Below are 229225 nucleotides of genomic sequence, written 5' to 3' on the forward strand. Positions count from 1 at the left end.
CGCCTGCCGCCGGACTGGTTCCCAGCGGCTGAGTGCCATCGATTTCCAGACCGGCAATGCCGCTGACGGTAAGGTCAGAACCGGCGCCGGTCTTGCTTGAGCTGATCACCAGGCGCGAGGACCCGCTGCTGTCGGTCACAATGTTCGCAGAGATTCCGTTAGCGCCTTGAGCTTTGTTGATCGCGTCACGCGTGCTCTGCAAGGTCGCGCCAGCCGGGATATCGACGTTGTAATCAGTGCCATTCTGACTGATTTTCAGGGTACCACTCGGAATGGCACTGGCGGCACCGCCGGCGAAAGAAGCACTGGCAATTTTCGAGCCCGTGGCCAGTTTGCTCACAACAACATTGTATTTGCCCGAAACTGCGGTGCTGTCGGACGTGGCGCTGAGGATATCCGCATTGCCCGAAGTCGCCGTGAAGCCAGCAAACGCAGGATTGGTTTTGCTGCTCAGGTTGGTCATCGCGGTCTGGAATGCGGTAAGCGCACTCTTCAACGACCCCACACCGGAGATTTTCAGGCTGTTGGTTTTGGTTGCAGAATCGATTTGCGTCTGCTTCGGCGATTTGTCGGCGTTGACCAGCGCGGTGACGATCGCGCCGATGTCCAGGCCGGAACCCAGTCCGGAACCCGGTAGAATTGGACTTGCCATGTGCATCTCCCTTCAGATTGTTGCCATTCTTTTGACCGTTACAGGCGTCTTGAGAACGAACAAACACTATTCATGCCATTTATCAGACTTTGGCGTCGAACAACACGTGGCTTGCGTTGGCGAGGCTGTCCGCCAGCTTGAGGGCTTCAGCGGAAGGAATCTGTCGAACGACTTCACCCGTCTCGCTCGCGATCACCTTGACGATGACTTTTCCGGAATGCTCGTCGATCGAGAACTCCAGATTACGCTTGATCGACTGGACGAACTTTTCGATCTCTTGCACCGCCAGTTTCAACTTGGCGCTGTCCGAATCCTGATCCTTGGCAGCGACCGGCGCTTCAGTCTTTTGGACTTTAGGCAGCTCTGACGGTTTGTCAGCAACCGGTGGCACTGGCTTGGGAGCCGGATAAGACACGTTAAGCTTCACGCTCATGTCCATGCCCATCACCTCTTAACGTAAAAAAGCGAGAGAGCACGACAAGCGCACTCCCCCGCTTAAACCTGTTCCGAATTACTGAAGCAGTTTCAGTACAGCGGAAGGCAGTTGGTTGGCCTGGGCCAGAACCGAAGTGGAAGCTTGCTGCAGAGTCTGCTGCTTGGTCAGGTTAGCAGTTTCTGCGGCGAAGTCGGTGTCCTGTACACGACCCTGGGCAGCGGTGGTGTTTTCAGTGATGTTCTGCAGGTTGGAGATGGTGCTGGTCAGACGGTTTTGCGAAGCACCCAGGCTGGCACGGGTTGCACCGATGTTAGCGATAGCGGCGTCGATTGCAGTGATCGCGCTGTCGATGTTGGTAGCAGCGGTAGCAGCGTCTGCACCGGTCAGTACAACAGTGCCGCTGCCAACCGACAGGCTGACGGCGTCGAACTTGGAGCTCAGTACCAGGTCGATGTGGTTAGCCGAACCGGTGTTTGCGCCAACTTGCAGGGTCACAGTACCAGCCGAACCGTCCAGCAGGTTTTTGCCGTTCAGGTTGGTCGAAGCGGAGATACGGGTGATCTCGTCGGACATCTGAGCGAATTCAGCGTTGGTAGCGGTCTGGTCAGCAGTGCCGTTGGTACCGTTACGGGCTTTAACAGCCAGTTCACGCATACGCTGCAGGATGTCGGTAGTAGCTTGCAGAGCGCCTTCAGCGGTCTGGGCAACGGAGATACCGTCGTTGGCGTTCTGGATGGCCTGGGTGTTACCGCGGATCTGCGAAGACATACGGTTGGAGATCTGCAGGCCAGCGGCGTCGTCTTTGGCGCTGTTGATTTTCAGGCCGGAAGACAGGCGCTGCATCGAAGTGGACAGAGCGTCGGAAGCGCGGTTCAGGTTTTTCTGAACGTTCAACGATGTGGTGTTGGTGTTTACTGTTAAAGCCATGACGAATTCCTCGTTGGTTGGGTACTGCGGCTTCCGGCCCTGGCAACCGCCGGGTATGGCCTAGAGAACCTTCGTAATAGTTATCGTCGGGTTTGCAGGTTGCTTGAGGGCTTTTTGAAAAAATTTTGCCATCACCACGCCACCCCCGAGAAAACAATGACTTAGCAGTACTTCAACCGCGAAAAAATGACGTCATAAAACCGCCTGTAACGCAGAGCCGCGGGCCAGCGCCATTGAGCGCTTCAGCGCCGGGCATCTTCGAGCAATTCAACCAGCTCGTATTCCATATAGTCAGCCAGACCCAACCAGTCCTGGCGTTCCTGACAATCGAGCAATTGCATGAGCACCCGCGCCCAAATCTGCTGCACGTCCACCGAGGCAGCCGCCAGACATTGCTGGGCCTGTTCGAACACATCGACCATGGTCAATGCCGCCTCGACGTCACGCCCCTGACGAAACATCGCAGCGCATTGACGGCACTGATCCTGGCACTGACTCAGCGCACTCATTGCACGAACTCCGGATTGAAAGCAGTCCCTGCGATCAGCGCACCGGCACGGCTACTGTTGAGAAATTCGACCTGTGGATGCGCGGCGATGTAGCGCTCCAGCACACACAGATAGCCGCGAAAATTGAGCTGAGTGCTGACGCGCTGACCGTGACCATCGCGCACCCAGTGCCGCGCCTGAGCGAGCGGCGGGCCCAGATCACCGTCACCCCAACCGGCGTGGGTCTTGTTCATCGGGAAGGCGAAGTCAGCGCCAAACAGTGTGATTCGACTCGTGCCCATTTTTACCGCGAGATCCACCGCCGGATGAATCACGCTGCCGCCGACGTGCAGCTCACCGCGCGGATACTGTTCTTTCAACTCGGCGTACATCGGGCTCGCCGAATAACCGCCATAGCGCCTGCCCTTCCATGCCTTCAATACCTGCGGGTCGCTCATCGGCAGGTACACCAGCGTAATGCCGTCGGAGGCCTCGAAGGGCAGATGCCGGAAACCGATGCGCTGATCGATGCTTACCACCACATCAGGCACGATGCCGTGTTCGCGCAATGGCCGATAGGCCGTATCGACGCAGATGAACAACGGCCGCTCGTCAAGCTGACGGATCGCCGCCAGGCGTCCGAAATGCTGTTCCAGCGTCGGCCCGGTGGCGATCACGTAGACCTCCCGCCCAGCGCAAGTGCCAAACAATTGCGCTACGTCAGCATCGCCGAGCAGCAGCGGCAGACATTCCTGCAAACGTTGCTGGATCTGCGGCGACTGCGGATCGAAATCGCGGTTGTTGAACGTCAGATGGACTTCATTGATCAGGCGGTCGCGGATCTTCGCATTGAAGTCGTCGGCCAGCAGCATCTCGGCCGGCAAGGCAAAGAATGGCGTGAAGAAGTCCGGGTGATCACCGGCGTAAAACAGCTCGACCCGAGGATCCTGCAGCCACTGGCGCTGATCGAGCAGTTGCAGCACCAGCGCGAACAGCGCGCCATTGAGGATGTGTACGTACAGGCGCTCGAGCCCCGCGCGCTCGAGCAGCACACTGGGCAAGTCGCCCAGGCCAGTACCATAGACATGCAGTTGCGGTTTTTCCGGCAGGCTCGTCGCCTGAATCTTCGCCTCATGCAGGCGATCATGGCGGCTGGTGAGCTGAATGCCATCGACGCTCAGCGTCGAGCCCAGCCCTTGCACGAGTTCGGCCTGCACGGACTCGCTGTCTTCAGCCATCAATCGCTCGAACAGCGCCGGCCAGCGCCGTTGCAACACCTCGGCATTGGCTTGGAAAAACTCGCTCATGGCGCCTCGCGCTCCTTCTCGGGCAAAAAAATAGCGTTCAAGGTTAACCTTGAACGCTATTTTTGTATCAGTGGTTTTTGCTCGGGCTTACGGGCGATAGATGATCGCCGAACCCCACGACAGGCCGACGCCAAAACCGCTCAGCGCAACGCGCTGCCAGTCGGAATCGAGCACGTGTTTTTCCAGCAGCAACGGAATGCTCGACGACACGGTGTTGCCGGTCTCGACCATGTCCTTGATGAATTTCTCCGGCTCGCCTTCGAAGCGTCGCGCCACGGCGTCGACAATCGCCGCGCTGCCCTGGTGAATGCAGAATGCATCGATGTCATCGGCTTTCAGCCCCGAATCGTCAAGCAGCTCATGCAAGTGCGCCGGGACCTTCAGCAGGGCGAAGTTGAAGACCTGACGGCCGTTCATGAAGAACACGCCGTTGCTGACTTTCAGGTGCGGGGCGCCGGAACCGTCGGTGCCGAACTTGGCCTTGCCCAGCGCCCAGGTCGGGTTTTCGCCCATCCACGTTGCCGTGGCAGCATCGCCGAACAGCATGGTGGTGTTGCGGTCTTGCGGGTCAACGATTTTCGAATACGGGTCAGCGGTGATCAGCAGGCCGTTCTTCAGGCCGGCGGCTTCCATGAAGCCCTTGATCGCGTAGATACCGTAGACGTAACCGGAGCAGCCCAGGGAAATGTCGAACGCTGCAACATTGGTCGGCAGGCCGAGCTTGTCCTGGACGATGGCAGCGGTATGCGGCAGGCCTTCTTCGTCACCGTTCTGGGTGACGACAATCAGCGCATCGATTGATTCACGCTTCAGTTCAGGGTTGCTGGCAAACAGCGCATTGGCAGCTTCCACGCACAGATCGGAGGTTTCCTGCTCAGCGTCTTTGCGCGGCAGGAACGCCGAACCGATCTTGCCAAGGATGAATTCTTCATCCTTCTCGAATTTTGCACCTTGTGCGTAATTGTCCACGCCGGCTACAGGAACGTAGCTCGCAATGCTTTTTATGCCAATCATTACGGCTTCCCAATAAAAAACAGCCCAAAACCACCGCTCGCAAGGATTCGAGGGGCGCCGACAAACAGAAAACGGCCGCCACGACGGGCAGCCACGGGAAGCGCAAAGGGCTATCACTGGAACCGCAAAACGGGCCAGGCGCCATCTCCCCGGTCAATACAATACAGTGAAGATGCGCGTTATGACTCGCAGGTCACGCTATTTTGCCGAATCGATGGCAGATTGGCTTATTCGATCAGCGACCAATCCAGCGGCGTCCCACGCTTGATCGCGGTGCGCGCGCGGCGTCCGAGAACGGCATCGGTGTGCTTGGGCGGCAGACCGAGGCCAGGACGGATGGCGCGCAGATTGTCCGCGGTAAAGGCTTCACCGGCGGCCATGTCAGCGGTGACATACAGCGAACGGCGATAGACCAACGACTTGCGCTCAGCCTCGGTCACGCCGTAATGCACCTGCCCCATGGCTTGCCAGGCACGCTCGGTTTCGGCGACCAGACTGGCCAGTTCCGCCGGCTCCAGGGAAAAACTCGCGTCGACGCCACCGGCCGAACGGTCGAGGGTGAAGTGCTTTTCCACCACGGTCGCTCCCAGCGCAACCGCCGCCACCGACACACCAACTCCCATCGAATGATCCGACAGCCCGACCTCGCAGCCGAACAACTCACGCAGATGCGGGATCGTGCGCACGTTGCTGTTGAGTGGCGTGGCCGGATAAGTGCTGGTGCACTTTAGCAAGACCAGATCCTTGCACCCGGCCTCGCGTGCGGCGCGCACGGTTTCATCCAGTTCAGCAATGCTGGCCATGCCGGTGGAGATGATCAGCGGTTTTCCGGTCGCCGCCACACGGCGGATCAACGGCAGATCGGTGTTTTCGAAACTGGCGATCTTGTACGCCGGCACTTCAAGGCTCTCGAGGAAGTCCACCGCGCTGTCGTCGAACGGTGTCGAGAACGCGAGCATCCCCAGCTCCTTGGCCCGAGCAAAAATCGGCGCGTGCCATTCCCACGGTGTGTGGGCTTTTTCGTAGAGGTCGTAGAGCGAAGTTCCGGCCCACAGACTGCCCGGATCCTTGATGAAGAATTCGCCTTCAGCCAAATCCAGGGTCATGGTTTCGGCGGTGTAGGTTTGCAGCTTCAAGGCGTGCGCACCAGCCTTCGCAGCAGCCTCGACGATTTGCAGGGCGACATCGAGAGACTGATTATGATTGCCACTCATCTCGGCAATGATGAACGGCGGCGCATCGGCACCGATGCTGTGGTGGCCAATCTTGAAACTAGGCATGCGGGTGATCCTTCAAAACACGGCTGAACGCGCAGGTTTCCTGGATGAACCCGGCGTCGCGGAAGACTTTCAATGAGGACTGATTGGCGGGCATGACCCGGGCATTGATGCGCGTCAATTGCGGCCAGTGTGCGCTGACAAACGCCTCGCCTCGGCTGAGCACTGCCCTGCCCCAACCCAGGCCGAAACGCCCCTCGAGCAAATAGATCGACACTTCGGCTTCAAACCCGCGCAAGTCGTAGCGCAGCACCCCGACCGGGCCGTCATCCGCCTCGGCGATCAACAGCAGCCTTTGCGGATTGCGCAGACTTGCCGTCAACCAGTTCAGATGCTGCGCCCAATCGATCACGCCGGTTTCCAGTGACCAGCGCCGCACCGGCTCGGCATTGCGCCCATCGAACAGCAACTGCGCATCGTCCAGCGTCGCCGGGCGCAGTTTGAGCACCGCGCCGGCCAGCGCTGCTGCCACGCGTGCGGCACCGCGTCCGTCGACCAGTTGCCGCGAGCGCTCGGCGAGGCTGCGGCGCAGAAAATGATTGTCCACGACAAAGCCGACCGCATCACGCAACTGCTCGACGCTGACCTGCTCGCGGGCGCCCATGAACACATGCGCGCCGGCCGCCGCCATGACTTCACCGTTGGCCTGCTGATTGTTCGCCACAGCGATACAAATGGTCGGCAAGCCCAACGCCGCACGCTCCCAACTGGTACCGCCGCCGGCGCCGATAAACAGATCGGCCTCGCTCATGCGTTGATGGAAATCGCTGACGAAACTGTGCAGGCGCCAGTTCGGTCGCGTCTCCGCCAACGCCTGCATCTGCGTCCACGCCGGGTTGTCGGCGCCAGCGACGAAATCCACCTGCAATTCAGTGAAATCAGCCAGGGCGAGCATCGCGTGATGAGTCTGCCTCGCCGCATCGAAACCGCCGAAATTCACCAGGACTCGGCGCGCTTTCGGCTTGATCTCGATGGCCGCGCAGTTGAATTCTTCACGGAGCATGGCGTAGCGCGGACCGAGCAAGGTGCGACAGCCTGGCGGCAGCAGCGGCGCGTAGTTTTCACTCAAGCCAGAGAGGTTCTGATTGAGCAGCAGATCGACGCTGTAGCGCCGCGTCGCCAGATCATCCACTGCGGCGATTCGATGTGCCCAGCGCCGGGCAGCGGTTTGCCAGTGATGATCGAGGCCGTAATGGTCGGCGATGATCCAGTCGAACGGCGCCTGCGCGTCCAGCAGCTGGCCCAGTGCATCAATGTCGAACTGCCACGGCAACATCGATTCAATGGCCTGCAGCGAGTCTTCATCACGATAGCGCTCGGGCAGCGCGAAGGTCTCGAAGCCTTCGGCATTCAAGGCTTCGAGCCGATGCCCGGGCAAACGCCGACAGGCAAACGCGACATGACTGCCCTGGCCACGCAGCACCCGCGCCAGCGTCAGGCAGCGGGCGATATGGCCGCTGCCGATGGTCGGCGAGGCGTCGGCACGGATCAGCACTCTCATTGCAGTTCTCCGCCGGCCTTGAGCGCCGCGTAAAGGTATTCGGCGCGTTGCCAGTCTTCGGGCGTGTCGATGTCCTGGACCAGATGACGCGGCAGGATCACCGGCAGGCTGGCTGGCGAAAACAGCGTCTCGCCACGCAACCACGCTTCGCTGCGGCCCCAGTAAAACTGCCCGGCATCCTGAAACGCTTCGGGCAGATCCTGCGAGCGGGTCGTGCGAAATTCGGGGTACATGGACATCAAGGCGCCCTCCTCGTCGAGGGTCAGCGCACGCTGCACGGGAAACCCGAAGCCGCACACCGAAAAGGCAAACGCCTTGTGCGGATGCTGCTTGAGCAATTCCAGCCCTTGGCGCAGATAACGTGTTTGCAATAGCGGCGCGGTGGCATACAGGCAACAGGCGTAATCGAACGTCGGCAAGTGCTGCAAGGCATGCACGATCACCGCAGCGGTGCCGGTGAACTCATCGGCCAGATCGGCCGGTCGCATGAACGGCACTTCGGCGCCGTGCGCCCGTGCAACATCGGCAATTTCCACATCGTCGGTGCTGACCACGACCGCCTCGAACAGTCCTGATTCCAGCGCCGTGCGAATCGAACGGACGATCATCGGCACGCCGTCGAACGGCCTGAGATTCTTGCGCGGGATGCGCTTGCTGCCACCACGGGCGGGGATGATCGCGACGCAGCTCACGGTGCCTTACTCCTCAAGCAGCAGCCGGCGCAGTTGCTCGACTACCTGATCCTGTTGTGCTTCGCTGAGCAAAGGGAACAGCGGCAAGCTGATCGCCTCGGCGTAATAGCGCTCGGCCTCGGGAAAATCACCTTCGGCAAAACCCAGCTCGCGATAGTACGGCTGCAAGTGCACGGGAATATAGTGCAGATTCACGCCGATTCCGGCGGCGCGCAAACCTTCGAACACCTGGCGATGACTGAGGTTGCAACGCTCGGCCTGCAAACGCACCACGTACAAGTGCCACGCCGATTCGGCCTCGGGCTGCGCACTGGGCAAGGTCAGCGGCAGGTAAGCGAGCAACTGATCGTAACGCGCTGCGAGTTCGCGGCGGCGGGCGACGAACGCGTCGAGCTTGCGCAGTTGCGACAGACCCAGCGCCGCTTGCAGATCGGTGATCCGGTAGTTGAAACCCAGCTCGATCTGTTGGTAGTACCACGGCCCGTGGCTCGGCTCGGTCATCTGTTGTGCATCGCGGGTCATGCCATGGCTGCGCAGGCGTTGCAGGCGCTCGGCCAGCGCCGGGCGGTTGGTCAGGACCATGCCGCCCTCGGCGCTGGTGATGATTTTCACCGGGTGAAAACTGAACACCGTCATCGCCGCGAATTCACCACAACCGACCGGGCGCCCGGCGTAAGTCGCGCCCACCGCGTGCGAAGCATCTTCGATCACGGTGAAGTTGTAGCGCACCGCCAGGTCGGCAATCTTGCGCAGGTCACAGCTCTGCCCGGAGAACGCGACGGCGACGAGGACTTTCGGCAGCGTGCCGTCGCGCTCGGCCTGTTCGAGCTTCGCTTCAAGGGCAAAGGCGTCGAGGTTCCAGGTCAGCGGATCGATGTCGACGAAATCAATTTCAGCGCCGCAATAACGCCCGCAATTGGCCGAGGCGAGAAAGGTGTTTGGCGAAGTCCACAAGCGATCGCCCGGCCCCAGGCCCGCCGCCAGACAGGCAATGTGCAGCGCCGCCGTGGCATTGCACACCGCCACGGCAAAATCCGCCTGACAGCGCTCGGCCATGGCCTGCTCGAAGCGCTCGATGGTCGGCCCCTGGGTCAGCCAGTCCGATTGCAGAACCTCGACCACCGCATCGATGTCCGCCTGATCGAGGCTCTGCCGACCGTAAGGGATCATACCGACAGCTTCGCGTGCAGATCGGCGATCTGCCCGACCGAAAGGAAATGCGGGTTGGTATCCGAGCGGTATTCGAAATCCTCGCCCACGGCACGGCCGCGTTCGCCAAGTTTATCGACGGCGAAATCGACGTCGACGCTGGTAAAACGAATCGACGGCTGAATCGTGTAGTGGTCGTCAAACTCCAGGGTCATCCGCGCATCGTCCAGCGGCACCATCAGCTCATGCAGCTTCTCGCCGGGACGGATGCCGACGTTCTTGTGCGGCAGATGCTCGGCCATGCCGCGCGCCAGATCGACGATGCGGATCGACGGAATCTTCGGCACGAACACTTCACCGCCGTGCATGCGCGCGAAGCTATCGAGGACGAACTGCACGCCGTGATCGAGGGTGATCCAGAACCGGGTCATGCGCTCGTCGGTGATCGGCAGCTCCTGCGCGCCGTCGGCGATCAGCTTGCTGAAGAACGGCACCACCGAGCCGCGCGAGCCCGCCACGTTGCCGTAGCGCACCACGGCGAAACGGGTCTGCTGCTCGCCGGCGATGTTGTTGGCGGCGACGAACAATTTGTCCGAGAGCAACTTGGTCGCGCCGTACAGGTTGATCGGGCTGGCCGCCTTGTCGGTAGACAGCGCGACGACTTTCTTCACGCCATTGTCGATGGCGGCGGCGATGATATTTTCCGCACCGTTGACGTTGGTGCGGATGCATTCGGTCGGGTTGTATTCCGCCGCTGGCACCTGCTTCAACGCAGCGGCATGGACGACGTAATCGATGCCGCGCATGGCCTGACGCAAGCGGTCGGCGTCACGCACGTCACCGATGAAATAACGCATGCACGGCGCGTTGAACGTCTGCTGCATTTCGTACTGCTTCAGCTCGTCGCGGGAGAACACCACCACACGCTTGGGCTGGTATTGCTCGAGCAAGCGGCGGATGAAGTTGCGCCCGAACGAGCCGGTGCCGCCAGAGATGAAAATCGATTGTCCGTTGAACATGTTGTGATTCCTGTCCGGCCTGCTCAGGCGAGCAACTGCGCCCAATTGATCGAGGCGTTTTCGCCAAGAGTGAAACCTTTGCCACTCATGGCCAGGTTGGCGTTGTACGCTGGATCCTGGGCGAAGGCATCCGGCCATTTTTCACGCAGTGCCGCCAATGCCGCTGGCGCCTGTGGCAGCTCGCCGGTGTGCAGCACCTGCACCAGTGGCGTCCACACGGTGAGGTAACCGGCCTGACCGGCCTTGAGGCACAGATCGACATCGGCATAGCCCGCCGCGAAGGTCACTTCGTCCAGGCCGCCAAGGGCATTGAACATGTCCTTGCCAATCATCAGGCACACCTTGGAAACCGCCGAGTAATTCTGCTCGACAGCCAGACGCTGCATGTAACCCTCGGCCTTGTGTTTCTCGCCGATGAAGGGCGAACCCACGCCATCGTTGAGGCCGAGAATCAGACCGGCCTGGGCAACCTTGCCGTCACGATCGACCAGTTTGGCGCCGACGACGCCGACTTCCGGGCGCTGGGCATGGTTGAGCAGCGAATCGATCCAGTTCGGGTTGACCACTTCGCTGTCGGCGGCCAGCAGCACCAGGTATTCACCCTGCGCCTGCTCGCTGGCGGCGTTGTACAACGCGATTTCGCCGAGCGGCTGTTCGGCACGCAGAACATTGACCTTGGCGTGGCGCAGCGTGCCCAGCCAATCGTTGACCTCGACCGACTGATTGCCGTTGGCTGCGAGCAGCACTTCGTAGCGGCTGTAACGGGTGCGCAGCAGCACGCCTTCGAGGCAGCGACGCAGTGCCGACAGATCATCAATGACCGGCACAATGATCGACACCAGCGGTTGTTCGGTATGGCGATAATCGATCTGCCAGGTACCCGGCAGCGCCGAGGTGACCTTGGCCTTGTAGCCGCGATTGCCCAGGTGACGCAGCAGCGCCAGGCGTTCATGGGCGTTTTCTTCCAGAGGCGCCTGCTCGGTGATCAGCAGCGGCTCGTCGAGATGCGCCAGGCCTCCGAGGCCGCCCTGTTCGATGATGCGCAGCAGCAGATCGAATTCCAGTGCCTTGCTGAAGTCGGCCTGATAACCGCCGGCCTCGAGCAGGACTTCGCGGCGGATCAGCCAGTGCCGCGCCATCAGCGACGGCACGCTTTGCAGCAGATCCAGATTGAAACCGGGGCGGAACACGTCGACCAGCGCGCCGTTTTCCTTGCGCTGGATTTCATCGGTGGCGACTGCACGCACACCGTCGGCAGACATCAGTTCGAGGCTGGCGCGCAACAGACCGCTGGCGGTGAACTGGTCACCGGCCTGGGCCAGCATCAACCAGTCACTTGGCGACTGCTGAACGCTCTGGTTGAGTTTGTCGACGACATTGCCGGGTGTGACACGGACAAAGTGCAGGGTGTTTTGCGCCGTGGTCGCGGCTGGTGCTTCGCCGGTGGTGAACACGACAATCTTGAACGCTTTGCAATGCCCCTCGAGCAGGCTGTCGAGCGACACCTGCAGCTTGTCGATGTCGTTGTCCAGATCAAGCAGGAAGATCCCGAACTGCGGGCCACCACTTTCAGCAGCCACGTGTTGGCTGATCGACTCAAGCTGTTCGCTGGCCGGCGCGCGCGCAGTCAGCCAATTCAGCAAACGACCCGATTTCATCTTGTCGAACGTTGCCTGATGATCGTCGACGGTCAGCACCTCGAGGCGGGCGATCCATTCGTACATCGCTTGCGCTGCCGCCTCGTCACCGGAGTTTTGCAGGAGCGCGGCCAGACGCTTGGCCACCACCTGATTGAACGCGTTCAGATCATGCGCCTGCCACAATCGGTCAATCACACTCTCTGGCGTATCGTTGTTGCGCGCCTGCAGCAGGTGCGCCTGGCGCGTCCAGATACCTTCCAGCCCTTCCAGCTGAAGACGGCCAGCCGGCAAGGCATGCAGCATGAATTCAAACTGCTCCAGAAGATCGAAAAACGCCTGGTTATAGAACGGCATCTCGACGTACTGCAGAGGACCGAAACGCCGATCCGGCCGCCCGGATTGCTGATTCCAGGTCGATTCGACAATCAACTCCACCGTCAACGCCCGGCGGGCGGTGAGGCTATCGGCCATTGCCGCAAAGCTTTCCAGAACAAATGCTTTCGCCTGCCGGACGTCCAGATCTTCGATGGCGGTGGGCAGCGAGACAAGGAAATCGGCAAACGCCTCCCGCTCGGCGACCGACCTGGCATCCAGGTAGGTCAGCGAGTGATAGACCTCGGTGTTGTGTTCGGAGACGCCGTAGTTGATCTCGCGCACCACATAGGGAATCGGCAGGATTCGTGCCTTGGCGCTGGCCAGCAGAAAGTACACATGACCGATTTCCTGCCATTGAAAACTGGTCTCCGGCAGCAATGACGAGTGCCAGGTCTTCATCAGGTCGGTACGGGTCACCGCGTAGAAAGGCGGGATGTACTGACTCATATAGTCAATGACGCGATCCTGCGCCCGTTCGGACGAATAGTCTTCCTGGACTTTCTTGTCGCGACGGTAGTAGTTCACGCCATCGGCCTTTGCCAGATACATCAGGCAGTAGCCGTGGCACATGCCGTAATCACTATTGGCCTGAAGAAAGCCGACCGACTCGCAGAGCGAATCGAACACGATAAAATCATCGTCCGCTGCCAGTACCATGAAAGGCGTGGTCAACTGCTCGACGCCGTAGGCGAGTTTGGCCTGCATACCCCAGTAGGCAAATTGCGGCACATGGTGATAATCCACAGCGCTGAAGTCGTCCTCCGGGCGTTCGAAGGTCGAATCCAGCACCATGATCCTGCAGGGCAAGCTGCTGTAATACTTCACCGCCCGGCGCAAGAATGCTGGCCGATTGTGCGTAATCAGCACAACGGTCAACAGTTCGCTGAGGGGTAATTCAGAACGGTACTTGCCTTGCATGACTTCTCTCCACAACCGGCGACTCGCCGAAACAACGCTGGGTAATGTTGCGAATTAACGAACGCGGCGCAGATAACCATCCGGCGCCACGGTGATCAGCAGCTTGTTCTGCATCTGCCGATCGATTTCAAAATCCTTGTTCTCTTCCAGGTATTTCCACACCGCGGTTTTCGGGTTATCGCCATGGCCCCACGGGCGATCCGGGAAAAAGTCCGCCGGCATGTCTTCCACCACGGTGTCCATCACCACGCAGTAGCTGCCCACCGAAACCAGCGGCGCGTACAAACGCAGCTCTTCGAGTACGTGGTCGTGGGTATGGTTGGAATCGAGGACCAGAATCACTTTCTTGCCTTCGGCAATCGCGCGGACTTGCTGCGCGGTCGCCTCATCAATGCTCGAGCCCTCGATCATTCGGATGCGCTTGGCCATCGGGTGGTTTTCGATCGCTTCACGGTTGTGTGGACGAATATCGAGATCGATACCCAGCACTTCGCCGTGGCCTTGCAGCTCCAGCAACGAGGCGTAGTAGATGATCGAACCGCCGTGAGCGATGCCGCATTCAATGACCAGGTCCGGTTTGACCTGCCAGATGATCTCTTGCATGGCCATCATGTCTTGTGGCAGCTGGATGATCGGACGGCCCATCCACGAGAAATGGTAGCTGTATTTATGGCGGGCCGATTCGTTGAAGAAATCCCGGGCAAGACCCACGACTTTCTGGTCATCACCCTGGCGCGCGATCTCTTGCTGGCATTCGTTTTCGAAGGCTTGATGGATGCTGTTTTCGGTCATCTTGATAATCTCAACGGTCACTGGAACGAAGCGCTGTCGACGGCGTGATAGACGTAGCGTCCACCGGTCATCCGCTTGATCTCTTCGAGGTAATTGGAATTCATCACAAACAGATTGGCGCCTTCAGGCAAGGCATCGATGGCCTCCTGTGGTGAGGAAACCCGTGCGCCACTGAGCGGCAGATAACGGCCCTGCTTGGCCGGATTGATGTCGACGACGTGATCGACCGCCACGCCGGCGCGCTGTAAGGCCAAAGAATAAATCACGCCCTTGGACGAAGCGCCCCAAATGGCCGAGCCCCGTGCCGGCGCGGCTTGAATGATCTGCACGGCGTGATCGAGACTGGCGGTGAAGGTTGTCGACAATGTCAGCAAGGACGGCGTTTCGACCGGCGCCCGTTGCAGCGTCGAGAGATCGGCAACGATGTACAGATATTGGCCACCGAACAGATGCCCGGCCTCGAGCACGCTGCCGAACATGGCGCGCAAGTCGGCGAGACGGAAGTAATTGACGTGCTCATAGAACACGTCGAACCAGGCATTGTGCTCGACGATCCAGTCAAAGCACGGCACTTCGATATAGATCTGCCCGCCCTGATTGGCCGCAGCCATTTGCGCAAGAAACGCCAGCGGATCGCTGATGTGTTCCAGCACATGACGCAACACGATCGCATCCGCCGCCAACCCCAGCTCGCGGGTGAACGGTGCCTTGATCACGTCGGGATTGTCACCTTCATACGAAGGGTCGATGCCGGTAATGGCGTAGCCTTTTTCCCGGAGCATTTCGAGGAAATAGCCCTTGCCGCAGCCGACCTCGATCAGGGTCTGGCCCTTGAAGTGCCGGGCGAGAATCGCTTCGACGGCATTGAGGTGCGCCTGAAACTGCACCGAGTGCGCCTGTTCGTTCTGATAGTCGGCGTCATAGCTCAGCTTGTCGGCATCGAAGGCCTGGTTGAAGATCAACCCGCTTTGGCTGTCCTGTACCAGCACAATGTCTGCCGCCCCTGAGGCCCGCGCCTCTTCGACGCTGGCAAACGTGCGGTTCTGCAACACCGGCAGTCCGGTCGCGCGATAAAGTTCATGCAGCATGTTCTTGCCCCTTCAGTTGCGAGATTCGCTGGGCATCGCCCCAGAACGCCATGGGCTCATGGGCGGAATAACCGTAATGGCCCAGATTCAGCTTGATGGCGGACTGGCGCTCGCGAACACGCTGTTCAACCAGCGCACGTACGGATATCGGCCGTCCGCTGCAGCAATTGATGACACCGCCGACGTCAGGCCGGCCGATCAGGGACGTCAGTTGTGCAGCTACCTCGCCGACTTCCAGGTAATCGCGAAGCTGATCACCCTGCGACATGTTGAAGTACGCCTCACCACCATCGATGGCACGGTCGAGGCTGGCCAACAGGCTGTTGCTGTTCTGCCCTTCGCCATAGAGATAGAACAATCGCGCCCATTGCAGGGTGAATGCATGCTCGCGCTGCAATGCTTCGAGAAACAGGCGCAAGGTGTGCTTGGCCAGTCCGTAAGGTGTGCAGGGTTGGGGCGAAACCGACTCGGCCAACGGGCCGCTTTGCAAGCCGTATTCAAAGCAGGTGCCGGTGACTAGCACCTGGCCCACGCCCGCAATCACTGCTCGCTTGAGAAACGCATAATCTGCCGGCAGGTTGCGCTCGAAGTGGAACAACGCCTGATAGTTTGGCAAGCCGCTCCAGGCCAGATGCGCGACTACGTCGACGCCCTCAACCAGACGTTCGACGTCGAGGTCGGGCGCGTGCAGATCGGCGGCGACAAATTCCACTTGCGCGAACCACGGCAAACTGCGAACCGAGTCGAGGGTGCGCGCAACCGCACGCACTTTGAAGCCTTTGGAAAGCACAGCGCTGACCAAGTGGCGACCGACGAAGCCGGTGGCGCCAGTGACCAGCACAGTGGTGGTGGTCGCCGTCAAAGCTCGACTCCCTGAAACTGTTTGTCGAGCAGCGGATGACTGGAATCCTTGGCTGACAAATTCTTGACGGGCAGCGGCCATGTGATCGCGAGTGCCGGATCAATGGCCGACAAACCCGCTTCATGCTCCGGTGCGTAATCGGCATCGGTAAGGTACAGCACTTCCGATTCATCGGTCAGTGACTGGAAGCCGTGGGCGAAACCGGCGGGAATCAAAAAACTGAGGCCATCATCGGCGCGCAGTTCTTGTGCGTGCCACTGCAAATACGTTGGCGATTGCGGGCGCAAGTCGACCGCCACATCCCAGACCGCGCCGCGCACGCAGGTAATCAGTTTGGATTCGGCATACCCGGCCTTCTGAAAATGCAGACCGCGTACGCTACCTTCCCCAACCGTGCGCGAATGATTGATCTGGCGGATCGCGAAAGGACGACCCTGGACGGTCAGACGACTCTGGCAGAACAGCCGGGCGAAACGCCCGCGCTCATCGCAGAAGACTTTCTGCTGGATGAGGTACAGGCCCTCCAACGGCGTTGTTTGCAGGGTGTAATCGCTCATGAACGCTCTCTGTACAGATTCAATTGGTTCAAGGTAACGGCGCGCATGTCATCGCCGTGCTGCCACGCCAGATGCCAGTCGAGGGTTTGCGTCAGGCATTGTTCCAGCGTCCAGCGCGGCGTCCATCCAAGCACCTGCCGCGCGCGACTGCTGTCCAGACGCAGCAGACCGGCCTCGTGCAGTTCACTTGGTTCGATGCGCAGACCACGGGCCTGCGGCCAACGATTGGCGAGCAGTTCGACCACTTCGCCGACGCTGCACATGTCTGCCTCACCGGGGCCGAAATTCCACGCACCGGCGTATTCGGCGCCGTATTCGTAAAGGGCGGCAGCCAGTTGCAGATAGCCGGCCAGCGGCTCCAGCGCATGCTGCCAGGGGCGCACGGCTTGCGGGTAGCGCAGGGTGACCGGCTCGTCTGCGCTCCAGGCTTTCAACACATCGGGAATCAGACGTTCCGGGGCGAAGTCACCACCGCCCAGCACATTGCCGGCACGCGCAGTCGCCAGGGCCAGACCATGCTCGGCATGTTTGTCCGCCGGGAAAAACGACGCGGCATAGGACTGCGCGAGCAGTTCACAGCAGGCCTTGCTGCTGCTGTAAGGATCGTGGCCACCGAGGGCTTCGTCTTCGCGGTACGGCCACAGCCATTCCTTGTTGGCGTAGACCTTGTCGGTGGTGACCAGCACGCAGGCACGCACGCCGCCGACCTGACGAATCGCTTCGAGCAGGTTCAGCGTACCCATGACGTTACTGGAGTAAGTGCCGAGCGGGTCGCGATAGCCCTCGCGCACCAACGGCTGGGCCGCCAGATGCAGAACGATTTCCGGCTCGGTCTCGGCGATGATCTCCAGCAAGGCACCGAGGTCACGCAAATCGCCGCGCTGGTCGTTAATGCCTTGGTGTACGCGCGCCAGTTCGAACAGGCTCGGTTCGGTCGATGGGTCCAGGGAAAAACCGCTGACCTGCGCGCCGAGGCTTTGCAGCCACAGGGTCAGCCAACTGCCCTTGAAACCGGTATGTCCGGTGACGAGAACGCGCTTGCCACGCCAGAAATCCGCACTCAGGCCCACTGCTTCCATGGGGCCTCCCCGCTCTGCCACAGCGCTTCGAGATGGTTCTTGTCGCGCAGGGTGTCCATGGGTTGCCAGAAGCCCGAGTGTTCGTAGGCATGCAGTTGTTCCAGCTCGGCCAGTTGCATCAACGGCTCGGCTTCCCAACTGGTCGCATCGCCCGCGATGTAAGGCAGCACCTGCGGCGACAGCACGAAGAAACCACCATTGATCCAGCCGCCGTCACCTCGCGGCTTCTCGGTGAAACCCATGACTTGGTGGCCTGTGCGTTGCAACGCGCCGTAACGGCCAGGAGGCTGCACGGCCGTTACGGTCGCGAGCTTGCCGTGCGCTTCGTGAAAACGGATCAGAGCGCCGATATCGATATCCGAGACGCCGTCGCCGTAGGTAAAGCAAAAGGCTTTCTCGTCCTTGAGATAAGGCGCAGTGCGCAAGAGGCGGCCACCGGTCATGGTTTCTTCGCCGGTGTCGACCAGCGTGACGCTCCACGGCTCGCTGTAATTCTGGTGCACCTCCATGCGGTTCTCGCGCATGTTGAAGGTGACGTCGGAGGTATGCAGGAAGTAGTTGGCGAAGAAGTCCTTGATCGCATAGCCCTTGTAGCCCAGGCAGATGACGAAGTCGTGGATCCCGTGAGCGGAATACTGCTTCATGATGTGCCAGAGAATTGGCTTGCCACCGATCTCGATCATCGGCTTGGGCTTGAGGTGCGACTCTTCACTGATGCGCGTGCCGAGGCCACCCGCCAAAATTACTGCCTTCATCGTCTCCCCTCTTGTTCTTCACCGGGCTGCGCATGGCTTTGTTGAGCGTTGCGGGCCTTGCGGCGACACCTTTTGCCGTTCCGGGCGCAAGTGCAATGACCGCGAGCGCTCGTTTTATGGCGATTTGCGGGGGACTTGCAGGAAACGCGCCAGCTCATAATGGTGGTGGCAGGGCACGGGCTGAGCATCTTGATTGGGGGCATATCCGTTGCTGCGGGTGCTGCCGACAGCGGTTTCGCTCTTACAGCGAGTCCCTTTTTCAAACGCCGGAGTGCCGGCCCAGCAAAAAGGAACCAAAAGGCTTTGCCCCGGCGTACGGCCCGCTCGCTGGGGCTCGGGGTACCTTCGTTACGGGATCGATCCGGGCGCAGCCTGCCGAAGGGGCGAAAGAGCAAAAGCCAGAGCAAAAGCCAAAGCCAGATCAAGAGCCCCTCACCCTAGCCCTCTCCCAGAGGGAGAGGGGACTGACCGAGGTGTTTGGGCAAGGTACGCCGACGTGCGATACCGCGTCGAACACAGCTTTTGAAAAGCCCAAAAATCGGCCCCCTCTCCCTCGGGAGAGGGCTGGGGTGAGGGGCGAATCCAACACAGATCCAAAGCAGACCAAACGCTTTTCACCACTCAACAATGAGCGCAAGCTCGAGTGCTTTTGATCTTGATCCACGGGCGACTTCGGAAGGCTGAGTGGAGGGATCGATCCGGGCGCAGCCTGCCGAAGGGGCGAAAGATCAAAAGCCAGAGCAAAAGCCAAAGCCAGATCAAGAGCCCCTCACCCTAGCCCTCTCCCAGAGGGAGAGGGGACTGACCGAGGTGTTTGGGCGAGTTACGTCGTCCTGTGATACCGAGTCGAATGCAAATATGCACAAGATCAAAAGCCCCTCACCCTAGCCCTCTCCCAGAGGGAGAGGGGACTGACCGAGGTGTTTGGGCGAGTTACGTCGTCCTGTGATACCGAGTCGAATGCAAATATGCACAAGATCAAAAGCCCCCTCACCCTAGCCCTCTCCCAGAGGGAGAGGGGACTGACCGAGGTGTTTGGACGAGTTACGTCGTCCTGTGATACCGAGTCGAATGCAAATATGCACAAGATCAAAAGCCCCCTCACCCTAGCCCTCTCCCAGAGGGAGAGGGGACTGACCGAGGTGTTTGGGCAAGGTACGCCGACGTGCGATACCGCGTCGAACACAGCTTTTGAAAAGCCCAAAAATCGGCCCCCCTCTCCCTCGGGAGAGGGCTGGGGTGAGGGGCGAATCCAACACAGATCCAAAGCAGACCACACGCTTTTCACCACTCAAAACAATGAGCGCAAGCTCGAGTACCGCTTTTGATCTTGATCCACGGGCGACTTCGGAAGGCTGAGTGGAGGGATTGATCCGGGCGTGGGAGCGCAGCGACCGTTTGGCGTAGCCAAACACAGCGAGAGGAGGTGCAGCGAAGCAAACCGGAGGCGCTGCGCCCGGATCAGTCCCGCAGCGAAGGAACCCGAGCCTGCGAGGGCCGAACGCAGGAGCAAGCCTTTTTGGGTACTTTTTCGGCGCCTGGAAAAAGTGCCTCGCCGTAAGGGCGAAACCGCCAGAAGCAACACCCCAAGCAATGGATATTCACCCAAACGCCCAAGAGCCTGGTCGGCCCAAAGGCCGCCAAGGTCCCAAAAAAAAGGCGACCCAAAAGGCCGCCCATCCCAAAGATCAATCCGCCAGCCAGCCATATTCCCAATACCGCAGGTTATCCCCGCGCAACACATAATCGCGCAGCACGACTTCGCGCAATTCATCCCCCATGCGGTAGCTGGCATCCGGGTCGGCCAGATGCATGCGAATCGCCTGCAGCCACTCATCGGTGCTGTTGGTCTTGACCCGCGTGCACGGCAAATAACCGCGATAAGCCTCGGTGTCGGTACAGACCACCGGGAAGCCGCAGGCACCGTACTCGAGCAGCCGCAGGTTGCTCTTGCAGTCATTGAAGATGTGAAACTCCAGCGGTGCCAAAGCCAGATCAAGGTTCAGACTGGCCAGTTTGGCCGGATATTCGTCCAGCGGAATCACGCCGTGGAATTCACGCATGTACGGCAGCAGATCGTCCGGGCACATGCCGAAGAATACCCAGTCCACTTCGTTGGCCAACTCACGCACTACGTCGGCGATCACCGCCAGATCGCCGTGGTGACTGGTACCGCCGCCCCAGCCGACACGTGGTTTCTTCGAGGTGCGACGCTGGCCGCGCAGATGCCCCCACAAATCCTTGGCCAACATGTTCGGCACCACGCGGATGTCGTGATGCATGTCCGTCAGCGCGTTGGCCAGCGGCGCGGTCGAGACGACCACACGATCACACAGTCCGATCGCGCGGCGCACCATGCGCTCCATGTCCTGCTTGCTCGGCATGTTGCGAATGTGCGCATTGCGATGAGGAACGTCGATCACGTAGTCGTCGAGTTCGAAAATCCGTCGGGCGTTGAAGAACTTCTTCAGCGGCGGGATTTCATCAATGGCGTGCTCCGAGTAGCGCCCTTGCAGGACGATGACATCGGGCGCCTGACGCTCGATGTCAATGATCGAAGGTAAGCCATAGCAGATTCGTCCCTCCGCCCGATTGGCCGCTTCCAGCTCGATCAGTGGCTGGCTCATGCGGTAGTGGCCGATCGCAGAGGCGTTGATCGGCACCGCCAGTACATTCGGCAGTTGCGCTTTGGAGAACGCGCTCCAGCCGGTGCGCAGGCCCGGCTCAAGACTGAAGTTGGTGGCACCGACGCCCTGCAGCGTCAGGTTCACGTTGTAGGCCGGGTCACGCGCAACCAGCGGTAACCAGCGCTGATAAAACACATCCTTTTCCTCGGCATGCTGCGCTTCCTCTTCCGCCGTCGCCGCCATGCCTGGCCGCGCGCCCAGAGCCAGCATGGCATACGGGTTGATCACCACCAGATAACCGTTGCGGCCGACGCGCAGACACAGGTCCACGACATTCAGCGTTTGCTTGAGATCCTGCTCATCAAGGCCGCCAGCGGCGTCGAAGACCGACTTGCGAATCATCAGACAGTCACCGCCCACAGCACTGAGGTCATGCACCGCCTGCAAGCGGTACATATAACCTTCCGACCGCATCGGCTGGCCATGGAACGGCAACCCGACGGGTCCGCTCAATCCGAGGATCAAGCCAGCGTGCAGCACACCGCCGTCGGGGCTGAACAGCTTGGCGCCGACCACGCCGACTTCCGGCCGCTGCGCATGATTGAGCAATTCGTCGAGCCAGTCGGACTGGGTGATCACGGCAAAGGCGTTGAGCATCAGCACATACTCACCGCGTGCCTGTTGCACGGCGAAATTGTGCAAGGCCGCAGCGTTGCCCTTTTGCGGATACTTGAGCACGCGAATGCGTTCACCGCCCAACTGTGCCATGCCTTCCAGCCAGGCCAGCGCTTCGGCGCTTTCGCTGCCGTTATCGACCAGGAGCAATTCGTACTCACTGTAAGCGGTCTTTTCCAGCAGTGTCTCGACACAGCGCTGCAAGGCTGCGGTCTGGTCCTGGGTGACGATGATTACCGAGACCAAAGGACGCCGTGCGTGGTGGTAGTCGACACGATTGAGCAGTTCGCGGCTGCCTCGTCGGATGGTGTGAGCAATACCCAGGCGTTGCAGATGCGCCTCGAGAATGCGCGGACTCTGCTCGACGACGCGCGGATCCGTCAGCCATTGCGACAGGTCGAATTTCGATTCCAGCAACACCTCGGCAATGTGCCCGACGACCTGCAGGCCATCGCTTTCGACCATCCGCCAGAGCACATCATGGGGTGCCAGTTCGGCGAGCGTCGGAGTGAAACCGCCGAGCGCGAGAAAACGTTCGCGCTGAAACGCCAGCGCGCGGCCAACGTACGGATAGCTACGCATCAGATCGAGGTTGAAATCCGGTTTGAACGCCGGTTCCGCCGATTCACCGTCGCGCAAACTGCCTTCGTCGCTATACAGGCAGGTCAGAAACCGCGAGTGGGCAATACGATCGGCCATCACCAGCAACGCCGGCGCAACCGGGCAGTCACCCGGTTGCAGCAGGTAGAACCAGTCGGCGCCTTCCAACTGCGGCAGCAGCGTATTGATCTGCTCCAGCCCGTCATCCTGCAACGGCATGTGGAACACCCGTTCGTGCAGCTGCGTTTCGGTACAGGCTGCGGACAGCACCAGCACCAGTTCCGGCGGGTAATCCTGGGCAGCGAGCGCTTCAAGGGTGCGGTCAAGGTTGTCGCGACTGCCCTGCGCGTCGATGATGATCGGCACGATTCGCGGCTGAAACGACCAGCCCTCGAGGGTTTCCGGCAGCCATTTACGCTGCGCTTCGGTGAGTACCCGACACCCCAGCCACTGCGCGTACAGCTCACCAAAACTGAAGCTGTCGACACCCACGGCCAGTTCCTGACGACTCTGTTTGCCCCCCAGAGTGCGGCTCAGCGGCAGCTCTTCCCAGACGCGCGGCAACTCGTCGGCCTTGGTCAGTTGCACATAGCGAACCCAGCCTGATGCCGGTGCCGACTCGCCGCTGCGGACTTCGAGCATCTGCGAGATCCACTCGCGCTCAACCTCGGCCGCATCTTTCATCGGCTGCTGCGCACTCAGACGTTCCGGATAAAGGCGTTCGGCGCTCAGAACATTGTTGGACGTCACCATGTTGCCGCGCCGCAGCAGACAGACATACAAGGCAAAATCCAGAGTGGCGACGAAACATGCGCCTTCTTCAGTGAGAGCCGGCAACAGTTCGGCGACGTCGGCGCGCCGGAACAACGCACTGCTGAAGCCGCCGAGCACGTTGACCGGGAATTTTTCGAAGATACTCAGGACATCGTCGCCTTTGAGCAAAGCGCTGACTGGCGATAACGAGGTGTTTTCCAAACGGGCCGGCAGGATGATGTCGTTGGCATCCCACAGCAGTCGCTGTGCCACCACCAGACTGACTTCTGCGCGTTGCAACTCTCGAGCCTGCTGTTCGATACAGACTGAATAGAGCAAGTCATCATCACACAGGAACTTGATGAATTCGCCGCGCGCCTGTTCGAGACAGACCTTCAGATTGCCCACCAGCCCCAACGTCTGTGGATTGCGCACATAACGCACCATCACGCCCGTCTGCTCAACTATCGCGTTGACGATGGACTCGATCTGGTCGCCGCGGCTGTCATCGCAAACGACGATATCCAGATTGCTGTAGGTCTGGCTGACGGCGCTGTTCAGCGTCCGCTCGAAGAAGCGCGGATTGAAGGCAGGAATGGCGATGCTGACGAGGGGAAGTGAATTCACGGCGGGCTCACAGGCGGTACGAGCCTGCCCGGAAAAGCGAGCCCTGGGTACCGCGAAAAAACATTGACTGAAGGGGCCAGGTCAACGGGCGCGCGCGCGCCCGCCAACGATCAGATCTTGTTGAACAGGCCCAACTGACTGATCTTGCTGAACGCCAGTTGCGCAGCCTGCAGCATGGTCTGTTGCAGGGTCAGACGGGTCATCACTTCAGCCGGATCGGAATCACGGATCGAGCCTTGAGTCGTGGTGTTCGCCGTGCTCAGGCTGTCGTTGGTAATGGCCTGCATGTCCAGCGCCTGACCGCGGGCACCAATGGTAGTAACCGCCGTGCCGATCTGATTGGACGCGGCATCGATGTTACCGAGGCCTGCCTCCATCGCACCCTGCAATTTCTGCTTGGCAACCGGATCGCCGTCAACCGGCGTGTTCAGCGCGGTGATCATCTGGCCCAGGGTGTCGAGCACGTTCTGGGTCTGGTGATTGTTCGGCTGGATCGAGAACTGATCACCCGTTGCCGGCGTGTTGCCCAGTGCGAAAGTCACACCGGCAGCCGTCGCGTTACCGCCCACTACCGTGCCCGAGGAAACCGGCTTGCTGTCGGCCGTCACTGGCGCGGCATACAGATCGAAATCGGTGGCACTGGTGAACTTGAGGACGGCGCCACCCTGCGGGAAGGCTGCGGTGTAAGCCGCCTGATCGGTGATGGTCGAACCGGTGATCACGGCGGTCGACGGGTTACCCGGATTGCGCGTGGTCGTGAACGAATCCGGCGTGGTCGACAACTGGAAGCTGTGCCCGGCAATGACCGCGTCCGGGTTGGTGTCACCGGCCTTCAGGTTGACGTTCAGCTTGAGGTCGACGCCACGGAAGCTGACAGTCTGGTTGGCGCCGCTGCTGTTGCTGACCAGGCCATTCTGGCTCGCCTCGGCGGTCACATCGTTGCCCAGGGCATCGGTAATTTTCAGCTGGGTGCTGCTGACGAAATCAATGGTATACGGCTGGCCTGCGGTGAACTTGGCATCGTAGGTGGCGGCGGTGCCGACGGTGCCGTTGGACAGCACGACACGGCCGTCATCGACGGCTGGCGCAGTCATTTTGGTGTTGGTGCGACCGGTGTTGATGGTCTGCTGGAAGGCGTCCCAACCAGTGGTGTTGGTGCCGACCGTCAAGCCATCGCCGATGCCCAGATTGATGGTGGTCTGGTCGCCGTTATAGGTGAAAGTGCCGTCAGAATTCTTCGAGTACGGCGCCGTATCGGTTTTCGAACCCGAGAACAGGTAGTTGCCGTTGGCGTCCTTGGCGTTCATCAGGCCCAGCACCTGTTGCTGGATTTCGCCCATTTCCGAAGCGTACGCCTGGCGGTCCTTGTCGGTGATCGTGCCGTTGTTCGCGGCCAGCGCAAGTTCCTTGGCGCGTGCCAACGCCGTGGTGATCGAATCCAGCGTGGACTCCTGCACGGTCAAGGCACTTTTGGTGGTATCGACGTTGGTCTTGTACTGATCGAGCATCGCGGCCTGCTGACCCAATTGCAGCAAGCGCCCGGCACCGATCGGATCATCGGCGGCGGTGTTGATGCGTTGCAGGCTGCTCGCCTCGCTCGCGGTGGCGACAGCCTTGTTGAAGTTACGCTGATAATCCGAAGCTTGCGTTCCGTAATACTGGGCGGTGGAAATGCGCATGAATTACGACTCCTTAAAGGCTGTTGATCAGCGTAGCGAAAGTTTCCTGCGCAGCTTTGATGATCTGCGAAGACGCTGTGTAGTACTGCTGGTACTTGACCAAGTTGCCGGTTTCTTCATCCAGGTTGACCCCGGACAGCGAATCGCGGGCACCCTTGGCGTTCTCGAGAATCGCCGTGGTCGCGGCGCTGTCGGACTTGCCCTGGGCAGTCTTGGTACCGACGTTGGTCACCAGAGTGTTGTAGGCGTCGGTCAGGCTGATGCCCTTGCTCGCCGAACCGGTGTCCACGGTCTGTTTGGTTTGCAACGCGACCAGTGCCTGGGCGTTGCGGTTGTCCGAAGACGCCGCGCCGGTCAGGTTCATGGTGAAGGTCTCGCCGGATTTCGGCGTGCCGCCCACGGTGGTCTGTACGGTAAAAGTCTTCTGCACGTTCGGCGTGACCGTGGTGTCCATCACCGGGTTGCCGCTGGCATCGACGATGCCGACTTTCAAATTCAGCGTGTTCGACTGGCCAGGCACGATGGTGCCGGTGCCGATGGTCGCGCCCTTGGCATCCACCAGATTGTAGGACTGGCTGCCGCCACTGGCTGCGCCGAATACCAGTTTGACCGGCGTCGAATTCTTCAGCGCCGCCTGCATGTCGGCCTGAGCGGTCGGGTTGTAAATGTCGATCTTGTCGCTGAGCGTCGGCTGGGTGTAATTGCCCAGACCATTGGCGCTGGCGACACCGGTCAAGGGACCGGCCGCTGCGATTTTCTTCGGATCGCTGAGCACCGTCTGAATGCTCGCCGCCGCGTTGCGGGTCGGCGTGACTTTGAACGAGTCACCTGCGCTCAGCGCGCCACCCTTGAGCGCCAGGGTGAAGCCATCGATCACTGGCGGCGGATTGGTCGTGGTGCTGAACGCACCCAGATCGGTGCCGTCGGAACGTTTGACGGTGTAATCGGTGGCGCTGGTGAAGGTCACCTGATAGTCGCTGGTGGTCAGCTTGCCGGTGTCCTTGATGGTTACATCGAGGTTGCCGGAGCCGGCGCTGTTGCCGTCCTTCGCAATGCTGCGCTGACTGATCAGTGCGGCACTGTTGATGTTGTTGAAAATCGCCGCGCCGAAGTCACCGTTCTTGTCGATGCCCTGGGCTTGCTGGCTGTTGATCTGATCGGCAATCACCAACGCCACGCGACCGAGTTCGTTGAGCGACGGATCGAGGACTTCCTTGCGATAGGTCAGCAGACCGCCGATTTCGCCACCGCTGATCACCGAAGTGATGTCGATGGTGCTTGAGCCGCGATCCATCTGGATCGCCATGCGCGACGGGTCAGTCTTGCTCGCGACCATGCTCAGGCTGTTGGTGGTGTTGCCGATGACCAGCGGCTGACCGCTGCCGACATAGATGTCGAAGCTGGTGCCGCGCTCGACGACCTGGGCGCCGGTCAGCTCGGAGAGCTGACGCACCGCTTCGTTACGGCTGTCGAGCAGGTCGTTCGGCGCCCCGCCACTGGTGGAGATTTCGCCGATCTTCTGGTTGAGATTGGCAATCGAGGTGGCGAGTTTGTTCACCTGGGCGGTCATGTCGCCGAGGCTGCCATTGATCGTGGTGTTCTGATCGTTGAGCTGCTTGGCCAGGGTATTGAAACGGCTGGTCAGCGCCTGCGCACCGGTCAGCACCGACTGACGCGAGGTGTCATCGGTGGCCGACGTCGATACGCCCTGCATCGAGGTGAAGAATTTCTGCAGCACCCCGGTCAGGCCGGTGTTGGTGTCCGACAGAATGGAATCCAGCGGCGTCGCCTGCTTGAGGAACGCGGCCGATTCGCTGTCCAGCGAAGTCGCGGTGTGCAGCTGCGATTCCAGGTACGAGTTGTACACCCGGCGCACGTCGGCCAGGGTTGTGCCCGTGCCGATGAAAACGTTGCCGTACTGCTGCGAGGACTTGGTGCCCTGCACGGTTTGCTGACGTGAATAACCGGCGGTGTCGACGTTGGCAATGTTGTTGCCTGTCGTAGCCAGAGAGGACTGGCTGGCCGACAGTCCCGACATCCCGATATTGAGCAAACTCATGGTTCAGACCTTATTACCTGGTGCCTTATAAAGGCGTGGTGGAGACACCCGCCGCAGCGTAGTTTTCAAAACTGTTCATCTGCTTGGCAATTTGCGAAATCTTCGTCGCGTAGTTCGGGTCGGTGGCGTAACCGGCCTTCTGCAACTCGCGTACAAACTGTTCTGGGTTATCGGCCGACTTCAGCACTTCTTGATAGCGATTGTTGCTCTGCAGCAACGTCACCAGATCGTGGAAGCTGTCCTTGTACGAGGCATAGGAACGGAACTCCGCCGTCTCCTTGACCATCGCACCATTGCGGAACTCGCTGGTGATCGCGCGGGCCGAATCGCCCTTCCAGTTGCTGCTCGCCTTGATGCCGAACAGGTTGTGGCTGCTGCTGCCATCCTGGGCGCGCATGACCGATTTGCCCCAGCCGGTTTCCAGTGCCGCTTGCGCCACCAGATAACGCGGATCGACGCCGATGCGGTCGGCGGCTTCCTTGGCCATCGGCAGCATGGTGTTGACGAATTCGTCGGCGGAACTGAAGGCCTTCTTCGCCGGTGCCAGCGGAATCTGCGCCATGGCGCGGCCGTAGACCTGCATCTGTCCGCCGGCGGCTTTCTGCTCTTCGGCACGGGCCAGCCAGTCGCCGTTGTACAACGCGCCGGAACCGCTGACGGCGGTGGTCGTGGCACGTTGCGGCAAGGCGTTGGTCGCGGCCGCCGTGGTGGTTGCAGTGGCAGCGCTCGGCGCCGACGGCACCAGGCCTGCGAGCAAGCGATCGGCCAGTTTCGGCGGCAGCGCCAGTCGCCGCTGATTGATCAGCGCCATGTCGTTGCGATGGGAAATATCGGTGTTCGGCGCATGCACCGAGCGCGACGCCCACAATGGACGCTCGCCGTTGACGCGCGACAGCGGACCGGTGGCGACGGTGCCGGCGGCAACCGGCGTCGGCACCGCGGCGGCCTTGGCCAACGCTTCCTGTTGCTTGGCGGCGGACGCGGCCGCAGCCTCGCCCGGCGCCATCGGTTTGTTCTTCGACATCTGCCGGATCAGCACGTCAGCCAGGCCGATACCACCGCCCTCGCGGGACATGGAAACCGCCAGTTGCTGGTCGTACATCTCCTGATATTGCTTGGCGGCCGGCGTGTTCAGCGGATTGTCTTCACCCAAGGCGTTGGTCGCCGAGCGCATCGATTTGAGCATTTCACCAAGGAACAGCGACTCGAATTCCTGCGCAACCTTGCGCATGTTTTCGTCGCTGTTCTTGTCGCCGACCTTGAGCTGGTTCAGACGATTGAGGTCCGAGTAGGAACCCGAATCGCTGCTGCTGACCAGACCGCTTTTGCGCATATCCATGGTGGCCGGCCTCAGATCACGATCAGGTCGGCTTGCAATGCGCCGGCCTGCTTCAGAGCTTCGAGAATTGCCATCAGGTCACCCGGTGCTGCGCCGACCTGGTTCACCGCACGGACGATCTCGTCGAGGGTGGTGCCCGGGCCGAACTTGAACATCGGTTTGGCTTCCTGTTCGGCGTTCACCCGCGAGCGCGGCACCACGGCGGTCTGGCCGTTGGACAGCGGGCCCGGCTGGCTGACGATCGGGTCTTCGGTGATGGTCACGGTCAGGCTGCCGTGGGTCACGGCGGCTGGCGACACTTTCACGTTCTGGCCGATGACGATGGTGCCGGTGCGCGAGTTGATGATGACTTTCGCCACCGCCTGACCCGGATCGATCTCGAGGTTTTCCAGGATCGACAGGTAGTCGACACGCTGGCTCGGATCCAGCGGCGCAGTCACGCGCACCGATCCGCCGTCGATGGCTTGGGCGACGCCAGGGCCGAGCATGTCGTTGACCTTGTCGACGATGCGCTTGGCGGTGGTGAAGTCGGAGCGGTTGAGGTTCAGCGTCAGGCTGTTGCCCTGGTTGAAACCGCTCGGCACCGCACGTTCCACCGACGCACCGCCAGGGATGCGACCGGCCGACGGAACGTTGACGGTGATCTTCGAACCGTCACGGCCTTCAGCATCGAAACCGCCAACCACCAGGTTGCCCTGAGCGATCGCATAGACGTTGCCGTCGATACCTTTGAGCGGCGTCAGCAACAAGGTGCCGCCGCGCAGGCTCTTGGAGTTACCGATCGAGGACACGGTGATATCGACCTGCTGACCCGGTTTGGCAAACGCCGGCAGATCGGCACTCACCGACACCGCCGCGACGTTCTTCAACTGCACGTTGCCCGATCCCGGCGGTACCTTGATGCCGAACTGCGAGAGCATGTTGTTGAAGGTCTGCAGGGTGAACGGGGTCTGCGTCGTCTGGTCGCCGGTGCCGTTAAGCCCGACCACCAGGCCGTAACCGATCAACTGGTTGGAGCGCACGCCGGAAATGCTGGCGATGTCTTTCAGCCGCTCGGCGTGTGCGGTGAAAGCCGCAGACATCAACAACGCGGCCACCATAAGGCTTTTCAGATTCAACGTAGCCACCTAGAAAGGGAACAGCGGGCTGAGGAAGAAACGGTCGAACCAGCCTGGCTGACTCGTATCGGCAAACGCGCCGGTACCCGAGTAGGTGATGCGCGCATCGGCGACGCGGGTCGACGACACGGTGTTGTCGGTTGCGATGTCATCGGCGCGGACCATGCCGGCGATGCGCACCAGTTCGTCACCGGTGTTGAGGGTCAGCCACTTCTCGCCACGCACGGCGATGATGCCGTTGGGCAGCACGTCGGCCACGGTCACGGTGATCGAGCCGGTCAGGCTGTTGCTCTGCCCGGACTTGGCGTCGCCCTTGGTCGAACGGTCGGCGCTGTAGCCGGCATTGAGGCTCAGGTCACCGCCACCAATCGGGTTGTTGGTGGTCAGGCTGGAGCCGAACAACGAGGTCAGGCCGATCGAGTTATCGCTGTTCTTGTCCATCTGCGAGTTGGCATTCTTGCTCGCCTGAGTGCGCTCGTTCAGGGTGATGGTGATGATGTCACCGACCCGGAACGCCTTGCGGTCGCTGTACAGGTTCTGCTCGAAGCCGGCCTGATAGATCGAGCCGTTGTTGGCGGCCGCCGGCAACGGTGTGCGCGGCAACACCGGGGCGTAGTAAGGGTCATTGGGCTTGGGCGTCGGGGCGACGCAGCCCGCGAGCGAGACGACCCCACTCAATGCCAGAACAGATACAAAGCGCTTCATGACCCTACCTCACGGTGTTGCTGGCGACCTCAGGCCGCCCCATAGACTGGATTACAGATTCTGCGTTACGAACGAGAGCATCTGGTCGGCGGTGGAGATCACCTTGGAGTTCATCTCGTAGGCGCGTTGAGTGGTGATCATGTTGACCATCTCTTCAACGGTGCTGACGTTCGAGGTTTCCAGGGTGTTCTGCAGCGTGGTACCGAAACCGTTCAGGCCCGGAGTACCGATCTGCGGCGCGCCGGAAGCAGCGGTTTCCAGGAACAGGTTGTTGCCCACCGCTTGCAGGCCGGCCGGGTTGATGAAGTCGGCGGTCTGCAGGTTGCCGATCACTTGCGAAGCCGGGTTGCCGGCGATGGTGATCGACACGGTGCCGTCACGGCCGACGGTGAAGGTCTGCGCATCGTTCGGGATGATGATCGCCGGTTCCAGGGCGAAACCGCTGGCGTTGACGATCTGGCCATTGGAGTCGAGGTGGAAAGTACCGTCACGGGTGTAGGACGTGGTGCCGTCCGGCTGCAGGATCTGGAAGAAACCGCGACCATCGATGGCCATGTCCAGCGGCTGCTCGGTGGTTTGCAGACTACCGGCGGTGAAATTTTTCTGCGTGCCGACAATGCGCACACCGGTACCCACTTGCAGACCCGATGGCAATTCGCTGTCCTGGGTCGACTGGGCGCCTGGCTGACGCTTGATCTGATACAGCAGGTCCTGAAACTCGGCACGGTCACGTTTGAAACCCGTGGTCGAGACGTTCGCCAGGTTGTTGGAAATGGTGGTCAGGTTGGTGTCCTGGGCGGACAGACCGGTTTTGGCAACCCATAGAGCCGGAAGCATTCGATTCTCCTCGTGCGCCTGTTTTACGGCGCGACGTTCTGGTAATTAGCTGATCTGCAAGACCCGAGCCATGGCCTGGTCGTCGTCTTTGGCGGTGTTCATCATCTTGACGTGCAACTCGAACTGCTTGGCCAGGGCCAGCACCGAAGTCATTTCTTCCACGGCATTGACGTTGCTCGACTCGAGGAAACCCGAGACCAGTTTGACGTTGGCGTCGGCTTGCGCCGGCTGGCCGTCCTTGGTGTAAATCGAACCGTCGAGACCTTTGTTCATGTTCTTGATGTCCGGGTTGACCAGCTTGATCCGGTCGACTTCAGCCATCACGCGCGGGCCCTCGCCCATCGCGCGAATGCTGATGGTGCCGTCTTCGCCCACTTCGACCTGCTGCTCGGGCGGCACGGCGATCGGGCCGCCATTACCGATCACCGGCATGCCGTTGCCGGCGCGCAATACGCCGAGGGCGTCGATGTTCAGGCTGCCGGTGCGCACGTAGCTTTCACCGCCACCGGGGTTCTGCACGGCGATGAAACCGTTGCCGGAGACCGCGACGTCGAGTTCACGACCGGTCTGCACCAGCGAGCCCGGGGTGAAGTCGGTGGCGGGACGCTCACTCATGGCAAACGCGCGCGCCGGAAAGCTGTCACCGAATACCGGCATCGAACGCGCCTGTTCGAGGTCGCGCTGAAAGCCGTTGGTGGAAATGTTCGCCAGGTTGTTGGCATGCGCCCGCTGCGCCAGTGCGTTCTGGCTGGCGCCGGTCATTGCCACATAAAGGTACTTGTCCACAGTGTTTCCTCTGCATGCCGGACGTTTGCCGCCCACCGCTGTACTGCTCAGCCATAAGCAATTTGCAGACCAACTTTTTATTGGCGGGCGAAGGCCCGGTAAACAAGGGACTTGAGGGGAATGGAGAGGAAATTTGAAAAGTGTCGAAGACGAAAAACCGGCGGTGTCATGCCGCTTCGCGGCAATCCCTGATTTCAAGTTGATCCCGTCCCTGTGGCGAGGGAGCTTGCTCCCGCTCGGCTGCGAAGCAGTCGTAAACCCGGTGAGTGCGGTGTGCCTGACTCACCCGGCTGAATGAATTTGGGGCTGCTGCGCAACCCAACGGGAGCAAGCTCCCTCGCCACAAGGTCATTCGGCAGCGTCTTTGCCCACCTCATATTCACGCAGCTTGTTGGCAATCGTGGTGTGAGAAACACCGAGCCGTTTGCCCAGTTGCCGACTGCTCGGGTGCTCGGAATACAACCGCTCCAGCACCGCTTTCTCGAAGCGCCCGACGATCTCGTCGAGATTTCCATCCAGGGAAAAATCGCCAAGCGGCTGACGCACGCCGTAATCCGGCAGGCGAATATGTTCCGCCTTGACCTTGCCGCCGTCACACAACGAAACCGCCTGGAACAGCACGTTCTCCAGTTGCCGCACGTTGCCCGGCCAGTGGTACTGGCTGAGGCGATCCATCGCCGCCGGGGCCAGTTTCGGCAGCGGACAACCGATCTGCCGACTGGCCTGATCGAGGAAGTGTTCAACCAGCGGCGTCAAACCGTCGAGGCATTCGCGCAGCGGCGGAATGTGCAGCGACAGCACGTTCAAGCGGTGATACAGATCCTGGCGAAACTCACCGCGCGCGCACAGCTCCGACAAGTCCACCTGGGTCGCGCAGATCACCCGCACGTCGAGATATACCTCTTCATCACTACCGACGCGACGGAAGCAACCGTCCTGAAGAAAGCGCAGCAATTTGACTTGCAAGCGCGGGCTCATCTCGCCGACGCCATCGAGAAACAGCGTACCTCCAGCGGTCAATTCCAGCAGGCCAAGCTTGCCTTCAGCCCGTGCACCTTCGAAAGCGCCTGGGCCGTAGCCGAACAGTTCGGTCTCGGCCATCGACTCCGGCAACCCGGCGCAGTTGAGTGCCATCAACGGCGACTGCCCACGCGGGCTGGCCAGGTGGCAGGCGCGTGCAAGCAGTTCCTTGCCGGTGCCGGTTTCGCCTTCTATTAATAGCGGCGCATCCAGCGGCGCCATGCGTCGCGCCTCGCGGACCACGGCGGCCATGACTTTCGAGCTCTGGAAGATACTGTCGAAGCCGCGCAATTCCTGTTTGCGCACGTTATAGATACGCTCGCCGACGCGGTCGGCGCGGTGCAGGGTCAGCACCGCGCCGGCCATGGCCTCGCTGTCGTCGTGCTCCGATTGCAGCGGCGCGATGTCGGCGAGAAAGATGTCGCCCTTGACCTTGACCCGCATGCCGTTGATTCGCGATTTGTTGGCGCGCACCAGTTCCGGCAGATCGAAATCCTCGGCATAACGTGACAGCGGAATTCCCGGCACTTCATCGACGCGCACACCGAGCAACTGCGCCGCCGCGCGGTTGGCCGCGACGATCGAGCCGCCCATGTCGATCGACAGCACCGGAAACTCCAGCGCCCCGAGCAACGCGTTCAATTCCATGTGCCGACGTTCGCTGGGCATCAGGCCAACGCGCTTGACTCCGAACACCCCGCCAATCGCCTCGAACTTCGGCCGCAGCGCCTGGAACTGGATGTTGATCAGGTTCGGGCAGTGCAGATAGATCGCATTGCCATGCTCACCACCCACCTCACCGCGCGCGACGTTGATGCCGTACGCCACCAGCAGATTGAGAATGTCGCGCAGGATGCCGATGCGGTTCTGGCAGTGGACTTTGATGCGCATAGAAAAGGGCCCGACAGGTTTGAGAGGTGAACACATTCCCTTGTGGGAGCGAGCCTGCTCGCGAAGGCGTCAGCACATTCAGTTCCGATGTGTCAGATCCACCGCTTTCGCGAGCAGGCTCGCTCCCACAGGGTTTTGTGGCGCGCTTGAGGCAGAGTTTTCTATCGAGGCACGCAGATAGTTGTCAAGATTATGTGACAGCCATCGCCCTTTTCAAACCCGCCAATCGCCGTAAATGCGCATTACCCGACAAAGCGTAACGATAACTTTACGAAACTCGACGATTTTTCCTACGCATACACCGTTCAACATGCTGCACGCCCTCGCACTCTCGGGTATTCCTTTCCCATCGCTGGACATAACAAAAACCAAATTCCCCTAGCAGGAGAGCAGCATGAAGCAGACGCAATACGTGGCTCGCGAGCCCGATGCGCAAGGTTTTATCGACTACCCCGCCGAAGAACATGCGGTGTGGAACACGCTGATCACTCGCCAGCTCAAGGTGATTGAAGCTCGCGCGTGCCAGGAGTACCTGGACGGTATCGAAAAACTCGGTCTGCCCCACGACCGCATCCCGCAACTGGCCGAGATCAACAAGGTCCTCGGCGAGACCACTGGCTGGCAGGTCGCCCGGGTGCCGGCGCTGATTCCTTTCCAGACGTTCTTTGAGTTGCTCGCCAGCAAGCAATTTCCTGTCGCCACTTTCATTCGCACCCGCGAAGAGCTCGACTACCTGCAAGAGCCAGACATTTTTCACGAGATCTTTGGCCACTGCCCGCTGCTGACCAACCCGTATTTCGCCGAATTCACCCATACCTACGGCAAGCTCGGTCTGCAAGCGACCAAGGAAGAGCGCGTGTACCTGGCGCGGCTGTACTGGATGACCATCGAATTCGGTCTGGTCGACACCCCGCAGGGCAAGCGCATCTACGGTGGCGGGATTCTGTCCTCGCCGAAAGAAACCGTTTACTGCCTGTCGGACGAGCCTGAGCATCAGCTATTCGATCCGCTGGAAGCCATGCGCACGCCGTATCGCATCGACATCCTGCAACCGCTGTACTTCGTCCTGCCCAATCTCAAGCGCCTGTTCGATGTCGCCCATGAAGACATCATGGCCATGGTTCGTCAGGGCATGCAGCTGGGCTTGCACGCGCCAAAATTTCCGCCGAAACCGAAAGCCGCCTGAACCGCGACTTTTACTGACAATTGCGTCTGTGCGTCGCCGCCACTTTGCTTTAGCGTGACGGCAATGACGGCACACGCGCTTTAATAAAAAACACACTCGATTTCAGGAATACACCATGTCGACTCTGAACCAAGCCCACTGCGAAGCCTGCCGCGCCGATGCGCCACAAGTCAGCGATGAAGAACTGCCGATCCTGATCAAGCAGATCCCTGACTGGAACATCGAAGTACGCGACAACATCATGCAGCTGGAGAAAGTTTTCCTGTTCAAGAACTTCAAACATGCACTGGCCTTCACCAATGCCGTCGGCGAGATTTCCGAGGCCGAAGGTCACCACCCGGGTCTGCTGACCGAATGGGGCAAAGTCACCGTGACCTGGTGGAGCCACTCGATCAAAGGCCTGCACCGCAACGACTTCATCATGGCCGCACGCACTGACGAAGTGGCGAAGACCGCAGAAGGACGCAAGTAATGCACTTCGACGCCATCGGCCGGGTCCCCGGCGACCCGATCCTCGGTTTGATGGAGGCCTATGCGCAGGATGCCAATCCGCGCAAATTCGACCTCGGCGTTGGCGTCTACAAGGACGCCCAGGGCCTGACGCCGATCCCCGAGGCGGTGAAAATCGCCGAAGCGCGGCTGGTCGAAAGCCAGGACACCAAGACCTACATCGGTGGCCACGGCAATCCGCTGTTCGGCAAGGTCATCAATGAGCTGGTGCTGGGTGCCGACTCGCCACTGATCGCCGAACAACGCGCCGGCGCCACCCAGACCCCGGGCGGCACCGGCGCGCTGCGTCTGGCTGCCGACTTCATCGCGCAATGCCTGCCGGGCAAAGGCGTATGGTTGAGCAACCCGACCTGGCCGATCCACGAAACCATTTTCGCCGCGGCCAAGATCAAGGTCAGCCACTACCCGTACGTCGGCAGCGACAACCGCCTCGACGTCGAAGCCATGCTCGCCGTGCTCAGGGAAGTGCCGAAGGGCGACGTGGTGCTGCTGCATGCCTGCTGCCACAACCCGACCGGTTTCGACCTGAACCATGACGACTGGAAGCGCGTGCTGGAAGTGGTGCGCAGTCGCGATCTGCTGCCGCTGATCGACTTCGCTTACCAGGGTTTTGGTGATGGCCTGGAGCAGGATGCGTGGTCGACTCGGCTGTTCGCGGCCGAAGTGCCGGAGCTGTTGATCACCAGTTCCTGCTCGAAGAACTTCGGCCTGTACCGCGACCGCACCGGTGCGCTGATCGTCTGCGCGACCAGCGCCGACAAGCTCATCGACATCCGCAGCCAACTGGCCAACATCGCCCGCAATCTGTGGTCGACGCCGCCGGATCACGGCGCGGCAGTGGTCGCGACCATCCTCGCCGATCCAGAGCTGAAAGCGCGCTGGGCCGATGAAGTGGAAGCGATGCGCCTGCGTATCGCGCAGCTGCGCAGCGGCTTGGTCGAGGCGTTGGAACCACATGGTTTGCGTGAGCGTTTTGCGCACATCGGTGTGCAACGCGGGATGTTCTCCTACACCGGCCTGTCGCCGGAACAGGTGAAAACCCTGCGCGAGCGGCACAGCGTGTACATGGTCAGCTCCGGCCGGGCCAACGTCGCCGGCATCGACGCGACCCGCCTCGCATCGCTCGCTGACGCCATCGCCGACGCCTGCAAATAGTCAGACACTGCAATAACCTGTAGGAGCTGCCGAAGGCTGCGATCTTTTGATCTTGTATTTAAAAGCAGAATCAAAAGATCGCAGCCTTCGGCAGCTCCTACATTTGTTTCTGCGGTGACCTTCTGGCTTCCTCCCCTGCGGCCATCTGTCGCATTAATTTGAATTAAAAGTCTGATTGTCATTTTTCCTGCTGTATCCTGCGCAGGCTTTGTAAAGCTGCGGAGCACCTGATCTATCAACAGACTTAGCGAGGAGCGCAACCATGCACGAGATTCCCAATCTCCCCTTCCCAAGCCTGCACGTACCTGAGCAGACGACCCCGCAACACGCCGGCGCTGAAAAGCCCGAGCCGCAAGAAGCCGCTGACAGCCGCAAAGCCGACAGCGAAGAGTAAGACCCGCCGTACAGACCGTGTGGAAAGCGCTAACATGCGCTTTCCACACTGCCTGAAACCCGAGCCCGCCATGACCGACGAATTCTCTGAAAGCCAAGCTGCCGTACTGATCGGCGCCACCGAGAAAATGATCGAGATCTGGAATCGCCTGTCGCCCGAGAAGCAAGCTGCCCTGCTCGAGCGTTTCGGCAGCGAAGAGAACGCCCTCGCCGCCCTCGTCACCACGCAACTGGTCGCCCCGGCAAAATCCTGAAAGCGCCGCCCGGCAAATAGTTTTACTTTTCCCCGCCCTTGAACGGTTCACGCCGGTATCATGAGCAGCCTATCTAATCTGCTGCTCCCGTGGATCGTTACCCATGTCGTCTATATCCGAGCCCCAGCGCCCGCTGGCGGTTACGCTGCAAGTAGTCTCCATCGTCCTCTTCACCTTTATCGGTTACCTGAACATCGGCATTCCTCTCGCCGTGTTGCCGGGCTACGTCCACAGTGACCTGGGTTTCGGCGCGGTGATCGCCGGGCTGGTGATCAGCGTGCAATACCTCGCCACCCTGCTCAGCCGCCCGTATGCCGGGAAGATCATCGACAACCAGGGCAGCAAACGCGCGGTGATGATTGGCCTCGCGGGTTGCGGCCTGAGCGGCGTGTTCATGCTGATTTCCGCATGGACGCCGAACCTGCCGCTGCTCAGCCTGATCAGCCTGTTGATCGGCCGCCTCGTGCTGGGCAGCGCCGAGAGCCTGGTCGGGTCCGGCTCGATTGGCTGGGGCATTGGTCGCGTCGGCGCGGTAAATACGGCGAAAGTGATTTCCTGGAACGGCATCGCCAGTTATGGCGCACTGGCGATCGGCGCGCCATTCGGTGTGTGGCTGGTAAGCCGGCTGGGCTTGTGGAGCATGGGCGTGAGCATCATCCTCCTCGCCCTGCTCGGTCTGGCGCTGGCATGGCCGAAGACCGCGGCGCCGATCGTCGCCGGCGAACGCCTACCGTTCATGCATGTGCTGGGCAAAGTCTTCCCTCACGGCTGCGGACTGGCGCTGGGCTCGATCGGCTTCGGCACCATCGCCACCTTCATCACCCTGTATTACGCAACCCAGCATTGGGACAACGCGGTGCTGTGCCTGAGCCTGTTCGGCGCCAGCTTCATCGGCGCGCGACTGCTCTTCGGCAACCTGATCAACCGCCTCGGCGGTTTCCGCGTGGCGATTGCCTGCCTGTCGGTTGAGACCTTGGGCTTGCTGCTGCTGTGGATCGCACCAGATGCGCACTGGGCATTGGCCGGCGCGGCGCTGAGCGGTTTCGGCTTCTCGCTGGTGTTCCCGGCGCTGGGCGTGGAGGCGGTGAATCTGGTGCCAGCCTCCAGCCGTGGCGCGGCAGTTGGCGCCTACTCGCTGTTCATTGATTTGTCGCTGGGGATCACCGGGCCATTGGCCGGGGCGATTGCCGCCGGGTTCGGCTTTGCGTCGATCTTCCTGTTTGCCGCATTCGCGGCGCTGAGCGGACTTGGCTTGAGTGTCTATCTGTACAAGCACACGGCGAAATACCGCGAGGCTTAAAAATCCACCTTGCCGCGCCCGGCCTTGATACTGCCGCGCTTGGTTTTCGACTCCAGCCGACGCTTCTTCGAGCCGAGGGTCGGCTTGGTCGGGCGGCGTTTCTTTTCCACTTTGGTGGCGCTGAGAATCAGCTCGACCAGCCGCTCCAGCGCGTCGGCGCGGTTGGCTTCCTGGGTGCGATATTGCTGCGCCTTGATGATCAGCACGCCGTCGCTGGTGATGCGACTGTCGCGCAGCGCCAGCAGGCGTTCCTTGTAGAACTCCGGTAACGACGAGTTAGGAATGTCGAAGCGCAAGTGCATGGCGCTGGAGACCTTGTTGACGTTCTGCCCACCCGCGCCTTGCGCGCGGATGGCGGTCAACTCGATCTCGGCATCCGGCAGATGCACATTGTTGGAAATCACCAGCATGGAAAAGCGTCCGTAATCAGAGCGTGCAGGATAACCTGATTCACTCAACTCCTGTGGGAGCGAGCCTGCTCGCGAAGGCGGTGTGTCAGTCGGCAAATGCGGTTCTGGTATTGCGCCTTCGCGAGCAGGCTCGCTCCCACAGGGGAATATTTTGGGACCTCTGGAAACAACAAACCCGGCACTCTGGCCGGGTTTGTTGTTTATGCCTGCGCGGTTACTTCGCCGTTGCAGCCACCACGGGCTGCACACTGCGCTTGTTCTTGATCAAGTAGCAGACCCACATGAACACCACCCACACCGGAATCGCGTACACCGAGATCTGAATTCCCGGGATCATCAGCATCACGCCAAGGATGAACACCACGAACGCCAGGCAGACGAAGTTGCCGTACGGGTACCACAGCGCTTTGAACAGCGGCGTCTGTCTGGTCTGGTTCATGTGCTGACGGAACTTGAAGTGCGAGTAGCTGATCATCGCCCAGTTGATCACCAGCGTTGCAACCACCAGCGACATCAGCAGTTCCAGCGCGTGTTGCGGGATCAGGTAGTTGAGCAGCACGGCAACCAGGGTCACTGCCGCCGAAGCCAGAATCGAACGCACCGGCACGCCGCGCTTGTCGATCTTCGCCAGACCTTTCGGCGCATCGCCCTGCTCGGCCATGCCCAGCAGCATGCGGCTGTTGCAGTAGGTGCCGCTGTTGTACACCGACAACGCGGCGGTCAGCACGACGAAGTTGAGGATGTGCGCAGCGGTGTCGCTGCCGAGCATCGAGAACACCTGCACGAACGGGCTGCCGCTGTAGGAATCGCCGGACGCGTTGAGGGTTTCCAGCAGGCTGTCCCACGGCGTCAGCGACAGCAGGATCACCAGCGCGCCGATGTAGAAAATCAGGATGCGGTAGATCACCTGGTTGATCGCTTTCGGGATCACGGTTTTCGGTTTGTCGGCTTCGGCAGCGGTGAAACCGAGCATTTCCAGACCGCCGAAGGAAAACATGATGATCGCCATGGCCATCACCAGACCGCTCACGCCGTTGGGGAAGAAACCGCCGTGGGACCACAGGTTGGAGACCGAGGCTTGCGGGCCGCCGTGGCCACTGACCAGCAGGTAGCTGCCCAGGGCAATCATGCCGACGATGGCCACAACCTTGATGATCGCAAACCAGAACTCGGCTTCACCGAAGACTTTGACGTTGGCCAGGTTGATCGCGTTGATCAGTACAAAGAATGCCGCAGCGGAGACCCAGGTCGGAATGTCCGGCGCCCAGTAGTGAATGTATTTGCCGACTGCCGTCAGCTCGGACATGCCCACCAGAATGTACAGAATCCAGCAGTTCCAGCCCGAGAGGAAACCGGCGAAACCGCCCCAGTATTTGTGCGCGAAATGGCTGAAGGACCCGGCCACCGGCTCCTCGACGATCATTTCGCCGAGCTGGCGCATGATCATGAAGGCGATGAAGCCGCAGATGGCGTAGCCGAGAATCATCGACGGGCCGGCGGATTTGAGTACGCCGGCCGAGCCGAGGAACAATCCGGTACCGATCGCGCCACCGAGGGCGATCAGTTGAATGTGGCGATTTTTCAGGCCGCGTTTAAGCTCGCCTGATTGCGAGGGTTGTCCACTCATGAAAAAGGTCTCACGCAAGGTTTGATGATGTTCAGTAGACGTTGCTGCAAGGTTGCGATTTCAGGCAGCCCCGATCAAACCCCAGCGCAGGCACCAGGAGTTCAGCTCATTTACAACGGTCATGCGTCACCTGTTTGTTTTTATCTGTGACGAAATCGAACCCGGCACGCTTGTGGCGCGGCGGAGTGAACAAGGCGTATAGCCTCGAGATTTTTGCGATTACGCAGAGGGTCACAGTTAAAACGCGGCGCATTGTACACCGCTAACCCCCTACTGCCAGACCCGCCTGATCAGCGTGTCGGTTGTCGGGATTGCATGTGTCCGCCTCGATCGTCTCGAGCGGCTGCAAAATATGAGTCAGGCCTTTGCGGGCCTTCGACGGGGACGAGGAGAAAACCGTCCCACGGGGAGAAGTGGAAATCAGTCGCGGCGTTCATTGCGCCTCCTTCTTGTTATTGGCCTGCACGACAGGCATGGGGCGCATCACACCCTGCTTGCCCATCGGAAACAAGCGCGCCAGAGCCTTGCGTGGCGCTTGCTGGAGCGGGTTTCGGAAAAATTTCCTTACAGCCGCGAGCAATGTCGGAAATCAGCAGGCTGACCGCATCGATTCGTCAGCTTTTCTTTACAACGCGTAACGAAAATTTGCCGAATCAGAAATTTCCGAAGGATGCCTGCATATTGACGGTAGCTAGCTTGCTATTGAATTCCATGACCCAGTTTTTTGTTTTCAAACAGGAAAACCGATCCCGAAAAACAGAACAAAAAGTCTATTTAAAAATTAAATGGATAAAATTTTGCATTCACAAAAAGCCTCAACTAGGTTTTTCACGTCTCACCGGCCACCTCGACCGGTCAGTCATAAACCGTGAAATTCTCTAGGAGATCGACCATGCAAGCACTGGAAAAAGACTTGGATACCGAACTGCAACTGGACGAATGGTTTGAAGCGCCAACCCATGAGGCCGCTGTGGAAATGATGCAAGCCGACGCGGTGGTTCCGTTCGGCACGGCGATGTGGCCTCTGTAAGACATCCCGGGCAGGCACGGTCCGGCCGGTCGTGCCTGCCGCTTCATTTCCCGGTCAGTCAGGGAGGATTCATGGACAAGCCCCGCGCCATCTCGCATTTCCTTTACTACCTCGAACATCACCCTGCCCTTGCCGGCCTTGACTCGGCGAAGGTAATGCTCGGCCACACCGCCGACTACGAAGCCCTGACCGGCGCCATTGCCGAACAGGCCGGCGAGCACCCGCGCTTCCAGTTCAGCGCCCGCCGTCTGGACCTGGAGAGCACCGCAGCGCTGGCCGAGGCGATTGCCGACAGCGATCTGTACATTTTCTTCTACGACTCTTCCACCCTGCCTAACCCGCGTCCCGACGGCCCGGAGTTCGTCCGCGCACTGCAAGCGGTGATGGCGGAAAACTGGAAGAAGTCGCTGCTGTTCAAGGATTACGGCGATTATTTCTACGACACTTTCAGCATCACCCCGCAACGCATCGCCGGGCTCAACAGCCACCTGATCCAGCGCATGTCCCAGGCGACCACGCTGAGCTTCAAGGACGATGACGGCTCATGGTTCCAAACGCCGATGAGCAGCATCAAGAAGTGGACCGACATCAACGGCGTCGGCAACTTCGACCTCGCTCCCGGCGAAATCGCCACCCACAGCGAAGCCATCAACGGCCATGTGAAATTCAAGGGCACCTTCCTCAGCACCATCCCGTTCGCACGCAAATACGGCGTACTGGAATCGCCGCTGGAGCTGTGGATCGAGAACTCGACCATCAGCCGCATCGCCACCGACGTACCGGGGCTGGAACATGACTTCAACAAATACCTGGACGCCAACCCGTCGAACCGGCGGATCGAAGAATTGGGGATCGGCACCAACGAAGGCGTGAAGGACCTGTATGCGCGCAATGCCGGGTTTGAGGAGCGGCATTGTGGCCTGCATCTCGGCCTGGGTGGTGGGGCCAAGGGCAGTCATCACCTGGACCTGATCTTTTCCGGCGGGGTGTTGGCGCTGGATGACAAGCCGGTGTTTGATGGACGGTTTGTGTTCTAGCCTGCGCATGAGCCCTGTAGGAGCTGACGAGTGAAACGAGGCTGCGATCTTTTGATGTTGGTTTTCAAGATCAAAAGATCGCAGCCTCGTTTCACTCGTCAGCTCCTACACGTGAGCGCACCGCACACTTTCGCCAGACGAAAAAAAAGCCAACCCTGAGGTTGGCGTTTTTGCTTCAGCTTGCAGCTTGCCGCTAGAAACTCACAGCTGCCTCACTCAGGCTTCTTGCGTCCAAAACCCGGGCGCTGGCCCGAGCCGGCTGGTGCACCGCGACGCTTGCCCGAAGGCTTGTCGCCGTCGACCAGTTTGATCCCCGGACGCTTTGGCGCCGGTTTGGCCGGGCGCTTGTTGCTGGTGTCGGCTGGACGATCCGCCACTGGCGTACCGCGACCGGCCGGTGCACGACCTTCGCCACGCTCGGTACGACCATTGGCCGGACGCGGTGCGCGCTCGCCGTCACGGGCGACTGGCTTGCGACCTGGACGCTCGCCTTCGATCTGCGGCTCGCGGCCCGGGCGTGGCCCGGTCGGTGCGCCAGCGGCTGGACGCAGGGTGCGCACGCGCTCGGTCTTGGCCATCGGCCGCGACGATTTGCGCTGCATGCGCTCGAGCTTGTCCTTGCTCTTGGCGTTCAGCTGCGGCATCGCAACAGGCGTCAGACCCACTTCGGCGCTGAGCACGTCGACTTCGTACTGGCTCATTTCGCGCCAGCGGCCCATCGGCAGGTCGGAGTTGAGGAACACCGGACCGAAACGCACGCGCTTCAAACGGCTGACCACCAGACCTTGCGATTCCCACAGACGACGCACTTCACGGTTGCGCCCTTCCATGACCACGCAGTGGTACCAGTGGTTGAAGCCTTCGCCACCCGGCGCCTGCTGAATGTCGGTGAAACGCGCCGGACCGTCTTCCAGCACCACGCCTGCCTTGAGGCGTTCGATCATCTCGTCATCGACTTCACCGCGTACACGCACGGCGTACTCGCGGTCCATCTCATAGGACGGGTGCATCAGGCGGTTGGCCAGCTCACCGTCGGTGGTGAACATCAGCAGACCGGTGGTGTTGATGTCGAGACGGCCGATGTTGATCCAGCGACCTTCTTTCGGACGCGGCAGCTTGTCGAACACGGTCGGACGGCCTTCCGGGTCGTCACGGGTGCAGATTTCGCCGTCGGGCTTGTTGTACATGATCACGCGGCGCACCGATTCGGCGGCCTCTTCGCGTTTGATCACTTTGCCATCGATGGTGATGGCGTCGTGCATGTCGACACGCAGGCCAAGGGTGGCGTCTTTGCCATTGACCTTGATCCGCCCTTGGCTGATCCAGGCTTCGACGTCACGGCGCGAGCCGACGCCGATACGGGCGAGGACTTTCTGCAGCTTTTCGCCTGCTGGGCCGATTTCCTGGTCGTCTTTCTGATTGATGTCACTCATCTGGGCACCTCCCGGTGTGGTCTGTTCAGGCGGCGCCTGAAGCATTGAAATCTGGGTATTCGGCCGAAGGGATCGGCGAAGGGTCGCGAATCATACGCGGATGTGCGCCATCGCGCATCAGAGACTAGCTGATCGATTGCCAGTTATTTCTTTTTCCGCCGACCGGCACCGCCGAGCCTGATCAGGCGCAACGCGGCTTCGGCCAGCACGGTGCGCTTGTCGTCCTTGTCGAGTTTCTTCCAGGCCTTGATCTCGCGCTTGCTGCGACCGCAACCGAGGCAGATGTCGTCGGAGAATTTGCACAGGCTGATGCAGGGGTCTTTGGTTGAGCTCATCGCAATCTCCATAACGACATTTCACCCTGTGGGAGCGAGCCTGCTCGCGAAGGCGCAGTGTCATTCAGTATTGATGTATCTGACACACCGCCTTCGCGAGCAGGCTCGCTCCCACAAGGGTCTCCTCTGGTTTCTCAATAGGCGTCAATCGTCGAACTCGCGCCGTTCGGCTTCGATGGCTTCGGCCAGTGCACGAGCTTCGGCTTCTTCTTCGCTGAGTTCCGGTTCCGGCTGTTCGAGGGCGGCGACGGCGGCCAGAAGTTTCTCGCGGGCCTCGGCGACACCGAGAATGTCTTCTTCCGGTTCGGCGTCAGGCGCGGTCTCGAGCTCCACTTCAATCGCGGGTTCGATGATCTCAGGCTCAGACACCGGCGCTTCGCCATCCACCGCATCACGCAGCAAGTCGTCGAAATCGGTCTTGATCCCCTCCTCCATGCTGTCCAGCTCCAGCAACAGGGAATGGAAACTGGTTTCTTCCTTCTCTTCCTCGGGCTCAGCGCTGGCGTCGGCCAGTTCCTGCAGACTCTGCGGCACCGGCGCGTCGTCGAAATCGAGCACTGGTTCGGCTTCCATTTCGCGCAGTTCGGCCAGCGGCGGCAGGTCTTCGAGGTTTTTCAGGTTGAAGTGATCGAGAAACGCCTTGGTCGTGGCGAACATTGCCGGTTTGCCCGGCACGTCGCGGTAGCCAACCACGCGAATCCACTCACGTTCGAGCAAGGTTTTGACGATGTTGCTGTTGACCGCCACGCCTCGCACGTCTTCGATCTCGCCACGGGTGATCGGCTGGCGATAGGCGATCAGCGCGATGGTTTCCAGCAAGGCACGGGAATAGCGCTGCGGGCGCTCTTCCCAGAGTCGGCCGACCCACGGCGAGAACTTCTCGCGAATCTGCAAGCGATAGCCCGACGAGACTTCCTTGAGCTCGAACGCGCGGCCCTCGCAGGACTTGCCGAGCAGGGTCAGGGCTTTCTTGAAGACCGCCGGCTCGGGCCGCTCGCCTTCTTCGAACAGTTCAAACAGGCGCTCAAGGGATTGCGGCTTTCCCGAAGCCAACAGAAAGGCTTCAAGCAGGGGCGCCAGCTCGCGGGGTTCAGTCAGGTTCATTCAGGGACTCGTTATTCGGCTCGGGCTCGCACGTGGATCGCGGCGAACGGCTCATTCTGCACCAGCTCGACCAAGGATTCCTTGACCAGTTCAAGGATCGCCATAAAGGTCACTACTACACCCAGGCGCCCTTCTTCAGCGGTGAACAGCTCGACAAACGGCACGAAGCCGCCGCCCTTGAGCCGTTCGAGTACATCACTCATGCGCTCGCGGGTGGACAGCGCCTCGCGGCTGACCTGGTGGCTTTCGAACATGTCGCCACGGCGCAGCACTTCGGCCATGCACATCAGGATTTCTTCCAGCGCGACATCGGGCAACAGCTTGCGTGCCCGCGCTTCCGGGGCGTCGAGCTTGGGTACTATCACATCGCGACCGACCCGGCTCAAACCGTCGATACCTTCGGCAGCGGCCTTGAAACGCTCGTATTCCTGCAAGCGACGGATCAGTTCGGCGCGCGGATCGTCCTCTTCGTCTTCGATGGTTTCGGCGCGCGGCAGGAGCATGCGCGACTTGATCTCGGCGAGCATCGCCGCCATCACCAGATACTCGGCGGCCAGCTCCAGGCGTACCGACTGCATCAACTCGACATAGCCCATGTACTGGCGGGTGATTTCCGCCACCGGGATGTCGAGGATATTGATGTTCTGTTTGCGGATCAGGTACAGCAGCAGGTCGAGCGGGCCTTCGAAAGCTTCAAGGAAGACTTCCAGCGCATCCGGCGGGATGTACAGGTCCAGCGGCATTTCCATGACTGCCTGGCCATAGACCATGGCAAACGGCAGTTCCTGCTGGGCGCCGGCCTGGGGATCGACCACGGTTTCCACTGCGGACATTCAGGCCTCGACCATGAACGGCGTCGGATCGCCGCAACCGACGCGGACCACTTCAGGGTCGTCGCCGGTCAGGTCAATCACCGTCGAAGCCTTGATGCCGCCGAAACCGCCATCGATGATCAGATCGACCTGATGCTCAAGCAATTGGCGCATTTCGTAGGGATCGCTGAGCGGATCTTCGTCGCCGGGCATGATCAGCGTCACGCTCATCAGCGGCTCGCCAAGTTCGGCCAGCAGCGCCAACGCGATCGGATGGCTGGGCACGCGCAGGCCGATGGTGCGTTTCTTCGGATGCAGCAACAGGCGCGGTACTTCGCGGGTGGCGTTGAGAATAAAGGTGTAAGGCCCCGGCAGGTGCGCCTTGAGAATGCGGAAGGTGCCGGTGTCGATCTTGGCGTAGTTGCCCAGTTGCGACAGGTCGCTGCAGATCAGCGCGAAGTTATGCTTTTCATCGAGCTGGCGCAGACGGCGCACGCGCTCGATGGCGGTCTTGTCGCCGATCTGGCAACCGATGGCGTAGGACGAGTCCGTGGGATAAATCACCACCCCGCCCTTGCGGATGATCTCGACCGCCTGTTTGATCAGGCGCGCTTGCGGGTTTTCCGGATGTATCTGGAAAAATTGACTCACATTCTCTACCTGTTCAGACGGCGGCAATATCTGTGTCATGTTTGAACCGACACCACAGGGGTGGAAGGTCCTCGGGAACCGGCCGGTACTGGCCGATCTCGGACCAGCCGCCAGGGCCATGGAAGTCACTGCCGGCGCTGACCAGCAGACCGAACTCGCGGGCAAGGATTGCCAGGCTGCCGACCTGTTCTGCGGGCTGATGACCATTGACCACCTCGATCGCATGCCCGCCTGCTTGAATATAGTCGGCAATCAGCTTTCGGCGTTTGCTGCGGGTGAAATCGTAGTGCCAGGGATGCGCCAGACTGACCCAGGCACCGGCGGCGCGCAGGGTGCCGACGGTGTCTTCGAGGGTCGGCCAGTGCAGCTTGACGTCGCCGAGCTTGCCGGCGCCGAGCCATTTGCGGAACGCCTCGGCGCGATCCTTTACAAAACCTTCACGCACCATCCAGTCGGCGAAATGCGGCCGGGCCGGCGCGTTGCCGCTATCGCCCAGTTCCTGCTGGACTTGCCGGGCGCCGTCGAGGGCACCGGGCATGCCCTTGAGAGCGAGCTTGCGGCTTATTTCTTCCGACCGCAGCCAGCGGCCATCGTGCAGTTTCGCGATCGCCTCGACCAACGGCGCGGCGTTGACGTCGAAACCATAGCCGAGCACATGAATGGTCGCCCCGCCCCAGGTGCAGGACAATTCGACGCCGTTGACCAGTTGCATGCCCAATTCATTGGCCGCCGTACGCGCTTCGGCAAGACCTTCGAGGGTGTCGTGGTCGGTCAACGCCAGGACTCGCACGCCGTTTTCGAACGCACGCGCAACCAGAACCGCAGGCGCCAGGGCGCCGTCGGAGGCCGTGCTGTGGCAGTGCAAATCAACATTCACGGGGAGTTGTAACCTCAAATCAGCTGGCGCTATCGCGCGCCCGTATGTTTGTTATTATGCCGCCACATCCAGCTTCTGGCTCTCACTGTGAAACAATTCATCGATTTCATCCCGCTTCTGCTGTTCTTCATCGTTTACAAACTTGATCCACGGGTGGTCGACATCGCCGGCCAGCAAGTGACTGTAGGCGGTATCTACAGCGCCACGGCGATGCTGATCATCAGCTCGCTGGTGGTGTATGGCGCGCTGTTCATCAAGCAGCGCAAGCTGGAAAAGAGCCAGTGGCTGACGCTGATCGCCTGCCTGGTATTCGGCAGCCTGACGCTGGCCTTCCACAGCGAAACCTTCCTGAAATGGAAAGCGCCGGTGGTCAACTGGCTGTTTGCTGCGGCGTTCATCGGCAGCCATTTCATCGGCGATCGCCTGCTGATCAAGCGCATCATGGGCCACGCGCTGACCCTGCCGGATCCGGTCTGGACGCGCCTGAACATCGCCTGGATCGCCTTCTTTCTGTTCTGCGGCGCGGCCAACCTGTTCGTCGCTTTCACCTTCCAGAGCATCTGGGTCGACTTCAAGGTGTTCGGCAGCCTGGGCATGACCGTGCTGTTCCTGGTCGCTCAGGGCATCTACCTGTCGCGCCATCTGCATGACACCGATACCACAACGCCAAAAACCGAGGACTGACATGCTCTACGCCATCATTGCCACCGACGTCGCCAACTCGCTCGAAGCGCGCCTGGCCGCACGCCCCGCTCATCTGGAACGCCTGCAAGCGCTCAAGGGCGAAGGCCGCATCGTGCTGGCCGGCCCGCACCCGGCCGTCGACAGCAATGATCCGGGCGCAGCGGGTTTCACCGGCAGTCTGATCGTCGCCGAATTCGACTCCCTGAGCGCTGCCCAAGCCTGGGCCGACGCCGATCCGTACATGGCCGCTGGCGTCTATGCCAATGTGATCGTCAAGCCGTTCAAGCAAGTCCTGCCTTAAGTCCTGCCACGCGATGAACCTTCTCGGTTCATCGCGCTCTCAATCGCTCATTATTCTCGTTTGCCTGCCGACAACCTGCCCAATATCCATTTGGAAACAGGTGTCGCGATGCGCAAGGGTCCGTTGTGTCTGATGTTGCTCACGTTGTCGATCATGGCCCCCGCCCATGGTGAGGAAACCACCGAAAGCGGCAGCTCCACGCCATTGTCATTGAGCGCCGGCAGCCAGATCACCGAGTTGCAACAACGGCTCAAGGCCAGTGAACAGCAGCGCGAAGAACTGAACAAACAACTGCAGAATGCCGACAACACCCGCGAAAGCGCCCAGCTCGCCCGGTTGCGCCAGGAGAACCAGCGTCTGAAGCTGCAACTCAAGGAAGCCCAGGCCAGCCCGTTGCCGCGTTTGCTGACCGATCAACAGCAGTGGTTCGTCACCGGCGCCGGGGTAGCGCTATTGGCGCTGCTCTGCGGTATCTTTGCCAGTGGTGCAAGCCGAAAACGTCGGCAATGGCTAAATTGAGTGAGTCATGAGCGAGCTGTTACTGATTGATGATGACCAGGAGTTGTGCGAACTCCTGAGTAGCTGGTTGAGCCAGGAAGGCTTCCAGGTGCGCGCCTGCCACGATGGCCAGAGCGCCCGCAAGGCGTTGGCCGAAACCGCCCCGGCGGCGGTGGTGCTGGACGTGATGCTGCCCGACGGCAGCGGTCTGGAACTGCTCAAGCAACTGCGCAACGACCATGCGGACCTGCCGGTGCTGATGCTTTCGGCGCGCGGCGAACCGCTGGACCGTATCCTCGGCCTCGAACTGGGCGCCGACGATTACCTGGCCAAACCCTGCGACCCCCGCGAACTGACCGCGCGCCTGCGCGCCGTGTTGCGCCGCAGCCACCCGGCGGCCGTATCGACGCAGCTTGAGCTGGGTGATCTGAGTTTCAGCCCGGTGCGCGGCGTGGTCAGCATCGACGAAAAAGAACTGACCCTCACCGTCTCCGAAAGCCGCCTGCTCGAAGCCCTGCTCAAGCAGCCGGGCGAGCCGCTGGACAAACAGGAACTGGCGCAACTGGCCCTCGGCCGCAAGCTGACCCTGTACGACCGCAGCCTCGACATGCACGTCAGCAACCTGCGCAAAAAAATCGGCCCCCACCCCGACGGCCGCCCGCGCATCGTTGCGTTGCGTAGCCGTGGTTATTACTACAGCCTTTGAATCCGCGCACTTCGCCTGCGCGAGGGAGCGGGCGATGGTGTTCGTGTGGTCGAGGTTTTTGCGGGTATATTCGTTGCTGCGGTGACGGCTACTTAGGGTTCCGCTCAGCCCTCCGACGTCGCCGGTGAGGCAAGATCAAAAGCACTCGAGCCAACGCTCATTGTGTGAGTGGTCAGAAGCGGGCGGTTGGCTTTGGATTTGTGGTGAGGCTACCCCTCACCCCAGCCCTCTCCCCAAGGAGAGGGAGCCGATCTGCGTTAACTTTGAAATCGCATTCGACTCGGTATCTCACGTCGGCGTATCTATGCCATTCACCACGGTCAGTCCCCTCTCCCCAAGGAGAGGGAGCCGATCTGCGTTGACTTTGAAATCACATTCGACTCGGTATCTCCCGTCGGCGTATCTATGCCATTCACCACCGCCAGTCCCTCTCCCCAAGGAGAGGGAGCCGATCTGCGTTAACTTTGAAATCGCATTCGACTCGGTGTCTCACGTCGGCGTATCTATGCCATTCACCACGGTCAGTCCCCTCTCCCTCCGGGAGAGGGCTAGGGTGAGGGGCTTTTGACGTTGCTTTTGATTTTCAAGCGCGTGGACATCCTGAGCATGGCTGCGATCCGTGTGGGAGCCTGGTGGCGATAGTGGTATGTCAGGACGATGACGACACCTCTTTACCGAAGCTTTACGCTGCGCTGACCGCCGCTGACCTTGATCTGCGTAATCTGCACTCATCCGGAACGTACCGGGAACGAGACAAGGAGATACACCATGCGCAAGACTCTTATCGCTCTGATGTTCGCTGCCGCTCTGCCAACCGTGGCCATGGCCATGCCACAGGATGGTGGTCCGCTGGATGGCCCGCGCCACGGCGGTCAGATGCACGGCGGCATGCACGGCAAAGGTCCGTACAGCCAGCTCGACCTGACCCGCGAACAGCGCGAGCAGATTCGCAGGATCATGGGCGAGCAGATGCATGAGCGTAAGCAGGTGGTCGACAAGTACCTGGAAAAACTCTCGCCGGCCGACCAGAAAGCCATGAAGGACGAGATCGCGGCCAACCACAAGAAAGCCGAGTCCGATGTCCGTGCACTGCTCAAACCCGAGCAACAGAAGCAGTTCGACGAGATCCAGAAGAAACGCGCCGAACGCCGCGCCGAATGGGCCGAGTTCAAGGCCTGGAAAGCGCAGCAGGCACAAAAGGCGCAATAATGCGCTGACCATAGGCCCGACGACTCACCTCGTCGGGCCTGTTCCATTCAAATCGAATGTGGGAGCGAGCCTGCTCGCGAAAGCGGTGTATCAGCCAGCGATGGATTGACTGACACTACGCCTTCGCGAGCAGGCTCGCTCCCACATTTGAACGGTGTGTTGTTTGAGGAGTTTCTGTGCGTTCACTGTTCTGGCGGATTCTTGCGAGCTTCTGGCTGGCCATCGCTCTGGTAGCCGGGTTGTCGATCCTGCTCGGGCATATGCTCAATCAGGACGCGTGGATACTCAGCCGCCACCCCGGCCTCAACACGCTGGCGGCAGAATGGACGCAGACTTACGAAGCCCAGGGCGAAGAAGCGGCGCAGGACATCCTCGAACAACGCAAACGCCAGTATCACATCGACGTTCAAGTGCTCAACGAAACCGGCGACCCGGTGGTGCGTGGCACCTTCCCGCGTCGCGCCGCCGCGTTCGAAGCGCGGCAGAACAACGATGATCGCCGTCTGCCGTGGCGGCGCCTGACCGACGAGATCACCAGTGAAAACACCGGTGACACCTACCTGTTCATCTACCGCATCCCGCACCCGGAACTCGACGCCTGGCACCGCGAAAGCCTGCTCTGGCCGCTGAGCGCGCTCGGTATTGCGCTGGTAGTGCTGACCCTGTTCAGTTTGCTCGTGACCTTCTCCATCACTCGCCCACTGAGTCGCTTGCGTGGCGCGGTGCATGATCTGGGGCAGACCACTTACCAGCAGAACAGCCTGGCGAAACTGGCCAATCGTCGCGATGAATTCGGCGTGCTGGCCACCGATTTCAACCGCATGGGTGCGCGTCTGCAAAGTCTGATTGGCAGTCAGCGGCAGTTGCTGCGCGATGTCTCCCATGAACTGCGTTCACCACTGGCGCGCCTGCGTATTGCCTTGGCTCTGGCCGAGCGGGCCAATCCTGAAGAGCGCGAAAAACTCTGGCCACGGCTGACCCGTGAATGTGATCGGTTGGAGGCTTTGATCAGTGAAATTCTGGTGCTGGCGCGAGTCGATGCCGACAACGCCAGCGCTGAAGACGTGGACCTCAATGCGCTGCTCGCCACGCTGCAAAAGGATGCGCAGCTCAGCTCTCCCGAGCAGACCGTGCGCCTGCAAGCCGAGCCGCAGCTGAATCTGAAAGGCTGGCCGACGATGATCGAGCGCGCCGTGGACAATCTGCTGCGCAACGCCCAGCGCTTCAACCCGAGCGATCAGCCGATCGAACTGCAGGCCTCGCGGCAGGGTGAGCGGATTGTCATCAGCGTGCGCGACCACGGGCCGGGCGTGCAGGCGGAGCATCTGAGTCAGTTGGGCGAGCCGTTTTATCGCGCGCCGGGGCAGACGGCTGCCGGGCATGGCCTGGGACTGGCGATTGCCAAGCGGGCGGCAGAACGGCATGGCGGCACGCTGACCCTGGCCAATCATCCGCAGGGCGGCTTTGTGGCGAGTCTGGAATTACCCTTGGTGCCGGGAGTAATCGTCCAGCCCTGAAAAGCCCCTCACCCCAGCCCTCTCCCCGTGGGAGAGGGAGCCGACCGAGGTGTCTGGCGTGATGCATCGACCTGAAAGACCGAGTCGATTGTGGATTCGCGGGGTTAATTCGATGCCCTCAACCTCGGTCGATCGTGGATTCGCCGAGTTGATTCGATGCACTGCACCTGAGGCGATTCTGGATTCAGCGAAGGTCGCTCAGGTCGGTGAATTCCAAAGCATCCCCCAATCAGTCCCCTCTCCCTCCGGGAGAGGGCTAGGGTGAGGGGCTTTTGATCTTCAGGCCTTAGCGGGCCAGGCGCTGACGAACTCGGCCAGATCGACCTTCTCCGCCACGCGCGGCTCTTTCTGCGGCGTACCTAGGTAGAGGAACGCGATGACTTCCTCGCTCTCCACCAGCCCCAAACCTTCGGCCACATGCCTGGAATACGCCAGATCCCCGGTGCGCCACACCGCGCCAATCCCCTGCGCATACGCCGCCAGCAGGATCCCGTGGGCCGCGCAGCCCGCCGTGAGCAGCTGCTCGGCCTTCGGATACTTCACGTGCTCCTGCAATTTCGCGATCACCACAACCACCAGCGGCGCGCGCAGTGGGCCGTTGCGGGCCTTGTCGATCATCGCTTCGGTGACCTCGCCGCCCTGCTGGCGGGCCGCCTCGGCGAGCAGCTCGCCCATTTGCTCACGCGCCGCGCCTTCGACGGTCAAAAAGCGGTACGGCTGCAAATGTCCGTGATCCGGGGCGCGCAAGGCCGCGCCGAACAGGGCTTCGCGCTGCTCGGCAGTGGGGGCCGGTTCGACCAGGCGGGGAACGGAAACACGGTTGAGCAACGCGTCGAGAGCCTGCATCGGCCACCTCCTCTGGAAAATGTGCGGCTATTCTAGCTTCATCTGCGCAGCGCCTGCCGGTTTACATGCCCTGCCCCGCAGGTAGAATGGCGCCCTTCTCCCATCAGCCCGAGCGGATTTCATGGCGTTGCCGACCTTACGGATCATTGGTTTTATCATCGGCATCTTCCTGATCACCCTGGCTGTGGCGATGGTCGTGCCGATGGCCACGCTGGTGATTTTCGAGCGCACCAGCGACCTGCCGTCGTTCCTCTGGGCGAGTATGATCACCTTTATCGCCGGCCTCGCCCTGGTGATCCCCGGCAGACCCGAACACATTCACCTGCGCCCGCGCGACATGTATCTGCTGACGGTCAGCAGCTGGCTGGTGGTGTGCATTTTCGCCGCGCTGCCGTTTCTGCTGACCCAGCACATCAGCTACACCGACTCGTTCTTCGAAAGCATGTCCGGCATCACCGCCACCGGTTCCACCGTGCTCAATGGCCTGGACAACATGTCGCCGGGGATTCTGATGTGGCGGTCGCTGCTGCACTGGATCGGCGGCATCGGCTTTATCGGCATGGCGGTGGCGATTCTGCCGCTGCTGCGCATCGGTGGCATGCGCCTGTTCCAGACCGAATCCTCGGACCGCTCGGAAAAGGTCATGCCGCGTTCGCACATGGTGGCGCGGCTGATTGTGGCGGCCTATGTCGGCATCACCATTCTCGGCAGCCTGGCGTTCTGGTGGGCGGGGATGAGCCCGTTCGATGCGATCAACCACGCAATGTCGGCGATTTCCACCGGCGGTTTCTCGACATCCGACCAATCACTGGCGAAGTGGACGCAACCGGCGGTGCACTGGGTGGCGATTGTCATCATGATCCTCGGCAGCCTGCCGTTCACCCTGTACGTGGCGACGCTGCGCGGCAATCGCAAGGCATTGATCCGTGATCAGCAGGTGCAAGGCTTGCTGGCAATGTTGCTGGTGACCTGGCTGGTGCTCGGCACCTGGTACTGGTGGACCACCAAGCTGCATTGGCTGGAAGCACTACGGCATGTGGCGCTGAACGTGACCTCGGTAGTCACCACTACCGGTTTCGCCCTCGGCGACTACAGCTTGTGGGGCAATTTCTCGCTGATGCTGTTTTTCTATCTGGGCTTTGTCGGCGGTTGCTCCGGCTCGACCGCGGGCGGGATCAAGATTTTCCGTTTCCAGGTCGCCTACATCCTGCTCAAGGCCAACCTTAATCAGCTGATCCACCCGCGCGCAGTGATCAAGCAGAAGTACAACGGTCACCGCCTCGACGAAGAAATTGTCCGTTCGATCCTGACCTTCTCGTTCTTCTTCGCTATCACCATCTGCGTGATCGCCCTGCTGCTGTCGCTGCTTGGGGTCGACTGGATGACTGCGCTGACCGGTGCCGCCAGCACCGTATCCGGCGTCGGCCCGGGTCTGGGCGAAACCATCGGCCCGGCGGGCAACTTCGCCACCCTGCCGGACGCGGCCAAGTGGATTCTATCGTTCGGCATGCTGCTCGGCCGACTGGAGATCATTACGGTGTTTGTGCTGTGTATTCCGGCGTTCTGGCGTCATTGACCGCGTCCGGCCCCTGCGTCAGGCGCAAGCGGTACTCGCCGGGCGTGGTGTCGAACCAGCGGCGAAAGGCACGGAAGAAATTGCTCGGGTCGGCAAAGCCCAACAGGTAAGCAATCTCCAACAGAGTCATGCTTGGTTGCGCCAGATATTGTTCGGCGAGTTCGCGGCGAGTGTCGTCGAGCAACTGCTGGAAACTGGTGCCCTCCTCCTGCAAGCGCCGCTGCAAAGTACGCTGCGACAGGTGCAAGGTCTGCGCCACGGTGTCGCGCTTGGGCTCGCCCTGGGGCAGCAAACGGCACAACACCTGCCGCGCCCGATGCGTCACGCGGCTTTCGGAAAAGCGCGCCAGATATTCCCCGGCAAAGCGGTCATGCAGCAATGCCATGGCTTCGTTGGCCGTAGGCAGCGGCGCTTCCATGTCGGCACGTTCGAAGATCAACGCATCATAAGGCGCATCGAATACCAGCGGCGCATGAAAAGCTTCTTTATAGGGTTGCAGATTGGCCGGCTGATCACCCTGGATCAGCACTTTCACCGGATGCAGCGGACGCCCGGTCAGCCAGCCACACAGTGCCAACGCGCTGGCCAGTGACGCTTCAGCGCTCTGCCGGGTCGGCGGCAGATGATCGCCGTGCACGGTGAGAATCAGCGCGTAACCTTCATCGAGCCGGCGAAAGCTCAGGTCGGCGCTTTCGGCAATGATGCGTTGATAGCGCACCAGGCGCTGGAAACCTTCAGCCAGGGTATTGCTCGACATCAGCGCGTAGCCGGCGACATGAAACGAGGCCGGGCGCACCACTTTGCCCATGTTCAGGCCGATCGCCGGGTTGCCGGAAACCTCCACCGCGCGCTGCCAGAGCCGGGTCATGGAGTCCTGCGGGAAACGCGCATCCGGATCTTCGAGGGCATTGAAGTCCAGCCCCAGTTGCTTGAACAGAACCCGGCAATCCAGGCCGTCCATCTCCAGCGCTTTGACAATCCCCATCGCCCAGCTTGCAGAAGTCGTTCGTTCGCTCATGGTTGTTATTCTTTTACATGACGGGCTGCAGATAACCGCCCTATTTGCGAAGGATACTAAAGTGGCGCCGATTGTCACTGGCCCACGCCAATGATCACTCTAGACTCAAATAAGCTACCCGCCGAACAACTTCTCGCCAGAACAATCACCACAGAGAGCGCGGTCGTGGAAAACATCAAGCAGTTCAACAGCTTCGCCGAGTTCTATCCGTACTACCTCGCCGAACACAGCAACAGCACCTGCCGTCGTCTGCATTTCATCGGCACTTCTCTGGTCATCTTCATTTTCGCCCTTAGCGTCGCCAAGGGCGCCTGGCTGCTGTTGCTGGCATTGCCTGTGGCCGGTTACAGCTTCGCCTGGATCGGCCACTTCTTTTTCGAGAAGAACCGCCCGGCAACCTTTCAGCACCCGCTGTACAGCCTGCTCGGCGATTTCGTCATGTACCGCGACATGATTCTCGGTCGCGTGGCGTTCTGAATGAGGGTCTGCCAATGAATGCCCATGCTCGCTTCACCCATATGCAGGACGGCACCGAGGACGACTGGGCGATCATCGCCGCCGACTTCAGCGCCTATGCCAGGCAGCTGCCGTCGCGGATTCTCGCGCATCTGAAACTGCTTGAAGGCGACTTCGGCGGTTTCCCGGTGGATCGCCTGACCCACTCATTGCAAACCGCGACCCGCGCCTTTCGCGACGGGCGTGACGAGGAATATGTGGTCTGCGCGCTGTTGCATGACATTGGCGACACCCTCGGCTCGTACAACCATCCAGATATCGCCGCAGCGATTCTCAAGCCGTTCGTGAGCGCGGAAAATCTGTGGATGGTGGAGAAGCACGGGATTTTCCAGGGCTATTACTTCTTTCATCACCTTGGCATGGATCGGCATTTACGCGAGCAATTCAAGGACCATCCGCAGTTCCACGCCACAGCCGAGTTCTGCGCCAAATACGACGCGGCGGCGTTTGATCCGGGGTACGACACGCTGCCGCTGAGTTTCTTCGAGCCGATGATGGAGCGGCTGTTTGCGCAGCCGAAGAACTCGATTTACAAGGCGGCGATGGAAGAACACAGCCCAGCCTGAAAACACATGTGGGAGCGAGCCTGCTCGCGAAAGCGCTGTATCAGGCAAAGAAGTTTTGTCTGACACTACGCCTTCGGGAGCAGGCTCGCTCCCACAGGGTGCTTTTTCGCTCAGGCGAGTTCGGCAACTTTGGCCGCTTTCAATTCCGCCTCCCGCGCCTGCGCATCGGCCAGTCGATACAGCTCGATCGTGCCGTCCCAATGCTCGATCAACGCTGTGCACGATTCGACCCAATCGCCGCAGTTGAGGTAATCGACCTCGCCGACCTTACGAATCTCGGCATGGTGAATATGCCCGCAAACCACGCCATGCAGTTCGCGCTTCACACATTCGTGGGCGATGGCTTCTTCAAAATCGCTGATGAAACTCACCGCGGTCTTGACCTTGTGTTTCAAATAAGCCGACAGCGACCAGTAACCATAGCCGTAACGGGCGCGCCAGTGATTGAGCCAGCGGTTGAGGGTCAGGGTGAATTCGTAGGCCGAGTCACCGAGAAAGGCCAGCCAGCGATGATAACGGGTGATCACGTCAAACTGATCGCCATGAATCACCAGCAAATGTCGACCATCGGCGGTGACATGCACCGCCTCGTCGACCAACTGGATATTGCCCAGAATCAGTTTCGAATAGCGCCGCAGGAATTCGTCATGGTTGCCGGTGACGTAGATTACTTCGGTGCCACGCTTGCTCATGGTCAGCAGTCGGCGGATGACGTTGGTGTGCGCCTGCGGCCAGTACATGCCGCTGCGCAGTTTCCAGCCGTCGATAATGTCACCGACCAGATAGACCTTGTCGGCGTGGTAGCCCTTGAGAAATTGCGACAGATGCTCGGCCTGACAATCCCGCGTGCCCAGGTGCACATCAGAGATCCACAGGGTTCGCACCCGTTGTTTGCGACTGGGTCTGGCGAGCTCGGCGCTGGTCATGGGCAACCCTCTGCGATGTTTTCGCCACTCTGCGCGTGCCCGGTTAATCAACCATGACAAGTGTGAGTCAGTCGTGTGACAACGCACATCGCTAGCAAATTGAGGTACCGGATGACAGACGCGACCGCGCCAGCGCTTTAGACTGGCGCGCAATTGTTCTGTCATGATCGTTCCCCCGCTCCGCGTGGGAATGCAGCCCGTGACGCTCTGCGTCACTGGACGCAGAGCGTCCTGGAGGCGTTCCTACGCAGGAGCGTGGGAACGATCATCGCGTTTGAAATAGAAGGATTGCAATGACTCCGCGTACCGCCCTCGGCGCCCTGCATATCGGCGCTTTGATGTTCGGCCTGACCGGTGTGTTCGGCAAACTTGCTGCTGCGTCCCCCGCCGTGATCGTCTTCGGTCGCGCTGCTTTCGCCGTACTCGCCCTGGCATTTTTCGCCCGTTTCGCCAGTCAGCACGGCTGGCAAAAACTGCAAGCGCTGGACTGGCGACGCCTGGCGCTGGGCGGCGTGTTGCTGGCCGGGCACTGGGTGAGTTTTTTCGTATCGGTGAAGATCGCCGGGGTGGCCATCGCCACGTTGGGCTTTGCCAGTTTCCCGGCGTTCACGGTGATTCTCGAAGGGCTGATCTTCCGCGAACGCATCCGTGCCAATGAAATCGTCCTAGTGGTATTGGTCAGCATCGGTCTGGTGCTGGTAACCCCGGCGTTCGATCTGGGCAGTGGCGCAACCATTGGTTTGCTCTGGGCCGTGCTGTCCGGCCTGCTGTTCTCGCTGCTGTCGCTGACCAACCGCGCCAGTTCGGGACGGATTCCGGCGGTGCAAGCGGCGTTGTGCCAGAACGTTGTCGTGGCCTTGTGTCTGTTGCCGGTCGCGGCGCCGCAGTTGAGTCAGGTCCGCGCGCTGGACTGGTTGTGGATCGCCCTGCTCGGGGTGTTCTGCACGGGCGTGGCGCACAGCCTGTTCGTCGCCAGTCTGGCGGTGATCAAGGCACGCACGGCAGCGGTGGTGTTTGCCATGGAGCCGGTTTACGGCATCACCATCGCCTGGCTGCTGTTCAGTGAAACACCGACCCTGCGCATGCTCATCGGTGGCGCGCTGATCATCGTCGCGATCGTGGTCTCGGCGCGGATGTCGGGCGGCAGCGATAAAAAAACCGTCGCCGCCGAGGCCGCCTCTCACTGAGTACGCTCGTTGTGGCCGAGGTCGCGGTCAGGATCAATCTGATCGCGCACCCGCTGCTTCAATACCTTGGCTTCGGGGAAACCACCATCGGCCTTGCGCTCCCAAATCTGCACACCGGCGCAGGTGATGTGAAACACCCCGCCGGTGCCCGGCACCAAAGACACTTTGCCCAGGTCGTCAGCGAAGGTGCTGAGCAGTTCCTGGGCCAGCCATGCGGCGCGCAGCAACCACTGGCATTGGGTGCAATAAGTGATGACAACTTCGGCTTTGGCGACGGTCATGATCGCTGAAACTCCTGAGACAGAGGGCGCCGCTATAATAGCCGGCTTTACCGCTTGCCCCGAGACTCACAATGCGCCGTTTGCTGTTCTGCCTGCTGCTTGGTTTCCTTCCTCTGCTGGTTCACGCCAGTGAAGTGCCACGACCGAAAGTCGGTCTGGTGCTCTCCGGTGGCGCCGCGCGCGGGCTGGCGCACATCGGCGTGCTCAAGGCGCTGGAAGAACAAGGCATCAAAATCGATGCGATTGCCGGTACCAGCATGGGCGCGGTGGTCGGCGGCCTGTATGCCTCGGGTTACAAGATTGACGAGCTGGAAAAACTCGCCCTTAGCATCGACTGGCAAGCAGCACTGTCCGACGCGCCGCCGCGTGAAGATGTGCCGTTCCGGCGCAAGCAGGACGACCGCGATTTTCTGGTGAAGCAGAAACTCAGCTTCCGCGACGACGGCAGTCTCGGCCTGCCGTTGGGGGTGATTCAGGGCCAGAACCTGGCGCTGCTGCTGGAAAGCCTGTTGGCGCACACCAGCGACACCCGCGATTTTGACAAACTGCCGATCCCGTTTCGGGCCGTGACCACGGACATCGCCAATGGCGAAAAAGTGGTGTTTCGCAAAGGCCACCTGCCGCAAGTGATCCGCGCGAGCATGTCGATCCCGGCGGTGTTCGCCCCGGTCGAGCTCGACGGGCGCCTGCTGGTCGACGGCGGCATGACCGATAACATCCCGCTGGATGTCGCGCGGGAGATGGGCGTCGACATCGCCATCGTCGTCGATATCGGCACGCCGCTGCGTAACCGCAAGCAACTGACCACGGTGGTCGATGTGCTCAATCAATCGATCACCCTGATGACCCGACGCAACTCCGAAGAGCAACTGGCGACTCTGCATGCCAATGACGTGTTGATCCAGCCTGCGCTGGCCGCGTTCGGCGTGACCGATTTCGGCAAGGCTCAGGAGATGATCGATGCCGGTTACCGCGCCACGCGAATTCTCGACGCGCGGCTGGCACAACTGAAGCCGACGCAAACCCAGGACGCGGAACTGAACGCCGCGCGCCAGCCGGGACAGCGCACGCCAATCATCACGGCGATTCGCGTGGAGAATGACTCGAAAGTCGACGATGACGTGATTCGCTATTACATCCGCCAGCCGATCGGCGCGCCGCTGGATCTGGGGCGCCTGCATTCGGACATGGGCACGTTGTACGGTCTCGATTACTTCGATCAAGTGCGTTACCGCGTGGTGCACAAAGGCCAGGACCACACCCTGGTCATCAGCGCCAGCGGCAAGCGCAGCGGTACCGATTACTTGCGGGTCGGCCTCAATCTGTCGGACGACATGCGCGGCGACAGTGCTTTCAACCTCGGCGCCAGTTATCGCGTCAACGGCATCAACCGCCTCGGCGCGGAATGGCTGACCCGCGCGCAGATCGGCGACAAGCAGGAGCTGTACAGCGAGTTCTACCAGCCGCTGGATGTCGGATCGCGTTACTTCGTCGCGCCTTATGCATCGTTCGAGGCGCAGAACGTTGACTCGGTGTTGGATAACGATCCGATCGCCCAGTACCGCGTCGAGCGCTACGGCTTCGGTCTCAACCTCGGCCGGCAGATCGGCAACAACGGCGAAGTGCGCTTCGGTGTCGGCCAGGCCTGGGGCAAGGCTGACGTGCGCATCGGTGATCAGGATCTGCCGAGCGAGAGCTTCAACGAAGGTTTCTATACCGTGAAGTATTCCTACGACTCGCTGGACAACGTGTACTTTCCGCACGAAGGCAAGGACGTCAGCCTGACGTTCGCCCAGTTCGAACCAGGCCTGGGTTCAGACAACCGCTATCGCCAATGGGAAGCGAAGTTTGACAAGGCCATGAGCCACGGGCCGGATACGCTGATTCTTGGGGGGCGCTACAGCCGCACGCTGGACGATGCCAATGTGGTGACCTCGAGCTTTCTGCTCGGCGGCGCACGGCAGTTGTCGGGCTTCCGTGAGGACGCGCTGTCCGGGCAGAACGTCAGCCTGATGCGCGCGGTGTATTACCGTCGCCTGACGCCGCGCTCATATCTGCCACTGGACTTCCCGCTGTACGCCGGCGCCTCGCTTGAGCGCGGTCGGGCGTGGAACAACGACAATGAGTTCGACAGCGGCTACATCAATGCCGCGAGTGTGTTCGTCGGCTTCGATACGCCGCTGGGGCCGTTGAATTTCACTTATGGGTTGAATGATGCGGATGAGCAGGCGGTTTACCTGAATCTGGGGCAGACGTTCTAAGCTGAAATGGTTGTTGGCCGATCTGACGCCTTCGCGAGCAGGCTCGCTCCCACAGGGTAGAGCGCATTTCACTGTGGGAGCGAGCCTGCTCGCGAAAGCAGTCCCGGATGAACCCGAAATCCGTCGGCGCTCAGCGAATCCCCGCCAACAACGTCCTTGCGGTCTGCTTCAACGGCTCGTCCCCTTCCATGAGCAATTCAGTGAGCAGTGCGATCGCACTGTCGATATCGCCATCGTCGATGCAGGTTTGCGCCTGTTCGAGCTTGCCGGCGGCTTCGGTTTCGGTCTCGCTGGACTCGGGTAATTGCAGATCCAGGGGCTCCAATACCAGCGACGGTTCGGGGTCACCGAACTCATTGAGAAAGTCGTCATCGAGTGGCTGTGCGTCAGGCTCGGGAATCCATTCAAGTTCGGCTTCTTCGGCAGATGCAGCCTGTGGCAGTTCGAAATCGGCCGGCAGCACTGACAGGCTCGTGCCCAGCTCCGGATCATCGATCGCCGGTGCGGCGGAATCGACGCGGCTGTCGTTGAGATCCCAATTTGAATCCATCGACAGCTCGCCCAGATTCAATTCGAAATCATCCTCGGCGGGGCCGAGCGCCGATGCGAGCGGCGCAGCTACGGTCGCTGCCGTGGCCGCGGGCAGTTCGAGGGCAACAGGCGTCGCGAATACCGCCGGTGCGGCGCCTACCAGTTTCGGATGGCGAGCGCGGATTTCAATCAGTTCGCGGTCATCGACGCCGAGCGCACGCAGATGGTTTTCCTGCTGTTGGTAAGTTGCGCTGTCACCCTGCCGCCCCAGTACCTCAAGAAGCTGCAAACCAAGATCGGTACGCTCGGGTTCCTTGTGCACCGCATCACGCAGCAACCCCGCAGCTTCGCTGAGTCGACCGTAGGCCAGGTAGATGCCCACAGCCTCCAGCACGTCCCCGGCACCGGGTTCATCGCGATGATCGGTGGCCGCGTGCGAACCGACAGATTGTTGAAGTTCGGGCTCATCGACGTCGTCTTCAGCGCTCACCGGTAATAGCGGCAGCGGCGTGCCATCTGCTGTCGAACGTTGCTGACGGCGGCGTATGAGCAACGCTGCCAGCACGCCCAGCAGCAATACCAGTCCACCGAGCAATGGCCAGTTCAAGCCATCGTCGGTCGCCTCGACCGGAGCTGAAACAGCAGGCGGAACCGGCGCGACCACGGGCGGTGGCGGTGCTTTCTGCACTTCGGCCAGACGGGTTTGCAAATCTTCGATCTGCTTCCTGCCGTCGGCTATCTGCACTTGTTGTTCTTGCAGTCTGAGGTTCTGTTCGTCGATGGTTTTTTGCAACTGCTGGGTCAGCAGCACGCTGGCGGCCAGTTGCTCGGCCTGCGCATCGTTGGCAGGCGCAGCTGGCGTTGGCGGCACAGACGCGGCGGTGCGTTTGCCCTGGGCAGCCTGGGGCGGTGCGGTAACCGGTTCGACGGTTGGAAACTCGGACGATTGCGGGCGCGGATCCGGCTCGTCGGTGGCGGGCACGATGCCCGGCGAACCCGGTGGGTCGATCAGCACCGTGAATTCGCGCAGCAAACGGCCGTTGGGCTGATCGAGCTGCACGAGGAAATTCAGGAAGGGTTCGTTGACCGGTTTGCCCGACGTCACCCGGATCATCTGGCGATTGCCACGCAGGATCGGGGTGAACTTGAGGTCGTTGAGAAAAAACACCCGCTCGACGCCGGCCCGGCCGAATTCATCCGCCGAAGCCAGGCTGGCCGAGAGATCGTTTTGCGTCAACGTGCCGACATCGACCAGTGCGATGTCGGCCTTGAACGGCTGATTGAGGGCTGAGTGAACAGTGATTTCGCCCAACCCCAACGCCATCGACCAGGTCGAATAGCTGAATACACCGACAGCGAGCAGCCATTTGGCGCCCCCGCGCAGCATGTGCCGACTTGCGAGCATGAGCATCCCTTAAATAAGCAAAACCGGTTTCTATGCGTTCGCACATCCGGTACGAACACGATATTGCCTAGTAGTTCTTATAGTCGGCTCAGCGCGATCTCTCAAAAAATCGCCGCCGGGATGTGCCTCAAGATTTTTCCAGGTTGGCCAGAATGTGCCCGTGCACGCGCATGCACACCTTCAAATCCGCCTCGTCGACGCCTTCGAACAATTCGTGACGCAGCTGCGTGGCAATGGTTTCGATTTGTTCGATCAGGGGCAGCGCAGGTGCGCAGAGCACGATTTTTTTCGCCCGACGGTCTTCCATTACCGACTGGCGTTGCACCAGTCCCTGGTTCTCCAGACTATCGAGCAAGCGCGCCAGGGTCGGGCCTTCGACGCCGACGCTTTGCGCCAGTTCGCGCTGGGTCGGCGCCTCTTCAAAGCGCGCCAGATGCAGCAGCACCAGCCAGCGCGCCTGTGAAAGGCCCAGCCCGGCGAGACGACGATCCAGTTCGGCACGCCAGCCACGGGACATCTGGGCCAGTTGCATACCAAAGCGATGTTGATCGGTTAACGGCATAAAACACTCACGGTCAGACTGAAAATACGGAAATTGTAATTATTAGTCAGCTAAGCATGGGCGGCAGTTATAGGCAAGAGTCGCTCTGTACTGAATCGTTACAACTGCGTGAAGATCAAGAGCCCCTCACCCTAGCCCTCTCCCAGAGGGAGAGGGAACTGATTGGGGGATGCTCTGGAGGTTCGCCAACGTCCCAGCGCCGTGCTGAATCCATAATCGACTCGGTTTTGCAGGTCGATGTCTGCCGCCAGACACCGCGGTCGGCTCCCTCTCCTCGGGGAGAGGGATGGGCGGGCGGCGTTCCGATGAGGGGTCGGGCCAGATTACATCTCGAATTCAGACTGCAACGCAGCCCGCACGCAATAAAGCACGCCTTCTGGCACACGCCCGGCGAACAACTCGACCACTTCAGCGACGGACGGCAACTCGCCCTCGCCATCGAGAAACGCGTCCTGCACCTCGCCCATCAGCTCTTCGGGCAAGTCCAGCGCCTGCTCCAGCGACAATTGCTGCTTGCCGATGGCCTCGGCGAGCATCGCGTAGACGTTCTTCTCCGAGCACTGCAACTGCCCGGCGATCTGCAGCGGGGTCATGCCGGCGCGGGCCAGGGTGATCAGTTCGTGACGGACATCGGCGACCACCTTCGGCGCCTCAGCCTCGCCGCCGAGCACTTCGAGGAAGGCCTCGCCGTAACGTTCCAGCTTGCGCGCGCCGACACCGCTGACCCGGGCCATTTCTGCCAGAGAAGTCGGTTGGCTACGGAGCATTTCCAACAGCGTCGAGTCGGGGAAGATGACGTATGGCGGCACGCCGTGTTCTTCGGCGAGCTTGCGCCGTAGTGCGCGCAAGGCTTCCCACTGTTCGCGTTCCTCGCCACGCACCAGTTGGCTGGCCTGGCTCTTGCTGCCGGTTTTGGCGGTGACCTGCGGTTTCAGGTCGCGACGCAGTTCCAGCTTCACTTCGCCTTTGAGCAAAGGCCGGCAACTGTCATTCAAGCGCAGACCGCCATAACCTTCGTGATCGACATCGGCCAACCCACGCGCCACCAACTGGCGGAACAGTGAGCGCCACTCGCTCTCGCTCAACGCCTTGCCCACGCCAAACACCGACAGATGCTGATGGCCGAAGCTGCGCACCTTTTCGTTGTCCTTGCCCAGCAAGACATCGACCAGATGGCCGACGCCGTAACGCTGGCCGGTGCGGAAAATCGCCGACAACGCCTGGCGCGCGGGCTCGGTGGCGTCCCAGGTCTGCACGCCGTCGACACAGTTGTCGCAATGGCCGCACGGCTCGGGCATGTCTTCGTCGAAATAGGCCAGCAGCGCCTGCCGACGGCAGCGGGTTTCTTCACACAGCGAGAGCATGGCGTCGAGCTTGTGCTGCTCCAGACGTTTATGCCGTTCGTCGCCTTCGGAGTTCTGCAGCATCTGCTTGAGCATCACCACGTCTTGCAGACCGTAAGCCATCCACGCATCTGCCGGCAGACCGTCACGGCCACCGCGCCCGGTTTCCTGGTAGTAGGCCTCAAGGGATTTCGGTAGATCGAGGTGCGCCACAAAGCGCACGTTGGGCTTGTCGATGCCCATGCCGAAAGCCACCGTGGCGACCATGATCAGGCCTTCCTCATTGAGGAAGCGCTTCTGGTGATAGGCGCGCAGATCGTTGGGCAGACCGGCGTGATACGGCAGCGCCGGGAAGCCCTGCTCACTGAGGAATGCCGCCACTTCTTCGACCTTCTTGCGCGACAGGCAATAAACGATGCCGGCGTCGCTGCGCCGTTCGGCGAGGAACGCCAGCAACTGCTTGCGCGGCTGCTCTTTCGGGACGATGCGGTAGAAAATATTCGGGCGGTCGAAGCTCGACAGGAAGCGTTCGGCGTTCTGCAGGTGCAGGCGATCGACGATTTCTTCGCGGGTGCGCTTGTCGGCAGTCGCGGTGAGGGCGATGCGCGGAACGTTCGGGAACAGTTCTGCCAATTGGCCCAGTTGCAGATACTCGCGGCGGAAGTCGTGGCCCCATTGCGATACGCAATGCGCTTCGTCGATGGCGAACAAGGCGATTTCCAGGCTTTGCAGGAACGCCAGCATGCGCGGCTGCACCAATCGCTCGGGCGCCAGATAGAGCATTTTCACTTCGCCGCGCTTGATCCGCACGGCGAGATCGCGCTGCTGCTCGGCGCTCAGCGTGGAGTTCAGCGCAGCGGCGGCCACGCCGAGTTCTTCAAGGGTGGCGACCTGATCGTCCATCAGCGCGATCAGTGGTGATACCACCACGGCCAGGCCTTCGCGCAGCAGCGCCGGCACCTGGAAGCACAACGACTTGCCGCCACCGGTAGGCATCAGCACCAGCGCATCACCGCCGCTGGCCACGCGCTCAATAATCGCACCCTGCCGGCCACGGAAACTGTCGTAGCCGAAGATGTCCTTGAGGACGCGTTGAGCCTGTTCGAGCATAAAAACTCCAAAAATCTACCGATACATCCCTGCTCAGGCTGGTTCAGAGCAGCTTCGGCTGCTTAAACAAAACGTAAGAACACATTGCATGACCAGCGCAGCGCCGGCAGGGATCGCAAAACGCGGCAGTATACCCGAGGCCTTCGCCGCACAGGGTGCCGCTGAGAAGACACTGATAAACCTGCCACACACAAAACCCTGTGGGAGCGAGCCTGCTCGCGAAAGCGACCTGTCAGTCGATAGAAAAGTGCCTGATACACCGCCTTCGCGAGCAGGCTCGCTCCCACAGGGTTATTCATCTTTCCAGTAAGGCCGGTAATTCGGGCAAATCTGCCAAGCGGCTGGCTAGAGCGCGCAAGAAGGCCTAGAATTCCCGCATTGTTTATTCCCCAAGGTAGCCCCGTAATGTCCTTCGCTGAGCAACTGACCCGCCTGCAAGTCTTCCTCGACGCCGACGAGCTGCACGACGAGGCGCTGGATTACGTCGCCGCCCACGGTTACCTGACCGCGCTGTCGATCTGCTCCGAAGACGTTCCGGAGCGCGAGTGGATCGACGCGCTGTTCGCCGAAGAGCCGCATTACAGCGACGAAGCCCAGCGTGCCGAAATCGAAGCCACACTGATCGGCCTCAAGGCGCACATTGCTCGCCAACTGGCCTCGGATGAAGAATTCGAACTGCCGTGCGAACTGGATCTGGGCGAAGAGCCGGACGATTCCGAACTGCGCGGCTGGTGCATCGGTTTCATGGAAGGCGTGTTCCTGCGCGAAGCGGCCTGGTTCGAAACCGCCGAAGAAGAAGTCAGCGAAATGCTCCTGCCGATCATGGTCGGTTCCGGCCTGTTCGACGAGCAACCTGAGTTCGAAGACATCGCCAAGGACGCCAACCTGATGGACGACATGATCGTGCAGATCCCGGAAGCCCTGACCGCGCTGTACCTGCTGTGCCAGGCCCCCGACGAAAAACCGGCGATCCTCAAGCCTCGTCATCACTAAGAACCGGCCTATGGACAACCCCATAGGCAACCGCCCCCTGATGTTGCGCTACGTGCTGCTGGCCATCGGCTGGCTCAGCGTGGCATTGGGGGTGATCGGCATCTTCCTGCCGGTCCTGCCCACCACCCCCTTCCTCCTGCTCGCCGCGGCCTGCTTCGCGCGCAGCTCTCCGCGCTTTTATCGCTGGCTGGTCGAACACCCACGCCTCGGGCCATGGATTCGCGACTACCTCAAAGGCAACGGCATCCCGCTCAAAGGCAAGGTCTACGCGATTGGGCTGATGTGGATGAGCATTCTGTTCTCGTGTTATCTGGTGCCGCTGGTTTGGGCGCGGGGGTTCATGCTGACCAGTGCGGTGCTGGTGACGGTTTATATCTTGCGGCAGAAGACGTTGCGCAAATCCTGATACATCGCAGTTGATCGTGCTTGGCGAACTGGCGGTGAGTCGGGTGCTGGATAATCTGGAGTTGCCGGGGTGATGTTGGTCTGCTGAGTTACTTGGTGATCTACCCGGCCTCTTCGCGAGCAAGCTCGCTCCCACAATTGATTTTGGTCGGACACATATTCTGCGTCCACTGAAGAACCCTGTGGGAGCGGGCTTGCCCGCGAAGGCGAACTCACAGCTAACACATCTGTACAGACAGACAAGACCCGCCGTCCCAAATCAACCGGGGCGGCGGGTTTGTCGTTTCAGACCTCAGGTCAAACCGTATCCACCTTCAACGAATGATCATTAAGCATGCCGCTGATGATCGTCGCTGTGTCATGCCCCCCAGCCACCATGCCGCCCGCCCCCGGTGTCACGCCGTAGTGGCTGGCGAGGTTGACGCCGGCGAGGTCGATGGTCTGGTTCGGCGTGCCGCCGGCCATGGCGCTGACGTCGATGCTGGTCATCACCGAGGCGCCGCTGCCGCTGACGGTGAAGTGCAGATAGTCGTCCAGGGACGCGGTGCTGGCGTTTTCGCCTTGCAGCAGTTGCGACAGGTCGAGTTTGTCGGTGCCGGGGGTGAAGTCGGTGATCAGGTCGTGGCCGCTGTTGCCCTTGAGCCACTGGAAGGTGTCGGCCCCTGCGCCGCCGGTCATCGTGTTGTTGCCCATGCCACCGATCAGCAAGTCATCGCCCGCGCCACCATTGAGGAAGTCGTTGCCGAGACCACCGTTGATCACGTTGTTGTTGCCATCGCCGGTGAGGCTGTCGTTGAAGTTCGAGCCGAGCAGATTTTCGATGCCGGTCAGCGTATCGGTACCGGCGCCGAGGGTGTGTTGCGCACCGAGCAGGCCGAGGTTGACGGTGACGGCGGCCGTGGCGTGGGCGTAGCTGGCGGTGTCGCTGCCAGTGCCGCCGTCGAGCAGGTCATTGCCGGCGCCGCTGTAGAGCAAATCGTTGCCGGCGCCGCCGTGCATTTCGTTGTTGCCGGAGCCGCCGCTGAGGACGTCGTTGCCGTCGCCGGCGTTGATCACGTTGTTGCCGCTGCCCGCCACCAGCACATCGTCGCCAGCGGTGCCGGTCAGGGTGTGGCCGTCCTGATAGCTGATGCTGACGTTGGCCGTGTCGCTGCCGCCGTGGTTGTCGTTGGCGGTGTAGGTGCCGTGGTAGTTCGGCGTGATGTCCTGGGCCCCGGCGTAGTTCAAGGTCATGGTCAGTTGATAGTTTTCCGGCGCATTCGGGTTGCCGTTGCCCGTAGCGTTGGCAATGTTGGTGACGTGGATCTGGTAGACGCCATCGGCTGACGCGGTCAGCGTTTGCCCGTCCGCCAGCGCGATCCAGGCGCCGCCGTTGAGCGAGTACTCCATGCCGACGCGACCGGCAGCAAGGTTGTGATCCAGATTGAGGGTTTCGCCCTGACACAGGTGGACGGTGATGCGGTCTTCATCGTTGGCGTTGCTGTTGCTCACCATGCCGAGATAACCGCTGACTACCAGCACGGCGGTCATGGTCGCGGCATTGGCGCTGAAGGCGCTGCGCACATTGGCCAGGTTCTGATTGGCGGAGTTATTGGGCTGCCCGGTGAAGCCGATCAGGCCACTGCCGGTGAAGTCCGCCGCTTTCGACACCCATCCGGTGTTGAAACTGGTTGGCGTGGCGCTGAGAGTGTCGCCGTTCGGATCGGTGTCATTGGCCAGCAACAGCTCGCCGGGCACCACGATGTTGCCGGAAAGCAGGTTGGTGATGACATGATCGTCCATCGCCACCGGCGGCGCGTTGGGGATCACTTTCACCGTAAGGGTGGAGCTGGCCAGATCGCCGTCGTTGTCGCTGACGGTGAAGCCGATGTTTTCGGTGATCACCACGGCGGTGGTTTTCTGCGAGGTGTAGCTGTATTCGCCGCTGTCGAGGTTGATTACCAGCGTGCCGCTGTTATTGGTAGCAATGCTGACGCTGTTGTTCGCCGTGTTGAAGGTGCCGTGGTTGGCGCCGCCGCTCGCGGTCAACGAACCCTGGCCGCTGAGGGCTTTGGGATCGTAGGTGTAGGTGGTGCCGTCGACCACGATGGACTTGATGAAACCGCCATCGGCGCCGAACGAACCGCCCTCGCCCAGCAGCGAACCGGTGACCGGCGCGCCCTGCACGGTGCCGGACAATACCGAGTTGAGCTGGTTGAGATCGGTGACCACCACCGCATTGGTGTTGGTGTGGCTGATACCGTCGTACGCCAGCGGATCGAGGTAGGCGTTGCTCACGCCGTTGCCCAGGCCGATCGCGTAGTTCTTGATGTTGTTGGCATCGAGGAAGTTTTTCAGCGCGGCTTCGTCAGCCGTGCCGATGTCGCCCTCGTTGGGCTTGCCGTCAGAGAAGAAGTAGCCGACGTTCTGCGCCCCGGTGAGTTTGCCCGAGGTGTTGAACGCGTTCTGCATCACCGCCACGGCGGCATCGTAGTTGGTGCCGCCGCCGGCATTCAGACCGGCAAGAAGCGTCTTGGCGGTGGCGACATCGACCCACACCGTGGTGCGGTCGGCGGCATTGCTGCTGAATGTCACCAACTGCACTTTCACATCGCCCAGATCATCGTACTTGTCGAGCAAGGCACCAATGGCCTGCTTGGCCAGTGCCAGCCGCGACAGGCCCGGAACACCGGAGGCATCGGCCATGCTGCCGGAAATGTCGAGGACGATGAGCACATTGGAATCGATCTCTACCGCCGTCACCGAACGATCGGAGGCAACGGCTTTCGGCACATCGTCGACAATGTTGACCACGAGGGTGCTGGTGGTGCTGTTGCCCAGCGCATCGGTGGCTTTGTAGGTGAACGTTTCGCTGAGGGTATTCGGCCCGTCGTTGGCGCTCGGCGCGGTTTTCGGCGCCGAGGTCAGCGTATAGGTGTAGGTGCCGTCGGCGTTGAGTTGCAGTTGCCCATAGCTGCCGGTGGCGTTGCCGACCAAGGTGTACGTGATCGCGCCGCTGCCACCACTGACCGAACCGACCAGCGTGCCGCTGGCGGTTTCGCCGGTGTTGCCCGGTTCGCTGCCGGTGACGGTGCCGGGGGTCAGATCCTGGCCATCCTTGTTCAGGTCGAGGGCTTTTTCGTAGACGGTGACGTCGGTGTCGCTGACGGCGGTCAGGCAACTGTTGTGCACGTCGATGGTGATCGTCGTGGTGCTTTCGTCGCCATCGGAATCGCGCACGGTGTAGGTGAACACATCCACCGCGCCCGGGCCGTTCACCACATTGGGATTGCTGTGATAGACCGCGTTGCCGTTGGCATCCAGAGTCAGGTAGCCGTAGGTGCCGTTGATCTGCGAATTCAAACCGCCGACGGCTGAAGTGGAGGTGTCGGCACCGGCACGCACGCCCACCACAGCGCCTGTGGCCGCCGGGCCGTCAGCACCGCCGATGTCGTTGTCCAGCACATTGCCGCTGACGGTGCCGCCCTCCGCCACCGAAGCGGCATCCGCGTGCGCGGTCGGTAGGTCATCGACGATATTGACGTTGATCTGACCGCTGGACGTGCTGCCATCGGTGTCGGTGGCGACCACGTCGAAGTTCTCGCTGAGGCTATTGGCACCGTTGGCGTTCGGATGGGCTTCGTTGTCGGCCAGGGTGTAGCTGTAACTGACCACGCCGGTGGCCGGGTCGTAACCGGTGATGGTGAAGGTGCTGCCCAGCGGCGAGACCACCGATTGCGGCAAACCGGCGGCGACGCCATTGCTGATCACCGCGATACCGCCAACCGTCAGGGTTTGCAGGCCATCGAGGGCGGTCACGGTGAAGCTCCCGCTCCGGGTCAGCGCCGAGGTGTCGGGGTTGCTGCCGTCGCCGAGGTTTTTCTCGTAGACGGTGATTTCGCCGCCCTTCACGTCGAGGCCGTCGAGGCACACCGGGTCGTCGTTGTTGTGGATGTTCAGCACCAGGTTGGCGGTGCTGGTGTCGCCGTCGGAGTCGGTGACGGTGTAGGCGAAGGTTTCCGTGCCGTTGCCGCCGCCGTGGAGGTTTTTGAAATCGGCGTCATTGGCGTCCAGCGTGTAGGTGTAAGTGCCGTTGGCGTTGAGCACCAGCGTGCCGTAAGTGCCGGTGAACGTGCCGGCGGTCACCGGGCCGCTGGCGACGCGGTCGGCGCCTTGCACATCGTTATCGAGAACGTTGCCGGTCAGGGTCAACTGGGCTTCGGTCGCGTTGGTCGCGTTGCTGTCGTTCAGCGCTTTCGGCACGTCATCGACGATGCTCACAACGATGCTGCTGGTGACGACGTTACCCAGCGAATCGGTGGCCTGATAGGTGAAGGTTTCGCTCAGGCTGTTGGCGCCGTCGTCCGCGTGCGGCGTGGTCGTTGCTGGTGACGTCAGGGTGTAGGTGTAGGTGCCATTGGCGTTGAGGACGATCTGCCCGTAGTTGCCGGTGGCGCTGCCGACCAGCGCGTAGCTGATCGCGCCCACCGCGCCAGTGACCGAACCGACCAGCGTGCCGGAGGCGGTTTCACCAGTGCTGTTCGGATCGCTGCCGACCACGCTGCCTGCCGCCAGATCCTGGCCATCCTTGGTCAGGTCGAGGGCCTTTTCGTAGACGGTGACGTCGCTGTCGCTGACCGCTTTCAGGCAACTGTTGTAGACATCGATGGTGATGGTCGTGGTGCTTTCATCACCATCGGCATCGCGCACGGTGTAGGTGAATACGTCCACCGCGCCCGGGCCGTTCACCACGTTGGGATTGCTGTGATAGACCGCGTTGCCGTTGGCATCAAGGGTCAGGTAGCCGTAGGTGCCGTTGATCTGCGAATTGAGCCCGCCGATGGCCGAGGTCGAAGTGTCGGCACCGGCGCGCACGCCAACCACTGCGCCGGTAACCGCAGGGCCATCCGCGCCGCCGATATCGTTGTTGAGCACATTGCCGCTGACGGTGCCGCCCTCCGCCACCGAAGCCGCATCTGCATGCGCGGTTGGCAAATCGTCGACGATGTTGACGTTGATCTGGCCGCTGGCGGTGCTGCCATCGGTGTCGGTGGCGACGACGTCAAAGTTCTCGGTGAGGCTGTTGGCGCCGTTGGCGGTTGGATGGGCTTCGTTGTCGGCCAGGGTGTAGCTGTAACTGACCACGCCGGTTGCCGGGTCATAACCGGTAATGGTCAAAGTGCTGCCCAGCGGGGTGATCACCGATTGCGGAAACCCTGCGGCCGCGCCGTTGGTGATGACGGCGATGCCGCCGACCGTGAGGGTCTGCAGACCATCGAGAGCGCTGACGGTGAAAGTGCCGTTCTGAGTCAGCACCGGGGTATTGGGGCTGGTGCCGTCGCTGAGGTTTTTTTCGTAGACGGTGAGTTCGCCGCCGTTGACGTCGAGGCCATTGAGCAGCACCGGATCGTCGTTGTTATGGATGTTCAATACGAGATTGGCGGTGCTGGTATCGCCGTCGGCATCAGTGATGGTGTAGGCGAAGGTTTCAGTGCCGTTGCCACCGCCGTGCAGGTTTTTGAAGTCGGCGTCGTTGGTGTTCAGGGTGTAGGTGTAGGTGCCGTCGGCGTTGAGTACCAAGGTGCCGAAAGTACCGGTGAAGGTGCCTGGCGTGACTGGGCCTGTGGGTACGCGATCAGCGCCTTGAACATCGTTTGTCAGGACGTTGCCGGTCAGGGTCGGTTGGCTTTCCGACGCGGTGCCGTTGCTGTCATCGATGGCTTTCGGCAGGTCGTCGACAATGTTGACGTCGAGGGTGCCGGTGGCCGTCGTGCCGTTGTCGTCAACGACCGTGACCGCAAATTGCTCAGGCAGATTGTTGGCGCCGTTGGCATTCGGATGGGCTTCGTTATCGGCCAGGGTGTAGCTGTAACTGACCACACCGGTTGCCGCGTTGAAACCGGTGATGGTCAGCGTGCTGCCCAGTGGTGTGGTAATCGACTGCGGAAAGCCTGCGGCGACGCCATTGGTGACCACGGCGATGCCACCGACGGTCAGCGTAGTCACGCCGTCCAGAGCGGTGATAGTGAAGGTGCCGTTGTGCGTCAGCGCGCCAGTGTCCGGCGCGCTGCCGTCGCTGAGGTTTTTCTCGTAAACCGTCAGTTCGCCGCCGGCGACGTTCAGGCCGTCGATGGTGACTGGATCGTCATTGTTGTGAATCTGCAGAACGAGGTTGGCGCTGCTGGTATCGCCGTCGGCATCGGTGATGGTGTAGGCGAAGGTCTCCGTGCCGTTGCCGCCGCCGTGCAGGTTTTTGAAATCGACGTCGCTGGTATTGAGCGTGTAGGTGTAAGTGCCGTCAGCGTTCAGAACCAAAGTGCCGTAAGTACCGGTGAAAGTACCGGGGGTAACCGGGCCGGTGGGCACACGGTCAGCGCCTTGTATGTCATTGGTCAGAACGTTGCCGGTCAGGGTCAGCAAGGTTTCCGAGGCAATGCCGTTGGCGTCGTCGAACGCTTTGGGCACATCATCAGTGATATTCACGTCCAGCGTGCCGGTGGCGCTGTCGCCGTTGCTGTCGGTGGCGATCACGGTGAACTGTTCGCTGAGGTTGTTCACACCGTCACCGGCCGCATGGGTCTCGTTGCCGGTGAGGGTGTAGCTATAGCTGACCGTGCCGGTCGCTGGGTTGTAACCGGTGATGGTCAGGGTGTTGCCGAGCTGCGTAGTGATCGATTGCGGAAAGCCGATCGGCACGCCGCCAACGATCACGTTGATGCCGCCGATGCTCAGGCTGTTCAAGCCATCCGGTGCCGAGACGGTGAAGCTGCCACTCTGGGTCAGAGCGCCCGGATTGGCCGCTGTACCCTCAGGCAGATTGGCTTCATCGAGGTTCAGCTCGCCGCCTGCCGCGTCGAGGCCGTTGAGGATGACCGGGTTGTTCACCGCTGGCGGTGGCACCACGATCGGCGCTGGGGTGTCATCGCCAGTGTCGTTGTCCGCGTCGCGGCGATAATCGGGGAATTCGGGAATGCCATTGAAACCGGCGGTTGGGAAACCGATCACCGGATCGACCCGGCCGCCGACTTCGGTCAGCAGCACGAAGCTGTGCCCGCCGCCCAGTTCACCGGGATTGCCAGTGGGCGCGTTGGGGCCGGCAGCGGTGGCTTCGGCGGTTTTGCTGGGGTCTTCACCGGCGGCGATGGCTTTCTGGATCTGCTCGACATCGGTCAGTTGCGCCTGGCTCGGGGTCTGGGCTTCGTCTACGTTCACCGAGACAGCCTGGTCGGCCAGCAATTGGCCGGTCATGGTGATGCTGCTGCCGCGCCCAAGGGTCATTTCCTGGCCGTTTTGCAGCTTCACCGCTACCGCTCCTTCCGCGCCAGTGATCAGTTGATCGCCGGCGTACAAGCGATCGCCTTCGATCAAGAGAATTTTCTCGCCATTGCCCTTCTGGGCAAATACCTGACCAATGACTTTGGTGACCGTACCGATGAGCGTTGCCATGTGAAATCCTCCGCTGCCGACCACCGTCGGCACTGGTTCGCGAAGCAGCCCATGGCTCAATCGGGTTGCCGGGGGCGACGCTCGCACCCTCGACAGTTCGTTTCGCAGGCCGCTTCTGAAGAGAATTTTCAGCGCCATCAAGCACTTGCCAACCCTGTCCAATTCATCGACCCACTAGCGCTACGTAACAGCGTTGAATCACTCGAGTGACAAAAATCTGTCGCTCATTCGCCGCTACGCGTCCCTCCCCTTCAGCAGTACTTCGCCGTGTCTCGCAAAGTGAATGGAACTTTCCTCAAGCCTTTTCGAGCTCCCTAAAGCGCATGAAACAAAGGCTTTCGAGCTGAACAATGTGCCGCTTTTTACAAACCGCATAAGTTTTTTTTGGCATAAGCCTTATGAAAATTTTTTCTTAGCTACGCTCTAGGATGTTCTTAGCTCTGTTGTTACAAGAGTGAAACGCTTACACCCTAAATTTACGTCAAATATTTGGCGACGGTAACACAACATTGAGATCCAGGGAGATGCACCCATGCGCGTTTTAACCCCCCTCTGCAGCGCGGTTTTGCTGGCCATGGCTTGCACTTCCCAAGCCCAGGCGATGAACCTCACCGAGGCGATCCAAAGCACCATCGCCACTCACCCGGAACTGGCTTCGCGCGTGGACGCTCGCCTGTCAGCCGATGAACAGGTGAAAGTGGCCAAGGGCGGATTTTATCCGTCGGTCGATCTGAACGCAGCCTATGGGCGCGGCTACAGCGACAACACCAACACCCGCGCCTTCGGTAATCACAACACCGAAATCCTCAACTACACCCAGTCCGAGCTGCGCCTGCGGCAGATGATCTTCGACGGTTTCAACACCGCCAACGAGGTCGAGCGCACCAAGGGCGTGTCCAACTCGCGCGCCTATTACGCGCAAGGCACCGCACAGGATCTGGCCCTGCGCACCATCGAGGTCTACCTCGAAGTGCTCAAGCGTCGCGAGCTGGTGACGCTGGCGAAAAACAACCTGCAGGCGCACTTGCGGGTCAACGATCAGATCGGCCTGCGCACCGAGCGCGGCATCGGCAGTACCGCCGACTCCGATCAATCGGTTGCCCGCCGTGCACTGGCGCAGAACAACCTCGACACTGCCGAAGTCGATCTCGCCGACGCCGAGTCGAATTTCTACAGCGTGGTCGGACGCATGCCCGACGAGCTGGAAACCCCGGCCTCGACTCGCGGTGAGATGCCGCCGGACCTGCGTGAAGCGCAGCAGAGCATGGTCGATAACAACCCGTACCTGAAATCGGCCCAGGCTGACGTGCAGTCCGCCGAGAGCCAGTACGAAGTGGCCAAGTCACCGTTCTACCCGCGCTTCGACGCGGAAGCGGCAGTGGGTGCGAACAACAATGTGCAGGGCGATGAAGGCCACGACAACGAATGGCGAGTAGGTGTGGTGATGAACTACAACCTGTTCCGTGGCGGCAGCGACAAGGCCCGTCTGGCCGCCAACGCACACGACATCAATCAGGCGATGGACATCCGCAACAACGCCCTGCGTCAGCTCAACGAGAATATTCGTCTAGCCTGGAACGCCATGGAAAACGCAAGGAAACAAACGCCGACCGCTCGCGAATACGCTGAAACCTCCAGACGCGTCCGCGTCGCTTATCAGGACCAGTTCGGCCTCGGCCAACGCACCTTGCTCGACCTGCTCGACAGCGAAAACGAGCTGTACAACGCCAACCGTCGCTACACCGAAATCCGCTACACCGAGGAATATTCGATGTACCGGGTGCTGGCGAACATGGGCCAGTTGCTGAGCAAACAGCGCGTGGTGCTGCCGGCTGATGCGATTGCCACCACTGAAGTGAAAAACCAGGCGCGCCTGCCCGAGTTGAAATAGATCCGTGCAGGAGCTGCCGAAGGCTGCGATCTCTGATCGTTCCCTCGCAGAGCGTGGAAACGATCAATTGTGGCGAGGGAGCTTGCTCCCGCTTGAGTGCGCAGCGCTCATTCCTTGCGCATAACTGAAGTCTGGGGCTGCTGCGCAGCCCAGCGGGAGCAAGCTCCCTCGCCACAGAGTTATCGAGTCGTCTTCAGGAGAGGCAATCACTATGACCAGCATGGAACCCGGCGCCACCGGGGTCGATCCGCGCTTGAGCTTCGATGATCCGTTACTCGACGGTCTGCTGATCCTCTGCAAACTGCACGGCGCCACGGTCAGTCGTGCCAGCCTCAGTGCCGGGTTGCCCCTGCACAAACAGCGCCTGAGCCTCGATCTGCTGCCCCGTGCAGCGGCGCGGGCCGGGTTGCAGGCGCGGTTGTTGCGTCGTGAACTGAAAGACATCTCGCCGCTAAACCTGCCGATCCTGTTGCTGCTCAACGACGGCCGCACCGCCGTGCTGCGCCGCTTTGCCGAGGACGGCAAAGCCCTGCTGCTGCCCAGTGAAGCCGATGGCGGCGAGCAATGGGTCAGTCGCGAAGAACTCAGCGAACACTACAGCGGCCAGGCCTTGTTCGCCCGCCCGCGCCACGAACTCGAAGACCTGCGCGCGCCGCTGGTGCCACGGGTGCATGCGTGGTTTCGCGACACTCTCAAACTGTCGAAATGGCTGTACAGCGATGCGATCCTCGCCAGTTTCCTGATCAACCTGCTCGGCCTGATGGTGCCGCTGTTCGTCATGCAGACCTACGATCGCGTGGTGCCGAATCAGGCGACGTCGACACTGTGGGTGCTGTCGATCGGCCTGTTGATCGGCACCGGTTTTGAGCTGGTGCTGCGCGTGGTGCGCGCGCATCTGCTCGACACTGCCGGGAAGAAAACCGATGTAATCCTCTCGGCAACTTTGTTCGAGCGCATCACCGGCATGTCGATGAAAGCGCGGCCGGCGACCATCGGCGGATTCGCCCAGAGCATTCACGACTTCCAGGGCCTGCGTGAATTCCTCACCGCCGTGACCCTGACCAGCCTGATCGACTTGCCCTTCGTGGTGTTGATGCTGGTAGTGATCGGCCTGCTCGGCGGCTGGCTGGTGGTGATTCCGCTGCTGGCGTTTCCGATCACCATCATTTTCGCCATGGCGATTCAGGTGCGCCTGCGCGACACCGTGCAGAAAAGCCTGAGCCTCGGCGCCGAGCGTCAGGCGCTGCTGATCGAAACCCTCGGCGGCCTGGAAACGCTCAAGGCCTGCGGCGCGGAAAGCGAGCGCCAACACAAATGGGAAAGCACCCACGGCGCCCTCACCCGCCTCGACAGCCATGCGCGCAACCTGTCCGCGCTGGCCACCAACGGCACCCTGTTCATCCAGCAGTTTTCCGGGATGGCAACGATTGTCGCCGGGGTCTACAGCATCATCGCCGGCAACCTCAGTGTCGGCGCGCTGGTCGCCACTTATATGCTCGGCAGTCGTGTGCTTGCCCCGCTCGGCCAGATCGCCGGGTTGATCACCCGCTACCAGCAAGCGCAACTGACCATGAAAAGCACCGACGCGCTGATGGCCCTGCCGCAGGAACGTGACGGTAAACAACGGCCGCTGGAACGCACGCAGCTGCAAGGTGCGCTGGATGTCAGCGGCGTGACTTTTCATTACAACGGCCAGAATGCGCCAGCGCTGAGCGAGGTCAGCTTCAGCCTGAAACCCGGCGAGCGGGTCGGCATCATCGGCCGCAGCGGTTCGGGGAAAAGCACCTTGGCGCGGCTGGTCATGGGTTTCTATGAAGCGGAGGAAGGCCAGTTGCTGCTCGACGGCCTCGACCTGCGCCAGTTGGACGTGGCTGACCTGCGCCAGCAGATCGGTTATGTCGCCCACGACCTGCCGCTGCTGGCTGGCAGCCTGCGGGACAACCTGACCCTGGGCGCGCGCTACATCAGCGACTCACGCATGCTCGAAGTCGCCGAACTGACCGGCGTCACCGAGCTGGCCCGACAGCACCCGCAAGGCTTCGACCGTCCGGTGGGCGAGCGCGGGCAACTGCTGTCCGGCGGCCAGCGCCAGGCGGTGTTGCTGGCGCGGGCGTTACTGCTCGATCCGCCGATCATGCTGCTCGACGAGCCCACCAGTGCCATGGACAACAGCAGCGAAGATGCGCTGCGGCAGAAACTGCATGGCTGGGTGCAAGGCAAAACCCTGCTGCTGGTCACCCATCGCACCTCAATGCTGAGCCTGGTGGACCGGTTGCTGGTGCTGGACAACGGCCGGGTCGTCGCAGACGGCCCGAAAGAAGCGGTCATCGATGCACTGCGCAAGGGCCGTGTCGGCTCGGCGGCGGTCTAGGAGTTACGCCATGCCTGCTTCCTCCGATAGCAACAAGCGCGGCTACTTCGACAGCTTCGGCAAAAGCGCCGAAGCCGAGTTCATGCCGGAAACCGCCGGCGCGGCGTTGCAGGATTCGCCGCGCAAATCGCGGATCACCGTATGGCTGGCGGCAGCGCTGCTGATCGCCGCCCTGGTCTGGGCCAAATTTGCCGTGCTCGAAGAAGTGACCATGGGCGAAGGCAAGGCGATTCCGTCGAGCAAGGTCCAGGTGATCCAGAACCTCGAGGGCGGCATCGTCACCGAGATTTTCGTTCGCGAAGGTCAGATGGTCGGCAAGGGCGACACCCTGTTGCGCCTGGATGACACGCGCTTTCGCTCGAACAAGGGCGAAAGCGAAGCCGACCGTTACGCCCTGACGGCGCAGGTCGAACGCTTGTCAGCAGAGGCCGAGGGACGCCCCTTCAAGCTTTCTGCCGAAGTAATCGCCAAGGCACCGCAAGTCGCCGAGGACGAGCGCTCGCTGTACGAGCAACGTCAACGGCGCTTGGCCAGCGAACAGCGGACCCTCAGCGAACAGCTGCGGCAGAAAACCCAGGAGCTGGCCGAATTTCGCTCCAAGCAGGGCCAGTTCAGCTCGAGCCTGGCGCTGCTGCAACAAGAGATGAACATGTCCGAACCGCTGGTGAAAACCGGCGCGGTGTCACCGGTGGAAATCCTCCGGCTCAGACGCAGCGCGGTGGAGATCCGTGGTTCGCTGAACGCTACCACGCTGGCGATTCCCCGCGCCGAATCAGCCATCGCCGAGATCCGCAGCAAGATCGACGAATCCGAGCAAACCTTCCGTTCTGAAGCGGCGAAAGAGCTGAATGAGAAACGCACCGACCTGTCAAAAATCACCGCCTCGAGCATCGCCATCGACGACCGCGTCAGCCGTACTACAGTGACCTCGCCGGTACGCGGGGTGATCAAGCAGATGAAGGTCAACACCATCGGCGGCGTGGTTCAGCCGGGCAGCGACATGGTCGAAATCGTGCCGCTGGAAGACAACCTGCTGATCGAAGCCAAGGTCCGTCCGCAGGACGTCGCGTTCCTGCATCCGGGCCAGAAAGCCATGGTCAAGTTCAGTGCCTACGACTACACGATTTACGGCGGGCTGAGCGCCAAACTCGAGCTGATCGGCGCGGATACGATTACCGACGACAAGGGCAACAGCTTCTATCTGATTCAGGTGCGCACCGACAAGAATCACCTGGGTGGCGACGTGAAACCGCTGCTGATCATCCCAGGGATGGTGGCGACGGTGGACATTATTACCGGTGAGAAAAGCGTACTGGATTACCTGCTCAAACCGGTGTTGAAAGCGCGTACCGAGGCGATGCGTGAGCGCTGAGCCGGGCTCGACTCAACCCCTGTGGCGAGGGAGCTTGCTCCCGCTAGACGGCGCAGCCGTCGTAAAACCTGTTGGCGGAGTCTGCCTGACCCAATTAGGTGAAGGATCTTGGGTCTGCTGCGCAGCCCAGCGGGAGCAAGCTCCCTCGCCACAGCCCCCCTATTGCGCCCCATGGTTCTTCTGATAAATCTCCTCCCCCATCGCCGCAATCTGCCCTTCGATCAATGCCTCAAACGGCTTGAGTAACGGCGCAAACCTCGTCGGCGCTTCGAGGGTTTCGAGCGCTTGCACGATCGCCTCGATAGTCGATAACGCCCCAGGCCCCGGAGCCTTGCGCAAGCGATAGCGCGACACACCGCCCTCGGCCAGGGTCACTCGTGGCAGCGCCGCCAGCAGCGGATTGAGGTGCAGCATTTTGCGCGCTTTGCGCCAGGTGCCGTCGGGCACGACCAGCAACAACGACTCATCGGATTCACCGTAAGCCTGCAATGGCTGCGCATCCTCAGCCGGAAACAGCAACCGCGCCCGATAACCCGGCCGGTTCAACAGTGCCGGCAAATCATCGAATACCTCGCCGACAATCAGCTCGGCATTGCTCAGCCCCAGCGCCGCCAGTCGCGCAGTATTGAGCGCGTGATTGACCTCGCTCGGATGCTGCAGCAGCAACACCCGGGTGCGGCTGTCGAGGTGCGGAATCAATGGGCACAGACAATGGGTTTGTGGGCGCAGGCAGCGCGGGCATTGGGGTCGGGACATTTTTTTCTCACGCCTGATTGAGCTGTGCTTTAAGCAAATCGCGAAAGGTCTGGATCAGCGGCTCACGACTGCGGCCCCTGCGCATGATCATCGAAAACGGCGCCTGATAACCGAAGGTCGCCGGCAGCAGAACACGCAAATCACCCTTGTCGGCCCAGGCCTGCGCGTAGTGTTCCGGCAGATAACCGATGTAAGCGCCGGACAGCACCAGAATCAGCTGCGCTTCCATGCTTTCCACGGTCGCGGCGCTGTGTTTGAAACCGTGCCGGGCCAGTTCCGCCTGACTCCAGTAACCGCGCCCGACCATCCGTTGCTGGGTGATGACCTGCTCGGGAATCCGCCGTTCGTTGAACAACGGGTGGCGACTGCTGCAATACAGCCAGTGCTGCTCGCGATACAGCGGCATGTAGACCAGACCACTCATGCGCGTGGAAAACGCACCGATGGCCAGGTCGAGGCGGTTGTCCTGCACGCCGAGTTGCAACTCATATGGGCTCATCACCGACAGGTGCAGATGCACCGCCGGGTGTTCCTGACTGTAGGCGCCAATGGCTTCGGCAAACGGCAGGGCTTTGTCGCTGACCGTGGAATCGATCACCCCGAGATTGAGCGTGCCGCGCAATTCGCCCTTGAGCGCGGCAGCGTATTGCTCGAAGCCTTCAAGCTCGGCGAGCAGGCGCAGGGTTTCCTGATGAAACAGCTCGCCTTTGCTGGTCAGGCTGAACCCGCCCCGCCCACGATGGCAGAGCACCAGACCGAGCGCGGCTTCGAGCTGGCTCATGTAAGTGCTGATCGCCGAGGTCGACAGGTTGAGTTCCTGCTGCGCATTGGCAAAACCCTGATGGCGCACGACGCTGACGAAGATGCGCAGGAGTTTCAGGTCGGGTAAAGCGTTGGCCATCAAAGACTCCACAGAAAGATCTGGAACACCACATCCCTTGTGGCGAGGGAGCTTGCTCCCGCTCGGCTGCGAAGCAGTCGCAAACCCGGTGAATACAGTTCATCTGATGTACCGAGTCGAATGGTTTCGGGCCGGCTTCGCCGTCCAGCGGGAGCAAGCTCCCTCGCCACAGGTTCATCTATACATGGCCAACGAGTCTATCCCGCACCCCAGCATTAGTTTAGAAAAATCTGAACTAAGTTTTTGCCCGTAGCGATTCTTCCGCGTCACTACATTTCGCATCATCGGCCCCACAGCGGCGTCCGAACCTGTGCTCCACGGCGCGCCGGCATAAATAAAACAAAGACGATGAGGCCCTACCCGTGGACAAGATTCTTCACCAACCACTGGGCGGCAACGAAATGCCGCGCTTCGGCGGCATCGCCACCATGCTCCGACTTCCCCATGTACCGACCGCTGCCGGGCTGGATGCTGCCTTCGTTGGCGTGCCGCTGGACATCGGCACTTCGCTGCGCCCCGGCACCCGCTTCGGGCCGCGCGACATCCGCACCGAATCGGTGATGATCCGCCCGTACAACATGGCTACCGGTGCCGCGCCGTTCGACTCGCTGTCGGTTGCCGATATCGGTGACGTGGCGATCAACACCTTCAACCTTCTCGACGCCGTGCGCATCATCGAAGAAGCCTATGACAACATCCTCGAGCACAACGTCATCCCGATGACACTGGGTGGCGACCACACCATCACCCTGCCGATCCTGCGCGCGATTCATAAAAAGCACGGCAAGGTTGGCCTGGTGCACATCGATGCCCACGCTGACGTCAACGATCACATGTTCGGCGAGAAGATCGCCCACGGCACCACGTTCCGTCGCGCTGTCGAGGAAGGTCTGCTCGATTGCGATCGCGTGGTGCAGATCGGTTTGCGCGCCCAGGGTTACACCGCCGACGACTTCAACTGGAGCCGCGATCAGGGCTTTCGCGTGGTGCAGGCCGAAGAGTGCTGGCACAAATCGCTGGCGCCGCTGATGGCCGAAGTGCGCGAGAAAGTCGGTGGCGGCCCTGTCTATTTGAGTTTCGACATCGACGGCATCGACCCGGCCTGGGCGCCCGGCACCGGCACCCCGGAAATCGGCGGGCTGACGACCATTCAGGCAATTGAAATCGTCCGTGGCTGCCAGGGCCTCGACCTGATCGGTTGCGATCTGGTAGAAGTCTCGCCCGCTTACGACACCACCGGCAACACCTCGCTGCTGGCCGCCAACCTGCTGTACGAAATGCTCTGCGTACTGCCTGGCGTGGTTCATCGCTGAGGGGCCGGTCATGCACGCACGTGATCAGGTTTTGCAAGCGGCCGCCGAGTTGGTCGCCGCGTTTGCGCGTAACGATCGCGAAGCTTACTTCGGAGCGTTCAGCGCCGATGCCAGCTTCGTCTTCTACACCCTCGATCAGCCACTGCTGTCGCGCGATGCCTATCAGGCGTTGTGGGATCGCTGGCGCGCCGAGGAGGGTTTCGAGGTGCTGTCGTGCACCTCGAGCAACGCCTTCGTCAGCCTGCAAGGTGACGTGGCGATTTTCATCCATGACGTGGCCACCGAGCTGCGCATGCAAGGGGAGCAACACTTCAGCCAGGAGCGCGAGACGATTGTTTTCAAGAAACAAACGTCGAGCCTAGAACAACAAGGCCTATGGCTGGCCTGTCACGAACATTTGTCCGCAATGCCGGAAGGGCTGCCACCCCCTTAGCCAATGGTGACGTTCACGCACGATGAGCGCGCCTGATGATCGGAGCAGATCATGAATAACAACAACAACGGAAAAAGCCTTAGCAGCATCGAAACAAACGGGGTCGAACAGATCCCGGATCATGAGCGCGACGCCCGACCCAGCGACTTGTTTCGCTTGATCTTCGGCGGCGCCAATACATTTGCCACCGCGGTGCTCGGCAGTTTCCCGGTATTGTTTGGCCTGTCGTTTCAGGCCGGTGTCTGGGCGATTGTCCTGGGTGTGGTGGTCGGCGCGCTGATCCTCGCACCGATGGGCCTGTTCGGCCCGCTCAACGGCACCAACAACGCCGTGTCTTCCGGTGCGCACTTCGGCGTGCACGGGCGGATTGTCGGCTCGTTCCTGTCGTTGCTGACGGCGATCGCGTTCTTCTCGTTGTCAGTGTGGAGTTCGGGTGATGCGCTGGTCGGCGGCGCCAAACGCCTCGTCGATTTGCCGGAAACCGACCTGACCCTGGGCCTGGCCTACGGCTTGTTCGCACTGCTGGTGCTGACCGTGTGCATCTACGGCTTCCGCATCATGCTGTGGGTCAACCGCATCGCGGTGTGGGCCGCGAGCCTGTTGTTCCTGCTCGGCATCTTCGCCTTCGCCCCGGCTTTTGACAGCCAGTACGCCGGCAGCGTGGCGCTGGGTCAGACGGGGTTCTGGGCGGCATTCATCGGCGCGGCGCTGGTGGCGATGAGTAATCCGATTTCTTTCGGTGCGTTCCTCGGCGACTGGTCGCGCTACATCCCGCGTACAACGCCGAAGGGCCGGATCATGCTGGCGGTGATCGCGGCGCAACTGGCAACGTTGATCCCGTTCCTGTTTGGGCTGGCCACCGCCACCATCGTGGCGATCAAGGCGCCTGACTATATCGCCGCGAACAACTACGTCGGTGGCTTGCTGGCGGTGTCGCCGAGCTGGTTCTTCCTGCCGGTGTGCCTGATTGCGGTGATCGGCGGCATGTCCACCGGCACCACGTCGCTGTATGGCACCGGCCTGGACATGTCCAGCGTGTTCCCGCGCGTCCTCTCTCGGGTCAAGGCGACTTTGCTGATCGGCGTGCTGTCGATCGCCTTCATCTTCATCGGCCGGTTTGCGGCGAACCTGGTGCAGAGCGTGTCGACCTTCGCCGTGCTGATCATCACCTGCACCACCCCTTGGATGGTGATCATGATCATCGGCCTGCTGGTGCGGCGCGGCTTCTACTGCCCGGATGACCTGCAAGTGTTCACCCGCGGCGAACAGGGCGGACGCTACTGGTTCAACCACGGCTGGAACTGGCGCGGTCTCGGCGCGTGGATTCCGAGCGCACTGGTTGGCCTGTGCTTCGTCAACCTGCCGGGGCAGTTCGTCGGCCCGCTGGGCGAACTGGCCGGCGGCATCGACATCAGCCTGCCGGTGACATTGGGCCTGGCGTCGGTGGTTTATCTGACGCTGCTCAAGCTGTTTCCGGAACCGCGCGAAGTGTTTGGGCCGGAGGATGTGCGCAGCCAAGTCGTTGAAAGACCTGAACTGCGCCAGGCCGCCTGAATAAACGCAAAACCCTGTGGGAGCGAGCCTGCTCGCGAAAGCGATCTGTCAGTCACATCCTTGTTGAATGTGCGTGCGTATTCGCGAGCAGGCTCGCTCCCACAGGAAGCCCTGCAGAACCCATTTGCCTCACCATAAAAAAGACAATCGGAGACACGCCATCATGGCTTTGGATTTATTCGTCGTCCTCATCTACGCCGCCGGCATGCTCTTGCTCGGCTACTTCGGCATGCGCAAGGCCAAGACCAACGAGGACTTTCTCGTCGCTGGTCGCAACCTCGGCCCAAGCCTGTACATGGGCACCATGGCCGCGACCGTGCTTGGCGGTGCGTCGACCGTCGGCACCGTGCGCCTGGGCTACGTGCATGGCATTTCCGGTTTCTGGCTGTGTGCGGCATTGGGCTGCGGCATCGTTGCGCTGAACCTGTTCCTCGCCAAGCCGCTGCTGAAACTGAAGATCTACACCGTTACCCAGGTCCTGGAAAAACGCTACAACCCGATGGCCCGCTCGGCGAGCGCGGCGATCATGCTGGCTTATGCGCTGATGATCGGCGTGACCTCGATCCTCGCCATCGGCACCGTGCTGCAAGTGCTGTTCGGCCTGCCGTTCTGGATTTCGGTACTGCTCGGCGGTGGCGTGGTGGTGATCTATTCGGCGATCGGCGGCATGTGGTCACTGACCCTGACCGACATCGTCCAGTTCATCATCAAGACCGTCGGCCTGATGTTCATCCTGTTGCCGATCTGCCTGTACCGCGTCGGCGGCTGGGATGAGCTGGTGCTGAAACTGCCAGCCACTGCGTTCAACTTCACCACGATCGGCTGGGACACGATCATCACCTACTTCATGATCTACTTCTTCGGCATCCTCATCGGCCAGGACATCTGGCAACGGGTGTTCACCGTCAAGACTGCCAAAGTCGCGCAATACGCCGGCAGCATCGCTGGCATCTACTGCATCGTTTACGGCCTGGCCTGCGCGCTGATCGGCATGGCCGCGCACGTGCTGATTCCGGACCTGGACAACGTCAACAATGCCTTTGCGGCCATCGTCAAACTGTCGCTGCCCGATGGCATCCGTGGCCTGGTTATCGCGGCTGCACTGGCGGCGATGATGTCCACCGCCAGCGCCGGCCTGCTCGCCGCGGCCACTACGCTGACCGAAGATCTGCTGCCGAAACTGCGTGGCGGCAAACAGTCGAGCCTGGGCGTGAACCGCTTGTTCACTCTTCTGACCGGCGTAGTGGTTTTGGGGATCGCGCTGGTGGTGAATGACGTGATCAGCGCGCTCACCCTCGCCTATAACCTGTTGGTTGGCGGCATGCTGATTCCGCTGATCGGGGCGATTTTCTGGAAACGTGCAACCACCGCTGGCGCGATCGCCAGCATGGGCCTGGGCTTCGCCACGGCGCTGCTGTTCATGTTCAAGGATGGTCTGGATGCCAATACGCCGATCTACTACAGCCTGGCCGTTGGCCTGGTGAGTTTTGTCGTGGTCAGCCTGTTGTCCCGTCGCCCGGCGACCGTGGCAACTGCGGTGTGAATCCGCCGTAACGACTGGATGTTTTCTTCAGCGGGTGTGGCGTCGGTGGCCACACCCGTTTTTTTCGCTTGGCGAAAAGCAAAAGATCGCAGCCTTCGGCAGCTTCTACAATGTGTAGAAACCGCCGACGGCTGCGATCCTGAAATCTCTGATCGGAGCTATTAACGGCGACGTGGCTGGCGCCGACGCTGTTCGTCGTCCGTGCGAATCGGTACCGGTTGCAGAGGCGGTTCGATCAAACCGAGGGCAACTCCCAAATCGTGCAGCCAGTTCTGGATTTTCTCTTTCATCGTCATGCCCCCTTCAGGGTGGTGCTGAGCGGCCGGAATTCTGAGGCCGCTTCGCACTGATAATAGTCCGAAGTCCTACGCAATGCTCGGCCAAATCCGCAATGATCTGTTACTGAATTGAACAGAATCCCGGGCGATTGGTTCAGGCTGTTTCACGTACTTCATGCAAAGCCACGGGATAGACCGCTTGCTGCACGTCGATCCAGGCATTCAGGTTGGCCCCGGCCATGCCCTTGCGCCACATGAGCCACGTTGTCGCACCCGCGAACGGCTCGGCCAACGGATGCACGGCGACGCTTTCGCGACCCGGCAGGCTGGCGAGCATCGACTCGGCCATCAGTGCCACACCGCTGCCGGCGATCACACAGGCGAGCATGCCCTGATACGACTCGATTTCCATCGGCCGCCCCATCGCCGCATGGTAATGAGAGAACCATGCCTCCAGACGCATGCGATACGAACAGCCCTGACGAAAAGTGAACACCGATCGCCCCTCGACATCCCGCGCGCTGTGCACCGGTGGATGGTCGATTTCAGTGATCAGCACCAGCCGCTCCTCGCACAGCGGCACGCCATCGAGGCCCGCCAGTTCCAGCGGCCCGTCGACCAACGCTGCGTCGAGGCGGCCGGTGAGCAAGCCTTCGAGCAATTCGCCGGTCGGTGCCGATTGCACCTGCAAATTCACCATCGGGTACTGCTTGTGATAACGCGCCAGCAACGCCGGCAGATGGATCGCCGCCGTGCTGTACATGGTGCCCAGCACGAAGTCACCGGCCGGTTGCCCGCCCATCACCGCCGCGCTGGCCTGATCGCGCAGGGCGAAAAGTTTGCCGGTGTAGTCGAGCAGAACCTTGCCCGCCGGCGACAACTGCAAGCGCTGCCGCTCGCGGACGAACAGTTCGACACCCAATTGCTCTTCGAGCTGTTTCAGCCGCGTCGACAGGTTCGATGGCACGCGATGCAGGCGCTCGGCGGCGCGGGTAATCGAGCCTTCCTCGGCGACCGCCTGAAAAATCCGCAGTTGGCTGAATTCCATCTGCTTTCTCCTGAACAGAACAAGTTGCTCACTATTATTCAATTTTAAAGAAAGTCAATCGATCCTAGCCTGACGGTCATTGAACCTTCCAAGGAAGCCCGACCATGTCGCCGCTGATTCGCTTGTCCGCCTGCTTTGTCGCCCTGATGCTGGCCATGGGCATCGGCCGTTTTGCCCTGACGCCGCAGATGCCGCACCTGCTCAGCGAAGGGCAGATCGACCTCACGGCCGCCGGTCTGATTGCGGCGGCCAACTATTTCGGCTATCTGCTCGGTGCCGTGGACGCGATGTTCGCCCAGCGTCCGCGACAGGTGCTGCGCCGTCTGCATGGCGGGTTGTGGCTGTGCGTGCTGCTGACACTGGCGTCGTTCTGGGCCAACGGTTTCTGGTCGCACCTGCTGCTGCGCTTTGGCACCGGCGTGGCGAGCGCCTGGGTGCTGGTGATGATCACTTCACTCAGTCAGCCGCTGGCGGCGGCCGCGGGTCGTCCGCGCTGGGGCGCTCTGGTTTTCGCAGGGCCGGGTCTGGGGATTTTTCTCACAGGGTTGCTGGCGCTGGTCTCACATCGATTGCAGCAAACATCAGCGACGCTATGGCTGATTTACGCAGTCGCCGCGTTGCTGATGATGCTTGGCGTCTGGCGGTTGTTGCCGCAGCCCAGCGTGGTAACCACGCCAGCGACAACGCATGTGAACTCAGCGAACCGAGGCATTGGCCGGCTGGCGCTGGTGTATGCGCTGTACGGCATCGGCTACATCATTCCGGCGACGTTTCTGGCGCAAATGGCCAACACGCAATTTCACGGTCAGTGGCAGGCGGATCTGTTCTGGCCATGCTTTGGCCTCGGCGCGGCGATCGGTGTTTGGCTGGTGAGCCTGCGCCGGCATGATCCCGAAACCACGCGGCACTGGCTGATGGCGACGTTATGGCTGCAAGCGGCCGGTGTGTTCGCCTGTCTGCTCGGCAGCGGCCTCGGTCTGGCGTTGGGGGTGATCCTCTGCGGCACGCCGTTTCTGGCCTGTATGCAACTGGTGATGCAGCGCTCGCGGGAACTCGCACCCCACGCCACTCAGCGCAACGCCGGGATGCTCACAGCGTGCTTCGCCGGCGGCCAGCTCAGCGGCCCGTTGCTGGCGGCGCTGAGCAGCCATTTCAGCGGCGGTTTGCAGCCGGCGCTGCTGATCGCCGGCGCAGGCCTGTTGGTGGCAGGCGCGCTGGCGATGCAGGTAAAAGCTACTGGCCCAGCGCCTTGCGCAAACGCCGACGCAGCCACTGCTCGGCGCTGACGAAGGTGATGCCGAGCAACACCAGTACGGCGCCAATGACGAAGTTCAGGCTCAACTCCTCACCGAGCAGCAGCACGCCGAAGGTCACGCCGAACAACGGCGTCATGAACGAGAACACCGCCAGGTTGGCCGCCAGATAACGACGCAGCAGCCAGAACCACACCAGATAACTGAAGAACGACACCACCAGCCCTTGGAACAGCACACTGCCCACCGCCACGGTGGTCAGGCTGACGTGAGTAATCTGGCCGCTGAACAGCGCGATCAACAGCAGGCCGATGAAGCCGACTATCAGCTGATAAAACAGGGTCAATGTCACCGGCGCTTCCGACAGTCGCGAGGCCCGCACCACCACGGTGGTCGCGCCCCAGCAGGCGCCCGCCAGCACGCCGAAGGCATCGCCCAGGAGCATGCGGCGGTCGAGGTTGTCCCACGACACACCGCCGGCGAAGGCAATCGCGATGCCGATGAAAGCCAGCAGAATCCCCAGCCATTGCAATGGGCGCAGGCGTTCGCTGGCGAGGAGAAAATGCACACCGAGAGCGGTGAAGATCGGCGCGGTATAGAGGAACACCGACATGTGCGCGGCAGTGGTCAGTTGCAGGCCCTCGGCGATGAACAGGAACTCCAGACCAAACAGCGCACCGGCCAGCAGCCCCCCGCGCCAAGTACTGGGGACCTGATCCCAACCGCCCTTCCAGCAGATCAGCAAGCCGACCAGCAACGCGGAAATTCCCGAGCGCCCCGCCGCTTGCATCACCGGCGCGATGTCCGTTGCCGCCCACTTGATCAGGACTTGCTGGACACCCCAGATCAGGCACAGGCCGATCATCACTTGCAGGGCAAAACCGTCGGCATTGCGCCGCTCGGCACTCACCGCAACACCTCGAACAGATACAACATGGCAGGCCATCCATTGGTCAGAAAACAGTGTCGGGGATTATCAACCAGATGAGCAGAGAAAGGCGTCTGGAAAAGACATTCAGTTGGTCAGTGACGTCAGCGCTGAATGGTTGACGGCTGCGCCGTCATTCGCGAGCAGGCTCGCTCCCACAGAGGGTTCGGTGAACATGTGGGAGCGAGCCTGCTCGCGAAGAGGTCAGCACTGGCGATAAAGCTTTTGGATCACTCAGGCGAATCGCTTTGCCACCAGATAACCCACCGTGCAGGCAACCGCGGTCGCCACTGTGCCCCACGCCCAATCCAGCAAACTCACCTGCACCGACCAGCCGCGCAACGTCGCCCAATTGGTCAGGTCATAGGTGCCGTACGCCACCAGCCCCAACAGCGCACCGAGCTTCGCCGCGCGCTGCCAGCGTAGCGCCGGCATCACCACAAACACCACGCAGCCGATAACGTACAGGCAATAAAAAACCGCTGCGGGGAACAGCAGCGGTTTTTCCAGCATCAGCGAACCGAGCAGTTCGCGATAGGTCGGCGCCATCAACAGCCCGAGCCAGATGCCATCGAGCAGCAGAAACGTCAGCAGCGTGACGACGTAAGCGATCAAAGGCTTTTTCATTGGCTCATCCCTTTAGAGGTGGGAACCGCCGACTTTCAAGATCAACAGATCGCAGCCTTCGGCAGCTCCTACCATGGGCCTGCGGTGAGTCAGGTTAGTTCAATGCGATCGGCGTGAATGACGATCTTGCCTTCCTTGTAGAGCGAGCCGATGGCTTTCTTGAAGTTGCCCTTGCTGACGCCGAAGAGGCTGCTGATCAACGCCGGATCACTCTTGTCGCTGACCGCCAGAGTGCCGTTGTTTTCGCGCAGCTTGCCGAGGATCTTCGAACTCAGGCTGCTCGCCGCTTCCTGGCCAACCGGTTGCAGGCTCAGGCTGATCTTGCCGTCGGCGCGCACTTCCTTGATGAAGCCTTTCTCGCGCATGCCCGAGCGCATGAACTTGAAGATTTCGTTCTTGTGGATCAAGCCCCAGTGTTTGTTGTTGATGATCGCTTTGAAGCCCATGTCTGTCGCTTCGGCCACCAGCAGATCCACTTCCTGGCCCGGGCTGTAAGTAGCCGGGGTCTTGTCCAGATAACGATCGAGGCGCGCGGTAGCGGTGATGCGACGCGTGTGTTTGTCGAGGTACACATGCACCACGCAGTATTCGCCGGCAGTCATCTGGCGCTTTTCTTCCGAGTACGGCAGCAACAGATCTTTCGGCAGACCCCAGTCGAGGAACACGCCGATGCTGTTGACTTCAACCACTTTCAGGCTGGCAAATTCGCCGACCTGGACTTTCGGTTTTTCCGTGGTGGCGAGAAGTTTGTCTTCGCTGTCCAGGTAGATGAATACGTTGAGCCAGTCTTCATCTTCGCTGGGAATATCTTTGGGGATATAACGGTTGGGCAAAAGAATTTCGCCATCGGCACCGCCGTCCAGATATAAACCGAAGTTAGTGTGTTTAACCACTTGCAAACTGTTGTAACGCCCGACTAAAGCCATTTCCGAAACCCTCAATACGTGGGCGGCATTCTACCCGTTTTTGCCGCAAACGTCGGGCGACAGATCTTCGCAGCGGGAAATCTGCTTCAACATGTTGATTCTGCTTGATCACTGCACCGCGAGGTGCCGCTCGTCAGTCCGGCCGGGCGGCTCACGGCTGTGCGCAATTGCCTCGGGCTGATCAGATGTTCTTATTTAAAACAGTCGCTTAGCGACATATTAATCGTATCGATCGGGCAATAATGCAGCGCTGCGGTTGGTTATTCCCGGGGATATTTACCAAGCTATTGTCAAGTTATTCCTGTACGATACCTGGCCGAGTTACTTTTCTACAGGTTAATGGCCGCCATGCGTGTAAAAGCATCCACCAGCAAAGCAAAGCCAGCTCCAGCCGTTGAAACCAGCGAATCGATCAACGATCAGATCGCAGCGTTCCTCAAGTCCGGCGGCGAGATCCAGCAAATTGCCAAAGGCGTCAGCGGCCAGACGTTCGGCCCGTCCAAGCAGATCAGCCTGGGCAAGAAGTAATACCGGTTTCACCCCGTCCAGAGGCGCTTTGAGCTTCGAAGCGCCTGGACTGGCACCGCACCATCCCCCTTCGCTTTAAACAAAAATCTCCGAAAATCGACGAACGGCCATCAATGCCGAGCATTCGCCGGTATCCTTGCACGCGTCTAGATCAAGCGTTTCAGCAGGCCTTCGCCCTGCGCTCTCGGTTCATGGAGTGACGCATGCGCCTATTTCCCTGTTTATTGTTCGTCAGCCTGGTGTCAGGCGCGACCGCGCACGCGCAGGTTTTTCAGGGTGAACTGGGCGACTTCGATCTCAAGCTCGGCACCACACCCAGCCGCAGCATGGCCCAGGGTCTGGTCAAACCGGCGGCGGTCGGCTCGTTCCACGGCGGCCTCGATCTGAGCCACGACAGCGGCGTGTATTTCGGCCAGTACGCACCCAGCATGGGCATCACGCCGGGCAAGAACCTCGAGATCGATTCCTACGTCGGCTTCAAGCAACCTTTCGATCAGGTGCTCGGCTATGAAGTCGGGATGATTCATTACAGCTATCCCCGTGTCGACACCCTCGACAGTCAGGAGCTGTTTGGTGGCCTGACCCTGCTCGGCAGCCGTTTCGGCATTGCCCTGAGCAATGACCCGGATAAACAGAACAACACCTTGTTTGCCGATCTCAGTGGCAATCAGCCGTTCGGCATTGGCGTGAGCATGAAGTACACCACCCATCAACTGAACACGCCGGTGGCGGTCGACGGGGGTTATGTCAGCAGTTTCACCGATTGGTCGGTGAAACTGTCGCGGCCGTTCATGGGCGTCGATCTGGATCTGATCTACAGCAATTCCAGCCTCAGCGGCAACGATTGCTCGGCCTATTCCGGGCACAACAGCGAGTGCGACGGCCTCGTCACGCTCAAGGCCGTACGTACGTTCTATTGATCGGCTGAACTGCCGGGCGCATCCTGCATCACATAAGAATCAGATTTCCGACGCCAGGCTCTCGCAAGGATTTGCCCATGTCTCGCTGGTTCAAACAGATTGCCGCCCTGCTGATCTTCACCCTCGCCCTCGGCGCTTGCAGCCGCGTGGGCCTGGCCTACCGCAACCTTGACGTGATTATCCCGTGGTCGCTCAGCGACTATGTGGACATGAACGGCGAGCAGAAAGACTGGTTCAACGAAAGGCTCAAAGAACACCTGAGCTGGCACTGCACCACGCAGTTGCCGGGCTACCTCGATTGGCTGGACCGTTTGCAGGCCATGGTCGAAAGCAACCAGGTCACCGACGCCGCTTTGCAGGAACGCACCGCCGAAGCCAAACAGGCCATTGCCGAAACCGCCCGGGAGATCACCCCGTCGGCGATCGAGCTGCTGCAGGGCCTGGACGATAAACAGGTGGCGGAAATGAATGACGCGTTCGCCAAGGATTTGCGCAAACGTCAGCAGGAATACGTGAAACCGCCGTTGGCTCAGCAGATCAAGGAACGCGGCGAGCGGATGGAGAAACGCTTGAACGACTGGCTGGGTCCGTTGAGCGACACGCAAAAACAACGCGTCGTGGCGTGGACCAACGCCCTGGGCGACCAGAACACCCAATGGATCGCCAACCGTGCGCATTGGCAGCAACAGTTCAGCGCCGCCGTCGCGCAACGCAAAAGCCCGGAATTCCCACAACGCATCGAGACGCTTCTGGTCAACCGCGAGCGGTTATGGACAGCGGACTACCGTAAGGCCTACGCCAATACTGAAGCGCAGGCGCGGTCGCTGTTTGTGGACTTGATGGCGGAGAGCACGCCGCAACAACGTGAGCGCTTGCTGAAAAAGATTGAAGGCGTGCGCAAGGATTTCAATGACCTGAAATGCCTTAAGGCCGCACAGAAATCGTGAATACTCCAATGGCCCATTGTGGGAGCGAGCCTGCTCGCGAAGACGGAGTGCCAGACAGCTCAAATGTCACTGGCAGATCGTATTCGCGAGCAGGCTCGCTCCCACACGGCGGATTTCGCTGACTCAGGCGATCTGGGCTTTTGAGGCGACTTCATCAAACGTCAGCTCATCCAGCGCATCCTCCTGCTCATCCAGCACCTGACGCGGATGGTCATTGCCGGGAATGCTGCTGTCGATCAGGCTCAGCAGGCTGGAACCGCGCGGCGTCAGAATGAAATTGTTGCCGGTACTGCCTTCATGATCCGGACGCGGTTCGATATAACCTCGGTCAAGCAGCAGACTTTCATACTCACAGGCCAGCGTTTTCAAATGGTCGAGATTCTCGATCGGCTCGCCGGCGCTGGCTTTCTCGGCCGCATGGTCCTCGGCATAAGCGCGGGGAGCGAAGCTGTGGCCCGCGCTGTTCTGCACTTCGTGCAGCAAACGTTCAATCAAATCCCAGTTATAAGTCGTCATCCTGATTCAACCTCCGGTGCGGGTAATTTGTGCCGCGTTCAAGGTTGTGACCGAAGCGCTGCGCAGCCGTTCAGCCGCATATTTTCACGCCGACCGACCGGCGGTGTGTCGATTCCCCTGCCCGTTGAACGACTAGTCTCAAACAGCCGGCTCAACCCGCAGGAGACATCGTCATGAACGTTGCAAACCACCCGGTGGTATCACGCGAAGAATGGCTCGCCGCCCGTCAACAGCATCTGGCCCACGAAAAAGCCTTCACAAGAGAACGCGATCGATTCAGCGCCGAGCGCCGTGCCCTGCCGTGGGTGAAAGTCGACAAGGACTATCATTTCCAGGGCCCGAACGGCGAGCTCAAGCTCAACGACCTGTTTGGCATCAACAGTCAGTTGATCATCTACCACTTCATGTTCGCCAAAGGCTGGGAAGAAGGCTGCCAGGGCTGCTCATTCCTCAGCGATCACATCGACGGCGCCAACCAGCATCTGGCCCACCACGATGTCGCGGTAGTCGCCGTTTCCCACGCGCCATTCAGCGAATTTCAGGCATTCAAACAGCGCATGGGCTGGAAATTCGACTGGGTCTCGTCAGAAGGTTGCGATTTCAATTACGACTTCGGCGTCTGCGCCCGGGCAGAGGATGTCGCAGCGGGAAAGGCTACGTACAACTACGAAAAGACCGACAGCGCCGAGGAAGAAATTCCGGGGCTGAGCGTGTTTTATCGCAACGACAAAGGCGACATATTCCACACCTACTCCACTTATGCCCGAGGTCTGGACATGTTGGTCGGCGCTTACCACTATCTGGATCTGACGCCCAAGGGCCGCAACGAGGATGAGATCATGGAATGGGTGCGGCATCATGATCGGTATGACGGTGCGCCGGAGTCGGGTTGCTGTCAGGGTGATTGAGCGCAGCGCTGATGTCACAGTTTGTGAACTTTTGCACTCTTCAGCCCTCAACCGATTGACCCGCCTTAACCGGAACTGAGGCCTGCCCATGAAAACCTTGATCAAGCTGTCCCTCGCCGCCACCCTCGCCTGCGCCCTGCCCGTCTGGGCCTGTACGCCAGAAGAGGCGACGATCAAACGCGAGCAACTGGCCAAGGAAGTCTCGAAGCTCACCGAGCAGAATCCGGCCAAGGCCAAAGAGATCAACGCCGAGTTGCAGAAAATGGATCTGGGCACGGCCAGTGCGGATTTGCCGGACAAGTGCCAGTTGATCGATCAGCGTTTGAAGGAACTGGGAGCGGCGGAGAAAAAAGCCGACAGTTGAGGCGAAAAAAAACCGGACAATGTCCGGTTTTTTTATGTGCGCTGCCAAAGCTTACTCAGCCGCTGGCTCTGCCGGCTTGCGGCGCTTGAGCGGGGCCATGCCGTCGCTGCTCACCAGAGAATCCGGCTTCGGACGGTTGACGCTCTTGCGCTTGGTCGGCGTCTTGGCGGCGGTTTTCTTCTTGTCGCCCTTGGCGTCAGTCTTTTTCTTCTTCACGCCGACGGCTTTGCCCGAGGCCTTGACCTTTTTCGGCCCGCCGTAGGTGCCTTTGACTTCCTTGATCGTGCGGCGCTCGAAGCTTTGCTTCAGGTAGCGCTCGATGCTCGACATCAGGTTCCAGTCACCATGGCAGATCAGCGAGATCGCCAGGCCATCGTTGCCAGCACGGCCGGTACGACCGATGCGGTGCACGTATTCGTCGCCGCTGCGCGGCATGTCGAAGTTGATCACCAGATCCAGACCGTCGACGTCCAGGCCACGGGCCGCAACGTCAGTGGCGACGAGGATCTTCACACCGCCCTGCTTCAGACGATCGATCGCCAGTTTGCGATCCTTCTGGTCTTTCTCGCCGTGCAGCACGAACGCCTTGTATTCCTGGGCCACGAGGCGGCCATAGATGCGGTCGGCCATGGCGCGGGTGTTGGTGAAGACGATCGCCTTCTGGTAGGTCTCGTTGGCCAGCAACCAGTTCACAATCTGCTCTTTGTGCTGATTATGGTCGGCGGTGATGATTTGCTGACGAGTCGTCGAGTTCAGCTGGCTGACCGCGTTGAGCTGCAAGTGCTCAGGGTTGTTCAGGACCTTGGCGATCATCTCGCGCAGACCGGAACCGCCGGTGGTGGCGGAGAACAGCATGGTCTGCTGACGGTTCGGGCATTCATCGACCAGACGCTGCACGTCTTCGGCGAAACCCATGTCGAGCATGCGGTCGGCTTCGTCGAGCACCAGCACTTCGACTTCTTTCAGGTCGAGGTTGCCGGCGTTGAGCTGCTCGATCATCCGCCCCGGGGTGCCGATGAGGATGTCCGGCACTTTGCGCAGCATTGCGGCCTGCACCTTGAAGTCTTCACCGCCGGTGATCAGGCCGGACTTAATGAAGGTGAACTGCGCGAAGCGTTCAACTTCCTTCAAAGTCTGCTGGGCCAGCTCACGGGTCGGCAGCAGGATCAGCGTCTTGATGCTGACGCGGATCTTTGCCGGGCCGATCAGGCGATTGAGAATCGGCAGGACGAAAGCGGCGGTCTTGCCGCTACCGGTTTGCGCCGTCACCCGCAGATCACGCCCCTGGAGCGCCAGCGGAATGGCCGCGGCTTGCACTGGCGTTGGCTCGACAAATTTCAGCTCGGCCACGGCTTTGAGCAGGCGTTCGTGCAGGGCGAATTGGGAAAACACGGGTGCTACCTCGAAGATATGCAAAAAAACAGCTGCATAGGTTACCGGTTTCGAGCGCTCAGGCCGAGTTTCTTTGTGCAAACGGCGACAATCATTGGTTTTTTGTTGCCCGATTTGTCACTCGCTGCAATACACAGCGTCTTAAATGCTCTAATCGGCCCTCGCGTCTTACAGAAGAAACGTTTCGCTCATGGATATCAAACAGCTCTGGCTCAACGCCCAGGACCTCTGGGGCACACTCGAAGAGCACCCGTTGCTGCAATCGGGACTGGCACTGCTGGTGCTGCTGGTCATCGCGCTGGTGCTCGGACGAGTGGCGCGTTACCTGATCCTGCACGCCAGCCGCATGCTCGGCCGCCAACCGGCGCTGCACTGGATCAACGATTTGCGCCACAACAAGGTGTTTCAACGGCTGGCGCAGATGACGCCGTCGCTGGTCATCCAGTTCGGCCTGCACCTGGTGCCGGAACTGAGCAAGACCGCGATGAATTTTCTCGGCAACGTCGCGCTGGCCTTCACCATTCTGTTCCTGCTGCTGGCGGTCAGCGCCCTGCTCAATGCCTTGCTCGACATCTACGCGCGCACCGAGCACGCACGCACGCGCTCGATCAAAGGCTACGTGCAGCTGGCGAAAATGGTTTTGTACGTGTTCGGCGCAATCATCATCGTCGCCACCCTGATTGACCGTTCGCCGCTGTTGCTGCTGTCCGGTCTGGGTGCGATGTCGGCAGTGATCCTGTTGGTCTACAAGGACACCCTGCTGTCATTCGTCGCCAGTGTGCAGCTGACCAGCAACGACATGCTGCGGGTCGGCGACTGGATCGAGATGCCGCAAGTCGGCGCCGATGGCGATGTGGTCGACATCACGTTGCACACGGTCAAAGTGCAGAATTTTGATAAAACCATCGTCTCGATCCCGACCTGGCGGCTGATGTCCGAGTCGTTCAAGAACTGGCGCGGCATGCAGCAGTCCGGCGGCAGGCGGATCAAGCGCAGCCTGTTCATCGACGCCAGCGGCGTGCGCTTCATCCGCGACGACGAAGAAGAAAAGCTCTCTCAAGTGCACCTGCTGACCGACTACATGGGCCGCAAGAAAGCCGAGCTCAAGGCCTGGAACGAGGCGCAGGGCAATGTCGCAGCAATGTCGGCCAACCGCCGGCGGATGACCAATATCGGCACCTTTCGCGCCTACGCTTTGGCGTATCTGAAAAGTCACCCGGAGATTCAGCCGAACATGACCTGCATGGTCAGGCAGATGCAGACCACCGCCCAGGGCATTCCACTGGAAATCTACTGCTTCACCCGCACCACGGTGTGGGCCGATTACGAGCGGATTCAGGGGGATATTTTCGATTATCTGCTGGCGGTTTTGCCGGAGTTCGGGTTGAGCCTTTATCAGCAGCCGAGTGGCGGGGATTTGCGCGCCGGGTTGCTGCCGGCGGTGTTGGGCTCGGCGAGTATTCCGGAGCCGGAAAAACACCTGATGTAACCCAAAGATCAAATGTGGGAGCGAGCCTGCTCGCGAATGCAATGTGTCAGTCGACCCATACTTAACTGACCCAGCGCCTTCGCGAGCAGGCTCGCTCCCACAGGGGTTATACGGTGGCCTGGGATTTGCGAATGCCCAACCGACTGATCCACACAGCCGCCAGAATCACACCCCCGCCGAGGAACAATCGCCCCAGTTCCTCATGCTGATTCCAGATCAGCAAATTCAACAACAACCCCACCGGCACATGCAGGTTGTTCATCACCGCCAGCGTGCCGCCGTTGACCATGCACGCGCCCTTGTTCCACCAGTACAGGCCCAGCGCCGTCGACACCAGCCCGAGGAACAGCAACACCGCCCATTGCAGCGGCGCTTCCGGCAGAAAATTCGCCTTGCCGAACAACAGGAACGCTGGCAGCACCACCATTAACGCGCCGAGGTAGAAGTAACCGAAGCGCCGGTAATGCGGCAGATCACTCGGATGCTTCGCCACCAGATGTTTGTACAGGACCTGCCCGGCGGCATAGGTGAAGTTGGCCAGCTGCAACAGCAGGAAACCCATGAAGAAGTCCGGACTGATGCTGTCGAAACGAATCACCGCCGCACCACCGACTGCCACCAGCGCGGCAATCAGCGCCCACGGATTGAAGCGGCGGTTCAGCGCGTCTTCGATCAGCGTTACGTGCAGCGGCGTGAGAATGGTGAACAGCAACACCTCCGGCACCGTCAGCACACGGAAACTCAGGTACAGGCAAACGTACGTCACACCAAACTGCAACGCGCCGATCAGCAACATGCCCCGCATGAACGCCGGCTCCACCGAACGCCAGCGCGTCAACGGAATAAACACCAGCCCGGCCAACACCACACGGACCAGCACCGCAAAGTAACTGTCGACATGCCCGGCCAGGTACTCGCCGATCAGACTGAAGGAAAACGCCTGGATCAGCGTGACAAAAAGTAGATAGCCCATGCTCGCCTCGAAAATCGAATGGCGGCGACGATAGCGGGTTTTCGGATGGGCTCCAACAGCAAACGGCGCCGGAATCAAAAGCCCCTCACCCTAACCCTCTCCCAGAGGGAGAGGGGACTGACCGAGGGGTTTGGTCGAGATACCCCGACGTGGCATATCGAGCCGAATGCGGGTCCTGCAAAGATCAAAGCCCCTCACCCTAACCCTCTCCCAGAGGGAGAGGGGACTGACCGAGGGGTTTGGTCGAGATACGCCGACGTGGCATATCGTGCCGAATGCGGGTCCTGCAAAGATCAAAAGCCCCTCACCCTAGCCCTCTCCCAGAGGGAGAGCGGGACACTGACCGAGGGGTTTGGTCGAGATACGCCGACGTGGCATATCGAGCCGAATGCGGGTCCTGCAAAGATCAAAAGCCCCTCACCCTAGCCCTCTCCCAGAGGGAGAGGGGACTGACCGAGGGGTTTGGTCGAGAGACGCCGACATGAGATACCGCGTCGAACATCCATCTTGAAAGGCCAAAAAGCCGGCCCTTCCCCCACTCAACACAATGAGCGTTAGCTCGAGTGCAGCTCTTGATCTTGATCCACCCGCCCCGTCGGCAGGCTGAGTGGAGGGATTGATCCGGGCGTGGGAGCGCAGCGACCGTACGACGCAGTCGTACACAGCGGGAGGAGGTGCAGCGAAGCAAACCGGAGACGCTGCGCCCGGATCAATCCCGCAGCGAAGGAACCCCGAGCCAAAGCGAGCGGGCCGAACGTTGGGGCACAGCCTTTTGGTTACTTTTGGGCGTCTGCAAAAGTGACCCGCTGTAAGAGCGGAACCGCCAGCCGCAACACCCGCAGAAACGGATATTCACCCAAAAGCCCAAGAACCTGGTCGGCCCAGAGGCCGCCAAGAAAACCCAGACAAAAAAAAGCCCGATCTCGCTAAAGCGTTCAATCGGGCTACAGCACTCAGGAGCAAAAGTGCAAAGGGAGGTTCGATGCGCGTAAAGCCTTGAAGGGGTTGCGCCAGGTCACTAGACCATCCAGCGATTATCTGGCGATTAACCGGTCAAGCGACCTGAGACAATTTGGCGTTGGCCTGATTCAGGCCCTTCTCCTGGAAATCACCGCCCAGGTTCATGCCCTCAGCGTGGATAAAGGTCACGTCGTTGATCCCGATGAAACCCATCACCTGACGCAGATACGGTTCCTGATGATCCGCCGGACCACCGGCATACACACCACCGCGAGCGGTCAACACAAAGGCACGCTTGCCATTGAGCAAGCCTTGCGGCCCGGTCTCGGTGTACTTGAAGGTCACTCCGGCACGCAGCACATGGTCAAGCCAGGCCTTGAGCGTGCTCGGGATTGCAAAGTTGTACATCGGTGCAGCCATCACCAGCACGTCGGCGGCGAGCAGCTCATCAGTCAATTGGTTGGAACGATCCAGCGACGCTTGTTCGCTGTCGTTGCGCTGTTCGGCGGGTTTCATCCAGCCACCCAGCAAGTTGGCGTCCAGATGCGGCACCGGGTTCACGGCGAGGTCACGCACAGTGATCTGATCGGCAGGGTGCGCGGCTTTCCACTGAGCGATGAAGGTCTGGGTCAGTTGACGGGAAACCGAGTCTTGCTGGCGGGCACTGCTTTCGATGATCAGAACGCGGGACATGGTGTGTAGCCTCCATCCGAGAATGTTGTAAGTCGATGGAGTGAAGGTTAAACAGAGTCGAATCGATGAAAAAGCGCAAATATCCGCTGTAACCCATCGATAAATTCGTTTATAAGCTAAACCCACATACCCCTGTGGGAGCGAGCCTGCTCGCGAAAGCGGAATGTCAGTCACATCATCTCTGGATGACACTCCGTCTTCGCGAGCAGGCTCGCTCCCACAATGGAACCCAAGGTGTTCGGAGTACCGAGCTTATTTCGGGGTGCATTTCAGTTTGATCCGCAGCTTGATGATCTCGCGGGTGAACTTGGCCGTAGCGTTTTTGTGCTTGCCGGCGGGGACATCAATGGTGCGGGTGCGCGGTGCTTCCGGGCCGTTGCTGAACACGGCCCGGCAGGTCGCGTCGACATCACCGTAGTTGGCCACCCGGATCGAGCCGATGTCGTTATCGGTGTCGAAGGTCTCGTAGTCGATCTTCATGCCGTTGAGATCCTTCTGCACATCGATCGGATAGGCAAACGCGGTCAACGGCAGCAGCGCCAGCACCACACAACAGAATTTTTTCATTCGGCAGTCTCCATGAGGGACGGCCAGCTTAGGACAAGAGGAGCTATTGATGAAAGCGCCCCGCGTGACCCTTGATCAATGGCGAACGTTGCAGGCCGTGGTCGACCACGGCGGATTCGCCCAGGCCGCCGAGGCCCTGCATCGTTCGCAATCGTCGGTGAGCTACACCGTCGCCCGCATGCAGGATCAGCTCGGCGTGCCGTTGCTGCGCATCGACGGCCGTAAAGCCGTGCTCACCGAGGCGGGCGGCGTGTTGCTGCGCCGTTCGCGGCAACTGGTGAAACAGGCCAGCCAGCTGGAAGACCTCGCCCATCACATGGAGCAAGGCTGGGAAGCCGAAGTGCGGCTGGTGGTCGATGCCGCCTACCCGAGCGCGCGGATCGTCCGCGCCCTGACTGCGTTCATGCCACAGAGTCGCGGCTGCCGCGTGCGTCTGCGTGAAGAAGTATTGTCGGGGGTCGAAGAAGTGCTGCTCGAAGGCGTGGCGGATCTGGCCATCACCGGCCTGAGCATTCCGGGCTACCTCGGCGCGGAGTTGAGCGATGTCGAATTCGTCGCCGTCGCCCATCCTGATCACCCGCTGCATCGGCTCAATCGCGAGCTGAGCTTTCAGGACCTGGAAACCCAGATGCAAGTGGTGATCCGCGACTCCGGGCGCCAGCAGCCGCGCGATGTCGGCTGGCTCGGCGCCGAACAGCGCTGGACCGTCGGCAGCCTCGCCACCGCCGCAACCTTCGTCAGCAGCGGCCTGGGTTTTGCCTGGCTACCGCGGCACATGATCGACCGGGAATTGAAGGATGGCTCGCTCAAGCTGCTACCGTTGGACCGGGGCGGCAGCCGCAACTCCAGCTTTTATCTGTATTCGAACAAGGACAAACCCTTGGGCCCGGCCACGCAAATCCTCATCGAACTGTTGCGCACCTTCGACACCTTGCCGCTGGACGCACCGTTCGCCGCCCCCGAACAAGCCTGACACGGAGTTCACCGATGGCGTATTTCGAGCACGAAGGTTGCAACCTGCACTACGAGGAATATGGCCACGGTACGCCGTTGCTGCTGGTTCACGGGCTCGGCTCGAGCACGCTGGATTGGGAAATGCAGATCCCGGCGCTGGCCGCGCGGTACCGGGTGATCGTCCCGGACATTCGCGGCCACGGGCGCTCGGACAAACCCCGCGAGCGCTACAGCATCGCCGCATTCAGCGCCGACCTGCTGGCCTTGATCGAACACCTGCGCCTCGGCGCGGTGCACTACGTCGGGCTGTCGATGGGCGGGATGATCGGTTTTCAGCTGGCCGTCGATCAGCCGCAAGCGCTCAAGAGCCTGACCATCGTCAACAGTGCTCCACAGGTCAAATTGCGCACCCGCGATGATTATTGGCAGTGGTTCAAGCGCTGGAGCCTGATGCGCCTGCTCAGCCTGGAAACCATCGGCAAAGCTTTGGGCGGCAAACTTTTTCCCAAGCCGGAACAAGCCGATCTGCGGCGGAAAATGGCCGAACGCTGGGCAAAAAACGACAAACGTGCTTATCTCGCCAGCTTCGATGCGATTGTCGGCTGGGGTGTTCAGGAACGACTTTCCCGGGTGTCCTGTCCAACGCTCGTCATCAGCGCCGACCGTGACTACACACCGGTGGCGTTAAAGGAAACCTATGTAAAACTGCTACCGGATGCGCGGCTGGTGGTCATCGCCGACTCGCGCCATGCCACCCCGCTCGATCAACCCGAACGCTTCAATCAAACGCTGCTGGATTTTCTCGCCACAGCCGACCTTCACTCTCAGGATCACTGACCCATGCTGAAAAAACTCGCCCTCGCCGCCGGCTCCGTTCTGTTCGCCGCCAACCTGATGGCTGCCACCCCGGCCAAGGCGCCGCACGTGCTGCTGGACACCACCAACGGCCAGATCGAAATTGAGCTGGACCCGGTCAAGGCGCCGATCAGCACCAAGAACTTCCTTGAATACGTCGACAGCGGCTTCTACAACAACACCATTTTCCACCGTGTGATCCCGGGCTTCATGGCTCAGGGCGGCGGCTTTACCCAGCAGATGCAACAGAAAGAAACCAAGGCGCCGATCAAGAACGAGGCCAGCAATGGCCTGCACAACGTTCGCGGCACCCTGTCGATGGCGCGTACTTCCAACCCTGATTCGGCGACCAGCCAGTTCTTCATCAACGTCGCCGACAATGCGTTCCTTGATCCGGGCCGTGACGCCGGTTACGCGGTGTTCGCCAAAGTGGTCAAGGGCATGGATGTCGTCGACGTCATCGTCAACTCGCAGACCACCACCAAACAAGGCATGCAAAACGTGCCTGTCGACCCTGTGATCATCAAGTCGGCCAAGCGCATCGACTGAGTTTCGCCGGGCATACCGAGCGGCGCCGGGCTGAGCCTGCGCCGCTCGCACTGATAAAAGGAGAGCCCGGATTCCGGGCGGTTATCTGATGCTCTATCGCCGTTTCGAACAACTGATCGATATCTTCCGCGACGCCCCGACGGCGTCTCCTCCAGACCGTGTCTGGCCCTTCTATATTTATTACTTGAAGCAGGTCTGGCCGAGTTTCGCCGCCCTGCTCGTCATCGGCCTGTTTGCCTCTCTGATCGAAGTGGCGCTGTTCAGTTACCTGAGCCGCATCATCGATCTGGCCCAAGGCACGCCCAACCCGAATTTCTTCAGCGACCACGCTCTCGAATTGACCTGGATGCTGGTGGTCGCCCTGGTGCTGCGACCAATCTTTTTCGCCCTGCACGACCTGCTGGTGCACCAGACCCTGAGCCCCGGCATGACCAGCATGATCCGCTGGCAGAACCACAGCTATGTGCTCAAGCAGAGCCTGAATTTCTTCCAGAACGACTTCGCCGGGCGCATCGCCCAGCGCATCATGCAGACCGGCAACTCGCTGCGTGATTCTGCCGTGCAGGCGGTGGACGCGCTGTGGCACGTGGTGATCTATGCGATCAGTTCGCTGGTGCTGTTCGCCGAGGCCGACTGGCGCCTGATGATCCCGTTGCTGACCTGGATCGTTGCCTACATCGGCGCGCTGTATTACTTCGTGCCGCGGGTGAAAGAGCGTTCGGTGGAAGCCTCAGACGCGCGCTCGAAACTGATGGGGCGCATCGTCGACGGCTACACCAACATCGCCACGCTGAAACTGTTCGCCCATACCAACTTCGAACAGCACTACGCCAGGGAAGCCATCGAAGAACAGACCGTCAAAGCGCAGATGGCCGGCCGCGTGGTCACCAGTATGGACGTGGCGATTACCACCATGAACGGCCTGCTTATCGTCGGCACCACGGCGCTGGCGTTGTGGCTGTGGACGCAGTCGCTGATTACCGTCGGCGCGATTGCCCTGGCCACCGGGCTGGTGATTCGTATCGTCAACATGTCCGGCTGGATCATGTGGGTGGTCACCGGCATTTTCGAGAACATCGGCATGGTTCAGGACGGCCTGCGCACCATCTCGCAACCGGTCAGCGTGACCGACCGTGAGCAGGCCAAACCGCTGGCAGTGGCCTCGGGCGAAGTGCGTTTCGAGCACGTGGATTTTCACTATGGCAAGAAGAAAGGCATCATCGGCGACCTCAATCTGACCATCAAACCGGGCGAGAAGATCGGCTTGATCGGCCCTTCCGGCGCCGGCAAATCGACCCTGGTCAACCTGTTGCTGCGCCTGTACGACGTCGAGGGCGGGCGGATCCTGATCGACGGGCAGAACATCGCCGAAGTCGGCCAGGAAAGCCTGCGCGCGCGGATCGGCATGATCACTCAGGACACCTCGCTGCTGCACCGCTCGATTCGCGACAACCTCCTCTACGGCAAACCGGATGCGACCGATGCCGAATTGTGGGAAGCGGTGCACAAGGCTCGCGCCGATGAGTTCATCCCGCTGCTGTCCGACGCCGAAGGTCGCACGGGTTTCGATGCGCATGTCGGTGAGCGCGGGGTGAAACTGTCCGGCGGTCAGCGCCAGCGCATCGCGATTGCGCGGGTGCTACTCAAGGACGCGCCGATCCTGATCATGGACGAAGCCACCTCGGCGCTGGACTCTGAGGTGGAAGCGGCGATTCAGGAAAGCCTCGAAACCCTGATGCAGGGCAAAACCGTGATCGCCATCGCCCACCGCCTATCGACCATCGCACGCATGGATCGGCTGGTGGTGCTGGAGAACGGCAAGATCGCCGAGAGCGGCACCCACGCCGAACTGCTTGCGCATCGCGGTTTGTATGCGCGGTTGTGGGCGCACCAGACCGGAGGGTTTGTCGGCATCGATTGAGGCCTGGTGGTCCAGCAAAAAAACTGTGGGAGCGAGCCTGCTCGCGAATGCGGTGGATCAGCGACAAATTCGTCGACTGACCCGACGCTTTCGCGAGCAGGCTCACTCCCACAGGGGATCTGGATCTAGGTCTGGCGATAGGGCAACGCGGTCCGGGCTTCTTCGGCGTAGGCCAAAACGCCGGCACGCTCTTGCAGGAGGAAATCCTTCACCGCCGCTTTCAGCCCCGGGTGGCGCAGGTAGTGCCAGGAATGGGTAATCACCGGTTCAAAGCCGCGAATCAACTTGTGCTCGCCCTGCGCTCCGGCGTCGAAACGCTGGATGCCGTGGGCAATCGCGTAATCCATGCCTTGATAAAAACACGTCTCGAAATGCAGCCGATCGAACTCGGCCAGGCAGCCCCAATAACGCCCGTAGAAACTGTCCCCCCCCACCAGACTGAAGGCCATCGCCACCGACCGTGAACCCTGTTTGGCCAAGACCACGCGAATCGCCTCGGGCATGCGTTCGGCCAGGAGACTGAAGAACTCGCGCGTCAGATACGGCGCCTGACGTCGCACCGCATAAGTGTTGGCATAGCAGGCGTAAACAAAATCCCACTGCGCCTCATCCAGTTCACGTCCTTCCAGCCATTGAAAGTCAAAGCCCTGCCCTGCCACCTGCTCACGTTCCTTGCGCATCTGCTTGCGCTTGCGTGAGCTGAGGGCGTCGAGGAAATCCTGAAAGTCGCGGTAATCACGGTTCTGCCAGTGATATTGACAGCCGATGCGTTGCAGCCAGCCCGCTTGGTCGGCCATCGCTGCATCAGTGAACGGATCGGTGAAATTGATGTGTGCGCTGGAAAGCCCTTCGATTTCCAGATAGCCGGGCAGGCTCTTGAGTAGTTCAAAACCGTCTTCGGCACTGGCCGCCAGCAGGCGCGGGCCGCTGACCGGACTGAACGGCACGGCGGTCAACAGTTTGGGGTAGTAATCGATGCCCGCGCGGGCGCAGGCATCGGCCCAGCCGTGATCGAAGACGTACTCGCCGTAGGAATGCCACTTGCGATAACTGGGCAGTGCGGCGATCAGTCGATCATCTTCGATGTGCAGTAAATGCTCGGGCTGCCAGCCGGTATGCGGGCCGACACTGCCGCTGTCTTCCAGCGCACTGAGAAAGGCGTGGCGCAGAAATGGCTGGTTGTCCGGGACTAGCGCATCCCAAGTGGCCGGGGCGATTTCTGACAGGTCTTGCAGGCGTTGCAACGGCATTCACTGGCACTCCACAGCATGGCGACAAAGCCCGGCGAGTATCGCTGATCGCGACCCGGTTGCACACGCTCAATCGGCCGACAGCGCTCTAACTCGATAGTTCACGCCTGATACGCATCGTCATCAACCTGCCATCACTGTGCCACCGCTCTGTCATAAACCATCGCGATACTGGCGCCTGTTTTTAGAGCGCCGGGTTCTAACCCGGACACAGTTTTCCGGCCTTCAGGCCGGTTGTGCCCAGGATGGTTCAGCCATCCCCTTCATCTTCGGAGATTGCTATGCGTCTTGCTTCCACGAAAACTGCAGCGGCCCTGTGCGGCGGCTTGTTGCTGGCCATGAGCGTTCCGGCCAGTGCTGCAGTCGACGCCAAACTGCTCGACATGCTCAAGGCCAACGGGTCGATTTCCCAGGCGCAGTACATCGAGCTGCAAACAGAACTGGCCAAGGATCAGAAGGCTCAGCAAATCGCCCAACAGGCGCAGCAGGAAACCAACGAACAAGTGGCAGCGGTCGCGAAGAAGACCAACGAACAGAGCCTGTTCGACCAGAAGCTCGCCTGGGCGGCCAAGACCCAGTTCAAGGGCGACGTGCGCGTCCGTCAGGAAACCATCAAGATCGACGGCGAGCCGAACAACGGCGGCCGCGACAAGGATCGTCAGCGCATCCGTGCCCGTCTGGGCGCCTACACCGAGATCAATCCGCAAGTCGACGCCGGCATCCGTATCGCCACCGGCGGCGGCGACGATGCCCGCTCGACCAACCAGGACCAGGACAACTACTTCGACAAGAAGCAGATCTGGCTCGATCTTGGCTACATCGACTATCACCCTGATCAGATCAAGAACCTGCACGTGATCGGCGGCAAGATGCTGCAACCCTGGGTGAGCATGGGCGACGTGATCTGGGACAGCGACATCAACCCGGAAGGCCTGGCCGTCACCTACAAATACCCTCTGGGCGGCAGCGCCGAGCTGTTCGGCAGCCTGGGTAACTACAACCTCAAGGACAACGTTGACGGCGACGGCGTGCAATTCCGCCACGACCTGCGCCTGACCGCTGGCCAGTTGGGCAGCCGCTTCAACATCACCGATAACCTGAAAATGACCGTCGGCGGCAGTGTCTACGCCTACCAGAACGACGAAGACAGCCGCTGCACCGGTACCTCGACGCCGTGCGCGCTGGCGGTCAACGGCAACTCGGCGGACAACGAATTCCGTCTGTATGAAGGCTTCAGCCAGATCGACATCGGCGGCTTGCCAATGCCGCTGTCGTTCTACGGCCAGTACGTGAAGAACAACGATGCCGTGACCGATCAGGACACCGCGTGGTTGCTCGGTGCCAAGTCGAAAGTCTTCGGCTTCAATCTCGACTACAACTATCGCGACGTGCAGCGCAACGCCGTGGTCGGCGCCTTCACCGACTCCGACTTCGCCAACGGCACCACCGGTTCGCGCGGGCACAAGTTCAAGGTCGGTTACGACATCGACAAGAACTTCGCCGTCGGCGCCACGTACTTCCTGACCAAGGCCGACTACGCCAGCCGTAGCCAGCGCGATGCAGATGCCAACACCCTGCAGCTGGATGCTGAAGCGAAGTTCTAAGAAAACAGCTGCAAGCTGCAAGCTGCAAGCCAAGAGCTGCGAGTGAATGCCTTTACTTGCCGCTTGAGGCTTGAAGCTTGAAGCTGCCCCTGTAGGAGCTGCCGAAGGCTGCGATCTTTTGATCTTGATCCTGAAAACAAGATCAAAAGATCGCAGCCTCGTTCACTCGGCAGCTCCTACAGGGGGTTGTCTTTTCGTCGTTGCTCGGCCAGACGTTCAGCCAAAGCATCGACTTTCTCGTCCGGTTTGTCCGGCATCGCCTTCAAGGTTGCCTGCATCAAGCGCATCTGTCGCATGAAACGCCGGCAGTTGGGGCAGAACAACAGGTGATGACGCACCATCAGCGTCTCGCGAAAGCTCAGTTGGCCGTCGAGATAATCGCTGGATCGTGCCACTTGCTCCTTGCAGGTCAACATTCTCCTGTCTCCTCAAAATGTTCCACGGTCGCAAAGACCTTCAAGCGTGCCCGGTGCAACAACACGCGGACATTGGAGAGCGAGATCTCCAGAAGATTACAGATCTCTTCCAGCTCCAGTCCCTGGCGTTCGCGCAACAGCAGGACACTGCTCTGCAACTCGGAAAGACTCAGCAACGTATGTTCGAGACACTCGCGCAGCTCGGTTTCAGTGAGCAGCGCTTCAGGGGTGTCCTGGTGCCAGGCAAATGGCGCGACCAGCCAATGACCGTCACTTGCAGAAAACCGATCGTCGTCGATGGTGCCGTGGGGCGATGGCAGGTCGTCGAGCAACACTTCCCGGCGATTGAGTTTGTAGCGACTCTTGGCGGAATTGGCGGTGATGGTCAGCAACCAGGTCTTGAGGCTGGAACGGCCTTCGAAGCTGGCCAGATGGCGCACCACCGACAGCCAGGCGTCCTGCACCACTTCCTCGACATGACGCTGGCCGACAATCGCGTAAGCCACCGCGCGCATGGCGCTCTGATAAGTGGTGACCAGTTCCTTGAAAGCCTGTTGCTCTCCCGCCAGCAGGCGCGTGAGCAGTTGGGTGTCGTCAGCCGCCATCCATCAATCCCCTTGTCCGGACTTCGAAAATGAACGCGGCAGGTGTTCACCTGCCGCGATGTCCGAAAAATTACAGCGTTTCAGCCGCTTCGAATGTAGGAAAGATCGACGCGATTAAGGGGAAATTAACCTGTTTCAGCGTTTGCGCAGCAACACGCTACCAATCGAGTAACCGGCGCCGAACGAACTGAGTACCGCCAGCGAACCCGAAGCCAGGTCATCCTGATATTTGTGGAAGGCAATGACCGAACCGGCCGAGCTGGTGTTGGCGTAGCTGTCGAGAATCACTGGCGCTTCTTCTTCGGTGGCTTCGCGGCCAAGCAGCTTGCGCACGATCAGGTGGTTCATGCTCAGGTTGGCCTGGTGCAGCCAGAAACGCTTCACGTCGCCGACGTTGAGCTGGTTTTCTTCCAGGTGCTCGCCGATCAGCTCGGCAACCATCGGGCAGACATCCTTGAACACCTTGCGGCCTTCCTGCACGAACAGCTTGTCGCGGGCGCCGATGCCTTCTTCTGCCGCACGGTTGAGGAAGCCGAAGTTGTTGCGGATATTGTTGGAGAACTTGGTCAGCAGTTTGGTGCTGACTACGTCGAACTGGTACGGCGACGTCGCCAGATCCGCGCGCTCGATGATTACCGCTGTCGCGGCATCGCCGAAGATGAAATGGCTGTCGCGATCACGGAAGTTCAGATGCCCGGTGCAGACTTCCGGATTGACCATCAGGATCGCCCGCGCCTGGCCCAGTTGCACGCTGTTGGCGGCGGCCTGGATGCCGAAGGTGGCCGAAGAACAGGCGACGTTCATGTCGAAGCCGAAACCTTCGATGCCCAATGCTTCCTGGACTTCGATGGCGATCGCCGGGTAGGCACGTTGCAGGTTGGAGCAGGCAACGATCACGCCGTCGATGTCGGCAGCGGTTTTGCCGGCACGTTGCAAGGCTTGTTCGGCAGCGCCAACGGCCATCTGGCAGAGCACCGACCATTCGTCGTTGGAACGTTCCGGCAGGCGCGGGGCCATGCGTTGCGGATCAAGGATGCCGTCCTTGTCCATGACGAAGCGGCTCTTGATGCCCGAGGCTTTTTCGATGAACGCGGCACTGGATTCGGTCAGGGCCTGGACTTCACCGCTGGCAATGGCCTCGGCGTGATCGGCGTTGAACTGGGCGACGTAGGTATTGAAAGACTGCACCAGCTCTTCGTTGGAGATGCTGTTGGCCGGTGTGTACAGGCCGGTGCCGCTGATGACGACGTTATGCATGGTCGTTTCTCTAATCTGTTCAGGCAGAAAGTGCTGGAACCGTCGTACCAACACGCAAAGGGTCTATTCCCATCCGGGGGACGCAAACCTGGCATCGTTTATTCCGCGGCGCGACACGGCCGAAGGCTCTGGCACGCGAAACGGCGGGTTATGGTGGCGAAGTTTGCCATAAACCCGAGGTTTTGGCGCCATTCCCGACATCCCACCATTCCCAATGTGGGAGCGAGCCTGCTCGCGAAGGCAGTGTGTCAGTCACGCAAAGGGTGTCTGACACGGCGCTTTCGCGAGCAGGCTCGCTCCCACAGGGAACTGCGTAGCTTTCAGGATCAGGGCTCGACCTGACTCCACTGCTTGCTCAGGCGTTTGTCGGAGATCGGGACCTTGGTGCCCAACTGCTGAGCGAACAGCGACACGCGGTATTCCTCCAGCCACCAGCGGTACAACTCCAGCTGCGGATCGCGCTTGCCTTCTTGCGCGTGCTTGGCAGCGCGGGCCTGGTATTGCGCCCACAGGCCCGCGAGTTCGCCGCTCCAGACGCGATCCTTCTGCACCTGTGCGCCGAGTTTCTCGAATCGCTGTTCGACCGCTTTCAGGTAACGCGGCAACTCCTTGAGCCACTGCATAGGCGTTTCACGGACGAAGCCCGGATAGACCAGATTGCCGATCTGCTGCTTGATGTCGTTCAACGCCACCGCTTGCGCCAGATCGATCTTGCCCTTGAAGCGCTTTTGCAGACCGTGCCAGATCTTGAGGATTTCCAGAGTCAAGCGCGCCACACGTTCGGCGTGCTCGGTCCAGTTGCCGCGCTTGCGCTCGGCCAGTGCCGCCAACCCGGCGCCATCTCGGGGCAACGGGTCTTCGCCCTCGAGAATGCAGCTGTCGAGGCTGGCCAGCAGAATGTCTTCGACCAGCGCATCAACCCGGCCCAGTTCGCGATACAGCAAGCCCAGTTCAGTCTGCCCCGGCAACTTGCCACGGAGAAATTTCGCCGGCTCAGCCAGTTGCTGCATCAACAAACGCTGCAAGGCTCGACGATGCTGGAACTCGGCCTCGGCCGGCGTAGAGAAGCGCCCTTCCTTGACCGTGCCGCCCTCTTCCACCAGCGCCGGGTACACCGTCATCGACAGCCCGGCGATCTTCTGCTGAGTCTTTTCCGCCACCGGCGCGAAGACTTTCGCCTCCACCGGCTGCTGGCTTTTCGCACTCTGCGGCACCGCCAGCGCGGCCTGGCTGGCTTCGGCAAAGCGCGCGGTCAGCTCAGCCAGATCGCGACCTTCGCCAAGGAACTTGCCCTGACCATCGACGATTTCCAGGTTCATGCGCAGATGACTTTCAACCTGTTGCGCCGCTTCCGCCCATGCCTCATCACTGACCCGTGCGCCGGTCATGCGCAGCAGCTCGCGACCGAGCGCTTGCGGCAGCGAACCTTCGGCGAAGGTCATGCGCTGCAACGCCGCCTTGATAAAGTCCGGCACCGGCACGAAGTTCTTGCGCAGGGCTTTCGGCAGGTTGCGCACCAGGGCAATGCACTTGGCCTCGATCAGGCCCGGCACCAGCCATTCCAGACGCTCCGGTGGCAGCATCGGCAGCAGCGGCGCCGGCACGCGCAAGGTCACGCCATCGCGCGGGTGATTGGGTTCAAAATGGTAAGTCAGCGCCAGTTCCAGATCGCCGATGTGCAATGTGTCCGGGTAATCACGGGCGGTGACTTCGCTGGCCTCGCGGGCCAGCACGTCTTCTTCGCGCATGACTAACAGCTGCGGATCTTTCTGGCTGTTGACCTTGTACCAACTGTCGAAGGTCGCGGTCTGGTGGATCTCCGCCGGCAGACGCGCATCGTAGAAGGCGTACAGAGTTTCTTCGTCGGCGAGAATGTCGCGACGGCGAGCCTTGGCTTCCAGTTCGTCGAGCTGCTCGAGCAGTTTCTGATTGGCGCTCAGGCATTTGGCCCGCGACTGAATCTCGCCGCGCACCAGGCCTTCGCGGATAAACAGCTCACGGGATACCACCGGATCGACCGGGCCGTAATGCACCGGGCGGCGACCGACGACGATCAGGCCGAACAGGGTGATCTGCTCGTAGGCGACGACCTGGCCGCGCTTCTTTTCCCAGTGCGGTTCGAAGTGGTTTTTCTTGATCAGGTGCCCTGCCAGCGGCTCGATCCAGTCGGCGTCGATCTTGGCGACCATGCGCGCATAAAGCTTGGTGGTTTCCACCAGTTCGGCGGTCATCAGCCACTGCGGACGCTTTTTGCCGATACCTGACGACGGATGAATCCAGAAGCGCCGCTGCCGCGCCCCGAGGTAATCGCCGTCTTCGGTTTTTTGGCCGATCTGGCTGAGCAATCCGACCAGTACCGCTTTGTGCAGCTTCGGATAATCCGCCGGCTCTTTGTTCAGGCTCAGCTGCATGTCGCGGCAGATCAAGCTCAACTGACGATGGGAATCACGCCACTCGCGCAAGCGCAGGTAGTTGAGGAAATTCTTCCGGCACCAGTTGCGCAGCGGATTGGCGGTCAGCGCCTGGCGCTGCTCTTCGAAACCACGCCACAGATTGACCAGCCCGGCGAAGTCGGAATCCGGATCCTTCCATTGCGCGTGGGCCTGATCCGCCGCTTGCTGACGCTCCGGCGGACGCTCGCGCGGGTCCTGAATCGACATGGCGCTGGCGACGATCAGCACTTCCTGCAGACTGCCGAGCTTGGCCGCTTCCAGGAGCATGCGGCCCATGCGCGGGTCGACCGGCAAGCGCGCCAACTGGCGACCGAGCGGCGTCAGCTGGCTGTTGCGATCGACTGCCGAAAGTTCTTGCAGCAAGTTGAAACCGTCGCTGATCGCTTTGCCGTCCGGCGGCTCGATAAACGGGAACGCGGTGATTTCACCGAGGCGCAGATGGAGCATCTGCAAGATAACCGCGGCGAGGTTGGTGCGCAGAATCTCCGGATCGGTAAATTCCGGGCGCCCAAGGAAGTCCTCTTCGCTGTACAAACGCACGCAGATACCCGGCTCGACCCGGCCGCAACGACCTTTACGCTGATTGGCGCTGGCCTGGGAAATCGCTTCGATCGGCAAGCGCTGCACCTTGGCGCGGTAGCTGTAGCGGCTGATGCGCGCGGTGCCGCTGTCAATCACATAGCGAATGCCTGGTACGGTCAGCGAGGTTTCGGCGACGTTGGTCGCCAGCACCACGCGGCGGCCCGGGTGCGACTGGAAGATCCGCTGCTGTTCGGCCGGCGACAGGCGCGCGTACAGCGGCAGGATTTCAGTGTGCTTGAGCTGGGCCTTGCGCAGCATGTCGGCAGCATCGCGAATCTCCCGCTCACCGGGCAGGAACACCAGCACGTCACCCGGACTGCGGCGTTCGCTGCGCTCGTAGGCAGCGATTTCGTCGAGGGTGGCGAGAATCGCCTGATCGACGGTGAGGTCATCCTCGACCCGGTTGCCCTCTTCGTCCTGCTCCAGGGTCAGCGGGCGATACCAGGTGTCCACCGGGAACGTGCGACCGGACACTTCAACAATCGGCGCGTCATCGAAATGCTTGGAGAAGCGCTCCAGATCGATGGTCGCCGAGGTGATGATGACCTTCAGATCCGGACGGCGTGGCAGCAGGGTTTTCAGGTAGCCGAGGAGGAAATCGATGTTGAGACTGCGTTCGTGGGCTTCGTCGACGATGATCGTGTCGTAGCGTTCGAGGTAACGGTCGTTCTGGGTTTCCGCCAGCAGAATGCCGTCGGTCATCAGTTTGATCAAAGTGTTGGCGTCGCTCTGATCTTCGAAACGCACCTGATAGCCGACCAGTGCACCGAGCGGCGTGCCGAGTTCTTCGGCGACGCGGCTGGCGACGCTGCGCGCGGCGATCCGACGCGGCTGTGTATGGCCGATCAGACCGTGCTGGCCGCGCCCGATCTCCAGACAGATTTTCGGCAACTGGGTGGTTTTACCCGAGCCGGTTTCGCCGGCGATGATCAGCACCTGATGTTGCTCCAGGGCCTTCTTGATCTCGTCGCGCTTGGCCGCGATCGGCAGACTGTCGTCGTAACGAATCACCGGCAGGCTCGCGCGGCGCGCCAGCACCTGATCACAGGACGCCTGCATCCGCGCCACCCACTGGGCCAGCTTGGCCTCGTCGGGTTTCTTGCGCAGCTCAAGCAACTGCCGCCGCAGCCGGTGACGGTCGGCGAGCATGGCGTGATCGAGGTTTTTCAGCAGTTTGTCGATGGAGGGCGATTCGTCGGTCATCGGTTAGGCAATTCGGTCGTCTATATGTGCAGGGGGCGGATTGTCGCAGATTTGGCGGATTTGTGGCGTATCAGGGGGATTGCGGCCCTCACCCTAGCCCTCTCCCGGAGGGAGAGGGGACCGATTGGGGGATGCTGAAAATATTCACCGACCTGAAATTGCTTTACCGAATCCATAATCGCCAAAATCTTTCAGGTCGGCGTTTGACCCCAGACACCTCGGTCGGCCCCCTCTCCCTCCGGGAGAGGGCTGGGGTGAGGGGCTTCTAAAAGAGCTACTCGTTGTCGAGGCCTTTACGCCGATAAGGAAAGACGTCGATGACCTTCCCCGCCCGAATCGCCTCCTGCAAACTCTTCCAGTAATCGGCGTCATACAGCTCGCCATGCAACTGATCGAACAACTTGCGCTGTCCTGAATCGGCAAACAGAAACGGCGGAAACTCCTCGGGAAACACATCCAGCGGGCCGATCGAGTACCACGGCTCGGAGGCCATTTCATCCTCGGGCGTACGCGGTGCCGGGATGTGGCGGAAGTTGGCTTCAGTCAGGAAGCAGATTTCGTCGTAGTCGTAGAACACCACCCGGCCGTGTCGAGTGACGCCGAAGTTTTTCAGCAGCATGTCGCCGGGAAAAATATTTGCCGCCGCCAGCTGCTTGATCGCCAGGCCGTAATCCTCCAGCGCCTCGCGCACCTGCGCCTCGTTGGCGTTTTCCAGATACAGGTTGAGCGGAGTCATCCGCCGCTCCGTCCAGCAGTGGCGGATCAGCACGGTTTCGCCTTCGACCGAAACTGTCGACGGCGCCACTTCAAGCAGTTCCTCGAGGCACGCCGGATCGAACTTGCTCAGCGGAAAACGGAAGTCGGCAAACTCCTGGGTATCGGCCATGCGCCCGACCCGATCGACGCTCTTCACCAGCCGATACTTTTCGATCACCGTGGCGCGGTCGACGTTTTTCGACGGAGAGAAACGGTCCTTGATGATTTTGAACACAGTGTTGAAACCCGGCAGGGTGAACACGCTCATGACCATGCCGCGCACGCCCGGGGCCATGATGAACTGGTCGTCAGTGTTGGCCAGATGATTGATCAGGGCGCGGTAGAACTCGGATTTGCCGTGCTTGTAGAAGCCGATCGAGGTGTACAGCTCGGCGATGTGCTTGCCCGGCAGGATACGTCGCAGAAAACCGATGAACTCCGCAGGCACCGGCACATCGACCATGAAATAGGAGCGGGTAAACGAGAAGATGATCGACACATCGGCTTCGTCGGTAATCAACGCGTCGATCTGAATGCCGCGACCTTCGCGGTGCAGCAGCGGAATCACCAGCGGCCATTGCTCGTCGCGGGTGTAGATGCGCCCGACCAGATAGGCGCCCTTGTTGCGGTAAAGCACCGAGGAAAACAGCTCGACGCTCAGTTCCGGGTCCTTGCACACCCAGTCCGGCAGGTTTTCGCGCAACTGCGCTTCGAGCCGCAACAAGTCGCCGGGCAGATCGGCGTAATCCTCGCTGAAGCGGAAATCGGCAAAAATGCTCGCGAGCATGGCGGACAACTGGCCCTGCGGCTTATACGTGCGGGTTTGCGCGGCGCGGGCTCGACGCAGGCTCGGGCGTGTGGTGTGGATGAACATGCAGCCGTCGCTGATCAGATCGTGGCTGAACAACCCGCAGAAAATCGAGTTGTACCAGGTCTCGGAAAGCTCATCGTCGAAGCGCAGATCGATAACACTGATATAGGCGCTTTTCACCAGCGGCCAGCAGCTGACGTTCATCAGCGCTTCTTCGTCGAAATACTCGCGCAGGCGAGCAACGGTTTCGCCGACCTTTTCCTCATACAGACTGATCCGCGCCGCCGACGCGGCCTGGGCTTCCTGCCAGCGCGCCTGTTCGAAGCGCTCCCGCGCGCCATCGGTGATGCGACGGAAATGCTCGCGGTAATCGTCGAAGCCGGCGAGGATCATCCGGGCGATCTCGGTGGCTGGCCATTGCTGCGACATAGAGGAAACCTCAGCGGGAATTCGGTTGGTCTGAGCTTAGTCACGGAAGCGCTCGCAGGAAAAGCGCAATTTCTGCCAAAACCGATACAGGGCTGACCGTTGATGCGCTTTCCCGGGCCGATGCATCGGCAGGCAAAATTAAAAGCCCGAATAGCGGTTGCCATGATCCGGACGCTCGGCAACACTCTCGTCCCGATCAAGCAAGGAGCCCGCCGTGAGCCCTGTCGATATTTTCCGTATGTTGTCGCTGGCCGCTATCTGGGGCGCGAGTTTTCTGTTCATGCGCATCATTGCGCCGGTGATCGGCACGATCCCGACCGGCTTCTTCCGCGTGTCGATTGCGGCTGTCGGATTGCTGGTGATCCTTGGGCTGATGCGCATCAGCTGGGATTTCAAGGGCAAGCTGAAAACCGTGATGCTGCTGGGCGTGATCAATTCGGGAATTCCGGCGACGCTGTATTCGGTGGCGGCGCAAGTATTGCCGGCCGGCTACTCGGCGATTTTCAATGCCACCACGCCGCTGATGGGCGTGCTGATTGGCGGACTGTTCTTCAGTGAAAAACTCACGGCGGCCAAGCTGAGCGGCGTGTTCCTCGGCCTGTTCGGCGTCGGCGTGCTGACGCGCGCTGGCCCCGTGGCCTTCGATCTGCAACTGCTAATGGGCGCGGTCGCTTGCCTGCTGGCGACCACTTGCTACGGTTTTGCCGGATTTCTTGCGCGGCGCTGGCTGGATCAGGCCGGTGGGCTGGACAGCCGTTTGTCGGCATTGGGCAGCATGCTCGGGGCGACGTTGTTTTTGCTGCCGCTGTTCGCCTACAGCACCATCACTGCGCCGCCGGGCAGTTGGGGCGGCTGGCATGTCTGGCTGTCGCTGCTCGGCCTGGGCCTGGGCTGCACGGCGTTCGCTTACATCATCTATTTCCGCCTGCTCAGCTCGATCGGCCCGGTCAAATCCATGACCGTGACCTTCATGATCCCGCCGTTCGGCGTGTTGTGGGGAGCGCTGTTGCTGGATGAGCCGTTGTCGATGGCGCACATTTATGGCGGGGTGCTGATTGCGGCGGCGTTGTGGCTGGTGTTGAAGCCGGCGGTGGTGAAGCCTGCAGAGGTGTCAGTCCGTTAAATTTTTTTGCGGCAGCTATTCGCGAGCAGGCTCGCTCCCACACAAGAATACATTCCAATGTGGGAGCGAGCCTGCTCGCGAAAGCCAACTGCCTATCGGCTATCCGGTCTTACGGAACACAAAAGCCAACCCAACAACGATCAACAGCATCCCCAGCACACTCAACGCCGCCAGACGATTGCCAAAAATCAGGTAATCCATCACCGCCGTCACCGCCGGCACCAGATAGAACAGGCTGGTGACGTTCACCAGATTGCCCCGCGCGATCAGCCGATACAGCAACAGCGTCGCCAGCACCGACACTACCAGGCCCATCCACAACACCGGGACAATGAAGCCTGCGCTGTGTTCGTAGTGAAACGGCTGGAACGGTACAAACACCGCGCACAGCAACAGCCCGGCCAGGTACTGCACTGGCAGCGTACCGAGCGGATTTTCGGTGATGCGTTTTTGCATGATCGAGCCAAGCGTCATGCTCGCCAGCGCCAGCAAACCGAACAACATGCCAGCCCAGGACATCCCGGCCAGACCGATACCCTGATAGACCACCATGATCAGCCCGGCCAGCCCCAGCGTCAGGCCGAACAGGCGGCTGGCCGAGCGCTGCCGCTCCATCAAGACCACGGTGAGAATCGGCTGCACGCCCATGATGGTAGCCATCACACCGGGGGTGACTTTGGTGTTGAGCGCTAGCAAATAGAAAATCTGATACGCCCCCAACAACACCACACCTGTGGCAATCGCAAACAACATCGGCCGCCCGCCCTTGGGCAGCTTCAACTTGAGCAGCGGTGCCAGCAACATCAACCCGCACAGGGCGATGGCGAAGCGAATCAGCAGGAAGGCAAAGGGCGAAGCATGGGCCAGACCCCATTTGGAGAAAATCGCCCCGCTGCTCCACAGCAGAACGAACAGGCTCGTGGACGCCGCCGCGAGCGCGGATTGTTTCGAAAGGACAAACATGAATACCACCTGTAGTCAGGCAAGAAGCCAACTCAGCCGAAGCTGAAAGTCAGTAGGTTTTTCTGGCGGGCGCAGGGGTCAGCAGCAACTGCCGATCAGCCCCGGACACCAACGCCCGGCGGCGATACGACTGCGCACACCGGCGTGCTACTGACAGGTGGAGGGTAATGACTGATCTGCACAGGCTGCTGATTCCCGCACGGCACAACGCCAGCGTTGACCGCTGAACCGACTACCGCGTTGATGAGAGATGCAGGCATGAATGCAGATCTTTATTGGAGAGATGAAAGCGCGAGCCAGGCGGCGCACGCGGGCTGACTATAACCAGCCCGGGACACAGATTGCAATGACTTGGGCGAAGGGCCGGTAGCGACAGTTTGGCGCCGGGTGGTTAGGGTGCTTGGCGTGGCAACGGATTGTCAGGAGACATGGAATGCAAGAGATCATATGCCAAGGGAACGGACGTATTTGCGGTATCAGGTTTATCGGTCGGAGGCGAGGAAGCGCGCGGATCTTGCGACTGCGCAGATGCGATCCATTTCGGGAGCGGATATGTCGAAAGTCCGCTTCGAACCTATCGATGCTCAAGCACTGGCGGCTTATGGAGCTTGGGAAGAACCGGTTTTCTCGTGGGAGGACGTCATTATCTGGAAAACCCGAGAACCTTTATCTCTGGATATAGCAATCTGGTTTGAACAAGAGCTCTGCGGGCTGTGCTTCGCAAATCCCAACAATAGCCGCCACCGGATTCGTATCGTCCGGCTGGAGGGCAAACCCGGAAAGATTCACCCGCTAAAAAACCGTATCGCCGCTTTGGCATTGCTCGCCATCGATGAATTCGCCCGAACCATTGGCAGCCGCATCATCGAAGTTCAGGAACCTATGCCGGGAGCCATTCCGGTTTATCGACAACTCGGCTTTACCTTTGATGTGCAAGGTCGCCTTGTTCTAGCAGTGGAGAGTGAAGTATCGTGACATCTGCTCAATTATTGACCAGCGAGGGAGAGAGTATGCGCAAAGTCGTAAGAAAATCCCCCAGCAAGAAGGAGTTGCGCGAGCCGCCAGAAAAGCTTGAACGACTGGAATTATCCGCGAATCAGCGCCGTTTTCTGCAAGTTCTTGAAACCGGAACCGACGTGAACGAGCCCAGCCTGCTCGCCGGCCGTCCATGACCCATCAAAAAAACCGCTCCAGAAGAGCGGTTTTTTTTCAATGGCTGATTCCGCGTCAACCAAACAACCAATACCCCAACAATGTCAGCACCAGCACCGCCAGCACCGGACGCAGTACGCGGTAGGCCTTGGGATGACGGCGTTTCCACTGTTTGACCATGCCGCTGAAACGGTCGCTGAAACGCTTGCTCCAGGCATAAGCCTGGTTGATGCCACCGACGCGTTCGTCGTCGAGATTCTGCGGCGCGGTGGCGCGGCCGAGCCAGCCGCTGATGAATCGGTTGATGCGGGTCATCAGGCGGTTGCTCAGCGGGCGTTCGATGTCGCAAAACAAAATGACCCGAGTCTGATCGGTTTCATTCTTGACCCAGTGCACGTAGGTCTCGTCGAACATCACGTCATCGCCGTCGCGCCAGGCGTAGACCTGACCGTCGACGAAGATCCGGCAATCGTCGGAATTGGGAGTCGACAGGCCGAGGTGATAACGCAGAGAGCCGGCGAACGGGTCGCGGTGCGGGTTGAGATGACTGCCGCCCGGGAGCAGCGCGAACATCGCCCCCTTGACGTTGGGAATGGCACTGACCAGCGCCACGGTTTTCGGGCACAGCGCTTCGGCCGATGGCAGGGGTTTGTCGTACCACTTCAGATAAAAACGCTTCCAGCCCTTCTTGAAGAACGAACCGAAACCGGCGTCGTTGTTCTTCTCGGCAGCGCGAATATAGCCCTCGTCAAACAGATGCATGGCTTCGTCGCGGATGGTTTCCCAGTTGTCGCGCAGTACATCCAGCTCGGGAAATTTGCTGCGATCCAGATACGGTCTGGAAGGCACTGCGGAAAACAGGTACATCAAAGCGTTGTACGGGGCGAACAACGCCGAGTGGTTGACGAACTGGCGCAATACCGGCAAACGCGCCTTGCCGCGCAAATGCACATAGAGCGTGCTGCCCAGAAACAGCAACAGCACAAACGCCTTGGCGGCAAACGAAACGGTCATCAACGACTCCTTGAATAAAGACAACGCTGCGCAATGCCCTTTAACCGGCATGGCAGCCGGCCATGATAAACACTCCCGGCTCCGGGAAAAACCCGCCTGCCACAAGATTCAGTGTTAAGCATTGCGCAACAAAGCCTTTATTAACATCCAGCACCTGAACCCCGCCTGATCTGAATCAAGAGGATTACTGCTGATTCTCCTGCTCGGTGAACAGGTCACTGAACAACATGCTCGACAGATAACGCTCGCCCGAATCCGGCAGCACCACGACGATGGTTTTGCCCTGCATCTCCGGTTTTTCCGCCAGACGCACGGCCACTGCCATGGCCGCACCGCAGGAAATGCCGCACAGAATCCCCTCCTCCTGCATCAGCCGCAAAGCCATGGCCTTGGACTCTTCGTCAGTCACCTGCTCGACGCGGTCGACCATCGACAGATCAAGGTTCTTCGGCACAAAACCGGCACCGATGCCCTGAATCTTGTGCGGGCTGGGCTTGATCTCGGCACCGGCCAACGCTTGCGTGATCACTGGCGAAGACGCCGGCTCCACCGCCACCGACAGAATCGGTTTGCCGGCGGTATTCTTGATATACCGCGAGACGCCGGTAATGGTTCCGCCGGTACCGACGCCAGCCACCAGCACGTCGACGGCACCGTCGGTGTCGTTCCAGATTTCCGGGCCGGTGGTCTTTTCATGAATCGCCGGATTGGCCGGGTTATCGAATTGCGCTGGCATGAAATATTTGTCGGTATCGCTGGCGACGATTTCCGCGGCCTTTTCAATGGCGCCTTTCATGCCCTTGGTCGGCTCGGTCAACACCAGTTCCGCGCCCAAGGCCTTGAGGACCTTGCGGCGCTCGATGCTCATCGACGCCGGCATGGTCAGCATCAACTTGTAGCCACGCGCGGCGGCGACAAAGGCCAGACCGATGCCGGTATTACCGGAGGTGGGCTCGACGATAGTCATGCCCGGCTTGAGTTTGCCGCTGCTTTCGGCGTCCCAGATCATGTTGGCGCCGATTCGGCATTTGACCGAGTAACCGGGATTGCGACCTTCGATCTTGGCCAGGATCGTGACCCCACGCGGCGCGATGCGGTTGATCTGGACCAGCGGCGTATTACCGATGGAATGGGCGTTGTCAGCGTAGATACGGCTCATGGCTGGGTCCTTATGCAGCGTTGAATTCAGCCTTTCAAGGTAAGCCTGTTGCCGATCACAGTCCAGTCGGGTCGAACGTCTGCGAACGCGCGCAGTCAATCGCTTTGAACCTCATGGAACCCTCATCAAGGAACTGTTCAAGGAACACTCTCATGAAGCGTCGTTACAGCTGGCCGCTCTGGACCCTGGCAGGTGTCGTGGTGCTGCTGGTCGCCCTGCACTTTGCCCTGCCCTATCTGGTACGCGACTACCTCAATGACAAGCTCGCTGACATGGGCGATTACCGTGGCCAGATCACCGACGTCGACCTCGCGCTGTGGCGCGGCGCGTACAAAATCAACGGCCTGAAAATCGTCAAGGTCGACGGCAAGGTGCCGGTGCCGTTCGTCGATGCACCGTTGATCGACCTGTCAGTGAGCTGGCATTCGCTGTGGTACGACCATGCCGTAGTCGCGCAGGTGCAGTTCCTCCACCCCGAAATCAACTTTGTCGACGGGGGCGCCAACAAACAGAACTCGCAGACCGGTCAGGGCACCGACTGGCGAGAACAACTGGGCAAGCTGCTGCCGATCACCCTTGATGAGGTGCAGATCAACGACGGCCGTATCACGTTCCGCAACTTCAATTCCAAGCCGCCGGTAAACATGAATGCCAGCAACGTCAACGCCAGCATCTATAACCTGACCAACGTGGTCGACAAGGAAGGCAAACGCGACGCCCGCTTCGAAGGCAAGGCGCTCCTGCTGGGCCACGCGCCACTGGAAACCACCGCCACCTTCGATCCACTGAGCAACTTCGAAGACTTCGAATTCCGTCTGCGCGCCCGCGACATCGAGCTCAAACGCATGAACGACTTCGCCGCCGCCTACGGCAAATTCGATTTCAACGCCGGCCACGGCGATGTGGTTATCGAAGCCAAGGCAGAGAAAGCCCGGCTCACTGGCTACATCAAACCTCTGCTGCGCGATGTCGACGTATTCAACTGGCAACAGGACGTCGAGAACAAAAACAAAGGCCTGTTCCGCTCGATCTGGGAAGCGCTGGTCGGCGGCACCGAGACGGTACTGAAGAACCAGAACAAAAACCAGTTCGCCACCCGGGTCCAGCTCAGCGGCAATGTTCACCAGCAGGATGTCAACGCGTTCGAAGCGTTTTTGCAGATTTTGCGCAATGGGTTCATCCAGGCTTTCAATGCGCGATATGAGCGGCCGAAGCCGGATGAGGGTTAAGTTTTGCGGTTGACGACATATCGACCTGTGTCTTCGGCCGCTATCGATGAACGCTGTTGCAGCGAATCCCAGCCCAGACAGGCCAACGCCAAAGAACGTGGCACTGCCTCACGCCCGTTGCTGTAACGGCTGATGCTACGAGCGCTCACACCCAGCGCCTCGGCCGCCTCACTGAGAGAAAGTCCGGTACGGGCGCGCCAATCGATAAAAATGCGCGTGTTCTCATCCTGGGCATTTTGCGCTAGCGCATCCATGTACAAGGTGTCTGCACCGATCTGTACGTCAGGTTCAACCCATTCAACGATCCAACCCTCGTCCCCGACTGCGGCAGTCGCAAAGACTTCGCGATCAAGCAGTGGCCGCAGACCTGGATAAGTATGAATATCCATCCCCAAATCAACTGTCAGTTCCTGACCATTGATAAATGTCAGCGCCAACCTGAAATCCGACAGGACGTGCGCAGATCGCAGACGCGGCCGTTTCATGGGTAACATCGATTTTCTGCCTTTTACTAACCAAGTAAGAAAGGCTATCGCCAAATCGGCGATACCGGAATACTGGCCACCCGCCGAGACTGAGTCAACATGTGACGCCCCATTCAGAGACTGAATAAGCCGTCTGCGTTCACAGTCGACCGGCGTGCGCGTTATAGTCGGGCATCCGATTATTTCGCCCCGCCCTGCCCGTAAGGTCAGCGTTACCGTTCGAGGATTTGCAGATGAAGTTCGAAGGCACCCAGGCCTACGTCGCCACCGATGACCTGAAGCTGGCGGTCAACGCCGCCATCACCCTGGAGCGGCCGCTGCTGGTCAAGGGTGAACCGGGCACCGGCAAGACCATGCTCGCCGAGCAACTGGCCGAGTCGTTCGGTGCCAAGCTGATCACCTGGCACATCAAATCCACCACCAAGGCCCATCAGGGTCTGTACGAGTACGACGCGGTCAGCCGTTTGCGCGACTCGCAGCTGGGCAATGAAAAAGTCCACGACGTGCGCAACTACCTGAAGAAAGGCAAGCTTTGGGAAGCCTTCGAGTCCGAGGAGCGGGTGATTCTGCTGATCGACGAAATCGACAAGGCCGACATCGAGTTCCCCAACGACCTGTTGCAAGAACTCGACAAGATGGAGTTCTACGTTTACGAGATCGACGAGACCATCAAGGCCAAGAAGCGCCCGATCATCATCATTACCTCCAACAACGAGAAAGAGCTGCCGGACGCATTCCTGCGCCGCTGCTTCTTCCATTACATCGCCTTCCCCGACCGCAGCACCCTGCAGAAAATCGTCGACGTTCACTATCCGGACATCAAAAAGGATCTGGTCAGCGAAGCGCTCGACGTGTTCTTCGACGTGCGCAAGGTACCAGGCCTGAAGAAGAAGCCTTCGACGTCCGAGCTGGTCGACTGGCTGAAACTGCTGATGGCCGACAACATCGGCGAAGCCGTGCTGCGCGAGCGCGATCCGACCAAAGCCATCCCGCCGCTGGCAGGCGCACTGGTGAAGAACGAACAGGACGTGCAACTGCTTGAACGTCTGGCATTCATGAGCCGGCGCGGCACCCGTTAAGAGGCTGCTGCCATGTTGCTCAACCTGTTCAACGAAATGCGCGCAGCCAAAGTGCCGGTGTCGGTGCGCGAGCTGCTCGACCTGATCAACGCGCTGAAACAGCGCGTGACCTTCGCCGACATGGACGAGTTCTATTACTTGTCGCGGGCGATTCTGGTGAAGGACGAACGCCATTTCGACAAGTTCGACCGGGCGTTCGGCGCCTACTTCAATGGCCTGGAAAAGCTCGACGATCACTTGCAGGCGCTGATTCCCGAAGACTGGCTGCGCAAGGAATTCGAGCGCTCACTGAGCGACGAAGAACGCGCACAGATCCAGTCCCTTGGCGGGCTGGACAAGCTGATTGAAGAGTTCAAGAAGCGCCTGGAAGAACAGAAGGAACGTCACGCCGGCGGCAACAAATGGATCGGCACCGGCGGCACCAGCCCGTTCGGTTCCGGCGGTTTCAACCCGGAAGGCATTCGCGTTGGCGATGCTGGCAAGCGTCAGGGCAAAGCGGTCAAGGTCTGGGATCAGCGCGAATACAAGAACCTCGACGATTCGGTGGAACTGGGCACGCGCAACATCAAGGTCGCTCTGCGCCGTCTGCGCAAGTTCGCTCGCCAGGGTGCGGCGGAAGAACTCGACATCGACGGCACCATCGACCACACCGCCAAGGATGCCGGCCTGCTGAACATCCAGATGCGCCCGGAACGGCGCAACACGGTGAAGCTGCTGCTGTTGTTCGACATCGGCGGCTCGATGGACGCGCACGTGAAGATCTGCGAGGAATTGTTTTCGGCCTGCAAGACCGAGTTCAAACATCTGGAGTATTTCTACTTCCACAACTTCATTTATGAATCAGTGTGGAAGAACAACATGCGCCGCACTTCCGAGCGCACTTCGACCCAGGATCTGCTGCACAAATACGGCGCCGACTACAAAGTGATCTTCATCGGTGACGCCGCGATGGCGCCGTACGAAATCACCCAGGCCGGTGGCAGCGTCGAGCACTGGAACGAAGAGCCGGGTTACGTGTGGATGCAGCGCTTCATGGAGAAATACAAAAAGCTTATCTGGATCAACCCGTATCCGAAGGACACGTGGGGCTATACCTCATCGACCAGCATCGTCCGCGATCTGATCGAGGATCAGATGTATCCGTTGACGTTGCGTGGGCTTGAGGAAGGGATGCGGTTTCTCTCCAAATAATCGTTAACCCGACGAACGCCTTCGCGAGCAGGCTCGCTCCCACATTGGAATGCTTTTACCTGTGGGAGCGAGCCTGCTCGCGAAGCTTTTAGCGATCTTTAAAGCGCTGCAAATACTCGACATGCTCGCGGTGCGCGGCGTCCTGCACCACCGGCCTCAATCTCACTTTCGTTCCCGGCAGACACTGCGCCAATCGCGCCAGTGCCAGCGGCGTCAACGCGCCCAGGCGCGGATACCCGCCAATCGTCTGGCGATCATTGAGCAACACAATCGGCTGTCCGTCCGGTGGCACTTGCACCGCACCGAGCGGAATCCCTTCGGAAATCATCGCCGCGCCCTGATAGTGCAACGTCGCGCCCAGCAGGCGGATGCCCATGCGGTCGGCGCGGCTGTCGATTGTCCAGGGGCTGTTGAAGACATCAAACAGACTTTGCCCGCTGAACAGGCCGATCTGTGCACCGATCACCAGATCCAGCGGTTCATCCGAGCGCAGGTCCGGTTGCTGCGTCTGTGGTACGTCACGCACCGGGCGGGGTTCGCCGTGATAACTCAGGATCGCTCCCTTTGTCAGCGGCACGCCCAGACCATCAAGCCCTCCGAGCTCTTCGCGCACGACCGTCGCGCAACTGCCCAACACGGACGGCGCGGCAAAACCGCCGGGAGCCGCCAGATAAGCCCGCGCGCCAAGCAAGGGTTGGGTAAAGCGCAACCTCTGACCTTTGTGCAACGTGAAACCGCGCCACGGCGCCAGCGCCTGTCCATCGATCTGCGCGCCGAGATCTGCCCCGGCCAGCGCCAGCAGGCAATCATCCTCAGCCACTACGGCAAAGCCGCCGAGGGTGATTTCAACCACCGCAGCATCCAGCTCATTGCCAAGCAGCCAATTGGCCCAGCTCATGGAACACCAATCCGCCGCGCCGCCCTGGGTCACGCCCAGATGCCGCACGCCAAACCGCCCGGCGTCCTGCAACAGGCACAGCGGCGTGCTGGCCTCGATCGTCAGTCGACTCATGCCAGCGCCTCCAATGGTGTGTCGTCGCCGCCCAGACGAACGAACTCGGCGTGATCGACCACCTCGAAGCGCACCGTGTCGCCCGGCTGCATCAGGCTGTAGCCGTCGCGATGACGATCGAAGAGTTTCGCCGGGGTGCGGCCGATCAGGTTCCAGCCACCGGGCGAGACCACTGGATAAGCGGCGGTCTGCCGCTCGGCGATGCCAACGCTGCCGGCAGCGACTTTTTTGCGTGGTGTGCTCAAGCGCGGCGCGGCGAGAATTTCTTCGACCAGGCCCATAAAGGCAAAGCCCGGGGCAAAGCCAAGGGCGAACACCTGATATTCCCGTGCGCTGTGCCGACGAATCACCTCCTCCACCGCGAGGCCGCTGCGTTCGGCCAGCAGGCTCAGTTCCGGGCCGACACGCAAGTCATACCAGACCGGCAAGACATGACACTGCCCAGCGCTTTGCGCATTTGGCGACAGGTCGACCAACGCCTCGGCGATCAATTCGCGCGCCTGCGCCGGACTCAACAGCGTCACGTCGTAATGCACCATCAACGTCGTATAGGACGGCACCAGATCGATCAGCTGCGCACCAAACACCGTGCGCAAGCGCTCGCTGGCGGCGAGCATCCACGGCATGTTGGCTTCGGCGATGTCATCGAACAGACGCAGCATCAGGCAATCCAGCGCCACCACTTCAACCCGTGGATTCATGACGCACTCGACTGTTGCAAGGCCTGGCGAATGCGCTGCACGGCGGCCACCGAACTGGCGTTGTCGCCGTGGACGCACAAGGTGTTGGCGCGCAGGATCAAGGCGCTGCCATCGCTGGCGCTGAGTTCGCCGCCATGGGCGATGGTCAGCGCTTGCTCGATGATTTTTTCGGCATCGTGATGCACGGCGCCCGGCAGTTGCCGGGAGACCAGCCGGCCGGCGCTGTCGTAGGTGCGATCGGCGAAAGCTTCAAACCACAGCGTCACGCCATATTCATCGCCGATCTGCTGCGCCGCAGCGTTGTCGCGGGTCGCCATCAGCATCAGCGGAAGATTGCGATCATAAGCGGCCACGGCCTGCACCACCGCACGCAATTGCGCAGGGTTGGCCATCATGTCGTTGTACATCGCGCCGTGGGGTTTGACGTAGCTGACCCGCCCGCCCTGCGCCCTGCAGATGCCGTCGAGGGCGCCGATCTGATAATGCAGGATGTCTTGCAGCTCCTGCGCGGAATAGGCCATGGAGCGCCGGCCGAATCCGACCAGATCCTGATAGGCCGGGTGCGCGCCAATCTGTACGCGGTGCTCAAGGGCCAGCGCCACGGTCTTGCGCATGATGCTCGGGTCGCCGGCATGGAAACCGCAGGCAACGTTGGCGCAATCGATGAAGGGCATGACCTCGGCATCCAGACCCATGGTCCAGCTGCCGAAGCTCTCGCCAATGTCGCAATTCAATAGCAGGCGGCTCACGGTGAACACTCCTGTAGCTGCTGGTCTTCTTATCTGTAGGACACTGCCCTGCAGGTTATCAGTTACTGCGCGTCGAGTTGCTTGCCACGGGTTTCCGGCAGGCTCAGCGCCGCCAGAATCACCACACCGTAGGACACCGCCGCGAAGGCACCGATGCCCATGCTCAGCGGGACTTTCTGGCTGAGCAGGCCGATCAACAGCGGGAACAACGCCGCCAGTGCGCGGCCGATGTTGTAGCAGAAACCCTGACCCGAGCCGCGAATCCGCGTGGGGAACAATTCAGTGAGAAACGCGCCCATGCCGCTGAAAATCCCCGAAGCGAAGAAGCCCAGCGGAAAGCCCAGCCACAGCATCACGCCATTGCTGACCGGCATCTGCGTGTACAGCAGAACGATGGTGAACGAGCCGACCGCGAACAAAATGAAATTCTTTTTTCGCCCGAGCAGGTCAGTCAGATAAGCGCTGATCACATAGCCGACGTAGGAACCGACGATCACCATCGCCAGATAACCACCGGTGCCGAGCACGCTCAACCCGCGCTCGTTCTTGAGGAAGGTCGGTAACCAAGAGGTGATTGCGTAGTAACCGCCCAGCGCGCCGGTAGTCAGCAAGGAGGCACGAAACGTGGTGAACAGCATGCCGGGGGCGAAAATCTCGTAGAACTTCGCCGGGTTGTCCGGGGTTTGCGCGGCTTTGGCTTCGCGATAGATTTCCGGATCTTTCACCAGACGGCGGACAAAAATCACGAATATTGCCGGCACGATGCCGAGGATGAACAGCGCCCGCCAGGCGTCTTCCGCTGGCAGCACCGAGAACAGCAGCGCATACAGAATCGCCGTCAGACCCCAGCCCAGCGCCCAGCCGGATTGCACCATGCCCACCGCTTTGCCGCGATCCCTGGCGCGGATCACTTCACCGATCAGCACTGCGCCAGCAGTCCATTCACCGCCGAAACCGAAGCCCATCAAGGTCCGGGCGATCAAAAGTTGTTCATAGTTTTGCGCGAAACCGCAAAGGAAAGTGAAGAAGGCGAACCACAGCACCGTCAGTTGCAGGGTGCGCACGCGGCCGATGCGGTCGGAGAGAATCCCGGCGACCCAGCCGCCGATCGCCGACGCGATCAGGGTGCTGGTGTGAATCAGCCCCGCTTCGCCAGTGGTGATGCCCCACATCGCGATCAGCGTCGGCACAACGAAGCTGAGCATCTGCGTGTCCATGCCGTCCAGACCGTAACCGATCTTGCAGCTCCAGAACGTGCGGCGTTCCTGCTGGTTGATGTTGCGGTACCAGTCGAATGGCCCGGGACGCGCCGCAGGCTTGGATAACGGGAGGGTGTCGGGAGCACTCATGGCAAATCTCCGCAGGGCTTTTATTGGTCTTGTTCGAAGCTCCGACGACGCCTATCGTGGGAACCGGATGCGCCGATTTTTCGTCGCCCTGCCCTGCGCCGTCCAACGAATAAAAACCCGCCTTAGGCATAAGAAAAATTTGTCAGCCGAGCCTTGCCCATGAACCTGAAGTTTCTCGAGACCTTTGTCTGGGTCGCGCGCCTGAAGAGTTTTCGCCTGACCGCCGACAAGCTGTTCACCACCCAGGCGTCGATTTCCAGCCGCATCGCCGTGCTCGAAGGCGAACTGGGGGTGAAGCTGTTCCTGCGCGATTCACGCGGCGTCAGCCTGACCCCGGAAGGCTTGAAGGTGCTCGATTACGCTGAACAGATGCTCGACACCATGGCGGCGCTGAAACAATCGATCGAGACCCGTTCGAGCAAGGTCGGCCGGGTGCGGATCGGCGTGATGGACACGGTGATTCATACCTGGCTGAGCCCGCTGGTGGCGCAGATGACCGATCTGTACCCACGAGTGGAAATCGAACTGGTCGCGGATACCGCACTGAATCTCTGTGATCAGCTGCAAAAAGGCTTCCTCGATCTGGTGCTGCAAACCGATCTGATCCGGCAGGAAAGCGTGCGCAGCCTGGAGCTGGCCAGCCATCCGCTGGGCTGGATCGTTGCCAGCAATTCGATCTACAACCGCAACTACGCCGACCTCGCCGAACTGGCACAGGAGCGGATCATCACCTACTCGAAAAACTCCCGACCGCATCAGGATATCGTCGCGCTGATGCAGGCCAACGGCGTCATGGCGCCACGTTTGAATTGCGTGAATTCGGTGTCAGCGATCACCCGCTTGTTGCGCGACGGCTTCGGTATCGGCGCGCTGCCGCCGGTGCTGGTGACCGAGGAGCTGGCGCGCGGCGAATTGATCGTGCTCGACATCGAGCAGCGGCCGGCGAATCTGCCGGTGGTGGTGTCCTGGCGGGTCGGAGTGGAGTGGGTCGAGGAGATAGTGACGTTATGTCAGGAGGTGCTGGCGGGGTATGCGGATAAAGTGGGCGACAGTTACATTGTCTTGAACGCCTGAAAGCAAAAGATCGCAGCCTTCGGCAGCTCCTACAGGTGTTCACATTCACCAAGGAGCTGCCGAAGGCTGCGATCTTTTGCTCTGAGGCCTTTAGAGGCCGCGCACGTCGCGGTCTTCGATCGGCCGGCTCTGGCGCAGACGGCGGCCGCCGAGTACTACCCAGTCGATCAGGCGGAACAGGCATTCGACGCCGAACGACAGCAGCAACGCCCCGCTCATGCCCCAGATCATTGCCTCTGGCGTCAGCAGGATCTGATAGCTGTAGCCATTCCAGGTTTCCTTGCGAATGTCCGAATCGGCGGCCAGGACCACTTGCAGGAAACGCACATACCACGGGCCTTGCATCGCCTGGAATTGTTTATCCAGCGCCACCTGACGAGTGAGCAAAGTGTTCAGGCTGTCGGCATCGCTGCGGAAAATCGGGTCTTCGCTGGCCCGGTAATGCGCGACCAGTGCTTGCATGTCGCCTTTGAAAAACTGATCGGCGGTGCCCTGGAAACCGCGCAGGCCGGTCTGCGCTTCGATCAAGTGCGCTTCGACTCGCTGGGCGTAATCGTTGATGAACCCCGGCACCTGCACACCGATCAACAGGCCCGCCGCAAACAACACCAGCCGTACATAACTGAGCAACATGGGTGCAAATCCTTATTCGGTCTTGCCCTGGCTGACGCATTCGCCGCGTCGCCACAGGCTCCATTGGCCCGGTTCGTAGCGGGTCCAGGTTTCGTTTTCGGTCAAAGGCTCGGTGGCGATCACCGTGACCACGTCGTTGGGCGTGGTTTCGGCCTGGAAGTCGACAATCACATCGACATCCTTGAGCCGTGCGGGGCCGAACGGTGCGCGCCGGGTGATCTGGGCCAGTTTGGTCGAGCAATAACAGAACAGCCAGTCGCCGTCGCTGAGCAGGCAATTGAATACACCTTTGCTGCGATATTCAGCGCAAGCGGCGACCAGATCCGGCAGCAGCACTTCGATATCGACCGGCTCGGGGAAGGCTGCACGCACGCGGTTGAGCAGATCGCAGAATGCCGCTTCGCTGTCGGTATCGCCGACCGGGCGGTAGAAACTCTTGATCGGGGTGAAGTCGGCGAGTTGGCCGTTGTGCGCGAAACACCAGTTGCGCCCCCACAGTTCGCGGACGAAGGGGTGGGTGTTGGACAGGCAGACCTTGCCGACGTTGGCCTGGCGAATGTGGCCGATGACCACTTCGCTCTTGATCGGATAACGCTGCACCAGATTGGCTACTTCCGACTCGCTGCTCGCTGCCGGGTCCTGGAACAGCCGCAAGCCCCGCCCTTCATAGAAGGCGATGCCCCAGCCGTCGCGATGCGGGCCGGTGCGGCCGCCGCGCTGCATCAGGCCGGTGAAGCTGAACACGATGTCGGTCGGCACGTTGGCACTCATGCCCAGTAATTCACACATGTGCGGACTCTCGGGTTACAGACGCGGCTCGACTCGCATGCGCTGCGGATTGTTCGGCACTGGCGGGCGGCCGTAGCGGTCGTCACCGGCGCCGCCGAATGGCTGATCGTCGTCGCGCTCTTCGGCGCGGGCCGCGGCTTTGGCGGCCTCGGCGCGTTCACGCCGCGCTGTCGAGGCGCGCTCGATCGGCATACGGATCAAGACGAAAACCAGATACACCCCGAAAGCGATCATGCCGTACATGAACAGATCGGAAACCGCACGCCAGGCGTTGTTGCCGACCTTGAACAGCATGTCCAGGGCGGTGATGGCGATGGCCGGTGCAACTTTGGCTTTCACCGGATCGACGATGGTCGGGCTGAACAGCAACACCGCCATCAGCACACGCAGCGGCTCGCGCAGCCAGCGCCACATCCAGGTGGTCAGGCGCATCCATACCAGCAGGCAGCCCACGGCGGCAAAGGCGTAGAGGCCCCAGGCGATCAGATAGTCGTTCTCGGTCATGGTGTCCATGGCAAGGCAGGCAAAGAGGCGCTTATAGTAACGACTTTTCGCCCATGCGGCTTGTCCCAATACCAGACGGCCAGCAGCCGCCCCTGTGGGAGCGAGCCTGCTCGCGAATACGGACTGTCAGTTGCAACAGCGTTGCCTGACACACCGCTTTCGCGAGCAGGCTCGCTCCCACAAGGGCTGCGGCGCTTTCAAGACCTGCGAAAAACCCAATTCCGAATATTGTCCGAGAGCCTTCCATGCCCCAATCCGCCAATGTTATCCCAGCCCCGATTGCCCAGCGGGCGCCCGGCGCCGACCCGTATGCCTGGCTGCAGGAGCGCGACACCGACGCGGTGCTCGACTATCTCAAGGCTGAAAACGCTTATCAGGAAGCGCAAACCGCCGATCAGGCCGAGCTGCGTGAAAGCCTGTTCAACGAGATCAAGGGCCGGATTCTCGAGACCGACCTGTCGCTGCCCTCGCCCTGGGGCCCGTATCTGTATTACACGCGCACCACCGCCGGTGACGAATACGCCCGGCACTACCGCTGCCCGCGTCCGGCCGACGACAGCCTGACGCTCGACGAAAGCCGCGAACAGCTACTGCTCGATCCGAACGCGCTGGCCAATGGCGGTTTCTTCTCGCTGGGCGCATTCAGCATCAGCCCCGACCACCAGCGTCTGGCCTACAGCGTCGATGCCTCGGGCGACGAGATCTACACGCTGTTCGTCAAGGAGCTGTCCAACGACAAGGTCAGCGAACTGGAATTCGAGGATTGCGACGGCAGCATGACCTGGGCCAACGACAGCCTGACCCTGTTTTTCGGTGTGCTCGACGACACCCATCGCCCGCATAAACTGTTCCGCTATCGCCTCGATGGCACTGCCGCCGAAGAGGTTTTTCACGAGCCGGACGGGCGGTTCTTCCTGCATTGCTACCGCGCCAGCTCCGAGCAGCAATTGCTGCTGTCGCTGGGCAGCAAGACCACCAGCGAAGTCTGGGCGCTGGACGCCAATCAGCCGCATCTGCCATTCAGCTGCCTGGCGCCACGGGTCGAAGATCACGAATACGACGTCGACCACGGCCTGCTCGATGGCGTCTGGACCTGGTTCATCCGCACCAACCGCGACGGCATCAACTTCGCCCTGTATCAGGCCCCGGACACTGGCGTGCCGCCAAGCGAGGCCGACTGGCAGAACCTGATCCCGCACAACGATGATGTGATGCTCGACGGCGTCAGCCTCAACGCAGAGGCGATGACCTTGAGCCTGCGCGAAGGTGGCCTGCCGATCATTGAGGTTCACCCGCAGGGCCAGGCGTCGTATCGCGTGCAATTGCCCGATGCGGCCTACAGCCTCCATGTGCAAAACAGCCTGGAATTCGAGAGCGATCGCATTCGTTTGCGCTACGAAGCGTTGAATCGCCCGGCTCAGGTGCGCCAGTTGATTCTCGCCAGCGGCGAGCAAACGGTGCTCAAGGAAACCCCGGTACTCGGCCAATTTGATGCCGACGCCTATGTCAGCCAACGTCTATGGGCCACCGCCCCGGACGGCACGCAGGTGCCGATCAGTCTGGTGATGAAGCGCGAGATGGTGGGCAAACCCGTGCCGCTGTATCTGTACGGTTACGGTGCCTACGGCTCCAGTCTCGATCCGTGGTTTTCCCACGCGCGCCTGAGCCTGCTCGATCGCGGCATGGCCTTCGCCATCGCCCACGTACGCGGCGGCGGCGAGCTGGGCGAAGCCTGGTATCGCGCCGGCAAGCAGGAACACAAACACAACACCTTCAGCGACTTCATCGCCTGCGCTGAGTTTTTGATCCTCAACGGCATCACCACGGCGGATAAACTGGCGATCAGCGGCGGCAGCGCCGGTGGTTTATTGATCGGCGCGGTGCTCAATCAGCGTCCGGACCTGTTCGGCGTGGCGATTGCCGAAGTGCCGTTCGTCGACGTGCTCAACACCATGCTCGACCCCGAACTGCCGCTGACCGTCACCGAATACGACGAATGGGGCAACCCGGAAGAACCGGACGTCTATGATCGGATAAAGGCTTACGCGCCGTACGAAAACGTCACCGCGCAGGCTTATCCGCCGCTGCTGGTGATCGCCGGCTACAACGACAGCCGCGTGCAGTATTGGGAAGCAGCCAAGTGGGTAGCGAAATTGCGCGCAACCAAGACCGACGACAACGTCCTGCTGCTCAAGACCGAACTGGGCGCCGGGCATGGCGGCATGAGCGGGCGCTATCAGGGATTACGTGACGTAGCACTCGAATATGCGTTTGTGTTCAAGGTTTTGGGAATTGCCTGAGGAACTCTGCGGGTGGCTTGGGTCTTAACAGCAGACCGCGCAGGCCGATACACCGGAAATGTCCCTGTGGGAGCGAGCCTGCTCGCGAATGCGATCTGTCATTCACATCATCGATGTCAGACCAACCGCTTTCGCGAGCAGGCTCGCTCCCACAGGGGATGGGTGTAAACCTTGAAATGTGAAAACAAAAAGACCGCATCGACATGTCCGAACCGACCTTCCTGAACAACGAAATTCGCGACTGGCTGATGGACTGTGGCCTGTTCGATCAATTGCAGCTGGCCGACTTTGCGGCCGCTTCCGGTTACTTCAGCATCAGCACCGTGGCTGAAGGCGAGGCGATTTTTCGTGAGGGCGATGCCGGCAGTTTCATGTGCATCATCCACACCGGCCAGGTCGCCGTGCAGAAGACCGGCGTCGACGGCCAGGTGATCACCATGGCCACCCTGCGCAGCGGCCGCGCCTTCGGTGAAATGGCCGTGCTCGATGGCGAGCGCCGTTCGGCCACCTGCATCGCTGCGAGCAATTGTCAGTTGCTCAACCTTGGCAAGGACTCGCTGGAAAAAATGCTCAACGACGCACCGAAAATCGCCGCGAAGATCATCCGCGCCCTCGCCGTCTCGCTGTCCAAACGCCTGCGCATGGCCGACGGCCAACTCGCCGCGCAACAGGTCTAACCGCCGGGGGATTTGACCTTGGTGCCGTTCGGCTCGATGCCCGGCACCGGTTGATCCTTGCTCGGCGGGCTGGGCATTTCGATCGGCACCAGCGGCGGGCTGCCGCTGCCGGCGCCCGACTTGGGCAGGGTGATCGGGGTGATTTGCGGATACGGTGTCGGCGTCGCGGTGCCGGGCGAGCCGGGTTGCGGCGTCGGGCTGACCGGAACGCTCTGCTGGGCCTGCACCGCAGTAATCGCGAGCGCGGCCAGGGTAATGACCGTTAGAATGGTGCGCTTCATCAAGGGCTCCGTTTGGCTTCTAGTCTGTGCTCAGGCTACTCCCAACGCGCCTGCTTGCCTTCCCCCTTGTAGAGATTTCCATGAAACGTTTCGTTCTGCTCGACACCACCCCGATCCCTGAAAACGGCGGTGCCCTGTGCCTGTTCGAGTATGGCGAGGACTTCGTCATCAAGATCCAGGGTGGCGACGGCGGGCAGTTGATGAACACGCGCATGCACGGTTCTGAAGATGCGCTGGCCGAGATTCCCTGCCGCAAGGTCGCTGGCCGGCCGAATTCGCGGGTGTTGATCGGCGGCCTGGGCATGGGTTTCACCCTCGCCTCGGCACTCAAGCATCTGGGCAAGTCCGCCGAAGTGGTGGTCGCCGAGCTGGTGCCGGGCGTGGTCGAGTGGAATCGCGGCCCGCTCGGGGAAAAGTCCGGCCGGCCATTGCTCGATCCGCGCACGGTGATCCGTATGGAAGACGTGGCCAACGTGCTGCAAAGCGAGCCGATCGGTTTCGACGCGATCATGCTCGACGTCGACAACGGTCCCGAAGGCCTGACCCAGAAGGCCAACAGCTGGCTGTACTCCGCCGCTGGTCTGAATGCCTGCGCCAAAGCGCTGCGCCCCAAAGGCGTGCTGGCCGTGTGGTCGGCCAGCGCCGACCGGCAGTTTTCCGACAAATTGAAGAAGGCCGGGTTCAAGGCCGAAGAAGTCCAGGTCTTCGCCCACGGCAACAAGGGCACCCGCCATACGATCTGGATTGCCGAGAAGCTCAAGGGCTGAGCTAAACTCTGCGCATAACCGTCATCAGTCTTTTACAAAGGTGAACCCATGAGTTCGTCCACCCCCACCAACACGTCGAAGCTGGACCGCATCCTCGCCGACAACCAGCGCGACAAGGAAATGGGCTACCGCGACAAGGCCCTGAAGATGTACCCGCACGTCTGCGGCCGCTGCGCCCGTGAGTTTTCCGGCAAGCGCCTGAGCGAACTGACCGTGCACCACCGCGACCACAACCACGACAACAACCCGCAGGACGGCTCGAACTGGGAACTGCTGTGCCTGTATTGCCACGACAACGAACACTCGCGCTATACCGACCAGCAGTATTTCGGCGACGGCTCGCTGAGCACACCGAAGATCGCCAAGGCCACGCATAACCCGTTTGCAGCCCTGGCTGGCCTGATGAAAAAAGAAGATTAAAAGCAAAAGATCGCAGCCTTCGGCAGCTCCTACACGGTGTACGCCTTTCAACTGTAGGAGCTGCCGAAGGCTGCGATCTTTTGATCTTATCCCCGTATAATCGCCCTCTTTTTCCCGAAGGCACCCCGCTCGTGGCAGACAAACGGTACAGCTGCATTGGTTTGTATAACCCCAAATCACCGGAAAACGTCGGTTCGGTGATGCGCGCCGCAGGCTGTTATGGCGTGGCGTCGGTGTTCTACACCGGCAAGCGTTATGAACGCGCCGCCGATTTCGTCACCGACACCAAACGCGTGCACTACGACATCCCGTTGATCGGCATCGACGACCTGAAAAAAATCCTTCCGCTCAACTGCGTGCCCGTCGCTGTGGAACTGGTCGAAGGCGCCCGCCCATTGCCTGAGTACACCCACCCGGATCGCGCCCTGTACATCTTCGGCCCGGAAGACGGTTCGCTGGATAAAGAGATCCGCGACTGGTGCGAAGACGTCGTGTACATCCCGACCACCGGCTGCATGAACCTCGCCGCCACGGTCAACGTCGTGCTCTACGATCGCATGGCCAAAGGCTTGAACACCCGCTCCGGGCCGAAATTCCGCTGAAGCGTCGCACATTCGATGGAACAAGCTGACCGCCCCGGCAGTCAGCTTATCTATCAATCGCACCCTGCCTGGAGATAGATCATGAGCGAGCTCAAACGCGTAGAACGCATCGAATCCACCCCGTTCCAGTCGCCTTCGCACAAGAACGTGCATGGCTGGGAGCGCGTCGGCTCGTTGACCGGCGGCGTGCTGATGGTCGGCAAGGGCCTGCGCCGTGGCGGCGTGTTCGGCCTGATTCAAGTGGCGCTCGGCGGCATGGCCGTGGCCCGTGGCATTACCGGGCACTGCTCGGCGAAAAGCCTGCTGGAAAAAGGCCGTCAGGACATGAGCAACGTACGGGCGAAGATCGAACGCGCCGGGGAAGAACTGAACAAGCTGAAGACCAACGCCGAAGTGGCCACCGAAACGGCGACGGTTACCGGCAATGATTCGCTGACCTCACCGAAAGCCGGCGTCTGAGGCTTTAAAGCAAAAGATCGCAGCCTGCGGCAGCTCCTACGCGGAATCACGTTTTCCATTGTAGGAGCTGCCGCAGGCTGCGATCTTTTGATCTTTACGGGTTCAACAACCCACTACCTCATCAGCCCGCGCGAAAAATCAGATGATCTTCCCAGTCATCCTCCGGCACGCTGCCTTCGGCGAGCATGCGCCCGGATTGGGAAATCCGCTCATGGTGCACCGCGTCGCGATCGCCACACACCAGGTGATGCCATAACGGCAGATCCTTGCCCTCGCTGACCAGACGATAACCGCAGGTCGGCGGCAGCCATTTGAATTCTTCCGCCTGACCCGGCGTTAGCTGGATGCAGTCAGGCACAAACTTGATCCTGCTTGGGTAGTCGCTGCACTGGCAGGTTTTCAAATCCAGCAGTTTGCAGGCGATGCGCGTGTAATAGACGCTGTTGTCTTCCTCATCCTCAAGCTTTTGCAGACAGCACAAACCGCAGCCGTCGCACAGCGATTCCCATTCCTCGTGATCGAGTTGATCGAGGGTTTTGCGTTTCCAGAACGGTTCGACTATGGCGGCCATGGTTCAAGCATCAACATCAGGGTGGTGAAAAGGCCGCCAGTCTAGTGCCAGTGAGCGCGAGGGCCAAGCGCTGGCGACTGTCGGTAAATCCACTTGTCAGCCCCAGCGCCGCCCAGTAGGGTTTTGCAGCGAACTTCTTACCCATCCGTTGCAAGGAATCCGTGCATGAGTGCCACCCCTCGCGTTGCCGATTACGCCATTCACCCGCAGTTCACTGACCGCTGGTCGCCGCGCGCCTTCACCGGCGAAGCGATTGCTGAAGAGACCCTGCTGAGTTTCTTCGAAGCCGCGCGCTGGGCGCCGTCGGCGTATAACTCGCAACCGTGGCGCTTCCTCTATGCACGTCGCGATACGCCGAACTGGGAGCGTTATCTGGGCCTGCTCAACGAATTCAACCGCAGCTGGGCGCAACATGCTTCGGCGCTGGTGATCGTTATTTCCAAGACCACGTTCACTGCGCCGGGTGCGGCGGAAGAATCCCCAGCGCTGTGGCACACCTTCGATACCGGTTCGGCCTGGGGCCATCTGGCCCTGCAAGCAAGCCTCAGCGGCTGGCACACCCATGGCATGGCCGGCTTCGATCAGGAATTGACCCGCAAGGAACTGAACATTCCTGAGGAATACGCCCTGCATGCAGCGGTGGCGGTGGGCAAGCTCGGTGACAAGGCCACCCTGGCCGAGTACCTGCAAGCCCGCGAAACGCCGAGCCCGCGTCGTCCGCTGAGCGAGCTGGTGGCCGAGGGCGATTTCACCCTCTAAAAAGCAAAAGATCGCAGCCTTCGGCAGCTCCTACATCTGGAATGCATTCCCCTGTAGGAGCTGCCGAAGGCTGCGATCTTTTGATGACAGCTCAATATCCGCGGTTGAAATCCACTTCCCCGCGCAACGCCTCTCCCGCCTCGTACGCCTTCAGATTTTCGACAAACAAATCCACCATCAGCGCCGGCGACGTTGGTGCCGAGCTGTGTCCGGTCAGCAGCAAGCCCCAGGCGGTCCAGAACGGATGGCGTTGCGGCAATGGTTCCTGACGGCAGACGTCGATTACCGCGCCGGCCAGGTGCCCTTCTTTCAAGGCCTCGACCAGATCGGCATCGACCACCGCCACACCGCGGCCGGCATTGATGAACAAGCCGGTCGGCTTGAATTGCTTGAACAGCGCAGCGTCGTAGATATCGTGGGTGTGTTCAGTGTTCGGCAGCAGATTGACCACGTAGTCCACCTCGCCCACCAGTCGCGGCAGATCGGCCAGCGCGCCGACTTCGACAAACGGCGCCTGTTCGCGGGCACTGCTGGCGATGCCGTACAGCTCGACGCCGAACGGCAGGAGAAATTGCGCGACACTCTGGCCGATGTCACCGGTGCCGACGATCAGCACCTTGCGCCCGACCAGACTCTGGCCGCTGCGGTTGTCCCACTTGCGCTCGACCTGGCTGACCAGCCGCGCCAGCACTTCGCGCTCATGGCCGAGGATGTAGGTCAAAACGTATTCGGCCATGACCTGACCAAAAATCCCCACGGCGCGGGTCAGGCGATAATCGCGGCGCAAGCCGTCGGCGAGCAGCGGCGTGATGCCGGCCCAGGTCGATTGCAGCCATTGCGGTTGGTGGCCTTGGCGCAACAGGGTCGCCAGCAGATCAGGCTGGCCCAGCCACACCGGGCAATCGGCGGCCTGACGCGCCAGTTCGGCGGAGTCGCCGCTGGTCAGGACTTCCAGTTCAGGCAGCGCCTGACGCAGCAGGCGGGCGTATATCGCGTGGTCGTGTTCAGCAATCAGAACGCGCATCTTCAAACCTTTCGCAAACCGTGCAGACGGCCGCCGGGTACGGGCCGGCCATCGCGGTAAAAACAGTTCCAGGGTTAACCGAGGCCCAGGACAGGGCCTCGCGGATCAGACCGGGTCGTTGCGTCGCAGCAACTCTTCGGGCAAGTGCTCGATGTACTCGTCCTCGGCCGGCGGCATCTGCAGGTGATAGCCCTGCTTTTCGAGGTTTTCCAGGACCACGACGATGTCTTCGCCGGCCAGCTTGCGCTGGGGCGACAGCACCAGATCGAAGGAATGCTTCGCTTTGCCGAAAGCCGTCATCAGCGCTTCCGGCACGCGCTCGAGTGCATCACTCTTGAGCACATACAGATACATGCCGCTGCGCTTGGAGCTTTGGTAGATGGAGCAAATACGTTTCAAGGCTGTTCTCCGGCGGTGGCCAGGCTGTCGAGCAGCTTCTGACCGAGCAATTCGCGGCGCCAGCCACGCAACGAATCGGGCAATTGGTAAGGCCCCTCGGGGTAGCCGCTTTTGACCAGGGCTTCGAGGGTTTTCTTGCGCAGCATGAGTTCCGGGGCGATCCCGAGGCGTTCGGCCTCGGCCTGACCCAACGCGCGCAGTTGCTTGATCAGCGCAGCGGCTTCGATCGGCAACGGCTCCGGCACGGCCGGCGGCCATTGATCAGGCCCCACACTGCCAGAGCGCTTGATCAGATCAAGCAGAAACTGACCATCCTGACGCACGGTACGCGGGTGCATGTCTTCGATCTTGCCCAGCGCCGCGAGGTTATCCGGCTGCGTGCGGGCCAAGGGCCACAGCGAGTGTTCACGGACAATGCGGTTACGCGGCAAGTCGCGGGCGCGGGCTTCTTTTTCGCGCCAGGCGCACAGTTCACGCAACACGGCGAGTTGCGCACGGGACAACTTCCACGCAAGTTTCGCTTCGCGATAGACCTCGTACGGATCGGTTTCGCGGCGCAGATTGGCGACCAGTTCGGCGCCATCCTCGAGGACCCAGGCGAACTTGTCGTCGGACAGCTTGGGGCGAAGTTCGACGAACACTTCGGCCAGATGCACGGCGTCTTCGGCGGCGTAGCTGATCTGGGTTTCGGACAGCGGACGCTGCAACCAGTCAGAGCGGGTTTCGCCCTTGGGCAGGTCGATGCCGAGCACCTCCTGCACCAATCGCGAATAGCCCATCGAGAAGCCGAGGTTCAGGTAGGCGGCGGCCAGTTGCGTGTCGAACAGCGGCGCCGGGAGGCTGCCGGTCAGGCGCAGCAGCACTTCAAGATCTTCGCTGCAGGCGTGCAGAACTTTCAGTACCGCCGGGTTTTCCAGCAATGCGGCGAGCGGTTGCCAGGCGTTGATGGTCAGCGGATCGATCAGGTAGGCGCGTTTGCCGTCGCCAATCTGCAACAGGCCGGCAATCGGGTAGAAGGTGTCGACCCGCATGAATTCGGTGTCGAGGGCAACGAACGGCAGTTGCTGCCACTCGGCGCAAAACTGCGCGAGGCTTTCGTTGTCGCGAATCCAGTGAATATCGATAGCCACACGGCTCTCCCTTGAAGAATGGCGCGCAGTATATATCGCCACCGACGATTTACGCGCCTTTGAAGGGCAAGAGCTGTAAGGAAATGTCTTGCCTGTCAGCAAGAATAGTCTGACAGCAGAAACAGAAAGGCCCGTCGCAGCGAGGCGACGGGCCGAAAGCACTTCACTCCTTGGCCAGCACGCCGTCGATTACCGCGCCGCGACAGCCGGCAAACATGTCCAGCGCCGGTTGATAGACGCTGCTGCGCACTTCGAGCAGGCCGAGCATCGAGTGGAACAGGTTGTCCTGACTCAGCGGCTTGTCGCGGCTCATTTGCAGGCAATGGGTGTCGACCGAATAGGCTTTCTGGTAGCTGTCGGAGAACCACGCCAGCATCGCTACATGCTTCTGCTGCTCGGGCGCCAGCATGTAAGGCGTGCCGTGCAGAAACAGGTTGTACTCGCCCAGCGATTCACCGTGGTCCGACAGATAGAGCATGGCGGTGTCGACTTTGTCCTGATTGCTGCGCAGCACATCGATCAGGCTCGCCAACACATGGTCGGTGTACACCAGCGTGTTGTCGTAGCCATTGACGATACTTTCCCGGCTGCAATTGTTCAGCGCGTTACTTTCACAGACCGGGGTGAAGTGTTCGTATTCCTTGGGGTAACGCTTGAAGTAATCCGGGCCATGACTGCCCATCTGATGCAGAACCAGCACGGTGTCCTTGTCCAGGTGATCGATAAAGCCTTGCAGACCTTGCAGGAGGATTTCATCGCGGCATTCGCTGTTGGCGCACAATGCCGGGTCCTGCAACTTGCTGACATCCTGCACCGTGACGCGGTCGCAAGTGCCTTTGCAACCGGACTGGTTATCGCGCCAGATCACATCAATGCCGGCGCGCTTGAGTACATCGAGCAAACCCTCTTCATTCTTGGCCCTGCTGGCGTTGTAATCCTTGCGGCCCATGTTGGAGAACATGCATGGCACCGAGACCGCGGTTTCCGTGCCGCAGGAATGCACATCGGTAAAGGCGATCAGCCCCGCCTCTTTGTCCAGTTGCGGCGTGGTGTCTCGGTCGTAACCGAGAATGCCGAAGTTTTGCGCCCGCGCACTTTCCCCCACCACCAGCACGGTCAGCGATTTGCGTGGCTGGAATTGCAAGTCGGGGTTGCGCTGGGCATCTTCGCCAATTCTGATGAACGGCTGCTGCGCCGAGACCACTTGCTCTTGCAGGTAGCCAAGGGATGCGCCGATGTAATTGCTCGGCACCAGCATCAGGCGAGTTTCATGGTGATTGCGAAACAGTGACGACAAACCTTGATAGTTGGCCAATGCGACTATCCCGATCACCGCCGCAGAGGCGACAGTGACGATAACTTTGCTGAACAACTCACGATACCAGCGCCGGTAATTGACTGGGACTTTCCATAACAACAAACACGGTAAAACACCCAGCAAGAGAATATAAGCAAACAACTTCAACGACAGCAGATCACGCACTTCCGTGACGTTGGTCTCGGCAAAGTTGCGCAACATGCCAGCATCAATCATCACGCCATACTGGCTCATGAAATAAGCCACGCCGGCGCTGATTAAAAACAACAGCGTCAGCAACGGTTTGAGCAGCGGCCGAAACGCAAACAACGTCAGGACAATGTTGAACGCGGCAAAGATCATCACACCGAACGCCACCCGCATGGCGATGCCCTTGCCGTCGGCGGCAGTGATCTCGAACAAATGCTGCCACAGCACCAGATTGAAACCGAGCAACAAAAAGGCGCTGGCAAACAACGTCACCCATTCCGGGCGCACGGCTTTTAACTTCAACATGATGAGTGACTGTTCCTGAAAGAAGAGCCTCGTCAAGTGTGAAAATGTCATTCACCGAGGCATGCCAGACTTTAGGCAGCCATGGATCAATTTTTCGTGAAAAAGATGCTAATGATTAGTTGCCTCGGAGTCCGAACGTGAAAGTTTGCGAGTATTTGAGAATGGTTCAGGGTTTATTCAGTTTCAGGCACTTCGCAATGTCCTCTGTGGGAGCGAGCCTGCTCGCGAAAGCGCAGTGTCAGCAAATAGTTGTTTGTCTGGAGGAACGCATTCGCGAGCAGGCTCGCTCCCACAGGGGAACATGGGTGTTATCGAGTTTTTAGGTCTGGCCCGGGGTTTTCTGATTTGCCGACGCCGGCGACGCCACGCCTAATCATCAGCCTCTGCACTTAAAGGCCCGCTGATGAATCACACCCGCCGCGCCGTTTGGCTGATGCTCGCAATCGTCCTCACCGCCATTAATCTGCGTCCTTCCATGGCGGCAGTCGGGCCGCTGCTGTCGGCGATCCGTGGCGATATACCGTTGAGCTTCAGCCTCGCCTCGCTGCTGACGATGCTGCCGGTGATGGCCATGGGTCTGGCGATGTTTTTCGGCCTGAGCATCAGCCAGCGCCTGGGCGAACAGCGCACGGTCTTTCTGTCATTGCTGATCATCGGGCTGGCGACGTTGTCGCGGCTGTTTATCGATTCGGCGGTCGAATTGATTGTCAGCGCAATACTGGCCGGCATTGGCATAGCCCTGATTCAGGCATTGATGCCGGCGCTGATCAAATCGCGCTTTGCTGACAACGTGGCGGTGTGCATGGGCGTCTACGTGACGTCGATCATGGCCGGCGCTGCAATTGCCGCAGCGTTCGCGCCGCTGGTGATGACGCAGGCCGGCAACTGGCGCATGGGACTGGCCATTTGGGCCGGGCTGGCGTTGCTCGCCTTACTGGTCTGGTGCTTGCTGCCCGCGCCAGCCATATCAACGATGAGCAAACGGGAGTCTTTCATCACCCGCCCTCGCGCCTGGTTGCTGGCGATTTTCTTTGGCCTCGGTACGGCGTCCTACACCTGTGTCCTCGCCTGGCTCGCCCCGTACTACTTGGAGAAGGGCTGGAGCGAACAGAACGCCGGGCTGATGTTGGGTTTTCTCACAGCGATGGAGGTCATTTCCGGCTTGGCGGTGCCAGCCATCGCCAATCGCAGCCGTGATCGACGCACAATACTGGCGGTTCTGCTGTGGCTGATCATCGGCGGTTTCTGCGGGCTGATTCTCGCCCCGCAACATCTTGCGCTGCTGTGGCCTTGTCTGTTGGGTCTGGGGATTGGCGGTCTGTTTCCGATGAGCCTGATCGTCGCGCTCGATCATTGTGATGACCCGCAGCGCGCCGGTGGCCTCACCGCGTTTGTGCAGGGGATCGGCTATCTGATCGCAGGACTGTCGCCGCTGTTGGCAGGGATGATTCGCGATCGACTGGGCAGTTTCGAGGGCGCGTGGTGGGCGCTGACGGCGGTGATGGTGCTCATGCTGCTGATGGTGATGCGCTTTGACCCTCAGCACTACACACGTCACTTGCCTTGCCCGGGCTAGAGGCCTCTGGCCATCTTTACCGCACAGAATCGGCAACGTCGTGTTGCTAAAAGTTTCTGTCCCACATGTGTCCGTGAAATGTCCTACAAGGGTTTCTCCTGGCACCATCGTTCCGTTAGGATCGTACGCACACGTTTGCGCGAATTCTGCGCAGGGGGCACAGCGAGACGGAACTCATGCTGAACAGTAATTTGCTTCGCAAGCTCGACATACAGGACTTGATGGTATTTGTCGCCGTGTATGAGCAGAGCAGCGTCACCGATGTCTCGGAAACGCTGTTTGTCAGTCAGTCCACCGTCAGTTATTGCCTGAAGAAACTGCGCACCAGTTTCGAAGACGAATTGTTCATCAACACCCGTACCGGCATGCGCCCGACCTATAAGGCCTGCAGCATGTACGGCCATGTGCAGAAAATTCTCGAAAGCATCAACCTTTGCCACGCCGGTGCCCCGACCTTCGACCCGAGCCGGCAGGCGGTGACCTTCAATATCTGCGCTCCGGAATATTTCGAGCAGTTGATCCTGCCGCGCCTGTTGAAGCGCTTTGACTTCGACGACCTGCCGGTGATGGTCAACATGCACAAGTTCGAAACCGACGTGCCCGCCGAAGAGCTGCGCGACGGCAGCCTCGATCTGGTCATCAGTTTCGGCCCGCACTTTCACCGCCAGCATGCGGATCTGAAATCGCGGATGTTGCTTGAAGATGACCTGGTCTGCGTCTTCGACAAACGCGCTACACCACTGGAGCCGCGCCTGAGCCTGCAAGCATTCACCGAGCGTCGGCATGTGTTCCCGACGCCGTGGACCTCAAGCACCAACATGGTCGACGGCTGGCTTGCGCGGCAGGCACAGAAAGGCCAGATCGTCGCGCGCTCGAACAGCTACAGCGCCGCGTTGAAGATGATTACCGGCACCGATTTCATCCTCACCCTGCCCCGGCGTATCCAGCGTTTGCTGACCAACGATGCAGTGTTCAATCACTGCGAGGCGCCGAATGGCTTGCCGGGTTTCACTCTCGACATGCAGTGGAGCCAGAACGCCGATCAGGACAGTGCCAACGTCTGGCTGCGCGAGCAGGTGATTCAGGTGTGCAGCGAGCTGGAAAGCGTCTGAGCCTCAGACGCCGATCGCGGCCTTGCTGTAGGACTCACGATCAATGTCGAGCAGTTCGACGCACAGTTGCACTTCGAGCCCGGCCGGCCATTCGCAAAGTTCCTGCAACACCGCCAGCAGGCTTTGCGACAGCTGCTTCTTGATCTCCGCCGAACGCCCGCTGAGCAAGGCCAGCTTCACATGGACGAAGGCACGCTCGCCGAGAGCCGTGCCGACCTTGAAGTTCTCAACCTTGATCGCGCGGCTCTTGATATCGAACTCCGCGCCGAACTGACCGGAACCGACCAGGGTGTTGTTGAGCCTGATCAACGCGAGATCGGCATTCAACTGCGTCAGGTTGGCGGTGTATTCCATGTGCAGGTGTGGCATCGCGGATCTCCAGTCGGTGGGTGCGGGGGGCGTACATATACCACAGTCGGCTGAGCGCATTCCTTGTAGGAGCTGTCGAGTGAAACGAGGCTGCGAGCTTTTGATCCTTCATTCGAAGATCAAAATCAAAAGATCGCAGCCTGCGGCAGCTCCTACAGGGGAGCGTGGTGCTCAGTTGGCCGTTCACTCATGAACGCTTCCAGCCGCGAACGCAGCCAACGTTCGGCCGGGTCGCTGTCGACGTGGCTGAGCCAGACCATCGACAGGTCCAGTGTCGGCGTCTTGAACGGAAACGGTTCCTGGAACAGCGCCCCGGACGCCGCCATCGCCGCTGCGGTGTAGTCCGGCAGGCTGGCGATCAGGTCGGTGCCCGCCAGCAGCGCCGGCAGCGCGCTGTACTGCGGCACCGACAACACCACCTGGCGCGTCCGGCCCAGCTCCGCCAGCCATTCATCGGCGTAGCCACTGACATTGGCCGTGTGCGACACCAGCACATGCGGGCGAGCGCAGTATTCGTCGAGGGTCAGCGGCGTATCGGAAGCATCGGCGCGCAGGATGCTCGGCTGGATATGTCGCAACAGTTTGCGTTTGGCGTTGGCCGGCAGGCCGCGGGTCTGGCTGATGCCGACGGTGATATCGCCGGCGGCCAACAGGTCGGGAATGCGCCAGTAATCGACATGCTGCACGACGAACACCACATTCGGCGCTTCCTGACGCAGCGCGCGCAACAGCGGCGGCAGCAGGCCAAATTCAACGTCATCGGACAGGCCGATGCGAAAGGTCATGGTGCTGGTGGCGGGGTCGAAATCGCGAGTCAGGCTCAGCGCCGCCGACAGTGAATCCAGCGCCGGTTTGAGATGGCGGTAAATGTCTTCGGCGCGGGCGGTCGGTTCCATGCGATGGCCGACGCGGATGAACAGCGGGTCGTTGAGCATTGTGCGCAGACGATTGAGCGCCGAACTGATGGTCGGCTGGCCGAGGAACAGTTTCTCCGCCGCCCGCGTCACGTTGCGTTCGAGCATCAGGGTCTCGAACACCACCATCAGGTTGATGTCGGCCTTGCGTAGTTCATTGCGGTTCATCCATTGCCCCTGCTCCCCGGAATAGCGGCAGTGTAGAAAGGCCTTGGGCATTGCGTCCATAAACGTTTCCGAGACGGCGTTGCAGACACATCCGCGAACGATTGGAAACAAATCCGCGATAGCCAAAAAAACCCTCTGCGCTAGGCTTGCGTCGATGCGCCACACAGGTTGGCGCGCCTATCGATCGCAGGGAGCGAACCGTATGTATTTCGAAATCTACCGACAAACCCGAGGCACCCCGAGCACTGGCAAAGGCCAATGGCGCTGGCGCCTGCGTGCGCGCAACCACGAGACTGTGGCCAGTGGTGAGTCGTACGTGAACAAGGCCGATTGCCTGCATGTGATCAACCTGATCAAAGCCGTACAGGGCGAGACGCCGATCAAGGAGATTTGAGCCAGACCAGGGCCTCGTTTGTTCCGGCAAAGGCGGGCCGTTGGTCGCCATTCAGAGCGTTTGCTTGAATACTCGTTCGCTATGCTCATCAAAGGTGCATGAGCTGCAATTATTGCTGCCATGCACCCAAACGCCCATTGATTCAGCAGAGGGTTATGCGCGATGAAATCATTTGCCGCAATCTGCCTTGCAATACTGGCCCTGAGCGTTCAGCCCGGCCAGGCGGACACCCTTGACGCCTTCGTCGAAGAAGCGGCCCAGCAGAGCCTGTTCCAGAACAACAGCGCACAGATCGCGCTGGAAAAGGCCAGCCTGCCCGAGGTCAAGGAATTTGCAAGACGAATGATCGCCGACCATGAGCGTTTCGATAAACAGCTGCGGCAACTGGGGAAAAGCCAGCGTATGGCGGTGCCGACAGAACCCTCGGTAGCCTCAAAAACCAAACAACTGCGCCTCGAGTCTCGGGACGATTCCTTCGACCGCATCTACATCGACAGCCAGGCCGAAACCCTCGAGCAAAAGCTGATGCTGTTCAAGAAAGAAGCCATGTCGTCGCAAAATCCGCAGCTCAAGGCTTTCGCCAAGTCCGCGTTGCCGGGCATCGAGAAACAGGCAAAAACTGCCCGGGATCTGCAGGAAAAACTCAAACCGTCAGCGGGCGCGCTGAAGTCCGTCAACCCTTGAGCGAACCGCGGAAGGATCAAAACTGCAAAAGAATCACACCCACCAATACGGCGATTACCGCAGATACCGCCATCACTTGAGTCGAGGTGAACGCCAGCGCCGCCTCCTTGGAACGGCCGACGAAGCGGCCACGAATCTGATGTAAACCTGGCTGCGCTTCGAACAGGTTGTCCGGGTGCTCGTTGTCCTCAGGTTCACTGGTCTGCTGACCGGTCCAGGCGCTGCGCGCCAGCAAACGGTCGAGCAGACCGGGCATGACCGACTGGCCGATGATCGCCTTGATCGTCGACCACCCCAGCCACAACTCTCGCGGCGGATGCTTGACCACACTGAAAATCGCCCGGGCTGCCACGTCGGGGTCGTGAATCGGTGGCACCGGTTGGGGACGCTTGGGCAATTTGTTGCGTGCCCAATCGAACTGCGGGGTATTGATCGCCGGCAATTGCACCATGCACACGCGAATATGGCTGCGCTCATGCAGCAACTCACAGCGCAATGAATCAGTAAAACCGCGCACAGCGAACTTCGCCCCGCAATAGGCGGCCTGCAACGGAATGGCGCGATAGGCCAGTGCCGAGCCGACCTGGATGATCAGGCCCTTGTTGCGCGGACGCATCAACGACAGCGCCGCCAAAGTGCCATGAACCGTACCGAGATAGGTCACCTGAGTGACGCGCTCGATCTCAGCGGCGGACAATTGTTCTATCGGCGAGAGCACCGTGACCATCGCCGCGTTGACCCAGACTGCCAGCGGTCCGAGCGCGGCTTCCAGTTGCTGCGCAGCCTCTTGCACGGCGAGCGCATCGGCGACATCGACGCTAACGGTTTCAACCTGAACGCCATACGCTTGCAGCTCCTCCTGCGTGACGGCCAGTCCCGCCGGATCACGCGCCAACAGGCCAATGCGGTAGCCCCCAGCGGCAAATCGATGAGCCACCGCGCGCCCCACGCCAGCACTGGCGCCGCTAATCACCACCAAAGGTTGCTCCTGCATGAACCGTTCTCCCTGATGCTCAGTCGATCGGCCCGATGTTGATCATCAGGTCATCGCCCAGTCCTTGCACCTTGGCCAATACGTCCACCGGCGTCTCGCTGGAAAAATGCACGACGTAGCCCATGCCGCTGCCGTCCTCTTCGATTGCACTGACCCACGACTCCACCTCGTCAGCATCCAGTCCCAGCGCCTGGCCGAACTGGCGGTTGCGGTGATCGGAATCGGTTTCGTCCATCGGATAATCACTCATAGCAAACATCTCCTCGGGGATCGTCCCCTCACTGGTTGCTCAATGTGGTCTTAAGGATGGACGCCGAACGTTCGCTGACAGTTCGTTTTTTCAGCCGAGCATCGAGCGCAGCTTGCGCAACAGATCCACCGGCGCGTAGGGCTTGGCGATCAATTCGAACTCATTGTCAGCCAGCTCATTGGGCGCCGACTCGTCCGCGCAGTAGCCGGTCGTCAGCAAGATCTTCATGGTCGAATAGCGCTGGCTGATTTCCCGCGCCAGTGCCAGCCCGTTCATCTCACCGGGCATGACCAGATCGGTGAAGACCAGCTCAAAGTCGCTACTCTGCAACATCGCCAGCGCCTCGCTCGCGTCTGCAGCGATGGTGGTGCGGTAACCCTGTTCGGACAGTACGAAGCGCGCCAGTTCAGCAACTTCGGCGCGGTCCTCGACGATCAGGATGCGCTCGGTGCCCTTGAGGTTTTCCTCGGTTACAGGCGAGCCGGTTGCCGACAGCTGACTGTCATCGGCGGGGAAAAACAGGCGCACCGTGGTGCCGAGCGCCGGCGTCGATTCGATTTTGACCACGCCGCCGGATTGCTTGACGAAGCCGTAGACCATCGAGAGCCCGAGGCCGGCACCGTTGCCTTCTTCTTTGGTGGTGAAGAACGGTTCCATCACTTTGTCGAGATCGTCGGCGGCTATGCCCACGCCGTTATCGGCAACCGCGATGCAGACGTAACGCCCCGCCGCCAGTCCGCCCTGGTGCGGATCCGCCGGGTCCGGGACGACGACGTTGCGGGTCTGCACGGTAATCACTGGCTGTTGCCGGTCGACCAGTGCGTCGCAAGCGTTGGAGAGCAAATGGTTCAGTGCCATCTCGGCCTGCGCCGGGTCGAGCCGGCAGTTCCACAAGTCCTCGGCCAGTTCGAATCGCGGTTCCAGATCGGCGGATTCATGCGTCGGCAGCGTAGAGCGCTCAAGCAAGGCATTAAGATTGATCACCCGGCCTTCGAGCCGTTGCCGGCGGGAGAATGCCAGCAGATGCTGGGTCAGCAAACGTGCTTTTTCCGCCGCCGCGCGAGCGTGGCCGGCGCCGACCACGATGCGTTGCGGATCAATGCTCGGCCGCTTGGCGGTGTGCTGGATCAGCTCGATGTAGCCGATCATCACTTGCAACAGATTGTTGAAATCGTGGGCGATGCCACCGGTCAACTGGCCCAGCGCTTCCATGTTCTCGCTGTAGCGCAGGCCGTCCTCGGCGTCGCGTCGGCGGCTGACGTCCATTTGCGAGGCGAAGAAATACACCAGTTGCCCGCGCTCGTTGAATAGTGGCGCGATGAACAGCTCGTTCCAGAACGAGGAGCCATCCTTGCGATAGTTGAGTACCTCCACGCAGGTCTCGTGTTGATGTTTGAGCGCTTGCTTGACCTGTTGCAAGACGGAACGATCAGTCTGCTCGCCTTGCAGAAACCTGCAGTTGCGCCCGAGCACTTCTTCCAGCTCGTAGCCGCTGAGTTCAAGAAACGCATTGTTGGCAAAAATGATGGGATCGTCGGGCTGCGCTGGATCGGTGACAATCATGGCCATGCGGCTGACCTGCACCGCCGCGAAAAACACATCTTTGCGTTCTTGCGAAAGGGTCGCCGCATCGGCGCGGGCGACGATCGGCCTGGAATTTATGGGCAAGTTGACCTCCGCTAAGTGACTCCGTTTCGCTGTGACCATCATCAGCGAGCGGAGTGCCGAGGCCGGCCACCGCAACGGCGGGTGTCCGATGAATTGTCCCGGTACTTCGATGGATCCGAATCGCCTCGCTGATTGTCGAAAGCTCACCGAGAACTGCACGCAATATCTGAAATCCGATCCGCCAGGGAGAACCACCGTGGATTTGTTGTTTCTGGGCACGTCTGCCGGCGTGCCGACCCGCCAGCGCAATGTCAGCGCGACGGCATTGATCGCCTCTGCCGGCAAAGGTTGGTATCTGATCGATTGCGGTGAAGGCACCCAGCATCAGGTGCTGCGCACACCGCTGTCGCTGAGCGAGTTGCGGGCGATTTTCATCACCCATGTCCACGCTGATCACTGCTTGGGCTTGCCGGGTCTGCTGGCGAGCACCGGTATGTCCGGACGCACGCGGCCGCTGGATATTGTGCTGCCGACAGCGCTGCATCCGTGGCTGAGAATGAGCCTTGAGGTGACGCAATCGCATCTGCCCTTCGAGATCAACCTGCACGCGGTGGAAACGCTCACTGAGTGGCGCAACCTCAACGTCCAGGTGCAGACCGTCGAGCTGTCCCACCGCGTGCCGTGTCATGGTTATGTCTTCACCGAGTCCGACCCGGAACCACGTCTCGATGTGCAGCGACTCGACGCTGAAGGCATCGAACGCGGCCCGCTCTGGGGTCAGTTGGCCCATGGTCAGGACGTGGAGGTTGACGGGCGGATGCTGCACGCTCGCGACTATCTGCTGAGCGCGCGACCTGATCGGCGCATCATCGTCTGCGGCGATAACGATCGGCCGGCACTGCTGGCAGAAGTGGCGCAATCGGCGGATGTGCTGGTGCATGAAGCGACATTCGTGCAGGCAGCAATCGACCGCGCTCGTGCCAGTTACGGCCACAGCAGCGCCGCCGCTGTCGCCGGTTTCGCCGAATCCGCCGGAGTGCGCAATCTGGTGCTGACGCACTTCAGCGCACGCTATCAGGCCAACCCGGCGGTGAGTCCATCCATCGAAGATGTGCGCAGTGAAGCGGCGGCGCTGTATAGCGGCCAACTGATTCTGGCGCGGGATCTGCAGCGCTATCACTTGGATCGGCTGGGTCATTTGCAACCGGTGCAGATCGAGCGCAAGCCGCTGCAGGTCGCACCGTAATTTGAAGCGCGTCCGCCCGTCTGGCAGGCGGACGCCGGTGGGCAGGGTTACTTCTTGGCTTCTTTGTCCGGATCCGCCGAGCGTTCCAGAAACGCGTCGGTCAGTTGCGGCAAATGCTTGAGCAGCCATTCAGCCATGGCCACTTCCTGCGGCAGAATCTGTTCGCAGGCCTTCTGCGTCTGCGTATCCCCCGCCGCTTTCGCCGCTGCGATCAGCACGGTATAGCTGGCGACCTCCATGTTCTCGAAAACGTAGCCGGCCATGGCGCCCTTGATCACTTCATCGCTCATCAAGGAGCCGCCAACAGCCTGACCGAACGCCATCAATTTGCCGCCCAGGTCTTTGATCGTCGACGAATCACCGCCCAGACGTTGCAGGCATTCGTCGATGAGTTTCTGCTGGCCGAGGGTTTCTTCGATGTGCTGGTCGATGCGCGCCTTGAGCTGCGGGTAATGTTCCAGACGTTTGGATTGCGCCTTGAGCATCTGCTCGGCCTGTTGCTCCATGGCATGAGCGTCACGCAACCAGTCGAGCAGGTTTTCCTGTGGAGTAGCCATTGTCGAGTCCTCTTCTTGATGATTTCCCAGTGATCAACCGGGCGCGCCGTCAAATGTCAGGCGCGCCCCATGTGCCTTACAAGCCAGGTTTGGCCTGCGCGCCAGAGCCCAGATCCGCACCGGTGACCGGCTCGCTGTTGGGGTCGGACATGGTGCGCATCTTCATGTTTTCCAGCAGCGCTTCGTCGGCGCTGTCCAGTTGCACGGTGGCCAGGCCATCGCCGCCATCGACCGCCGGCGTCGGGTTCTCGACGAACTCCCAATCGTCGCCCTGATTCCACGGGCCGCGCATGCTTTCGGTGCCTTGCGACATGTTGAAGTAGACGTTGGTGAACTCCGGCATACCCGGCAGCTTGCCTTGCGGGAAGTTAGGCTGGATCGAATGCAGAGCTTTCTCAAAAGACAACTGGTGCGCGATTTCGCGTGTCATCAGAAAGCCCAGCGCCTCTTTCACACCGGGATCATCGGTCACGTTCATCAGGCGCTCATAGACGATCTTCGCCCGTGCTTCGGCGGCGATGTTGGAGCGCATATCGGCGGTGGGCTCGCCGATGGTGTCGACGTACGCCGCCGTCCATGGCACGCCGGCCGAGTTGGTCAGCGGCGAACCGGCACCGTAGAGCAGGCTGGTGATGTGCGAGTCATTGCCGTTGCCATTGAGCGAACGATACAACTCGCCCTCCTGCTCGACGCCTTCGGCCATCCGGCCTTTTGCACCTTTGTTGAGCATGACGATGATCGAGCCAATGATCTCCAGGTGACTGAGTTCTTCAGTGGCGATGTCCATCAGCAGGTCTTTGCGTCCCGGATCTTCCTCGGCCAGGGCCTGGGTGAAATAGCGCGAAGCCGCCGCCAGTTCACCTTGTGCGCCGCCAAACTGCTCGAGCAACAGATTGGCCAGCCCCGGATTGGGCTCGGCGACACGAACGGTGTATTGAAGTCGCTTGTTATGTAGAAACATGACAAATCTCCTCAGTCGGATAAGCGTGGCAAGTTCTGGGTAAAAGTTTGCCTACCCTTTTGTGAAGCGTTGTCGTTGCGGAAATTTCAAAAAATTCGCGGCGACAGGACAAATGGTTTGAACCGCGCGAACTAGCGAAACGGGGCTATACCGCTGGGGATATTCGCGCTGGAATGACCGGAACTTATTGCCGGAATCGAGTCTCCAGCGCGCGATTCGATTTCCGGCGCCGCGACCACTAACGCAGCAAATGCACCACCAACCCAACCAGCGCACAGCCCAGCAGTACCTGAATCACCCCGCGCTTGAAGCGAAACAGCGCAATGGCCGCGGCAATGGCAATCAACGCCGACGGCCAGTCCAGGCTGCCGCTGAAGCCCTGCGGCCAGAGCACGTGGTAGCCGAAGAAACACGCCAGATTGAGAATCACGCCGACTACCGCTGCGGTGATCGCGGTCAGTGGTGCGGTGAATTTGAGTTCGTCGTGCGTCGACTCCACCAGCGGGCCGCCGGCGAGGATGAACAGGAATGAAGGCAAAAAGGTGAACCACGTCACCAGCGCAGCGGCGACCGCTCCGGCAAGAAACACCTGATCGGCGCCGAACACCTGCGACACATAAGCCCCGACAAAACCGACAAACGCCACCACCATGATCAGCGGCCCCGGTGTGGTTTCGCCCAGCGCCAGGCCGTCGATCATCTGCGTCGGGGTCAGCCAGCCGTAGTGACCGACCGCACCTTGATAGACATAGGGCAGCACCGCATAAGCTCCACCGAAGGTGAGCAGCGCTGCCTTGGTGAAGAACCAGCTCATTTGCGTCAACGTGCCCTGCCAGCCGAATAGCGCGGTCAATACCCCCATCGGCAATGCCCACAGCGCGGCGCCAATCACGGCGAGCATGGCCAGTTTCGTCCAGCTGAAACGGGCATGGGCCGGGGTTGGCGTGTCGTCGTCGATCAACGCCGCGCCGAAAGACTTCTTCGCTGCGCTATGCCCGCCGGCCCTGAATTTCTCCGGTGCCAGTCGACCGCCGAAATAGCCAATCACCGCCGCGCCCAACACGATCAGCGGAAACGGCACATTGAACGCAAAAATCGCCGTAAACGACGCCGCCGCAATCGCCCACAGCCAATTGTTCTTCAGCGCCCGCGAGCCGATGCGATGCGCCGCCTGCACGACAATGGCCGTCACCGCAGGCTTGATCCCGTAAAACAGCCCGGCGACCACCGGCACTTCACCGAAGGCGATATAGAGCCACGACAGGAAAATCAGGATGAACAGCGAAGGCAACACGAACAACGCCCCGGCCACGATCCCGCCCCAGCTCCGATGCATCAGCCAGCCAATGTAAGTCGCCAACTGCTGCGCCTCAGGCCCGGGCAGCAACATGCAGTAGTTCAAGGCATGCAGAAAACGCCGCTCGGAAATCCAGCGCCGCCGCTCGACCAGCTCCTGGTGCATGATCGAAATCTGCCCTGCCGGCCCGCCGAAACTGATAAAGCCCAGCTTCAACCAGAACCAGAAAGCTTCGCGCAGACTCACGGCCTGCGGCCTAACGTCATCGTCACCCGCCAACGGCTGAACTTCACTCATCGAGCTGTTCCTTTTATGCAGTCGGCAGGTTGTACCCGAAAAGCGTAACGAACAAAACGCCAGAAACGAAAAAGCCCCCGTAATCAGCAATGATTACGGGGGCTTTGTCTTGTTCAATAATGGCGGAGAGATAGGGATTCGAACCCTAGGTACCGGTGAAGGTACAACGGATTTCGAATCCGTCCCATTCGGCCACTCTGGCATCTCTCCAACGGCGCGCATCATAACAACACTTTCGTTGGTTGCGAACCCCCCAACCGAAATTTTTTCCGTGCTATCAGATGCTTGCGTCGATTAAAGCGGTACGCCCAGACGAGCGGCGACTTCTTCGTAGGCTTCGATGACGTCACCGAGGCCCTGGCGGAAGCGGTCCTTGTCCATCTTCTTCTTGGTGTCCTTGTCCCACAGACGGCAGCCGTCCGGGCTGAACTCGTCGCCGAGGACGATGGAACCGTCGCTGAACACACCGAATTCAAGCTTGAAATCGACCAGCAGCAGGCCGGCGTCGTCGAACAGTTTGCTCAGGACTTCGTTGACCTTGAGCGACAGTTCCTTCATGCGCGCCAGTTGCTCGGCGGTACCCCAACCGAACGCCACGACGTGGGACTCGTTGATGAACGGGTCGCCCTTGGCGTCGTCCTTCAAGAATAGTTCGAAGGTGTACGGGTTGAGCTTCATGCCCTCCTCGACGCCCAGACGCTTGACCAGGCTGCCGGCGGCGTAGTTACGCACGACGCATTCGACCGGGATCATGTCGAGCTTCTTCACCAGGCATTCGTTGTCGCCCAGCAGTTTGTCGAACTGGGTCGGCACGCCGGCCGCTTCGAGTTTCTGCATGATGAAGGCATTGAACTTGTTGTTCACCATACCTTTGCGATCAAGCTGTTCGATGCGCTTGCCGTCGAACGCCGAAGTGTCGTTGCGAAACAGCAGGATCAAGCGGTCAGCGTCGTCGGTCTTGTAAACCGATTTGGCTTTGCCGCGGTAGAGTTCTTCACGTTTTTCCATGATGGGCTCCGCTTGCTAAGTAGGTGGGCTAGGCGATGTGGCGCCAGTCGAGCCCTGAATCTTGATCGGCCAGTTGCAGCCAGTCCGGGTCGCACCCGAGGGTGTCGACAAAACATTGCCGGGCCAGCTGCGGCAGGTTGTTCTTGCTGCTCAGATGGGCCAGTACCAGGTGTTGCAAGCCCTGCCAGCCCAACTCGGCCACCAGGAATGCCGCCTGATGGTTGTTCAGATGTCCGCGTTCGCCGCCCACCCGCTGCTTGAGAAAGTACGGGTAATGACCACGGGCCAGCATGTCGCGGCAATGGTTGGACTCGATCATCAATGCATCGAGATCCCGATAACCATCCAGCACCCGCTCGCAGAACGAACCCAGGTCGGTCAACAGGCCGAAGCGCCGCTGATCCTGATCGCTGAAGACGTACTGGGTCGGTTCCTGCGCGTCATGGGCCACGGCAATGACCCCGACGTTCAGTGCGCCGATCTGCAGCTGCTCGCCGCCGGCCAGAAAGCCTGCCGGTTCCAGCGGTTTGCGCATCCCGCGCAGCGTGCCGCGACTGAGGTAGACCGGCAGATTGTAGCGCCGAGACAGCAAACCCACGCCATGCACGTGGTCGGCATGTTCGTGGGTCACAAGTATCGCGCTCAGTTGCGCCGGGTGCACACCCAGGCGCAACAGGCGTCTTTCGGTTTCCCGCAGGGAAAAACCACAATCCACCAGCACGTACGTATCAGCACTGGCGATCAGCGTGCCGTTCCCTTGGCTACCGCTGCCGAGAACGGCAAAACGCATATCGGATCAGCCCAGGTTGTCCTGAATCACGCTCAACACTTTACGCGCGACATCGGCCGGCGCGACGGTGTTGATGTTCTTTTCGACTGTGACCTGGATGTTCTCGCCAACCTTGCTCAGGCGAACCTGATAACGCTCGGCACGGGCTTCGACTTCTTCCTTGCTCGGCGCGCTGCCGAACAAACCGCTGAAGAAGCCAGGCTTGTCGTCCTTCTTCTCGGCTTTTTCGGCCAGGTTGATGTAGTACAGGCCCAGGCTGCGGTTGATGTCTTCAACGCGCCATTCGCCCTGTTCCAGCGCACGGCCGACGCTCGACCAGGCGCGGTCCAGATCGGTACCGACGTTCAACACCGGGTTGCCGCTGCCGTCTTCGCTGAGGCTGACGCGGCTCGGCGCATCGAAATCACGCGAGGCCAGCATCGACACCGAACCGCCCTTCTCGGAAATGCGGCTCATACTCGCGAGCATGTCGTCGACCAGCGCAGCGTCCAGGCCTGTGTTGACCGAACGGTTGGTGAAAGCCACGTCGGCCGTGCTGCCGGCAGGACGCTCGGCGCTGACCACGTAGATTTCACTGGTGTTGCGCTGCACGCCGGGCTCGATCCGCACACGCACGCGGGTTTCGCTGTCGCTGGCGATACCGGCCGCACTCAGGCGCTTGGCCATCGAAGCGGACAGCTCGTCGGAGTGCTGCCAGGTGGTGGTGAATTCACCGGTCTGCGGACGCTGTTCATCCAGACGGAAACCGTTGTCCATGAAGAACTGCACCGCCACTGGCCAGACTTCGGCCGGTGGGTGCTGGGCCACGACCCAACGCGAATCACCGCTCTTCTGCAGCGAGTAGTCAGTGGCATCGGCAACCGCCGAAAGCGGCTGAGGACGCGGAACAACGTATTCACCCGTCGCGGTGTCGTCGGCCACGTTGCGCGGGATCGGCAACAGCGGATCGAGACGCTTGGCAGTGCTCACATCCGGTGGCAATTGCATCGGTGCAGTCTGTTGCGCTTGCAGGTAATCGCTTCCACGGTCGCGGAAATAACCTTCCGGCCCCCAGACCCATCCGCAGCCACTGGTGCTGGAGATAATCAAGGCAAGTGCGGAAAGTCCGGCCATTCGCTTCATGCGTTGTACTTCCTCAATTAAACCAGGACGCTGCACTGGCGCAGGGCCGAGCGCAGCGTTTCATGACAAGGGGTGCTCAGCCAGGTCAGTGGCAGGCGGATGCCTTCGTGCATCAGACCCATTTCGACCAAAGCCCACTTCACCGGAATCGGGTTGGCTTCGATGAACAGGTCCTTGTGCAGCGGCATCAGTTTTTCGTTGATTGCGCGTGCGGTGTCGGCGTCGCCTTTGAGCGCCGCCTCGCACAGGTCAGCCATTTCGCGCGGGGCGACGTTGGCGGTGACCGAGATGTTGCCTTTGCCGCCCAGCAGGATCAGCTCGACTGCGGTCGGATCATCGCCGGACAGCACGATGAAATCCTTGCTCACGCCATCGATGATCGCCTTGGCGCGTTGCAGGTCGCCGGTGGCTTCCTTGATGCCGATGATGTTCGGCACGGTGGACAGGCGAATCACGGTCTCGGCCTGCATGTCGCAGGAGGTGCGGCCGGGAACGTTGTAGAGAATCTGCGGAATGTCGACCGCTTCAGCGATGTGCTTGAAGTGCTGGTACAGACCTTCCTGGGTCGGCTTGTTGTAATAAGGAACCACCAGCAGGCAGGCATCGGCGCCGGCGGCCTTGGCATTGCGGGTCAGCTCGACGGCTTCGCGGGTCGAATTGGCGCCAGTGCCGGCGATGACCGGAATGCGCCCGGCAACCTGTTTGACCACGGCTTTGATGACGGCGATGTGCTCTTCTACATCAAGGGTGGCCGACTCGCCGGTAGTACCGACGGCGACGATGGCGTGAGTGCCGTTCTTGAGGTGGAAGTCCACGAGTTTGCTGAGGCTGTCCCAGTCAAGACGCCCTTGTGCATCCATGGGAGTGACCAGTGCCACCATACTGCCCGCAATCATGAAACCGCTCCTGCCGGAAAAAGAGAGCGGTAATGGTACTGGCGCCAAGATGCTTGCACAAGCGAAGTACTGCGCCGCCGCCATTCCCCTTGGCGCCGCTTTTCGCTACCCTTCAGACTTTGATCGGTACAGATCAGCTTGTACGCCGGGTTTCAGCCTCCCTTTTCGGCCTCCCAGGCCCCGTTCCTGCGTCGCATCGACGCGCTCCCGCACAGTGGAGCGAGCCGCGAGCGCCGGCCGGGGCTCTCTATACGGATCGCCAGAACAGGCACTCCCGGTCGCCAACGCCCGTCGACCTACCGACCGCTCATCGCTTTAGGAATGCTGCATGTCCACCCCCACAGTTCGCGAACAATTCCTTGTCATCAGTGCCCTCGGCGCCAACCCCATGGAGCTGACCAACGTCCTGTGCCGCGCCAGCCATGAAAACCGCTGCGCCGTCGTCACCTCCCGCCTGACCCGCCACGGCGAGTGCAGCGCCCTGGTGCTGGAAGTTTCCGGTAGCTGGGACGCCCTCGCACGCCTTGAGGGCAGCCTGCCGTTGCTGGCCAAGCGTCATGCGTTCACCGTCAACGTGGTGCGCAGCGCGGCCCTGGAAAATCGCCCGCAGGCCCTGCCTTACGTGGCTTACGTCAGCTCGGCGTATCGCCCGGACATCATCAATGAGCTGTGCCAGTTCTTCATGGACCACAACGTCGAACTGGAAAACCTCACCTGCGACACCTACCAGGCCCCCCAGACTGGCGGCACCATGCTCAACGCCACGTTCACCGTGACCCTGCCGGCCAACACCCAGATCAGCTGGCTGCGCGATCAGTTCCTCGACTTCGCCGATGCGATGAACCTGGATGCCCTGATCGAGCCTTGGCGCCCACAAAATCCAATGTAAGGAAGCCTTCATGGCCGTTGTCATCGACCAACCGGTTGCGGACTTCACCGCGCCTGCGACCAGCGGGCAGACCGTCAGCCTGTCCGAACTCAAGGGCAAGCAAGTGGTGATCTATTTCTACCCGAAGGACAGCACCCCGGGCTGCACCACTCAAGGCCAGGGCTTTCGTAACCAATATGCGGCTTTCAAGGCTGCCAACACCGAAGTCTTCGGCATTTCCCGCGACAGTTTGAAGTCGCATGAAAACTTCAAGGGCAAGCAGGAGTTTCCGTTCGAGCTGATCAGCGACAAGGACGAGGCGGTTTGCCAACTGTTCGACGTGATCAAGCTGAAGAAGCTGTATGGCAAGGAATACCTGGGCGTCGATCGCAGCACGTTCCTGATTGACAAGGACGGAGTGCTGCGTCAGGAATGGCGTGGGGTGAAGGTGCCGGGGCATGTTGATGCCGTGCTGGCGGCGGCTGAAGCTCTGAATAAAGCCTGATGTTTCTGTTGCGTCTTTGAAGACGCATTCGCGAGCAGGCTCGCTCCCACAGTTGGAATGCAATCAACTGTGGGAGCGAGCCCGCTCGCGAATAGCCTCTCTGCAAAATCCGAATCAACCGCTAAAGCAACGGCGCCACCACCGGCTCCTTGCGCGGCCACGCATCCAGCACAGCCTTGAACAGCGTCGCCAGCGGGATCGCAAAGAACACGCCCCAGAATCCCCACAATCCGCCAAACAACAACACCGCGCAGATGATTGCTACCGGATGCAAATTCACCGCTTCCGAAAACAACAGCGGCACCAGCACGTTGCCATCCAGCGTCTGAATGATCCCGTAGACCGCCATCAGATAGATGAACTGATCGCTCCAGCCCCACTGGAACAGCGCAATCAGCAGCACCGGCACGGTCACCACTACGGCGCCGACATACGGCACCACCACCGACAAACCGACCAACAACGCCAACAGCGCCGCATAGTTCAGGCCCAGGGCGATGAAGGCTATGTAAGTCACGCCGCCGCAAATCACGATCTCGATGCCTTTGCCACGGATGTAATTGGCGATCTGCCGGTTCATTTCCTGGGCGACGCGGGTGATCAGCGCGCGCTCGCGGGGCAGATAGCCGCGCACCCATTCGCCGATCATCGCCCGATCCTTGAGAAAGAAAAACACCAGAATCGGCACCAGCACCAGGTAGATCATGATGTTCACCAGCAGCGGCAAACTCGACAGCGAAAACGTCAGCGCCCACTGGCCGAACTTGCCGATCTCGCCCCGCGCCGCTTCGATCGCTTGCAAGACTTGCTCATCGGACACCAGATGCGGATAGCGCTCCGGCAATAGAAGCAGCAACGACTGCCACTTGGCAAGCATGCCCGGCAGTTCGTTGAACAGCGTGATCAATTGATGCCATAGCAGCGGCAGGACCACGACGATGAACAGCATCAGCGCGCCCATGAACACGGCAAACACCAGCCCCACCGCCACGCCGCCGGGCACGCGCAGCCGCTCGAGCGTGACCACCAGGCCTTGCATCAGATACGCCAGCACCATCCCCGCCAATACCGGCGCAAGCATGCCGCCGAGGGTAAGCACGGCGGTGAAGGCGAGAAACAGCAGCACTGCCAGCACCACGGCTTCTTCGTCGGAGAAGTAACGCTGAATCCAGTCGCGTAACACTTTGAACATCAATAATCCCTTCGATTTTAAGCGCGGCGCTTCAGGCTTTTTTCAACCAGTAACGGTAGACCCCAGCCTCTTCTTCTTCGCGCAACAGCGCGTGACCCGCCAGCCTGGCAAAGGTACGGAAGTCGCGTTGCGAGCCGGCATCGGTGGCGATCACCTTGAGCACAGCGCCGCTGGACAGTTTATTGAGTTCCATTTTCGCCTTGAGCAACGGCAACGGACAGTTCAGGCCACTGGCGTCCAGTTCCACGTCATGGGCTACAGCGTCGGTCATTGCGTCACTCCGGTTGCGGTTGTCGAGCTGCCTAGAATATCTGGTCGGGGCTTCGGTGTCCGGCTACAGTAAGGTCTTTGTCCTCCAAGGCTTTGTGCATGACTTTTTTGCGCCCTACCCTGCTGACGCTCGCTTGCCTGCTCGCCTCACCAGGCTTTGCCGACGATCTGCCGTCACTCGGCGACGCCAGTTCTGCCATCGTCTCACCGCAACAGGAATACCAGCTCGGCCGCGCCTGGCTGGCCATGCTGCGCAGCCAGGTTTCCCAGCTCAACGATCCGCAACTCAAGGATTACGTCGAGTCCAGTGTGTACAAGTTGGTCGAGACCAGTCAGGTTTCCGACCGACGCCTGGAATTCATCCTGATCAACAGCCCGCAACTCAACGCCTTCGCAGCACCGGGCGGCGTGGTCGGGGTCAACGGCGGTCTGTTCCTCAACGCCCAGACTGAAGGTGAATACGCCTCAGTGCTCGCCCACGAACTGGCGCACTTGTCGCAACGCCACTTCGCTCGAGGCGTCGAAGCGTCACAACGCATGCAGGTGCCGATGATGGCTGCGTTGCTGGCAGGTATCGTCATTGCGGCGGCAGGTGGCGGTGATGCCGGCATCGCCACCATCGCCGGCACCCAGGCCGCGGCATTGCAGGAGCAACGACGCTTCTCGCGGCAGAACGAACAGGAAGCCGACCGCATCGGCATCCTCAATCTGGAAAAGGCCGGTTACGATCCGCGCTCGATGCCGACCATGTTTGAACGCCTGATGCGCCAGTATCGCTTCGACGCCAAGCCGCCGGAATTCCTCCTGACTCACCCGGTTACCGAATCGCGTATCGCCGACACCCGCAACCGCGCCGAACAGGCGAAACCCGGCGGCATCGAAGACAGCATGCGCTATCAATTGATCCGCGCGCGGGTGCAGTTGATCTACGAGGAAACCCCGGGGCTGGGCGCCAAGCGTTTCCGCGCCCTGCTCGACGAGAATCCGAAAAACGATGTCGCGCGTTACGGTCTCGCCATCGCGCAGATCAAGGGCGGCCAGCTCAACGAAGCCCGCGAGAACCTCAAGCAATTGTTGGCCAAGTCACCCAACGAGATCATCTATAACCTCGCTCAGGTCGACCTGGACATCACCAACAATCGCCTGCCCGATGCGCAATCACGGGTCGATCGCATGCTCTCGCAGTACCCGGGCAACTATCCGCTGAACCAGGTGAGGGTCGATCTGCTGTTGAAACAGAATCGCGCCGCCGATGCCGAGAAGGCACTGGACAGCCTGCTCAAGTCCCGCCCGGATGATCCGGACGTCTGGTATCAGGTTGCCGAAACCCGCGGTTTGTCGGGCAACATCATCGGCCTGCATCAGGCGCGCGCCGAGTACTTTGCACTGGTCGGCGATTACCGTCAGGCCATTCAGCAGCTGGATTTTGCCAAGCGCAAGGCCGGCAGCAACTTCCCGCTGTCCTCGCGCATCGATGCCCGTCAGCGCGAGCTGATGGAGCAGGAGCGCATGGTCAAGGACATGATGGGCTGAGTCTTTCCCGACAAAGACGAAAGCTGCAGACACAAAAAAACCGCCTCTTTCGAGGCGGTTTCTTTTTACCTTGTTGCTGGCTTATTCAGCCAGTTTGAAGGTGATGAAGCTGGCACGGCCCTGACGCAGGACGCGCATCGAAACCGAACGGTTCTTCGGCAACGCCTTGGCGATGTCGGTGAACTCCTTGGCCGAACCGATAGCCTGGTTGTTCAGGTGCGTGATCACGTCACCCGGCTGCAGACCGATCAGGGCTGCAGGACCATCCTGCACTTCCTTGATCACCACACCACCTTTGAGGTCGTAGGTTTTCTTCTGCTCGGCGGTCAATTCGCCGACCGCAACACCGAGGCGGTTGCTGCTGCTTTCAGCGCCGGATTTCGGCAGCGCGTCGAGCTCTTTGTCTTCGTCCGGGATCGCGCCGACGGTCAGCTCGACATTCTTGCGCTTGCCTTCACGAATCACTTCCAGATTGGCTTTGGCGCCAGCCTTCAGCGCGCCGACCAGATGCGGAAGGTCAGCGGACATAACGATCGGCTGACCGTTCATGCTCAGGATCACGTCGCCCACTTGCAGGCCGCCCTTGGCCGCAGGGCCGTCATCCTGGATCTGCGCAACGAGGGCGCCGGCCGGTTTGTCCAGACCGAACGACTCGGCCAGGTCCTTGTTCACTTCCTGAATGACCACGCCCAGCCAGCCACGGCTGACTTTGCCACCGCTCTTGAGCTGGTTGGAAACATCCATCGCCACGTCAATCGGGATGGCGAACGACACACCCATGAAGCCGCCGGAGCGGGTGTAGATCTGCGAGTTGATGCCGACCACTTCACCGTTCAGGTTGAACAGCGGACCACCGGAGTTCCCCGGGTTGATCGGCACGTCGGTCTGAATGAACGGCACATAGTTTTCGTTCGGCAGGCTGCGACCGACGGCGCTGACGATGCCTTGGGTCACGGTGTGGTCAAAGCCGAATGGCGAACCGATCGCGACGACCCATTGGCCAGCCTTCAGGTCCTGGGATTTGCCGAGCTTGAGCACCGGCAGATCCTTGCCTTCGATTTTCAGCAATGCCACGTCGGAACGTGGATCGGTACCGACCAGCTTGGCTTTCATCTCACTGCGGTCAGCCAGACGGACAAGGATTTCGTCGGCATCGGCGATCACGTGGTTGTTGGTGAGGATGTAGCCATCCGGCGAAATGATGAATCCCGAGCCCAGCGATTGCGCTTCACGCTGGCGGCCGTCTCCACGCGGCGAGCGCTGCTGAGGCGGCATGCCGCGCTCGAAGAACTCGCGCAACATCGGTGGCAGGCCTTCCAGATCCGGCATCTGCTGATTGACGCGACGGTCCGGCAGTTTCTGCGTGGTACTGATGTTCACCACCGCGGGCGACGCTTGTTCGACCAACTGGGTGAAATCAGGCAGATCGGCCGCTTGCGCAGCAGGGACCGCCTGACCGAGCAACAGCACGGTGGCGAAGATGGAAAGGTAAGACTTCAAACTTGGTATCGACATACAGCTCCCGTTACGACGAGCAGGGTTAAGCGATATGGAGCAAAGGAACACCGGAAACCACAGACCGGCATTTTTGTTCCGGGAACAACAAACAAGGCCAGAGCCGTGAGGCTCTGACCTATAAAAAATTTTCAGGGGTTTTGCAAATGAAATTGCTCAGCAAACATTTCGACGTCTCGACGACGAGGTGGAAATGACTGAAATCAGCTCACTGCTTGCTGGTCGCAGCGCCATCGTTGTTACGCATCGATAGAGCGATTCGTTCGGCGGTGCCAATCGGAATTTCGCCGACCACCGTGACCATCATTTCACCTTGCGGCGTGGTCAGGCGACGGGATACCGCGACGGTCGGGCCTAACTGGGTGCGGGTGTCGGTGACGGTTGCACCGTTCAACGGCTCAAGAAATACGGAGAAACGCGCCAGACCATCGTCATACATCAGGCTGCTGACCTGGGTCTTGGTTTGCGCATCCTTGTGCGAACTGCTGCTGGTCAGTTCGAAGCCTGGCGGCAGCCAGTCCGAATGCCAGTTCTGCACGGTCTTCGCTGCAGAAGCCTTGTCGCTGGCGATGTTTATCGGCTTGCAATCGGCGTCTGCCAGCAATTCCTTGTCAGTAGGGATTTCATCGGTGTCGAGGCTGGTGAACTGGAAACGCTCGAGCAACTGCCCTTTATCGTTCAACAGCAACGACTTGAGCGGCAGCCCGGTTTTCCTGTCCAGATGCAGCTCGAAACCGTAACGGTGCTGATCACGAGGGGTCAACGACACGATCACCGCCTCGCGGCCAGCCACGCGCGACTTGCCAATGACAGCAAGGTCATACCAACTCTTCAGCTTTTTGGGATCCAGCGCGCGGGGAGCAGCGTTGGGTGAATCACCCAATCCCGCAATCAGGGTGCCGCTGACGCATTGAGTCCGTCCATCAATGCGCACGACTTCCTGAGCCGAGCCGTCGAGCTGTAACAACCGCTCGCGGACCTGACCATTCTGGACGCGATGCCAGATGTTGTGCGTGGAAAAACTGCCGTTGCGCTCGTAAACGAAAGTGCCGTGGAAGCTTTGCTGCTGCTCGGCCTGGCCCAGACGGGTCAACCAGTCCTGGGCCTCATCAGCGTGGGCTGGAACAATGAACCAGCCACTGAGCAGAAGCGAAAGTAGAGGGATGGCGCGCATGATCCTCCTTAACGGTTTTCCAGGCTTGCGGCACGTGCGTATGGCAGCGCGCTTTCAGTTCCCTTGAGTGCAGCCTGCTGAGCGTGCTGGCGCAGATAGCCTGGCAGACGCTGATCATGCCAGCCTGGCTGACCTTGCAGAACGCCGTTAGCCATAGGGCCAGTCGCTTCCGAGCTTTCGCTGTAGCCAGCCAGAACTGCCGGACCCTTAACCTGTGGAGTGGCCAAAGTAGGCTGATTCGACTGCTGAGCCAGTTCAACACCAGCGATTTCGTCCTGGTTGTACAGGCGAACACCGGCCAGAACGGCCACGGTTACCGAAGCGGCAACAGCGAGGCGACCCAGGTTACGCCATGGGCTGCGGGATACTTTGGCCGGAGCCGTTTCGTCTTCCAGCGCAGCGGACACTGCCGCAGCGATATCCAGACGCGGAAGCAGCAGATCCTTGTGCATGGCTGCCCGAGCGATCTGGTAACGAGCCCAGGTCTCACGGGTATCAACATCATCCAGTGCGCTGAGCACTCGACGCAATTCCAGTTCGTCCGCTTCGTTATCCATCACTGCGGACAGCGATTCCTGCAGGGCTTCACGACTCATGGCGTTCCTCTCTTGGCTGTCGCCGCTGTCTCAGTTTTCCTGCAACAACGGTTGCAGGGCTTTATCGATGGCCTCCCGAGCGCGGAAAATCCGGGAGCGCACGGTACCCACCGGACACTGCATGACGCTCGCAATGTCCTCGTAACTCAGACCATCGAATTCACGTAAAGTTAAAGCCGTACGCAAATCCTCTGGCAGTTGCTGGATGGTCCGATGGACAGTGCCTTCGATCTCATCCCGCAGCAATGCACGTTCCGGTGATTCGAGATCCTTGAGGCCGTGATCGCCATCGTAGAACTCTGCATCCTCCGAACTTACATCGCTATCCGGCGGCCGACGGCCGCGGGAAACCAGGTAGTTCTTTGCCGTGTTAATGGCAATACGGTACAGCCACGTATAAAACGCACTGTCACCGCGGAAATTTCCAAGTGCCCGATACGCCTTGATAAAGGCTTCCTGAGCAACGTCCTGGGCTTCATGGGTGTCGTGCACAAAACGCACGATCAACCCGAGAATTTTGTGCTGATATTTCAGCACCAGCAGATCGAAAGCTCGCTTGTCGCCACGCTGAACGCGTTCGACCAGCTGCTGATCCTCTTCCTGGGTTAGCATGAACACTCCTCGATAAGCCCGGAGGAGACTTGCATTACTAAACGACCAGACTTGCAAACATAGACTCGGGCTTTTCGCAAAAGTTCTCCCCCTCCAAGCAAGTTTCCTGCGGGCTCTGATTTGGCACGCACGAAAAACGCAGCGCGGGATAAACCGGCTGCGCGAATAATCTTGTTATCGGTTTCGCCGGCAGGAATCCAACCGCAGATTCCGCATTGAAGCCGACACTGTCCCTGGTTTCTGGCACCGTCTATTGATCTTGGGCCTTTGGCAAAAGTTCCAATTATTTATAGCCGCACCCACCTGACCTTGCGCAACCCTGCTCGGAAAAGTCTGTTTCAGCGCCGATACAGGTGTCTTTCCCTGAAACCGGCAAAAAAACTTCCGACGAAGCACAGCGCTTTTTCCCGTGCAGTAGTCTCACAATGCCATCTGGGCCCGGCTATTGTGCCGTCCAACCCCTCTATATACTAGTGGGCTGTGTGGCTGTCTTGACTCGCCGATCCAGCTGTCTTGCGCCAACCCCTTCCCGGGTCGCTTTGAGCGGAATCCTGAAATGAGCCAACAGTTCCAACACGATGTTCTGGTGATTGGCAGCGGTGCTGCCGGTTTGACTCTCGCGCTGACCTTGCCCGGTCATCTGCGCATCGCCGTATTAAGCAAAGGCGATCTCGCCAACGGTTCGACATTCTGGGCCCAGGGCGGCGTCGCCGCGGTGCTCGACGATACCGATACTGTCGAATCCCACGTCGACGACACCCTCAACGCTGGCGGCGGTTTGTGCCACGAAGATGCGGTGCGCTTCACCGTCGAGCACAGCCGCGAAGCCATCCAGTGGCTGATCGACCAGGGCGTGCCGTTCACCCGTGACGAACAGTCCGGTACCGAAGATGGCGGTTTCGAATTTCACCTGACCCGCGAAGGCGGCCACAGCCATCGGCGCATCATCCACGCGGCCGACGCCACCGGCGCTGCGATCTTCAAGACTTTGCTGGCCCAGGCCAAAGAGCGCGCGAACATAGAACTGCTGGAACAGCGCGTTGCCGTCGATCTGATCACCGAGCGTCGTCTGGGCCTGGACGGCGATCGCTGCCTCGGCGCCTACGTGCTGAACCGCGCCACCGGCGAAGTCGATACTTACGGCGCACGCTTCGTGATCCTCGCCTCGGGCGGAGCCGCCAAAGTCTACCTTTATACCAGCAACCCGGACGGCGCCTGCGGTGACGGCATCGCCATGGCCTGGCGTTCCGGTTGCCGGGTGGCCAATCTGGAATTCAACCAGTTCCACCCGACCTGCCTGTATCACCCGCAAGCCAAGAGTTTCCTGATCACTGAAGCGTTGCGTGGCGAAGGCGCGCATTTGAAACTGCCCAATGGCGAGCGCTTCATGTACCGCTTCGACAAACGCGCCGAGCTGGCGCCTCGCGACATTGTCGCGCGGGCCATCGACCATGAGATGAAGCGTCTGGGCGTCGACTGCGTGTATCTCGACATCAGTCACAAGCCTGAATCGTTCGTCAAAAGTCACTTCCCGACTGTGTATGAGCGCTGCCTGGGCTTCGGCATCGACATCACCAGACAACCGATCCCGGTGGTCCCCGCCGCGCACTACACCTGTGGCGGTGTGATGGTTGACCAGCACGGTCGCACCGACGTGCCCGGGCTCTACGCCATCGGCGAGACCAGTTTTACCGGCCTGCATGGCGCCAACCGCATGGCCAGCAATTCGCTATTGGAATGCTTCGTTTACGCCCGTTCGGCGGCGGCGGACATTCTCGCGCAACTCGATGATGTTGCGGCGCCAAGCGCCCTGCCCGTCTGGGACGCCAGCCAGGTCACCGACTCGGATGAAGACGTGATCATCGCGCATAACTGGGACGAACTGCGCCGCTTCATGTGGGATTACGTCGGCATCGTGCGCACCAACAAGCGCCTGCAACGGGCGCAACATCGGGTGCGCTTGCTGCTGGACGAGATCGATGAGTTTTACAGCAACTATAAAGTCAGCCGTGACCTGATCGAGCTGCGCAACCTGGCGCAAGTCGCCGAATTGATGATCTGCTCAGCCATGGAACGCAAGGAAAGCCGCGGCCTGCATTACACCCTCGACTACCCGGGCCTGCTGCCGGAAGCACTCGACACTATTCTGGTGCCGCCCACCTACGCCGGCTGAACTTGAGCCGCACTCGCAGGCGTCGGTGCAGATCCGCCGCCTGCGAGTCCCGCGGCACGCAGATCGATCTGACCCGCCATTCCCCGCGCAAGCGAAAACGCAGAACCACGATCAGCGGCAGCGCCAGGCTATCCGGTCGCAACTGTGCAGCCTGCCAACCTTTGGCCTGATTCCACACCTGCCAGCCATCGCCGTCGCGCCGCAATCCGCAAAATGCCTGCGGATGGCTCAGCAGAATCTGCCGGGGCACCAGCCAAAAGCCATGCAGCACGCAAGCGAAAATACCAGGCAGACTGGCCCAGAGCGGAACAGACAACAGAAATAACGAACCCACGGCGAACGCCTGGGCCAACAGATACGCCGCCAGCAACTGCCGTGAGGCATGCCAGCGGCATTCGAACGTATTACTTGGGCTGAACACGATCCAGAATCATCCGGACCATGCGTTGCAGCTCAGGGTCTTCCGACTCGCTGCGCTCCATGAACCAGCCGAACATGTCCTGATCCTCACAGGTCAGCAAACGCACGTACAGATCACGATCCACTTGATTCAAGGTCGCGTAGACCTCCTGCACGAACGGCACCAGCAACACGTCCAGCTCAAGCATGCCGCGACGGCTGTGCCAAAAGAGGCGATTCAGTTCAACTTGTTCGACCATGGAGCCCTCCTCGAATTTGCCGGGCAGTATACAGCCCCGGCGCGGGCCGCACAGTCGGCTTTGGTCGGGCACCCTTGATCCTTTATCAACTACCCATTTCAACCCTGCCCCCTTATGATGTGCCCCAGTCTATTTACCCTGCGATGACCCATGGCCGATTCTGCTTTTTTCTGCACCCTGTCTCATGAAGGCGTACTCGCGGTTCGCGGTGCGGACGCCGGAACATTCCTGCAAGGCCAGTTGACCTGCAATATCAATTACCTGAGCGACACCCGCGCCAGCCTCGGCGCCCGTTGCACGCAGAAAGGCCGCATGCAGTCGAGCTTCCGCATTCTGCTGGAAGGGGACGGTGTGGTGATGGCGATGGCCAGCGAGCTGCTCGAGCCACAACTGGCCGACCTGAAAAAGTACGCGGTGTTCTCCAAATCGAAACTGACCGATGAAAGCGCCGCCTGGGTGCGCTTTGGTCTGGCGCGTGGCGACGCAGCCTTGACCAGCCTCGGTCTGGCACTGCCAACCGAAACCGACAGCGTTGTGCGCAATGAAGGCCTGATTGCAATTCGCGTCTCGCCCGACCGTGCCGAACTCTGGGTGCCTGCCGCTCAGGCGCAAAGCGTGCAAAGCCAACTGTCGACCGCCCTGCCCGAGGCCGAACTGAATCAATGGCTGCTGGGCCAGATCCGCGCCGGTATCGGTCAGGTCATGCCAAGCACCCGCGAGCTGTTCATCCCGCAGATGCTCAATCTGCAGGCGGTCGGCGGCGTAAGTTTCAAGAAAGGCTGCTACACCGGCCAGGAAATCGTTGCGCGCATGCAGTACCTGGGCAAGCTCAAGCGTCGCCTGTACCGTTTGCGCCTCGACGCGGCCGAGTTGCCGGAGCCTGGCACGCAACTGTTCGCCCCCAACCACAACAGCTCGATCGGCGAAGTGGTGCTGGCGGCCAATGCCGAGGGAAACATTGAACTCCTGGCCGTGTTGCAGGCCGAAGCTGCCGAAGCCGGTGATTTGCATCTGGGCGCCCTCGAAGGCCCCGCGTTGCACGTGCTCGACCTGCCTTACGAACTGGATCGCGACCGCGAAATCCAGCGCTGATCGCAGCATTGTTGCAACACCCTAGAGAGTCCAAATGAGCGAACTGGCGGAAAAGGTCCAACAGGATTTGGTTGCGGCCATCGATAACGATGACCTGGTTCTGCCAACGTTGCCGGAAGTGGCCCTGCAGATTCGCAAGGCTGCCGAAGATCCGGAAATCAGCGTCAGCGATCTGAGCAAAGTCATCGGCCGCGACACCGCGCTGTCGGCGCGCCTGATCAAAGTGGTCAACAGCCCGCTGCTGCGCGCCGCGCAGGAAGTCACCGATCTGCACACCGCCATCACCCGTTTGGGCATCAACTACAGCAGTAACCTGGCGATCGGGTTGGTCATGGAGCAGATCTTCAACGCCCGCTCCGAAGTGGTCGAACAGAAGATGCGCGAAGTCTGGCGCAGCAGTCTGGAAATCGCCGGCGTCAGCTATGCCCTGTGTCGTCGCCACACCCAGCTCAAGCCGGATCAGGCGGCACTCGGCGGGCTGGTGCATCAGATTGGTGTGTTGCCGATTCTGACTTACGCCGAAGACCACAATGAACTGCTCTCGGACGCGGTCAGCCTGACCCATGTGATCGAGCAGATCCACCCATTGCTGGGCGAGAAGTTGCTGCGGGTCTGGGAATTTCCCGAGCGCTTGGTGCAACTGCCGTTGCTGTATGAAGATTTTCAGCGCGATTCGGCCAGAATCGATTACGTCGATGTGGTGCAAGTAGCGAATCTGTATTGCCGCAAGGGCACCGATCATCCCTACGCGCGAATTGATCCGCTGAGCGTACCGGCGTTCAGAAAGCTGGGGATTGATCCGGAGAACAAGCAATTTTGCGCGGATCTGGAAGAGTCGCGGTCGATGTTCTACTGATCCGGGACCGAGGCGCGGCTTTCGCGAGCAGGCTCGCTCCCACAGGAAAAATGCATTTTCAATGTGTGAGCGAGCCTGCTCGCGAAGAGGATCACCCAGCAATAAAACTCACCCGCACCTTCAACCCCGCCTGCTCGCCATCATGCAAGGTGATCTGCGCCAGGTGCGCCCGGCAGATCTCGCCGACAATCGCCAGGCCCAGGCCTGATCCGGCGACCTGCTGATTACGCCGGTAAAACCGTTCGAAAACCCGATCGCGCTCTTCCAGCGGAATCCCCGGCCCGTCGTCCTCAACCTCGAGCACCGCCGGTGCCGTCACTCGCAAAATCACATTGCCGCCCGGCGGCGTATGCGCCAGCGCATTGTCGACCAGATTGCTCAGCAGCTCGTTGAGCAACGTCGGTTCCCCGCGCAGCCACACCGGCTCATCGGCTTCCAGCGCCAGCGCTACGCCGCGCTTGTGCGCCAGAGGCGCCATGGCCATGCCCAGCTCGCGCGCCAATTGGCTCAGATCGAGCAGCTGCGCGCCGCCCTCGGCAATCGCCCGCGCACCGTTTTCGACGCGGGCCAACGACAGCAACTGATTGGCCAGATGGGTCAGGCGATCGGTGCTTTGTGCGGATGACTCGAGGGTTGTGCGCCAGGTCTCCGGCTCGTTTGAACGCAGGCCCAATTCCAGCCGAGCTTTCAGCGCCGCCAACGGTGTGCGCAATTCGTGGGCGGCATCGGCGATGAACTGCGCCTGGCGCTCGAACTGGCCCCGCAGGCGCTCGGTGAAATGGTTGAGCGCGCGAACCAACGGCCCCAGCTCATGCTGGACTTCCACCAGCGGCAGAGGCCGCAAGTCGTCCGGCTGACGCTCTTCGACGGCGGTGCGCAAGCGCTCCAGCGGGCGCAGCGCCGCGCTCACCGCAAACCACACCAGCAACAACGCACCGACGGCCAGCATGCCCAGGCGCAGCAAGGTATCCGCCGCCAGACTGCGCGCCATGCTCACCCGCGCTTCGTCGGTTTCGGCCACGCGGATTTCCGCCATGCCGTTCATGTTCGGCTCGCTCACAGCTTTGAGCAGACTGACCACGCGTACGTTCTGGCCGTTGTACTTGGCGTTATAGAAGCGGGCGAGCGCCGGATAGCTGTCGGTGCGCGGCGTGCCGGGCGGTGGCCCGGGGAGGTTTTCGTAGCCGGAAATCAGCTTCTGGTGGATGTCGTTGACCTGATAATAAATGCGCCCGGCGCTGTCGTAGGCGAAGGTATCGAGCGCCACGTAAGGCACGTCGGCGCTGAGGCTGCCATCGCGCTGCGACAACCCGGCAGCAATGGTCCGTGCCGAGGCCAGCAGCGTGCGGTCATAGGCGGTGTCGGCGGCTTCGCGACCATTCCAGTAAGCGCTCAAGCCACTGGCGAGCATCAGCACCACCAGCAACCATCCAAGGTTCCACAACAACCGCCAACGCAGGCTGCTGGGCTTACGCATCGCGGCTTTCCAGCAGATAGCCAAGGCCGCGGAAGGTCACGATCGCCACGGGCTGGCCGTCGAGTTTCTTGCGCAAGCGGTGCACGTAGATTTCGATGGCGTCGGGGCTGGCTTCTTCGTCGAGGCCGAATACCTGAGCGGCGAGTTGCTCTTTGCTCATCACTCTTCCCGGCCGCGCGATCAGCGCTTCGAGGACAGCTTGCTCGCGCGAGGTCAGGGTCAGCAAATCTTCGCCGAGAGTGAAGCGCCGGGTGTCGAGGTCATAGGCCAGCACACCACAGCGCTGCTGACGCTCGCCGCCGAGGACACTGCGGCGCAGCAAGGCTTTGACCCGTGCTTCCAGTTCCGTCAGTTCGAACGGCTTGGCCAGGTAATCGTCAGCGCCAAGATTGAGACCATGCACGCGGTCCTTCACGTCACTGCGCGCAGTCAGCATCAGCACTGGCAGATTCTTGCCGCGCGCACGCAACCGCGCCAGTACCTCGAAACCATCCAGGCGCGGCAGGCCGACATCGAGGATCACCACGGCGTATTCCTCACTGCTCAATGCCAGGTCGGCGGCCACGCCATCGTGCAACACATCCACGGTCAGACCAGTGCTCTTGAGCGCCTGAGCCACGCTTTCGGCCAATTGCAGATGGTCTTCGACGAGCAGGACACGCATGGATTTTTACCTCGTTCTGGGTTGGCCGACGCCGCGCTTTGCCGCGGAGTTTACAGCCGCAACCGCCGCTGTGAAGCCCGAAAACCGTGAAAGACAACTGAAAGGTTGCTGAAAGGTTAGCCGGTTAGAGTCGGCCCACGGACAGTTTCGACTGTCGCCGCTGCTGCCACACAGCGCAACGCAAAACGCCACGAAGCGTTTTCGACCAATAAGAACAATAATCGGAGCACACCCGCATGTCGTCCCATGCACACCGGGCTTTTTCACAGGCCGAGACCCTGCGCTGCAACCCCGCCCTCGCCGGTTTTTCCGTGACGGGCCACGCCGTTCTTCCTTCCGATATTCCAGTCAATGCGTCCGCGCGGCGAATATCTGCGCCTGCTGCTGAGCAAAGCGTTGCCCTTTGGTAATTCTGCACGTCCATAACAACAACTCCCAAGGAGACTCAGATGAACTTATCACTGCGTAAAGTTGCGCTCGCCGCTGGCGCGATGCTGTTTGCCGGCCAACTCATGGCCGAGCCGAAACGTCCGGAATGCATCGCACCCGCCTCCCCGGGCGGTGGTTTCGACCTGACGTGCAAACTGGTGCAGAGCGCACTGGTCAACCAGAAGCTGCTGAGCAAGCCGATGCGCGTGACCTACATGCCCGGCGGTGTCGGTGCGGTGGCGTACAACGCAGTGGTTGCGCAACGTCCGGCGGATGCCGGCACACTGGTCGCCTGGTCCAGCGGCTCGCTGCTGAACCTGGCCCAGGGCAAGTTCGGTCGTTTCGATGAAACCAACGTGCGCTGGCTCGCGGCGGTCGGCACCAGCTACGGCGCCATCGCGGTGAAAAGCGATTCGCCCTACAAGACCCTCGACGATCTCGTTCAGGCCTTGAAGAAAGATCCAGGCTCGGTGGTCATTGGCTCCGGCGGCACCGTCGGCAGCCAGGACTGGATGCAAACTGCATTGATCGCCAAGGCCGCCGGGATCAACCCGCGCGAACTGCGTTACGTGGCACTCGAAGGCGGCGGTGAGATCGCCACCGCCCTGCTCGGCGGTCACATCCAGGTCGGCAGTACCGACATCTCCGACTCCATGCCGCACATCCAGAGCGGTGACATGCGTCTGCTCGCGGTGTTCGCCGACAAGCGTCTCGACGAGCCGGAAATGAAAGACATCCCGACCGCCCGTGAGCAAGGCTACGACATCGTCTGGCCGGTGGTGCGCGGCTTCTACCTCGGGCCGAAAGTCACCGATGAAGACTATGCCTGGTGGAAAGACGCGTTCGACAAACTGCTGGCCTCCGACGAGTTCGCCACCCTGCGCGATCAGCGTGAACTGTTCCCCTTCGCCATGACCGGCCCGGAACTCGACACCTACGTGAAAAAGCAGGTCGCCGACTACAAAGTGCTGGCCAAAGAGTTCGGCCTGATCCAGTGATCGTCTCTGTCTAGTGGCCGCGCTCCCCGCTTCGGGGGCGCGGCACAGGAGTTCTCATGCTTATTCAACGCATATTCGCCTCGGTGTTGCTGCTGGTTTGCGCCGGTCTGGCACTGATGGCGTGGCCGTACCAGGCGGCTTTTTCCTACGAACCGGTCGGCCCGCGCGCCTTCCCGCTGCTGATGCTCGGCCTGATGGGGCTGGCGCTGCTGTACATGGTGTTCCGCCCGGCGCCGATCAAACACAGCGAAGACGAGCCGCCGCTGGACCGCGAAACCCTGACCAAGATTGCAATCTGCGTCGCGCTGTTGCTGGTGTTCGCCGGCCTCTTCGAACCACTGGGTTTCATCCTCAGCAGCATCGTGATCGGCATTCCGATGGCGCGCCTGTACGGCGGGCGCTGGGTGCCGAGCATCGTCGTCACCACGCTGATGGCCATTGGTCTGTACCTGTTGTTCGATCGGGTGATGGAAGTCCCGCTGCCCCTTGGCCTGCTCGACGTGCTGGAGAACTGATATGGATACCCTCGGTTATTTGGGTCAAGGCTTCGGCGTCGCGCTGAGCCCGTACAACCTGGTCACGGCGCTGACCGGCACTTTGATCGGCACCGTCGTCGGCCTGCTGCCGGGCCTCGGTCCGATCAACGGCGTGGCGCTGCTGATCCCGATCGCGTTCGCGCTCGGCCTGCCGCCGGAGTCGGCGCTGATCCTGCTCGCAGCGGTGTACCTGGGCTGCGAATACGGCGGCCGGATCAGCTCGATTCTGCTGAACATTCCCGGCGAAGCTTCCACCGTAATGACCACGCTGGACGGCTACCCGATGGCCCGCAAAGGCATGGCCGGTGTGGCGTTGTCGCTGTCGGCGTGGAGTTCGTTCATCGGCGCGTTCATTGCGACCTGCGGCATGGTCTTGTTTGCGCCGCTGCTGGCGAAGTGGGCGATTGCCTTTGGACCTGCGGAATACTTCGTGTTGATGGTGTTTGCGATCGTCTGTCTCGGCGGCATGGCCGGAGATCGACCGTTGAAGACGTTTATTGCCGCGTTGATCGGTCTGTTCCTGTCCAGCGTCGGCATCGACGCCAACAGCGGCGTGTACCGCTTCACCGGAGACAACATTCACCTGACCGACGGCATTCAATTCGTGGTGCTGGTGCTGGGCCTGTTTTCGATCAGCGAAATCCTCTTGCTGCTGGAGAAAACCCATCGCGGCCAGGAAGCGGTGAAAGCGACCGGGCGGATGATGTTCAACTTCAAGGAAGCGGCATCGGTGTTCGTGGTGAACATTCGTTGCGGCCTGCTCGGTTTCATCATGGGCGTATTGCCGGGTGCCGGCGCGACACTGGCCAGTGCTGTGGCCTACATGACCGAGAAGCGCATCGCCGGGGCCAGCGGCAAGTTCGGTCAGGGCGATGCCCGTGGCCTGGCGGCGCCGGAAACCGCGATCGGCGCTTCGGCTTGTGGCGCGCTGGTGCCGATGCTGACACTGGGCGTACCGGGTTCGGGCACCACGGCGGTGATGATCGGCGCGCTGTCGCTGTACAACATCACCCCAGGCCCGCTGCTGTTCCAGCAACAACCGGATATCGTCTGGGGCCTGATCGCGTCGTTGTTCATCGCCAACATCATGCTGGTGATCCTCAATATCCCGATGATCCGCATCTTCACGCGCATCCTCGCCGTGCCGAACTGGGCACTGGTGCCGGTCATCGCGATCATCACCGGGATCGGCGTCTACGCCGTTCACGCCACCACTTTCGACCTGTTCCTGATGGTCGGCATCGGCATCTTCGGCTACATCCTGCGCAAACTCGACTTCCCGTTGTCGCCGGTATTGCTGGGCTTCATCCTCGGCGGTCTGATGGAGCAGAACCTGCGTCGCGCGCTGTCGATTTCCAACGGTGCACTGGAAATCCTCTGGTCGAGCCCGATCACTTTCGGTGTCTGGGTGCTGACCGCGCTGATGCTGCTGTTCCCGCTGATTCGCATCTGGCGCAAACGCGCGGTCGCTCGTCGCGCTATCGCCGATGTCTGATCGCTCGTCCCTGAAAGCCTGGTGGGGCACCCCGCTGGTCGGTCTGCTTGGCGGTTTCATCGCCAGCCAGATCGGCTGGCCGCTGCCGTGGATGGTCGGCTCGCTGCTGGCGATCATCCTCGTGCGCTGCCTGACCCCTTGGCAACTGGCGGAAATCCCAGGCGGGCGCAAATGCGGCCAGTGGATCGTCGGCATCGGCATCGGCCTGCACTTCACCCCGCTGGTGATGGAGCAGGTGCTCAGTCATTTCGGTCTGATCTTCTTCGGTGCGCTGGTCACCAGCCTGTCGGCAGTGGTCGGCGTGTGGCTGATGCGCCGCACCGGCGAGGATCGCGCCACGGCGTTTTTCTCCAGCATGCCCGGTGGTTCCGGGGAAATGGTCAACCTCGGCGCGCGCAATGGCGCACTGCTCAGCCATGTCGCGGCGGGGCAAAGTCTGCGGGTGCTGGTGGTGGTGTTGTGCGTGCCGGCGGCGTTCAAGTATCTGCTCGGTGAAGGCACGCCGATCTCACATGCCGGCAGCGTCGATTGGCGCTGGCTGGCGATTCTGTTTCCAGCCGGCGCCCTGCTCGCCTGGCTCTGGCAGCGTCTGCGCCAACCCAATCCGTGGCTGTTCGGACCTTTGCTGGTCAGCGCAGCGGTGAGCATCACTTGGGATTTGCACATCGGCTTGCCCAACGGCGGCAGCCAGATCGGCCAGTGGCTGATCGGCAGCGGCCTGGGCTGTCACTTCAACCGGCAGTTCTTCCGCCGCGCGCCGTCCTTCATGGGGCGGACGTTGATCGGCACGGCGCTGACCATGTTGATCGCGTCACTGGCGGCGTTGGGCTTGAGTGCGTTGACCCATCTGGATCTGCGTTCGCTGACCCTGGGCATGATGCCGGGGGGGATTGCCGAGATGAGCCTGACGGCAGAGACCCTGCAATTGTCGGTGCCACTGGTGACGGCGATGCAGGTGATGCGGTTGTTGTTTGTGCTGTTTCTGGCAGAGCCGTTGTTCAGGTACTGGAATCGTCATCCCGCGTAAGACTGAAAACCGAGTTGCCCTTTTCGCGAGCAGGCTCGCTCCCACAGGGGGTTTGTGGCTTGCACACAATTCCTGTGGGAGCGAGCCTGCTCGCGAAGGGGCCAACCCAGTCGACACATCAAATCGATGGAAGGCGCCAGTCGATCGGCGTCTCGCCATTCTGTTCGAGAAACTTGTTGGTCCGGCTGAAGTGCCCGCAGCCCAAAAACCCGCGATAGGCCGACAACGGCGACGGATGCACCGAGGTCAGCACCAGGTGCTTGGTGGCGTCGATCAGCTTCTGCTTGCTCTGCGCATGGGCGCCCCAGAGCATGAATACCAGATGCGGCTGCCGTTCGCTGACCACCTCAATGATGCGGTCGGTAAAGTGTTGCCAGCCCTTGTCTTTGTGCGCATTGGCATTGGCGCGCTCGACGGTCATGGTGGTGTTGAGCAGCAACACGCCCTGATCGGCCCAGCTTTGCAGGTAGCCGTGGTTGGGAATGTCGATGTTGAGGTCGCGCTTCAGCTCTTTATAGATGTTGACCAGCGACGGTGGCGCCGGCACGCCCGGTTGCACCGAGAAGCACAGACCATGAGCCTGGCCCGGGCCGTGATACGGGTCCTGGCCGAGGATCACCACTTTCACCTTGTCCAGCGGCGTCGAGTTCAGCGCATTGAAAATCAACGGCCCAGGCGGGTAGATCTCCTTGCCGGCCGCCCGCTCCTGCTGCAGAAAGCTGCGCAACTCTGCCATATAAGGCTGGTCGAACTCAGCACGCAGTGCCTCCTTCCAGCTCGGTTCGAGTTTGATACGGTCGTCAGCAGTCATGGTCATTTCCGGCAAAAACAATGGGGCGAACCCTAGGAAAGCCGACCACGCTTGTCAATTGATCTGACGCAGATCCGGCACTTTCCCCCACAGCGATCATACTGATCGCTCAAATTCCCGATCGAGGTCACGATGAATCTGCACTTCGAAGAACTTACCGGCACCGACGGCGCCCGCATCGGCATCGCCAGCCTGGATGCCGAAAAATCGCTGAACGCGCTGTCCCTGCCGATGATCAACGCCCTCAGCGACAAATTAAAAGTCTGGGCCGATGATCCGCAAATCGTCTGCGTATTGCTGCGCGGCAACGGTGCCAAGGCCTTCTGCGCCGGCGGCGAGGTGCGCAGCCTGGTCGAAGCCTGCCGCGCTCATCCCGGCGAAGTGCCGCCACTGGCCGCGCAGTTTTTCAGCGCGGAATATCGCCTGGATTACAGCCTGCACACCTATCCGAAACCGCTGATCTGCTGGGGCCACGGTTACGTGCTGGGCGGCGGCATGGGCCTGTTGCAGGGCGCGAGCACGCGGATCGTCACGCCGAGCAGCCGTCTGGCGATGCCGGAAATCAGCATTGGCCTGTATCCGGACGTCGGCGCCAGCTGGTTTCTCGCACGGCTGCCGGGCAAGCTCGGCTTGTTCCTCGGGCTGACCGGCGCGCACATCAACGCTCGGGATGCGCTGGATCTGGATCTGGCCGACCGTTTCCTGCTCGACGAACAGCAACCGCAATTGATCGAAGGTTTGCTGCAATTGAACTGGCAGGAACAGACCTCCATGCAGCTCAACAGCCTGCTCAAGGCGCTGCAGCAGGAAGCCGTTGCGCAGATGCCCGAAGCGCAATGGCTGCCGCGTCGCCAGCAGATCGACGAATTGCTCGACGTCAGCGACGTCACCTGTGCGTGGAAAGCCATCAGCCTGCACCGCGACAGCAGCGATCCGTTGCTCGCCCGCGCGGCAAAAACCATGGCCGAGGGCTCACCGCTGACCGCGCATCTGGTCTGGGAACAGATCCTCCGCGCGCGGCATATGTCGCTGGCCGAAGTATTCCAGATGGAATACACCCTGAGCCTCAACTGCTGCCGGCATCCGGAATTCAGCGAAGGCGTGCGCGCACGTTTGATCGACAAGGATCAGAAGCCGCACTGGCACTGGCCGGATATCAATAACGTGCCGGATGCGGTGGTCGAGGCGCACTTTCATAAGGTCTGGGAGGGGCGCCATCCGTTGGCGGATCTGACCCAGTATTGAGCTGACGCGAGGCCCGCGATGGCGACTGGATTTCATCGCGGGCCGGCTCAATCGGTCGTCTTATTACTCAGACATTCAGTTCGTAGAACTCGATTATTTCCATCATCGCCCGCTGCGCTTCATCGTCGCCCTTTAGCAAAATGTCCTCGACATCCCTCAGTGGCGGAAGAGGATGCAGACGTTCAGCAATCTGCGTCGCTGTGTAGTCTTGAGTCGCCGTTCCTGCGCTGACTCTTATGAAGCCGATAGCGTTCTCACCTGCGGCAAAATGACGGGAAACCCGGATTTTCGGCGCCATGCCGTAATCAACCACAATAACCAGATCATCGCGCTCACGGTGAAACTTCAGGTTGTCGATCGTCAGCATGCGCTCGGAAAAATCGATTCCGTCCAGGCCGCCTCCGTTGTTGATGATCACGTCTCTGCCGAGGCCATCGTATTGGTAGATATCATTTCCAGCGCCGCCGGTAAGCGTGTCGTTGCCCGGCCCGCCCAACAGCAGATCATCGCCGGCGCTGCCCGTTAGCAGGTCATCGCCTTGCATGCCGCGGATCTCTCCCGCGCCGGTTATGGTGTCATTGCCACGACCGCCCACTAATGGCAGCGCTCGTCCGTCTCGCAAGGAAGTGAAACGCATGGAATTGTCGACGGTTACGCCAGTATCAAAAGTATCGGGCGCAGGGCCCAGCTGACTTGATTCCAGGAGTTGTTTCAAAGTTACGACCGACCCATCGGAGAACTTCAAGAGCTCAATCCCGGCCCCCTCAAGTTCACCGTTGAGGGGCAAGACAATACGGACTTTCTGCGTCCCGCCCCATTGGATATCGAGTGTCGGGTGAAGCATTTTCGCCCTCGGCGGGTTGCGGTAAGTACCGCGGCCTGGGTTGGGCTCCAGCTCGATATGGGTGGTTTCTATCAAAGCAGCACCCCAGCTCAATTGCAGTGCATCGCGTTGCGCTTGTGCCGGCAGGACGACGGTATCCTGGTCGATCAATCCGAACTCGTCTTTCCACCCCGCGGTACCCGCTTCCGGCCGGTGGAAAACAGGGTTCGGCACATCCGCAATCGTGGTGGTCGCCCCGGCGTGCGCTTGCACGATGTAGGTGTCGGCGCCGTCCTCGCCGTACAGCCAATCATCCCCTGCGCCGCTGAGCAGATAGTCGGCGCCTTCGGAACCGAGCAAGGTATCGTCACCTGCCCCGGCAGATAAAAACGCGCCCGGGGTTCTGTCACCGACGGTGCCGTAATCAAGTGGGGAGCCTGCATAAGCGACGATCAGGTCATCGCCCGCGCCGCCGTGAAAAACGTTCTCCACTTCGATATTGACTCGCCCACCGACGTCGTCGCCTTGGACGATTTTGTTTTTGATCGTTGTGCTCTCGGCATCCCAACGGAATTCCCTGCGCACCGTATCGCTCGAACTGAAACTTGCCGCCGGGTAGATGTACCAGCCTTCAAGGGCGCCGGATTCCTTTCGGTCTTCAACCAATACATCTCCCGTATTGAATGAAAAGCCGTTGGCCGAGCCGGATTGATAATAGCGAGGCGCCAAGCTTGAGGAGGGTATTGCTCCCTCGGCTTTCACCTGTTTATGTTCAACCCGGGTTGTGGTTTTCGACTGCCTTTCACTGACCACGGCTTGCCCGCCATCAGCTTTCATCCACTGCGGCGTTTCAGACAGTGTCCCTGCTTCGACGCTGTGATTGATCAGCTCAGTGTGGGTGGTGTAACCGGTGTCGCTGGTGGTGATATGACTGCGGACCCAAACGCCCTGATCATTCAAGGTAAAACCTGTGGCGTGTCTGCGGGCGGAGCGCTTTGACTTGATTTGCGTGAGGAACTCGTCGGTCCAGTTGACAGTTTGAACAGGTGCCACCGGGCCTTGAGCCGTAGCGGTTACATCGTCTGGTTGGACCGGAACCTCACCTTTGCTTTCCTGGGGTCCTGTGGTGGTTACAACTTTCGATACGAGTGATTCGGGCACCTCTGTCGGCGGCAATGTCTTGCGCAAGACTTGAGCGTAATCAAGTACAACGCCGTCACTGAAGCTGAAAGTGGAATCCTTCCACTTCTCGTGACTCTTGATGAGTATCGCGTCGCCCGTGCCATTGGCCAGTCGCAATACCGTGCCGACGGCAACTTCGATAATGTCGGCTTGCAGACTCTGCGCGGAAAAGCCTGCGCCGAACCTGATGATGTTGCTGCCACCCGAATCGGTAACGACATCCAGCCCATCGCCAGTGCCGAAATAATAAATGTCAGCACCCTCCAGCCCGTCCAACACGTCGCGACCGGGACCGCCATCAAACACGTTGTCGCCGGAATCGCCGCGCAGGTAGTCCGTCCCTTCCCCACCCATCAAGGTGTCGTTGCCATCGCCACCGAGCAACGTATCGTTACCTGAGCCACCGTGCAGATAATCGGCATTCTTCTCGGCCTCAGCGCTGTTTTCGTAATCGCCGACAAGAATGTCGTCCCCTGCGCCGCCATACAGTGTGTCGGCACCGAAACCACCCTGTAACGTATCGTTTCCTTCGCCGCCCTGGAGCACGTCGTTGTTGATCCCGCCCGGCTGCAGGTCAGACACGTCGCCATCGAGGAAATCAGCTCCCGCCCCACCCAGCAGCGTATCCGCGCCGCCCATGCCGCGCAGGGTGTCGTCCCCCGCACCGCCATCGAGAAAGTCGTTACCGTGATAACCAACAGGATGCTCGGGACTATCGCCAATCAGATCGTCGCTACCTTCGCCGCCGAAGAGCAAATCATCGCCACCGCCGCCCCAGAGCGTGTCATCGCCGGAGCCACCGTCCAGCAGATCATTGCCAAAAAAATGCGCGGCATCGCCTTCGACGCCGTCCAGTACGCCGTCATCACCCTGCAAAATGTCGTTGCCGGGGCCGCCATACAGCGCGTCGCTGCCACCGTTACCGGCGAGCCAGTCGTCACCGCTGCCGCCGTCCAGCACATCGTTGCCATGGTGTCTGCTGGGCAAGCCACCGCCCCAGTCGAGGTTGTCACCGAGCATCGTATCGTTGCCGCTGCCACCGGCCAGGGTGTCGTTCCCTTGCTCGCCATTGAGCAAATCGTCGTCAGCGCCACCGTCAAGCAGGTCTTCACCCCAGCCGCCGTTGATGAAGTCCTTGCCGCCCTGCCCATACAGCACGTCATCACCGCCCTCGGAGGCGCTGTTTGTCGAGGCCTTTGAATAGACCGTTCGATGACTGGTGACACCGCCAGCTATGGGGACGTCAGCGCGTTTGACCGCCCAACCCTGCTCCAGCGCACCGGTGGTTTCGTCTCCGGATAACACATCATCGCCAGCACCACCGATCAAGGTATCCCGGTCATTGCCACCGAGCAGAACATCTCGGGATGCCGTTCCGATAAGCAAATCGTCACCTTGCCCGCCGTCGAGCCAGTCTCCGCGATTCGCCTTGCCCTTGGCGTCACCGTCGGCCATGGCCTTTTCGAGCGTCGTCTGCTTGTCGCCGAATAACCGATCGTCTCCAGCCTTGCCAAACAATCGATCAGAACCACCCAGGCCGAGAATGACGTCGTCTGCGGCGGAACCGTAAAGTACGTCGGCCTTGTTGCGCTGTTTTACCTTGGGCAGCAGCACGACGTTGCCCAGCTCATCGAAGGAGGGCTGATCGCCGGGAACAGTGGGATCCGCGTCTTTGGCTTTCCAGTCGCCCTGGAGCGTCCAATCCGCAGCGCTTAGCGCCTGCCCCTGGTATTCAGGGAGACGGATGCCAAGCATCCCGGGCTGGAAGTTCTTGATCACCACCAGATCGCTCTGGCCGTATTTGATGTTGAGCGTGTTTTCAACAAGCGTCAGGGTGATGGACTGATCCTCGGTAGACCAGATATTGCTTAAAGGCGTGCGGCGCTTTAGCGAGGGAATCGGCGCGCCGTTGATCCACAGCTGGCCGTTAACGTCGGCATCGAAAATCTCGTCGATGCCATCGCCGCTGACGAACTCGTAGCGGTCACTGCCCTCGCCTCCGATCAAAGTGTCGTTGCCCTTTCCTCCGATCAGCACATCATCACCGGCCATTGCGTACAGCGCATCATTGCCGTCGCCTCCGCTCAGCGAGTCGTTACCGCGCCCGCCCTCAATGACATCGTTACCCGCCAGGCCGTCGATCGAGTCGTTACCCACGCCGCCATATAGATGATCGCCATTCGTGCCGCCGGCGAAAGATCGGCCGCCGTCATCACCGAACATGGCCAACGGGTTCAACACTCCGGTGGTCATTGGTGCCTGTTGACCTGAAGCGAGATCGGCGTAGGAGAACTTCTGTAGCGAGTGTTCGCCAAACGAGCCCTGGGTTCGGGCAATCAACCGCGCCAGCATCTGCGCACGATCTGCCAGCCACTGCGCGGTGATAAAACCTTCGCCAGTGTGCGGATCGTAAAGTTCGAGGTTGCGGTCGGGGTAACCGTCGGCTCGTTCGATGACGACTTCACTGAGTTGCTGCAGAGAATTGCGTATGGCCAGACCGATGGGGGTCGCCTCGCCTGCCAGTCTTGCCCATGCATTGGCATTGCCGAATTCGCCTATTGTCCGGGTGACGATGCTTTGCGACTGCTCTGGGGAAAACGCCGAGAAAAACGCGTAAGCGTTGCTGGCGAAGGTTTCGTTGGTGGTGGGTGTGGCAGCAGAATCGCCGTCGTGAGTGCGCTTGAACATGTCGAGAAATGCGTTCTGGCCGTAGCGCAAGATCAGCTCGACCACGGCGGCAACAGGCGTGCCTTTCACTACATGCTGGATCAACGGATTCACACTGCCGCTGGCCAGCGCGATATTGATTTGTTCTGGCACCACTGAAAGCAGGCTTTGCAGTGGATTGACGCCGAAGTTGCTGATCGCCGCTCGCAGGCCGACGCTGTAGGAATCGATGGCGAAGAGAATGTTTTTATAGTCGTCGAGGCGGTTGGCTTTTGCCTGAATGGGTGGGCCGTCATCTTCCGTATCCGGCTCGCCCGCAGAGACCAGTCTCCACGTTTCATAGGGAGGTTTACCGCCCAGCAGGCTGAACCCGACCGTTCCGGACCAACCGGCATTACGCTTAACGGCCGTGTCGTCCTCGCCGCAAACCTCCTTGAACAGGGCCTCGCCAATCGCGCTGGCGTCGATTTCTGCGATCTGGCTGATTGACGGAACGGTCCAGGGTGCCAGTTGACCGGCAAGGGATCCGTTGATCAGGGTATTGATGAAATTGACGGCAACCTGGTTGGATGAAAGCTGCATCAGGTCTTCACTGAAAATTGTATTCAGTCTGAGTTCACCCTGGCGTGAGGTGTAACCACGAATCAGGGCCGAGTAGGCACCGTTTCCACCGTTGGCATCAATGGCCACGGCAAGCCAGAGTCTGGCGTTTTTCAGCACCTCTCCAGCCTCTTTATCGGAAGCTACAACGTCAGAAACTTTTTCACCAATAATATCGAATAGCTTTTGGTACAGGGGTGCGCAGCTTGCCCCCGCTATTTTCAGCGCATCGTACTGAATTTGTTTTGAGCGCAGCCTCATTCCTTTGCAAATATTGGCTGCGTTGAAAACTGCTGTTTTTTCCATATCGCTAAAAACATAACTCATTGTTACTTCCTTGTAATAACAGAGCGTGAAAGATAATCACTGAGATACTTGAGCATCTCAGGTGCTTCGCGTAATGACGCTAATCCGAGTTCTACGCTACCGTGCCCACCAGCGAAGTCGAAGTTATCCAGATTGATATCGCAGAAAAAATTTAGTTTGCCGAAATCAAGATTTTCCAATTCGGCTCTGCTGAACCTTGCCAGTTTCTCGTCAGTCAGCTTTTCCTCCGAAGCCGGGCGAATCAAGCCGTCACAGTTGATCAACCGGGGGGTTCCATCTCGTCGCGGCCAGCCAGTAATGACAAACGTTCTAACCGAATCTTCATTCTTGAAATGCGGCGGAGGTGCATCCAGCCAAATCTCCAGCCCCGGATAATTTTTCAATTTCACAATCAACTCATCCGGCCAGTTGACGTGTCGATAACCCCGTTCATGGGGTTCAGTGGTTTCTTTTCTGGTGAAAAGCCCGGCATTCAGTTTATAAAGCCGCCAACTTTTGGGTATCGGCTCCAGGCGCTGATCCTGGTACCGGTGCAGCCCCGTCCCGGTCCACCAGAAAAGCCCCTTGAGAGCAATTGCCAAGCATGCTTTTTTATTCACCAATTCAGGCATGCCCACGTAAAACTCGGGGACCAGCGTCTTATCCACATAGGCGCCGCCTAATATCGGCACCTGGTTCATGCTCGCCAGCTTGTTTTGACAGGCCTTCTCGTCTGCCTGGTGAATAATCGCCGACTGGGCGGATTGTTCTTTGTGAATATAAAATTCCGCTACGCAATAACAGACATAAAAAAACAAACCATATTTCAATAGCTTTTTAAACCACTTGAGCACTTGCTTACGCGACCTCCTGGGCTTTTCAAACCTCCCGATCGAACTGGGGACCGGCTTATTCATCGCTGTTCCCGGACATCGCGCTTGCAAAAACCTCAAAGTATTGGCTCACGCCCGATTTCACACTGAACCGACTTGCTGTCAACTTCGCAGCGCTGGCAAGACCATCGTATTCACCAGACGACTTCAAAACCCTGCATACATTTGCGGCAACTCCTTGATGATCAAAGAAATCTACCAACACTCCATTAACTCCATCAACGATCACTTCCTTTACCGGAGCCGTATCCGACGCGACTATCACGCAACCAGACGCCATCGCCTCCAATAACGACCACGACAAAACAAACGGATACGTCAAATAAACATGGACTGTCGAACACTGCAGAACCGCCCGGTAAGTCTGATAAGGAAGTTTCCCGGTGAAATGCACGCTGGAGTGATCGAAACTTACCTCCGCTTCCATCCTGCTGCGCCAATTTGCATACCCAACCGCCTTGCGCCCATAACTGACGTCATCACCGCCAACCACGATGATTTGCGCCTCGGGGCACTCGGCTTGAATAAGCGGGATCGCTCGCATAAAACTGTGAAACCCGCGATGAGGCTCAAGGTTTCTGGCAACGTAGGTAACGATCGGCTGTCCCGCCTTGAGCTCGATTCCATTGGGCAACCTGACTGCTCCGACTTCGGCCAAGTCAGCACCTTGAACGACACCTTCGTGAATGACCCGGATTGCCGACCGGTAAGCCGCCGGGAAAAGGCTGCGCTGCCACTGCGTAGGCGCGATGGCGACATCACACTGCTCAAGATTCAAAAGATGCAGCGAATTGAGCACTCGCAGCCTTGCCGACTCCCTTGTGGCTTGAGGGAATTCGGGGTCGAAGCCGGAATCGGCGCCCTGCGCTCGATAGTAGTACTCGCAATAGTGAACAAGCGGCGTATCGGGATATACGTCCTTGGCGAACAGCGTCTCTCCCCATCCGGGGTGAGCAAGAATGACATCTGGCTGATAACCCGAACGTTTCAGCCTGCTGAGAATTTCAAAAACCTTCTGCCCGTCGATCACCGCTTGTTCGTAGCGGATCAGATAGGGGTGAATATTGCCGGGCGCTCGGCTTGTCGCTCGATACCGATGGATTGTCACCCCGGCGATGCCCGGCGCCGTGTCCCGGCCTATCGCCACAACCTCATCTCGCCGGGCCATCGCTGCCAGCGCCACATGGCGGAACTGGCCGGGAAAATTTTGGTGAACAAGCAGAAGCTTCATAGCGGTAACGTCCTTTTTTCGCCGCTATTGAGCTGAGGGTTTCTCGCATCGTTCGGCATCCACAAACGCTAACAAATGCCACGAATTGAAACTGTAGGACGCTTCCGGGAATCCCCTAGGAGATGGCAAACGGAACGACTTTTCGACGGGCGAAAAAAAGCGGCGCTTCATGCGCCGCTTGTTCGTTGCGGTGATTTACCAGCGGTTGCCGCGACCGTTGTAGTCACGGCGACCGCTGTGGCGGTCGTAATTGCCGCGACCGCGGTGATCGTTGTCCCAACCGCCGCGACGGTGGCCGTCCCAGCGTCCGCGATCGTTGCCGTGCCAGCGACGGCTTTCGTAGTGACGCGGGGCCGGTTGATAGTGACGTGGCGCCTGGTAATAACGCGGTTGCTGGTAGTACCGCGGCGCTGGCTGGTAGTAGCGCGGCTGGGTGTAATAGGTGCCGCCGCTACGGTAATAGGAGCCGCCACCGCTGTAATAGGCCGGTGCGGGTGATGTGTAGACCTCTGACCTGTAGTAGCTGTCTCCGTATGAATAAGGGACGCATCCGCCAAGGGAAAAAAGCATCACGGCAAGCAGTAGGATTCGGCGATACATGGCGGCCTCCTGGACCGCGGGTTGGCCACACCAGCGACGCTGGCAGGCGACAGCCATTAATTCTGTGACTGTCGAAAAATCAGACAGCGATTTCGGAATCTGGTGCGTTCCTGCAACAAGTTGAAACAAGTGATTATGAAATCTTGTTTACCCCCGAATGACCGCTCCATTCGATAACCGCCACGCTGCATGACGGTGCAATCGCGCACCACTGCGATGCGCGGTTGATCGCCGTGCACTCCTCTCCAATCCAGCAGATCCCCGCGCCAGAGGGCTCGCCCCGACTTGGCACGCCTCTCGCTTTAGCAAACCCGTGCAGGAGTCATCACAGGTTCGCGGCACCACAATTTGCAATGGCTGACTAGGGTTCCGGCTCGCAATCGCGAGTGGCTGGTCCGAGAGTTGGCGACCTCCAGTTGAGGTTACACGGCGGGACAAAAGCCCGGGAGACAAGCCACCGTTCGCGGTGCCGCGTTGCCTTCCTGTCCGCCCTCAATCAACTGGAGAATCCGCAATGATCCGACTACGTTTCCCCGCCCTGCTCGCCGCCGCCTTCGCCGCGCTCATCAGCACCCAATCTTCTGCTGCCCAGAAAGATCACTTCAGCGTGTGCTGGACGATCTACGCCGGCTGGATGCCATGGGAATACGCCGGCAGCCAGGGCATCGTCGACAAATGGGCGAAGAAGTACGGGATCAAGATCGACGTCGTGCAGCTCAACGATTACGTCGAATCGATCAACCAGTACACCGCCGGCCAGTTCGATGGTTGCACCATGACCAACATGGATGCGCTGACCATTCCCGCTGCCGGCGGCGTCGACAGCACCGCACTGATCGTCAGCGATTTCTCCAACGGCAACGACGGCATCGTGCTCAAGGGCGCGGGCAAGAAGGTCACGGACCTCAAGGGCAAGGACGTCAATCTGGTCGAACTGTCGGTGTCCCACTACCTGCTGGCCCGCGCGCTGGACTCGGTGGACCTGACCGAGAAAGACCTGAAAGTGGTCAACACCTCCGACGCCGACATTGCCGCCGCGTTTAACACCGACGAAGTCAACGCGGTGACCACGTGGAACCCGATGCTCTCGGATATCAAGGCCAGATCCGGCGTTACCGAAGTGTTCAATTCCAGCCAGATCCCCGGCGAGATCATGGACATGATGGTGGTCAACAGCGCCACCCTCAATGACAACCCGGCACTGGGCAAAGCGCTGACCGGGGCGTGGTTCGAATTGGTCGCTTTGATGAACGCGAAAACCGCCGCGAGCAAATCCGCGCTGGAACACATGGCCAAGGCCTCGGGCACCGATCTCGCCGGATTCCAGGCGCAACTGGACACCACCAGACTGTTCGCCACACCAAGCGAAGCGCTGAGTTTCGCCACCAGCAAACAACTGCCGGACACCATGCGCAAGGTCGCCGAATTTTCCTTCGAACACGGCCTGCTCGGCGAAGGCGCGAAAGACCCGAGCGCGGTCGGCATGTCCTTCGCCAACGGCGTGACCAGCGGCGACACCGCCAATCTGAAGCTGCGTTTCGACCCGACTTACGTGCAGATGGCCGCCGACGTCAAGCTGTAAGCCACGGAGGATTTGGCCATGCGCCTGATCAATCGCCACCCCGATGGCCCGAGTCGCCTGTTGCTGGTGATCCTGCCGTTCGCGCTTGTGCTGTTCGCCTACTTCACAGGCTCGGCCGGGCGCCTGGCAGACAACCCCAACGACAAACTGCTGCCCAGCGCCGTGCAGATGAGCGACGCAGTGAAACGCCTGGCCTTCAACGCCGACAGCCGCACTGGTGAGTACCTGCTGTGGCAAGACACTGCGTCGAGTCTGCGCCGTTTGGCCATCGGCCTCGGCATCGCCGCACTGGTGGGTCTTTGCCTCGGTATTGCCGCAGGCACCCTGCCGCTGTTCGGCGCGCCGTTGTCGCCGCTGCTGACCGTGCTGTCGATGGTGCCGCCGCTGGCGATCCTGCCGATTCTGTTCATTGTCTTCGGTCTGGGCGAGTTGTCGAAAGTCATGCTGATCGTCATCGGCATCACACCGGCGCTGGCGCGGGACTTGGAACAGCGTGCCCGTGACATTCCGGTCGAACTGCTGATCAAGGCGCAGACCCTCGGCGCCTCGACCTGGACGCTGATGCTGCGCGTGGTCCTGCCACAGTTGTTGCCGCGACTGCTGATCTCGCTGCGTTTGATGCTCGGTTCGGCGTGGCTGTTCCTGATTGCCGCCGAAGCGATCGCCTCGACCGACGGCCTCGGCTACCGGATCTTTCTGGTGCGGCGCTACCTGGCGATGGACGTGATCCTGCCCTACGTGGTGTGGATCACCCTGCTCGCCTGGCTGATGGACTGGGGGCTGAAACAGCTGACCCAGCGCGCTTTCCCTTGGTATGAGGGGGCGGCGAAATGAGCTTCATCACAGTAAAAAACGTCTGGCAGCAGTACGCCGATCAAGTGGTTCTGGAAGGCTTGAACCTGAGCGTCAAGGAAGGCGAGTTCTGCACTTTGGTCGGTGCCTCGGGTTGCGGAAAATCGACCTTCCTGCGCCTGTTGCTCGGCCAGGAAAGCGCCAGCCGCGGGGTAATTCTGCTCGACGGCCAGCCCTTGGCCGGCGAACCGGATGCCAGCCGAGGCGTGGTGTTTCAGCGCTACTCGGTGTTCCCGCATCTGAGCGTGCTCGACAACGTCGCCCTCGGCCTCGAATTGCCACGTGCGCCCTTGCTTGGCCGGCTGTTCGGCAGCGCCAAACGCGAGGCCCGCGAACAGGCTGCAGAACTGCTGAGCAAAGTCGGCCTCGGCCATGCGCTGGACAAATATCCGGCGCAGCTGTCCGGCGGCATGCAGCAACGCTTGGCCATCGCTCAGGCGCTGATCATGAAGCCGCGGGTGTTGCTGCTCGACGAGCCCTTCGGCGCACTCGATCCGGGCATCCGCAAAGACATGCACGCGCTGCTGCTGGAACTGTGGCGCGAGACGCAACTGACGGTGTTCATGGTCACCCACGACCTGGCCGAAGGCTTCAGCCTCGGCACGCGCCTGCTGGTGTTCGACAAGGTGCGCCTCGACCCGCACGCCCCCGGCGCCTATGGCGCCCGCATCACTTACGACATCCCGTTGAACAGCGACCGCCGCGCCCAGCGCGCCGCCGTCGAGGCCCTGCCGCTGCCGCTGGCGGGCACCCTTCGCACTGCTTGAGAGGACTGCTCCAATGACTGATTCAATCCAACTCTTCCCACCCTTAGCCGAGGAATTGCTGCCGGGCGGCGGCCACCGTTCGTTCGTGCTCAAGCGCGGCCAATTGCTGCGCCTGACCGACCTGCGCGGTGGCGCCAATGTCAGCCTGACCTTGCTCAACGCCAATGAAAAAACCGAGCGGCTGAACCTGCCCGACAGCCTCAAATGCCAGCACACCGCCAAGCTCACTGCCGGCCACTGCCTGTACTCGGACATGGGCCGCGTGCTCGCCGCGATCACCGCCGACACCTGTGGCTGGAGCGACAGCCTCGGTGGTGTGCTCTGCGCGCAAGAGGTCGCAGAAAAATACGGCCAGGGCCGCTATCAGGAATTGCGCAACGGCTTCTTCCGCAACGGCACCGACAACCTGCTGGTGGAGCTCGGCAAGTGGGGCCTGGGCCTGTCCGATCTGCTGATGACCCTCAATCTGTTCAGCCGCGTTAACGTCGACGAGGCCGGGCGTTTCCACTTCGTCGAAGGCAATTCGAAGCCCGGCGACTACATAGAGTTGTACGCACCGATGGACACCCTGGTGGTGCTCACCGCCCTGCAACACCCGATGGACCCGTCCCCCGAATACGCTCCGAAACCCGTGAAGCTGAGCTGGATGAACGCCGACGCCAGCGTCGCCGAACACTGCCGCACTTCGCGCCCGGAGAACGAGCGCGGCTTCATCAACACCGACCGTTTGTTCGCCTGAGGATCGCGCCATGTCACTCGCAATCGCCACTTCGCACAAGCAACCCGACAGCGCGATCTACCGCGCGACCATTCCCGCCGGTGAACCCTGGCTGATGGAGGTCAAAGCCGGGCAGACCCTGCGCATCCTCGACCTGGAGGGTAATCAGGCAATCGACACTTTGTTCTACAGCCTCGCCAACCCCAGGGAACGCTACGACGTGCAGCGCACCTTGCGGCAGCAGAACAGCGTCTATCTGAGCACCGGCAGCGTGCTGTATTCCAACCTTGGCCAGCCGATGCTGACCATCGTCGCCGACACCTGCGGGCGCCACGACACCCTCGGCGGCGCCTGCGCGCAGGAGAGCAACACCGTGCGCTACGCCCTGGAAAAACGCTACATGCACAGTTGCCGCGACAACTACCTGCGCGCCTGCGCCCACGATGGGCGTCTGGGCAAAGGCGACATCGGGCCGAACATCAATTTCTTCATGAACGTGCCGGTGACGGCGGATGGCGGGCTGACGTTCGAGGACGGTATTTCCGCACCGGGCAAGTACGTTGATTTGCGCGCGGAGATGGACGTGATCGTGCTGATTTCCAACTGCCCGCAGCTGAACAACCCGTGCAATGCCTACAACCCGACCCCGGCGGAGTTGCTGGTATGGAACTGAAATTGAAACGCCTGCGCCAGTTGCTGTTCGCCCTGTGCCAGGCGCGTTCCGGGCAGTGCCTGAAATCCACCGGACAAACCTAAACCCTGTGGGAGCGAGCCTGCTCGCGAATGCGCCGTGTCATCCAGCATTGATGTGGCAGATCCACCGCCTTCGCGAGCAGGCTCGCTCCCACAGGGGGTTTGTGGTGGGTTTGAGTGAAGTGTGTTTTTTCCATCCGGGACGGCCCGGATGTCTGTCGAAAAACAGCGGGACGGCCCGCTTCCCCTTCAGGGGTTATGTCATGTTCGAAAAAATCCTTATCGCCAACCGTGGCGCGATTGCCTGTCGCATCCTGCGCACGATCAACGTGCTGAAGGCCAAAGGCGTCGCCGTGTACTCAGAAGCCGATGCGGCCAGCCTGCACATCTCACAGGCCGCTGAAGCGTACAGCCTGGGCGAAGGCGCGGCGTCCGCGACCTATCTGGCGGTCGACAAAATCCTCAAGATCGCCAAACAAAGCGGCGCGACGGCGATTCACCCTGGCTACGGATTTCTCTCCGAGAACGCAGCGTTCGCCGAAGCCTGCGCAGCGCAGGGCATCGCCTTCATCGGCCCGACGCCGGAGCAATTACGCGTATTCGGACTCAAGCACACCGCACGCGCGTTGGCCAAACAGCACGGCGTACCCATGCTTGAAGGCACCGACCTGCTCGACAACCTCGATTGCGCACTGAGCGCCGCCGAACAGGTCGGCTACCCGGTGATGCTGAAAAGCACCGCTGGCGGCGGTGGCATCGGCATGCGCGTATGCCGCAGTGCAAGCGAGTTGAGCGAGTCGTTCGAAGCCGTGAAACGCCTCGGCCAGAACAACTTCAGCGATGCCGGCGTGTTCATCGAAAAGTACATCGAACGCGCGCGGCATCTGGAAGTGCAGGTGTTCGGCGACGGTCGCGGTGAAGTCATCGCCCTCGGCGTGCGCGACTGTTCCGTGCAACGGCGCAATCAGAAAGTTCTCGAAGAAACCCCGGCGCCGAACCTGCCCGAAGGCATGGCCGATGAGCTGTGCGCTGCGGCGATCAAACTGGCGCAAGCGGTGAATTACCGCAGCGCCGGCACCGTCGAATTCGTTTTCGACAGCGAGGCCCAGCGCTTCTATTTTCTTGAAGTGAACACGCGCTTGCAGGTCGAACATGGCGTCACCGAGCAGGTGTGGGACGTGGATCTGGTGCGCTGGATGATCGAACTGGCCGCCGGTGACCTGCCGCCGCTGAACGAGTTGTATCAGGGCCTGGAACCGCAGGGCCATGCGATTCAGGCACGTCTGTACGCGGAAGATCCGGGACGCGATTTCCAGCCGAGCCCGGGCCTGCTGACCGCTGTGCAATTCCCGCCGGCCAATGGCGTTGAGTTGCGCATCGACACCTGGGTCGAGGCCGGCGTCGAGATCCCGCCCTACTTCGATCCGATGATCGCCAAGCTCATCACCTCGGCGCCGAGTCGCGAACAGGCTTGCGCCGAACTGCATAAGGCGCTGGGCGAAAGCCTGCTGTATGGCGTGGAAACCAACCGCGATTACCTGCGCCAGATTCTCCTCGATGCGCCGTTCGCCAGCGGCCAGCCATGGACGCGTTGTCTGGAAAATCTGCTGTATCGCGCCAACACCTTTGAAGTGCTCAGTGCCGGCACGCAGACCAGCGTACAGGACTATCCCGGCCGCCTCGGTTACTGGGCCGTCGGAGTGCCTCCGTCGGGACCGATGGACAGCCGAGCGCTGCGTCTGGGCAATCGTCTGCTCGGCAATGAACAAGGCGCCGCCGCACTGGAAATCACCATGAGCGGGCCGATCCTGCGCTTCAATTGTGATGCCGTCGTCGCGGTGACCGGCGCCCCGATTGCCCTGACGCTTGACGCGGAACCGATGCCGATGAACACCGCGCTGCTGATCCCGGCCGGCGCGACATTGCAGTTGGGCAGCATCGGTGGCGCCGGCGCGCGCAGTTATCTGTGCCTGCGCGGCGGCGTGCAGGTGCCGGATTATCTGGGCAGCAAAAGTACCTTCACCCTCGGCCAGTTCGGTGGGCATGGCGGGCGCGCGTTGAGGGCCGGCGACGTCTTGCACGTGCCGGCATTGACCGAGCGCAGCGCCGGCCAGCAACTGGCCGAACAGCACATCAGTGCGCTGCCAAGCGTGCGCCAGATCCGGGTGATCTACGGGCCGCACGGTGCGCCGGAATACTTCACTGAAAACTACATCGCCACGTTCTTCGCGACACGGTGGGAAGTGCACTTCAACTCCAGCCGCACCGGCGTGCGTCTGATCGGGCCAAAGCCTGAGTGGGTGCGTGAGGATGGTGGTGAAGCGGGCCTGCATCCGTCGAACATTCATGACAATCCGTACGCGATTGGCGCGGTGGATTTCACCGGCGACATGCCGGTGATTCTCGGCCCGGATGGCCCGAGCCTGGGCGGATTTGTCTGCCCGGTGACGGTGATTGAGGCGGATCTGTGGCAGTTGGGGCAGCTCAAGGCCGGCGATAAAATTCAGTTTATCCCCGTCGATCTCGGTACCGCCCGCGATCTCGCCGTGAAATGGGATACCCCCTGTGGGAGCGAGCCTGCTCGCGAAAGCGTCGGCCCAGACAAATCGATATTGACTGACACGGCCTCTTCGCGAGCAGGCTCGCTCCCACAGGGTTTGATGTCGCCTGTGGTGTTGGAGTTGGGTCAGGGGGATCGGCGGCTTGTCGGGCGGGTTTCTGGCGACACTCATTTACTGCTGGAAATCGGCGAGCCGGAGCTTGATCTGGTCCTGCGCTTTCGTGCCCACGCGCTGATGCAGGCGCTGCAAAGCCAAGCCCTGCATGGGGTGATCGACCTCACCCCGGGCATCCGCTCGCTGCAAGTGCACTACCAGCCGGAGCAACTGCCGCTGGCCGATCTGCTCGGCATCGTCGCCGGCGAATGGGATGCGGTGTGCGCCGCCAAGGACTTGCAAGTGCCGTCGCGCATCGTGCACTTGCCGCTGTCGTGGGACGACCCGGCCTGCCAGTTGGCCATCGAAAAATACATGACCACCGTGCGCAAGGACGCGCCGTGGTGCCCGAGCAACCTGGAGTTCATCCGGCGCATCAACGACCTGCCGAATCTCGACGAAGTGCAGCGCACGGTGTTCGATGCCAGCTATCTGGTGATGGGCCTCGGCGATGTCTATCTCGGCGCACCGGTGGCCACGCCGCTCGACCCGCGTCATCGTCTGGTGACCACCAAGTACAACCCGGCACGCACCTGGACCGCCGAGAATTCGGTCGGCATCGGCGGGGCCTACATGTGCGTGTACGGCATGGAAGGCCCGGGGGGTTATCAGTTTGTCGGGCGCACCTTGCAGATGTGGAATCGCTATCGCGAAGTCGCCGCGTTCGACGGCAAACCGTGGTTGCTGCGCTTCTTCGATCAGATCCGTTTCTACCCGGTCAGCGCCGAAGAACTGCTGCGCATTCGCCGCGACTTTCCCCTCGGTCGCTTCGATCTGAACATCCAACACAGCCAGCTCAACCTCGCCGACTATCAGGCATTTCTCAGTCAGGAAGCCGCGGGCATCAGCGCTTTCCGCGCGCAACAACAGGGCGCGTTCAAGGCTGAACGCGAGCGCTGGATCGCCAGCGGCCAGGCGCATTTCGACAGCGAAGAAGCCGTCCCGGAGGCCAGCGAAGACGCGCCGCTCGAGAACGGTCAGCAAAGCGTCGACAGCCACATCGCCGGCAATCTCTGGCAGGTGCAGGTCGAGGCCGGCCAGCGTGTCGCGGCGGGCGATGTGCTGGTGATTCTCGAGTCGATGAAGATGGAAATCCCTGTGCTCGCGCCGCTGGCCGGCGTGGTGCGAGAGATCCGCGTGCAGCCCGGTTCGGCGGTGCGCGCCGGACAACGGGTGGTGGTGCTGGAACTCGACTGAAGCCATTTCTAAAAAGGATCAACCGATGAATCTGCAACTCGATGCACTGCGCCAGGCCTATCGCAATGGCGACACCACTCCGCGCCAACTGCTGCTGCAACTTCGGGAAAAAGCCGCTGCGCTGAACCCCGACTATCACCTGTTCATTCACTTGCTCAGCGTGGATGAACTGGAGCCATATCTCGCCGCTCTCGACGGTCGTGACCTGGACAGTCTGCCGCTGTACGGCGTGCCGTTCGCGATCAAGGACAACATCGATCTGGGCGGTATTCCGACCACCGCCGCGTGCCCGGCGTTTGCCTATGTACCGCAGCGTTCGGCAACTATCGTCGAGCAACTGTTGGCGCTGGGGGCGATACCGCTGGGCAAGACCAATCTCGATCAGTTCGCCACCGGCCTCAATGGCGGCCGGTCGCCTTATGGTGCGTGCCCGAACAGCGTTTTGGCGGAATATCCGTCCGGCGGTTCCAGCGCAGGTTCGTCACTGGCAGTGGCGCTGGGCGTCGCCAGTTTTGCCTTGGGCACCGACACCGCAGGCTCGGGCCGGGTGCCGGCGGCGTTGAATAATCTGGTCGGCCTGAAGGCGAGCAAAGGCCTGATTTCCACCGCTGGTGTGCTGCCGGCGTGCCGCACGCTGGACTGCGTGACCACCTTTACCGCCACCGCCCGCGAGGCCAGCCAGTTGCTGGCGTTGACGGCAAAACATGATCCACGCGATGAATACAGCCGACGCAATCCGGCATGGAACGACGGCTCGGCATTCGGTGCGCCACGACCGTTTCGCTTCGGCGTGCCACGGGCGCAGGACCTGGAGTTTTTCGGTTGCGCCGAGGGGCCGCAATTGTTCGCAGCGGCCATCGAACGGCTCAAGGCTCTGGGTGGCGAGGCGGTCGAGCTGGATCTGTCGCCGTTTCTCGAAGCAGCGCGTCTGCTCTACGACGGGCCGTGGGTCGCCGAGCGCTACAGTGTCGCCGGTGAACTGATGGCGCAGAATCCCGAAGCGCTGTTGCCGGTGATCCGTGCGGTGCTGGCCAAGGCACCTGCGGTGACCGCCGTGCAGACCTTCCGTGCGCAATATCGATTGCAGGCGCTGAAAGCTCTTTGCGACGAGGCGCTGGAAAATCTCGACTGCGTGCTCACGCCGACCATCGGCCGCCCGGTGACACTGGCCGAGCTTGAGGCCGAACCGGTACTGCGCAATTCCGAACTCGGCTATTACACCAACTTCATGAACCTGCTCGACTACGCCGCCGTCGCCGTGCCCACCGCGTTCATGAGCAACGGTTTGCCGTGGGGCGTGACCTTGTTCGGGCGAGTATTCACCGATCAGTATTTGTTGGGCGTGGCCGATGCGTTGCAGCGCCAGCAGGACACTGCTCCGCCAACTCCGACGAACGCTGCACGCGACGACCGCGCTCGATTGGTGGTGTGTGGCGCGCATCTGCAAGGATTGGCGCTGAACTGGCAACTGACCCAGCGTGGCGGGCGTTTGCTGGAAGCCACGTTCAGTTCGCCGGACTATCGACTCCACGCCCTCGCGGGTGGCCCGCCATTTCGCCCGGGCATGGTGCGGGTCAATGACGGCGGCGTGGCGATTGCCGTGGAGGTGTGGGAATTACCGAGTAGCGAATTGGGCTCGTTTCTTACCGGGATTCCAGCGCCGCTGGGGTTGGGCAAGGTGCAATTGGCGGATGGGCGCTGGGAGAGTGGGTTCATCTGTGAGGCTTATGGCCTGGAGGGTGCGGTGGATATCAGTGATTTTGCGGGTTGGCGGGCGTATCTGGCTTCTCGGAGCTGATCCGAAAGCTCGCCCTCACCCTGGCCCTCTCCCTCAGTAAAGCCAGGGTGAGGTGATTGCCCATGGGTTGCCAAACGCACCGTGAGCATCGTCGCCGGCATCGTGCAACGCGATGACACCTTGCACAGCCTGCTGTCCCGGGCCGATCATGCGATGTACCGCGCCAGGCAATCCGGGCGCAACCGCACCTGCATGGAAATGCCCCACACGAACTATGCCTGATAACAACGTCAAACCCGACCATTGCCCGGCCTGCGGCGCCCGCAACGATTGCAGCCTCGCCGACCCGCGCACTGCCGACCGCGAATGCTGGTGCTACGGCGTGACCATCGACCCGGCGGTGCTCGAAGCGCTGCCGGTCGAGCTGCGCAATCAAGCCTGCCTGTGCCCGCGCTGCGCCAAGGTCGAAGCGCAACTGCAAGCAGCTCGGCCGCCGATCCCGTAAGATGCGCGGCCCATTATTCGTTGAAATCTGAACATGCGTGTCGACCGTTTCCTCAGCAATCTGCCGCGCTACAACCGTCAGCAGGTTCGCCTGTTGCTGGTGGAAAAGCGCGTGCGGATTGACGGAAAAGTCGTCAGCGACCCTCACAGTGAGGTGCTGGAATTCAGCCGGGTCGAAGTCGACGATGAGGTGCTGCAAAGCGGCAAACCGGCGCGCTATTTCATGCTGCACAAACCGCCAGGCTGCGTCAGCGCCACCCGCGATCCGCAGCATGCGACCGTGCTCGACCTGCTCGATGAACCGGGCAAGGACGAGCTGCACATCGCCGGGCGCCTGGATTTCAACACCACCGGGCTGATGCTGATCACCAACGACGGCGCCTGGTCGCGGCGCCTGACGCAGCCACAGACCAAACTGCCGAAGGTGTATTACGTCGAAACCGAGCAGGACATCGACCCGAGCTACGCGCTGAAATTTGCCGAGGGCATCTACTTCGCTTTTGAAGACCTGACTACGCAACCGGCGCATCTGGAGCGGCTCGGCCCACGCTCGGCGCGGCTGAGCATCGTTGAAGGCCGCTATCATCAGGTCAAGCGCATGTTCGGTTTTTTCAACAACAAGGTTCTGCGCCTGCACCGCGAATCCATCGGCGGACTGGCTCTCGATCACGCGCTAAAACCGGGCGAGTACCGCAGTTTGCGCACCGAAGAGATTCATTTGTTCCAAGCCCGCGACCGCTCAGCCGAAGTTGTCGAACAATTTGCCGACGGCACTTGCGTGAACCTGACTCCCCTGCTTGAATCAGGACGTCGGCCGAAATGTGACCGATGAGTCACCACATACTTCCAAGAAACTTTTTGTCGGTCGTCTGCCCTCAGGGGCTGAGCCTCAGCCGGCAATCTGCCCGCCAATAACAACACCCGTCGACCTGCCGTAACGGATCGACATGGGCCAGCAAATTCCAGGCGTATGCCTACCTGTCACAAAGCTCGTGCAATCTCGATTGCGCGCATACCCGCTTGCTTGCCAGGAGTCTTATGACATGAGGCCAGAAATCGCTGTGCTGGATATACAGGGTCAGTATCGGGTTTACACGGAGTTCTATCGCGCAGACGCCGCAGAAAAGACCATCATTCTGGTCAACGGCTCGATGGCCACGACTGCGTCGTTTGCACAGACCGTGAAAAACCTGCACCCGCAATTCAACGTGGTCTGCTACGACCAGCCCTACGCCGGCCGGTCAAAAGCCCACAACCTGCATGAGAAACATCTGACGAAAGAAGTCGAAGGGCAGATTCTTCTGGAGCTGATCGACCACTTCGCTGCCGAGCACGTGCTGTCGTTCTCCTGGGGCGGTGCGGCGACATTGGTCGCCCTCGCCCAGCAGCCCCGGCGCATCGAAAAAGCCGTGATCAGCTCATTCTCGCCGGTGATCAATGCGCACATGCTCGATTACCTCGAGCGCGGCGTCGATTACCTCGGCAGCCGCGACGGCGACCGGGTCGGTCATCTGGTCAACAACACCATCGGCAAACACCTGCCCTCGCTGTTCAAGCGCTTCAACTATCGCCACGTCAGCAGCCTCGCCGAGCATGAGTACGGGCAGATGCACTTTCACATCAATGACGTGCTGCACAGTGATCGGCAGTGCTATCTGAATGCGGCGAAAAAAATCAACGTGCCGGTGCTGTTTCTCAACGGTGAATGGGACGAGTACACCGCCGCCGAGGATGCACGCCTGTTCGGCAATCACGTCGCGCACAGCAGCTTCACCACCTTGCAAGCCACCGGGCACTTTCTCGACATGGAGCACAAAGCCGCCTGCCGCGACAGCCAGAACGCCCTGCTCGGCTTCCTGAAACCTGCGCCGCAAGCCAGCCGAACGCGCTACTCGTTTGTGCAGGATCAACATGCACTGGCCATTTGAAACCGCGTCATCGCGGGCAAGGCTGCAAGCCTGAGGTGCCTTACTGCACCGGCGCAGCACTTGCTCGCGATCGACCGATTTCTGCGTGGCAAAGCCATCGCAGCGAAAAGAAAACTTCAAATCCGTGGCCGAGTCTGGTACAAAGTCAGCCGCTTTGAGCGGGTATAGTTTAGTGGTAGAACGAAAGCTTCCCAAGCTTTAGATGAGGGTTCGATTCCCTCTACCCGCTCCACCGAATATTGATCTCGCGTTGTGTTGTCTGACGGGGGATGCAGGAATGAAAAACCGGCCTTGATGGCCGGTTTTTTTGTGCGTGGGATTTGGTGGAAGACAATTTCCGAGTAAACCTTTCAGCATTAAAAGAAAACATTCCGAAAGAATTAAATCCACTATTTTGTGTTTTATCAGGGTTTTTGGCCTGTAGCATATGTTTTTTTGGATTTAACCTATACTTCAGACATTCGTTGTCAATATGAGACTTTGTCATGCTCGACCTTGATCTCAGTACACCCGCCGAAATCGTCAAACGCATCTGCAGTCGGCTTCGTACAGAACGGCTCGCTCTGGAAATGACCCAGGCTGATGTGGCCGCACGCGCCGGTATCGGAGTAAACACCGTATCGAATCTGGAGTCTGGACGTAACGTCGGGTTCGAAAACCTGGTGCGCGTTGCGATGGTGCTTGGCCGAGGAAAAGAATTCGAAGTCCTTTTCCAGCCGAAGCTCGAAACCCTGGAAGATATCCTGCGTTACGAAAGCAGCGCCAAGCGCCAGCGCATCAAAAGGAAACCTGACAATGCTTGAAAGAGTTGAGGTTTATTACGACGGTTGGGGGGAGCGTTGGCTGTGGGGCTCGCTTGTTTCCACCACAGCCTTGACCGGGCGCCCGCTGGTAGTGTTTGAGTACAGCGATGAGGCAAAGAAAAAAGCCCTGGAACTGTCTTCCCTTCGCCTCCCGTTAGCGGGTGGGAAACTACGGCGAGATTTTCCATCACATCAAATGGGTCTGCCCGGCCCGGTCTATGACGCGTTGCCGGATGGTTGGGGCATGCTTCTGATGGATCGTTTGTTCAAACGTCGCGGCCTCAACGCCGCACGCATCGGCCCCTTGGAGCGTTTGGCCTATGTCGGTGATCACGCGATGGGAGCCATGTCGTTTGAGCCTGTCGCTCTTGAGCTACTGGTTCCGCCTACCCACGGCCCGATTGAACTGCTGGCGGCGGAAGTACGCGAAGTGCTCAACGGTGACGGTGCAGAGTTGCTGCAGAAATTATTGTTGGTGGGTGGCTCGCCGCAAGGTGCCAGACCCAAGGCTTTGGTATATCGCGATCCCGAAACCGGGACGTTTACCACGGCGTCTGCTTCTGGACTCGAAGCCTGGCTAGTGAAATTCCCCGGACAGGGCGAGCATCCCGAAGTCTGCGCAGTCGAAATGGCCTACTCAGAATGTCTGCGTTTGTGCAGCATTGAGACGCCTGATAGCCAACACTTCCGCCTGCCTGACGGGATGGCCGCTTTCGCCAGCCAACGCTTCGATCGACAAGACGGACTGCGCATCCCCATGCAGAGTTTGGCAGCCTTCACGGGCGCCGACTTTCGATCCCCAGGCGCATTGGATTACGTGAACTTTCTCCGCGCTACCCATCACTGCACTAATGACGTCCGCGAGAAATCGCTGGCCTTCGAACGTGCGATTTTCAACGTCGCGTTCAACAACCGGGATGATCATCCGAAGAATTTTGCCTATCTCATGTCGTCTGCCGGCGAGTGGAAGTTGTCGCCTGCCTTCGACGTGACCTTCTGCGAAGGGCCCGGCGGTTATCATCAAATGGATGTCATGGGTGAAGCTTTGGAAATCGGCCGTAAAGAGGTGCTGAAGCTTGCGCAGGAAGCAGAAGTCTCGAGAGATAAAGCGGAGGACCTGATTGATCGAATTTGCGCTGTTGCCAGTCGGTTTTCGACGATTGCTGCCGAGCTGCTTCCGAACGAGATAACCCCAGAGACTTTGCAAATCATCCAGGGCAGGATCGATATCAACGTCGCCCTCCTTCGTTGAAACGACGGCCAAGCTCGCTCTACCAGTCGCAATGACTGGTTGAACGATGTTCTTTCATTTTGCCGGGTAACTCTCATGGCAAAACACTGCAACACAACCATCTCTCGTCGAAATTTGCGCGGCCTAGACTGGATTGACCACCTCGCCGGACGGCCGCAATGACTGGACGGTAGCAAGTCTATTGATCTGCAGAATTCAGTAGGAATAGTAACCACCAAGCACATGACAAGGAGGTGTTGTTTTTCAATCGGGCAACTCGTCGCGGACGGTTGGTATCTGGTGCGCATCAGGGGCAGCCATCATCACTTCAAGCATCCGACCAAACCTGGACTGGTAACGGTGCCGCATCCGAAAAAGGATCTGCTCAAAAAAACGGCCGTCAGTATTTTGCAACAGGCCATGCTCTGAATCCGTTTTGAGCACTGCCACGGAGGATTACGAACATGCTTTACCCGATTGCGATTTCAATAGGCGACGAGGAACACGCTTGGGGAGTTGAGGTGCCGGACATTCCCGGCTGCTTTTCTGCCGGCGACGACCTTGATGACGCCGTCGCCATGGCGCGCGAGGCGATCGAAGGTCATTTCGAAATTCTGGCTGACGACGGTGCGCCGATTCCACCGGCCAGCAAATTGAGCCTGCATGTCGCCAATCCGAAGTACGCCGGATGTGCGTGGGCCGTAGTGGATATCGACGTGGTCAAATACCTGGGCAAAGCACAGAAGCTCAACATCACTCTGCCGGGGCACTTGCTCAATCGCATTGATGAGTACGTCTTGCATCATCCTGAGGAGAAAAGCCGATCGGGGTTTCTGGCTTCGGCGGCGTTGAAAGTTTTGCAGCAAGGTTAAAACAATGCTTACCAACCGGCTCTCTGTAGCCGGTTTTTTGCGTGTGAAGTTTGCGCCAGCACATGTCTTGCAATTCAATGTTGAACGCCCGTCCGCAAAGCGCGTTCACGATTGCCCTTCGTTGGGACTCACGCTCAATACGTCCAGATCAACGCGGAGACCGTTTAATGAACATCAAACCCATTCGTAGCCCGGAAGACCTGAGCGCAGCATTGCTGCGCATGGAACAGCTGTGGGGTGCAGAAATCGACTCGCCGGAGGGCGATGAGTTGGAAATTCTCGCTCTGCTGATCGAAAAGTATGAGGAGCAGCATTTTCCGATGCCGCCTTCTGATCCCATTGAAGCCATCAAATTTCGTATGGATCAGCAAGGTTTGACACCGCGGGATCTTGAGCCCTTTATTGGCACAAGCGGCCGCGTTTCGGAGGTGCTGAACCGCAAACGCAAGCTGAGTCTGGCGATGATCAAACGTCTGCACGATGGCTTGCGCATTCCTTATGAATGCCTGCTCGCCAGTGTCTGAAGAAAATATATCGCACGAAAAACCGGTCACAACGACCGGTTTCTTTTTGCCCGGGAATCAGCGCTGGCTAACCCACCGGCACCACATTATCCAGCACCTGATTCACCGCCAGCTCTCCCAGCATGACGACCTGGGCGATGCCGAGCAGGGTTTTGCGCTGGCTGCCGTCGAGCAAGGCGGCGAAGTCGCCGAGCATGACGCTGGCCGAGCCGAGGGACTCGCTGGCATTGACCAGTAGCGACTCGGTGTCGCTGCACGGGTTGACTTGGAACATGCTGCTGGTCTGGTACGGCGGTGAGGTGGTTTTCGGCGGGATGAGGTAGTGATCGAGGGCGCGTTCGGCGGCTTCGTGGAGTTTTTTCGAATCGAGGGACTCGTACGGAGAGGCCGGATCGGTTTCCGGCGGATTTGGCGTTACTTTGAACACGGGGGCGGTACCTTTAATTTGAGCCGCATCCATCACGCTACTAAACGGAAGGGTGGCGGCTGTACGCAAGTTAGTAGACCGGACCCTACCCCCTATCCGGCGCACCCGAAGGCGCCATGCGCACAGCCACCATAGAATACAGGCACGTGCCTGATTCAACGGAACTCTGCAACCGTTACGAGGAGGACATTACCGGGCTACTAAACCCGATCACTGGAAATCAGTGACGCGAACCAAGTTACCGACCGCCCTCCAGGCGCACAAGCCGGCGGATTCTGGCGTACCGGTAGGCAGCGGCGCAAGGATTTGTAGGCATCGGGACGTATCGCGATTCAACTTTAAACAGCCTTGATTCATCCCGTGTAAAAGCCTCGATAACTGAAAGAAATTTCCGACGAGTTCAGCGAGAAAGAGTTGAACAGCACGCCGCTACGATGACGCAACTGGCACTGATCCAGGATCGCCAGAGGACGATGATGGTGGCGGTAGCGATGATCGGGTTTCGTGCTTCAAGAGGTCCCTCACCCTAGCCCTCTCCCGAGGGAGAGGGGACCGACCGAGATGTTCTCGCGAGTTACGCCGACCTGAAAGAATGCGTCGGACTCAGGACATGAAAGCGAGCCTGGCGAGGGAGTTTTTCAGCGAGTCGCAACAATAAACAAACGCGGAAACGGCAACAGCACCGAGCCGTCAGCCAATGCTGGATAAGCCTTTGCAACTTCCGCCAGATACTGCTTCAGATACTGCGCCCGCTCATCCTCGGTCAACGGGCTCAGAAAAGGAATCAAACCACTGCCCTTGAACCACTCAACCACCCCCGCCGCTCCATCCGCCAGTGGATGATGATAAGTCGTGCGCCACACATCGACCCGCGTGCAGTGCGGGCGCAGCATCGAAAAATACTCGCTGGCACTGGCCATGTCGGTACGTTGTCCCGCAGCGTCTGCCAGCTTGCTCGCCCAAGGACCATTCGCGGCGACTTCGCGCATCAAGCGGTGGGACGGTTCATTGAGGTTGTCCGGCATCTGAATCGCCAAGCTGCCGCCGTCTGAAAGCTTGCTCGCCAAGGCTGGCAGCAACGAAGCGTGATCAGGCACCCACTGCAACACCGCATTGGCGAAGGTCACATCGAACGGACCCTGGTCAGCCCATTTGTCGATCTCGGCCACCTGAAACTGCAAATCCGGCAAGCGCTTGCGCGCGGCAGCAATCATGTCCGGCGAACTGTCGAGGCCACTGACCCTGGCCTCAGGAAACCGCTGCACCAGCAACTCGGTGGAATTGCCCGGCCCACAACCAATGTCCACCACCGCCCGCGCCTGCGTTGTGGGTATTGCCGCCAGCAGATCCCGGGCCGGGCGGGTGCGTTCATCTTCGAAAGCGACGTATTGCTTGGCAGACCAACTCATTGCGTTCTCCTGTCGGGATGTTCTGGCAGCTGCGCACACGATACAGCGATACGCGCGGCACGCCTTCCCTACCAAAGTCCTGCGCCGAAACTTTGTAAACAGAATTTTCAGCGCAACGCCGATGTCTGAATGTCAGGCTCCCAAAACAAGGACTTCCATCATGAAATTCGCAAAGATTGCCCAGAAACTTGCCCTGTGGGCCGGTAGCCCGAAGACGTTCATGGGGGCGTTGATTCTGATCGGGTTATGGGGGCTGAGCGGGCCGATTTTTGGGTACAACGACACTTGGCAACTGATCATCAATACCTCGACCACGATCATCACGTTCCTGATGGTGTTCCTGATTCAGAACACGCAGAACCGCGATACCGACATTCTGCATTTGAAACTCGATGAGCTGCTGCGGGTGAACAAGGAAGCGCAGAACGCGATGCTCGGACTGGAGGCGCTGGATTTGAAACAGCTTGAAGCCCTGCGCCGGCATTACCGCGCACTGGGTGAGAATCAGGTGTTTGATCTTGAGGGTTTGGGTGACAAGAGCAAGCCGAAGCAGGATCTGAACGAGTGCTGAGAAAGTAGACACACCCTGTGGGAGCCAGCCTGCTCGCGAAGTCGGAGGGTCAGTCGAAACATCACTGACTGACACACCGCTTTCGCGAGCAGGCTCGCTCCCACAAGGCAAGCATTGCATTTCAATTGAAGGTCTTGCTCGCGCTGCAACAATACGGCGAAGTTAGCGACTGGCCTGCAACGCTCGAGCTTTCTCCAGATGACTTTGCAGCTTCGGCAAGGTCTCATCGGCAAACGCTTTGATCTCAGGCACGTCGGTGGTTTGTGCCTGTTGTTCGATCTGGGTGATCGCCTCTTCCGTGGCTTTGACCTGACTGGCGGCGTAGGCCTGATCGAAGGTCGCGCCGTCCTTCACTTCCGGCATCAACTCTTTGACCTTGTCGGCGAGCTCTTCGCGGGGGGCCACCGGCAGGTCGAGTTTCTTGGCGATTTTCGCCAAGTGCTGGTTGGCCGTGGTGCGATCGTTGATGACGACGATGGTGTAATCCTTAACCTCTTTCGATTCGGTCTTGCCGTGGGCCATACGGCTGGCTTCGATGTCGGCCATGCCTTTGGCAGAGGCATCGTTGATGAATTCGGCAGGCGACTGGGCGAACGCAGTGCTGGCGCACAGGCCCAGCAGGCTTGCAAAACTGACGTTACGTAAACGGGTGGCCATCCGGCTCATGGTCGCGCCCTCCTTCGTGGAAAATTCAAGCGGGCCGTGTCTCACCCGCTGCTCAAAATGCTCGCGGCGGACAAGCGTCCGCCTCAGTTAGGAATGTTTTGACGGTCAAAGGTTTAGAAAAACTGCCCCGGGCGCGACGAACGGTGCTTCCTCAGCATCAGCCCTTGTTCGGCATCAACCCCGGTAGCGCGTGCACCAGCGCATTGATGGCAAAACCGATAAACATCACGCCGCACAAACGGGTGATCAGCAGTTCATGACGCTGATACACCGTGCGCACCCGCTGTGCGCCGACCACGCCGATAAGGATGGCGTACGCCAGCGCGCCGCCGATAAAGCTCAGGGTGATCAGCGCCGGCAGCATCGACCAGTTGAGCAGCTCGGCGCGGCTCGACAGCAGCGCCGTGAAGGTCGCCACCGCCACCGGGTACGCCTTGGGATTGGTCAGGCCGAAGACGATGCCGTGCCAGAACGGCTGGCGCGCCGCGCCTTGCGCTTCGTCGCCATTGCGGCGCTGGGCACGCACTGCACGCCAGCCGAGCCAGAACAGATACACCGCGCTGAGCACGCCGAGCACATCGAACGCTGTGCTGCCGATCTCCCGCGCGCCGACAATCGCCACCAGCGCCGTGCTGCACCAGATCACATCGCCGAGCAGATGCCCACAGAGAAACCCCGCCCCGGCCCGCCGCCCATGCGCCGCGCCAATGCCGAACACCGCCAGCACACCCGGCCCGGGCGTGATCCCGTAGATGAAACCCGAAGCCAGAACGGCCAACAGCAATGATGGAGTCATGGAAAACCTGCAAGCGCCAGAACACGTGGCGGCCAGTCTATCTCAGCCGATCGCGCCCGATCACTGCGCGTCGTAAAAACGCCAGTCACATGCCCTTGAAACCTTGCGGCAAAACATAGCTTTGCCCGTCATAACGCAACGTGGTCAGCACTGGTTTTTCGTGGGTGGTCTTCGATTCGCAAGTGTCAGGTGGTCCCTCACCGGCAAGACCCGTGGTGACTGAGCGGACAATGATATCGGCATAACCATGGGAACCGGTTTTGCCCATCTCAAGTGTGCGCACCGTCTCCGATCGCTCGCCCGCGCAGTTGCCATCCCATTCACCGCTGAAGCTGTAGACGACCAAGCGATCCAGCACCGGGCGCAGTTTGTCGCCCTCTTTCACGTAGAGCGACAGCAGCGTTTCATCCAGCGGATTGACGCGTGACGAGCCTTTGAAATGGGCGCGTACGCCGAATGCACGCAGGTCGGGCGTGAGTTTATAGCGCGCGGTATCCAGTTCCAGACTCTCCAGCGCGATGGCATCGGAGAGAAATGCCGACGGCTGATGATAGGTCGCCAGCGGCTTGGGGCTGCCAGCCGTGAAGACGGCCAGACTCAGATCATATGAGCCCACTCTGTCACCGTGGCCGCAGACCGGATCGGGCACAAACGTCGACAGCGCGGTGATCGTCAGTTGCGGGTAAGCCGGCCAGTCCTTGCACAGGGAAAAATCCACTTCTGTGCTGACCGCAGGCGGCGTGCAATCCGCCCATGCCTGCCCAGCCATCAACCACCCGCAAAGCGCTGCTGCGCTGATCCACGTGGACTTCATTGTCAATTCCTGCTCCTTGAAGATATTTCCAGGCGAGCACTATCCCTTTCTGCATCGTAGGATTCAACATATCAGGCCAGCCAATCTTCTCATGCGTCTGAAGTCGGAATTCGCGAGCAGGCCCGCTCCCACAGGAAAGCGCATTCCAAATGTGGGAGCGAGCCTGCTCGCGAAGGCGTCATCACAGACGCCGCCAATCTCAATACTTGTCCAGCGTTCGCAACTTCTGCGGCAAGCCCCACAGCAGCAACGCTGCGGCGATCAGCGCGGCGACGCCGATGACATAGAGGGCCGGGGTGGTGCTGCCGGTGAGGTCCTTGATGCGCCCAACCATGACCGGGCTGACGATCCCGCCGAACTGCCCCAGGGTATTGATCACCGCGATCCCGCCTGCCGCGCCGGCACCGGCGCCTGCGAGCAACTTTGGTGGCAGGGTCCAGAAGCTCGGGATCGAGGCGATGATGCCGGCGCCAAGCAGTCCGAGCGCGACGATCAGGAATGTTGTGTGGCTGGCGAATATTCCGGCGCTGAAGAAGCCGATCGCGCCGACGACCACCAGCCCGGCGACAAACTTGCGCCGCTCACCGGTGGCGTCGGACAAGCGTCCGATCACGACCATGCTGATCGCCCCGCAGATGTACGGAATGGCGGTCAGCAGGCCGATCATCACCGGGCTTTCGGTGCCGGCGCTGCGGATCAGTTGCGGCGCCCAGAAGTTCAGGCCGTAGGACGCGACCTGAATCAGGAAGTAGATCAGCCCCAACGTCAGGAAACCGGGAATTTTCAGCGCCGCGAGCAATGAGCCGCCGCTCTTGTGCGGCTCGTGATGGGCGATGCGGCTGGAAAGCAGTTTCTTCTCGTCAGCGGTCAGCCAGTGCGCGTCCTCGATCCGGTCCTTGAGCTGGGTCAGCACGAGAAAACCGAGGGCGATGCACGGCACGCCACCGAGCAAAAACAACCAGTGCCAGCCGCGCATCTGCAATACGCCGTCGAGGTGTTGCAGGACCAACCCGGAGAACGGCGCGCCGACCAGTCCGGCGAACGCCGAGGCGAGAAACAGCATCGACGTGATGCGGCCACGGAAGTGCTGCGGAAACCACAGGGTCAGGTAATACAGCACGCCCGGGGCGAACCCGGCTTCCATCGCGCCGATGACAAAGCGCAGCGCATAGAACTGCCATTCGCTGTTGACGAAGACCATCGCCGCCGTTGCCACGCCCCACGACATCATGATCCGCGCAATCCAGCGCCGTGCGCCGACCTTGTAGAGCATCATGTTGCTCGGCACTTCGAACAGCACGTAACCGACCACGAACAGCCCGGCGCCGAGGCCGTACGCGGTGTCGCTCAGGCTCAGGTCGGTCTGCAACTGGAATTTGGCGAAGCTGATGTTGATGCGATCAAAAAAGGCGAACAGGTAGCAGACCATGATCAGCGGCATCAGGCGCCAGGCGACTTTGCTGACCAGGGCTTTCTCGGCATCGTGATCGACGGACGGACTCACGCCCGCCTCCATTACATTGAGGCTCATGGGTTTTTCTCCAGGCGGACTGCCGATGGGCGTCCGATTGTTTTTGTTGTCTGGTGATGACGCTCACGGTGGAGCGCTTTTGTGTGGAAGCGAGCCTGCTCGCGAAAGCGGTATGTCATTCAGCGTTGATATCGACTGATCCGACGCATTCGCGAGCAGGCTCGCTCCCACAAGGGCTTTGTATCTCCCACAAGGGTTTTGTGTATTCAGGTGGGCATCGGATGCAGGTCGCAATTGCGCCCGGCCTTGGCCAATTGGCCGGGGACTTCGTGGCCTAACAGTGCCGGCAAGCCGCGCGAGAGTTTCAGCAGCAGCGGCAAGTCGATCCCGGTGGGAATGCCGACTTCCTCGCACAGATTCACCAGGTCTTCGGTGCAGATATTGCCCGACGCACCCGGCGCAAACGGGCAACCACCGAGGCCACCGAGCGCCGCATCGAAGCGCCGGGCACCGGCCTCGTAAGCGGCCAGCACATTGCACAGACCGAGGCCACGGGTGTTGTGGAAATGCAAAGTCAGATCGGCCGGCGAAACCCGCTGCAAAACCCGCCGCACCAGGCGATCCACCTGTCGCGGATTGGCCATGCCAGTGGTGTCGGCGAGGCTGATGCCCTGAATGCCGAGTTCCTGATAGGCGTCGACGATGTGCAGCACGCGGTCCTCGTCAATTTTGCCTTCGAACGGACAACCGAAGGTGGTAGCGATGCTGCCGTTGAGGCGCACACCCGAGCCGCTGACAAACGCCACGATGTCAGCGAACGCGGCCAGCGACTCTTCGCAACGCATGCGCATGTTGGCCAGGTTGTGGGTCTGGCTGGCGGACATCACCAGATTCAACTCATCGGCCTTCGCCGCCAAGGCCCGTTGCGCGCCTTTAAGGTTGGGGATCAACGCCACGTAAATTACCCCCGGCTGACGCTGAATGCCGGTGAACACCTGCTCGCCGTCACGCAGGGCCGGGATGGCTTTGGGCGAGACGAACGAGCCGGCTTCGATGCGGCTGAATCCGGCCTGTGAGAGTTGATTGATCAGGGTGATCTTGTCAGCGGTTTCCACCCAGGTCGGCTCGATCTGCAAACCGTCGCGGGGCGAGACTTCCTGGACGATCAGGGTTTGCGAATATTCAGTAATCATTGCACCACCCCTTGGCTTTTCAGACGTTCGATGTCGAGTTCAGTCAGACCCAGCCCGGCCAGAATAGCGGCGGTGTGCTGGCCCAGTTTCGGCCCGGACCACTTGACGCCGCCGGGGGTCTCCGAGAGTTTGGGGACGATGCCGGGCATCTTCACCGTCGCGCCGCCGGGCAACTCGGCATTGAGCAGCATGTCCCGCGCCTGATAGTGCGGATCGGCGACGATGTCGGCGACCGAGTAAATGCGCCCGGCCGGCACTTCAGCGGCTTCGAGGGCGGCCAGTACCTGATCGATCGGCAGGCTGCTGGTCCAGTGAGTGATGGCCGCATCGAGCAAACCGCTCTTGGCGGCGCGGCCGTCGTTGTGGGCGAACTCTTCCGCGTCGGCCAGATCAGCGCGGCCAATGGTCTGCATCAGGCGCTTGTAGATCGGGTCGCTGTTGCCGGCGATCACCACGTAGGCACCGTCGGCAGTGAGGTAAGTATTGGAGGGCGCAATACCCGGCAAGGCGCCGCCGCTACGTTCGCGGACATGGCCGAGCATGTCGTATTCCGGCACCAGACTTTCCATGACGTTGAACACGCTTTCGGCCAGCGACACATCGACGATCTGCCCACCGCCCTGCCCGGTCTTGACCCGCAGCAGCGACATCAATGCGCCGATCACCGCGTGCAGCGAGGCCAGCGAATCGCCGAGGCTGACGCCGACCCGCGCCGGTGGCGAATCGGGATTGCCGGTGGTGTAGCGAATGCCGCCCATGGCCTCGCCAATCGCACCGAAACCGGGACGGTCACGGTAAGGGCCGGTCTGGCCGTAGCCGGAAATACGCACCAGGGTCAGGTTCGGATTCAGGGCATGCAGCACGTCCCAGCCCAGACCGAGCTTTTCCAGCGCACCGGGGCGCAGGTTTTCGATGATCACGTCGGCGTCGCCGGCCAGTTGCCTGACCAGTTCGATGCCTTCAGCGGATTTGAGATTGAGCGCCAGGGATTTCTTGTTGCGCGATTGCAGGTACCACCACAGCGATGTGCCTTGGTGCAGCTTGCGCCACTTGCGCAGCGGGTCGCCCTGGCCCATGGCTTCGATCTTGATCACCTCGGCGCCGAACTCGGCGAGCATGCGCGCGGCAAACGGCGCGGCGATCAGGGTGCCAATCTCGATCACTTTGATCGCACTCAAAGGGGCAGTCATCGCGGGGTACCTCTTGTTCTTGGAATATGTCGCCAAGGCTAGAGGAACGATGTCTGGACAATCCAGCCGTCTCTCGGCAATGAGCGTTCGCGAAATGCGAATGCTCGGGAGTGATGTGGTGGATTCAAATCAGTCTTCGCGAGCAGGCTCGCTCCCACAGTAGATATGTGTTGAGCACAGAATCTGCACCGCTACGAAACCCTGTGGGAGCGAGCCTGCTCGCGAAGAGGCCATCAGCCGCAATGAAGATCTACTGCGCACGCAAATGCTCAAACAACACCCGGCTCACCGGCGATAACCCCGCTTCATCGCGCACCACCACGATCAACCTGCGGTCGGACCAAGCATCGGTCAGCGGCACTGCCCGCAACCCCAGCGCCTGACCAAACAGCTCATAGGCACGCTGCGGCAGAATGCCGATGCCCATGTTCGCCTGGACCATCCGGCACACCGCATCGAATCCCGGCACATGGATGCGAATGCGCAGGACTTTACCGGCCTGCCGCGCCGCCGCATGGGTGCGCATGTTGATCGAACTGGCCGCATGCAACCCGACGTAGTCGCTGTCGAGGGTTTCATCGAAGCCCAGTGATTCGCGCGTGGCCAACGGATGCTCCGGCAGCATTACCACCACCAGTTTGTCCTGCCGATACAACACGCTGTGCAGGCCTTTGGTGTCGCTGTCCTCAGAGCAGATGCCGAGGTCCGCGACGCCATCGAGGACGCCCTGAATCACCCCGGCGCTGGGCCGTTCTTCGAGGTCGGTCTTGACCTGCGCATGCTGCGCAGAGAAATCGCGCAAGTCTTCGGGCAGAAACTGAATGATCGCCGACAAATTGGCCAGCATGCGCACGTAACCGCGCACACCGTGGCTGTGCTCGCCCAGTTCCAGGCCCATTTTCTCCACGTTGAAAAGCATCTGTCGCGCATGGTGCAGCAGGGTTTCGCCGGCCGGGGTGAGGACCATGCCTTTGGCCTGACGCACGAACAGAGCGATGCCCAGCGCTTCCTCCAATTCCATCAGACGCTTGCTCGCGGCCGACACCGCAATGGCCTCGCGCGCCGCCGCACGGGTCAGCGTGCCTTCCTCGTGGACGGCGACGAACAGTTGCAGAGTGATCAGGTCGAGGCGGCGGATCAGGCTTTTTTGCAGCATGGGAAGCTCGAGTACTGAGTGATTTGAATCGGCAGGATAGCCCGGTTTTCGTTTTAGTCAGACATGTGATCAATCCGCGGACTTTCATGGTTTCGCCCTACAAACTAAACTGCGCCGCCTCTCAGGATTGCCGGAAACCGCCGATTTATTCCGGACTTTTTGCTCTGTAAAGTCTTTGCACAGTGGTGATTTCGTAATGCAGGGCAACAAGCGACTGAAAACAGGGACGAGCCATGAACGCCAGCGTCACCCTTTTGATCACTTGCAGCACGGTATTCCTCGCCCAACTGGGCATGAGTATTTATCTGCCGGCGCTGCCGGAGATTGCCCTTTATCTGCGCGCCGAACCTGCGCAGGTGGCGTGGGGTTTGTCGCTGTACCTCATCGGTATGGCGCTGCCGATGTTGTTCTGGGGCAGTCTGGCGCAGCGCATCGGACGCAAACCGGTGTTGCAAGCAGCGCTGGTTATTTATGGGTTGGGCAATCTGGCGTTACCGACGGGTTCGACGCTTGAATCGTTTTTGCTGCTGCGATTGTTGCAAGGCGTGGGTGCCAGCGGTATTTCGGTGATGGCGCGGGTGCTGATCCGCGACAGCTTTCGCGGCGATCTCCTCGCCAAGGCGCTGTCGTGGATTTCGATATCGTTCGTGGTGGCGCTGGGTATCGGCCAATATCTGGGTTCCCTCATCGAGGTGACGCTGGGCTGGCAACCGATCTTCTACTTGCTCGGTGTGACGTGCCTGTTGATGGCGGTGATTGTCTCGCAAGTGACTTTCCCTTCGATGACTGACGAGCCCGCCAGCACCTCATCCTGGTCCGTTTATCGACGGATTGTGTTGCACCAGGCGTTTCTTCTTCCAGCTCTCGCAGGTGGTTTGGGCTACGGCGTGATCATCGCTTTCAACACTGCCGCACCGCTGATTCTGCAGGGGCCGTTCGCGTGGTCGACGGTGGATTACGGACTGCTCGGCTGGCCGATCAGCGCGGCGTACTTTCTCGGCGCACTGGCTGTTAACCGCTTCGTCGTGCGTACCGGTCAGGCGCGGTTGATGACCATAGGGGTGGGTTTGGTCTTGGTGGGCAGTGGCGTGATGTTGCTGGGGAGCCTGACGGCCAGCTCCATCGCCGTGCTGTTTTGGCTGCCCTATTGCGTGGCAGTGTTTGGCCAATCCTTGAACTACCCTATCAGCCTGTCTCGCGCCAACGATGGCGCACCGATCGCCGGGGCTTATGCGATGGCATTGAGCGGTTTTATCCATCAGTTGATGGCGGCAATGATTGGCGCGATGGCCAGCCTGATCGCCAGCCCTCAAGCCTGGCCGTTGTCGCTGCTGTGCGTGTTACTGGCAGTGGGCGCGATGCTCTGCGTGCGGTTCACGCCGAGGGGAGACATCCGTTAGAACGCATTGCGGAAAATTTCCTGCGTAAACGGTATTCGGTTTTACCTGAGCCGCTCATCGACCGCCGGTCTCAAGCGGGGTTGTGCCACTCACAGTCAGCAAGCGGACCAATTGTGCGCTGTCGTCTTTGCGACCCAACACCAGGATTGAAGAGCCTTGCAGGCAGGCGTCGATGGCTGACCATGAAATGTCCTTCGCGCCCTCGACGTCAAACGAATCATCCACTGCGCCATCGACCAGAAAGCCTCCCGTCAACAAGCCTCGTGCGCTGCCAGAGGTCTGTCCGACCGCAACGATCCGTTGGCCGGCGATGTCGTCCAGCGCAAAGCCTGCCCTCCAACTCCTGAGATCCAGTATCTGTGTCGCAGGGCTGATCACAGGATTGTCGAACTCTTCGTCCGTCTCACCGGCGTCGGTGATACCGCTGATAACCGCATGGTGGAGCTTCTCGCCTTCGCTTGATTCGACCGCCGAGCCGAGCAGGAGCAAGCGCTCCGTCGATTGCACAACGATGTGCTCCACCGTGCTTTCCAGCGGTTTGCCATCTCGCTGAATGTTCAACAGCAATATCCCCTTGTCGCCGAACGCTTCTGCAACTTTTCCGCTGTGATCGAAAGCCATGACCAGTCCCTGGTTGGTTATTTCCGTTTTGCCATGCACGAGAATCAGCCCATCGCCGAGCTGGATGATCCCGAACAGAGAAATGGCCACCGTTGGCAACGACAGGGGCAGCCAGCCGTTGCTGGCGAACGATAAATCGTCCGAGCCATCGAGATTGAACCGCGCCAGCAAGCCACTGCCCTTTTGCGAGGTCACGAACAGCAGTCTGTCCGGCTGCGCAATCTGCGGATCGGATTTGCCCAGCAGCATTCGCCCGTGGGTGGCGCCGAACAGTGCGGGCATGCGCATCGGCACAATCCGGTAGCCAGTCTTGTCGCTGCCGAAACCGGTATCCGGCGAGCCGTCGGGCAAGAACCGAGCGATGACTTGTTGGTATTCGATAACCTTTTTCTTGATGTTGCCGATCACCCCGCACATCCAGATCAGCCCGTCCGCCCCCACGATCAGCTGTCCGCCTTGCGAGATCAGATGTGTGCCAAGTTGGCCGGTGAGATAGCCGGTTTTATCAAAGTCGGGATCTGGATCTCCATTGGCGTCCAGTCGCGCAAGGCCGTAGTACGAGCGGTTTTCCAGCTCAACGGTGGCGCTGGCCATGATCTGCCCTGACGGGGTCATCGCCACGCCTTCGCCAATGGTTTCGCTCGCTCCGGGAAATTTCAGCGTTCGCAGACCAAAGAGGGGATCCACCTCCCCGGCTGACTGCGCGTCTGGTGACTTTGGCGCGGTGGATTCCGACATGTTCGCATTCTCCTAAAGAGATCGACGTCGATCCCCTCGCTCGGAGCATTCGACGCGAAGAAGCCGAGCCGGACAACTGACAGAAATGACAGTTTTTTAGAACAAAACGAAATTACCAACCGTGCAAAAAAGACTGAATGACTGGTAGTTCTTACAGGTTCGACTTCACGCACAACATGCCAACCTTTCAGCATTCACATCAGCCGTAGACGAGAAGAATGATGAGCACTGGCGACGAGCAAATTTCACAACCTGCCCCGACGATCACCTATCCCGAGGAGGCCAGCACGACGGGACCTGCGACATTGTTGCTCGGCAGCGGCATACCCGATGCGCTTGTACAGGTCTGGAACATTGAAAACACCCATTCGCTTGGCGCAGGGCTGGTCAGCGCAAAAGGACGATGGGCGTTCAACATCAGCGGCGTCCAGGCTCCAGGCCAGCAGAAGATTCGCGCACACCAGACGTATGCAGGCATCACGTCTGAATGGAGTGAAGAGCGCGGATACGAAGTGCGACTGCGGCCCGCCATCGACGTCCCGGTGGTTTTCGTACCGATTGAGGGAAAGGAGGTAAATGCGCCTCTGATGTTTTCGGGAGATGTCACACGAGCCGAGGGCTTCGTCAGTATTTTCGATCTGGACACTGGCCTGGAGATTGCCAGAGCAGCGGTTGAAAGCGACCGAAAATGGCAAACCCCGGCTGTACACTCGTTGGCAGTCGGGCAGTACCGTATATCCGCCGTCCACAACATTGCCGGCCAGGTTTCAGATTGGGGCCGTGTGCGGACATTTACCGTGGTCGCATAAGCAAGCGCAGGCTTGTTCGACTTCGCTCGTCTGCGTACCTTCATTCAAAACGCGTTGCGAAAAATCTCTTCGATCTGACGCTGATCCGCTGCCCGTGGGTTGGTCAATCCGCAGGCGTCCTTCAAGGCATTGGCGGCGAGCACCGGGATGTCGCTGAGTTTAGCGCCCAGCTCACGCAGTCCGCCGGGAATCTCGACGTCTCTGGCGAGGCTGCGGATGGCGTTGATCGCCGCCTGCGCGCCTTCTTCCGCGCTGAAACCGCGAATGTCCGCGCCCATGGCGTGGGCGACGTCCCTGAGCCGATCTGCACAGACTTGCGCATTGAAACTCTGCACATGCGGCAACAACACAGCGTTGCAGACGCCGTGGGGCAAGTCGTAGTAACCGCCCAATTGATGCGCCATGGCGTGAACAAAACCCAGCGACGCATTGTTGAACGCCATGCCGGCGAGGAACTGTGCGTAAGCCATGTTCTCCCGCGCTGCCAGGTCGTTGCCGTCGCGCACCACCAGGCGCAGGTTGCTGCTGATCAGACTCATCGCCTTCAAAGCGCAGGCGTCGGTGATCGGGTTGGCGGCGGTCGAGACGTAGGCTTCGATGGCGTGGGTCAGCGCGTCCATGCCGGTGGCGGCGGTCAGGCCTTTGGGCATCGCGACCATCAGTTGCGGGTCATTGACTGACAGCAGCGGCGTGACATTGCGGTCGACGATGGCCATTTTCACGTGGCGCGATTCGTCGGTGATGATGCAGAAGCGGGTCATTTCGCTGGCAGTGCCGGCGGTGGTGTTGATGGCGATCAGCGGCAACTGCGGTTTGCTCGAACGGTCGACGCCTTCGTAATCGCCGATCTGCCCACCGTTGGTCGCGCACAGGGCAATACCCTTGGCGCAATCGTGCGGCGAGCCGCCGCCCAGTGACACGACAAAATCGCATTTGCTTTCCTTCAACAGCCCCAGACCCGATTCGACATTGGCCGTGCTCGGGTTCGGTCTGACGCCATCGAAGACCACCGAATCGATGTCCTGCATCGCCAGTTTCTCGGCGATCATCGCCGCCACGCCGGCCTTGGCCAGTCCGCTGTCGGTGACGATCAGCGCCTTGTGAAAACCGTAATTGCGGATGGCGAGCATGGCTTCGTCGAGGCAGCCGCTGCCCATGATGTTGACCGCCGGAATGAAGAAGGTGCTGCTCATCGTGTGTCTCCTGACTGGGCCGGATCGACTGCCTCGACTCGGCGGATGCACACAGGATCGACCGATCGGTCACAAGCAATGTTGATCTGGCTCAATGTCCGCTCGTGATAAAGTCGCCGTCCATCTGCCCTTCGTTCTGAGACCGCCCCCGCAATGACCGATTTTCTCAATGTCGACGCCACCCTCGAAGACTGGAACGCCCTGCGCGCCGCGACCGCTTTCAGCGGTTTGCTGGTGGGCAACGGCGCAAGCCGCGCGGTGTGGGATGACTTCGGCTACGACTCGCTGTTCGAAAATGCCCGTACGGTCGAAGAGAAGCCGCTGAGCCCATCGGAACTGGCGGTGTTCGACGCGCTGCAAACCCGCAGCTTCGAGCAAGTGCTGGGCGCGCTGAAAACCACCAGCCGGGTCAACAAGGCCTTGGCAGTCAGCTCGGCGGCGCCGCGCAATCGCTATTACGCAATCAAGGAAGCGTTGATCAACACCGTACACGCGGTGCACATCCCGTGGCGGCTGGTGCAGCCTTCGACACTGGGCGTACTCAATGCAGAACTGGCGCGCTATCGCACGGTGTTCACCACCAACTACGACCTGCTCAATTACTGGGCGCTGCAACACCCGGGCGCGGCCATCGACGACCTGTTCAATGGGCCGGACGCGAGTTTCGATCTGAGCCAGAGCGCCACCGACAAACCGCGCCTGCTGTACCTGCACGGCGGTCTGCATCTGGTGCGCAATCAGGACGGCACCGCACGCAAACTGACCTCGACCGAGGGCACCCTGCTCGGCAGTTTCGCGATCAACAACACGATCAAAACCCTGGATGACGTGCCGCTGTTCGTCACCGAAGGTCCGAGTGCGGACAAGCTCAAGACCATTCGCAGCTCCGATTATCTGTCGTTCTGCTACGAGCAGCTATTGGCCCATGGCGACAGCCTGTGCATCTTCGGCCACGCCCTGGGCGAGCAGGATGCGCATCTGGTGCGGGCGCTGCGCCTGGCCAAACCGAAGTGCGTGGCGATCTCGATTTACCCGCGCAGCGCCGCGTTCATCCAGCATCAGAAGCGTCATTACGCCAAGGTGTTTGAGGGTACCGGGGTTGAGTTGCGATTCTTTGATGCCAAAAGCCATGCGCTGGGTGATCCGCAGTTGTCGGTACCGGTTGAGGTTTGATATTGGCCGGGCTGGCGCATTCGCGAGCAGGCTCGCTCTCACAATGGAATGCGGTCACCTGTGGGAGCGAGCCTGCTCGCGAAGACGGCATATCAGCCAATCCAAAAGGTGACTGGAACACCGCTTTCGCGAGCAGGCTCGCTCCCACAGGTTGATGTCGGATTTCAAAGCACCGGCAGGGTCTTGTCCTTGATGACTTTGGTCGGGCCGTTGGCCTTCACGCTGGCAATGCCCTTGTCACAAGCGCCGTCCGATGAATACGACTCGCTGCTGCCGATGACCTGATGATTGGCTGACTTGAGGTTGAAGTATGGATGGCCATCCTTGGTCGACTTTTTCTCGTAACGCTCATCCAGCGGGCTGTTGGCCTGCACCGAGGCGATGCCGCCGTCGGCACCGGCGCGGGTGCTGTAGAGCTCGCTGGTCAGAATCGTTTCGGCGTTCGCCGCTTTCAACACGAACCTGAATTGGCCGTTGCTGCTTTTGCTCACTTCGTACCATCCGGACATGCCTGTTCCTCCTTGGGGGCGATCGATAGATCTCGCGCTTGAGAGTAAAGACCAGCACCCGCGATCTGTCGCCTGAGCCGACTACAAGCTGCAAGCTGCAAGCTGCAAGCTGCAAGAAAAAGCAGAATCACCCAAATCAGGCACACCAGCGTCATCCTTCAACTTGCAGCTTGCCGCTTGAAGCTTGCAGCTGCCTCTCAAGGCATATAGCCGTCGGCGCGCAGCAGGGTTTCCAGGCAGTGTTCGCTGATGTGGTAGAACGCTTTCAGCTCTTCGATCTTCGCCAACAGCTGCGACGGATCGACCGGTTCGGTGCGTTTCACCGAGAGAATCATCTTGTTCTTGTTGGTGTGTTCCAGCGAGATGAACTCGAAGACCTTGGTCTCGTAACCACAGGCTTCGAGGAACAGCGCGCGCAGGCTGTCGGTGACCATTTCTGCCTGCTGGCCGAGGTGCAGACCGTATTGCAGCATCGGCTTGAGCAGCGCCGGGCTCTGGATCTGCAGGCGGATCTGTTTGTGGCAGCATGGCGAGCACATGATGATCGACGCGCCCGAGCGGATGCCGGTGTGGATCGCGTAATCGGTGGCGATGTCGCACGCATGCAGGGCGATCATCACGTCCAGCTCGCTCGGCGCCACTGTGCGCACGTCACCGCATTTGAACACCAGCCCCGGATGCTCGAGCTTCGCCGCTGCGGCATTGCACAGGTTGACCATTTCTTCGCGCAGCTCGACGCCGGTGACTTCGCCCTCGGCCTTCAGGGTATTGCGCAAGTAGTCGTGAATGGCGAACGTCAGGTAGCCCTTGCCCGAACCGAAATCGGCGACCCGCACCGGTTTGTCCAACGCCAGCGGCGAGGAGGTCAAGGCGTGACTGAACACTTCGATGAACTTGTTGATCTGCTTCCACTTGCGCGACATCGCCGGGATCAGTTCATGCTGAGCGTTGGTCACGCCCAGATCCTTGAGGAACGGGCGGCTCAATTCGAGGAAGCGGTTTTTCTCGCGGTTGTGCTCGGCGGACGGCGCTTCGCGCAATTGCTGAGGCTTGCTCTTGAACAGCGAACTCTTGCCCTTTTTGCTGTATTCCAGCTGCGCTTCGTCGGTCAGCGCCAGCAAGTGGGCATTTTTGAACGAGGTCGGCAGCAGCCCGGCAATCAGCGCAACGCCTTCGCTCAGCGGCAGGTTCTTGGTGATGTCGCGGGTCTTGTAGCGATAAACGAACGACAGGCACGGCTGCGCCTTGACCGTCACCGGTTTGACGATGACCCGCTGCAGATCCGCCTCTTCACCGACGTACTTGGCCAGCACCAGTTTGATGAAGCCGTTGTCGTCGAGGCTGGTTTGCAGCAGCTCGATGAACTGGGCGTGGTGATCAGGGGCCGGTCTGGCGGACGGCGCGGAAGAAGCGGAAACGGACATGGACAAACGGCCTCGGACGGGCGGAATCGGGAATGGCGGGTATTTTAGGGGGGATGGGGGTTGGGGACACCCTCTTATTTACCCAACGGTCCAGAAGCCCCTCACCCCAGCCCTCTCCCAGAGGGAGAGGGGGCCGACCGAGGTGTCTTGCGCTCGACATCGACCTGAACGACCGAGTCGACTATGGCTGTCAGGATTTGAGTTCGACTCGACATTTCAGGTCGGCGGAACTCGACAGAACACCTCCGTCGGCTCCCTCTCCCTCTGGGAGAGGGCTGGGGTGAGGGTCTGGATCTCAAGCGAGAAGGAATATCAGCCCAGAACCACCAACCGATTCGGCAATTCGTTCCGCACCTGCGTCACCGGCACATGCACCTTCAACAACTCGCCACACGCCTCCACGCACGTGACAAACCCCTCCAGCGTGCGCCCCTGCCGCACCTGCTCGGTAAACGCTGCAACAATCGCGTCCCAGTTGCTGTTATCCAGCCGTTTGGAAATCCCTTCATCCACCAGAATCTCCACATACCGCTCAGCCTCGCAGACGAAAATCAGCATGCCGGTGCTGCCCACGGTGTGGTGCAGGTTCTGCTCAAGAAACTGCCGCCGCGCCAGGTTGGAGGCGCGCCAGTGGCGCACGCGGCGCGGGACCAGGTGGGTGGTGATTTTCGGCAGACGAAACAGCAGGCAGAGGACGATGAACATGCCCCACTGCACCAGCAACAGACTGCGCAGGGTCAGCCAGCCCGTGAGGTAGTGGACGATGCCCGGCAACACCAGCGCCAGCAGACTGGCCCAGAGCAGCGGGATGTACGCGTAATCGTCGGCGCGGGCAGCGAGCACCGTGACCAGTTCGGCGTCGGTGTCGCGTTCGACCCGGGCAATGGCCTCGGCGACTTTGCGTTGTTCGTGTTCAGTCAGTAATGCCATGTCGAAAAGTGCCTGCTCATTATTCTTTTGAACTCACCAGCCGCCGGACGAACCGCCGCCGCCGAAACTGCCCCCGCCACCGCTGAAGCCACCGCCTCCGCCACCGCCGCCAAGGCCGCCGCCACCGCCGAAACCGCCCCCTCCTCCGGAGCCGCCCCGACCGGCAGGCAGGATACCGAGCATCTGGCAGACAAACACCGTCAGGATGAACAACATCACCAGAAACATGAACAGCGCCGGGTGCCGCGAGATGAAATCATCAGCCGGGTCGCCGCTGGATTCGTACACGGTGGACGGCTCATCGAGCGGATTGCCACCGAGCACCACCAGCATCGCCGCGACGCCGTCGCTGATGCCCTTGCTGAAGTTGCCGGCCTTGAATGCCGGGGTGATGACCTGATGAATGATCACCGACGACTGCGCATCGGTCAGGCGATCTTCCAGGCCATAGCCGACTTCGATGCGCAGTTTGCGCTCGTCACGGGCGACGATCAGCAAGGCGCCGTTGTTCTTTTCCTTCTGGCCGATGCCCCAGTGCCGACCGAGCTGAACGCCGAAGTCCTCGATGGTCGTGCCCTGCAGATCGGGCAAGGTGACCACCACCAATTGCTCGCCGGTGGCCTGTTCGTGCGCCTGCAATTGCTGGCTCAGTTGCGCGCGCACCGACGGCTCGAGCATTTGTGCCTGATCGACCACGCGCCCGCTCAGCGGCGGAAACGTCAATTCGGCCCGGGCGCTGACGGCGAACAGCCACAGCATCAGCACCAGGCCCAGTTTCAACACACGCATGGGCAACCTCGAATCAGAATTTCACTTCCGGGGCCTTCTCCGCGCCGGGCGTGGTGGCTTCGAAGGTTTCGCGCATCGGCAGATCGCTGTACATCACGCTGTGCCAAAGGCGACCGGGGAAGGTGCGGATCTCGGTGTTGTATTTCTGCACCGCCAGAATGAAATCGCGCCGGGCGACAGCGATGCGGTTTTCCGTGCCTTCGAGTTGCGATTGCAGGGCGAGGAAGTTCTGGTTGGCTTTCAGATCCGGGTAGCGCTCGGACACCACCATCAGACGGCTCAGCGCGCCGGTCAGTTGATCCTGTGCCTGCTGGAACTGCTTGAGCTTCTCGGGATTGTCGAGGGTGCTGGCATCGACCTGAATCGACGTCGCCTTGGCCCGTGCCTCAATCACTGCAGTCAGGGTTTCCTGTTCGTGGGCCGCGTAGCCCTTCACCGTTTCCACCAGATTGGGAATCAGGTCGGCGCGCCGCTGGTACTGGTTCTGCACCTGGCCCCAAGCGGCTTTGGCCTGTTCGTCGAGGGTCGGGATATTGTTGATGCCGCACGCGGTCAACAGCGTGGCGAACACCAGCAACGTGGCGATCTGTAGCCGTGAACGAGAGGTTGCGCTGATATTCATTGCAGTGATGCTCCATGACACATTTGATTTAAAAACCGAGCGCTGGACATTCCCGGCCAGCGGTTGGGGCATAATCGGCGCCGCCACTGGCATGCGACGGGTTAATCGGCTAAAAAGTGCCCTTCGCGTTCACGTTGCCGCTGTCGGCGCGGTTTTCCGGCTCAGGTTTTGAGCTGGCACCCGAACAACAATAGTCGCTCC

210 protein-coding genes, 2 tRNA genes, 1 pseudogene and 1 riboswitch (1 of these 214 cut by a window edge) are annotated in these 229225 nt (G+C 60.4%); of the genes and pseudogenes, 91 read left to right on the forward strand and 122 right to left on the reverse strand.

Going from position 1 to position 229225, the window contains the following annotated elements:
- The 27 genes from fliD to GXB78_RS15710 form a co-directional block, all read right to left on the reverse strand.
- Nucleotides 1-652, reverse strand: the 5' end (the start) of a protein-coding gene (gene fliD, locus GXB78_RS15580; protein ID WP_329516007.1) for a flagellar filament capping protein FliD. It extends 803 nt beyond the left edge of the window; only the first 652 of its 1455 coding nucleotides appear in the window; its start codon is at nucleotides 650-652; the stop codon falls past the left edge of the window.
- Nucleotides 653-734: 82 nt separating this feature from the next.
- Nucleotides 735-1091, reverse strand: a complete 357-nt coding sequence (locus GXB78_RS15585) for a flagellar protein FlaG (protein ID WP_329516008.1) — start codon at nucleotides 1089-1091, stop codon at nucleotides 735-737.
- A 72-nt stretch (nucleotides 1092-1163) separates the two neighbouring features.
- Nucleotides 1164-2015, reverse strand: a complete 852-nt coding sequence (locus GXB78_RS15590) for a flagellin domain-containing protein (RefSeq protein WP_329516009.1) — start codon at nucleotides 2013-2015, stop codon at nucleotides 1164-1166.
- 242 nt (nucleotides 2016-2257) lie between these two features.
- Complete coding sequence (locus GXB78_RS15595) at nucleotides 2258-2524, reverse strand: hypothetical protein (RefSeq protein WP_329516010.1); 267 nt, start codon at nucleotides 2522-2524, stop codon at nucleotides 2258-2260.
- Entirely contained in the window at nucleotides 2521-3810 is a 1290-nt protein-coding gene (locus GXB78_RS15600) for a motility associated factor glycosyltransferase family protein (protein WP_329516011.1), read from the reverse strand. Before GXB78_RS15600 ends, GXB78_RS15595 begins: the two co-directional genes overlap by 4 nt.
- Before the next feature lie 87 nt (nucleotides 3811-3897).
- The gene (locus GXB78_RS15605; RefSeq protein ID WP_329516012.1) at nucleotides 3898-4824 is read right to left on the reverse strand and encodes a ketoacyl-ACP synthase III; all 927 of its coding nucleotides are present in this window, start codon (nucleotides 4822-4824) and stop codon (nucleotides 3898-3900) included.
- Between the two features lie 227 nt (nucleotides 4825-5051).
- On the reverse strand, nucleotides 5052-6104 hold the full coding sequence (gene pseI / locus GXB78_RS15610) for a pseudaminic acid synthase (protein WP_329516013.1): 1053 nt from the start codon (nucleotides 6102-6104) through the stop codon (nucleotides 5052-5054).
- A complete protein-coding gene (gene pseG, locus GXB78_RS15615) occupies nucleotides 6097-7602 on the reverse strand; it encodes a UDP-2,4-diacetamido-2,4,6-trideoxy-beta-L-altropyranose hydrolase (protein ID WP_329516014.1) in 1506 nt (501 codons plus the stop codon). Before pseG ends, pseI begins: the two co-directional genes overlap by 8 nt.
- The gene (pseF, locus tag GXB78_RS15620; protein ID WP_329516015.1) at nucleotides 7599-8294 is read right to left on the reverse strand and encodes a pseudaminic acid cytidylyltransferase; all 696 of its coding nucleotides are present in this window, start codon (nucleotides 8292-8294) and stop codon (nucleotides 7599-7601) included. The genes pseG and pseF overlap by 4 nt, the downstream gene beginning before the upstream one ends.
- 6 nt (nucleotides 8295-8300) lie before the next feature.
- Nucleotides 8301-9464, reverse strand: a complete 1164-nt coding sequence (pseC, locus tag GXB78_RS15625) for a UDP-4-amino-4,6-dideoxy-N-acetyl-beta-L-altrosamine transaminase (RefSeq protein WP_329516016.1) — start codon at nucleotides 9462-9464, stop codon at nucleotides 8301-8303.
- A complete protein-coding gene (gene pseB / locus GXB78_RS15630) occupies nucleotides 9461-10462 on the reverse strand; it encodes a UDP-N-acetylglucosamine 4,6-dehydratase (inverting) (RefSeq protein WP_329516017.1) in 1002 nt (333 codons plus the stop codon). The genes pseC and pseB overlap by 4 nt, the downstream gene beginning before the upstream one ends.
- Nucleotides 10463-10485: 23 nt before the next feature.
- Nucleotides 10486-13395 carry a glycosyltransferase family 2 protein gene (locus GXB78_RS15635; protein ID WP_329516018.1) on the reverse strand — a complete coding sequence of 970 codons (2910 nt, stop codon included), beginning with the start codon at nucleotides 13393-13395 and terminating at the stop codon, nucleotides 10486-10488.
- 54 nt (nucleotides 13396-13449) lie between these two features.
- Nucleotides 13450-14187, reverse strand: a complete 738-nt coding sequence (locus tag GXB78_RS15640; protein WP_329516019.1) for a cephalosporin hydroxylase family protein — start codon at nucleotides 14185-14187, stop codon at nucleotides 13450-13452.
- Between the two features lie 17 nt (nucleotides 14188-14204).
- Entirely contained in the window at nucleotides 14205-15275 is a 1071-nt protein-coding gene (locus GXB78_RS15645; RefSeq protein WP_329516020.1) for a class I SAM-dependent methyltransferase, read from the reverse strand.
- Entirely contained in the window at nucleotides 15265-16137 is an 873-nt protein-coding gene (locus tag GXB78_RS15650) for an NAD-dependent epimerase/dehydratase family protein (protein WP_329516021.1), read from the reverse strand. Before GXB78_RS15650 ends, GXB78_RS15645 begins: the two co-directional genes overlap by 11 nt.
- Nucleotides 16134-16694, reverse strand: a complete 561-nt coding sequence (gene rfbC, locus GXB78_RS15655; protein WP_329516022.1) for a dTDP-4-dehydrorhamnose 3,5-epimerase — start codon at nucleotides 16692-16694, stop codon at nucleotides 16134-16136. Before rfbC ends, GXB78_RS15650 begins: the two co-directional genes overlap by 4 nt.
- Nucleotides 16691-17773, reverse strand: a complete 1083-nt coding sequence (rfbG, locus tag GXB78_RS15660; RefSeq protein WP_329516023.1) for a CDP-glucose 4,6-dehydratase — start codon at nucleotides 17771-17773, stop codon at nucleotides 16691-16693. Before rfbG ends, rfbC begins: the two co-directional genes overlap by 4 nt.
- Nucleotides 17755-18528, reverse strand: a complete 774-nt coding sequence (gene rfbF / locus GXB78_RS15665; RefSeq protein ID WP_039761130.1) for a glucose-1-phosphate cytidylyltransferase — start codon at nucleotides 18526-18528, stop codon at nucleotides 17755-17757. Before rfbF ends, rfbG begins: the two co-directional genes overlap by 19 nt.
- A 1688-nt stretch (nucleotides 18529-20216) precedes the next feature.
- A complete protein-coding gene (locus GXB78_RS15670; RefSeq protein WP_329516024.1) occupies nucleotides 20217-23810 on the reverse strand; it encodes a glycosyltransferase in 3594 nt (1197 codons plus the stop codon).
- Between the two features lie 110 nt (nucleotides 23811-23920).
- On the reverse strand, nucleotides 23921-25489 hold the full coding sequence (locus GXB78_RS15675; RefSeq protein ID WP_329516025.1) for a flagellar hook-associated protein 3: 1569 nt from the start codon (nucleotides 25487-25489) through the stop codon (nucleotides 23921-23923).
- A gap of 13 nt (nucleotides 25490-25502) precedes the next feature.
- Complete coding sequence (gene flgK / locus GXB78_RS15680; RefSeq protein ID WP_329516026.1) at nucleotides 25503-27548, reverse strand: flagellar hook-associated protein FlgK; 2046 nt, start codon at nucleotides 27546-27548, stop codon at nucleotides 25503-25505.
- Nucleotides 27549-27573: 25 nt separating this feature from the next.
- Nucleotides 27574-28887 carry a flagellar assembly peptidoglycan hydrolase FlgJ gene (gene flgJ / locus GXB78_RS15685; protein WP_329516027.1) on the reverse strand — a complete coding sequence of 438 codons (1314 nt, stop codon included), beginning with the start codon at nucleotides 28885-28887 and terminating at the stop codon, nucleotides 27574-27576.
- A gap of 11 nt (nucleotides 28888-28898) precedes the next feature.
- On the reverse strand, nucleotides 28899-29987 hold the full coding sequence (locus GXB78_RS15690; protein WP_024012083.1) for a flagellar basal body P-ring protein FlgI: 1089 nt from the start codon (nucleotides 29985-29987) through the stop codon (nucleotides 28899-28901).
- A gap of 27 nt (nucleotides 29988-30014) precedes the next feature.
- On the reverse strand, nucleotides 30015-30710 hold the full coding sequence (flgH, locus tag GXB78_RS15695; RefSeq protein WP_016771110.1) for a flagellar basal body L-ring protein FlgH: 696 nt from the start codon (nucleotides 30708-30710) through the stop codon (nucleotides 30015-30017).
- Between the two features lie 51 nt (nucleotides 30711-30761).
- Entirely contained in the window at nucleotides 30762-31547 is a 786-nt protein-coding gene (flgG, locus tag GXB78_RS15700) for a flagellar basal-body rod protein FlgG (protein WP_016771111.1), read from the reverse strand.
- Nucleotides 31548-31592: 45 nt separating this feature from the next.
- A complete protein-coding gene (locus tag GXB78_RS15705) occupies nucleotides 31593-32333 on the reverse strand; it encodes a flagellar basal body rod protein FlgF (RefSeq protein WP_042607504.1) in 741 nt (246 codons plus the stop codon).
- 348 nt (nucleotides 32334-32681) lie between these two features.
- Nucleotides 32682-34244, reverse strand: a complete 1563-nt coding sequence (locus GXB78_RS15710; RefSeq protein ID WP_329516028.1) for a sigma-54-dependent transcriptional regulator — start codon at nucleotides 34242-34244, stop codon at nucleotides 32682-32684.
- Nucleotides 34245-34638: 394 nt separating this feature from the next.
- On the opposite strand from GXB78_RS15710, the gene phhA reads away from it, so the two are divergent.
- The 6 genes from phhA (at nucleotide 34639) to GXB78_RS15740 (ending at nucleotide 39042) form a co-directional block, all read left to right on the forward strand.
- Nucleotides 34639-35430 (forward strand): phenylalanine 4-monooxygenase, encoded by a 792-nt coding sequence (gene phhA, locus GXB78_RS15715; RefSeq protein WP_329516029.1) that lies wholly within the window; start codon nucleotides 34639-34641, stop codon nucleotides 35428-35430.
- 115 nt (nucleotides 35431-35545) lie between these two features.
- Complete coding sequence (locus GXB78_RS15720; protein ID WP_064586543.1) at nucleotides 35546-35902, forward strand: 4a-hydroxytetrahydrobiopterin dehydratase; 357 nt, start codon at nucleotides 35546-35548, stop codon at nucleotides 35900-35902.
- Entirely contained in the window at nucleotides 35902-37095 is a 1194-nt protein-coding gene (locus GXB78_RS15725) for an amino acid aminotransferase (protein ID WP_329516030.1), read from the forward strand. The genes GXB78_RS15720 and GXB78_RS15725 overlap by 1 nt, the downstream gene beginning before the upstream one ends.
- Before the next feature lie 262 nt (nucleotides 37096-37357).
- Nucleotides 37358-37489 (forward strand): hypothetical protein, encoded by a 132-nt coding sequence (locus GXB78_RS15730; protein ID WP_016771117.1) that lies wholly within the window; start codon nucleotides 37358-37360, stop codon nucleotides 37487-37489.
- Nucleotides 37490-37559: 70 nt separating this feature from the next.
- Complete coding sequence (locus GXB78_RS15735; protein ID WP_039761215.1) at nucleotides 37560-37742, forward strand: hypothetical protein; 183 nt, start codon at nucleotides 37560-37562, stop codon at nucleotides 37740-37742.
- 112 nt (nucleotides 37743-37854) lie between these two features.
- On the forward strand, nucleotides 37855-39042 hold the full coding sequence (locus tag GXB78_RS15740; protein ID WP_329516232.1) for an MFS transporter: 1188 nt from the start codon (nucleotides 37855-37857) through the stop codon (nucleotides 39040-39042).
- On the opposite strand, the gene arfB is transcribed toward GXB78_RS15740, so the two are convergent.
- Both arfB and GXB78_RS15750 read right to left on the reverse strand, forming a co-directional pair.
- Nucleotides 39039-39452, reverse strand: coding sequence for an alternative ribosome rescue aminoacyl-tRNA hydrolase ArfB (gene arfB / locus GXB78_RS15745; protein WP_016771119.1), 414 nt, complete (start codon nucleotides 39450-39452; stop codon nucleotides 39039-39041). The two genes, GXB78_RS15740 and arfB, sit on opposite strands and share 4 nt — an antisense overlap.
- Before the next feature lie 214 nt (nucleotides 39453-39666).
- Nucleotides 39667-41079, reverse strand: coding sequence for an amino acid permease (locus GXB78_RS15750; protein WP_329516031.1), 1413 nt, complete (start codon nucleotides 41077-41079; stop codon nucleotides 39667-39669).
- Nucleotides 41080-41971: 892 nt separating this feature from the next.
- Between GXB78_RS15750 and GXB78_RS15755 the strand changes: the two genes are divergently transcribed.
- Nucleotides 41972-42109 (forward strand): hypothetical protein, encoded by a 138-nt coding sequence (locus GXB78_RS15755; protein ID WP_003222780.1) that lies wholly within the window; start codon nucleotides 41972-41974, stop codon nucleotides 42107-42109.
- Nucleotides 42110-42180: 71 nt separating this feature from the next.
- Nucleotides 42181-43146: a M29 family metallopeptidase gene (locus GXB78_RS15760; protein ID WP_329516032.1), complete on the forward strand. Its 966-nt coding sequence runs from the start codon at nucleotides 42181-42183 to the stop codon at nucleotides 43144-43146.
- Between the two features lie 212 nt (nucleotides 43147-43358).
- On the opposite strand, the gene rluB is transcribed toward GXB78_RS15760, so the two are convergent.
- From rluB to GXB78_RS15790, 6 genes are all read right to left on the reverse strand, one after another.
- Nucleotides 43359-44579 (reverse strand): 23S rRNA pseudouridine(2605) synthase RluB, encoded by a 1221-nt coding sequence (rluB, locus tag GXB78_RS15765; protein ID WP_329516033.1) that lies wholly within the window; start codon nucleotides 44577-44579, stop codon nucleotides 43359-43361.
- A gap of 143 nt (nucleotides 44580-44722) precedes the next feature.
- Nucleotides 44723-44914 carry a DUF1289 domain-containing protein gene (locus GXB78_RS15770; protein ID WP_329516034.1) on the reverse strand — a complete coding sequence of 64 codons (192 nt, stop codon included), beginning with the start codon at nucleotides 44912-44914 and terminating at the stop codon, nucleotides 44723-44725.
- A gap of 144 nt (nucleotides 44915-45058) precedes the next feature.
- Nucleotides 45059-46018 carry an SMC-Scp complex subunit ScpB gene (gene scpB, locus GXB78_RS15775; protein ID WP_329516035.1) on the reverse strand — a complete coding sequence of 320 codons (960 nt, stop codon included), beginning with the start codon at nucleotides 46016-46018 and terminating at the stop codon, nucleotides 45059-45061.
- An 11-nt stretch (nucleotides 46019-46029) separates the two neighbouring features.
- Nucleotides 46030-46728, reverse strand: a complete 699-nt coding sequence (locus tag GXB78_RS15780) for a segregation and condensation protein A (RefSeq protein WP_205933105.1) — start codon at nucleotides 46726-46728, stop codon at nucleotides 46030-46032.
- Nucleotides 46729-46851: 123 nt separating this feature from the next.
- Nucleotides 46852-47481: an L-threonylcarbamoyladenylate synthase gene (locus GXB78_RS15785; protein WP_016771124.1), complete on the reverse strand. Its 630-nt coding sequence runs from the start codon at nucleotides 47479-47481 to the stop codon at nucleotides 46852-46854.
- A gap of 13 nt (nucleotides 47482-47494) precedes the next feature.
- Nucleotides 47495-48358: a PHP domain-containing protein gene (locus tag GXB78_RS15790; RefSeq protein ID WP_329516036.1), complete on the reverse strand. Its 864-nt coding sequence runs from the start codon at nucleotides 48356-48358 to the stop codon at nucleotides 47495-47497.
- A gap of 87 nt (nucleotides 48359-48445) precedes the next feature.
- Between GXB78_RS15790 and GXB78_RS15795 the strand changes: the two genes are divergently transcribed.
- The 6 genes from GXB78_RS15795 (at nucleotide 48446) to GXB78_RS15820 (ending at nucleotide 53273) form a co-directional block, all read left to right on the forward strand.
- The gene (locus tag GXB78_RS15795; protein WP_042607495.1) at nucleotides 48446-49042 is read left to right on the forward strand and encodes a septation protein A; all 597 of its coding nucleotides are present in this window, start codon (nucleotides 48446-48448) and stop codon (nucleotides 49040-49042) included.
- Nucleotide 49043: 1 nt separating this feature from the next.
- On the forward strand, nucleotides 49044-49343 hold the full coding sequence (locus GXB78_RS15800; RefSeq protein ID WP_329516037.1) for a YciI family protein: 300 nt from the start codon (nucleotides 49044-49046) through the stop codon (nucleotides 49341-49343).
- A gap of 108 nt (nucleotides 49344-49451) precedes the next feature.
- Nucleotides 49452-49862, forward strand: a complete 411-nt coding sequence (locus tag GXB78_RS15805) for a translation initiation factor 2 (RefSeq protein WP_016771128.1) — start codon at nucleotides 49452-49454, stop codon at nucleotides 49860-49862.
- Nucleotides 49863-49869: 7 nt separating this feature from the next.
- Complete coding sequence (locus GXB78_RS15810; protein WP_016771129.1) at nucleotides 49870-50547, forward strand: response regulator transcription factor; 678 nt, start codon at nucleotides 49870-49872, stop codon at nucleotides 50545-50547.
- 768 nt (nucleotides 50548-51315) lie between these two features.
- Nucleotides 51316-51756 (forward strand): Spy/CpxP family protein refolding chaperone, encoded by a 441-nt coding sequence (locus GXB78_RS15815; RefSeq protein WP_329516038.1) that lies wholly within the window; start codon nucleotides 51316-51318, stop codon nucleotides 51754-51756.
- A 176-nt stretch (nucleotides 51757-51932) separates the two neighbouring features.
- Nucleotides 51933-53273: a sensor histidine kinase gene (locus GXB78_RS15820; protein WP_329516039.1), complete on the forward strand. Its 1341-nt coding sequence runs from the start codon at nucleotides 51933-51935 to the stop codon at nucleotides 53271-53273.
- A gap of 279 nt (nucleotides 53274-53552) precedes the next feature.
- Here GXB78_RS15820 and GXB78_RS15825 read toward each other — a convergent pair whose 3' ends face one another.
- The gene (locus GXB78_RS15825; RefSeq protein WP_329516040.1) at nucleotides 53553-54119 is read right to left on the reverse strand and encodes a nitroreductase family protein; all 567 of its coding nucleotides are present in this window, start codon (nucleotides 54117-54119) and stop codon (nucleotides 53553-53555) included.
- A 121-nt stretch (nucleotides 54120-54240) separates the two neighbouring features.
- Here GXB78_RS15825 and GXB78_RS15830 point away from each other — a divergent pair, with 121 nt between their 5' ends.
- Entirely contained in the window at nucleotides 54241-55695 is a 1455-nt protein-coding gene (locus GXB78_RS15830) for a TrkH family potassium uptake protein (protein WP_076566535.1), read from the forward strand.
- Here GXB78_RS15830 and GXB78_RS15835 read toward each other — a convergent pair.
- Complete coding sequence (locus tag GXB78_RS15835) at nucleotides 55652-56713, reverse strand: AraC family transcriptional regulator (RefSeq protein WP_329516041.1); 1062 nt, start codon at nucleotides 56711-56713, stop codon at nucleotides 55652-55654. The genes GXB78_RS15830 and GXB78_RS15835 overlap by 44 nt on opposite strands.
- Before the next feature lie 165 nt (nucleotides 56714-56878).
- Here GXB78_RS15835 and GXB78_RS15840 point away from each other — a divergent pair, with 165 nt between their 5' ends.
- Nucleotides 56879-57190, forward strand: a complete 312-nt coding sequence (locus GXB78_RS15840) for a DUF962 domain-containing protein (protein ID WP_329516042.1) — start codon at nucleotides 56879-56881, stop codon at nucleotides 57188-57190.
- 14 nt (nucleotides 57191-57204) lie between these two features.
- Nucleotides 57205-57795, forward strand: coding sequence for an HD domain-containing protein (locus GXB78_RS15845; RefSeq protein ID WP_329516043.1), 591 nt, complete (start codon nucleotides 57205-57207; stop codon nucleotides 57793-57795).
- A 110-nt stretch (nucleotides 57796-57905) separates the two neighbouring features.
- Here the strand turns inward: GXB78_RS15845 and GXB78_RS15850 are convergent, their stop codons facing one another.
- A complete protein-coding gene (locus GXB78_RS15850; protein WP_258707766.1) occupies nucleotides 57906-58721 on the reverse strand; it encodes a UDP-2,3-diacylglucosamine diphosphatase in 816 nt (271 codons plus the stop codon).
- 293 nt (nucleotides 58722-59014) lie between these two features.
- Between GXB78_RS15850 and GXB78_RS15855 the strand changes: the two genes are divergently transcribed.
- Nucleotides 59015-59908 (forward strand): DMT family transporter, encoded by an 894-nt coding sequence (locus GXB78_RS15855; protein ID WP_329516045.1) that lies wholly within the window; start codon nucleotides 59015-59017, stop codon nucleotides 59906-59908.
- Here GXB78_RS15855 and GXB78_RS15860 read toward each other — a convergent pair.
- The gene (locus GXB78_RS15860) at nucleotides 59902-60189 is read right to left on the reverse strand and encodes a SelT/SelW/SelH family protein (protein ID WP_083353328.1); all 288 of its coding nucleotides are present in this window, start codon (nucleotides 60187-60189) and stop codon (nucleotides 59902-59904) included. The two genes, GXB78_RS15855 and GXB78_RS15860, sit on opposite strands and share 7 nt — an antisense overlap.
- A gap of 71 nt (nucleotides 60190-60260) precedes the next feature.
- On the opposite strand from GXB78_RS15860, the gene GXB78_RS15865 reads away from it, so the two are divergent.
- The gene (locus tag GXB78_RS15865; protein WP_329516046.1) at nucleotides 60261-62450 is read left to right on the forward strand and encodes a patatin-like phospholipase family protein; all 2190 of its coding nucleotides are present in this window, start codon (nucleotides 60261-60263) and stop codon (nucleotides 62448-62450) included.
- Nucleotides 62451-62580: 130 nt separating this feature from the next.
- Here GXB78_RS15865 and GXB78_RS15870 read toward each other — a convergent pair whose 3' ends face one another.
- The 3 genes from GXB78_RS15870 to recQ all read right to left on the reverse strand — a co-directional run bounded on the left by GXB78_RS15870 (nucleotide 62581) and on the right by recQ (nucleotide 67401).
- Nucleotides 62581-64386, reverse strand: a complete 1806-nt coding sequence (locus GXB78_RS15870) for a FimV/HubP family polar landmark protein (RefSeq protein WP_329516047.1) — start codon at nucleotides 64384-64386, stop codon at nucleotides 62581-62583.
- Nucleotides 64387-64513: 127 nt separating this feature from the next.
- Nucleotides 64514-64948 (reverse strand): MarR family transcriptional regulator, encoded by a 435-nt coding sequence (locus GXB78_RS15875; protein ID WP_016771142.1) that lies wholly within the window; start codon nucleotides 64946-64948, stop codon nucleotides 64514-64516.
- A 323-nt stretch (nucleotides 64949-65271) separates the two neighbouring features.
- Entirely contained in the window at nucleotides 65272-67401 is a 2130-nt protein-coding gene (gene recQ, locus GXB78_RS15880; protein WP_329516048.1) for a DNA helicase RecQ, read from the reverse strand.
- Between the two features lie 405 nt (nucleotides 67402-67806).
- On the opposite strand from recQ, the gene GXB78_RS15885 reads away from it, so the two are divergent.
- Both GXB78_RS15885 and GXB78_RS15890 read left to right on the forward strand, forming a co-directional pair.
- Nucleotides 67807-68394, forward strand: a complete 588-nt coding sequence (locus GXB78_RS15885) for a UPF0149 family protein (RefSeq protein WP_039761053.1) — start codon at nucleotides 67807-67809, stop codon at nucleotides 68392-68394.
- A gap of 10 nt (nucleotides 68395-68404) precedes the next feature.
- On the forward strand, nucleotides 68405-68800 hold the full coding sequence (locus GXB78_RS15890; RefSeq protein ID WP_329516049.1) for a YbaN family protein: 396 nt from the start codon (nucleotides 68405-68407) through the stop codon (nucleotides 68798-68800).
- A 296-nt stretch (nucleotides 68801-69096) separates the two neighbouring features.
- Here the strand turns inward: GXB78_RS15890 and GXB78_RS15895 are convergent, their stop codons facing one another.
- Nucleotides 69097-76224, reverse strand: a complete 7128-nt coding sequence (locus GXB78_RS15895; protein WP_329516050.1) for a retention module-containing protein — start codon at nucleotides 76222-76224, stop codon at nucleotides 69097-69099.
- 532 nt (nucleotides 76225-76756) lie between these two features.
- Between GXB78_RS15895 and GXB78_RS15900 the strand changes: the two genes are divergently transcribed.
- The 3 genes from GXB78_RS15900 to GXB78_RS15910 all read left to right on the forward strand — a co-directional run bounded on the left by GXB78_RS15900 (nucleotide 76757) and on the right by GXB78_RS15910 (nucleotide 81858).
- Nucleotides 76757-78115, forward strand: coding sequence for a TolC family outer membrane protein (locus tag GXB78_RS15900; RefSeq protein WP_253500273.1), 1359 nt, complete (start codon nucleotides 76757-76759; stop codon nucleotides 78113-78115).
- 211 nt (nucleotides 78116-78326) lie between these two features.
- Nucleotides 78327-80486, forward strand: a complete 2160-nt coding sequence (locus GXB78_RS15905; protein ID WP_329516051.1) for a type I secretion system permease/ATPase — start codon at nucleotides 78327-78329, stop codon at nucleotides 80484-80486.
- A 10-nt stretch (nucleotides 80487-80496) separates the two neighbouring features.
- On the forward strand, nucleotides 80497-81858 hold the full coding sequence (locus tag GXB78_RS15910) for an HlyD family type I secretion periplasmic adaptor subunit (protein WP_039761043.1): 1362 nt from the start codon (nucleotides 80497-80499) through the stop codon (nucleotides 81856-81858).
- Between the two features lie 159 nt (nucleotides 81859-82017).
- On the opposite strand, the gene GXB78_RS15915 is transcribed toward GXB78_RS15910, so the two are convergent.
- Nucleotides 82018-82614 (reverse strand): tRNA-uridine aminocarboxypropyltransferase, encoded by a 597-nt coding sequence (locus GXB78_RS15915; protein ID WP_329516052.1) that lies wholly within the window; start codon nucleotides 82612-82614, stop codon nucleotides 82018-82020.
- A 7-nt stretch (nucleotides 82615-82621) separates the two neighbouring features.
- On the reverse strand, nucleotides 82622-83515 hold the full coding sequence (locus tag GXB78_RS15920; protein WP_007956593.1) for a LysR family transcriptional regulator: 894 nt from the start codon (nucleotides 83513-83515) through the stop codon (nucleotides 82622-82624).
- A 362-nt stretch (nucleotides 83516-83877) separates the two neighbouring features.
- Here GXB78_RS15920 and speB point away from each other — a divergent pair, with 362 nt between their 5' ends.
- The 4 genes from speB to GXB78_RS15940 all read left to right on the forward strand — a co-directional run bounded on the left by speB (nucleotide 83878) and on the right by GXB78_RS15940 (nucleotide 88358).
- Nucleotides 83878-84828 (forward strand): agmatinase, encoded by a 951-nt coding sequence (gene speB, locus GXB78_RS15925; protein WP_003222717.1) that lies wholly within the window; start codon nucleotides 83878-83880, stop codon nucleotides 84826-84828.
- A 10-nt stretch (nucleotides 84829-84838) separates the two neighbouring features.
- Nucleotides 84839-85261: a YybH family protein gene (locus GXB78_RS15930; protein ID WP_329516053.1), complete on the forward strand. Its 423-nt coding sequence runs from the start codon at nucleotides 84839-84841 to the stop codon at nucleotides 85259-85261.
- Between the two features lie 51 nt (nucleotides 85262-85312).
- Nucleotides 85313-86815, forward strand: coding sequence for a purine-cytosine permease family protein (locus GXB78_RS15935; RefSeq protein ID WP_329516054.1), 1503 nt, complete (start codon nucleotides 85313-85315; stop codon nucleotides 86813-86815).
- A 163-nt stretch (nucleotides 86816-86978) separates the two neighbouring features.
- Nucleotides 86979-88358 carry a sodium:solute symporter gene (locus GXB78_RS15940; RefSeq protein WP_253500262.1) on the forward strand — a complete coding sequence of 460 codons (1380 nt, stop codon included), beginning with the start codon at nucleotides 86979-86981 and terminating at the stop codon, nucleotides 88356-88358.
- Nucleotides 88359-88519: 161 nt separating this feature from the next.
- Here GXB78_RS15940 and GXB78_RS15945 read toward each other — a convergent pair whose 3' ends face one another.
- A complete protein-coding gene (locus GXB78_RS15945; protein WP_003184145.1) occupies nucleotides 88520-88648 on the reverse strand; it encodes a PA1414 family protein in 129 nt (42 codons plus the stop codon).
- Nucleotides 88649-88790: 142 nt separating this feature from the next.
- Nucleotides 88791-89684, reverse strand: coding sequence for a putrescine utilization regulator PtrR (gene ptrR, locus GXB78_RS15950; protein ID WP_076566500.1), 894 nt, complete (start codon nucleotides 89682-89684; stop codon nucleotides 88791-88793).
- Between the two features lie 104 nt (nucleotides 89685-89788).
- Between ptrR and GXB78_RS15955 the strand changes: the two genes are divergently transcribed.
- A complete protein-coding gene (locus GXB78_RS15955; protein ID WP_329516056.1) occupies nucleotides 89789-90970 on the forward strand; it encodes an MFS transporter in 1182 nt (393 codons plus the stop codon).
- Here GXB78_RS15955 and GXB78_RS15960 read toward each other — a convergent pair.
- From GXB78_RS15960 to GXB78_RS15970, 3 genes are all read right to left on the reverse strand, one after another.
- A complete protein-coding gene (locus tag GXB78_RS15960; protein WP_329516057.1) occupies nucleotides 90918-91847 on the reverse strand; it encodes a DMT family transporter in 930 nt (309 codons plus the stop codon). The genes GXB78_RS15955 and GXB78_RS15960 overlap by 53 nt on opposite strands.
- A 252-nt stretch (nucleotides 91848-92099) precedes the next feature.
- Nucleotides 92100-92492 (reverse strand): DUF2177 family protein, encoded by a 393-nt coding sequence (locus tag GXB78_RS15965; RefSeq protein ID WP_329516058.1) that lies wholly within the window; start codon nucleotides 92490-92492, stop codon nucleotides 92100-92102.
- A gap of 89 nt (nucleotides 92493-92581) precedes the next feature.
- A complete protein-coding gene (locus GXB78_RS15970) occupies nucleotides 92582-93418 on the reverse strand; it encodes a CvfB family protein (protein ID WP_329516059.1) in 837 nt (278 codons plus the stop codon).
- Between the two features lie 339 nt (nucleotides 93419-93757).
- Between GXB78_RS15970 and GXB78_RS15975 the strand changes: the two genes are divergently transcribed.
- The 3 genes from GXB78_RS15975 (at nucleotide 93758) to GXB78_RS15985 (ending at nucleotide 95813) form a co-directional block, all read left to right on the forward strand.
- Nucleotides 93758-93946, forward strand: coding sequence for a hypothetical protein (locus GXB78_RS15975; RefSeq protein WP_016985943.1), 189 nt, complete (start codon nucleotides 93758-93760; stop codon nucleotides 93944-93946).
- A gap of 203 nt (nucleotides 93947-94149) precedes the next feature.
- Nucleotides 94150-94866 (forward strand): TorF family putative porin, encoded by a 717-nt coding sequence (locus GXB78_RS15980; RefSeq protein WP_329516060.1) that lies wholly within the window; start codon nucleotides 94150-94152, stop codon nucleotides 94864-94866.
- A 77-nt stretch (nucleotides 94867-94943) separates the two neighbouring features.
- Nucleotides 94944-95813, forward strand: a complete 870-nt coding sequence (locus tag GXB78_RS15985; protein WP_329516061.1) for a DUF6279 family lipoprotein — start codon at nucleotides 94944-94946, stop codon at nucleotides 95811-95813.
- 123 nt (nucleotides 95814-95936) lie between these two features.
- On the opposite strand, the gene GXB78_RS15990 is transcribed toward GXB78_RS15985, so the two are convergent.
- On the reverse strand, nucleotides 95937-96329 hold the full coding sequence (locus GXB78_RS15990) for a transcriptional regulator (protein ID WP_329516062.1): 393 nt from the start codon (nucleotides 96327-96329) through the stop codon (nucleotides 95937-95939).
- Nucleotides 96330-96502: 173 nt separating this feature from the next.
- On the opposite strand from GXB78_RS15990, the gene GXB78_RS15995 reads away from it, so the two are divergent.
- Together GXB78_RS15995 and GXB78_RS16000 are read left to right on the forward strand one after the other, a co-directional pair.
- On the forward strand, nucleotides 96503-97237 hold the full coding sequence (locus tag GXB78_RS15995; RefSeq protein WP_329516063.1) for a DUF899 domain-containing protein: 735 nt from the start codon (nucleotides 96503-96505) through the stop codon (nucleotides 97235-97237).
- Nucleotides 97238-97325: 88 nt separating this feature from the next.
- Nucleotides 97326-97601 carry a hypothetical protein gene (locus GXB78_RS16000; RefSeq protein WP_329516064.1) on the forward strand — a complete coding sequence of 92 codons (276 nt, stop codon included), beginning with the start codon at nucleotides 97326-97328 and terminating at the stop codon, nucleotides 97599-97601.
- Nucleotides 97602-97652: 51 nt separating this feature from the next.
- On the opposite strand, the gene GXB78_RS16005 is transcribed toward GXB78_RS16000, so the two are convergent.
- The gene (locus GXB78_RS16005) at nucleotides 97653-98993 is read right to left on the reverse strand and encodes a DEAD/DEAH box helicase (protein WP_039761006.1); all 1341 of its coding nucleotides are present in this window, start codon (nucleotides 98991-98993) and stop codon (nucleotides 97653-97655) included.
- 190 nt (nucleotides 98994-99183) lie between these two features.
- On the opposite strand from GXB78_RS16005, the gene GXB78_RS16010 reads away from it, so the two are divergent.
- Nucleotides 99184-100482 (forward strand): mechanosensitive ion channel family protein, encoded by a 1299-nt coding sequence (locus GXB78_RS16010; RefSeq protein ID WP_329516065.1) that lies wholly within the window; start codon nucleotides 99184-99186, stop codon nucleotides 100480-100482.
- Between the two features lie 106 nt (nucleotides 100483-100588).
- Here GXB78_RS16010 and GXB78_RS16015 read toward each other — a convergent pair whose 3' ends face one another.
- The 3 genes from GXB78_RS16015 to GXB78_RS16025 all read right to left on the reverse strand — a co-directional run bounded on the left by GXB78_RS16015 (nucleotide 100589) and on the right by GXB78_RS16025 (nucleotide 103675).
- Nucleotides 100589-101455, reverse strand: coding sequence for a carboxylate/amino acid/amine transporter (locus GXB78_RS16015; RefSeq protein ID WP_329516066.1), 867 nt, complete (start codon nucleotides 101453-101455; stop codon nucleotides 100589-100591).
- Between the two features lie 1053 nt (nucleotides 101456-102508).
- Nucleotides 102509-103108 carry an FMN-dependent NADH-azoreductase gene (locus GXB78_RS16020; RefSeq protein WP_329516067.1) on the reverse strand — a complete coding sequence of 200 codons (600 nt, stop codon included), beginning with the start codon at nucleotides 103106-103108 and terminating at the stop codon, nucleotides 102509-102511.
- Between the two features lie 252 nt (nucleotides 103109-103360).
- Nucleotides 103361-103675 (reverse strand): 3-phosphoglycerate kinase, encoded by a 315-nt coding sequence (locus GXB78_RS16025; protein ID WP_329516068.1) that lies wholly within the window; start codon nucleotides 103673-103675, stop codon nucleotides 103361-103363.
- A gap of 49 nt (nucleotides 103676-103724) precedes the next feature.
- Here GXB78_RS16025 and GXB78_RS16030 point away from each other — a divergent pair, with 49 nt between their 5' ends.
- From GXB78_RS16030 to GXB78_RS16045, 4 genes are all read left to right on the forward strand, one after another.
- Complete coding sequence (locus GXB78_RS16030; protein WP_016771199.1) at nucleotides 103725-104648, forward strand: LysR family transcriptional regulator; 924 nt, start codon at nucleotides 103725-103727, stop codon at nucleotides 104646-104648.
- Between the two features lie 14 nt (nucleotides 104649-104662).
- Nucleotides 104663-105466, forward strand: coding sequence for an alpha/beta fold hydrolase (locus GXB78_RS16035; protein WP_329516069.1), 804 nt, complete (start codon nucleotides 104663-104665; stop codon nucleotides 105464-105466).
- A gap of 3 nt (nucleotides 105467-105469) precedes the next feature.
- Nucleotides 105470-106033: a peptidylprolyl isomerase gene (locus GXB78_RS16040; protein WP_123442891.1), complete on the forward strand. Its 564-nt coding sequence runs from the start codon at nucleotides 105470-105472 to the stop codon at nucleotides 106031-106033.
- Nucleotides 106034-106121: 88 nt separating this feature from the next.
- Nucleotides 106122-107954, forward strand: a complete 1833-nt coding sequence (locus tag GXB78_RS16045; RefSeq protein ID WP_329516070.1) for an ABC transporter ATP-binding protein — start codon at nucleotides 106122-106124, stop codon at nucleotides 107952-107954.
- A gap of 125 nt (nucleotides 107955-108079) precedes the next feature.
- Here GXB78_RS16045 and GXB78_RS16050 read toward each other — a convergent pair whose 3' ends face one another.
- A complete protein-coding gene (locus tag GXB78_RS16050) occupies nucleotides 108080-109204 on the reverse strand; it encodes a GNAT family N-acetyltransferase (protein WP_329516071.1) in 1125 nt (374 codons plus the stop codon).
- 281 nt (nucleotides 109205-109485) lie between these two features.
- Between GXB78_RS16050 and GXB78_RS16055 the strand changes: the two genes are divergently transcribed.
- The gene (locus GXB78_RS16055; protein WP_329516072.1) at nucleotides 109486-110808 is read left to right on the forward strand and encodes a putative porin; all 1323 of its coding nucleotides are present in this window, start codon (nucleotides 109486-109488) and stop codon (nucleotides 110806-110808) included.
- A 176-nt stretch (nucleotides 110809-110984) separates the two neighbouring features.
- Here the strand turns inward: GXB78_RS16055 and GXB78_RS16060 are convergent, their stop codons facing one another.
- From GXB78_RS16060 to aceK, 5 genes are all read right to left on the reverse strand, one after another.
- On the reverse strand, nucleotides 110985-111224 hold the full coding sequence (locus tag GXB78_RS16060) for an anti-sigma factor family protein (RefSeq protein ID WP_329516073.1): 240 nt from the start codon (nucleotides 111222-111224) through the stop codon (nucleotides 110985-110987).
- On the reverse strand, nucleotides 111218-111829 hold the full coding sequence (locus GXB78_RS16065) for an RNA polymerase sigma factor (protein ID WP_329516074.1): 612 nt from the start codon (nucleotides 111827-111829) through the stop codon (nucleotides 111218-111220). Before GXB78_RS16065 ends, GXB78_RS16060 begins: the two co-directional genes overlap by 7 nt.
- Nucleotides 111830-111964: 135 nt before the next feature.
- On the reverse strand, nucleotides 111965-113086 hold the full coding sequence (locus tag GXB78_RS16070) for a beta-ketoacyl-ACP synthase III (RefSeq protein ID WP_329516075.1): 1122 nt from the start codon (nucleotides 113084-113086) through the stop codon (nucleotides 111965-111967).
- Between the two features lie 326 nt (nucleotides 113087-113412).
- The gene (gene hrpA / locus GXB78_RS16075) at nucleotides 113413-117324 is read right to left on the reverse strand and encodes an ATP-dependent RNA helicase HrpA (protein WP_329516076.1); all 3912 of its coding nucleotides are present in this window, start codon (nucleotides 117322-117324) and stop codon (nucleotides 113413-113415) included.
- A 274-nt stretch (nucleotides 117325-117598) separates the two neighbouring features.
- On the reverse strand, nucleotides 117599-119320 hold the full coding sequence (gene aceK, locus GXB78_RS16080) for a bifunctional isocitrate dehydrogenase kinase/phosphatase (RefSeq protein ID WP_329516077.1): 1722 nt from the start codon (nucleotides 119318-119320) through the stop codon (nucleotides 117599-117601).
- Nucleotides 119321-119534: 214 nt separating this feature from the next.
- On the opposite strand from aceK, the gene GXB78_RS16085 reads away from it, so the two are divergent.
- Nucleotides 119535-120443, forward strand: coding sequence for a DMT family transporter (locus GXB78_RS16085; RefSeq protein ID WP_329516078.1), 909 nt, complete (start codon nucleotides 119535-119537; stop codon nucleotides 120441-120443).
- A gap of 99 nt (nucleotides 120444-120542) precedes the next feature.
- On the opposite strand, the gene GXB78_RS16090 is transcribed toward GXB78_RS16085, so the two are convergent.
- Entirely contained in the window at nucleotides 120543-121406 is an 864-nt protein-coding gene (locus GXB78_RS16090; RefSeq protein ID WP_329516079.1) for a DMT family transporter, read from the reverse strand.
- A 552-nt stretch (nucleotides 121407-121958) separates the two neighbouring features.
- Here GXB78_RS16090 and GXB78_RS16095 point away from each other — a divergent pair.
- Nucleotides 121959-122381, forward strand: coding sequence for a hypothetical protein (locus tag GXB78_RS16095; RefSeq protein WP_329516080.1), 423 nt, complete (start codon nucleotides 121959-121961; stop codon nucleotides 122379-122381).
- 35 nt (nucleotides 122382-122416) lie between these two features.
- Nucleotides 122417-122578: a hypothetical protein gene (locus tag GXB78_RS16100; RefSeq protein ID WP_329516081.1), complete on the forward strand. Its 162-nt coding sequence runs from the start codon at nucleotides 122417-122419 to the stop codon at nucleotides 122576-122578.
- A gap of 55 nt (nucleotides 122579-122633) precedes the next feature.
- On the opposite strand, the gene GXB78_RS16105 is transcribed toward GXB78_RS16100, so the two are convergent.
- Both GXB78_RS16105 and cysK read right to left on the reverse strand, forming a co-directional pair.
- Nucleotides 122634-123572, reverse strand: coding sequence for an aspartyl/asparaginyl beta-hydroxylase domain-containing protein (locus GXB78_RS16105; RefSeq protein ID WP_329516082.1), 939 nt, complete (start codon nucleotides 123570-123572; stop codon nucleotides 122634-122636).
- Nucleotides 123573-123756: 184 nt separating this feature from the next.
- Nucleotides 123757-124731 carry a cysteine synthase A gene (gene cysK / locus GXB78_RS16110; RefSeq protein WP_329516083.1) on the reverse strand — a complete coding sequence of 325 codons (975 nt, stop codon included), beginning with the start codon at nucleotides 124729-124731 and terminating at the stop codon, nucleotides 123757-123759.
- 152 nt (nucleotides 124732-124883) lie between these two features.
- On the opposite strand from cysK, the gene GXB78_RS16115 reads away from it, so the two are divergent.
- Nucleotides 124884-125960: a DUF748 domain-containing protein gene (locus GXB78_RS16115; RefSeq protein WP_329516084.1), complete on the forward strand. Its 1077-nt coding sequence runs from the start codon at nucleotides 124884-124886 to the stop codon at nucleotides 125958-125960.
- Here the strand turns inward: GXB78_RS16115 and GXB78_RS16120 are convergent.
- Nucleotides 125957-126454: a helix-turn-helix domain-containing protein gene (locus GXB78_RS16120; protein ID WP_329516085.1), complete on the reverse strand. Its 498-nt coding sequence runs from the start codon at nucleotides 126452-126454 to the stop codon at nucleotides 125957-125959. The two genes, GXB78_RS16115 and GXB78_RS16120, sit on opposite strands and share 4 nt — an antisense overlap.
- A gap of 224 nt (nucleotides 126455-126678) precedes the next feature.
- Here GXB78_RS16120 and GXB78_RS16125 point away from each other — a divergent pair, with 224 nt between their 5' ends.
- A complete protein-coding gene (locus GXB78_RS16125) occupies nucleotides 126679-127524 on the forward strand; it encodes an AAA family ATPase (protein WP_076566454.1) in 846 nt (281 codons plus the stop codon).
- Between the two features lie 12 nt (nucleotides 127525-127536).
- Entirely contained in the window at nucleotides 127537-128715 is a 1179-nt protein-coding gene (locus GXB78_RS16130) for a vWA domain-containing protein (RefSeq protein ID WP_329516086.1), read from the forward strand.
- A gap of 88 nt (nucleotides 128716-128803) precedes the next feature.
- Here the strand turns inward: GXB78_RS16130 and GXB78_RS16135 are convergent, their stop codons facing one another.
- From GXB78_RS16135 to GXB78_RS16150, 4 genes are all read right to left on the reverse strand, one after another.
- Complete coding sequence (locus GXB78_RS16135) at nucleotides 128804-129727, reverse strand: 5-oxoprolinase subunit C family protein (protein WP_329516087.1); 924 nt, start codon at nucleotides 129725-129727, stop codon at nucleotides 128804-128806.
- On the reverse strand, nucleotides 129724-130428 hold the full coding sequence (pxpB, locus tag GXB78_RS16140) for a 5-oxoprolinase subunit PxpB (RefSeq protein ID WP_329516088.1): 705 nt from the start codon (nucleotides 130426-130428) through the stop codon (nucleotides 129724-129726). The genes GXB78_RS16135 and pxpB overlap by 4 nt, the downstream gene beginning before the upstream one ends.
- On the reverse strand, nucleotides 130425-131177 hold the full coding sequence (locus GXB78_RS16145) for a 5-oxoprolinase subunit PxpA (protein WP_329516089.1): 753 nt from the start codon (nucleotides 131175-131177) through the stop codon (nucleotides 130425-130427). Before GXB78_RS16145 ends, pxpB begins: the two co-directional genes overlap by 4 nt.
- A gap of 62 nt (nucleotides 131178-131239) precedes the next feature.
- Nucleotides 131240-132526, reverse strand: coding sequence for an MFS transporter (locus GXB78_RS16150; protein ID WP_329516090.1), 1287 nt, complete (start codon nucleotides 132524-132526; stop codon nucleotides 131240-131242).
- A 159-nt stretch (nucleotides 132527-132685) separates the two neighbouring features.
- On the opposite strand from GXB78_RS16150, the gene GXB78_RS16155 reads away from it, so the two are divergent.
- On the forward strand, nucleotides 132686-133600 hold the full coding sequence (locus GXB78_RS16155; RefSeq protein WP_329516091.1) for a LysR family transcriptional regulator: 915 nt from the start codon (nucleotides 132686-132688) through the stop codon (nucleotides 133598-133600).
- A 90-nt stretch (nucleotides 133601-133690) separates the two neighbouring features.
- Here GXB78_RS16155 and GXB78_RS16160 read toward each other — a convergent pair whose 3' ends face one another.
- Genes GXB78_RS16160 through GXB78_RS16170 form a run of 3 tightly spaced genes read right to left on the reverse strand, consistent with a single transcriptional unit; the run spans nucleotide 133691 to nucleotide 135535 of the window.
- Nucleotides 133691-134233, reverse strand: a complete 543-nt coding sequence (locus GXB78_RS16160) for a DUF2937 family protein (protein ID WP_329516092.1) — start codon at nucleotides 134231-134233, stop codon at nucleotides 133691-133693.
- Nucleotides 134234-134245: 12 nt separating this feature from the next.
- Nucleotides 134246-135022, reverse strand: a complete 777-nt coding sequence (locus GXB78_RS16165; RefSeq protein ID WP_024012022.1) for a class II glutamine amidotransferase — start codon at nucleotides 135020-135022, stop codon at nucleotides 134246-134248.
- 15 nt (nucleotides 135023-135037) lie between these two features.
- Nucleotides 135038-135535, reverse strand: a complete 498-nt coding sequence (locus GXB78_RS16170; protein WP_329516093.1) for an MFS transporter — start codon at nucleotides 135533-135535, stop codon at nucleotides 135038-135040.
- 236 nt (nucleotides 135536-135771) lie between these two features.
- Here GXB78_RS16170 and GXB78_RS16175 point away from each other — a divergent pair, with 236 nt between their 5' ends.
- The gene (locus GXB78_RS16175) at nucleotides 135772-137826 is read left to right on the forward strand and encodes a S9 family peptidase (RefSeq protein WP_329516094.1); all 2055 of its coding nucleotides are present in this window, start codon (nucleotides 135772-135774) and stop codon (nucleotides 137824-137826) included.
- A 203-nt stretch (nucleotides 137827-138029) separates the two neighbouring features.
- Nucleotides 138030-138503, forward strand: a complete 474-nt coding sequence (locus GXB78_RS16180; RefSeq protein ID WP_042607432.1) for a cyclic nucleotide-binding domain-containing protein — start codon at nucleotides 138030-138032, stop codon at nucleotides 138501-138503.
- Here GXB78_RS16180 and GXB78_RS16185 read toward each other — a convergent pair.
- Nucleotides 138500-138784: a hypothetical protein gene (locus tag GXB78_RS16185; RefSeq protein WP_329516095.1), complete on the reverse strand. Its 285-nt coding sequence runs from the start codon at nucleotides 138782-138784 to the stop codon at nucleotides 138500-138502. The two genes, GXB78_RS16180 and GXB78_RS16185, sit on opposite strands and share 4 nt — an antisense overlap.
- Before the next feature lie 80 nt (nucleotides 138785-138864).
- Between GXB78_RS16185 and GXB78_RS16190 the strand changes: the two genes are divergently transcribed.
- From GXB78_RS16190 to GXB78_RS16205, 4 genes are all read left to right on the forward strand, one after another.
- Entirely contained in the window at nucleotides 138865-139551 is a 687-nt protein-coding gene (locus tag GXB78_RS16190; protein ID WP_329516096.1) for a spermidine synthase, read from the forward strand.
- 48 nt (nucleotides 139552-139599) lie between these two features.
- Nucleotides 139600-139971, forward strand: coding sequence for a YajD family HNH nuclease (locus GXB78_RS16195; protein WP_003222612.1), 372 nt, complete (start codon nucleotides 139600-139602; stop codon nucleotides 139969-139971).
- Between the two features lie 131 nt (nucleotides 139972-140102).
- Nucleotides 140103-140573, forward strand: a complete 471-nt coding sequence (locus tag GXB78_RS16200) for an RNA methyltransferase (protein ID WP_007911337.1) — start codon at nucleotides 140103-140105, stop codon at nucleotides 140571-140573.
- A gap of 81 nt (nucleotides 140574-140654) precedes the next feature.
- A complete protein-coding gene (locus GXB78_RS16205) occupies nucleotides 140655-141032 on the forward strand; it encodes a YgaP family membrane protein (protein ID WP_133335271.1) in 378 nt (125 codons plus the stop codon).
- Between the two features lie 121 nt (nucleotides 141033-141153).
- Here the strand turns inward: GXB78_RS16205 and GXB78_RS16210 are convergent, their stop codons facing one another.
- Nucleotides 141154-141603, reverse strand: a complete 450-nt coding sequence (locus GXB78_RS16210) for a YcgN family cysteine cluster protein (RefSeq protein ID WP_329516098.1) — start codon at nucleotides 141601-141603, stop codon at nucleotides 141154-141156.
- Between the two features lie 165 nt (nucleotides 141604-141768).
- Here GXB78_RS16210 and GXB78_RS16215 point away from each other — a divergent pair, with 165 nt between their 5' ends.
- Nucleotides 141769-142362: a nitroreductase family protein gene (locus tag GXB78_RS16215; protein ID WP_329516099.1), complete on the forward strand. Its 594-nt coding sequence runs from the start codon at nucleotides 141769-141771 to the stop codon at nucleotides 142360-142362.
- A gap of 91 nt (nucleotides 142363-142453) precedes the next feature.
- Here GXB78_RS16215 and GXB78_RS16220 read toward each other — a convergent pair whose 3' ends face one another.
- The 4 genes from GXB78_RS16220 to GXB78_RS16235 all read right to left on the reverse strand — a co-directional run bounded on the left by GXB78_RS16220 (nucleotide 142454) and on the right by GXB78_RS16235 (nucleotide 146728).
- A complete protein-coding gene (locus tag GXB78_RS16220) occupies nucleotides 142454-143386 on the reverse strand; it encodes a D-2-hydroxyacid dehydrogenase (protein ID WP_329516100.1) in 933 nt (310 codons plus the stop codon).
- A 105-nt stretch (nucleotides 143387-143491) separates the two neighbouring features.
- Nucleotides 143492-143785, reverse strand: a complete 294-nt coding sequence (locus GXB78_RS16225) for a YcgL domain-containing protein (protein ID WP_329516101.1) — start codon at nucleotides 143783-143785, stop codon at nucleotides 143492-143494.
- On the reverse strand, nucleotides 143782-144915 hold the full coding sequence (gene rnd, locus GXB78_RS16230) for a ribonuclease D (protein ID WP_329516102.1): 1134 nt from the start codon (nucleotides 144913-144915) through the stop codon (nucleotides 143782-143784). The genes GXB78_RS16225 and rnd overlap by 4 nt, the downstream gene beginning before the upstream one ends.
- 163 nt (nucleotides 144916-145078) lie before the next feature.
- Nucleotides 145079-146728 (reverse strand): phosphoethanolamine transferase, encoded by a 1650-nt coding sequence (locus GXB78_RS16235; RefSeq protein ID WP_329516103.1) that lies wholly within the window; start codon nucleotides 146726-146728, stop codon nucleotides 145079-145081.
- A gap of 403 nt (nucleotides 146729-147131) precedes the next feature.
- Between GXB78_RS16235 and GXB78_RS16240 the strand changes: the two genes are divergently transcribed.
- A complete protein-coding gene (locus GXB78_RS16240) occupies nucleotides 147132-148304 on the forward strand; it encodes a cyanate transporter (protein ID WP_329516104.1) in 1173 nt (390 codons plus the stop codon).
- Between the two features lie 176 nt (nucleotides 148305-148480).
- Nucleotides 148481-149416, forward strand: a complete 936-nt coding sequence (locus tag GXB78_RS16245; RefSeq protein WP_329516105.1) for a LysR family transcriptional regulator — start codon at nucleotides 148481-148483, stop codon at nucleotides 149414-149416.
- 3 nt (nucleotides 149417-149419) lie between these two features.
- On the opposite strand, the gene GXB78_RS16250 is transcribed toward GXB78_RS16245, so the two are convergent.
- Nucleotides 149420-149785: a 5-carboxymethyl-2-hydroxymuconate Delta-isomerase gene (locus GXB78_RS16250; protein WP_253500135.1), complete on the reverse strand. Its 366-nt coding sequence runs from the start codon at nucleotides 149783-149785 to the stop codon at nucleotides 149420-149422.
- A 152-nt stretch (nucleotides 149786-149937) separates the two neighbouring features.
- The gene (locus GXB78_RS16255; RefSeq protein WP_329516106.1) at nucleotides 149938-150867 is read right to left on the reverse strand and encodes a LysR substrate-binding domain-containing protein; all 930 of its coding nucleotides are present in this window, start codon (nucleotides 150865-150867) and stop codon (nucleotides 149938-149940) included.
- 202 nt (nucleotides 150868-151069) lie between these two features.
- Between GXB78_RS16255 and GXB78_RS16260 the strand changes: the two genes are divergently transcribed.
- Together GXB78_RS16260 and GXB78_RS16265 are read left to right on the forward strand one after the other, a co-directional pair.
- A complete protein-coding gene (locus GXB78_RS16260) occupies nucleotides 151070-151261 on the forward strand; it encodes a YegP family protein (RefSeq protein WP_016771242.1) in 192 nt (63 codons plus the stop codon).
- Between the two features lie 162 nt (nucleotides 151262-151423).
- A complete protein-coding gene (locus GXB78_RS16265; protein ID WP_329516107.1) occupies nucleotides 151424-151945 on the forward strand; it encodes a DUF4142 domain-containing protein in 522 nt (173 codons plus the stop codon).
- 16 nt (nucleotides 151946-151961) lie between these two features.
- Here GXB78_RS16265 and GXB78_RS16270 read toward each other — a convergent pair whose 3' ends face one another.
- The 3 genes from GXB78_RS16270 to GXB78_RS16280 form a co-directional block, all read right to left on the reverse strand.
- Nucleotides 151962-152939 (reverse strand): SDR family oxidoreductase, encoded by a 978-nt coding sequence (locus tag GXB78_RS16270; protein WP_329516108.1) that lies wholly within the window; start codon nucleotides 152937-152939, stop codon nucleotides 151962-151964.
- 19 nt (nucleotides 152940-152958) lie between these two features.
- The gene (locus GXB78_RS16275) at nucleotides 152959-153189 is read right to left on the reverse strand and encodes a hypothetical protein (RefSeq protein ID WP_071174678.1); all 231 of its coding nucleotides are present in this window, start codon (nucleotides 153187-153189) and stop codon (nucleotides 152959-152961) included.
- 90 nt (nucleotides 153190-153279) lie between these two features.
- Nucleotides 153280-154857: a histidine kinase famiy protein gene (locus tag GXB78_RS16280; protein WP_329516109.1), complete on the reverse strand. Its 1578-nt coding sequence runs from the start codon at nucleotides 154855-154857 to the stop codon at nucleotides 153280-153282.
- A 196-nt stretch (nucleotides 154858-155053) separates the two neighbouring features.
- On the opposite strand from GXB78_RS16280, the gene GXB78_RS16285 reads away from it, so the two are divergent.
- Nucleotides 155054-156043: a ribonuclease Z gene (locus tag GXB78_RS16285; RefSeq protein WP_329516110.1), complete on the forward strand. Its 990-nt coding sequence runs from the start codon at nucleotides 155054-155056 to the stop codon at nucleotides 156041-156043.
- A gap of 47 nt (nucleotides 156044-156090) precedes the next feature.
- Here the strand turns inward: GXB78_RS16285 and GXB78_RS16290 are convergent, their stop codons facing one another.
- From GXB78_RS16290 to dapA, 8 genes are all read right to left on the reverse strand, one after another.
- Nucleotides 156091-156600, reverse strand: a complete 510-nt coding sequence (locus GXB78_RS16290) for a ferritin-like domain-containing protein (protein WP_039760925.1) — start codon at nucleotides 156598-156600, stop codon at nucleotides 156091-156093.
- A gap of 76 nt (nucleotides 156601-156676) precedes the next feature.
- Complete coding sequence (locus tag GXB78_RS16295) at nucleotides 156677-157561, reverse strand: manganese catalase family protein (protein ID WP_329516111.1); 885 nt, start codon at nucleotides 157559-157561, stop codon at nucleotides 156677-156679.
- Between the two features lie 238 nt (nucleotides 157562-157799).
- The gene (gene chrA / locus GXB78_RS16300; protein ID WP_329516112.1) at nucleotides 157800-159155 is read right to left on the reverse strand and encodes a chromate efflux transporter; all 1356 of its coding nucleotides are present in this window, start codon (nucleotides 159153-159155) and stop codon (nucleotides 157800-157802) included.
- A gap of 120 nt (nucleotides 159156-159275) precedes the next feature.
- Nucleotides 159276-159365, reverse strand: a tRNA-Ser gene (locus tag GXB78_RS16305).
- Between the two features lie 84 nt (nucleotides 159366-159449).
- The gene (gene purC, locus GXB78_RS16310; RefSeq protein WP_016771262.1) at nucleotides 159450-160163 is read right to left on the reverse strand and encodes a phosphoribosylaminoimidazolesuccinocarboxamide synthase; all 714 of its coding nucleotides are present in this window, start codon (nucleotides 160161-160163) and stop codon (nucleotides 159450-159452) included.
- Between the two features lie 28 nt (nucleotides 160164-160191).
- A complete protein-coding gene (locus tag GXB78_RS16315; RefSeq protein WP_263470651.1) occupies nucleotides 160192-160953 on the reverse strand; it encodes an MBL fold metallo-hydrolase in 762 nt (253 codons plus the stop codon).
- Between the two features lie 6 nt (nucleotides 160954-160959).
- Nucleotides 160960-162075 carry an outer membrane protein assembly factor BamC gene (gene bamC, locus GXB78_RS16320; RefSeq protein WP_329516113.1) on the reverse strand — a complete coding sequence of 372 codons (1116 nt, stop codon included), beginning with the start codon at nucleotides 162073-162075 and terminating at the stop codon, nucleotides 160960-160962.
- A gap of 17 nt (nucleotides 162076-162092) precedes the next feature.
- A complete protein-coding gene (dapA, locus tag GXB78_RS16325; RefSeq protein ID WP_329516114.1) occupies nucleotides 162093-162971 on the reverse strand; it encodes a 4-hydroxy-tetrahydrodipicolinate synthase in 879 nt (292 codons plus the stop codon).
- 328 nt (nucleotides 162972-163299) lie between these two features.
- On the opposite strand from dapA, the gene GXB78_RS16330 reads away from it, so the two are divergent.
- Entirely contained in the window at nucleotides 163300-163860 is a 561-nt protein-coding gene (locus GXB78_RS16330; RefSeq protein WP_024012001.1) for a glycine cleavage system protein R, read from the forward strand.
- Nucleotides 163861-163870: 10 nt separating this feature from the next.
- Entirely contained in the window at nucleotides 163871-164344 is a 474-nt protein-coding gene (locus GXB78_RS16335) for a peroxiredoxin (RefSeq protein WP_329516115.1), read from the forward strand.
- Between the two features lie 121 nt (nucleotides 164345-164465).
- On the opposite strand, the gene GXB78_RS16340 is transcribed toward GXB78_RS16335, so the two are convergent.
- Together GXB78_RS16340 and GXB78_RS16345 are read right to left on the reverse strand one after the other, a co-directional pair.
- On the reverse strand, nucleotides 164466-165536 hold the full coding sequence (locus GXB78_RS16340) for an AI-2E family transporter (protein ID WP_329516116.1): 1071 nt from the start codon (nucleotides 165534-165536) through the stop codon (nucleotides 164466-164468).
- A 31-nt stretch (nucleotides 165537-165567) separates the two neighbouring features.
- Nucleotides 165568-165807: a sulfurtransferase TusA family protein gene (locus tag GXB78_RS16345; protein ID WP_329516117.1), complete on the reverse strand. Its 240-nt coding sequence runs from the start codon at nucleotides 165805-165807 to the stop codon at nucleotides 165568-165570.
- 98 nt (nucleotides 165808-165905) lie between these two features.
- On the opposite strand from GXB78_RS16345, the gene GXB78_RS16350 reads away from it, so the two are divergent.
- On the forward strand, nucleotides 165906-167339 hold the full coding sequence (locus tag GXB78_RS16350) for a M48 family metalloprotease (RefSeq protein ID WP_329516118.1): 1434 nt from the start codon (nucleotides 165906-165908) through the stop codon (nucleotides 167337-167339).
- Nucleotides 167340-167420: 81 nt separating this feature from the next.
- On the opposite strand, the gene GXB78_RS16355 is transcribed toward GXB78_RS16350, so the two are convergent.
- The 4 genes from GXB78_RS16355 to rpoE form a co-directional block, all read right to left on the reverse strand.
- Nucleotides 167421-168854: a DegQ family serine endoprotease gene (locus GXB78_RS16355; protein WP_039760902.1), complete on the reverse strand. Its 1434-nt coding sequence runs from the start codon at nucleotides 168852-168854 to the stop codon at nucleotides 167421-167423.
- A 208-nt stretch (nucleotides 168855-169062) separates the two neighbouring features.
- Complete coding sequence (locus GXB78_RS16360; protein ID WP_329516119.1) at nucleotides 169063-170028, reverse strand: MucB/RseB C-terminal domain-containing protein; 966 nt, start codon at nucleotides 170026-170028, stop codon at nucleotides 169063-169065.
- A gap of 8 nt (nucleotides 170029-170036) precedes the next feature.
- Complete coding sequence (locus GXB78_RS16365) at nucleotides 170037-170624, reverse strand: sigma-E factor negative regulatory protein (RefSeq protein WP_008077804.1); 588 nt, start codon at nucleotides 170622-170624, stop codon at nucleotides 170037-170039.
- 30 nt (nucleotides 170625-170654) lie between these two features.
- Nucleotides 170655-171236 carry an RNA polymerase sigma factor RpoE gene (gene rpoE / locus GXB78_RS16370; protein WP_003172477.1) on the reverse strand — a complete coding sequence of 194 codons (582 nt, stop codon included), beginning with the start codon at nucleotides 171234-171236 and terminating at the stop codon, nucleotides 170655-170657.
- A 556-nt stretch (nucleotides 171237-171792) separates the two neighbouring features.
- Here rpoE and nadB point away from each other — a divergent pair.
- Entirely contained in the window at nucleotides 171793-173409 is a 1617-nt protein-coding gene (gene nadB, locus GXB78_RS16375) for an L-aspartate oxidase (protein WP_329516120.1), read from the forward strand.
- On the opposite strand, the gene GXB78_RS16380 is transcribed toward nadB, so the two are convergent.
- Both GXB78_RS16380 and GXB78_RS16385 read right to left on the reverse strand, forming a co-directional pair.
- Nucleotides 173378-173830 (reverse strand): protein YgfX, encoded by a 453-nt coding sequence (locus tag GXB78_RS16380; protein WP_329516121.1) that lies wholly within the window; start codon nucleotides 173828-173830, stop codon nucleotides 173378-173380. The two genes, nadB and GXB78_RS16380, sit on opposite strands and share 32 nt — an antisense overlap.
- Nucleotides 173814-174068: an FAD assembly factor SdhE gene (locus tag GXB78_RS16385; RefSeq protein WP_007911418.1), complete on the reverse strand. Its 255-nt coding sequence runs from the start codon at nucleotides 174066-174068 to the stop codon at nucleotides 173814-173816. Before GXB78_RS16385 ends, GXB78_RS16380 begins: the two co-directional genes overlap by 17 nt.
- Nucleotides 174069-174218: 150 nt before the next feature.
- Between GXB78_RS16385 and ygfZ the strand changes: the two genes are divergently transcribed.
- Complete coding sequence (gene ygfZ / locus GXB78_RS16390) at nucleotides 174219-175160, forward strand: CAF17-like 4Fe-4S cluster assembly/insertion protein YgfZ (protein WP_329516122.1); 942 nt, start codon at nucleotides 174219-174221, stop codon at nucleotides 175158-175160.
- Between the two features lie 34 nt (nucleotides 175161-175194).
- On the forward strand, nucleotides 175195-176016 hold the full coding sequence (locus GXB78_RS16395; RefSeq protein WP_329516123.1) for an HDOD domain-containing protein: 822 nt from the start codon (nucleotides 175195-175197) through the stop codon (nucleotides 176014-176016).
- A 91-nt stretch (nucleotides 176017-176107) separates the two neighbouring features.
- Here the strand turns inward: GXB78_RS16395 and GXB78_RS16400 are convergent, their stop codons facing one another.
- Nucleotides 176108-177493 carry a sensor histidine kinase gene (locus GXB78_RS16400; protein WP_329516124.1) on the reverse strand — a complete coding sequence of 462 codons (1386 nt, stop codon included), beginning with the start codon at nucleotides 177491-177493 and terminating at the stop codon, nucleotides 176108-176110.
- A complete protein-coding gene (locus GXB78_RS16405) occupies nucleotides 177486-178157 on the reverse strand; it encodes a response regulator (RefSeq protein WP_329516125.1) in 672 nt (223 codons plus the stop codon). The genes GXB78_RS16400 and GXB78_RS16405 overlap by 8 nt, the downstream gene beginning before the upstream one ends.
- A gap of 449 nt (nucleotides 178158-178606) precedes the next feature.
- Here GXB78_RS16405 and GXB78_RS16410 point away from each other — a divergent pair, with 449 nt between their 5' ends.
- Genes GXB78_RS16410 through GXB78_RS16425 form a run of 4 tightly spaced genes read left to right on the forward strand, consistent with a single transcriptional unit; the run spans nucleotide 178607 to nucleotide 182642 of the window.
- Entirely contained in the window at nucleotides 178607-179584 is a 978-nt protein-coding gene (locus tag GXB78_RS16410; RefSeq protein ID WP_329516126.1) for a Bug family tripartite tricarboxylate transporter substrate binding protein, read from the forward strand.
- 56 nt (nucleotides 179585-179640) lie between these two features.
- On the forward strand, nucleotides 179641-180099 hold the full coding sequence (locus GXB78_RS16415; protein WP_039760883.1) for a tripartite tricarboxylate transporter TctB family protein: 459 nt from the start codon (nucleotides 179641-179643) through the stop codon (nucleotides 180097-180099).
- A 1-nt stretch (nucleotide 180100) separates the two neighbouring features.
- Complete coding sequence (locus GXB78_RS16420; RefSeq protein WP_329516127.1) at nucleotides 180101-181615, forward strand: tripartite tricarboxylate transporter permease; 1515 nt, start codon at nucleotides 180101-180103, stop codon at nucleotides 181613-181615.
- Nucleotides 181608-182642 (forward strand): AbrB family transcriptional regulator, encoded by a 1035-nt coding sequence (locus tag GXB78_RS16425; protein ID WP_329516128.1) that lies wholly within the window; start codon nucleotides 181608-181610, stop codon nucleotides 182640-182642. The genes GXB78_RS16420 and GXB78_RS16425 overlap by 8 nt, the downstream gene beginning before the upstream one ends.
- A gap of 118 nt (nucleotides 182643-182760) precedes the next feature.
- Here the strand turns inward: GXB78_RS16425 and ung are convergent, their stop codons facing one another.
- Entirely contained in the window at nucleotides 182761-183453 is a 693-nt protein-coding gene (gene ung, locus GXB78_RS16430; protein ID WP_253500053.1) for a uracil-DNA glycosylase, read from the reverse strand.
- 132 nt (nucleotides 183454-183585) lie between these two features.
- Here ung and GXB78_RS16435 point away from each other — a divergent pair, with 132 nt between their 5' ends.
- Nucleotides 183586-184698: an enoyl-CoA hydratase/isomerase family protein gene (locus GXB78_RS16435; protein ID WP_329516129.1), complete on the forward strand. Its 1113-nt coding sequence runs from the start codon at nucleotides 183586-183588 to the stop codon at nucleotides 184696-184698.
- Nucleotides 184699-184765: 67 nt separating this feature from the next.
- On the opposite strand, the gene GXB78_RS16440 is transcribed toward GXB78_RS16435, so the two are convergent.
- The 4 genes from GXB78_RS16440 to GXB78_RS16455 form a co-directional block, all read right to left on the reverse strand.
- Nucleotides 184766-190297 (reverse strand): calcium-binding protein, encoded by a 5532-nt coding sequence (locus GXB78_RS16440; protein WP_329516130.1) that lies wholly within the window; start codon nucleotides 190295-190297, stop codon nucleotides 184766-184768.
- Nucleotides 190298-190299: 2 nt separating this feature from the next.
- The gene (locus GXB78_RS16445) at nucleotides 190300-191193 is read right to left on the reverse strand and encodes a hypothetical protein (protein WP_329516131.1); all 894 of its coding nucleotides are present in this window, start codon (nucleotides 191191-191193) and stop codon (nucleotides 190300-190302) included.
- Complete coding sequence (locus GXB78_RS16450) at nucleotides 191186-192400, reverse strand: glycosyltransferase family 4 protein (RefSeq protein WP_329516132.1); 1215 nt, start codon at nucleotides 192398-192400, stop codon at nucleotides 191186-191188. Before GXB78_RS16450 ends, GXB78_RS16445 begins: the two co-directional genes overlap by 8 nt.
- A 195-nt stretch (nucleotides 192401-192595) precedes the next feature.
- Entirely contained in the window at nucleotides 192596-193000 is a 405-nt protein-coding gene (locus GXB78_RS16455; RefSeq protein ID WP_329516133.1) for a hypothetical protein, read from the reverse strand.
- A gap of 350 nt (nucleotides 193001-193350) precedes the next feature.
- Nucleotides 193351-193451, forward strand: a riboswitch (guanidine-I (ykkC/yxkD leader).
- A gap of 63 nt (nucleotides 193452-193514) precedes the next feature.
- Here GXB78_RS16455 and GXB78_RS16460 point away from each other — a divergent pair.
- The 17 genes and pseudogenes from GXB78_RS16460 (at nucleotide 193515) to GXB78_RS16540 (ending at nucleotide 209123) form a co-directional block, all read left to right on the forward strand.
- Complete coding sequence (locus GXB78_RS16460) at nucleotides 193515-194582, forward strand: putative urea ABC transporter substrate-binding protein (protein ID WP_329516134.1); 1068 nt, start codon at nucleotides 193515-193517, stop codon at nucleotides 194580-194582.
- Between the two features lie 18 nt (nucleotides 194583-194600).
- Complete coding sequence (locus GXB78_RS16465) at nucleotides 194601-195416, forward strand: ABC transporter permease (RefSeq protein WP_329516135.1); 816 nt, start codon at nucleotides 194601-194603, stop codon at nucleotides 195414-195416.
- Complete coding sequence (locus GXB78_RS16470; protein WP_329516136.1) at nucleotides 195413-196201, forward strand: ABC transporter ATP-binding protein; 789 nt, start codon at nucleotides 195413-195415, stop codon at nucleotides 196199-196201. Before GXB78_RS16465 ends, GXB78_RS16470 begins: the two co-directional genes overlap by 4 nt.
- Nucleotides 196202-196214: 13 nt before the next feature.
- Nucleotides 196215-196940 (forward strand): urea amidolyase associated protein UAAP1, encoded by a 726-nt coding sequence (locus tag GXB78_RS16475; RefSeq protein ID WP_329516137.1) that lies wholly within the window; start codon nucleotides 196215-196217, stop codon nucleotides 196938-196940.
- A 10-nt stretch (nucleotides 196941-196950) separates the two neighbouring features.
- Nucleotides 196951-197592 (forward strand): urea amidolyase associated protein UAAP2, encoded by a 642-nt coding sequence (locus GXB78_RS16480; protein WP_329516138.1) that lies wholly within the window; start codon nucleotides 196951-196953, stop codon nucleotides 197590-197592.
- A 283-nt stretch (nucleotides 197593-197875) separates the two neighbouring features.
- Nucleotides 197876-201523, forward strand: a complete 3648-nt coding sequence (gene uca / locus GXB78_RS16485) for an urea carboxylase (RefSeq protein ID WP_329516139.1) — start codon at nucleotides 197876-197878, stop codon at nucleotides 201521-201523.
- 25 nt (nucleotides 201524-201548) lie between these two features.
- Nucleotides 201549-203321, forward strand: a complete 1773-nt coding sequence (gene atzF, locus GXB78_RS16490; RefSeq protein WP_329516140.1) for an allophanate hydrolase — start codon at nucleotides 201549-201551, stop codon at nucleotides 203319-203321.
- An 81-nt stretch (nucleotides 203322-203402) separates the two neighbouring features.
- Nucleotides 203403-203543 (forward strand): hypothetical protein, encoded by a 141-nt coding sequence (locus tag GXB78_RS16495; RefSeq protein WP_329516141.1) that lies wholly within the window; start codon nucleotides 203403-203405, stop codon nucleotides 203541-203543.
- Complete coding sequence (locus tag GXB78_RS16500; protein ID WP_329516142.1) at nucleotides 203536-203766, forward strand: cysteine-rich CWC family protein; 231 nt, start codon at nucleotides 203536-203538, stop codon at nucleotides 203764-203766. The genes GXB78_RS16495 and GXB78_RS16500 overlap by 8 nt, the downstream gene beginning before the upstream one ends.
- A 33-nt stretch (nucleotides 203767-203799) precedes the next feature.
- Nucleotides 203800-204486, forward strand: a pseudogene (locus tag GXB78_RS16505) (pseudouridine synthase); the annotation flags it as partial.
- A gap of 322 nt (nucleotides 204487-204808) precedes the next feature.
- Entirely contained in the window at nucleotides 204809-205693 is an 885-nt protein-coding gene (locus tag GXB78_RS16510; protein ID WP_329516143.1) for an alpha/beta fold hydrolase, read from the forward strand.
- Nucleotides 205694-205851: 158 nt separating this feature from the next.
- Nucleotides 205852-205925 (forward strand) — tRNA-Gly (locus GXB78_RS16515).
- 253 nt (nucleotides 205926-206178) lie between these two features.
- A complete protein-coding gene (locus GXB78_RS16520; RefSeq protein WP_329516144.1) occupies nucleotides 206179-206496 on the forward strand; it encodes a helix-turn-helix domain-containing protein in 318 nt (105 codons plus the stop codon).
- Nucleotides 206489-207748: a type II toxin-antitoxin system HipA family toxin gene (locus GXB78_RS16525; RefSeq protein ID WP_329516145.1), complete on the forward strand. Its 1260-nt coding sequence runs from the start codon at nucleotides 206489-206491 to the stop codon at nucleotides 207746-207748. Before GXB78_RS16520 ends, GXB78_RS16525 begins: the two co-directional genes overlap by 8 nt.
- Nucleotides 207749-207970: 222 nt before the next feature.
- Nucleotides 207971-208156, forward strand: a complete 186-nt coding sequence (locus GXB78_RS16530) for a type II toxin-antitoxin system HicA family toxin (protein WP_329516146.1) — start codon at nucleotides 207971-207973, stop codon at nucleotides 208154-208156.
- 35 nt (nucleotides 208157-208191) lie between these two features.
- A complete protein-coding gene (locus GXB78_RS16535; RefSeq protein WP_329516147.1) occupies nucleotides 208192-208599 on the forward strand; it encodes a type II toxin-antitoxin system HicB family antitoxin in 408 nt (135 codons plus the stop codon).
- Nucleotides 208600-208766: 167 nt separating this feature from the next.
- Nucleotides 208767-209123 carry a helix-turn-helix domain-containing protein gene (locus GXB78_RS16540; protein ID WP_252887440.1) on the forward strand — a complete coding sequence of 119 codons (357 nt, stop codon included), beginning with the start codon at nucleotides 208767-208769 and terminating at the stop codon, nucleotides 209121-209123.
- Nucleotides 209124-209190: 67 nt separating this feature from the next.
- Here the strand turns inward: GXB78_RS16540 and GXB78_RS16545 are convergent, their stop codons facing one another.
- Nucleotides 209191-209550 carry a DUF6124 family protein gene (locus GXB78_RS16545; RefSeq protein WP_329516148.1) on the reverse strand — a complete coding sequence of 120 codons (360 nt, stop codon included), beginning with the start codon at nucleotides 209548-209550 and terminating at the stop codon, nucleotides 209191-209193.
- 638 nt (nucleotides 209551-210188) lie between these two features.
- Nucleotides 210189-210959, reverse strand: coding sequence for a trans-aconitate 2-methyltransferase (gene tam, locus GXB78_RS16550; RefSeq protein ID WP_329516149.1), 771 nt, complete (start codon nucleotides 210957-210959; stop codon nucleotides 210189-210191).
- A 160-nt stretch (nucleotides 210960-211119) separates the two neighbouring features.
- On the opposite strand from tam, the gene GXB78_RS16555 reads away from it, so the two are divergent.
- Nucleotides 211120-211530: a low affinity iron permease family protein gene (locus GXB78_RS16555; protein WP_016771301.1), complete on the forward strand. Its 411-nt coding sequence runs from the start codon at nucleotides 211120-211122 to the stop codon at nucleotides 211528-211530.
- 162 nt (nucleotides 211531-211692) lie between these two features.
- On the opposite strand, the gene GXB78_RS16560 is transcribed toward GXB78_RS16555, so the two are convergent.
- The 7 genes from GXB78_RS16560 to GXB78_RS16590 all read right to left on the reverse strand — a co-directional run bounded on the left by GXB78_RS16560 (nucleotide 211693) and on the right by GXB78_RS16590 (nucleotide 218816).
- Nucleotides 211693-212196, reverse strand: coding sequence for a DUF4142 domain-containing protein (locus tag GXB78_RS16560; RefSeq protein ID WP_329516150.1), 504 nt, complete (start codon nucleotides 212194-212196; stop codon nucleotides 211693-211695).
- Nucleotides 212197-212353: 157 nt separating this feature from the next.
- A complete protein-coding gene (locus tag GXB78_RS16565) occupies nucleotides 212354-212992 on the reverse strand; it encodes a LysE family translocator (protein ID WP_329516151.1) in 639 nt (212 codons plus the stop codon).
- An 85-nt stretch (nucleotides 212993-213077) separates the two neighbouring features.
- Nucleotides 213078-213812 carry a PA3715 family protein gene (locus GXB78_RS16570; protein ID WP_329516152.1) on the reverse strand — a complete coding sequence of 245 codons (735 nt, stop codon included), beginning with the start codon at nucleotides 213810-213812 and terminating at the stop codon, nucleotides 213078-213080.
- 193 nt (nucleotides 213813-214005) lie between these two features.
- Nucleotides 214006-215337, reverse strand: coding sequence for an MFS transporter (locus GXB78_RS16575; RefSeq protein WP_329516154.1), 1332 nt, complete (start codon nucleotides 215335-215337; stop codon nucleotides 214006-214008).
- Between the two features lie 206 nt (nucleotides 215338-215543).
- Complete coding sequence (locus GXB78_RS16580; RefSeq protein WP_329516155.1) at nucleotides 215544-216470, reverse strand: hydroxymethylglutaryl-CoA lyase; 927 nt, start codon at nucleotides 216468-216470, stop codon at nucleotides 215544-215546.
- Nucleotides 216467-217660 carry a CaiB/BaiF CoA transferase family protein gene (locus GXB78_RS16585; protein WP_329516156.1) on the reverse strand — a complete coding sequence of 398 codons (1194 nt, stop codon included), beginning with the start codon at nucleotides 217658-217660 and terminating at the stop codon, nucleotides 216467-216469. Before GXB78_RS16585 ends, GXB78_RS16580 begins: the two co-directional genes overlap by 4 nt.
- Nucleotides 217661-217910: 250 nt before the next feature.
- Nucleotides 217911-218816 carry a LysR family transcriptional regulator gene (locus GXB78_RS16590; protein ID WP_329516157.1) on the reverse strand — a complete coding sequence of 302 codons (906 nt, stop codon included), beginning with the start codon at nucleotides 218814-218816 and terminating at the stop codon, nucleotides 217911-217913.
- Between the two features lie 233 nt (nucleotides 218817-219049).
- Here GXB78_RS16590 and GXB78_RS16595 point away from each other — a divergent pair, with 233 nt between their 5' ends.
- A complete protein-coding gene (locus GXB78_RS16595; RefSeq protein ID WP_329516158.1) occupies nucleotides 219050-220216 on the forward strand; it encodes an MFS transporter in 1167 nt (388 codons plus the stop codon).
- A 54-nt stretch (nucleotides 220217-220270) separates the two neighbouring features.
- On the opposite strand, the gene GXB78_RS16600 is transcribed toward GXB78_RS16595, so the two are convergent.
- Complete coding sequence (locus GXB78_RS16600; RefSeq protein WP_329516159.1) at nucleotides 220271-221575, reverse strand: hypothetical protein; 1305 nt, start codon at nucleotides 221573-221575, stop codon at nucleotides 220271-220273.
- A 221-nt stretch (nucleotides 221576-221796) separates the two neighbouring features.
- Here GXB78_RS16600 and GXB78_RS16605 point away from each other — a divergent pair, with 221 nt between their 5' ends.
- On the forward strand, nucleotides 221797-222384 hold the full coding sequence (locus GXB78_RS16605; protein ID WP_329516160.1) for a hypothetical protein: 588 nt from the start codon (nucleotides 221797-221799) through the stop codon (nucleotides 222382-222384).
- Nucleotides 222385-222428: 44 nt separating this feature from the next.
- Here GXB78_RS16605 and yiaY read toward each other — a convergent pair whose 3' ends face one another.
- Nucleotides 222429-223577, reverse strand: coding sequence for an L-threonine dehydrogenase (gene yiaY / locus GXB78_RS16610; protein ID WP_329516161.1), 1149 nt, complete (start codon nucleotides 223575-223577; stop codon nucleotides 222429-222431).
- A 153-nt stretch (nucleotides 223578-223730) separates the two neighbouring features.
- Between yiaY and GXB78_RS16615 the strand changes: the two genes are divergently transcribed.
- On the forward strand, nucleotides 223731-224750 hold the full coding sequence (locus GXB78_RS16615) for a DUF4917 family protein (protein WP_329516162.1): 1020 nt from the start codon (nucleotides 223731-223733) through the stop codon (nucleotides 224748-224750).
- Nucleotides 224751-224914: 164 nt separating this feature from the next.
- Here GXB78_RS16615 and GXB78_RS16620 read toward each other — a convergent pair whose 3' ends face one another.
- The 5 genes from GXB78_RS16620 to GXB78_RS16640 form a co-directional block, all read right to left on the reverse strand.
- A complete protein-coding gene (locus GXB78_RS16620; RefSeq protein ID WP_329516163.1) occupies nucleotides 224915-225259 on the reverse strand; it encodes a YegP family protein in 345 nt (114 codons plus the stop codon).
- Nucleotides 225260-225456: 197 nt separating this feature from the next.
- The gene (locus tag GXB78_RS16625) at nucleotides 225457-226683 is read right to left on the reverse strand and encodes a class I SAM-dependent methyltransferase (RefSeq protein WP_329516164.1); all 1227 of its coding nucleotides are present in this window, start codon (nucleotides 226681-226683) and stop codon (nucleotides 225457-225459) included.
- Between the two features lie 312 nt (nucleotides 226684-226995).
- Nucleotides 226996-227613, reverse strand: coding sequence for a TPM domain-containing protein (locus tag GXB78_RS16630; protein ID WP_016771315.1), 618 nt, complete (start codon nucleotides 227611-227613; stop codon nucleotides 226996-226998).
- 33 nt (nucleotides 227614-227646) lie between these two features.
- Nucleotides 227647-228402, reverse strand: coding sequence for a TPM domain-containing protein (locus tag GXB78_RS16635; protein ID WP_329516165.1), 756 nt, complete (start codon nucleotides 228400-228402; stop codon nucleotides 227647-227649).
- Between the two features lie 13 nt (nucleotides 228403-228415).
- Entirely contained in the window at nucleotides 228416-229024 is a 609-nt protein-coding gene (locus GXB78_RS16640; protein WP_329516166.1) for a LemA family protein, read from the reverse strand.
- Nucleotides 229025-229225: the final 201 nt, after the last annotated feature.

It is taken from the genome of Pseudomonas moraviensis subsp. stanleyae (assembly GCF_036283065.1).
GTDB lineage: Bacteria > Pseudomonadota > Gammaproteobacteria > Pseudomonadales > Pseudomonadaceae > Aquipseudomonas > Aquipseudomonas stanleyae.

Excerpts from the sequence above, each read along its gene's own strand:
- GXB78_RS15995 (WP_329516063.1), top strand. The coding sequence starts at position 96,503 with ATGAACGTTGCAAACCACCCGGTGGTATCACGCGAAGAATGGCTCGCC.
- GXB78_RS15945 (WP_003184145.1), bottom strand. The coding sequence starts at position 88,648 with ATGAAAGAGAAAATCCAGAACTGGCTGCACGATTTGGGAGTTGCCCTC.
- GXB78_RS15985 (WP_329516061.1), top strand. The coding sequence starts at position 94,944 with ATGTCTCGCTGGTTCAAACAGATTGCCGCCCTGCTGATCTTCACCCTC.
- GXB78_RS16455 (WP_329516133.1), bottom strand. The coding sequence starts at position 193,000 with ATGTATCGCCGAATCCTACTGCTTGCCGTGATGCTTTTTTCCCTTGGC.
- GXB78_RS16560 (WP_329516150.1), bottom strand. The coding sequence starts at position 212,196 with ATGAGCCGGATGGCCACCCGTTTACGTAACGTCAGTTTTGCAAGCCTG.
- GXB78_RS16510 (WP_329516143.1), top strand. The coding sequence starts at position 204,809 with ATGAGGCCAGAAATCGCTGTGCTGGATATACAGGGTCAGTATCGGGTT.
- rfbC (WP_329516022.1), bottom strand. The coding sequence starts at position 16,694 with ATGAGCGATTACACCCTGCAAACAACGCCGTTGGAGGGCCTGTACCTC.
- GXB78_RS15965 (WP_329516058.1), bottom strand. The coding sequence starts at position 92,492 with ATGAAAAAGCCTTTGATCGCTTACGTCGTCACGCTGCTGACGTTTCTG.
- GXB78_RS15890 (WP_329516049.1), top strand. The coding sequence starts at position 68,405 with ATGGACAACCCCATAGGCAACCGCCCCCTGATGTTGCGCTACGTGCTG.
- GXB78_RS16475 (WP_329516137.1), top strand. The coding sequence starts at position 196,215 with ATGACTGATTCAATCCAACTCTTCCCACCCTTAGCCGAGGAATTGCTG.
- yiaY (WP_329516161.1), bottom strand. The coding sequence starts at position 223,577 with ATGAGCAGCACCTTCTTCATTCCGGCGGTCAACATCATGGGCAGCGGC.
- GXB78_RS15645 (WP_329516020.1), bottom strand. The coding sequence starts at position 15,275 with ATGCTGCATGAACTTTATCGCGCGACCGGACTGCCGGTGTTGCAGAAC.
- GXB78_RS15885 (WP_039761053.1), top strand. The coding sequence starts at position 67,807 with ATGTCCTTCGCTGAGCAACTGACCCGCCTGCAAGTCTTCCTCGACGCC.
- rfbF (WP_039761130.1), bottom strand. The coding sequence starts at position 18,528 with ATGAAGGCAGTAATTTTGGCGGGTGGCCTCGGCACGCGCATCAGTGAA.
- GXB78_RS15905 (WP_329516051.1), top strand. The coding sequence starts at position 78,327 with ATGACCAGCATGGAACCCGGCGCCACCGGGGTCGATCCGCGCTTGAGC.
- GXB78_RS16500 (WP_329516142.1), top strand. The coding sequence starts at position 203,536 with ATGCCTGATAACAACGTCAAACCCGACCATTGCCCGGCCTGCGGCGCC.
- GXB78_RS16420 (WP_329516127.1), top strand. The coding sequence starts at position 180,101 with ATGGATACCCTCGGTTATTTGGGTCAAGGCTTCGGCGTCGCGCTGAGC.
- GXB78_RS16175 (WP_329516094.1), top strand. The coding sequence starts at position 135,772 with ATGCCCCAATCCGCCAATGTTATCCCAGCCCCGATTGCCCAGCGGGCG.
- GXB78_RS16055 (WP_329516072.1), top strand. The coding sequence starts at position 109,486 with ATGCGTCTTGCTTCCACGAAAACTGCAGCGGCCCTGTGCGGCGGCTTG.
- GXB78_RS15875 (WP_016771142.1), bottom strand. The coding sequence starts at position 64,948 with ATGCCGTTAACCGATCAACATCGCTTTGGTATGCAACTGGCCCAGATG.
- GXB78_RS16050 (WP_329516071.1), bottom strand. The coding sequence starts at position 109,204 with ATGCCGTTGCAACGCCTGCAAGACCTGTCAGAAATCGCCCCGGCCACT.
- GXB78_RS16530 (WP_329516146.1), top strand. The coding sequence starts at position 207,971 with ATGACAAGGAGGTGTTGTTTTTCAATCGGGCAACTCGTCGCGGACGGT.
- GXB78_RS15750 (WP_329516031.1), bottom strand. The coding sequence starts at position 41,079 with ATGAGTGGACAACCCTCGCAATCAGGCGAGCTTAAACGCGGCCTGAAA.
- atzF (WP_329516140.1), top strand. The coding sequence starts at position 201,549 with ATGAATCTGCAACTCGATGCACTGCGCCAGGCCTATCGCAATGGCGAC.
- chrA (WP_329516112.1), bottom strand. The coding sequence starts at position 159,155 with ATGAGTGAAGTTCAGCCGTTGGCGGGTGACGATGACGTTAGGCCGCAG.
- GXB78_RS16435 (WP_329516129.1), top strand. The coding sequence starts at position 183,586 with ATGAATCTGCACTTCGAAGAACTTACCGGCACCGACGGCGCCCGCATC.
- GXB78_RS16215 (WP_329516099.1), top strand. The coding sequence starts at position 141,769 with ATGAGTGCCACCCCTCGCGTTGCCGATTACGCCATTCACCCGCAGTTC.
- GXB78_RS15760 (WP_329516032.1), top strand. The coding sequence starts at position 42,181 with ATGGACAAGCCCCGCGCCATCTCGCATTTCCTTTACTACCTCGAACAT.
- GXB78_RS16245 (WP_329516105.1), top strand. The coding sequence starts at position 148,481 with ATGCTGAACAGTAATTTGCTTCGCAAGCTCGACATACAGGACTTGATG.
- GXB78_RS15850 (WP_258707766.1), bottom strand. The coding sequence starts at position 58,721 with ATGACCAGCGCCGAGCTCGCCAGACCCAGTCGCAAACAACGGGTGCGA.
- GXB78_RS15730 (WP_016771117.1), top strand. The coding sequence starts at position 37,358 with ATGCACGAGATTCCCAATCTCCCCTTCCCAAGCCTGCACGTACCTGAG.
- GXB78_RS16020 (WP_329516067.1), bottom strand. The coding sequence starts at position 103,108 with ATGTCCCGCGTTCTGATCATCGAAAGCAGTGCCCGCCAGCAAGACTCG.
- GXB78_RS16595 (WP_329516158.1), top strand. The coding sequence starts at position 219,050 with ATGAACGCCAGCGTCACCCTTTTGATCACTTGCAGCACGGTATTCCTC.
- GXB78_RS15930 (WP_329516053.1), top strand. The coding sequence starts at position 84,839 with ATGCACGCACGTGATCAGGTTTTGCAAGCGGCCGCCGAGTTGGTCGCC.
- GXB78_RS16410 (WP_329516126.1), top strand. The coding sequence starts at position 178,607 with ATGAACTTATCACTGCGTAAAGTTGCGCTCGCCGCTGGCGCGATGCTG.
- GXB78_RS16010 (WP_329516065.1), top strand. The coding sequence starts at position 99,184 with ATGGATATCAAACAGCTCTGGCTCAACGCCCAGGACCTCTGGGGCACA.
- GXB78_RS16330 (WP_024012001.1), top strand. The coding sequence starts at position 163,300 with ATGTCCACCCCCACAGTTCGCGAACAATTCCTTGTCATCAGTGCCCTC.
- GXB78_RS16105 (WP_329516082.1), bottom strand. The coding sequence starts at position 123,572 with ATGACCGTTTCGTTTGCCGCCAAGGCGTTTGTGCTGTTGCTGTTTCTG.
- GXB78_RS16425 (WP_329516128.1), top strand. The coding sequence starts at position 181,608 with ATGTCTGATCGCTCGTCCCTGAAAGCCTGGTGGGGCACCCCGCTGGTC.
- GXB78_RS16025 (WP_329516068.1), bottom strand. The coding sequence starts at position 103,675 with ATGAAAAAATTCTGTTGTGTGGTGCTGGCGCTGCTGCCGTTGACCGCG.
- GXB78_RS15835 (WP_329516041.1), bottom strand. The coding sequence starts at position 56,713 with ATGAGCGAACGAACGACTTCTGCAAGCTGGGCGATGGGGATTGTCAAA.
- GXB78_RS16235 (WP_329516103.1), bottom strand. The coding sequence starts at position 146,728 with ATGTTGAAGTTAAAAGCCGTGCGCCCGGAATGGGTGACGTTGTTTGCC.
- flgG (WP_016771111.1), bottom strand. The coding sequence starts at position 31,547 with ATGCTTCCGGCTCTATGGGTTGCCAAAACCGGTCTGTCCGCCCAGGAC.
- GXB78_RS15855 (WP_329516045.1), top strand. The coding sequence starts at position 59,015 with ATGACTCCGCGTACCGCCCTCGGCGCCCTGCATATCGGCGCTTTGATG.
- GXB78_RS15910 (WP_039761043.1), top strand. The coding sequence starts at position 80,497 with ATGCCTGCTTCCTCCGATAGCAACAAGCGCGGCTACTTCGACAGCTTC.
- GXB78_RS16580 (WP_329516155.1), bottom strand. The coding sequence starts at position 216,470 with ATGATTACTGAATATTCGCAAACCCTGATCGTCCAGGAAGTCTCGCCC.
- GXB78_RS16090 (WP_329516079.1), bottom strand. The coding sequence starts at position 121,406 with ATGTTTGTCCTTTCGAAACAATCCGCGCTCGCGGCGGCGTCCACGAGC.
- GXB78_RS16450 (WP_329516132.1), bottom strand. The coding sequence starts at position 192,400 with ATGAAGCTTCTGCTTGTTCACCAAAATTTTCCCGGCCAGTTCCGCCAT.
- GXB78_RS16415 (WP_039760883.1), top strand. The coding sequence starts at position 179,641 with ATGCTTATTCAACGCATATTCGCCTCGGTGTTGCTGCTGGTTTGCGCC.
- GXB78_RS16205 (WP_133335271.1), top strand. The coding sequence starts at position 140,655 with ATGAGCGAGCTCAAACGCGTAGAACGCATCGAATCCACCCCGTTCCAG.
- scpB (WP_329516035.1), bottom strand. The coding sequence starts at position 46,018 with ATGAACCTGACTGAACCCCGCGAGCTGGCGCCCCTGCTTGAAGCCTTT.
- GXB78_RS15755 (WP_003222780.1), top strand. The coding sequence starts at position 41,972 with ATGCAAGCACTGGAAAAAGACTTGGATACCGAACTGCAACTGGACGAA.
- GXB78_RS15845 (WP_329516043.1), top strand. The coding sequence starts at position 57,205 with ATGAATGCCCATGCTCGCTTCACCCATATGCAGGACGGCACCGAGGAC.
- GXB78_RS16220 (WP_329516100.1), bottom strand. The coding sequence starts at position 143,386 with ATGCGCGTTCTGATTGCTGAACACGACCACGCGATATACGCCCGCCTG.
- GXB78_RS15640 (WP_329516019.1), bottom strand. The coding sequence starts at position 14,187 with ATGACCGAAAACAGCATCCATCAAGCCTTCGAAAACGAATGCCAGCAA.
- GXB78_RS16540 (WP_252887440.1), top strand. The coding sequence starts at position 208,767 with ATGAACATCAAACCCATTCGTAGCCCGGAAGACCTGAGCGCAGCATTG.
- GXB78_RS16115 (WP_329516084.1), top strand. The coding sequence starts at position 124,884 with ATGAAGCGTCGTTACAGCTGGCCGCTCTGGACCCTGGCAGGTGTCGTG.
- GXB78_RS15980 (WP_329516060.1), top strand. The coding sequence starts at position 94,150 with ATGCGCCTATTTCCCTGTTTATTGTTCGTCAGCCTGGTGTCAGGCGCG.
- GXB78_RS16275 (WP_071174678.1), bottom strand. The coding sequence starts at position 153,189 with ATGAGTGATTATCCGATGGACGAAACCGATTCCGATCACCGCAACCGC.
- GXB78_RS15735 (WP_039761215.1), top strand. The coding sequence starts at position 37,560 with ATGACCGACGAATTCTCTGAAAGCCAAGCTGCCGTACTGATCGGCGCC.
- GXB78_RS15590 (WP_329516009.1), bottom strand. The coding sequence starts at position 2,015 with ATGGCTTTAACAGTAAACACCAACACCACATCGTTGAACGTTCAGAAA.
- GXB78_RS15720 (WP_064586543.1), top strand. The coding sequence starts at position 35,546 with ATGTCGACTCTGAACCAAGCCCACTGCGAAGCCTGCCGCGCCGATGCG.
- GXB78_RS15865 (WP_329516046.1), top strand. The coding sequence starts at position 60,261 with ATGCGCCGTTTGCTGTTCTGCCTGCTGCTTGGTTTCCTTCCTCTGCTG.
- GXB78_RS15955 (WP_329516056.1), top strand. The coding sequence starts at position 89,789 with ATGTCGCCGCTGATTCGCTTGTCCGCCTGCTTTGTCGCCCTGATGCTG.
- GXB78_RS16555 (WP_016771301.1), top strand. The coding sequence starts at position 211,120 with ATGAAATTCGCAAAGATTGCCCAGAAACTTGCCCTGTGGGCCGGTAGC.
- GXB78_RS16260 (WP_016771242.1), top strand. The coding sequence starts at position 151,070 with ATGTATTTCGAAATCTACCGACAAACCCGAGGCACCCCGAGCACTGGC.
- GXB78_RS16620 (WP_329516163.1), bottom strand. The coding sequence starts at position 225,259 with ATGTCCGGATGGTACGAAGTGAGCAAAAGCAGCAACGGCCAATTCAGG.
- GXB78_RS16195 (WP_003222612.1), top strand. The coding sequence starts at position 139,600 with ATGAGTTCGTCCACCCCCACCAACACGTCGAAGCTGGACCGCATCCTC.
- GXB78_RS16150 (WP_329516090.1), bottom strand. The coding sequence starts at position 132,526 with ATGAGTGCTCCCGACACCCTCCCGTTATCCAAGCCTGCGGCGCGTCCC.
- GXB78_RS16535 (WP_329516147.1), top strand. The coding sequence starts at position 208,192 with ATGCTTTACCCGATTGCGATTTCAATAGGCGACGAGGAACACGCTTGG.
- GXB78_RS16360 (WP_329516119.1), bottom strand. The coding sequence starts at position 170,028 with ATGCGCGCCATCCCTCTACTTTCGCTTCTGCTCAGTGGCTGGTTCATT.
- GXB78_RS16465 (WP_329516135.1), top strand. The coding sequence starts at position 194,601 with ATGCGCCTGATCAATCGCCACCCCGATGGCCCGAGTCGCCTGTTGCTG.
- pseC (WP_329516016.1), bottom strand. The coding sequence starts at position 9,464 with ATGATCCCTTACGGTCGGCAGAGCCTCGATCAGGCGGACATCGATGCG.
- GXB78_RS16185 (WP_329516095.1), bottom strand. The coding sequence starts at position 138,784 with ATGAAGCGCACCATTCTAACGGTCATTACCCTGGCCGCGCTCGCGATT.
- GXB78_RS15675 (WP_329516025.1), bottom strand. The coding sequence starts at position 25,489 with ATGCGCATTTCCACCGCCCAGTATTACGGAACGCAAGCTTCGGATTAT.
- GXB78_RS15815 (WP_329516038.1), top strand. The coding sequence starts at position 51,316 with ATGCGCAAGACTCTTATCGCTCTGATGTTCGCTGCCGCTCTGCCAACC.
- GXB78_RS16640 (WP_329516166.1), bottom strand. The coding sequence starts at position 229,024 with ATGAATATCAGCGCAACCTCTCGTTCACGGCTACAGATCGCCACGTTG.
- GXB78_RS15635 (WP_329516018.1), bottom strand. The coding sequence starts at position 13,395 with ATGCAAGGCAAGTACCGTTCTGAATTACCCCTCAGCGAACTGTTGACC.
- GXB78_RS16000 (WP_329516064.1), top strand. The coding sequence starts at position 97,326 with ATGAAAACCTTGATCAAGCTGTCCCTCGCCGCCACCCTCGCCTGCGCC.
- GXB78_RS16270 (WP_329516108.1), bottom strand. The coding sequence starts at position 152,939 with ATGCAGGAGCAACCTTTGGTGGTGATTAGCGGCGCCAGTGCTGGCGTG.
- GXB78_RS15810 (WP_016771129.1), top strand. The coding sequence starts at position 49,870 with ATGAGCGAGCTGTTACTGATTGATGATGACCAGGAGTTGTGCGAACTC.
- GXB78_RS15605 (WP_329516012.1), bottom strand. The coding sequence starts at position 4,824 with ATGATTGGCATAAAAAGCATTGCGAGCTACGTTCCTGTAGCCGGCGTG.
- ptrR (WP_076566500.1), bottom strand. The coding sequence starts at position 89,684 with ATGGAATTCAGCCAACTGCGGATTTTTCAGGCGGTCGCCGAGGAAGGC.
- pseB (WP_329516017.1), bottom strand. The coding sequence starts at position 10,462 with ATGTTCAACGGACAATCGATTTTCATCTCTGGCGGCACCGGCTCGTTC.
- purC (WP_016771262.1), bottom strand. The coding sequence starts at position 160,163 with ATGGAAAAACGTGAAGAACTCTACCGCGGCAAAGCCAAATCGGTTTAC.
- GXB78_RS16065 (WP_329516074.1), bottom strand. The coding sequence starts at position 111,829 with ATGGCGGCTGACGACACCCAACTGCTCACGCGCCTGCTGGCGGGAGAG.
- pseG (WP_329516014.1), bottom strand. The coding sequence starts at position 7,602 with ATGAGAGTGCTGATCCGTGCCGACGCCTCGCCGACCATCGGCAGCGGC.
- GXB78_RS16585 (WP_329516156.1), bottom strand. The coding sequence starts at position 217,660 with ATGACTGCCCCTTTGAGTGCGATCAAAGTGATCGAGATTGGCACCCTG.
- rpoE (WP_003172477.1), bottom strand. The coding sequence starts at position 171,236 with ATGCTAACCCAGGAAGAGGATCAGCAGCTGGTCGAACGCGTTCAGCGT.
- GXB78_RS16525 (WP_329516145.1), top strand. The coding sequence starts at position 206,489 with ATGCTTGAAAGAGTTGAGGTTTATTACGACGGTTGGGGGGAGCGTTGG.
- phhA (WP_329516029.1), top strand. The coding sequence starts at position 34,639 with ATGAAGCAGACGCAATACGTGGCTCGCGAGCCCGATGCGCAAGGTTTT.
- dapA (WP_329516114.1), bottom strand. The coding sequence starts at position 162,971 with ATGATTGCGGGCAGTATGGTGGCACTGGTCACTCCCATGGATGCACAA.
- GXB78_RS16125 (WP_076566454.1), top strand. The coding sequence starts at position 126,679 with ATGAAGTTCGAAGGCACCCAGGCCTACGTCGCCACCGATGACCTGAAG.
- flgH (WP_016771110.1), bottom strand. The coding sequence starts at position 30,710 with ATGAAGCGCTTTGTATCTGTTCTGGCATTGAGTGGGGTCGTCTCGCTC.
- nadB (WP_329516120.1), top strand. The coding sequence starts at position 171,793 with ATGAGCCAACAGTTCCAACACGATGTTCTGGTGATTGGCAGCGGTGCT.
- GXB78_RS16240 (WP_329516104.1), top strand. The coding sequence starts at position 147,132 with ATGAATCACACCCGCCGCGCCGTTTGGCTGATGCTCGCAATCGTCCTC.
- GXB78_RS16155 (WP_329516091.1), top strand. The coding sequence starts at position 132,686 with ATGAACCTGAAGTTTCTCGAGACCTTTGTCTGGGTCGCGCGCCTGAAG.
- GXB78_RS16395 (WP_329516123.1), top strand. The coding sequence starts at position 175,195 with ATGAGCGAACTGGCGGAAAAGGTCCAACAGGATTTGGTTGCGGCCATC.
- arfB (WP_016771119.1), bottom strand. The coding sequence starts at position 39,452 with ATGCTGGTGATTTCCAACAATGTGCATCTGCCGGATGCCGAGATCGAG.
- GXB78_RS16315 (WP_263470651.1), bottom strand. The coding sequence starts at position 160,953 with ATGCGTTTTGCCGTTCTCGGCAGCGGTAGCCAAGGGAACGGCACGCTG.
- ygfZ (WP_329516122.1), top strand. The coding sequence starts at position 174,219 with ATGGCCGATTCTGCTTTTTTCTGCACCCTGTCTCATGAAGGCGTACTC.
- GXB78_RS16615 (WP_329516162.1), top strand. The coding sequence starts at position 223,731 with ATGACCGATTTTCTCAATGTCGACGCCACCCTCGAAGACTGGAACGCC.
- GXB78_RS16575 (WP_329516154.1), bottom strand. The coding sequence starts at position 215,337 with ATGAGCCTCAATGTAATGGAGGCGGGCGTGAGTCCGTCCGTCGATCAC.
- GXB78_RS16120 (WP_329516085.1), bottom strand. The coding sequence starts at position 126,454 with ATGTTACCCATGAAACGGCCGCGTCTGCGATCTGCGCACGTCCTGTCG.
- GXB78_RS15690 (WP_024012083.1), bottom strand. The coding sequence starts at position 29,987 with ATGGTGGCCGCGTTGTTGATGTCTGCGGCTTTCACCGCACACGCCGAG.
- GXB78_RS15940 (WP_253500262.1), top strand. The coding sequence starts at position 86,979 with ATGGCTTTGGATTTATTCGTCGTCCTCATCTACGCCGCCGGCATGCTC.
- GXB78_RS15915 (WP_329516052.1), bottom strand. The coding sequence starts at position 82,614 with ATGTCCCGACCCCAATGCCCGCGCTGCCTGCGCCCACAAACCCATTGT.
- GXB78_RS15585 (WP_329516008.1), bottom strand. The coding sequence starts at position 1,091 with ATGGACATGAGCGTGAAGCTTAACGTGTCTTATCCGGCTCCCAAGCCA.
- GXB78_RS16095 (WP_329516080.1), top strand. The coding sequence starts at position 121,959 with ATGTCGAAAGTCCGCTTCGAACCTATCGATGCTCAAGCACTGGCGGCT.
- GXB78_RS16600 (WP_329516159.1), bottom strand. The coding sequence starts at position 221,575 with ATGTCGGAATCCACCGCGCCAAAGTCACCAGACGCGCAGTCAGCCGGG.
- GXB78_RS15920 (WP_007956593.1), bottom strand. The coding sequence starts at position 83,515 with ATGGCCAACGCTTTACCCGACCTGAAACTCCTGCGCATCTTCGTCAGC.
- GXB78_RS16180 (WP_042607432.1), top strand. The coding sequence starts at position 138,030 with ATGTCCGAACCGACCTTCCTGAACAACGAAATTCGCGACTGGCTGATG.
- GXB78_RS16625 (WP_329516164.1), bottom strand. The coding sequence starts at position 226,683 with ATGTCCGTTTCCGCTTCTTCCGCGCCGTCCGCCAGACCGGCCCCTGAT.
- GXB78_RS16405 (WP_329516125.1), bottom strand. The coding sequence starts at position 178,157 with ATGCGTGTCCTGCTCGTCGAAGACCATCTGCAATTGGCCGAAAGCGTG.
- GXB78_RS15900 (WP_253500273.1), top strand. The coding sequence starts at position 76,757 with ATGCGCGTTTTAACCCCCCTCTGCAGCGCGGTTTTGCTGGCCATGGCT.
- GXB78_RS16400 (WP_329516124.1), bottom strand. The coding sequence starts at position 177,493 with ATGCGTAAGCCCAGCAGCCTGCGTTGGCGGTTGTTGTGGAACCTTGGA.
- uca (WP_329516139.1), top strand. The coding sequence starts at position 197,876 with ATGTTCGAAAAAATCCTTATCGCCAACCGTGGCGCGATTGCCTGTCGC.
- GXB78_RS16565 (WP_329516151.1), bottom strand. The coding sequence starts at position 212,992 with ATGACTCCATCATTGCTGTTGGCCGTTCTGGCTTCGGGTTTCATCTAC.
- GXB78_RS16045 (WP_329516070.1), top strand. The coding sequence starts at position 106,122 with ATGCTCTATCGCCGTTTCGAACAACTGATCGATATCTTCCGCGACGCC.
- pseI (WP_329516013.1), bottom strand. The coding sequence starts at position 6,104 with ATGCCTAGTTTCAAGATTGGCCACCACAGCATCGGTGCCGATGCGCCG.
- GXB78_RS16170 (WP_329516093.1), bottom strand. The coding sequence starts at position 135,535 with ATGGACACCATGACCGAGAACGACTATCTGATCGCCTGGGGCCTCTAC.
- GXB78_RS16635 (WP_329516165.1), bottom strand. The coding sequence starts at position 228,402 with ATGCGTGTGTTGAAACTGGGCCTGGTGCTGATGCTGTGGCTGTTCGCC.
- GXB78_RS15830 (WP_076566535.1), top strand. The coding sequence starts at position 54,241 with ATGGCGTTGCCGACCTTACGGATCATTGGTTTTATCATCGGCATCTTC.
- aceK (WP_329516077.1), bottom strand. The coding sequence starts at position 119,320 with ATGTCGCAGCAATGGCCAGCCACCGAGATCGCCCGGATGATCCTCGCC.
- GXB78_RS16265 (WP_329516107.1), top strand. The coding sequence starts at position 151,424 with ATGAAATCATTTGCCGCAATCTGCCTTGCAATACTGGCCCTGAGCGTT.
- GXB78_RS15600 (WP_329516011.1), bottom strand. The coding sequence starts at position 3,810 with ATGAGCGAGTTTTTCCAAGCCAATGCCGAGGTGTTGCAACGGCGCTGG.
- bamC (WP_329516113.1), bottom strand. The coding sequence starts at position 162,075 with ATGAAGCGAATGGCCGGACTTTCCGCACTTGCCTTGATTATCTCCAGC.
- GXB78_RS15805 (WP_016771128.1), top strand. The coding sequence starts at position 49,452 with ATGCGCAAGGGTCCGTTGTGTCTGATGTTGCTCACGTTGTCGATCATG.
- GXB78_RS16355 (WP_039760902.1), bottom strand. The coding sequence starts at position 168,854 with ATGTCGATACCAAGTTTGAAGTCTTACCTTTCCATCTTCGCCACCGTG.
- GXB78_RS16165 (WP_024012022.1), bottom strand. The coding sequence starts at position 135,022 with ATGTGTGAATTACTGGGCATGAGTGCCAACGTGCCGACCGACATCGTG.
- GXB78_RS15975 (WP_016985943.1), top strand. The coding sequence starts at position 93,758 with ATGGCCGCCATGCGTGTAAAAGCATCCACCAGCAAAGCAAAGCCAGCT.
- ung (WP_253500053.1), bottom strand. The coding sequence starts at position 183,453 with ATGACTGCTGACGACCGTATCAAACTCGAACCGAGCTGGAAGGAGGCA.
- rfbG (WP_329516023.1), bottom strand. The coding sequence starts at position 17,773 with ATGGAAGCAGTGGGCCTGAGTGCGGATTTCTGGCGTGGCAAGCGCGTT.
- GXB78_RS16255 (WP_329516106.1), bottom strand. The coding sequence starts at position 150,867 with ATGAACCGCAATGAACTACGCAAGGCCGACATCAACCTGATGGTGGTG.
- GXB78_RS16470 (WP_329516136.1), top strand. The coding sequence starts at position 195,413 with ATGAGCTTCATCACAGTAAAAAACGTCTGGCAGCAGTACGCCGATCAA.
- GXB78_RS15800 (WP_329516037.1), top strand. The coding sequence starts at position 49,044 with ATGCTCTACGCCATCATTGCCACCGACGTCGCCAACTCGCTCGAAGCG.
- GXB78_RS16130 (WP_329516086.1), top strand. The coding sequence starts at position 127,537 with ATGTTGCTCAACCTGTTCAACGAAATGCGCGCAGCCAAAGTGCCGGTG.
- GXB78_RS16520 (WP_329516144.1), top strand. The coding sequence starts at position 206,179 with ATGCTCGACCTTGATCTCAGTACACCCGCCGAAATCGTCAAACGCATC.
- GXB78_RS15770 (WP_329516034.1), bottom strand. The coding sequence starts at position 44,914 with ATGAGCTCAACCAAAGACCCCTGCATCAGCCTGTGCAAATTCTCCGAC.
- flgK (WP_329516026.1), bottom strand. The coding sequence starts at position 27,548 with ATGAGTTTGCTCAATATCGGGATGTCGGGACTGTCGGCCAGCCAGTCC.
- GXB78_RS16605 (WP_329516160.1), top strand. The coding sequence starts at position 221,797 with ATGAGCACTGGCGACGAGCAAATTTCACAACCTGCCCCGACGATCACC.
- GXB78_RS16135 (WP_329516087.1), bottom strand. The coding sequence starts at position 129,727 with ATGAGTCGACTGACGATCGAGGCCAGCACGCCGCTGTGCCTGTTGCAG.
- GXB78_RS16100 (WP_329516081.1), top strand. The coding sequence starts at position 122,417 with ATGCGCAAAGTCGTAAGAAAATCCCCCAGCAAGAAGGAGTTGCGCGAG.
- GXB78_RS15710 (WP_329516028.1), bottom strand. The coding sequence starts at position 34,244 with ATGCGCATCAAAGTCCACTGCCAGAACCGCATCGGCATCCTGCGCGAC.
- GXB78_RS15990 (WP_329516062.1), bottom strand. The coding sequence starts at position 96,329 with ATGACGACTTATAACTGGGATTTGATTGAACGTTTGCTGCACGAAGTG.
- GXB78_RS16345 (WP_329516117.1), bottom strand. The coding sequence starts at position 165,807 with ATGACCGACGCTGTAGCCCATGACGTGGAACTGGACGCCAGTGGCCTG.
- GXB78_RS16015 (WP_329516066.1), bottom strand. The coding sequence starts at position 101,455 with ATGGGCTATCTACTTTTTGTCACGCTGATCCAGGCGTTTTCCTTCAGT.
- GXB78_RS16210 (WP_329516098.1), bottom strand. The coding sequence starts at position 141,603 with ATGGCCGCCATAGTCGAACCGTTCTGGAAACGCAAAACCCTCGATCAA.
- GXB78_RS16035 (WP_329516069.1), top strand. The coding sequence starts at position 104,663 with ATGGCGTATTTCGAGCACGAAGGTTGCAACCTGCACTACGAGGAATAT.
- GXB78_RS16250 (WP_253500135.1), bottom strand. The coding sequence starts at position 149,785 with ATGCCACACCTGCACATGGAATACACCGCCAACCTGACGCAGTTGAAT.
- GXB78_RS16445 (WP_329516131.1), bottom strand. The coding sequence starts at position 191,193 with ATGAATAAGCCGGTCCCCAGTTCGATCGGGAGGTTTGAAAAGCCCAGG.
- pxpB (WP_329516088.1), bottom strand. The coding sequence starts at position 130,428 with ATGAATCCACGGGTTGAAGTGGTGGCGCTGGATTGCCTGATGCTGCGT.
- GXB78_RS16070 (WP_329516075.1), bottom strand. The coding sequence starts at position 113,086 with ATGCATAACGTCGTCATCAGCGGCACCGGCCTGTACACACCGGCCAAC.
- GXB78_RS16440 (WP_329516130.1), bottom strand. The coding sequence starts at position 190,297 with ATGAGTTATGTTTTTAGCGATATGGAAAAAACAGCAGTTTTCAACGCA.
- rluB (WP_329516033.1), bottom strand. The coding sequence starts at position 44,579 with ATGAGTGACATCAATCAGAAAGACGACCAGGAAATCGGCCCAGCAGGC.
- GXB78_RS16190 (WP_329516096.1), top strand. The coding sequence starts at position 138,865 with ATGAAACGTTTCGTTCTGCTCGACACCACCCCGATCCCTGAAAACGGC.
- tam (WP_329516149.1), bottom strand. The coding sequence starts at position 210,959 with ATGAGTTGGTCTGCCAAGCAATACGTCGCTTTCGAAGATGAACGCACC.
- GXB78_RS16590 (WP_329516157.1), bottom strand. The coding sequence starts at position 218,816 with ATGCTGCAAAAAAGCCTGATCCGCCGCCTCGACCTGATCACTCTGCAA.
- GXB78_RS15895 (WP_329516050.1), bottom strand. The coding sequence starts at position 76,224 with ATGGCAACGCTCATCGGTACGGTCACCAAAGTCATTGGTCAGGTATTT.
- GXB78_RS16365 (WP_008077804.1), bottom strand. The coding sequence starts at position 170,624 with ATGAGTCGTGAAGCCCTGCAGGAATCGCTGTCCGCAGTGATGGATAAC.
- GXB78_RS16630 (WP_016771315.1), bottom strand. The coding sequence starts at position 227,613 with ATGGCATTACTGACTGAACACGAACAACGCAAAGTCGCCGAGGCCATT.
- recQ (WP_329516048.1), bottom strand. The coding sequence starts at position 67,401 with ATGCTCGAACAGGCTCAACGCGTCCTCAAGGACATCTTCGGCTACGAC.
- GXB78_RS16295 (WP_329516111.1), bottom strand. The coding sequence starts at position 157,561 with ATGTTTCTACATAACAAGCGACTTCAATACACCGTTCGTGTCGCCGAG.
- GXB78_RS15725 (WP_329516030.1), top strand. The coding sequence starts at position 35,902 with ATGCACTTCGACGCCATCGGCCGGGTCCCCGGCGACCCGATCCTCGGT.
- GXB78_RS16040 (WP_123442891.1), top strand. The coding sequence starts at position 105,470 with ATGCTGAAAAAACTCGCCCTCGCCGCCGGCTCCGTTCTGTTCGCCGCC.
- GXB78_RS15870 (WP_329516047.1), bottom strand. The coding sequence starts at position 64,386 with ATGCTCGCAAGTCGGCACATGCTGCGCGGGGGCGCCAAATGGCTGCTC.
- GXB78_RS15970 (WP_329516059.1), bottom strand. The coding sequence starts at position 93,418 with ATGGCTTTAGTCGGGCGTTACAACAGTTTGCAAGTGGTTAAACACACT.
- GXB78_RS16460 (WP_329516134.1), top strand. The coding sequence starts at position 193,515 with ATGATCCGACTACGTTTCCCCGCCCTGCTCGCCGCCGCCTTCGCCGCG.
- GXB78_RS16335 (WP_329516115.1), top strand. The coding sequence starts at position 163,871 with ATGGCCGTTGTCATCGACCAACCGGTTGCGGACTTCACCGCGCCTGCG.
- GXB78_RS16030 (WP_016771199.1), top strand. The coding sequence starts at position 103,725 with ATGAAAGCGCCCCGCGTGACCCTTGATCAATGGCGAACGTTGCAGGCC.
- GXB78_RS16480 (WP_329516138.1), top strand. The coding sequence starts at position 196,951 with ATGTCACTCGCAATCGCCACTTCGCACAAGCAACCCGACAGCGCGATC.
- GXB78_RS16340 (WP_329516116.1), bottom strand. The coding sequence starts at position 165,536 with ATGTTCAAAGTGTTACGCGACTGGATTCAGCGTTACTTCTCCGACGAA.
- GXB78_RS15595 (WP_329516010.1), bottom strand. The coding sequence starts at position 2,524 with ATGAGTGCGCTGAGTCAGTGCCAGGATCAGTGCCGTCAATGCGCTGCG.
- GXB78_RS15825 (WP_329516040.1), bottom strand. The coding sequence starts at position 54,119 with ATGCAGGCTCTCGACGCGTTGCTCAACCGTGTTTCCGTTCCCCGCCTG.
- GXB78_RS16350 (WP_329516118.1), top strand. The coding sequence starts at position 165,906 with ATGACTTTTTTGCGCCCTACCCTGCTGACGCTCGCTTGCCTGCTCGCC.
- flgJ (WP_329516027.1), bottom strand. The coding sequence starts at position 28,887 with ATGGATATGCGCAAAAGCGGTCTGGTCAGCAGCAGCGATTCGGGTTCC.
- GXB78_RS15860 (WP_083353328.1), bottom strand. The coding sequence starts at position 60,189 with ATGACCGTCGCCAAAGCCGAAGTTGTCATCACTTATTGCACCCAATGC.
- GXB78_RS16385 (WP_007911418.1), bottom strand. The coding sequence starts at position 174,068 with ATGGTCGAACAAGTTGAACTGAATCGCCTCTTTTGGCACAGCCGTCGC.
- GXB78_RS16160 (WP_329516092.1), bottom strand. The coding sequence starts at position 134,233 with ATGTTGCTCAGTTATGTACGGCTGGTGTTGTTTGCGGCGGGCCTGTTG.
- GXB78_RS15935 (WP_329516054.1), top strand. The coding sequence starts at position 85,313 with ATGAATAACAACAACAACGGAAAAAGCCTTAGCAGCATCGAAACAAAC.
- GXB78_RS16060 (WP_329516073.1), bottom strand. The coding sequence starts at position 111,224 with ATGTTGACCTGCAAGGAGCAAGTGGCACGATCCAGCGATTATCTCGAC.
- cysK (WP_329516083.1), bottom strand. The coding sequence starts at position 124,731 with ATGAGCCGTATCTACGCTGACAACGCCCATTCCATCGGTAATACGCCG.
- GXB78_RS16290 (WP_039760925.1), bottom strand. The coding sequence starts at position 156,600 with ATGGCTACTCCACAGGAAAACCTGCTCGACTGGTTGCGTGACGCTCAT.
- hrpA (WP_329516076.1), bottom strand. The coding sequence starts at position 117,324 with ATGACCGACGAATCGCCCTCCATCGACAAACTGCTGAAAAACCTCGAT.